Source organism: Pseudomonas fluorescens, assembly GCF_902498065.1.
In the GTDB taxonomy this organism is placed as follows: Bacteria; Pseudomonadota; Gammaproteobacteria; order Pseudomonadales; family Pseudomonadaceae; genus Aquipseudomonas; species Aquipseudomonas fluorescens_BJ.
In genome coordinates this window covers 56633-282496 of the sequence record NZ_CABVIR010000005.1, presented here as the reverse complement: position 1 = coordinate 282496, position 225864 = coordinate 56633, and the positions used below count along the sequence as shown (strand labels likewise).

At 58.6% G+C, this 225864-nt stretch carries 209 protein-coding genes, 10 tRNA genes and 13 pseudogenes (2 of these 232 only partly in view); 138 read left to right on the top strand and 94 right to left on the bottom strand.

The window, feature by feature from the left end; translation table 11 throughout:
* From topA to F8N43_RS19740, 3 genes are all read left to right on the top strand, one after another.
* On the top strand, positions 1 to 1338 hold the 3' portion of the coding sequence (gene topA / locus F8N43_RS19750; protein WP_150637484.1) for a type I DNA topoisomerase. It extends 1290 nt beyond the left edge of the window; only the last 1338 of its 2628 coding nucleotides appear in the window; the start codon falls outside the window, past its left edge; its stop codon occupies positions 1336 to 1338.
* Positions 1339 to 1479: 141 nt separating this feature from the next.
* Complete coding sequence (locus F8N43_RS19745) at positions 1480 to 2004, top strand: DUF6586 family protein (protein WP_150631612.1); 525 nt, start codon at positions 1480 to 1482, stop codon at positions 2002 to 2004.
* Positions 2005 to 2158: 154 nt separating this feature from the next.
* Positions 2159 to 2392: a hypothetical protein gene (locus tag F8N43_RS19740; protein ID WP_008028479.1), complete on the top strand. Its 234-nt coding sequence runs from the start codon at positions 2159 to 2161 to the stop codon at positions 2390 to 2392.
* Positions 2393 to 2478: 86 nt separating this feature from the next.
* Here F8N43_RS19740 and sulA read toward each other — a convergent pair whose 3' ends face one another.
* Both sulA and lexA read right to left on the bottom strand, forming a co-directional pair.
* Positions 2479 to 2952 (bottom strand): SOS-induced cell division inhibitor SulA, encoded by a 474-nt coding sequence (gene sulA, locus F8N43_RS19735; RefSeq protein WP_150631611.1) that lies wholly within the window; start codon positions 2950 to 2952, stop codon positions 2479 to 2481.
* A 10-nt stretch (positions 2953 to 2962) separates the two neighbouring features.
* Positions 2963 to 3571 (bottom strand): transcriptional repressor LexA, encoded by a 609-nt coding sequence (gene lexA, locus F8N43_RS19730; RefSeq protein ID WP_007944149.1) that lies wholly within the window; start codon positions 3569 to 3571, stop codon positions 2963 to 2965.
* Between the two features lie 229 nt (positions 3572 to 3800).
* On the opposite strand from lexA, the gene F8N43_RS19725 reads away from it, so the two are divergent.
* The 3 genes from F8N43_RS19725 to F8N43_RS19715 all read left to right on the top strand — a co-directional run bounded on the left by F8N43_RS19725 (position 3801) and on the right by F8N43_RS19715 (position 6427).
* The gene (locus F8N43_RS19725; RefSeq protein ID WP_150631610.1) at positions 3801 to 4508 is read left to right on the top strand and encodes a TetR/AcrR family transcriptional regulator; all 708 of its coding nucleotides are present in this window, start codon (positions 3801 to 3803) and stop codon (positions 4506 to 4508) included.
* 158 nt (positions 4509 to 4666) lie between these two features.
* Entirely contained in the window at positions 4667 to 5677 is a 1011-nt protein-coding gene (nagZ, locus tag F8N43_RS19720) for a beta-N-acetylhexosaminidase (RefSeq protein WP_150631609.1), read from the top strand.
* Between the two features lie 12 nt (positions 5678 to 5689).
* Positions 5690 to 6427, top strand: coding sequence for an S-methyl-5'-thioinosine phosphorylase (locus tag F8N43_RS19715; protein ID WP_007933168.1), 738 nt, complete (start codon positions 5690 to 5692; stop codon positions 6425 to 6427).
* Between the two features lie 93 nt (positions 6428 to 6520).
* Here F8N43_RS19715 and F8N43_RS19710 read toward each other — a convergent pair whose 3' ends face one another.
* Genes F8N43_RS19710 through mfd form a run of 3 tightly spaced genes read right to left on the bottom strand, consistent with a single transcriptional unit; the run spans position 6521 to position 13249 of the window.
* The gene (locus tag F8N43_RS19710; protein ID WP_150631608.1) at positions 6521 to 9211 is read right to left on the bottom strand and encodes a DEAD/DEAH box helicase; all 2691 of its coding nucleotides are present in this window, start codon (positions 9209 to 9211) and stop codon (positions 6521 to 6523) included.
* 11 nt (positions 9212 to 9222) lie between these two features.
* Entirely contained in the window at positions 9223 to 9789 is a 567-nt protein-coding gene (locus F8N43_RS19705) for a CsiV family protein (protein ID WP_150654211.1), read from the bottom strand.
* Positions 9790 to 9799: 10 nt separating this feature from the next.
* Positions 9800 to 13249, bottom strand: coding sequence for a transcription-repair coupling factor (mfd, locus tag F8N43_RS19700; protein ID WP_150631606.1), 3450 nt, complete (start codon positions 13247 to 13249; stop codon positions 9800 to 9802).
* 363 nt (positions 13250 to 13612) lie between these two features.
* Here mfd and F8N43_RS19695 point away from each other — a divergent pair, with 363 nt between their 5' ends.
* A complete protein-coding gene (locus F8N43_RS19695; protein WP_150637473.1) occupies positions 13613 to 15076 on the top strand; it encodes a glyceraldehyde-3-phosphate dehydrogenase in 1464 nt (487 codons plus the stop codon).
* A gap of 172 nt (positions 15077 to 15248) precedes the next feature.
* Here the strand turns inward: F8N43_RS19695 and F8N43_RS19690 are convergent, their stop codons facing one another.
* Positions 15249 to 16547 carry an MFS transporter gene (locus tag F8N43_RS19690; protein ID WP_150654210.1) on the bottom strand — a complete coding sequence of 433 codons (1299 nt, stop codon included), beginning with the start codon at positions 16545 to 16547 and terminating at the stop codon, positions 15249 to 15251.
* A gap of 90 nt (positions 16548 to 16637) precedes the next feature.
* Between F8N43_RS19690 and F8N43_RS19685 the strand changes: the two genes are divergently transcribed.
* Together F8N43_RS19685 and sthA are read left to right on the top strand one after the other, a co-directional pair.
* Entirely contained in the window at positions 16638 to 17687 is a 1050-nt protein-coding gene (locus tag F8N43_RS19685; protein ID WP_224787840.1) for an FAD:protein FMN transferase, read from the top strand.
* Between the two features lie 208 nt (positions 17688 to 17895).
* Entirely contained in the window at positions 17896 to 19290 is a 1395-nt protein-coding gene (gene sthA, locus F8N43_RS19680; protein ID WP_007907752.1) for a Si-specific NAD(P)(+) transhydrogenase, read from the top strand.
* 42 nt (positions 19291 to 19332) lie between these two features.
* Here sthA and F8N43_RS19675 read toward each other — a convergent pair whose 3' ends face one another.
* Positions 19333 to 20055: a glycerophosphodiester phosphodiesterase gene (locus F8N43_RS19675; RefSeq protein ID WP_150631603.1), complete on the bottom strand. Its 723-nt coding sequence runs from the start codon at positions 20053 to 20055 to the stop codon at positions 19333 to 19335.
* Positions 20056 to 20073: 18 nt separating this feature from the next.
* Positions 20074 to 20652, bottom strand: a complete 579-nt coding sequence (locus tag F8N43_RS19670; RefSeq protein ID WP_150631602.1) for a PilZ domain-containing protein — start codon at positions 20650 to 20652, stop codon at positions 20074 to 20076.
* Positions 20653 to 20746: 94 nt separating this feature from the next.
* Between F8N43_RS19670 and F8N43_RS19665 the strand changes: the two genes are divergently transcribed.
* From F8N43_RS19665 to F8N43_RS19655, 3 genes are all read left to right on the top strand, one after another.
* Complete coding sequence (locus F8N43_RS19665) at positions 20747 to 21997, top strand: lipoprotein-releasing ABC transporter permease subunit (RefSeq protein WP_150631601.1); 1251 nt, start codon at positions 20747 to 20749, stop codon at positions 21995 to 21997.
* A gap of 7 nt (positions 21998 to 22004) precedes the next feature.
* A complete protein-coding gene (gene lolD / locus F8N43_RS19660) occupies positions 22005 to 22688 on the top strand; it encodes a lipoprotein-releasing ABC transporter ATP-binding protein LolD (protein WP_191623679.1) in 684 nt (227 codons plus the stop codon).
* 64 nt (positions 22689 to 22752) lie between these two features.
* A complete protein-coding gene (locus tag F8N43_RS19655) occupies positions 22753 to 23997 on the top strand; it encodes a lipoprotein-releasing ABC transporter permease subunit (protein ID WP_150631599.1) in 1245 nt (414 codons plus the stop codon).
* Between the two features lie 123 nt (positions 23998 to 24120).
* Here F8N43_RS19655 and F8N43_RS19650 read toward each other — a convergent pair whose 3' ends face one another.
* A complete protein-coding gene (locus tag F8N43_RS19650; protein ID WP_150654209.1) occupies positions 24121 to 25470 on the bottom strand; it encodes a heavy metal sensor histidine kinase in 1350 nt (449 codons plus the stop codon).
* Positions 25470 to 26150 (bottom strand): heavy metal response regulator transcription factor, encoded by a 681-nt coding sequence (locus F8N43_RS19645; protein WP_150654208.1) that lies wholly within the window; start codon positions 26148 to 26150, stop codon positions 25470 to 25472. Before F8N43_RS19645 ends, F8N43_RS19650 begins: the two co-directional genes overlap by 1 nt.
* A gap of 155 nt (positions 26151 to 26305) precedes the next feature.
* On the opposite strand from F8N43_RS19645, the gene F8N43_RS19640 reads away from it, so the two are divergent.
* Together F8N43_RS19640 and queF are read left to right on the top strand one after the other, a co-directional pair.
* A complete protein-coding gene (locus F8N43_RS19640; protein ID WP_150631596.1) occupies positions 26306 to 26827 on the top strand; it encodes a plastocyanin/azurin family copper-binding protein in 522 nt (173 codons plus the stop codon).
* A 61-nt stretch (positions 26828 to 26888) separates the two neighbouring features.
* A complete protein-coding gene (queF, locus tag F8N43_RS19635; protein WP_150631595.1) occupies positions 26889 to 27719 on the top strand; it encodes an NADPH-dependent 7-cyano-7-deazaguanine reductase QueF in 831 nt (276 codons plus the stop codon).
* Positions 27720 to 27802: 83 nt separating this feature from the next.
* On the opposite strand, the gene F8N43_RS19630 is transcribed toward queF, so the two are convergent.
* Positions 27803 to 28066, bottom strand: a complete 264-nt coding sequence (locus F8N43_RS19630; protein WP_150631594.1) for a DUF4404 family protein — start codon at positions 28064 to 28066, stop codon at positions 27803 to 27805.
* Positions 28067 to 28175: 109 nt separating this feature from the next.
* The gene (locus F8N43_RS19625; RefSeq protein ID WP_150631593.1) at positions 28176 to 28796 is read right to left on the bottom strand and encodes an HAD family phosphatase; all 621 of its coding nucleotides are present in this window, start codon (positions 28794 to 28796) and stop codon (positions 28176 to 28178) included.
* A 201-nt stretch (positions 28797 to 28997) separates the two neighbouring features.
* Here F8N43_RS19625 and F8N43_RS19620 point away from each other — a divergent pair, with 201 nt between their 5' ends.
* Positions 28998 to 29687 (top strand): VacJ family lipoprotein, encoded by a 690-nt coding sequence (locus tag F8N43_RS19620; RefSeq protein WP_150631592.1) that lies wholly within the window; start codon positions 28998 to 29000, stop codon positions 29685 to 29687.
* A gap of 61 nt (positions 29688 to 29748) precedes the next feature.
* Here the strand turns inward: F8N43_RS19620 and F8N43_RS19615 are convergent, their stop codons facing one another.
* On the bottom strand, positions 29749 to 30048 hold the full coding sequence (locus F8N43_RS19615) for a PilZ domain-containing protein (protein WP_150637459.1): 300 nt from the start codon (positions 30046 to 30048) through the stop codon (positions 29749 to 29751).
* A 276-nt stretch (positions 30049 to 30324) separates the two neighbouring features.
* Between F8N43_RS19615 and rssB the strand changes: the two genes are divergently transcribed.
* Both rssB and rssC read left to right on the top strand, forming a co-directional pair.
* A complete protein-coding gene (rssB, locus tag F8N43_RS19610; RefSeq protein WP_084323765.1) occupies positions 30325 to 31506 on the top strand; it encodes a two-component system response regulator RssB in 1182 nt (393 codons plus the stop codon).
* Positions 31506 to 31988: an anti-sigma factor antagonist RssC gene (rssC, locus tag F8N43_RS19605; RefSeq protein ID WP_150631590.1), complete on the top strand. Its 483-nt coding sequence runs from the start codon at positions 31506 to 31508 to the stop codon at positions 31986 to 31988. The genes rssB and rssC overlap by 1 nt, the downstream gene beginning before the upstream one ends.
* Positions 31989 to 32101: 113 nt before the next feature.
* On the opposite strand, the gene tal is transcribed toward rssC, so the two are convergent.
* Both tal and dusA read right to left on the bottom strand, forming a co-directional pair.
* Positions 32102 to 33028, bottom strand: coding sequence for a transaldolase (tal, locus tag F8N43_RS19600; RefSeq protein WP_084318046.1), 927 nt, complete (start codon positions 33026 to 33028; stop codon positions 32102 to 32104).
* A gap of 180 nt (positions 33029 to 33208) precedes the next feature.
* Entirely contained in the window at positions 33209 to 34204 is a 996-nt protein-coding gene (dusA, locus tag F8N43_RS19595) for a tRNA dihydrouridine(20/20a) synthase DusA (protein WP_150637457.1), read from the bottom strand.
* Between the two features lie 533 nt (positions 34205 to 34737).
* Here dusA and F8N43_RS19590 point away from each other — a divergent pair.
* Positions 34738 to 34956: a hypothetical protein gene (locus F8N43_RS19590; RefSeq protein WP_150631588.1), complete on the top strand. Its 219-nt coding sequence runs from the start codon at positions 34738 to 34740 to the stop codon at positions 34954 to 34956.
* A gap of 93 nt (positions 34957 to 35049) precedes the next feature.
* On the opposite strand, the gene F8N43_RS19585 is transcribed toward F8N43_RS19590, so the two are convergent.
* The 7 genes from F8N43_RS19585 to F8N43_RS19555 form a co-directional block, all read right to left on the bottom strand.
* Entirely contained in the window at positions 35050 to 35835 is a 786-nt protein-coding gene (locus tag F8N43_RS19585) for a transporter substrate-binding domain-containing protein (RefSeq protein ID WP_150654207.1), read from the bottom strand.
* A 205-nt stretch (positions 35836 to 36040) separates the two neighbouring features.
* Positions 36041 to 36439, bottom strand: coding sequence for a hypothetical protein (locus F8N43_RS19580; protein ID WP_150654206.1), 399 nt, complete (start codon positions 36437 to 36439; stop codon positions 36041 to 36043).
* 282 nt (positions 36440 to 36721) lie between these two features.
* Positions 36722 to 37657 (bottom strand): copper homeostasis membrane protein CopD, encoded by a 936-nt coding sequence (copD, locus tag F8N43_RS19575; RefSeq protein WP_150654205.1) that lies wholly within the window; start codon positions 37655 to 37657, stop codon positions 36722 to 36724.
* Positions 37658 to 37660: 3 nt separating this feature from the next.
* Complete coding sequence (gene copC, locus F8N43_RS19570) at positions 37661 to 38032, bottom strand: copper homeostasis periplasmic binding protein CopC (RefSeq protein ID WP_150631584.1); 372 nt, start codon at positions 38030 to 38032, stop codon at positions 37661 to 37663.
* A gap of 55 nt (positions 38033 to 38087) precedes the next feature.
* On the bottom strand, positions 38088 to 38975 hold the full coding sequence (locus F8N43_RS19565; protein WP_150654204.1) for a copper resistance protein B: 888 nt from the start codon (positions 38973 to 38975) through the stop codon (positions 38088 to 38090).
* An 11-nt stretch (positions 38976 to 38986) separates the two neighbouring features.
* Positions 38987 to 40684: a copper resistance system multicopper oxidase gene (locus tag F8N43_RS19560; RefSeq protein WP_150654203.1), complete on the bottom strand. Its 1698-nt coding sequence runs from the start codon at positions 40682 to 40684 to the stop codon at positions 38987 to 38989.
* A gap of 114 nt (positions 40685 to 40798) precedes the next feature.
* On the bottom strand, positions 40799 to 41503 hold the full coding sequence (locus tag F8N43_RS19555) for a murein L,D-transpeptidase catalytic domain family protein (protein WP_150637441.1): 705 nt from the start codon (positions 41501 to 41503) through the stop codon (positions 40799 to 40801).
* Between the two features lie 81 nt (positions 41504 to 41584).
* Here F8N43_RS19555 and F8N43_RS19550 point away from each other — a divergent pair, with 81 nt between their 5' ends.
* Positions 41585 to 43327, top strand: coding sequence for a L,D-transpeptidase family protein (locus F8N43_RS19550; RefSeq protein ID WP_150654202.1), 1743 nt, complete (start codon positions 41585 to 41587; stop codon positions 43325 to 43327).
* A gap of 101 nt (positions 43328 to 43428) precedes the next feature.
* The gene (locus F8N43_RS19545) at positions 43429 to 43830 is read left to right on the top strand and encodes a hypothetical protein (protein ID WP_150631579.1); all 402 of its coding nucleotides are present in this window, start codon (positions 43429 to 43431) and stop codon (positions 43828 to 43830) included.
* 42 nt (positions 43831 to 43872) lie between these two features.
* Here the strand turns inward: F8N43_RS19545 and F8N43_RS29770 are convergent.
* Positions 43873 to 44336: pseudogene (locus F8N43_RS29770) on the bottom strand (LysR substrate-binding domain-containing protein); the annotation flags it as partial.
* Between the two features lie 272 nt (positions 44337 to 44608).
* Here F8N43_RS29770 and F8N43_RS19535 point away from each other — a divergent pair.
* From F8N43_RS19535 to F8N43_RS19525, 3 genes are all read left to right on the top strand, one after another.
* Positions 44609 to 46180 carry a GGDEF domain-containing protein gene (locus F8N43_RS19535; RefSeq protein WP_150654201.1) on the top strand — a complete coding sequence of 524 codons (1572 nt, stop codon included), beginning with the start codon at positions 44609 to 44611 and terminating at the stop codon, positions 46178 to 46180.
* 102 nt (positions 46181 to 46282) lie between these two features.
* Complete coding sequence (locus F8N43_RS19530; RefSeq protein WP_150631577.1) at positions 46283 to 47077, top strand: exodeoxyribonuclease III; 795 nt, start codon at positions 46283 to 46285, stop codon at positions 47075 to 47077.
* A 112-nt stretch (positions 47078 to 47189) separates the two neighbouring features.
* On the top strand, positions 47190 to 48017 hold the full coding sequence (locus F8N43_RS19525) for an arylamine N-acetyltransferase family protein (RefSeq protein ID WP_150631576.1): 828 nt from the start codon (positions 47190 to 47192) through the stop codon (positions 48015 to 48017).
* Position 48018: 1 nt separating this feature from the next.
* Here F8N43_RS19525 and F8N43_RS19520 read toward each other — a convergent pair whose 3' ends face one another.
* Both F8N43_RS19520 and F8N43_RS19515 read right to left on the bottom strand, forming a co-directional pair.
* Entirely contained in the window at positions 48019 to 48348 is a 330-nt protein-coding gene (locus F8N43_RS19520; protein WP_150631575.1) for a BrnA antitoxin family protein, read from the bottom strand.
* Between the two features lie 3 nt (positions 48349 to 48351).
* Complete coding sequence (locus F8N43_RS19515; protein WP_150631574.1) at positions 48352 to 48633, bottom strand: BrnT family toxin; 282 nt, start codon at positions 48631 to 48633, stop codon at positions 48352 to 48354.
* Positions 48634 to 48886: 253 nt separating this feature from the next.
* On the opposite strand from F8N43_RS19515, the gene F8N43_RS19510 reads away from it, so the two are divergent.
* On the top strand, positions 48887 to 50404 hold the full coding sequence (locus tag F8N43_RS19510) for a nucleobase:cation symporter-2 family protein (RefSeq protein WP_150631573.1): 1518 nt from the start codon (positions 48887 to 48889) through the stop codon (positions 50402 to 50404).
* Between the two features lie 65 nt (positions 50405 to 50469).
* Here F8N43_RS19510 and F8N43_RS19505 read toward each other — a convergent pair whose 3' ends face one another.
* From F8N43_RS19505 to F8N43_RS19430, 16 genes are all read right to left on the bottom strand, one after another.
* Complete coding sequence (locus F8N43_RS19505; protein WP_150654200.1) at positions 50470 to 51702, bottom strand: dienelactone hydrolase family protein; 1233 nt, start codon at positions 51700 to 51702, stop codon at positions 50470 to 50472.
* Between the two features lie 28 nt (positions 51703 to 51730).
* Positions 51731 to 52519 (bottom strand): SDR family oxidoreductase, encoded by a 789-nt coding sequence (locus F8N43_RS19500; protein ID WP_150637431.1) that lies wholly within the window; start codon positions 52517 to 52519, stop codon positions 51731 to 51733.
* Positions 52516 to 53109, bottom strand: a complete 594-nt coding sequence (locus F8N43_RS19495) for a cysteine hydrolase family protein (RefSeq protein WP_150654199.1) — start codon at positions 53107 to 53109, stop codon at positions 52516 to 52518. Before F8N43_RS19495 ends, F8N43_RS19500 begins: the two co-directional genes overlap by 4 nt.
* Complete coding sequence (locus F8N43_RS19490) at positions 53109 to 53642, bottom strand: aromatic-ring-hydroxylating dioxygenase subunit beta (protein WP_150631570.1); 534 nt, start codon at positions 53640 to 53642, stop codon at positions 53109 to 53111. Before F8N43_RS19490 ends, F8N43_RS19495 begins: the two co-directional genes overlap by 1 nt.
* Positions 53632 to 54963 (bottom strand): aromatic ring-hydroxylating dioxygenase subunit alpha, encoded by a 1332-nt coding sequence (locus F8N43_RS19485; RefSeq protein WP_150654198.1) that lies wholly within the window; start codon positions 54961 to 54963, stop codon positions 53632 to 53634. Before F8N43_RS19485 ends, F8N43_RS19490 begins: the two co-directional genes overlap by 11 nt.
* 17 nt (positions 54964 to 54980) lie before the next feature.
* On the bottom strand, positions 54981 to 55925 hold the full coding sequence (locus tag F8N43_RS19480; protein ID WP_150637428.1) for a PDR/VanB family oxidoreductase: 945 nt from the start codon (positions 55923 to 55925) through the stop codon (positions 54981 to 54983).
* A 236-nt stretch (positions 55926 to 56161) separates the two neighbouring features.
* Positions 56162 to 56971, bottom strand: a complete 810-nt coding sequence (locus tag F8N43_RS19475) for an alpha/beta hydrolase (RefSeq protein WP_150654197.1) — start codon at positions 56969 to 56971, stop codon at positions 56162 to 56164.
* A gap of 6 nt (positions 56972 to 56977) precedes the next feature.
* Complete coding sequence (locus tag F8N43_RS19470; protein ID WP_150631566.1) at positions 56978 to 57664, bottom strand: ABC transporter ATP-binding protein; 687 nt, start codon at positions 57662 to 57664, stop codon at positions 56978 to 56980.
* Complete coding sequence (locus F8N43_RS19465; protein ID WP_150631565.1) at positions 57657 to 58406, bottom strand: ABC transporter ATP-binding protein; 750 nt, start codon at positions 58404 to 58406, stop codon at positions 57657 to 57659. The genes F8N43_RS19470 and F8N43_RS19465 overlap by 8 nt, the downstream gene beginning before the upstream one ends.
* A complete protein-coding gene (locus tag F8N43_RS19460) occupies positions 58403 to 59419 on the bottom strand; it encodes a branched-chain amino acid ABC transporter permease (protein ID WP_150631564.1) in 1017 nt (338 codons plus the stop codon). Before F8N43_RS19460 ends, F8N43_RS19465 begins: the two co-directional genes overlap by 4 nt.
* Before the next feature lie 10 nt (positions 59420 to 59429).
* Positions 59430 to 60341, bottom strand: a complete 912-nt coding sequence (locus F8N43_RS19455) for a branched-chain amino acid ABC transporter permease (RefSeq protein WP_150654196.1) — start codon at positions 60339 to 60341, stop codon at positions 59430 to 59432.
* A 66-nt stretch (positions 60342 to 60407) separates the two neighbouring features.
* Positions 60408 to 61568 (bottom strand): ABC transporter substrate-binding protein, encoded by a 1161-nt coding sequence (locus tag F8N43_RS19450; protein ID WP_150637424.1) that lies wholly within the window; start codon positions 61566 to 61568, stop codon positions 60408 to 60410.
* Between the two features lie 105 nt (positions 61569 to 61673).
* Positions 61674 to 62696 carry an anthranilate 1,2-dioxygenase electron transfer component AntC gene (gene antC / locus F8N43_RS19445; RefSeq protein ID WP_150632498.1) on the bottom strand — a complete coding sequence of 341 codons (1023 nt, stop codon included), beginning with the start codon at positions 62694 to 62696 and terminating at the stop codon, positions 61674 to 61676.
* A gap of 19 nt (positions 62697 to 62715) precedes the next feature.
* Positions 62716 to 63207 (bottom strand): anthranilate 1,2-dioxygenase small subunit, encoded by a 492-nt coding sequence (gene antB, locus F8N43_RS19440; protein ID WP_150632497.1) that lies wholly within the window; start codon positions 63205 to 63207, stop codon positions 62716 to 62718.
* Between the two features lie 2 nt (positions 63208 to 63209).
* A complete protein-coding gene (gene antA, locus F8N43_RS19435; protein WP_150632496.1) occupies positions 63210 to 64613 on the bottom strand; it encodes an anthranilate 1,2-dioxygenase large subunit in 1404 nt (467 codons plus the stop codon).
* 75 nt (positions 64614 to 64688) lie between these two features.
* Positions 64689 to 64895 (bottom strand): hypothetical protein, encoded by a 207-nt coding sequence (locus F8N43_RS19430; RefSeq protein WP_150632495.1) that lies wholly within the window; start codon positions 64893 to 64895, stop codon positions 64689 to 64691.
* 76 nt (positions 64896 to 64971) lie between these two features.
* Here F8N43_RS19430 and F8N43_RS19425 point away from each other — a divergent pair, with 76 nt between their 5' ends.
* The 3 genes from F8N43_RS19425 (at position 64972) to F8N43_RS19415 (ending at position 68492) form a co-directional block, all read left to right on the top strand.
* Positions 64972 to 66222 (top strand): OprD family porin, encoded by a 1251-nt coding sequence (locus F8N43_RS19425; RefSeq protein ID WP_150632494.1) that lies wholly within the window; start codon positions 64972 to 64974, stop codon positions 66220 to 66222.
* A gap of 259 nt (positions 66223 to 66481) precedes the next feature.
* Positions 66482 to 67495, top strand: coding sequence for an AraC family transcriptional regulator (locus tag F8N43_RS19420; protein WP_191623708.1), 1014 nt, complete (start codon positions 66482 to 66484; stop codon positions 67493 to 67495).
* 1 nt (position 67496) lies between these two features.
* Entirely contained in the window at positions 67497 to 68492 is a 996-nt protein-coding gene (locus tag F8N43_RS19415; RefSeq protein ID WP_150654195.1) for an AraC family transcriptional regulator, read from the top strand.
* Between the two features lie 120 nt (positions 68493 to 68612).
* Here F8N43_RS19415 and F8N43_RS29965 read toward each other — a convergent pair.
* The 8 genes and pseudogenes from F8N43_RS29965 to F8N43_RS19385 all read right to left on the bottom strand — a co-directional run.
* Positions 68613 to 69089, bottom strand: a pseudogene (locus F8N43_RS29965) (methyl-accepting chemotaxis protein); the annotation flags it as partial.
* 111 nt (positions 69090 to 69200) lie between these two features.
* Positions 69201 to 69878: pseudogene (locus F8N43_RS29960) on the bottom strand (PAS domain-containing protein); the annotation flags it as partial.
* Positions 69879 to 70518: 640 nt separating this feature from the next.
* Positions 70519 to 71307, bottom strand: coding sequence for a methyl-accepting chemotaxis protein (locus F8N43_RS29955; protein WP_412071025.1), 789 nt, complete (start codon positions 71305 to 71307; stop codon positions 70519 to 70521).
* Between the two features lie 111 nt (positions 71308 to 71418).
* A pseudogene (locus F8N43_RS29950) lies at positions 71419 to 72441 on the bottom strand (HAMP domain-containing protein); the annotation flags it as partial.
* Between the two features lie 402 nt (positions 72442 to 72843).
* The gene (locus F8N43_RS19400) at positions 72844 to 74004 is read right to left on the bottom strand and encodes an HD-GYP domain-containing protein (RefSeq protein WP_150654193.1); all 1161 of its coding nucleotides are present in this window, start codon (positions 74002 to 74004) and stop codon (positions 72844 to 72846) included.
* Between the two features lie 77 nt (positions 74005 to 74081).
* Entirely contained in the window at positions 74082 to 75014 is a 933-nt protein-coding gene (locus tag F8N43_RS19395) for a chemotaxis protein CheV (protein WP_150654252.1), read from the bottom strand.
* A gap of 529 nt (positions 75015 to 75543) precedes the next feature.
* Positions 75544 to 75913: pseudogene (locus tag F8N43_RS29580) on the bottom strand (integrase); the annotation flags it as partial.
* Between the two features lie 171 nt (positions 75914 to 76084).
* A complete protein-coding gene (locus F8N43_RS19385) occupies positions 76085 to 77584 on the bottom strand; it encodes a PLP-dependent aminotransferase family protein (RefSeq protein WP_150654192.1) in 1500 nt (499 codons plus the stop codon).
* Positions 77585 to 77718: 134 nt separating this feature from the next.
* Between F8N43_RS19385 and serC the strand changes: the two are divergent.
* From serC to F8N43_RS19370, 3 genes and pseudogenes are all read left to right on the top strand, one after another.
* Positions 77719 to 78802: pseudogene (serC, locus tag F8N43_RS19380) on the top strand (3-phosphoserine/phosphohydroxythreonine transaminase).
* Positions 78803 to 78939: 137 nt separating this feature from the next.
* Positions 78940 to 80187 carry a benzoate/H(+) symporter BenE family transporter gene (locus tag F8N43_RS19375; protein ID WP_150637415.1) on the top strand — a complete coding sequence of 416 codons (1248 nt, stop codon included), beginning with the start codon at positions 78940 to 78942 and terminating at the stop codon, positions 80185 to 80187.
* A 10-nt stretch (positions 80188 to 80197) separates the two neighbouring features.
* Positions 80198 to 80455, top strand: a pseudogene (locus tag F8N43_RS19370) (YggS family pyridoxal phosphate-dependent enzyme); the annotation flags it as partial.
* 207 nt (positions 80456 to 80662) lie between these two features.
* Here the strand turns inward: F8N43_RS19370 and F8N43_RS19365 are convergent.
* A tRNA-Asn gene (locus F8N43_RS19365) sits at positions 80663 to 80738 on the bottom strand.
* Between the two features lie 227 nt (positions 80739 to 80965).
* On the opposite strand from F8N43_RS19365, the gene F8N43_RS19360 reads away from it, so the two are divergent.
* Positions 80966 to 81196, top strand: a complete 231-nt coding sequence (locus tag F8N43_RS19360; RefSeq protein ID WP_008007186.1) for a hypothetical protein — start codon at positions 80966 to 80968, stop codon at positions 81194 to 81196.
* Here F8N43_RS19360 and F8N43_RS19355 read toward each other — a convergent pair.
* Both F8N43_RS19355 and F8N43_RS19350 read right to left on the bottom strand, forming a co-directional pair.
* Positions 81193 to 81402, bottom strand: a complete 210-nt coding sequence (locus F8N43_RS19355; RefSeq protein ID WP_150632486.1) for a hypothetical protein — start codon at positions 81400 to 81402, stop codon at positions 81193 to 81195. The genes F8N43_RS19360 and F8N43_RS19355 overlap by 4 nt on opposite strands.
* A gap of 236 nt (positions 81403 to 81638) precedes the next feature.
* Positions 81639 to 82835 (bottom strand): amino acid aminotransferase, encoded by a 1197-nt coding sequence (locus tag F8N43_RS19350; RefSeq protein WP_150632485.1) that lies wholly within the window; start codon positions 82833 to 82835, stop codon positions 81639 to 81641.
* 338 nt (positions 82836 to 83173) lie between these two features.
* Between F8N43_RS19350 and uvrB the strand changes: the two genes are divergently transcribed.
* A complete protein-coding gene (uvrB, locus tag F8N43_RS19345; RefSeq protein WP_150632484.1) occupies positions 83174 to 85189 on the top strand; it encodes an excinuclease ABC subunit UvrB in 2016 nt (671 codons plus the stop codon).
* A 141-nt stretch (positions 85190 to 85330) separates the two neighbouring features.
* On the opposite strand, the gene F8N43_RS19335 is transcribed toward uvrB, so the two are convergent.
* Together F8N43_RS19335 and F8N43_RS19330 are read right to left on the bottom strand one after the other, a co-directional pair.
* A complete protein-coding gene (locus F8N43_RS19335) occupies positions 85331 to 86881 on the bottom strand; it encodes an MDR family MFS transporter (RefSeq protein ID WP_150632483.1) in 1551 nt (516 codons plus the stop codon).
* Complete coding sequence (locus F8N43_RS19330; RefSeq protein WP_150632482.1) at positions 86871 to 87920, bottom strand: HlyD family secretion protein; 1050 nt, start codon at positions 87918 to 87920, stop codon at positions 86871 to 86873. The genes F8N43_RS19335 and F8N43_RS19330 overlap by 11 nt, the downstream gene beginning before the upstream one ends.
* 220 nt (positions 87921 to 88140) lie before the next feature.
* On the opposite strand from F8N43_RS19330, the gene gltX reads away from it, so the two are divergent.
* The 10 genes from gltX to F8N43_RS19280 all read left to right on the top strand — a co-directional run bounded on the left by gltX (position 88141) and on the right by F8N43_RS19280 (position 94052).
* Complete coding sequence (gene gltX / locus F8N43_RS19325) at positions 88141 to 89622, top strand: glutamate--tRNA ligase (protein ID WP_150632481.1); 1482 nt, start codon at positions 88141 to 88143, stop codon at positions 89620 to 89622.
* A gap of 189 nt (positions 89623 to 89811) precedes the next feature.
* A tRNA-Ala gene (locus tag F8N43_RS19320) sits at positions 89812 to 89887 on the top strand.
* A 79-nt stretch (positions 89888 to 89966) separates the two neighbouring features.
* A tRNA-Glu gene (locus F8N43_RS19315) sits at positions 89967 to 90042 on the top strand.
* Between the two features lie 53 nt (positions 90043 to 90095).
* A tRNA-Ala gene (locus F8N43_RS19310) sits at positions 90096 to 90171 on the top strand.
* Positions 90172 to 90251: 80 nt separating this feature from the next.
* A tRNA-Glu gene (locus F8N43_RS19305) sits at positions 90252 to 90327 on the top strand.
* Positions 90328 to 90510: 183 nt separating this feature from the next.
* The gene (locus F8N43_RS19300; RefSeq protein WP_008028313.1) at positions 90511 to 91050 is read left to right on the top strand and encodes a TetR/AcrR family transcriptional regulator; all 540 of its coding nucleotides are present in this window, start codon (positions 90511 to 90513) and stop codon (positions 91048 to 91050) included.
* A gap of 32 nt (positions 91051 to 91082) precedes the next feature.
* Complete coding sequence (locus F8N43_RS19295; RefSeq protein WP_150632480.1) at positions 91083 to 91916, top strand: alpha/beta fold hydrolase; 834 nt, start codon at positions 91083 to 91085, stop codon at positions 91914 to 91916.
* Between the two features lie 48 nt (positions 91917 to 91964).
* Positions 91965 to 92402, top strand: a complete 438-nt coding sequence (locus tag F8N43_RS19290; RefSeq protein ID WP_150632479.1) for an acyl-CoA thioesterase — start codon at positions 91965 to 91967, stop codon at positions 92400 to 92402.
* A 123-nt stretch (positions 92403 to 92525) separates the two neighbouring features.
* Positions 92526 to 93485, top strand: a complete 960-nt coding sequence (locus F8N43_RS19285) for a tRNA dihydrouridine synthase (RefSeq protein ID WP_150654191.1) — start codon at positions 92526 to 92528, stop codon at positions 93483 to 93485.
* 120 nt (positions 93486 to 93605) lie between these two features.
* Positions 93606 to 94052 (top strand): Hsp20 family protein, encoded by a 447-nt coding sequence (locus F8N43_RS19280; RefSeq protein WP_150632477.1) that lies wholly within the window; start codon positions 93606 to 93608, stop codon positions 94050 to 94052.
* Between the two features lie 64 nt (positions 94053 to 94116).
* Here F8N43_RS19280 and F8N43_RS19275 read toward each other — a convergent pair whose 3' ends face one another.
* Positions 94117 to 97395 (bottom strand): EAL domain-containing protein, encoded by a 3279-nt coding sequence (locus tag F8N43_RS19275; protein WP_150654190.1) that lies wholly within the window; start codon positions 97393 to 97395, stop codon positions 94117 to 94119.
* 66 nt (positions 97396 to 97461) lie between these two features.
* Complete coding sequence (locus F8N43_RS19270) at positions 97462 to 98352, bottom strand: LysR family transcriptional regulator (RefSeq protein ID WP_150632475.1); 891 nt, start codon at positions 98350 to 98352, stop codon at positions 97462 to 97464.
* A gap of 146 nt (positions 98353 to 98498) precedes the next feature.
* Between F8N43_RS19270 and leuC the strand changes: the two genes are divergently transcribed.
* The 22 genes from leuC (at position 98499) to F8N43_RS19160 (ending at position 121760) form a co-directional block, all read left to right on the top strand.
* The gene (gene leuC / locus F8N43_RS19265; RefSeq protein WP_150632474.1) at positions 98499 to 99917 is read left to right on the top strand and encodes a 3-isopropylmalate dehydratase large subunit; all 1419 of its coding nucleotides are present in this window, start codon (positions 98499 to 98501) and stop codon (positions 99915 to 99917) included.
* A 10-nt stretch (positions 99918 to 99927) separates the two neighbouring features.
* Entirely contained in the window at positions 99928 to 100572 is a 645-nt protein-coding gene (gene leuD / locus F8N43_RS19260; RefSeq protein ID WP_123403578.1) for a 3-isopropylmalate dehydratase small subunit, read from the top strand.
* A 137-nt stretch (positions 100573 to 100709) separates the two neighbouring features.
* A complete protein-coding gene (locus F8N43_RS19255; protein ID WP_150637404.1) occupies positions 100710 to 101474 on the top strand; it encodes a class I SAM-dependent methyltransferase in 765 nt (254 codons plus the stop codon).
* A 79-nt stretch (positions 101475 to 101553) separates the two neighbouring features.
* Positions 101554 to 102636, top strand: coding sequence for a 3-isopropylmalate dehydrogenase (gene leuB / locus F8N43_RS19250; RefSeq protein WP_150654189.1), 1083 nt, complete (start codon positions 101554 to 101556; stop codon positions 102634 to 102636).
* A 68-nt stretch (positions 102637 to 102704) separates the two neighbouring features.
* Complete coding sequence (gene asd / locus F8N43_RS19245) at positions 102705 to 103817, top strand: aspartate-semialdehyde dehydrogenase (protein WP_150632471.1); 1113 nt, start codon at positions 102705 to 102707, stop codon at positions 103815 to 103817.
* A gap of 267 nt (positions 103818 to 104084) precedes the next feature.
* A complete protein-coding gene (locus F8N43_RS19240) occupies positions 104085 to 105095 on the top strand; it encodes an aspartate-semialdehyde dehydrogenase (RefSeq protein ID WP_150654188.1) in 1011 nt (336 codons plus the stop codon).
* A 208-nt stretch (positions 105096 to 105303) separates the two neighbouring features.
* A complete protein-coding gene (locus tag F8N43_RS19235) occupies positions 105304 to 107934 on the top strand; it encodes a FimV/HubP family polar landmark protein (protein ID WP_150654187.1) in 2631 nt (876 codons plus the stop codon).
* Positions 107935 to 108223: 289 nt separating this feature from the next.
* Positions 108224 to 109048 carry a tRNA pseudouridine(38-40) synthase TruA gene (gene truA / locus F8N43_RS19230; RefSeq protein WP_150632502.1) on the top strand — a complete coding sequence of 275 codons (825 nt, stop codon included), beginning with the start codon at positions 108224 to 108226 and terminating at the stop codon, positions 109046 to 109048.
* A 64-nt stretch (positions 109049 to 109112) separates the two neighbouring features.
* Positions 109113 to 109736, top strand: a complete 624-nt coding sequence (locus tag F8N43_RS19225; RefSeq protein ID WP_150632468.1) for a phosphoribosylanthranilate isomerase — start codon at positions 109113 to 109115, stop codon at positions 109734 to 109736.
* 209 nt (positions 109737 to 109945) lie between these two features.
* Positions 109946 to 110866, top strand: a complete 921-nt coding sequence (gene accD / locus F8N43_RS19220; protein WP_008028281.1) for an acetyl-CoA carboxylase, carboxyltransferase subunit beta — start codon at positions 109946 to 109948, stop codon at positions 110864 to 110866.
* Positions 110863 to 112170: a bifunctional tetrahydrofolate synthase/dihydrofolate synthase gene (gene folC / locus F8N43_RS19215; RefSeq protein WP_150632467.1), complete on the top strand. Its 1308-nt coding sequence runs from the start codon at positions 110863 to 110865 to the stop codon at positions 112168 to 112170. The genes accD and folC overlap by 4 nt, the downstream gene beginning before the upstream one ends.
* A complete protein-coding gene (locus tag F8N43_RS19210; protein ID WP_150654186.1) occupies positions 112154 to 112819 on the top strand; it encodes an SPOR domain-containing protein in 666 nt (221 codons plus the stop codon). Before folC ends, F8N43_RS19210 begins: the two co-directional genes overlap by 17 nt.
* Before the next feature lie 99 nt (positions 112820 to 112918).
* A complete protein-coding gene (locus F8N43_RS19205) occupies positions 112919 to 113479 on the top strand; it encodes a CvpA family protein (protein ID WP_150632465.1) in 561 nt (186 codons plus the stop codon).
* A gap of 41 nt (positions 113480 to 113520) precedes the next feature.
* The gene (gene purF / locus F8N43_RS19200) at positions 113521 to 115026 is read left to right on the top strand and encodes an amidophosphoribosyltransferase (RefSeq protein ID WP_150654185.1); all 1506 of its coding nucleotides are present in this window, start codon (positions 113521 to 113523) and stop codon (positions 115024 to 115026) included.
* 66 nt (positions 115027 to 115092) lie between these two features.
* A complete protein-coding gene (locus tag F8N43_RS19195) occupies positions 115093 to 116304 on the top strand; it encodes an O-succinylhomoserine sulfhydrylase (protein ID WP_150654184.1) in 1212 nt (403 codons plus the stop codon).
* A complete protein-coding gene (locus tag F8N43_RS19190) occupies positions 116301 to 117077 on the top strand; it encodes an SDR family oxidoreductase (RefSeq protein ID WP_150637402.1) in 777 nt (258 codons plus the stop codon). Before F8N43_RS19195 ends, F8N43_RS19190 begins: the two co-directional genes overlap by 4 nt.
* A 115-nt stretch (positions 117078 to 117192) precedes the next feature.
* Positions 117193 to 117268, top strand: a tRNA-Val gene (locus tag F8N43_RS19185).
* Between the two features lie 54 nt (positions 117269 to 117322).
* Positions 117323 to 117399, top strand: a tRNA-Asp gene (locus F8N43_RS19180).
* A gap of 102 nt (positions 117400 to 117501) precedes the next feature.
* Positions 117502 to 117578, top strand: a tRNA-Asp gene (locus F8N43_RS19175).
* A gap of 249 nt (positions 117579 to 117827) precedes the next feature.
* Positions 117828 to 118337 (top strand): sigma-70 family RNA polymerase sigma factor, encoded by a 510-nt coding sequence (locus F8N43_RS19170; protein WP_150632462.1) that lies wholly within the window; start codon positions 117828 to 117830, stop codon positions 118335 to 118337.
* Positions 118334 to 119278, top strand: a complete 945-nt coding sequence (locus F8N43_RS19165; protein WP_150654183.1) for a FecR domain-containing protein — start codon at positions 118334 to 118336, stop codon at positions 119276 to 119278. Before F8N43_RS19170 ends, F8N43_RS19165 begins: the two co-directional genes overlap by 4 nt.
* A gap of 67 nt (positions 119279 to 119345) precedes the next feature.
* Complete coding sequence (locus F8N43_RS19160; protein ID WP_150632460.1) at positions 119346 to 121760, top strand: TonB-dependent receptor; 2415 nt, start codon at positions 119346 to 119348, stop codon at positions 121758 to 121760.
* Positions 121761 to 121828: 68 nt separating this feature from the next.
* Here the strand turns inward: F8N43_RS19160 and aldA are convergent, their stop codons facing one another.
* The 4 genes from aldA to F8N43_RS19140 are packed head-to-tail and all read right to left on the bottom strand — an operon-like array spanning position 121829 to position 126582.
* Entirely contained in the window at positions 121829 to 123253 is a 1425-nt protein-coding gene (gene aldA / locus F8N43_RS19155; protein ID WP_150654182.1) for an aldehyde dehydrogenase, read from the bottom strand.
* 16 nt (positions 123254 to 123269) lie between these two features.
* Positions 123270 to 124070 carry an aldolase/citrate lyase family protein gene (locus F8N43_RS19150; RefSeq protein WP_150654181.1) on the bottom strand — a complete coding sequence of 267 codons (801 nt, stop codon included), beginning with the start codon at positions 124068 to 124070 and terminating at the stop codon, positions 123270 to 123272.
* Positions 124071 to 124084: 14 nt separating this feature from the next.
* Positions 124085 to 125269, bottom strand: a complete 1185-nt coding sequence (gene rhmD, locus F8N43_RS19145; protein ID WP_008067008.1) for an L-rhamnonate dehydratase — start codon at positions 125267 to 125269, stop codon at positions 124085 to 124087.
* Between the two features lie 17 nt (positions 125270 to 125286).
* Positions 125287 to 126582: an MFS transporter gene (locus tag F8N43_RS19140; protein WP_150654180.1), complete on the bottom strand. Its 1296-nt coding sequence runs from the start codon at positions 126580 to 126582 to the stop codon at positions 125287 to 125289.
* A gap of 124 nt (positions 126583 to 126706) precedes the next feature.
* Between F8N43_RS19140 and F8N43_RS19135 the strand changes: the two genes are divergently transcribed.
* From F8N43_RS19135 to F8N43_RS19115, 5 genes are all read left to right on the top strand, one after another.
* Positions 126707 to 127648 (top strand): LysR family transcriptional regulator, encoded by a 942-nt coding sequence (locus tag F8N43_RS19135; protein WP_150632455.1) that lies wholly within the window; start codon positions 126707 to 126709, stop codon positions 127646 to 127648.
* A 184-nt stretch (positions 127649 to 127832) separates the two neighbouring features.
* Entirely contained in the window at positions 127833 to 130664 is a 2832-nt protein-coding gene (locus tag F8N43_RS19130) for a xanthine dehydrogenase family protein molybdopterin-binding subunit (RefSeq protein WP_150654179.1), read from the top strand.
* The gene (locus tag F8N43_RS19125; RefSeq protein WP_150654178.1) at positions 130657 to 131196 is read left to right on the top strand and encodes a (2Fe-2S)-binding protein; all 540 of its coding nucleotides are present in this window, start codon (positions 130657 to 130659) and stop codon (positions 131194 to 131196) included. Before F8N43_RS19130 ends, F8N43_RS19125 begins: the two co-directional genes overlap by 8 nt.
* 2 nt (positions 131197 to 131198) lie before the next feature.
* Entirely contained in the window at positions 131199 to 132434 is a 1236-nt protein-coding gene (locus F8N43_RS19120) for a cytochrome c (protein WP_150654177.1), read from the top strand.
* A gap of 1 nt (position 132435) precedes the next feature.
* The gene (locus F8N43_RS19115) at positions 132436 to 133407 is read left to right on the top strand and encodes an XdhC family protein (protein ID WP_150654176.1); all 972 of its coding nucleotides are present in this window, start codon (positions 132436 to 132438) and stop codon (positions 133405 to 133407) included.
* A gap of 72 nt (positions 133408 to 133479) precedes the next feature.
* On the opposite strand, the gene F8N43_RS19110 is transcribed toward F8N43_RS19115, so the two are convergent.
* The gene (locus F8N43_RS19110; protein ID WP_150632450.1) at positions 133480 to 134763 is read right to left on the bottom strand and encodes an NAD(P)/FAD-dependent oxidoreductase; all 1284 of its coding nucleotides are present in this window, start codon (positions 134761 to 134763) and stop codon (positions 133480 to 133482) included.
* A 183-nt stretch (positions 134764 to 134946) separates the two neighbouring features.
* On the opposite strand from F8N43_RS19110, the gene F8N43_RS19105 reads away from it, so the two are divergent.
* Positions 134947 to 135023 (top strand) — tRNA-Val (locus F8N43_RS19105).
* Positions 135024 to 135121: 98 nt separating this feature from the next.
* On the opposite strand, the gene F8N43_RS19100 is transcribed toward F8N43_RS19105, so the two are convergent.
* Positions 135122 to 135352, bottom strand: a complete 231-nt coding sequence (locus F8N43_RS19100; RefSeq protein ID WP_150654251.1) for a tyrosine-type recombinase/integrase — start codon at positions 135350 to 135352, stop codon at positions 135122 to 135124.
* Positions 135353 to 135376: 24 nt separating this feature from the next.
* Between F8N43_RS19100 and F8N43_RS19095 the strand changes: the two genes are divergently transcribed.
* The 3 genes from F8N43_RS19095 (at position 135377) to F8N43_RS19085 (ending at position 137121) form a co-directional block, all read left to right on the top strand.
* Entirely contained in the window at positions 135377 to 135904 is a 528-nt protein-coding gene (locus tag F8N43_RS19095; protein ID WP_150654175.1) for a glycoside hydrolase family 19 protein, read from the top strand.
* Positions 135901 to 136416 (top strand): DUF2514 family protein, encoded by a 516-nt coding sequence (locus tag F8N43_RS19090; RefSeq protein WP_150654174.1) that lies wholly within the window; start codon positions 135901 to 135903, stop codon positions 136414 to 136416. Before F8N43_RS19095 ends, F8N43_RS19090 begins: the two co-directional genes overlap by 4 nt.
* 69 nt (positions 136417 to 136485) lie before the next feature.
* Complete coding sequence (locus F8N43_RS19085) at positions 136486 to 137121, top strand: SGNH/GDSL hydrolase family protein (protein ID WP_150654173.1); 636 nt, start codon at positions 136486 to 136488, stop codon at positions 137119 to 137121.
* 209 nt (positions 137122 to 137330) lie between these two features.
* Here F8N43_RS19085 and F8N43_RS29575 read toward each other — a convergent pair.
* A pseudogene (locus F8N43_RS29575) lies at positions 137331 to 137541 on the bottom strand (hypothetical protein).
* A gap of 547 nt (positions 137542 to 138088) precedes the next feature.
* On the opposite strand from F8N43_RS29575, the gene F8N43_RS19075 reads away from it, so the two are divergent.
* Positions 138089 to 138424: a hypothetical protein gene (locus F8N43_RS19075; protein WP_150637386.1), complete on the top strand. Its 336-nt coding sequence runs from the start codon at positions 138089 to 138091 to the stop codon at positions 138422 to 138424.
* A 180-nt stretch (positions 138425 to 138604) separates the two neighbouring features.
* A complete protein-coding gene (locus F8N43_RS19070; protein WP_150637384.1) occupies positions 138605 to 139060 on the top strand; it encodes a DUF2214 family protein in 456 nt (151 codons plus the stop codon).
* 169 nt (positions 139061 to 139229) lie between these two features.
* On the opposite strand, the gene csrA is transcribed toward F8N43_RS19070, so the two are convergent.
* Positions 139230 to 139421, bottom strand: a complete 192-nt coding sequence (gene csrA, locus F8N43_RS19065) for a carbon storage regulator CsrA (protein ID WP_008028241.1) — start codon at positions 139419 to 139421, stop codon at positions 139230 to 139232.
* Between the two features lie 250 nt (positions 139422 to 139671).
* Between csrA and F8N43_RS19060 the strand changes: the two genes are divergently transcribed.
* Positions 139672 to 140037 (top strand): SPOR domain-containing protein, encoded by a 366-nt coding sequence (locus F8N43_RS19060; protein WP_150632447.1) that lies wholly within the window; start codon positions 139672 to 139674, stop codon positions 140035 to 140037.
* Between the two features lie 81 nt (positions 140038 to 140118).
* Here the strand turns inward: F8N43_RS19060 and F8N43_RS19055 are convergent, their stop codons facing one another.
* The 3 genes from F8N43_RS19055 to F8N43_RS19045 form a co-directional block, all read right to left on the bottom strand.
* On the bottom strand, positions 140119 to 140808 hold the full coding sequence (locus tag F8N43_RS19055; RefSeq protein WP_150637380.1) for an endonuclease: 690 nt from the start codon (positions 140806 to 140808) through the stop codon (positions 140119 to 140121).
* Between the two features lie 4 nt (positions 140809 to 140812).
* Complete coding sequence (locus tag F8N43_RS19050; protein WP_150632445.1) at positions 140813 to 141103, bottom strand: DUF1654 domain-containing protein; 291 nt, start codon at positions 141101 to 141103, stop codon at positions 140813 to 140815.
* A gap of 155 nt (positions 141104 to 141258) precedes the next feature.
* Positions 141259 to 142347 (bottom strand): asparaginase, encoded by a 1089-nt coding sequence (locus F8N43_RS19045; RefSeq protein WP_150654172.1) that lies wholly within the window; start codon positions 142345 to 142347, stop codon positions 141259 to 141261.
* A gap of 349 nt (positions 142348 to 142696) precedes the next feature.
* Here F8N43_RS19045 and F8N43_RS19040 point away from each other — a divergent pair, with 349 nt between their 5' ends.
* The 8 genes from F8N43_RS19040 (at position 142697) to F8N43_RS19005 (ending at position 150346) form a co-directional block, all read left to right on the top strand.
* Positions 142697 to 143152: a hypothetical protein gene (locus tag F8N43_RS19040; RefSeq protein ID WP_150632501.1), complete on the top strand. Its 456-nt coding sequence runs from the start codon at positions 142697 to 142699 to the stop codon at positions 143150 to 143152.
* A gap of 186 nt (positions 143153 to 143338) precedes the next feature.
* Complete coding sequence (locus F8N43_RS19035; RefSeq protein ID WP_150637378.1) at positions 143339 to 144292, top strand: sugar ABC transporter substrate-binding protein; 954 nt, start codon at positions 143339 to 143341, stop codon at positions 144290 to 144292.
* Between the two features lie 56 nt (positions 144293 to 144348).
* Entirely contained in the window at positions 144349 to 145902 is a 1554-nt protein-coding gene (locus F8N43_RS19030) for a sugar ABC transporter ATP-binding protein (RefSeq protein WP_150632442.1), read from the top strand.
* Positions 145899 to 146876, top strand: a complete 978-nt coding sequence (locus F8N43_RS19025; protein ID WP_150632441.1) for an ABC transporter permease — start codon at positions 145899 to 145901, stop codon at positions 146874 to 146876. The genes F8N43_RS19030 and F8N43_RS19025 overlap by 4 nt, the downstream gene beginning before the upstream one ends.
* 3 nt (positions 146877 to 146879) lie before the next feature.
* Positions 146880 to 147899 (top strand): LacI family DNA-binding transcriptional regulator, encoded by a 1020-nt coding sequence (locus F8N43_RS19020; RefSeq protein WP_150632440.1) that lies wholly within the window; start codon positions 146880 to 146882, stop codon positions 147897 to 147899.
* Positions 147900 to 147955: 56 nt separating this feature from the next.
* Complete coding sequence (gene rbsK / locus F8N43_RS19015) at positions 147956 to 148873, top strand: ribokinase (RefSeq protein WP_150654171.1); 918 nt, start codon at positions 147956 to 147958, stop codon at positions 148871 to 148873.
* The gene (gene rbsD / locus F8N43_RS19010; protein WP_150632438.1) at positions 148870 to 149274 is read left to right on the top strand and encodes a D-ribose pyranase; all 405 of its coding nucleotides are present in this window, start codon (positions 148870 to 148872) and stop codon (positions 149272 to 149274) included. The genes rbsK and rbsD overlap by 4 nt, the downstream gene beginning before the upstream one ends.
* Before the next feature lie 43 nt (positions 149275 to 149317).
* Positions 149318 to 150346 carry a nucleoside hydrolase gene (locus F8N43_RS19005; protein ID WP_150632437.1) on the top strand — a complete coding sequence of 343 codons (1029 nt, stop codon included), beginning with the start codon at positions 149318 to 149320 and terminating at the stop codon, positions 150344 to 150346.
* 32 nt (positions 150347 to 150378) lie between these two features.
* Here the strand turns inward: F8N43_RS19005 and F8N43_RS19000 are convergent, their stop codons facing one another.
* Positions 150379 to 150591 (bottom strand): hypothetical protein, encoded by a 213-nt coding sequence (locus tag F8N43_RS19000; RefSeq protein WP_033061806.1) that lies wholly within the window; start codon positions 150589 to 150591, stop codon positions 150379 to 150381.
* Between the two features lie 131 nt (positions 150592 to 150722).
* On the opposite strand from F8N43_RS19000, the gene F8N43_RS18995 reads away from it, so the two are divergent.
* Both F8N43_RS18995 and F8N43_RS18990 read left to right on the top strand, forming a co-directional pair.
* On the top strand, positions 150723 to 151028 hold the full coding sequence (locus F8N43_RS18995; RefSeq protein WP_150632435.1) for a hypothetical protein: 306 nt from the start codon (positions 150723 to 150725) through the stop codon (positions 151026 to 151028).
* Positions 151029 to 151193: 165 nt separating this feature from the next.
* A complete protein-coding gene (locus tag F8N43_RS18990) occupies positions 151194 to 151514 on the top strand; it encodes an I78 family peptidase inhibitor (RefSeq protein ID WP_150632434.1) in 321 nt (106 codons plus the stop codon).
* Between the two features lie 72 nt (positions 151515 to 151586).
* On the opposite strand, the gene F8N43_RS18985 is transcribed toward F8N43_RS18990, so the two are convergent.
* Together F8N43_RS18985 and F8N43_RS18980 are read right to left on the bottom strand one after the other, a co-directional pair.
* Positions 151587 to 151799, bottom strand: a complete 213-nt coding sequence (locus tag F8N43_RS18985) for a cold-shock protein (RefSeq protein ID WP_003179963.1) — start codon at positions 151797 to 151799, stop codon at positions 151587 to 151589.
* 292 nt (positions 151800 to 152091) lie between these two features.
* Positions 152092 to 152394 carry a hypothetical protein gene (locus F8N43_RS18980; RefSeq protein WP_150632433.1) on the bottom strand — a complete coding sequence of 101 codons (303 nt, stop codon included), beginning with the start codon at positions 152392 to 152394 and terminating at the stop codon, positions 152092 to 152094.
* A gap of 373 nt (positions 152395 to 152767) precedes the next feature.
* Between F8N43_RS18980 and thrS the strand changes: the two genes are divergently transcribed.
* The 11 genes from thrS to F8N43_RS18925 all read left to right on the top strand — a co-directional run bounded on the left by thrS (position 152768) and on the right by F8N43_RS18925 (position 161964).
* Positions 152768 to 154690: a threonine--tRNA ligase gene (gene thrS, locus F8N43_RS18975; protein WP_150654170.1), complete on the top strand. Its 1923-nt coding sequence runs from the start codon at positions 152768 to 152770 to the stop codon at positions 154688 to 154690.
* Positions 154690 to 155241, top strand: a complete 552-nt coding sequence (infC, locus tag F8N43_RS18970; RefSeq protein WP_172668659.1) for a translation initiation factor IF-3 — start codon at positions 154690 to 154692, stop codon at positions 155239 to 155241. Before thrS ends, infC begins: the two co-directional genes overlap by 1 nt.
* A 60-nt stretch (positions 155242 to 155301) precedes the next feature.
* Positions 155302 to 155496: a 50S ribosomal protein L35 gene (rpmI, locus tag F8N43_RS18965; protein WP_002553160.1), complete on the top strand. Its 195-nt coding sequence runs from the start codon at positions 155302 to 155304 to the stop codon at positions 155494 to 155496.
* A 28-nt stretch (positions 155497 to 155524) separates the two neighbouring features.
* The gene (rplT, locus tag F8N43_RS18960) at positions 155525 to 155881 is read left to right on the top strand and encodes a 50S ribosomal protein L20 (protein WP_007905879.1); all 357 of its coding nucleotides are present in this window, start codon (positions 155525 to 155527) and stop codon (positions 155879 to 155881) included.
* Positions 155882 to 155990: 109 nt separating this feature from the next.
* Positions 155991 to 157007: a phenylalanine--tRNA ligase subunit alpha gene (pheS, locus tag F8N43_RS18955; RefSeq protein WP_007940232.1), complete on the top strand. Its 1017-nt coding sequence runs from the start codon at positions 155991 to 155993 to the stop codon at positions 157005 to 157007.
* Positions 157008 to 157033: 26 nt separating this feature from the next.
* On the top strand, positions 157034 to 159415 hold the full coding sequence (gene pheT, locus F8N43_RS18950) for a phenylalanine--tRNA ligase subunit beta (RefSeq protein WP_150654169.1): 2382 nt from the start codon (positions 157034 to 157036) through the stop codon (positions 159413 to 159415).
* Between the two features lie 3 nt (positions 159416 to 159418).
* Positions 159419 to 159721 carry an integration host factor subunit alpha gene (gene ihfA, locus F8N43_RS18945; protein WP_002553164.1) on the top strand — a complete coding sequence of 101 codons (303 nt, stop codon included), beginning with the start codon at positions 159419 to 159421 and terminating at the stop codon, positions 159719 to 159721.
* Positions 159702 to 160058 carry a MerR family transcriptional regulator gene (locus F8N43_RS18940; RefSeq protein WP_003179985.1) on the top strand — a complete coding sequence of 119 codons (357 nt, stop codon included), beginning with the start codon at positions 159702 to 159704 and terminating at the stop codon, positions 160056 to 160058. Before ihfA ends, F8N43_RS18940 begins: the two co-directional genes overlap by 20 nt.
* 89 nt (positions 160059 to 160147) lie before the next feature.
* Positions 160148 to 160224, top strand: a tRNA-Pro gene (locus F8N43_RS18935).
* A gap of 280 nt (positions 160225 to 160504) precedes the next feature.
* Positions 160505 to 160855, top strand: coding sequence for an ArsR/SmtB family transcription factor (locus F8N43_RS18930; protein ID WP_150637268.1), 351 nt, complete (start codon positions 160505 to 160507; stop codon positions 160853 to 160855).
* A 38-nt stretch (positions 160856 to 160893) separates the two neighbouring features.
* Positions 160894 to 161964, top strand: coding sequence for a flavin-containing monooxygenase (locus tag F8N43_RS18925; protein WP_150654168.1), 1071 nt, complete (start codon positions 160894 to 160896; stop codon positions 161962 to 161964).
* A gap of 53 nt (positions 161965 to 162017) precedes the next feature.
* On the opposite strand, the gene F8N43_RS18920 is transcribed toward F8N43_RS18925, so the two are convergent.
* Positions 162018 to 163220 (bottom strand): MFS transporter, encoded by a 1203-nt coding sequence (locus F8N43_RS18920; RefSeq protein ID WP_150637622.1) that lies wholly within the window; start codon positions 163218 to 163220, stop codon positions 162018 to 162020.
* A 137-nt stretch (positions 163221 to 163357) separates the two neighbouring features.
* On the opposite strand from F8N43_RS18920, the gene F8N43_RS18915 reads away from it, so the two are divergent.
* From F8N43_RS18915 to F8N43_RS29345, 4 genes are all read left to right on the top strand, one after another.
* Positions 163358 to 163855, top strand: a complete 498-nt coding sequence (locus F8N43_RS18915) for a MarR family winged helix-turn-helix transcriptional regulator (RefSeq protein WP_150637263.1) — start codon at positions 163358 to 163360, stop codon at positions 163853 to 163855.
* Positions 163856 to 163920: 65 nt separating this feature from the next.
* Complete coding sequence (locus tag F8N43_RS18910; protein ID WP_150637262.1) at positions 163921 to 164424, top strand: arsinothricin resistance N-acetyltransferase ArsN1 family A; 504 nt, start codon at positions 163921 to 163923, stop codon at positions 164422 to 164424.
* 14 nt (positions 164425 to 164438) lie between these two features.
* Entirely contained in the window at positions 164439 to 165143 is a 705-nt protein-coding gene (locus F8N43_RS29350; RefSeq protein ID WP_191630143.1) for an FAD-dependent oxidoreductase, read from the top strand.
* Positions 165121 to 165795: an NAD(P)-binding domain-containing protein gene (locus F8N43_RS29345; RefSeq protein ID WP_224787839.1), complete on the top strand. Its 675-nt coding sequence runs from the start codon at positions 165121 to 165123 to the stop codon at positions 165793 to 165795. The genes F8N43_RS29350 and F8N43_RS29345 overlap by 23 nt, the downstream gene beginning before the upstream one ends.
* A 53-nt stretch (positions 165796 to 165848) precedes the next feature.
* On the opposite strand, the gene F8N43_RS18900 is transcribed toward F8N43_RS29345, so the two are convergent.
* Complete coding sequence (locus F8N43_RS18900; protein ID WP_150654167.1) at positions 165849 to 166121, bottom strand: hypothetical protein; 273 nt, start codon at positions 166119 to 166121, stop codon at positions 165849 to 165851.
* Positions 166122 to 166384: 263 nt separating this feature from the next.
* On the opposite strand from F8N43_RS18900, the gene F8N43_RS18895 reads away from it, so the two are divergent.
* The 8 genes from F8N43_RS18895 to arsJ are packed head-to-tail and all read left to right on the top strand — an operon-like array spanning position 166385 to position 172259.
* On the top strand, positions 166385 to 166798 hold the full coding sequence (locus F8N43_RS18895) for an arsenate reductase ArsC (RefSeq protein ID WP_150637256.1): 414 nt from the start codon (positions 166385 to 166387) through the stop codon (positions 166796 to 166798).
* Positions 166799 to 166806: 8 nt separating this feature from the next.
* Positions 166807 to 167178, top strand: coding sequence for a metalloregulator ArsR/SmtB family transcription factor (locus F8N43_RS18890; protein WP_150637254.1), 372 nt, complete (start codon positions 166807 to 166809; stop codon positions 167176 to 167178).
* Positions 167179 to 167205: 27 nt separating this feature from the next.
* Positions 167206 to 167676 (top strand): arsenate reductase ArsC, encoded by a 471-nt coding sequence (locus F8N43_RS18885; protein ID WP_150637252.1) that lies wholly within the window; start codon positions 167206 to 167208, stop codon positions 167674 to 167676.
* Positions 167677 to 167693: 17 nt separating this feature from the next.
* A complete protein-coding gene (gene arsB, locus F8N43_RS18880; protein WP_150654166.1) occupies positions 167694 to 168767 on the top strand; it encodes an ACR3 family arsenite efflux transporter in 1074 nt (357 codons plus the stop codon).
* Positions 168760 to 169476 carry an arsenical resistance protein ArsH gene (arsH, locus tag F8N43_RS18875; RefSeq protein ID WP_150637247.1) on the top strand — a complete coding sequence of 239 codons (717 nt, stop codon included), beginning with the start codon at positions 168760 to 168762 and terminating at the stop codon, positions 169474 to 169476. The genes arsB and arsH overlap by 8 nt, the downstream gene beginning before the upstream one ends.
* Before the next feature lie 12 nt (positions 169477 to 169488).
* Positions 169489 to 170001 carry a cyclin-dependent kinase inhibitor 3 family protein gene (locus F8N43_RS18870; protein WP_150637245.1) on the top strand — a complete coding sequence of 171 codons (513 nt, stop codon included), beginning with the start codon at positions 169489 to 169491 and terminating at the stop codon, positions 169999 to 170001.
* A gap of 23 nt (positions 170002 to 170024) precedes the next feature.
* The gene (locus tag F8N43_RS18860) at positions 170025 to 171029 is read left to right on the top strand and encodes an ArsJ-associated glyceraldehyde-3-phosphate dehydrogenase (RefSeq protein WP_150654164.1); all 1005 of its coding nucleotides are present in this window, start codon (positions 170025 to 170027) and stop codon (positions 171027 to 171029) included.
* Between the two features lie 9 nt (positions 171030 to 171038).
* The gene (gene arsJ / locus F8N43_RS18855; RefSeq protein ID WP_150637239.1) at positions 171039 to 172259 is read left to right on the top strand and encodes an organoarsenical effux MFS transporter ArsJ; all 1221 of its coding nucleotides are present in this window, start codon (positions 171039 to 171041) and stop codon (positions 172257 to 172259) included.
* 439 nt (positions 172260 to 172698) lie between these two features.
* Here arsJ and F8N43_RS18850 read toward each other — a convergent pair whose 3' ends face one another.
* The 3 genes from F8N43_RS18850 to F8N43_RS18840 all read right to left on the bottom strand — a co-directional run bounded on the left by F8N43_RS18850 (position 172699) and on the right by F8N43_RS18840 (position 175119).
* The gene (locus F8N43_RS18850; RefSeq protein ID WP_150637237.1) at positions 172699 to 172941 is read right to left on the bottom strand and encodes a thioredoxin family protein; all 243 of its coding nucleotides are present in this window, start codon (positions 172939 to 172941) and stop codon (positions 172699 to 172701) included.
* Positions 172942 to 172963: 22 nt separating this feature from the next.
* Positions 172964 to 174127 (bottom strand): permease, encoded by a 1164-nt coding sequence (locus F8N43_RS18845; protein ID WP_224787838.1) that lies wholly within the window; start codon positions 174125 to 174127, stop codon positions 172964 to 172966.
* 89 nt (positions 174128 to 174216) lie between these two features.
* Complete coding sequence (locus tag F8N43_RS18840) at positions 174217 to 175119, bottom strand: universal stress protein (RefSeq protein WP_150637235.1); 903 nt, start codon at positions 175117 to 175119, stop codon at positions 174217 to 174219.
* Positions 175120 to 175504: 385 nt separating this feature from the next.
* On the opposite strand from F8N43_RS18840, the gene F8N43_RS18835 reads away from it, so the two are divergent.
* The gene (locus F8N43_RS18835) at positions 175505 to 176479 is read left to right on the top strand and encodes a TerC family protein (protein ID WP_150637233.1); all 975 of its coding nucleotides are present in this window, start codon (positions 175505 to 175507) and stop codon (positions 176477 to 176479) included.
* Positions 176480 to 176644: 165 nt separating this feature from the next.
* Here the strand turns inward: F8N43_RS18835 and F8N43_RS18830 are convergent.
* Positions 176645 to 177338, bottom strand: a pseudogene (locus F8N43_RS18830) (IS3 family transposase); the annotation flags it as partial.
* On the opposite strand from F8N43_RS18830, the pseudogene F8N43_RS18825 reads away from it, so the two are divergent.
* Positions 177322 to 177579 (top strand): annotated as a pseudogene (locus F8N43_RS18825) (phage tail length tape measure family protein); the annotation flags it as partial. The pseudogenes F8N43_RS18830 and F8N43_RS18825 overlap by 17 nt on opposite strands.
* Here F8N43_RS18825 and F8N43_RS29570 read toward each other — a convergent pair.
* Positions 177566 to 177658, bottom strand: a pseudogene (locus F8N43_RS29570) (DUF159 family protein); the annotation flags it as partial. The pseudogenes F8N43_RS18825 and F8N43_RS29570 sit on opposite strands and share 14 nt — an antisense overlap.
* Before the next feature lie 227 nt (positions 177659 to 177885).
* Between F8N43_RS29570 and F8N43_RS18815 the strand changes: the two are divergent.
* Positions 177886 to 179451, top strand: coding sequence for a sensor domain-containing diguanylate cyclase (locus F8N43_RS18815; protein WP_150637231.1), 1566 nt, complete (start codon positions 177886 to 177888; stop codon positions 179449 to 179451).
* Between the two features lie 116 nt (positions 179452 to 179567).
* Here F8N43_RS18815 and F8N43_RS18810 read toward each other — a convergent pair whose 3' ends face one another.
* From F8N43_RS18810 to F8N43_RS29940, 3 genes and pseudogenes are all read right to left on the bottom strand, one after another.
* Positions 179568 to 180794 (bottom strand): MFS transporter, encoded by a 1227-nt coding sequence (locus F8N43_RS18810; protein ID WP_150637229.1) that lies wholly within the window; start codon positions 180792 to 180794, stop codon positions 179568 to 179570.
* Between the two features lie 39 nt (positions 180795 to 180833).
* Positions 180834 to 181349: pseudogene (locus F8N43_RS29945) on the bottom strand (methyl-accepting chemotaxis protein); the annotation flags it as partial.
* Positions 181350 to 181691: 342 nt separating this feature from the next.
* A pseudogene (locus F8N43_RS29940) lies at positions 181692 to 182510 on the bottom strand (cache domain-containing protein); the annotation flags it as partial.
* A 425-nt stretch (positions 182511 to 182935) separates the two neighbouring features.
* Here F8N43_RS29940 and F8N43_RS18800 point away from each other — a divergent pair.
* The 8 genes from F8N43_RS18800 (at position 182936) to F8N43_RS18765 (ending at position 191407) form a co-directional block, all read left to right on the top strand.
* Positions 182936 to 184147, top strand: coding sequence for an MFS transporter (locus F8N43_RS18800; RefSeq protein WP_150654249.1), 1212 nt, complete (start codon positions 182936 to 182938; stop codon positions 184145 to 184147).
* A 25-nt stretch (positions 184148 to 184172) separates the two neighbouring features.
* On the top strand, positions 184173 to 185090 hold the full coding sequence (locus tag F8N43_RS18795; protein ID WP_150637227.1) for a LysR family transcriptional regulator: 918 nt from the start codon (positions 184173 to 184175) through the stop codon (positions 185088 to 185090).
* A gap of 80 nt (positions 185091 to 185170) precedes the next feature.
* On the top strand, positions 185171 to 185890 hold the full coding sequence (locus F8N43_RS18790; protein ID WP_150637224.1) for a TetR/AcrR family transcriptional regulator: 720 nt from the start codon (positions 185171 to 185173) through the stop codon (positions 185888 to 185890).
* A gap of 308 nt (positions 185891 to 186198) precedes the next feature.
* A complete protein-coding gene (locus F8N43_RS18785; protein WP_150637223.1) occupies positions 186199 to 186681 on the top strand; it encodes a VOC family protein in 483 nt (160 codons plus the stop codon).
* Positions 186678 to 187898, top strand: a complete 1221-nt coding sequence (locus tag F8N43_RS18780; RefSeq protein WP_150654163.1) for an FAD binding domain-containing protein — start codon at positions 186678 to 186680, stop codon at positions 187896 to 187898. The genes F8N43_RS18785 and F8N43_RS18780 overlap by 4 nt, the downstream gene beginning before the upstream one ends.
* 31 nt (positions 187899 to 187929) lie before the next feature.
* On the top strand, positions 187930 to 188292 hold the full coding sequence (locus F8N43_RS18775) for a DUF485 domain-containing protein (protein ID WP_150637219.1): 363 nt from the start codon (positions 187930 to 187932) through the stop codon (positions 188290 to 188292).
* A complete protein-coding gene (locus F8N43_RS18770; protein WP_150637217.1) occupies positions 188289 to 189944 on the top strand; it encodes a cation acetate symporter in 1656 nt (551 codons plus the stop codon). Before F8N43_RS18775 ends, F8N43_RS18770 begins: the two co-directional genes overlap by 4 nt.
* A gap of 125 nt (positions 189945 to 190069) precedes the next feature.
* A complete protein-coding gene (locus F8N43_RS18765) occupies positions 190070 to 191407 on the top strand; it encodes an OprD family porin (RefSeq protein WP_150637214.1) in 1338 nt (445 codons plus the stop codon).
* A 235-nt stretch (positions 191408 to 191642) separates the two neighbouring features.
* On the opposite strand, the gene F8N43_RS18760 is transcribed toward F8N43_RS18765, so the two are convergent.
* From F8N43_RS18760 to F8N43_RS18750, 3 genes are read right to left on the bottom strand one after another with little or no spacing between them, the layout of a single operon-like run.
* Positions 191643 to 193898 (bottom strand): xanthine dehydrogenase family protein molybdopterin-binding subunit, encoded by a 2256-nt coding sequence (locus tag F8N43_RS18760; protein WP_150654162.1) that lies wholly within the window; start codon positions 193896 to 193898, stop codon positions 191643 to 191645.
* Positions 193895 to 194359 (bottom strand): (2Fe-2S)-binding protein, encoded by a 465-nt coding sequence (locus tag F8N43_RS18755; protein ID WP_150632275.1) that lies wholly within the window; start codon positions 194357 to 194359, stop codon positions 193895 to 193897. Before F8N43_RS18755 ends, F8N43_RS18760 begins: the two co-directional genes overlap by 4 nt.
* Entirely contained in the window at positions 194356 to 195630 is a 1275-nt protein-coding gene (locus F8N43_RS18750) for a c-type cytochrome (protein WP_150654161.1), read from the bottom strand. Before F8N43_RS18750 ends, F8N43_RS18755 begins: the two co-directional genes overlap by 4 nt.
* A gap of 244 nt (positions 195631 to 195874) precedes the next feature.
* On the opposite strand from F8N43_RS18750, the gene F8N43_RS18745 reads away from it, so the two are divergent.
* The 16 genes from F8N43_RS18745 to F8N43_RS18670 all read left to right on the top strand — a co-directional run bounded on the left by F8N43_RS18745 (position 195875) and on the right by F8N43_RS18670 (position 215610).
* Positions 195875 to 196792, top strand: coding sequence for a LysR family transcriptional regulator (locus F8N43_RS18745; RefSeq protein WP_150654160.1), 918 nt, complete (start codon positions 195875 to 195877; stop codon positions 196790 to 196792).
* A gap of 112 nt (positions 196793 to 196904) precedes the next feature.
* Positions 196905 to 197549 carry a DsbA family oxidoreductase gene (locus F8N43_RS18740; protein ID WP_150632278.1) on the top strand — a complete coding sequence of 215 codons (645 nt, stop codon included), beginning with the start codon at positions 196905 to 196907 and terminating at the stop codon, positions 197547 to 197549.
* A gap of 37 nt (positions 197550 to 197586) precedes the next feature.
* Positions 197587 to 198699 carry an alkene reductase gene (locus F8N43_RS18735; RefSeq protein ID WP_150632279.1) on the top strand — a complete coding sequence of 371 codons (1113 nt, stop codon included), beginning with the start codon at positions 197587 to 197589 and terminating at the stop codon, positions 198697 to 198699.
* Positions 198700 to 198753: 54 nt separating this feature from the next.
* Positions 198754 to 199890 carry an FAD binding domain-containing protein gene (locus tag F8N43_RS18730; RefSeq protein WP_150632280.1) on the top strand — a complete coding sequence of 379 codons (1137 nt, stop codon included), beginning with the start codon at positions 198754 to 198756 and terminating at the stop codon, positions 199888 to 199890.
* Between the two features lie 315 nt (positions 199891 to 200205).
* Positions 200206 to 201105 (top strand): LysR family transcriptional regulator, encoded by a 900-nt coding sequence (locus F8N43_RS18725; RefSeq protein ID WP_150632281.1) that lies wholly within the window; start codon positions 200206 to 200208, stop codon positions 201103 to 201105.
* Positions 201106 to 201349: 244 nt separating this feature from the next.
* Positions 201350 to 203350 (top strand): peptidase U32 family protein, encoded by a 2001-nt coding sequence (locus tag F8N43_RS18720; RefSeq protein WP_150637205.1) that lies wholly within the window; start codon positions 201350 to 201352, stop codon positions 203348 to 203350.
* Positions 203351 to 203552: 202 nt separating this feature from the next.
* The gene (locus F8N43_RS18715) at positions 203553 to 203996 is read left to right on the top strand and encodes a CopD family copper resistance protein (protein WP_150654159.1); all 444 of its coding nucleotides are present in this window, start codon (positions 203553 to 203555) and stop codon (positions 203994 to 203996) included.
* A 109-nt stretch (positions 203997 to 204105) separates the two neighbouring features.
* A complete protein-coding gene (locus F8N43_RS18710; RefSeq protein ID WP_150654158.1) occupies positions 204106 to 205452 on the top strand; it encodes a coproporphyrinogen III oxidase in 1347 nt (448 codons plus the stop codon).
* A 22-nt stretch (positions 205453 to 205474) separates the two neighbouring features.
* Positions 205475 to 206863, top strand: a complete 1389-nt coding sequence (gene hemN / locus F8N43_RS18705) for an oxygen-independent coproporphyrinogen III oxidase (protein ID WP_150632285.1) — start codon at positions 205475 to 205477, stop codon at positions 206861 to 206863.
* 110 nt (positions 206864 to 206973) lie between these two features.
* The gene (nosR, locus tag F8N43_RS18700) at positions 206974 to 209154 is read left to right on the top strand and encodes a transcriptional regulator NosR (RefSeq protein WP_150654157.1); all 2181 of its coding nucleotides are present in this window, start codon (positions 206974 to 206976) and stop codon (positions 209152 to 209154) included.
* Between the two features lie 55 nt (positions 209155 to 209209).
* A complete protein-coding gene (nosZ, locus tag F8N43_RS18695) occupies positions 209210 to 211129 on the top strand; it encodes a TAT-dependent nitrous-oxide reductase (RefSeq protein ID WP_150632287.1) in 1920 nt (639 codons plus the stop codon).
* Between the two features lie 27 nt (positions 211130 to 211156).
* A complete protein-coding gene (locus tag F8N43_RS18690; protein ID WP_150632288.1) occupies positions 211157 to 212446 on the top strand; it encodes a nitrous oxide reductase family maturation protein NosD in 1290 nt (429 codons plus the stop codon).
* Entirely contained in the window at positions 212443 to 213366 is a 924-nt protein-coding gene (locus F8N43_RS18685) for an ABC transporter ATP-binding protein (RefSeq protein WP_150632289.1), read from the top strand. Before F8N43_RS18690 ends, F8N43_RS18685 begins: the two co-directional genes overlap by 4 nt.
* Entirely contained in the window at positions 213363 to 214193 is an 831-nt protein-coding gene (locus F8N43_RS18680) for an ABC transporter permease (protein WP_150632290.1), read from the top strand. The genes F8N43_RS18685 and F8N43_RS18680 overlap by 4 nt, the downstream gene beginning before the upstream one ends.
* A gap of 31 nt (positions 214194 to 214224) precedes the next feature.
* The gene (locus tag F8N43_RS18675) at positions 214225 to 214749 is read left to right on the top strand and encodes a nitrous oxide reductase accessory protein NosL (protein WP_150632351.1); all 525 of its coding nucleotides are present in this window, start codon (positions 214225 to 214227) and stop codon (positions 214747 to 214749) included.
* A 117-nt stretch (positions 214750 to 214866) separates the two neighbouring features.
* On the top strand, positions 214867 to 215610 hold the full coding sequence (locus F8N43_RS18670; protein ID WP_150654156.1) for an SDR family NAD(P)-dependent oxidoreductase: 744 nt from the start codon (positions 214867 to 214869) through the stop codon (positions 215608 to 215610).
* A gap of 176 nt (positions 215611 to 215786) precedes the next feature.
* On the opposite strand, the gene F8N43_RS18665 is transcribed toward F8N43_RS18670, so the two are convergent.
* Genes F8N43_RS18665 through nirS form a run of 11 tightly spaced genes read right to left on the bottom strand, consistent with a single transcriptional unit; the run spans position 215787 to position 224799 of the window.
* A complete protein-coding gene (locus F8N43_RS18665) occupies positions 215787 to 217280 on the bottom strand; it encodes a nitrite reductase (protein WP_150654155.1) in 1494 nt (497 codons plus the stop codon).
* Positions 217277 to 218116, bottom strand: a complete 840-nt coding sequence (gene cobA / locus F8N43_RS18660) for a uroporphyrinogen-III C-methyltransferase (protein WP_150654154.1) — start codon at positions 218114 to 218116, stop codon at positions 217277 to 217279. Before cobA ends, F8N43_RS18665 begins: the two co-directional genes overlap by 4 nt.
* Positions 218117 to 218168: 52 nt before the next feature.
* Positions 218169 to 219347, bottom strand: a complete 1179-nt coding sequence (gene nirJ, locus F8N43_RS18655) for a heme d1 biosynthesis radical SAM protein NirJ (protein ID WP_150654153.1) — start codon at positions 219345 to 219347, stop codon at positions 218169 to 218171.
* A 26-nt stretch (positions 219348 to 219373) separates the two neighbouring features.
* Complete coding sequence (locus F8N43_RS18650; RefSeq protein ID WP_150632295.1) at positions 219374 to 219877, bottom strand: Lrp/AsnC family transcriptional regulator; 504 nt, start codon at positions 219875 to 219877, stop codon at positions 219374 to 219376.
* Positions 219852 to 220295 (bottom strand): Lrp/AsnC family transcriptional regulator, encoded by a 444-nt coding sequence (locus tag F8N43_RS18645; RefSeq protein ID WP_150632296.1) that lies wholly within the window; start codon positions 220293 to 220295, stop codon positions 219852 to 219854. The genes F8N43_RS18650 and F8N43_RS18645 overlap by 26 nt, the downstream gene beginning before the upstream one ends.
* Positions 220288 to 220803, bottom strand: coding sequence for an Lrp/AsnC family transcriptional regulator (locus F8N43_RS18640; protein ID WP_150632297.1), 516 nt, complete (start codon positions 220801 to 220803; stop codon positions 220288 to 220290). The genes F8N43_RS18645 and F8N43_RS18640 overlap by 8 nt, the downstream gene beginning before the upstream one ends.
* Positions 220800 to 221258 carry an Lrp/AsnC family transcriptional regulator gene (locus F8N43_RS18635; protein ID WP_150632298.1) on the bottom strand — a complete coding sequence of 153 codons (459 nt, stop codon included), beginning with the start codon at positions 221256 to 221258 and terminating at the stop codon, positions 220800 to 220802. The genes F8N43_RS18640 and F8N43_RS18635 overlap by 4 nt, the downstream gene beginning before the upstream one ends.
* Position 221259: 1 nt before the next feature.
* Positions 221260 to 222438, bottom strand: coding sequence for a cytochrome D1 domain-containing protein (locus F8N43_RS18630; RefSeq protein ID WP_150654152.1), 1179 nt, complete (start codon positions 222436 to 222438; stop codon positions 221260 to 221262).
* The gene (locus tag F8N43_RS18625; RefSeq protein WP_412071021.1) at positions 222435 to 222758 is read right to left on the bottom strand and encodes a c-type cytochrome; all 324 of its coding nucleotides are present in this window, start codon (positions 222756 to 222758) and stop codon (positions 222435 to 222437) included. The genes F8N43_RS18630 and F8N43_RS18625 overlap by 4 nt, the downstream gene beginning before the upstream one ends.
* 19 nt (positions 222759 to 222777) lie before the next feature.
* Complete coding sequence (locus tag F8N43_RS18620; RefSeq protein WP_150632301.1) at positions 222778 to 223092, bottom strand: c-type cytochrome; 315 nt, start codon at positions 223090 to 223092, stop codon at positions 222778 to 222780.
* Between the two features lie 24 nt (positions 223093 to 223116).
* The gene (gene nirS / locus F8N43_RS18615) at positions 223117 to 224799 is read right to left on the bottom strand and encodes a nitrite reductase (RefSeq protein WP_150632302.1); all 1683 of its coding nucleotides are present in this window, start codon (positions 224797 to 224799) and stop codon (positions 223117 to 223119) included.
* 199 nt (positions 224800 to 224998) lie between these two features.
* Between nirS and F8N43_RS18610 the strand changes: the two genes are divergently transcribed.
* Both F8N43_RS18610 and F8N43_RS18605 read left to right on the top strand, forming a co-directional pair.
* Complete coding sequence (locus tag F8N43_RS18610) at positions 224999 to 225802, top strand: CbbQ/NirQ/NorQ/GpvN family protein (RefSeq protein WP_150632303.1); 804 nt, start codon at positions 224999 to 225001, stop codon at positions 225800 to 225802.
* Positions 225786 to 225864, top strand: partial view of a cytochrome c oxidase subunit 3 gene (locus F8N43_RS18605; protein WP_150654151.1) — the 5' portion only. 509 nt of this gene lie beyond the right edge of the window; the window shows 79 of its 588 coding nt (coding positions 1–79); the start codon lies at positions 225786 to 225788; the stop codon falls past the right edge of the window. Before F8N43_RS18610 ends, F8N43_RS18605 begins: the two co-directional genes overlap by 17 nt.

Below are 225864 nucleotides of genomic sequence, written 5' to 3'. Positions count from 1 at the left end.
GCCAAGGGCCGCATCCTGAAGTTCGACGGTTACACCCGCGTCATGCCGCAAATCGCCAAGCCTGGCGATGACGACGTGCTGCCGGACATGGCCCAGGGCGATGCGATGAAGCTGATCAAGCTTGATCCGACCCAGCACTTCACCAAGCCGCCGGCGCGATACTCGGAAGCGAGCCTGGTGAAAGAAATGGAAAAACGCGGCATCGGTCGTCCTTCGACCTATGCGGCGATCATTTCGACCATCCAGGACCGCGGCTACGTTGCGCTGCATAACCGTCGTTTCTACTCGGAAAAAATGGGTGACATCGTCACCGAGCGTCTGTCCGAGAGCTTCTCCAATCTCATGGACTACGGCTTCACCGCCGGCATGGAAGAGAACCTCGATGACGTGGCCCAGGGCGAACGCGACTGGAAAAACGTGCTGGACGAGTTCTACGGCGATTTCAAGAAGAAGCTCGAAGTAGCCGAAAGCGCGGAAAATGGCATGCGTGCCAATCAGCCGGTAATGACCGACATTCCGTGCCTGACCTGTGGCCGTCCGATGCAGATCCGTACCGCATCGACCGGCGTGTTCCTCGGTTGCTCGGGATACAGCCTGCCGCCGAAAGAGCGCTGCAAGGCCACCGTCAACCTGGTGCCGGGCGATGAAATCGCCGCGGACGACGAGGGTGAATCGGAGTCGCTGGTTCTGCGTGGCAAACATCGTTGCCCAATCTGCAGCACAGCGATGGACGCGTACCTGCTCGACGAGAAGCGCAAGCTGCACATCTGCGGCAACAACCCGGATTGCGACGGCTACGAAATCGAAGAGGGCACCTATCGCATCAAGGGCTACGAAGGTCCGAGCCTGGAATGCGACAAGTGCGGCAGCGAGATGCAGCTCAAGACTGGCCGTTTCGGCAAGTTCTTCGGCTGCACCAACGCAACGTGCAAGAACACCCGCAAACTGTTGAAAAGCGGTGACGCGGCGCCGCCGAAGATGGACCCGGTGAAGATGCCTGAGCTGAAATGCGAAAAGGTCAACGACACCTACATCCTGCGCGACGGGGCTTCCGGCCTGTTCCTGGCGGCTAGCCAATTTCCGAAAAACCGTGAGACGCGTGCTCCGCTGGTCATGGAGATCGTGCCGCACAAGGATGAGATCGATCCGAAGTACCACTTCCTCTGCGAAGCGCCGAAGAAGGACCCGGACGGTCTCCCTGCCGTGATCCGTTACAGCCGCAAGACCAAAGAGCAGTACGTGCAGACGGAAGTCGACGGTAAGCCGACTGGCTGGAAGGCGTATTACGACGGCGGCAAGTGGACGGTTGAAGACAAGCGTCCAGCAGCCAAAGCTTAAACAGCGCCATAAACAAAAGGCCGCATGACAACCCTCGGGTTTTCATGCGGCCTTTTTGTTTTGGGCTTGCAGTGGGCTTGGGTGATCCACGACACTGTCCGACCTGCTTGAAGCAATTATTTCGTTGTGGAGGCTGCCGTCATGGCCCACGAACTCTATACCCGTACGAACCAAAAGATTTATTTCGCCGGCCTGTCGCTGGAAGCCCTCGCCAAGGCTGAAGAGGGGCGGGCGATGAATTCCCTGGCGCTGATTCAGGCCGGGCGCGAATCGGCGTTGTTTCACTTGTACGGCGCGTTGCTGGGGCTGTGCCATGAAATTGCTGGCTTCTACCGCTTGCCTCAGGCCAATGCACCTCGGGCGGAGATGTTACTGACCCGGGAAGTGCTGGACGCCATTGCCATTCCCGAAATGGCTGAGATGGTCGAGTTGGCGCAAAACCCGGAAACCTGGCTGGCCAAGCTGTTGTCGGCTCATGCTGCGTTGTTTCAGCCACCGCGTGCGCCGCACAAGCCCAAGGGGGACGTGACGCAGCCGCTGATTCTGGCCGTTAATCTGGACGAAGAAGATTCACCGGAAGAGCTGAGTCGGGACGAGTTGGAGAGCTGGCGTCAGAACCTCAAAGGCTTGGCGATTCGTTTTCGCGAAGGGTTGAACGAGTGCTGAAGGATTGAGTGTTTGGCGGAGGGTCCAACGGACTGTCCGTTTCAGGGATGAGTGCTGTCAGAAATGTCTCTTCGTAATGGCATCTGGTCAAGATCCTGAGCGAAGCCTGTCCGATGCCTATATAATCGCCGCCTTTCGTGGAGAACAGACCTTTATGCCAACGTCCTTTCTAGAAATTGTCGAGTTACCAGACGGCCGAATCGAGCTGCGCAGGGCCGAGGACGAGGGTTCTCTGGTTACTTTGGATTTCTCTGAGGATGCCAAAGCGTTCCTGCAGGGCCAGCACGTGGAAGTCGCCAAGGCGATGTTGAGCGTCGGCGTTCAGATGGCCGGCCGCTTGGTTGAAGGTGATTTCAATACGGATGAGAGCTCACGGGTCCTTCATTGATCCCGTTCGTCGCTTTTTCTTGATACCGCTACACATCGGCTTCTCTATCCTTGGAGAAGCCCCGCGCTGTGCAGTGAATGCATCGTTTAGCCCAATCGAATGTTCAGACTTTGTGCGTCCCCGGTCCGGGCGGCGCTGATCAACTGTTGCCGTGAAGTGGTGCTCAGTGGATTGAGCCAGCTGACAACAGTGTGGCTGCGGCCCAGGCGCAAGGCTTCGCAGGTCAGCTGTTGTGCGCTCTGGGTGCCGCGCGGTTGCAGTAGCAGAATGCGTTCACGATTCAGGCCGGCATCTCGCAACCAGGTTTGCGTCAGGCTGGCGGGCGGGGCGATCAATGTCAGCCAGCGCGCGTCCTGATCCTCACTCAATTCCCTGAGTATCGGTGCAAGAAGACTCAGGCAGTTCCCGGCCGCACCACGCAATGACAGTTCACTGAAAACTTCAGGTTCGGCGCTCCACGGCGACTCGACCACATCCTTCAGAATCGGCGCCATCGGCTGCACCATGAACGCCTCGAACAACGGCAGTTGGGCTTGCTGTGGTGTGTGTGGGAACTGCATAAAGCCTCCTTTAGCGGCGAATGACGCCGACACTCAAGCCTTCGATCACCAGTTCCTGATCTTTCAGGTTCACTTCGATAGGGGCGAATTCAGGGTTTTCGGCAATCAACCAGACTTTGCTACCGTCGCGCTTGAAGCGTTTGACCGTCACTTCGTCGCCAATCCGCGCAACCACGATCTGGCCGTTGCGGGCTTCGCGGGTGGTGTGGACGGCCAGCAGGTCGCCGTCGAAAATGCCCACGTCCTTCATGCTCATGCCGTGAACACGCAGTAAATAATCGGCACGAGGATGGAAGAAGGCAGGGTTGATGTTGCAGGATTCTTCGATGTGCTGCTGGGCAAGGATCGGCGCACCAGCAGCCACTCGGCCAATGATGGGCAGGGTGGATTCGTCGGCCTTGGCTTCGAAGCCAGGGATGCGAATGCCGCGGGATGCGCCCGGCGTCATCTCGATCGCACCCTTGCGAGCCAGCGCCTTGAGGTGTTCTTCCGCCGCATTTGGCGATTTGAAACCCAGTTCCTGAGCGATTTCCGCGCGGGTCGGCGGGTAGCCGTTGTCTTCCAGGCAGCGTTTGATAAAGGCCAGAATCTCGGCTTGGCGTGGCGTCAGCTTTAGCATATTGATCGCTCTGTCTTTTTATACAGTGACTGGGATTATATACAGTGAAAGCGACTTGGCAATGCCCCTTTTTTTGCCGGCCGCCGGACGGTCGATCAGCCTGCTGATTAAAGCGTCGACGTTGTATGGTTAAATAGCTGACCGACCATTCCCAAAACGAACCGCCAGGCTTGACAAGGCCTGGGCTGAAACGTATGTTTCAAACAAGTGTTTGTCAGGCGGAGTAGCCATGGCCCAGTCGGAAACCGTTGAACGCATTCTTGATGCTGCCGAGCAGTTGTTCGCGGAAAAAGGTTTCGCAGAAACCTCGTTGCGTCTGATCACCAGCAAGGCCGGTGTCAATCTGGCGGCGGTGAACTATCACTTCGGGTCGAAGAAGGCGCTGATTCAAGCCGTCTTCTCGCGCTTTCTCGGGCCGTTCTGTTTAAGCCTTGATAAAGAGCTGGAGCGGCGTCAGGCCAAGCCCGAAAACAAACCGACGCTTGAAGAGCTGTTGGAAATCCTCGTCGAGCAAGCCCTGGTGGTACAGCCACGCAGCGGCAACGACCTGTCGATTTTCATGCGTTTGCTGGGGTTGGCGTTCAGTCAGAGTCAGGGGCACCTGCGTCGTTATCTGGAAGACATGTACGGCAAGGTGTTCCGTCGCTACATGATGCTGGTCAACGAAGCCGCGCCGCGCATTCCGCCGATCGAGCTGTTCTGGCGTGTGCACTTCATGCTGGGTGCTGCGGCGTTCAGCATGTCCGGCATCAAGGCCTTGCGCGCGATTGCCGAAACCGATTTCGGCGTCAACACCTCCATTGAGCAAGTCATGCGCCTGATGGTGCCATTCCTGGCTGCTGGCATGCGTGCCGAAACCGGCGTGACTGACACGGCCATGGCCAGCGCGCAATTGCGTCCGCGCAGCAAATCGACACAGGTTGCCGCCAAGGTTTAACCGCGCACGGGTGGGCGCGGCAGCTGACATCCGCTAAGCTAGCCGCCCATGCCGAATCTCGTTCTGAACCTGCTCCCCATTGATATCGCCGACCTGCCGGGCCCAGCCCATGGTGGCGAACGCGTGCGAGCCGGGTTAATCGTTATCAAGGAATCTCTATGACTGCTGGCCTGCAAGGCTCGTTGATGGTGGACGTCGCCGGTACCTGGCTGACGGCTGAAGATCGCCAATTGTTACGCCAACCGGAAGTGGGCGGCCTGATCATTTTTGCCCGCAACATCGAACACCCGCGTCAGGTGCGCGAACTGAGCGCCGCAATCCGTGCCGTTCGACCTGATCTGCTGCTGGCAGTGGATCAGGAGGGCGGTCGCGTGCAGCGCCTGCGCCAGGGCTTCGTGCGCCTGCCGGCCATGCGCGCCATTGCCGACAACCCGAACGCCGAATACCTGGCCGAGCAGTGTGGCTGGATCATGGCTACCGAAGTGTTGGCCGTCGGCCTTGATCTGAGCTTTGCCCCGGTGCTGGATCTGGATTACCAGCGCAGCGCCGTGGTCGGCACCCGTTCGTTCGAAGGGGACCCAGAGCGTGCCGCGCTGCTGGCGGGCGCATTTATCCGCGGTATGAACAGCGCCGGCATGGCCGCCACCGGTAAACACTTCCCCGGTCATGGCTGGGCGGAGGCGGACTCTCACGTCGCGATCCCGAATGACGAGCGCAGCCTCGACGAGATCCGCGCCAACGATCTGGTGCCGTTCGCCAGGCTGAGCAAGCAACTGGCCGCTGTCATGCCGGCCCACGTTATTTACCCGCAAGTCGATTCCCAGCCGGCCGGCTTTTCTCGTCGCTGGTTGCAGGACATCCTTCGCGGCGAGTTGCAGTTCGACGGCGTAATCTTCAGCGACGACCTGTCGATGGCCGGGGCTCACGTGGTCGGCGATGCGGCCAGCCGTATCGAAGCCGCGTTGACCGCTGGCTGCGACATGGGCCTGGTGTGCAACGATCGCGCCGCTGCGGAACTGGCGCTGAGTGCCGCCCAGCGTCTGAAGGTCAAGCCGTCCGAGCGCATTGCGCGAATGCGCGGCCAGTCGTACGCCAGCACCGAATACCGTCAAGACCCGCGCTGGCTGACAGCCATTGGCGCGCTCAAAGACGCTCAACTGATTGAATAAGGACTTTACGTTATGACGGTTTACGCGATTATCGGTGGTACCGGCCTGACTCAACTGGAAGGTCTGAGCATTCGTCAGTCACTGGCTGTGGACACCCCTTACGGCGCACCTTCGGCCGAGGTGCAGATCGGTGAGTATGCCGGCAAGGAAGTGCTGTTTCTCGCGCGTCATGGTCATCCGCACCGTTTCCCGCCACATCAGGTGAACTACCGCGCCAATCTCTGGGCGTTGAAACAGGCCGGTGCCGAAGCGATCCTTGCGGTCAACGCCGTGGGCGGCATTCATGCCGCGATGGGCACCGGGCATTTCTGTGTGCCACATCAGCTGATCGACTACACCAGCGGTCGCGAACACACCTATTTTGCCGATGACCTGGAGCAGGTCACCCACATCGACTTCAGCTATCCCTACAGCGAACCGCTGCGCCAGCAATTGATTGCGGCATTGGCGGCTGAAGGCGTTGGCTACAGCAGTCATGGTGTGTATGCCTGCACGCAGGGACCGCGCCTGGAAACGGTTGCGGAGATTGCGCGACTGGAGCGCGACGGTTGCGACATCGTCGGCATGACCGGCATGCCGGAAGCGGCATTGGCGCGTGAGCTGGAACTGGATTACGCGTGCCTGGCGCTGGTGGTGAACCCGGCGGCGGGCAAGTCGACGGCAGTGATTACCATGGCCGAGATCGAGCAGGCGCTGCATGACGGGATGGGCAAGGTGAAATCGACGTTGGCGCGGGTGTTGAAGGGCTGAACGATCGTTACACCGAGTTGACCTTATCGCTGGCAAGCCAGCTCCTGCATGTCTCGCGTTAACCTCTGTAGGAGCTGGCTTGCCAGCGCGCAACTACTTGTCGATTTTCTCCGGCAACGGCGCAAACAACGCTTCAATATCATCACTCTGCAGTTTCCAGTCCCCGGTCTTGCGCCCATCCAGAACGCCCGCTGCCAGGTCGGATTTTTCCTTCTGCAGGTGCTGGATTTTCTCCTCCACCGTGCCCCGGGCAATCATCTTGTAAACGAACACCGGTTTCTCCTGGCCAATGCGATACGCGCGGTCAGTCGCCTGGTTTTCTGTCGCCGGGTTCCACCACGGGTCGTAGTGAATCACCGTATCCGCTTCCGTCAGGTTCAAGCCAACACCGCCTGCCTTCAAGCTGATCAGAAAAATCTGACGCTTGCCGCTCTGGAAGTCCTTCACCGGCGAACGTCTGTCGCGGGTCTGTCCGGTCAGCAGCGCATACTCCACGCCGCGCTTCTTCAGTTCGACTTCGATCAGCGCAAGCATCGAAGTGAACTGCGAAAACAGCAGAATCCGTCGACCTTCCTCGAACAATTCCTCGAGCATTTCCATCAGGCTGTCGAGCTTGCCCGAGGTACTTCCGCGAGCCGGCAGCGCAGCGTCGTTTACCAGGCGCAAATCGCAACACACCTGACGCAGCTTCAGCAGCGCTTCCAGAATGATGATCTGGCTGCGTGCCACGCCTTTGCGGGTGATTTCGTCGCGGACTTTCTTGTCCATCGCCAAGCGCATGGTTTCGTACACATCGCGTTGGGCTTCGTTGAGCTCGACCCAATGGATGATTTCAGTTTTCGGTGGTAATTCCGTCGCTACCTGTTCTTTTGTCCGGCGCAACAGGAACGGTTTGATCCTGCCGTTGAGGTGTTGAAGTCGTACTTCGCTGGCACGCTTTTCAATCGGCACGCGGTAATCTCGGTTGAAGCTCTTCACGTCGCCGAGCCAGCCGGGCAGCAGGAAGTGAAACAACGACCACAGCTCACCCAGATGGTTTTCCAGTGGCGTACCACTCAGGCACAAACGCTGGCGTGCGTTCAGCTCCCGCGCAGCGTGGGCGGCCTTGCTGTTGGGGTTCTTGATGTATTGCGCCTCGTCCAGTACCAGCACGTGCAGCGGCTGTGCGGCCAGGCGCTCGACGTCTTTGGGCAGCAATGCATAGGTGGTCAGGATCAGGTCGTAATCGGACAGGCTGTCGAAATGCTTTTTACGACTGGCGCCGTACAGTGCCAGCACTTTCAGTTGTGGCGTGAAGTGCGCCGCTTCGTCGAGCCAGTTGGGGATCAGGCTGGTGGGCATCACCACCATGCACGGCCGATCGAGGCGTCCAGCGTTTTTCTCTATAAGAACATGCGCCAAGGTTTGTAAGGTTTTGCCCAGGCCCATGTCATCCGCGAGAATTCCGCCAACCTCCAGTTGCCGCAACGACTGCATCCAGCTCAAGCCTTCCAGTTGATAGGGGCGCAAGGTCGCGTTCAGGCCTTCCGGAGCCGTCGCGGTGTAGTCCTTGATGTCCCGCAGACGCTGGGCAAAGCTGCGCATTTGTTCGCCACCTTCCCAGAGCAGCGGCAGGTCTTCCAGCGGATTCAAACGCGTCGCATCGGCCTTGCTCAGGCGCAGCGTGGTTTCGCCGGGCTCTTGCAGGTAGAACTCGCCGAGGGTCGCCAATACCGGTTTCAAGCGGCCGAAGGGCAGGGCGACTTGCAGGGGGCCGTGCTCGGAGTTCGGGCGATTGGGGATGTTCACCAAAATCAATTCATCGTCGCGACGTCGTGCGAGGCGTTCCGGGTTGAGGATCTCGGTGTGGGAACGCATCAGGTTCAACAGGATCGGCAGCAGGCTTAACCGCTCGCCGTTGACGATGATCCCCAGTTCCAGATCAAACCAGTCGCGCTCCGGTGCCTGTTCGACGGTGGCGTACCAGTCGTCCACGGCGGTCAGGTCGAACCCGAAATCCTCATCGATCTGCAGCTCCCAGCCTTGGGTGCGCAGCTTCGGCAACTCATTGAGCGTGAAGGTCAGCCAGGCGCTGTCATTGACCATCTCATAGAGTTCGCCGGCACTTTCCGGCAAGGCTTTGCTTTGCCGGGTAGCGATCTTGAAGCCGAGGATTCGTAACTGTTCCCTGTAGGCCTGTTCGACTTCCGGGTGGCGCTTTATCCGTAATGTCTGCGTTTCCTGACGAATCAGGATGTCGGCATTTTTCTGGCCGCAGACGTATTCATCCAGATAGCTGAAGGACAACGCGGCGCGATGCTGGATATAACGCTGCATCTTGCCGTTGCGCGGCTCGAAGGCACTGAACTCGATACTCGCCAGCCACAGGCGCGGTACCGGTTGTACATTGTCCACCAGCACTTGCGGCGGCGCCTTCGGGCTGCGGTTTTCCAGTACGGCCTGAAGTTTTTCCAGCAGCTCGGCATCTTGCGCGGCGGCGGGGTAGGCGAGGGTTTCCTGCACTTTCAGCAGCACCGCTGCGCAATGTTTGCAGTTGCTGCGAACCGGGCAGGTGCACGTGGCGTCGACCATCAGCAAGGTGGCTTTAGCCGACTCGCGCAGGCGAATGGTCTGACGGTAAACGTTACCGCCAGAGCCTTCGCAGGCGGCAATGATGGTGGCGTCGCCAGCCTCGACGATCCTGACACGATTCTCCAGCGCGTAGCGTCGGCCACGTTCCAGGCTCTGTTCCTTGAATCGGCTGACCCAGGAAGGCGCCAGGGGTTTGCTCAGTGTCGGGGGCATAAGGACTTCAATCAGTCCGGAATTTCATCGGGGACTGGCCGAGGTGCGGGTGCTGTCAGCGAGGTGATCTTGATCAGCATTCCGAGATGACCGGCGTCGAGGAAATTCAGCTGTCCGTTTTTGGTATGGCTTTCTGTTTTCAGGCGTTCACTGGCAGTGACCAGGCCATTGGCGTCGATCTGGTTGACCCAGAAGTCGGCGTCAACGTCGGTGAAGCGTCCCAGTTTCAGGTTCAGCGTGCCCTCGATGGGGTACTGGCCGAACTGTTCCTTGCCATCGCTGATTGCAATTTTACTGGCTTGTTCGCCGAGGTTCTGCTGCCAGGCCTTGTGCAGCAACACCGTGTATTCTTTGCTGGCGGTGAGTTTTTCCACTTCGCCATTCAGGCTTGGCGTGCGCAGGCTGTCCTTGCTGATGGGTTGGGCACCGGCAGCCCAGTCTTCGGGCGCGGCTTTGCTGACTATGGCTGGCACAGCGTTCTGCCGGACCAGAATCATTTCAATCTGATACAGGTCATCGGCATACGCCAGGGGGGCGGCCAGGGTCATCAGCAAAGTCAGTGAGCGAAACAGGCGCATGCGGCGTCCTTCAAGCAGTTTTCGGAATGAGGCATTCAAGCAGTGCCTCTACAGTATTAAAGCGCTCTTCCGGGCGCTCCATCGGCACCATGAATTTAAACATCGTGGCACCTTCGAATTTGTAGCGTTTAGGCTGGCCCTGAATCAGTTTGATCAGCGTCAGCGGATCGACGGGTGTCTGCGCCGCGAATTCGATTCGACCGCCTTGCGGGCCGCCGTCGACTTTCTTGATGCCCAGCATTTCGGCCTGCAACTTCAGCGCCGTGATGCGCATCAGGTTCTTGGTCGGCTCCGGCAGCAGGCCGAAGCGATCGATCATCTCCACTTGCAGGTCCTTCAGACCATCCTCATCGGTGGCCGAGGCGATGCGCTTGTAGAGAATCAGTCGGGCATGCACGTCCGGCAAGTAGTCTTCGGGGATCAATGCCGGTACACGCAAATTGACTTCCGGACCACCGCCCAGCGGCTGATCGAGATTTGGCTGTTCACCCTTGCGGATCGACTTCACCGCACGTTCGAGCATCTCCATATACAAGGTGAAACCGACGGCCTGGATCTGCCCGCTCTGACCGTCGCCGAGCAGTTCGCCGGCGCCACGGATTTCCAGGTCGTTGGTGGCGAGCACGAAGCCTGCGCCAAGGTCCTGGGTGTTGGCGATCGCTTCCAGACGCTTTTCTGCGTCCGGGGTGATTTGCTGGCGCGGCGGTGTCAGCAAATAAGCATAGGCTTGGTGGTGGCTGCGACCGACGCGGCCGCGCAACTGGTGCAGCTGCGCCAGACCGAATTTGTCGGCACGCTCGATGATGATGGTGTTGGCGCTCGGCACGTCGATGCCGGTCTCGATGATGGTCGAGGCGATCAGTACGTTGAAGCGCTTGTGGTAGAAATCGCTCATCACCTGTTCGAGATCGCGTTCGCGCATCTGCCCGTGGCCGATGCCGATCCGTGCCTCCGGCACCAGCTCGGCGAGGTCGGCGGCGCATTTCTCGATGGTCTTCACGTCGTTGTGCAGGTAGTAGACCTGGCCGCCACGCAGCAGCTCCCGCAGCAGCGCCTCTTTGACCGTGCTCTTGTTCTGCTCCATGACGAAGGTCCGCACCGACAGGCGACGGGCCGGCGGCGTGGCGATGATCGACAGGTCACGCATGCCCGACACCGCCATGTTCAGCGTGCGCGGAATTGGCGTAGCGGTCAGGGTCAGGATGTCGACTTCGCTGCGCAGGGCCTTGAGCTGTTCTTTCTGGCGGACACCGAAACGGTGCTCTTCGTCGATGATCACCAGCCCGAGGTTTTTGATCTTCACGTCGTCTTGCAGCAGTTTGTGCGTACCGATGACGATGTCGATCTTGCCTTCGGCGAGGTCGGCCACCGCAGCGTTGACTTCCTTGGTCGATTTGAAGCGGCTCATCACTTCCACGGTTACCGGCCAATCGGCAAAGCGGTCGCGGAAGCTGTTGTAGTGCTGCTGGGCGAGCAGAGTGGTCGGCACCAGGATCGCCACCTGACGACCACCGTGCACCGCAATGAACGCTGCGCGCATCGCCACTTCTGTTTTGCCGAAACCGACGTCGCCACAGACCAGTCGGTCCATTGGCTTGGGTGCGAGCATGTCGGCGCGCACTGCTTCGATGGTGGTTTGCTGGTCCGGAGTTTCTTCGAACGGGAACCCGGCGCTGAACGTGGCGTAATCGGCTTTCGGATCTTCGAAGGCATACCCTTCGCGAGCAGCGCGGCGGGCATAGATGTCGAGCAATTCGGCTGCCACATCGCGCACCTGTTCAGCGGCTTTGCGTTTGGCTTTCTGCCAGGTTTCCGAGCCGAGGCGATGCAGCGGAGCCAAGGCATCGTCGCTGCCGGTGTAGCGGGCGATCAGGTGCAGGTTGGCCACCGGTACGTACAGCTTGGCGCCTTCGGCGTATTGCAGGGTCAGGAACTCGGCGGCCTGATCGTCGATTTCCAGCGTCGCCAATCCGAGGTAGCGGCCAACGCCGTGATCGATGTGGACCACCGGCGCGCCTTCGCGCAGCTCGGTGAGGTTTTTGATCACGGCGTCGTTGTTGGCGTCGGCGCGTTTTTCACGGCGACGGCGCTGCATCACGCGCTGACCGAACAAGGGACTTTCGGCGATCAGCGCCAGGGCCGGGTCGTCGAGCACCAGACCTTCGTCGAGGGGGGCAATGGTGATCGCCAAACGTTCCTTGCTCGCGACGAAGTCGGGCCAGCTGTCGACGGTTTTCGGTCGCAGCTTCAGGCGTTCGAGCAGTTCCAACAGCACTTCCCGACGACCCGCGGATTCGGCGGTGAACAGCACGCGACCGGGGAACTCGTCGAGGAAACCGGCCAGCGCCGCCAGTGGTTGCGTTGCCTTGGCCTCGATGGCCAGGTTCGGCAGCTCCCGCGCCGGGAAGCGCTCGCGGCCGACGCCGGTTTCAACGTCCTGTTGGCTGGCAACGACGCGCGGCCAGTTCTTGAGGCGGGCAAAGCAATCTTCCACCGGCAGGAACAACTCGGACGGCGGTAATAAAGGACGGGACGGATCGACGCGGCGCTCTTCATAACGATTGCGCACATCGTTCCAGAAATTTTCCGCCGCCTGTTCAATGCCCGGCAGCGAAAACACTTGCGTGTCCTGGGGCAGGTAATCGAACAGCGTGGACGTTTCGTCGAAGAACAACGGCAGGTAGTACTCGATACCCGCCGGTGTAATTCCGCTGCTCAGGTCCTGGAAGATCGGGCAGCGGCGGAAGTCGACGTCGAAGCGCTCACGGAAGCGCGCCTTGAAGCGGGTGACCGCATCTTTTTGCAGGGGGAATTCGCGAGCCGGCAACAAGCGGACGGTGTCGACTTTATCGATGGAGCGCTGGTTTTCCGGATCAAAGGTACGCAACGTTTCGATTTCGTCATCGAACAGGTCGATGCGGAAGGGCAGTTTGCTGCCCATCGGGAACAGATCGATCAGCGAGCCGCGGACGGTGAATTCGCCGTGCTCGTACACCGTGTCGACGTAGCGATAGCCGCTGGCTTCGAGTCGGGTGCGCATTTGCTCGACGTCGAGCTTTTGCCCGACATCCAGAACCAGGCTGCTGCCGAGCAGGAATTTGGTCGGCGCCAGGCGGTGCAACGCTGTGGTGATCGGCACTACCAGCACGCCATGGCTCAGTTCGGGCAACCGATAAAGGGCGGCGATGCGCTGGGAAATGATGTCCTGGTGTGGCGAAAACAGATCGTAGGGCAGGGTTTCCCAATCCGGGAAATGCAGCACCGGCAAATCCGGGGCGAAGAAGCTCAGCTCCTGTTCCAGCCGTTCGGCGCTTTGGCTGTCGGCGGTCAGCAGCAAGGTAAAGCGCTTGGCAGCGCTGGCGGCCTCGGCGATGGCCAGGCTCAGGGCGGCACCGGGCAGGTTGCCCCAGTGCTGTTTACCTGCCGCGGCAGGGAGAAGCGGTAGACGCAGAACGGGCACGGAAGGTTGAGCTCCAAGCGTTGCGACAAAGTCGGTAATTGTAGCGGCCCCGGGTGCCGCCTGTCAGTTGCTGACTGTGTCTATTACGCAGGTTTAGCGAAATGTAGTGGTAAAGACAAAAAACGCCGGTTTTTTGCTGAAAATTACCGATTATGTAGTGGCATAACGGTCGAGTGTTACGGAGGGTTACGGACAAGACAGCGATGTCTCCAAAAAATTGACTGCGCTGAAAGCCGCGGTTTTACTGGGCTTTGGCGGTGCGTAATTTTTTTGAAGAGGAATTTGTTACGGATCGCACGACAGGCGCGCATTGCTACGAGAGGCACTCGGCGGCATAATGTAGCCCCTTTTTTCTGCCCCTACATGTGGAAGGTTCCCGTGACTCAGAAGCCCGACCAGTGTCTTGGTGAATGGATCGACCGTGAAGCACTCGCAGAAGCGATGATTCCGCTTATCGGTCAGCTCTACCGCAATAACAACGTGGTGAGCTCGATCTATGGCCGCAGCCTGATCAACCAGTCTGTCATCGCGATTCTCAAAGCTCACCGCTTTGCTCGCCATCGTTCTTCCGACGATAGCGAACTCTCCGTCCACGAAACATTCCCTCTGCTTAAAGCCATGAGCGAGCTCAAGCTCGGCGCGGCTTCGGTAGACTTGGGCAAGTTGGCGTTCAAATTCCGCGTCGAAGGCAATGGCCGCACTGCCGAGCAGTTCGTCCGTGAAGCATTGGCTGACGTGGTTGGCCAGCAAAACGCTTCCGCTCGCAAAGGCACTGACGTTGTTCTGTACGGCTTCGGTCGTATCGGCCGTCTGCTGGCGCGCATCCTGATCGAAAAAACCGGTGGCGGCGACGGCCTGCGCCTGCGTGCCATCGTGGTGCGCAAAGGCGCCGAGAACGACCTGGTCAAGCGCGCAAGCCTGTTGCGTCGCGATTCGGTACACGGTCCGTTCAACGGCACCATCGTCATCGACGAAAAAAACAACACCATCACCGCCAACGGTAACCTGATCCAGGTGATCTACGCGAAGAACCCGACCGAGGTGGATTACACCCAGTACGGCATCAAAGACGCGCTGCTGGTGGACAATACCGGTGTATGGCGTGACGCCGAGGGCCTGGGCCAGCACCTGGCCTGCCCGGGTATCGACCGCGTTGTTCTGACCGCGCCTGGCAAGGGCAAGCTGAAGAACATCGTTCACGGCATCAACCACAGTGAAATCACCGCTGAAGACAAGATCGTGTCCGCCGCTTCCTGCACCACCAACGCCATCGTGCCGGTGCTCAAGGCTGTGAATGACAAGTTCGGCATCATCAACGGTCACGTCGAAACCGTTCACTCGTACACCAACGACCAGAACCTGATCGACAACTTCCACAAGGGCGATCGCCGTGGCCGTAGCGCCGCGCTGAACATGGTCATCACCGAGACCGGTGCTGCCACCGCTGCTGCCAAGGCCCTGCCTGAGCTGGCTGGCAAGCTGACCGGTAACGCGATCCGTGTTCCGACGCCAAACGTGTCGATGGCCATTCTCAACCTGAACCTTGAGAAAGCTGCCACCCGTGAAGAGATGAACGAGTACCTGCGCTACATGGCGCTGCACTCCGATCTGCACAAGCAAATCGACTTCGTCAATTCGCAGGAAGTGGTTTCCACCGACTTCGTTGGCTCGCGCCACGCAGGTGTTGTGGACGCCGAAGCAACCATCACCCAAGACAACCGCGTTGTTCTGTACGTTTGGTACGACAACGAATTCGGTTACAGCTGCCAGGTGGTTCGCGTGATGGAAGACATGGCCGGTGTAAACCCGCCAGCGTTCCCGCGCTAAGCCTTAGCTGCACATGAAAACGCCCCGACTTTGGTCGGGGCGTTTTTGTTTGCGTGTCTGTTGGATCGTTGTTGCCAGCACCGGCCTCATCGCTAGCAGGCTAGCTCCCACAGGGGGCTTGTGAACGCCACAGATCCAGTGTGGGAGCTAGCCTGCTAGCGATGGCGATCTATCAGGCGCCACCGACCACCGCTGCTTGCGCAGTCCGCAGTTCATGCCGATTGCCCTTAAACAACACCAACGTCGCAATCAACCCCAGCACCGCCGCGCCACTCAGCCAGATCCCCGGCGCAGCCTTGTTATCCAGCACATGAATCAGGTACGTACAGGCTGCGGGCGTAAACCCGCCAAAGGTCGCCGTCGCCAGGCTGTAAGCCAAAGAGAAGCCGGTCGTACGAACTTCCACCGGCATGATCTCGGTCAGCGCCACGACCATGGCACCGTTGTACGAGCCATACAGGAACGACAACCACAACTCGACGATCAGCAAATGGCTGAAACTCGGGTTCGCCACCAACCACGACAGGGCTGGGTAGGCGGTGAGAATTGCCAGAATGGTCGCCGCGAGAAGTAAGGGTTTTCGGCCGATTTTGTCGGACACAGCACCCATCACCGGCAGCCAGAAAAAGTTCGACAGGCCGATGCAGACCGTTACCAGCAACGCATCCATATCGGACAAATGCAGTTCGGCCTTGCCAAAGGTAGGGGTATAGGCGGTGATCAGGTAAAACGACACGGTCGTCATCACCACCAATGCCATGCCGGCGAGGACAATGCCAAAGTTCTGACCGATCGAGCGAACAATCTCCTGCAGGGTAGGGCGATGTTTTCGTGCCTGGAACTCAGGGGTTTCTTCCAGCGAACGGCGAATCACGAAGATCACCGGTACGATCATGCAGCCGATCAGGAACGGCACGCGCCAGCCCCAGTCGCCCATTTCTTCCGGGCTGAGCCAATGGTTCAAGACAACCCCCAACAGGCCGGCGAAAACCACCGCTGCTTGCTGACTGGCGGACTGCCAACTGACGAAGAAACCCTTGCGGCCCGGTGTGGAAATCTCGGCGAGATACACCGATACACCGCCCAGCTCCACGCCTGCGGAGAAACCTTGTAACAGGCGACCGAACAGTACGAGCAGCGGCGCGGTCACGCCCAGTGTGGCGTAACCCGGCACGCAGGCAATCAACACCGTGCCGGCGGCCATCATCGCGAGGGTGATGATCAACCCTTTGCGGCGACCATGACGGTCGATGTAGGCGCCGAGGAAAATCGCACCCAACGGACGCATCAGGAAACCGGCCCCGAAAGTGGCCAGAGACAGCATCAGTGAAGCAAACGCGCTATCGGCGGGAAAGAAGGTTTTGGCGATGGCCGTCGCGTAAAAGCCATAGACCATGAAGTCGAACATTTCGAGAAAGTTACCGCTGACAACGCGAAAAATCGCTTTGCCTTTGCTCGTGCTGGAAGACATTTGTAGATACTCACTCTGGTAAATCTTGTTTGAAAGCGCTGCAGCTGTGGGTATGAGCAGGCCTCGCTCCAATGCGCGCTGAAGCCCATAATGGCGGGAGCGGTTTTGAAGGGAGATGAAGATTTGTTAACTGGACGGTTGAGTGGACTTCTGGTGTTGGCCGGCGTTTTATCCGGTTGCGGTAACGGCGACAGCCTGGAACGCTTCGACGGCCCGACCATGGGCAGTCGTTATTCCATTCAATACGTAAGGCATGCCTCCACGCCTGGGCCGAAAGCGGTACAGGCCGAAGTGGAAAATATCCTCGCCGAAGTGGATCGACAATTCTCGACCTATCGCAGCGACTCGGACACCGAGCGCTTCAACGCACTGCCGGCCGGCCGCTGTCAGGTCATGCCTGGCCCGGTACTCGAATTGGTCCGCGTCGGCGAGCGATTGTCCTCGCAAAGCGAAGGCTCCTACGACTTGACGGTGGAGCCGCTGCTCAACCTCTGGGGATTTGGCCCGCAGGCGCGTGAGGAAAAAGTCCCGAGTGCCCAAGCGCTGGCCGAGGTGCAGCAGCGCGTCGGCCACAGCCACTTGCGCATCGACGGGGACCGGTTGTGCAAGGATGCCGCGGTCGAGGTCGACTTCAACAGCATCGCTGCCGGTTACGCGGTCGACACGATTGCCGCAAAACTTGAAGCGATGGGCATCCACGACTACCTTGCTGAAGCCACCGGCGAACTCAAGGCTGTCGGCAAAAAACTCGACGGCTCGCCGTGGCGCATCGCCCTGGAAGAACCCCGTGATGACGAGCAAGTAGCCGAGCGCATCATCGCCGTCGACGGCTACGGCGTGTCCACCTCCGGTGACTACCGTAACTATTTCGAGCAGGGTGGTCGGCGCTATTCCCACACCTTCGATGCCCGCACTGGCACACCGGTCCTACACACCCTGGCATCAGTCACGGTCATTCATCCTTCAGCGTTGATGGCCGATGGCTTATCGACGCTGTTGCTGATTCTCGGTCCTGAACGGGGTTGGGACTATGCCGAAACTCACAACATCGGTGCATTCTTTGTGATTCGTGCCGATACAGGTTTTGTCATACGCACCAATCAGGCTTTTGAACGCCTCAGTGGCGGCAAAACCGAATGATTACGGTGATTCGCGCATTGAAAACTGGCGTTGTAGTGCAGGCAAAAGTAGCCTACGACGCGACCAAGGGTTAATGTGCGCGGCGTTGACGCTTCTATAGACTGTGTCCGGGTTCTGCACTGGCCCCAAATTGTTCCTTCACGCCGCAGATTCGGCGTGATTTAGCCGCAGGTGCCGAGGGCGCCGCGGCCTGTTCTGAGGAGTACGCATGGCTGTCTACAACTACGACGTGGTGGTGCTGGGTTCCGGCCCGGCGGGAGAAGGCGCGGCAATGAACGCCGCCAAAGCAGGGCGCAAGGTGGCGATGGTCGACAGCCGTCGCCAGGTCGGCGGCAACTGCACCCACCTGGGCACCATTCCGTCCAAGGCACTGCGTCACTCGGTCCGGCAGATCATGCAGTTCAACACCAACCCGATGTTCCGGGCCATTGGTGAGCCGCGCTGGTTCTCTTTTCCGGACGTGCTGAAAAGCGCCGAGAAAGTCATTTCCAAGCAAGTCGCTTCGCGCACTGGCTACTATGCCCGTAACCGCGTCGACGTGTTCTTCGGCACCGGTAGTTTCGCCGACGAGCAAACCATCGAAGTGGTCTGCGCCAACGGTGTGGTCGAGAAGCTTGTCGCCAAGCACATCATCATTGCCACCGGCTCGCGTCCTTATCGCCCGGCGGACATCGACTTCCATCACCCGCGTATCTACGATAGCGACACCATCCTCAGCCTCGGCCACACCCCGCGCAAACTCATCGTTTACGGCGCTGGCGTGATCGGTTGCGAATACGCATCGATCTTCAGCGGTCTGGGCGTATTGGTAGAGCTGGTAGACAACCGCGGTCAGCTGCTGAGCTTCCTCGACTCGGAAATTTCCCAGGCGCTGAGCTATCACTTCAGCAACAACAACATCACGGTTCGCCACAACGAAGACTATGACCGCGTCGAAGGCGTGGACAATGGCGTGATCCTGCACCTCAAGTCCGGCAAGAAGATCAAGGCCGACGCCTTGCTCTGGTGCAACGGCCGTACCGGTAACACCGACCAGCTGGGTCTGGAAAATATCGGCGTCAAGGTCAACAGCCGTGGCCAGATCGAAGTCGATGAGGCCTACCGCACCTGCGTACCGAACATCTACGGTGCCGGCGACGTGATTGGCTGGCCGAGCCTGGCCAGCGCTGCCCACGACCAGGGGCGTTCGGCCGCTGGCAGCATTGTCGATAACAACAGCTGGCGCTTCGTGAATGACGTGCCGACCGGCATCTACACCATTCCGGAGATCAGCTCGATCGGCAAGAACGAGCAGGAGTTGACGCAGGCCAAGGTGCCGTACGAAGTCGGCAAGGCGTTCTTCAAGAGCATGGCGCGTGCGCAGATTGCCGGCGAGCCTCAAGGCATGCTGAAAATCCTGTTCCACCGCGAGACGCTGGAAGTACTGGGCGTTCACTGCTTCGGTTATCAGGCGTCGGAGATCGTGCACATCGGTCAGGCGATCATGAGCCAGCCGGGTGAGTTGAACACGCTGAAGTACTTCGTCAACACGACGTTCAACTACCCGACCATGGCCGAAGCCTATCGGGTAGCGGCGTACGATGGCCTCAACCGGCTTTTTTGAGCGGCTCCGGCCGGTGGCCTGAGCCGGCCGGGGAGACCGATTTCAGCAATTCTCGAGCGTGGCAATGGCCAAACCGGGAAAGTCTGTAATCAGGCTGTCAACGCCGAAGTCGGCGAGTCTGCGCATCAGCGCGGGCTCGTTGACTGTCCATACCGACACATGCAGCCCCTGACGCTGCGCCTTCTGCAGGCGTTCCGGCGTACACAGGGTCCAGTTCAGCGCCAGAATCTCACAGCCGTAGCTTTGCGCGACCTTCAACGGGTCGAGCCAGGCGTATTCGGCCACCAGTCCACGGGACACGTCCGGCACCAGGTCCAGCGCGGCTTTCAGCACTTCGCGCGAGCTTGACGTGATGGTCACCTTGTCGAGCAGGCCGTGACGCACGGCCATTTCACGAATCGCGAGCACGGTGGTCGCGGCGCGGGTGCGTGATGCGCTTTTGACTTCCAGCTGCCAGTGTTCGAAATCGCATTTCTCGAACAACTCTTCCAGGGTGGGGATCGGGCACGGTTTGATCCAGCCCGGGCCGCCCTTGCGCGCGTCGTAGGTCACCAGCTCGGCGGCCGTGTGCTCGACCACCTTGCCGCGTCGGTCGGTGGTGCGCTTGAGCGTCGGGTCGTGGATGACCATCAGCTCGCCGTCCATGGACAGGTGCAGGTCCAGTTCGCAACGGCGCACGCCGTGCTTGAGGCATTGCTGAAAGCTGTTCAGCGTGTTTTCCGGTGCTTCGCCCTTGGCGCCGCGATGGCCGTAGATGAGGGTCACGGTTCTTCCTTAAAAAAATTAAAGGCCTGATTCGTTTTCGCGGGCCAGGCGTCGTTCCTGGGCCTGCTTTTGCAGAATGTAGCGGGCCAGCAGTTGGCGCTGGGCGTCGGTCGGGCGTTCGAACTCGGTGCCGATGTCGAAGCCTTCACCTTTGCGATCGCAATGGGTGACCCGGGCCCGCAGCAACAGGCCGAGGGCTTGCGGCATCAGCACCAGTTTTACCGACAGGTGAGTGCCTGCTGCGATAGCGGTCGGATACAGGAAGTCGATGCCACCTTCCGAGATGATCACTGGCTGTGGCTCGCCTATCTGCCCGAGCACAGTGATGGCGATCACCTGGCTGAGCAGATCGATGCGTTTGTTCTGGGATTTCAGGAATGCCGCGAGGTTGCGGTCGCGTTCACTGATCTGGCGCAGCAGGTGTTGCGACTCGAATTCGCTCAGGTGCAGTTCGCTGAGCAAGTTGAAGAGTGGGGAAGCATCCTGCAACACTTCCTGGCCTGCGGCTTCGGGAGCGGACAGGGGCCGAATTTCCAGTGCGATCGTGTCCTCGATACGGTAGTATTCGCGGCGATCTTCTTCATCTAATGTCGACATGGCGAACCCATGGTAGCGGCGGTGGTCTGAGTGTAAAGCTGGTTATCGACCCCCGCCACAAGGACGTTCCTTTTCCCTCCGAACAAGCCCCGACATGTTCAGACCTCTCTTCGTATTTATTGGCACGCGTTATACCCGTGCAAAGCGTCGCAATCATTTTGTGTCGTTCATTTCCCTGACTTCGATGATCGGTCTTGCCCTCGGCGTGATCGTGATGATTGTCGTGCTGTCGGTCATGAACGGTTTCGATCATGAGATGCGCACGCGCGTGCTGGGCATGGTGCCCCACGCGACCATCGAGTCCGGTGAGCCGATCAGCGACTGGCAAGGCCTCGCCGCCAAGGTCAAGCAAAACCCGCAGGTGACGGCCGTGGCGCCGTTTACGCAGATGCAGGGTTTGCTGACCAACAATGGCAAGGTCTCCAAGGTGTTGCTCAATGCCATCGACCCGGCGCTGGAGCGCCAGGTGTCGATCATTGACAAGTTCATGCTGCAGGGCAAACTCGACGACCTCGCACCCGGCAGTTTCGGCATCGTCATCGGCGACAAGGCGGCCGCCAAGCTCGGCGCGGCCATCGGCGACAAGCTGACCTTTGTTGCACCGGAAGTCACCGTGACCCCGGCCGGCATGTTTCCGCGCATGAAACGCTTTACCGTAGTCGGCATTTTCCATGTCGGCGCCGGTGAGATCGACGGTTACCTGGGTGTGACCAACCTGCAGGACCTGGCGAAGCTGCATCGCTGGAAACCGGATCAGGTGCAGGGCATCCGCTTGAAGTTCGACGACCTGTTCCAGGCGCCGCGCACGGCGTGGACCATCGCCCAGCAGCTCGGCGAAGACCATTTCTACGCCCGCGACTGGACCCGCACCCACGGCAATTTGTATCAGGCGATCCGCATGGAAAAAGCCATGATCGGTTTGCTGTTGCTGCTGATCGTTGCCGTGGCCGCGTTCAACATCATTTCCACGCTGGTGATGGTGGTGAACGACAAGAAGGGCGACATCGCCATTCTGCGAACCCTCGGCGCCACGCCGCGTTCGATCATGGCGATCTTCATGGTCCAGGGCACCGTCATCGGCGTGTTCGGCACGCTGATCGGCGCCGTGGTCGGGATCTTCGCCGCGCTGAACGTCAGCGCCGCGATCTCGGCGCTCGAAGGCCTGATCGGACACAAGTTCCTCAACGCCGACGTGTACTTCATCGATTACCTGCCGTCGCAAGTGCAGAGCCAGGATGTGTTGATGGTCTGCGCCGCCGCGTTGGTCCTGAGTTTCCTCGCCACCCTGTATCCAGCCTGGCGTGCCGCGCGCACCCAGCCTGCGGAGGCGCTACGTTATGAGTGAGTCGGGCATGAGTGATAAAGCAATCTTGAGCTGCCGCAACCTGGGCAAATCCTACGAGGAGGGTCCGGAGTCGGTAGAGGTGTTGGCCGGTCTGCAACTGGAGCTGCATCCCGGTGAGCGCGTGGCGATTGTCGGCACCTCGGGTTCGGGCAAAAGTACCTTGCTCAACCTGCTGGGCGGCCTTGATACGCCGACCAAGGGCAGTGTCTGGCTCGCCGGTGAAGAGCTGTCGGCACTCAGCGAGAAGAATCGCGGTCTGTTGCGCAATCGGTCGCTGGGGTTTGTTTACCAGTTCCACCATTTGCTGCCGGAATTCACCGCGCTGGAAAACGTCTGCATGCCGCTGCTGATCGGCAAGACCGCCATCCCGGAAGCGCGCCAGCGTGCGACGGCGTTGTTGGAGCGGGTAGGGTTGGGCCATCGCCTGGAACACAAACCGGCGGAATTGTCCGGTGGCGAACGTCAACGCGTGGCTATCGCCCGCGCGCTGGTGAACAAGCCAGGCCTGGTGATGCTCGACGAGCCGACCGGCAACCTCGACTCCCACACCGCCCAGGGCATTCAGGATTTGATGCTGGAACTCAGCACCTCGATGCGCACGGCGTTTCTGGTGGTGACCCACGACATGAACCTGGCTCGCCAGATGGATCGCGTCCTGCATTTGCAGGAAGGTTGCCTGACGCCTATCTGATTGGTCGAAACCCGATGTCTGAAAAGACATCGGGTCTTTTTGTTTTTATACGGTGCCCCAGCGAATGTTCAGACCGTTATCGATCTTTATCGGCACGCGCTATACCCGCGCCAAGCGCCGCAATCGCTTTGTTTCGTTCATCTCGATGACCTCGATGATCGGCCTCGCCCTCGGCGTGCTGGCGATGATCGTGGTGTTGTCGGTCATGAACGGCTTCCAGCGCGAAATGAGCTCGCGCATCCTCGGCATGGTGCCCCATGCGACCATCGTCGGCGTGAACCCGATCGACGATTGGCAGCCGGTGGCCGCCGCCGCGATGAAGAACCCGGAAGTCACCGCCGCCGTGCCGTTCACCGAAATGGAGGGCATGCTCTCCTATAAAGGCACGATGCAGCCGATTCAGGTCAGTGGCGTCGATCCGGCGCTGGAAGGCAAGGTCTCGATCGTTGCCCAGCACATTGTCCAGGGGCGTCTCGATGCCTTGAAACCGGGCGAGTTCGGTGTAGTGATCGGTGAGATCACAGCAAGACGTTTCCGCTTGAATGTTGGCGACAAAATCACCCTGATTGTGCCGGAAGTCAGCACCGCACCGGGCGGGATCACCCCGCGCATGCAGCGGCTGAATGTGGTGGGTGTGTTCAAGGTCGGTGCTGAGCTGGATGGCTCGATGGCGCTGATCCACGTCGCCGATGCCGCGCAGATGCAACATTGGGAACCGAATCAGGTGCAGAGCGTGCGCCTGGCGGTGAAGGATCTGTACGCGGCGCCGCAGGTTTCCAGCGATATCGCTGGCGGCTTGGGCACGGCGTACAAGGCTGACGACTGGACTCACACCCAGGGCAGTCTGTTCAGTGCGATGAAAATGGAAAAAACCATGATCGGCCTGCTGTTGCTGATGATCGTTGCAGTGGCGGCGTTCAACATCATCGCGACCCTGATCATGGTGGTGAACGACAAGGGCGCGGACATCGCGATCCTGCGCACCATCGGCGCTACGCCACGGCAGATCATGGCGATCTTCATGGTCCAGGGCACGGTGATTGGGGTGGTCGGCACTTTGATCGGCGGCGTGCTCGGCGTGATTGCAGCGCTGAACGTCAGTGAGCTGGTGGGCTGGGTGGAGCGGGTCAGCGGGCAGCATATCTTCAGTTCTGACGTGTATTTCGTCAGCAACCTGCCTTCGGAATTGCAGGGCGGGGATGTGTTGTTGATCTGCTCGGCCGGGTTTGTGTTGAGCTTCCTTGCCACGGTTTATCCTGCGTGGCGGGCGGCGAAGATCGAGCCGGCTCACGCGTTGCGGTATTCGTAAGCCTTAAGACCGCCATCGCGGGCAAGCCCGCTCCCACAGAGTTTCGAGTCGTTCGCAATATTGTGATTCAACTCGGTCACTGCAGGAGCTGGCTTGCCAGCGATGAGGCCGGAATTGCTGGCCTCAATCTCCTTTGGGCAAATCAATCACAAACCGCGTCCATCCGTTATCCGATTCGCAACGAATCTGCCCGCCATGGGCGCGGATGATCGACTGGGTAATCGCCAATCCCAACCCCGCATGTTCACTGCTGCCTTCCTGGCGCGCCGGATCCGCCCGATAGAAACGATCGAAGAGTCGCGGTAGCAACACCCCGTCTATCTCATCGCCGCTGTTTTCAACCGTCAGGCTCAAACCTTCTGGCCGCTCAATAATCCGCACCCGGACCTCGCCCTCGGCCGGCGTGAACCGCAACGCGTTATCCAGCAAATTCGAAAGCGCCCGGCGCAGCATGCTCCGGTCTCCCACCAGGCGCGCGTTGCCTTCGCGGCTCAACGTCACTTGGGCGTCTTCGGCCAGCGGCGCAAAAAACTCCAGCAACACATCCGCTTCTTCCCCCATTTCCAGTTGTTCACGTTTGGGCATCAACAATCCATGGTCAGCCTTGGCCAGGTACAACATGTCGTTGACCAGTTGCGCCATCCATTGCAGTTCTTCGAGGTTACTGTGCAGCGCTTCGCGGTAATCCTCGATGGGCCGCGGGCGGGTGAGGGTGACCTGGGTGTGGGTCAGCAGGTTCGACAGCGGCGTGCGCAGTTCATGGGCGATGTCGGCGGAAAACGCCGAGAGTCGCTGAAAAGAGTCGTCGAGGCGTCCGAGCATGGCGTTGAAGTGGTGGGCCATTTCCGCAAGTTCTGGTGGCATGTTCTCTTCGGGCAGTCGGGCACTAAGCGACTGCGCGGAGACGCCACTGGCGATCGCACTCATGCGCCGTAACGGACGCAACCCGCTGCGCGCCGCCCAGGCACCCAGCAGCGCAGTGGCCAGGGCTGACAAGCCGACGGTCAGCCAGATCAGGCGCTGCATGCGTTGTAGAAAGTGCTGGTGGTGGGTGATGTTCAGCAGCAGGGTCAATTGTGGTGAGTCAGGTTTTTCGACAAACAAAGGCGCATTCAAGACGCGGTAATCGGTACCGTCGTCGTTCAAGGTCGACAAACCCGGTGTCTGCGGCAGTTTATCGGGCAGGCTCGTGGTGCTGTCGTACCAGCGCGTGCCGTCGCTACCGGAAATGCGCAGGGACAAATCAGCCTGACGGTTCAATTCATCGGCCAATTTGATTTCGCTTTCACTCGACTGCAGATTGTGAAGCGCTTGACGCAGCCCAATCAGCTTGCCGTCCAGCAATTGCTGATCCAGCTCAACGAAGTGCGCCTCGCTGGCGCGACTGAACAACACGCCCGCGAACAACGAAACCACCGCAGTGCAGGCCGCAAACAGCAGCGCCAGGCGGCTGCTCAATGAAAGTCTGCGCATCAGGCCGGGCGCTCTTCGAGGACATAACCCATGCCGCGCACGGTGTGGATCAACTTGTTCGGGAACTCGTCGTCGATCTTCAGGCGCAAACGGCGGATGGCGACTTCGATCACATTGGTGTCGCTGTCGAAATTCATGTCCCAGACCTGGGAGGCGATCAGCGATTTGGGCAGCACTTCGCCCTGACGGCGCAGGAGCATTTCCAGCAGGGCGAACTCCTTGGCGGTCAGGTCGATGCGCTGACCGCTGCGTTCGACGCGGCGGCGGATCAGATCCAGGCGCAAATCGGCGAGTTGCAGGCTGGTTTCCTGATGCGTGGTGGTGCCGCGACGCAACAGGCTGCGAACCCGGGCCAGCAGTTCGGAGAAGGCGAACGGCTTGACCAGATAGTCGTCGGCGCCCAGTTCGAGGCCGTGAACCCTGTCCTCCACCGCATCTCTCGCTGTCAGAAATAGTACCGGCGTATCGAGGCCGGCGCGGCGCACGGCTTGCAGGATTTGCCAGCCATCGCGACCGGGCAACATCACGTCGAGGATCAGCAGTGCGTAGTCACCGCTCAGGGCCAATTGCTGGCCGGTGCTGCCGTCGGCCACCAGTTCGGTGTTGAACCCGGCTTCGGTCAAGCCCTGACGCAGGTAATGGCCGGTTTTCGGTTGGTCTTCGACGATCAGCAGTTTCATGGGCGACTCGAGGCAAGTGGAACGAACGCTTTATACCGTGGGCAGTGATCGCGCAGGCCAACCTGACAAAGTTGTAATCTGGCTGTCAGGTTACGGGCAGTGGCAACAGTTTAGTGTGTTCCACAGGCTGAACTTTATCTTGTTGGAGTACGACTATGTTTTTGCGCAAACCCCTGGTGTTGGCTGCGTGCCTGCTGGTGTTGAGTTCGCCGGCGTGGGCATCGCCGGCGCGCACCTACGACTTCGGTCAACCAGCCTCGGCCGACAAGGCTGATCGCAGCGTCGAAGTGGTGATGGGCGACATGTCGTTCACCCCCAAGGCCATTGATATCAAGGCCGGTGAGACGGTTCGCTTCGTGCTGGTGAATAAGGGCCAATTGCTGCACGAATTCAACCTTGGTGATGCGGCGATGCATGCAAAACATCAGCAGGAAATGTCGAAGATGCAGCAGAGCGGCATGCTTACGCCTACAGGCATGAAAGAAATGGACCACGGAGCGATGGCGGGAATGGATCACGGCATGAAGCACGATGACCCCAATAGCGTGCTGGTCGAGCCAGGCAAGACCGCTGAACTGACCTGGACCTTCACCAAGGCCACCAATCTGGAGTTTGCCTGCAATATTCCAGGCCACTATCAGGCTGGCATGGTCGGCAAGTTGACTGTCAGTCAGTAAGCACTCAAAGGCGGGCGCAAAGGCTGGTAGAATCCGCTGATTCTTCAGTCAGGTTTCCGCCATGCATCCCGCAGCCGAACACTCGCCGCTGGGCAAATCCAGCGAATACATCGCCACTTACACGCCGTCCTTGCTGTTCCCGATCCCGCGCACTGCGAAATGGGCCGAGCTGGGCCTGACGGCAGAAACCCTGCCGTACAAGGGCGTGGACTTCTGGAATTGCTTCGAGCTGTCGTGGCTGTTGCCATCCGGTAAACCGGTGGTGGCGATCGGCGAATTCAGTATCCCGGCGGATTCGCCGAACATCATCGAATCCAAGTCGTTCAAGCTGTATCTGAACTCACTGAACCAGACGCCGTTTGCCGACACCGCGAGCCTTGAAGCGACGCTGGTGAAAGACCTGTCCGCTGCGGCGGGTAAGCCGGTTGGCGTGCGGATTCGCAGCCTGAAAGACGTTGAAGCCGAAGGCGTCGTGGCGCTGCCGGGCGTGTGCATCGATGACCTGGAGATCAGCGTCAGCAACTACGAGCATCCGCGGCCGGAACTGCTGCGTTGCGACGAGTCGCGCATTGTCGAGGAGAGCGTGCACAGTCATTTGCTCAAATCCAACTGCCCGGTGACCAGTCAGCCGGATTGGGGCAGTGTGGCGGTGGAATACCGTGGCGCGGCGCTGGATCACGCGAGTCTGCTGGAATACATCGTGAGCTTCCGTCAGCACTCGGACTTCCATGAGCAATGCGTGGAGCGGATTTTCCTCGATCTGCAACGGTTGCTGAAACCGGAGAAATTGACGGTGTATGCGCGGTATGTGCGTCGTGGCGGGTTGGACATCAACCCGTATCGCAGCACTGAAGACGTGCAACTGCCGAACCACCGCCTGGTCCGCCAATAAAAAATCCCCTGCAGGAGCGAGCTCAAATCGCAGGCATTAAAAAGCCCCGCTATCACTAGCGGGGCTTTTTGCATCTGGCGGGTTCAGATCCCCATGTTGCCCAGCGTTTGCACAATGTTGCGCAAGGTGCCGGCAATGGCGGGGTGCTCAAGTTCGAAACGTTCGACAGCCAGATTCACGCCATCGGCGAGGCTGGAGTCCTGGGTTTTGGTTTCCAGCTCAAGCTCAAGTTCGATCTGTTGCATCAGCGCATGGAGATCGGCGCGCTCGGCTTCGGTCAGCGGAGGATTCTGTTCCAATTGCTCGCGCAGGGCATTGAGCTGGTCTTGCAGTTCGCGGGCAGGCATGGCGTTCTTCCTTTTATCGATAGGCACTGGCATAGACCGCGGCAGCGCGCCAAAGGTCTATGGCTGACCTTTAGATTAATCCACTCGCGAGAAACCTGCATGATCTCGATCAGGGCTTTTCACCCTTGAGTCGACGCAGGCTGATGTCCGCCAGGCAGGTGTCGAGTTCGCCGAGATGATCGATCACTGAATGCACGCCCAGGCCAAACAATTGCACGGTAGCCTTTCCGCGCAGGTGTTCGCGTTCCTTTTGGCTCAAGGCTTGCCATTCGCTGGGCGCGAGTCCGCAGAGTGAGCCGCAGGAGGCCAGACCGATCGTCCACAACCCGGCGTTCAGGCCCGATTGCAGCAATCGCGGTTCACCGCTGACCAGTACGCAGCCATCCAGTCGTCCGACATTCAACGCCATCAAGGCTTGCCAGCACGCATTAGGTGCCGGCCACGGATTGATTGTTTCGGGGTGTTGCGAAGGTTTGATCCACTCCGGCAGGGCGACGGCCAGGGAATGGCTGAGTGCAGGGGAGAGCTCGTCGAGCCAGGCGCAGGGAATCTGTTGGCGCTGCAAACTGTGCAAGCTGTCGAGGGCGCCTGGGGTGACCTCGGCGTGCTCGACAGAATGGGCGTCGTGTTGACGCGTGCGGGCGCCGAAGTCCACCAGGCAACCGCTGAGGCCAAACAGGACGGCGGTCAGGCTGGGGGCGGTGAGGGGTAAGGTTTCGGCGTGCGGCATGTAAACTTCCCTGAAATAGCGACAAGGCTATGTGTCGCCGGTGACAGTTGAGTGACATTGATGTGAATCGCTCACAGTCATGGCGAATCATCCGTAGGCCATCGCGCACGATGCTGCCTAAAGCGACTTTTCCGTCTTATACTAGCCAGCTTAACGCCCGGGCCAAGTCGCTCGCGCCAGTACAATCCAAGGAGTTTTTCTATGCGCTGGAGCAATCATCTAGCTCAGCTGTGTGTGTGTGCCAGTATGTTGCTGGCTCCGTTCGTTGCCCAGGCAGCTACGGAAGACGACCCTTGGGAAAGCATCAACCGTCCGATTTACAAGTTCAACGATGTGGTCGACACCTATGCGCTGAAGCCTCTGGCGCAGGGCTACCAGTTCGTGACCCCGCAATTTCTCGAAGACGGCATCCACAACATGTTCCGCAACGTCGGTGATGTCACCAACCTTGCCAACAACATCTTGCAGGCCAAACCGGCCGCTGCCGGCGTCGACACCGCACGCCTGATCTTCAACACCACCTTCGGCCTGCTGGGCTTCTTCGATGTGGGCACCAAAATGGGCCTGAACCGCAGCGACGAAGACTTCGGTCAGACGTTAGGCTACTGGGGCGTAGGAAGTGGCCCGTACTTGATGCTGCCGTTGCTGGGGCCAAGCACCCTGCGTGATGCGCCAGCCAAGTTTGTCGATGGCTACACCGGCCCGTACCCGTACATCCACGACGTACCAGTGCGTAACTCGATCTTCGGCCTGAACATCGTCGACACCCGCGCCAGCCTGTTGTCGGCCGAGAAGTTGATCAGCGGCGACAAATACACCTTCATCCGCAATGCGTACTTGCAGAACCGCGAGTTCAAAGTCAAAGACGGCCAGGTCGAAGACGATTTTTAATCTCGACCGGTAAAAACCAGGAAGGCGGCCAGTGGCCGCCTTCTTTGGTTTTGGATCCGGGTTATTTCATCTTCAAGATTGTAAGGCCGAGTTTCTGACTGGCGCCGTCCTGGGCTTTCACCCACACCACTTCAGTGTCGGCTTCGAGTCCTTTGAGTGCCGCATGATCGGACTCAATCCGCACGCTGAGCCGGTCGCCTACGTTGAACAAGCGCGGTGCCTCGACCTGCATGCCGCTGCTGGAAAGGTCGATGCAGACGGCTGCAACCTCGTCCCCTTGATGAATCAGCGCGACATCGGCATCGACTCGCATGCGGATGAAATCACGTTTTTCGCTGTAGTCCCGTTCGGTTTGGCTCATGGGCTTCATCCTTCCATTGGGTTACGGTTTTGCCTGTTCTTATAACTCCCGGTGATTTGACTAGTAAAGACGTCAAGCGACCATCGGCGTGAGCTTGAAACGCCCCGCGGATGGGAGTACCGTCTGCGCCTTAGAAGGGCACCTCTGGTGTGCCTGTGAGTAGGGCAAATGCTCGAAAACGGTGCGGCAGAGAGGCTAGAAAGCGAATCCAGTAGTGTGCGCGGGGTCAATTGCCCAGCCTGCTACGCCAACCTAATTCTGGCGCCGTTTGCCCACATGCCAAAAACCAGTGCCACGCTGCTGATAATCGATGATGACGAAGTAGTGCGCGCGAGCCTCGCCGCCTATTTGGAAGACAGTGGTTTCAGCGTCTTGCAGGCCAGCAATGGCCAGCAAGGTCTTCAGGTATTCGAGCAAGACAAGCCCGACTTGGTCATCTGCGATCTGCGCATGCCGCAGATGGGCGGACTCGAACTCATTCGCCAGGTCACCGAACGGTCACCGCAAACCCCGGTGATTGTGGTTTCGGGTGCCGGCGTGATGAACGACGCGGTCGAGGCTTTGCGCCTGGGCGCGGCGGATTACCTGATCAAGCCTCTCGAAGATCTTGCCGTGCTCGAGCACTCTGTGCGCCGGGCCCTGGATCGCGCGCGTCTGCTGCTGGAAAACCAGCGCTACCGCGAGAAGCTGGAAAAGGCCAATCGCGAACTCGAAGCCAGCCTGAACCTGCTCCAGGAAGACCAGAATGCCGGTCGCCAGGTGCAGATGAACATGCTGCCGGTCAGTCCCTGGACCATCGACGAGTTCCAGTTTGCACACCAGATCATCCCGTCGCTGTACCTGTCGGGTGATTTCGTTGACTACTTTCGGGTCGATGAGCGTCGGGTAGCGTTCTACCTGGCGGACGTTTCCGGTCATGGCGCCTCTTCAGCCTTCGTTACCGTGCTGCTGAAGTTCATGACTACGCGCTTGCTGTTCGAGTCAAAGCGCAACGGCACATTGCCGGAATTCAAGCCTTCAGAGGTCCTTGGTCATATCAACCGAGGCCTGATCAGTTGTAAGCTGGGCAAACACGTCACAATGGTCGGTGGAGTCATCGACGAGGAGACAGGTTTGTTGACCTATAGCATCGGTGGTCATTTACCGTTGCCTGTGTTGTACACGCCAGACAGTGTTCGATATCTGGAAGGACGTGGTCTACCGGTGGGGCTCTTCAATGAAGCCACCTACGAAGATCACGTGCTGGAATTGCCGCCGACATTCAGCCTGACACTGATGTCCGATGGCATTCTGGACCTTTTGCCAGAGCCTACACTCAAAGAAAAAGAAGCGGCCTTGCCCCAACGGGTCAAGGCAGCGGGCGGCACCCTGGATGGGCTGCGGCAGGTTTTTGGATTGGCCACGCTAGGGGAGATGCCGGATGATATCGCCCTGTTGGTGTTGAGCAGGAATCTTTAATGAGTACCGGTAGAATCCAGTTCGCCGAGCAGGACGGCACCTTCGTCCTCAAGTTCGTCGGTGAAGTTCGCCTGACCCTGTGTTCGGCGTTGGATGCGACTATTGAGAAAATCTTCACCGCGATGAATTTCAACGCGATCGTGATTGATTTGACCGAAACCCGCAGCATTGACAGCACCACTCTTGGCCTGTTGGCCAAACTGTCTATCCTTTCGCGGCAGAAAGTCGGCCTGCTGCCGACCGTCGTTACCACCCACGAAGACATCACACGTCTGCTGCAGTCCATGGGCTTTGAGCAGGTGTTCAACATCGTGGACCGCCCGATCCCGTGCCCTGAGTGCCTGACCGACTTGCCTGACCAGGACCAGTCGGAAGAAGTGGTGCGGATCAAAGTGCTCGAAGCGCACAAGATCCTGATGGGGTTGAATGATTCGAATCGTGAAGCGTTTCATGACCTGGTGAATGCGCTGGAGCGTCATTGATACCTGTGGCGAGGGGGCCTGCTCCCGCTGGACTGCGTAGCAATCCCAAAATCGACACATAAAAAAGGGCGAACCCATCAAGGTTCGCCCTTTTTGCATTGCGCTGAACTAGATCACAGCTTGGCCTGCAGCAGCGCCTCGAGCTTTTCCTGGTCCCGAGCAAACTGACGAATCCCCTCAGCCAGTTTCTCGGTCGCCATCGCATCTTCGTTCGACAACCAACGGAACTGCGCTTCATTCAAGCTCAAGCGCGCTTCACCAGCATGACCCGGCGCCAATTTACGCTCCAGTTTGCCAGTGTCCGCCGCCAGCTTATCGATCAAGTCAGGGCTGATGGTCAAACGGTCGCAACCGGCCAACTGCTCAATCTGATTCAGATTTCGGAAGCTCGCGCCCATGACCACAGTCTTGTAGTCATTGGCCTTGTAGTAGTTGTAAATGCGCGTCACCGACTGCACGCCCGGGTCATCCGCGCCGGTGTAGTCGTTGCCGTTGGCCTTCTTGTACCAGTCGTAGATCCGGCCCACGAACGGCGAAATCAGGAACACACCTGCATCGGCGCACGCCGCCGCTTGCGCGAACGAGAACAGCAGTGTCAGGTTGGTCTGGATGCCTTCTTTTTCCAGAATCTCGGCAGCGCGGATGCCTTCCCAGGTGGAGGCGATCTTGATCAGCACGCGGTCACGGCCAATGCCGGCCTTGTCGTACAGCTCGATCAGACGGTGCGCACGCTTCAATACGGCGTCAGTGTCGAACGACAGACGTGCATCCACTTCAGTGGAAATACGGCCCGGAATCACCTTCAGAATTTCTTGCCCAACCGCAACGCCAAAACGGTCGCTGGCCAGGCCCACATCGCCCTTGCAGTCGCTGACGCACGCGTTCAGCAGTTCGGCATAACCGGGAATGGCCGCGGCTTTAAGCAGCAGGGAAGGGTTGGTGGTAGCGTCCACCGGTTTAACGCGAGCGATCGCTTCGAAGTCGCCGGTGTCGGCAACCACGGTGGTCATTTGTTTGAGTTGTTCCAGCTTGGAAGTCATGGGCGTGCTCTGTCCTATGGGTCTAATGACATTACCCGAGCGCTGACAGCCACTCAAGGGCGCATGTACGTATCGAAGGCCCCGGCGGCAACAACCTGAAAAAACGGCTGTTTGAATGGCGGGGCGCGGTGTCGATAAATACGATGCCAAATAAGGACGCAGGTTCAACCCGGGTGACCGTTAGCGCCCGTCAAGCAACTCCGCGGCCTGATCCAGCAACGCCAAAGGCTCCTTGGCTTTATGAATATCCACCGACAACAGCTGCCGAAACTTGCGCGCGCCCGGAAACCCGGTGCCCAACCCCAACACATGCCGGGTGATGTGGTGCATCGAACCGCCCGCATCAATATGTGCCGCTATATAGGGCCGCAACTGCGCCAGCGCTTCGGCCCGACTGATCACCGGCGCCGTGCTGCCGAACAGTTGCTGATCCACTTCGGCCATCACATAAGGGTTGTGATACGCCTCACGGCCCAGCATCACGCCGTCGAAGGTCTGCAAATGCTCGTGACAGGCCTCCAGCGTCTTGATTCCGCCATTGAGAATAATTTCCAGCTGCGGAAAATCCGCCTTCAATCGCGCCGCCACGTCATAGCGCAGCGGTGGAATGTCGCGATTCTCCTTCGGCGACAACCCTTCCAGAATCGCAATCCGCGCATGCACCGTGAAACTGGTGCACCCGGCGTCGTGAACCGTACCGACGAAATCACACAACTCTTCGTAGCTGTCCCGTCCATTAATCCCGATGCGGTGCTTCACGGTCACCGGGATCGACACCGCATCGCGCATCGCCTTCACACAATCGGCCACCAACTGCGGATGCCCCATCAGCATCGCGCCGATCATATTGTTCTGCACCCGATCACTCGGGCAGCCGACGTTCAGATTCACCTCGTCGTAACCGTGGTCCTGAGCCATGCGTGCACAGGCGGCCAAGTCCAGCGGCACGCTGCCGCCCAGTTGCAGCGCGAGCGGGTGTTCGGCTTCGTTGTGACGCAGGAAACGCTCGTGATCACCGTTGAGGAGTGCGCCAGTGGTGACCATTTCGGTGTAGAGGAGAGCGTGCCTGGAGAGCAGGCGCAGGAAGAAACGGCAGTGGCGGTCTGTCCAATCCATCATCGGAGCGACGGAGAAGCGGCGGGAGAGCGGGGCGGGCGTGGCGGTGATTGGGGGCATTGGCGGTTCTGAGATGGGTGGGGCTGGGAGGTGGGGAGTTTATCAGGATTGGGGTTGCGGGGCTTAGGCGAGTCTTGTTGCCGTTGTTCAGGGCATCTGAACAGCGACATGATTGGAAATGGACTGGATCGTTATGGGTAAACAAATCTGTCGCCATTTTTCGCCGTGAAACGACTTCAATTTTGTGAAAAAAAGACTCTGAGGGCGAAGGACGCTTGCAAGCGTGTTGTATCGGCTACCGTTTCTCCACTGATCCACTTCGTTGATTTGGCGCCATTTGGGCGTTGGATGAACTATAGGCCTCGTGACAAAAGCGCAGCAACGGACAAGTGTAAGAACACTTCCGAGTGTCATGCAGGACGTTGCTCTTTTGATGATTTGTCTGGGGAACGACCTTTTTCGCGGCAAGAAGCCGCTGTAGCTGAACCAATGCTGTCGCCCCGCAAAGCTTCATAATGCGCATCGTCTTCCCGGTCTACGATGCTGACTAAAGCTTGCATCACCTCGCCCCCAGTCCACAGGGAAACTGAAAAATGACCTCAAACCTCTTCAAAGTCTTGCTGATCGGTGGTGCGTTGCTGTTGAGCGCCTGTTCGGGTGTAACCACCCAAAGCAATTACTCCGAAGACGTTCAGCCCTCTGCCGGCTTTGGCCCGGGGCCGACCAATAATCACAGTCAGTTGAATTTCCATGGCAGTGCGTTAGGTAACAGTTTCGGCGAGTACAGTTCCGGGTTGTTGCACGACGACTAGGGTCGTGACGCAACGGCGCGGCATTCCTGCCGTTGCGTGTTCCCGGAAGGGGGCTACTGCGCAGCCGAACGCAGGCGTCGCCAGCGTAGAGGGCTATTTGGTCTCAGGCGTAGCTATCCACTCTCCCAAGACCTTCTGGTACTTCCCCGTCACCTTAGCCAGATGCAACCACTGATCCACATACAATTTCCAAGTCATATCATCACGCGGCAGCAGGTAAGCCTTCTCCCCATACTGCATAAACTGCCCCGGATTCACCGCGCATAAACCAGGTTTGAGCTTCTGCTGATACAACGCTTCCGACGCATCCGTAATCATCACGTCCGCCTTCTTGTCCAGCAGTTCTTGAAAGATGGTCACGTTGTCGTGAAGGCTCAATTGCGCCTTGGGCAAAAACGCGTGAACAAAGGCTTCATTGGTGCCACCGGCCGGTTCGACCAAACGAACCGAAGGCTGGTTGATTTGCTCGACCGTCTGGTACAGCGCCTGATCCTCGCAGCGTACGAGGGGGACTTTGCCGTCGACATCCAGCGTGGTGCTGAAGAAGGCTTTTTTCTGCCGATCAAGCGTGACCGAGATTCCGCCCATGCCAATGTCGCATTTGCCCGCCAGCATGTCGGGCATCAGGGTTTTCCAAGTGGTCTGCACCCATTCAACCTTGACGCCCAGGCTGTCGGCCAGCGAACGGGCCATGGCGATGTCGATGCCCGAGTATTCGCCGTCCTCGGCTTTGGAGGTATAGGGCTTGTAGTCGCCCGTCGTACACACGCGCAGTTGGCCTTGTTGGATGACGTTGTCCAAATGCGATTGCTCTGCCTGAGCGGCAAACGATAGCGCGAGCAGACCACCGAGCATCATTGCGATTTGTATGTTTTTCATTGTTATCCGGCTTCCATGATGGAGTGGCGCTGAGAGTACCTACTTTCTGTCGCACCGCTCAACTTCATCCTCGCCGGGGCGGACTCAGTGACAGCAGCAACTTGACCCGCCGCAGCCAGATTTCTTCTTTACGCCTTCATGTTGATGACGTAAATCGATCGTTGACCCTGCCGCGATGGCAAGGTCAAGGGCATCTTTAAGGGCGTTAGTTGTTCATCGGCATCTTCATCATGCTCGACTGCTCATCCATCATTTTCATCATCATGCCCATCATCTGGTCTGAGCGGTCCTTGCCGCCGGACATGCCTTTGCCCATTCCCATGCCTTGGCAGTGGTTGTGCATCATGCCCAGGCTATCCTTCATCGTGGCCATGCCTTCTTGCATGGCGGCCCGGCGTTCGTCCGGGGTTGTGGCGGCGATCATTTTTTCGTGGGCCGCCTGCATTTTTTTCATCTGTTCGCTCATGGCCTTGTCTTGCGTGGCGACGGTGGCGGTGGTCGGTGCGGTTGATGGTGTGTCGGGGTGATGTTCCTCGACGGCCAGAGCAACCAATGGGCTACTGATGAGCAGTGCGGCGACGAGTGCTTTGAGGTGCGTATGCATGGCAATCTCCAGTGAGTCAGGGGCGTACAGGAATTGAGCTGCGCTAAAGAGGTGAAGCCGCAGGGAGCGTCCGGAAATTCCGGGCGCTCGGAGGATTGTTTTAATTGTTGAAACGAACGAGGCGCAGGCGTGCTGGCGGCCACAGTGCGAACACTTGATGGGTCACCAGCGGTAGGTGAGTGCGGAACCAGAGCATAGTGTGTACCCGATCCGAGGGGTTTTCTTGAGCTTAGTCCCGAGCAAGAGGCAATCATTGATCCATATCAACTGGAGCCCTTTACGTTACTCCGCGCTCACTTCCATCTCTGGACTCAATGTCCCCAACCAGGCCACCAACCCCACAATCAACACCGCCGCCACCCACTCCACGACCACACTGCGTCGCAATGCATTCGCCGCTACCCGGTATTGCCTGTCCCGCAGCGACCGTTCCAAGAGTGGCCCAAGTTGAAACCGATTCAACGCGGCCAGCACCAGCATCCCGGCAAACAACCCCACTTTGATAAATAGCAAAATCCCGTAGGTACTGAGAAACACCTCGTCCAGTTCAGGGCCGACAATGAACAGGTAGTTCACGATTCCCGTTACGGTGATCACGACAACAATCACCGCGCCCACCCATTCGAACCGCTTGACAGCACGGACGAGCAGCCGGATGCGCTCTTCGCTTTGCAGTGAGTTGATCCTCGCTAACAGGGCAAATGCGATCAACGCTCCCAGCCACGCCCCCGCCGCCAGCAGATGCAAGATGTCGGTGATGAAATGCCAATACCGCTGGCTACCTTCATCCATCGCGCCATGACCGTTCCAGGCCAGGCTGGCGAGGGCGATGCCTCCAGCAGCAGATGCGATCAGTAGACTGATGCCGGGCGCTCGTTGGTTGAACATAACCGCCAAGCCGCCGACAACCAGCGCGACAGCGCGAACCGTCCAGGCCAGTCCCACGTCTGTCTCAAACACCATCATCTCGATATGCGGACGCAGCTCGGCAAAATCCGACTCGCCGCTCATGGCGCTCGCCATCACCACCATGCTGGCGACGGAAAACAGCACACCCAGCACCGTCGTTCCCACCAACAACGACCGAAACGGCAACACCGCGCCCGATCTCCGTTCCTGTCCTTTAAGGCTATAGAGCCCAAACAGCGCCAGGCCAAACAGCAGCATCAAATCCACATACAACCCAAAGCGCAGTGCAATGCTGACCGAGTCGCTCATCAATCACTTCACTTTGAACGTGACGTTGCCGGTGATCGGGTGGGTGTCCGACGACACCGCGCGCCATTCGACTTTGTAGGTGCCGGCAGGCAGTGGCGAAAGCGGTGTGATGACCATGGTTTTCGGGTCGCTGCCGCCGGAGACTTTAGCTTTCATGGGCATGGGGGAGTGCGCCATGCCGGGCATTTCGGTCATGACCAGTTTCGCGCCGGAAAACTGGGTCATGAGGCTTTCGGAAAAGTGCAGTTCGATTTTGCCGGGTGCTGCGCCATCCGCACCTTCTGCCGGAGTGGAGGAAAGTAGTTTTGGGTGCGCTTGAGCGAGCGCGCTCATGAGCAGCCCAATGACAACAGCGGTAGTTTTAATCATGCGCATGCAAGGCCTCTTACCGCTTTAAGCGGTTGTTTTTTTGGTTGTTGAGTTAATGCGTTTAGAACCACAGGCGAACACCGAGGACCAGGCGTGCTTCGCTGCGGTCCTCACCTACATCGTTGGCGTAGTCGGCGGTTTTGCCGTAGGTGCGGTTCCAGGTCACGCCGATATAGGGCGCGATTTCCCGGCGGATTTCATAGCGCAGCCGCAGGCCGGCTTCGGTGTTGGATAACCCGGAACCGATCCCCCGTTGCGGATCGTTTTTGCCGTAGACGTTGAGTTCGGCGGTTGGTTGCAGGATCAGCCGGTTGGTCAACAGGATGTCGTAGTCGCCCTCAAGTCGTGCGGCGGTTTGGCCGCCTTCCCCGATGAAGGCGGTGGCCTCGGTTTCGAAGTTGTACAGCGCCATCCCTTGCACGCCGAACGCGGCCCAGGTTTGCGGGTCGCCAGGTTTGAAGTCCTGGCGGACGCCGGTCACCACGTCCCACCACGGGGAGATGGCATGACCCCACAAGGCCTGGATTTCGGCGTCTTCGGTTTTGCCGTTGGTGCGTTCGCCTTCGGAGCGCAGCCACAGGCGATCGATGTCGCCGCCGATCCAGCCGGAGAGATCCCAGGCCAGAGTGCTGCCGTTGTCAGCGTCCTGCCATTCGAGTTTGTCGGCGAGGAAGTAATAGTTGAGCGCGGTGTCATGCACGCCGTGGCCGGTCGGGCTGGCATACACGGCGGCCCGGTCGGCATCGGTCAGCGCCGGGATCGGCGTGCGGCTTTCGGTCGGCGCGGCGGGCTGCATCTGGCCGTCATCCATGCTTTGCATTTGGCCAGGGTCCATGCCCTGCATCTGGCTGTGATCCATGTTCTGCATGTCGTCGGTGGCGGCCATCGCCGAAGAAAGTGTCAGGCTCGCGGTCACGAGCGCCAAAGAGAGGGGGGTGAGTCTGGTCATGGGTAGGCGTCTCATTCTTCCACGCGAACTTCACGGAACATGCCCATTTCCATGTGGTACAGGAGATGGCAGTGATAGGCCCAGCGGCCGAGTGCATCGGCGGTTACCCGATAGCTGCGCCGGGAGCCGGGGGGCATGTCGATCGTGTGTTTGCGCACCATGAACTGGCCGTTCTCGTCTTCGAGGTCGCTCCACATGCCGTGCAGGTGGATGGGGTGGGTCATCATTGTGTCGTTGACCAGCACCACCCGAACCCGCTCGCCATATTTGAGGCGCACAGGTTCGGCGTCGGAGAACTTCACACCGTTGAACGACCAGGCAAATTTTTCCATGTGGCCGGTGAGGTGCAGTTCAATCGTGCGGCTCGGGTCGCGGCCGTCCGGGTCTTCGAAGGTGCTGCGAAGGTCGGAATAGGTCAGGACGCGTCGGCCGTTGTTGCGCAGGCCCAGGCCGGGATCGTCGAGTTTTGGGGCGGTGGTCATGGCTTGCATGTCCACCAGCGGGTTGTCTTTTTCCGTCTCTGGATGAGACTGCATACCGGGCATGGCCATGGCGCTGTGATCCATGCCCGCCATGCTGCCGTGATCCATTCCACCCATGCCCATGTCATCCATGGTCACCAGCGGGCGACGGTCCAGCGGCGGTACCTGCGCGGATAAACCAGCCTTCGCTGCAAGCGTGCCGCGTGCGAAGCCGGTCCGATCCATCGACTGGGCGAACAAGGTGTAAGCCGCTTCGGTCGGCTCGACAATCACATCAAACGTCTCCGCCACCGCAATGCGAAACTCATCGACACTCACCGGTTTGACGTGTTGCCCATCCGCAGCGACCACCATCATTTTCAGCCCGGGAATGCGCACGTCAAAGTACGTCATGGCGGAGCCGTTGATGAACCGCAGCCGCAGTTTTTCACCCGGACCGAACACGCCCGTCCAGTTCGAGTCCGGTGCCTGGCCGTTCATCAAGAAGGTGTAGGTGGCGCCGCTGACGTCGGCGAGGTCTGTGGGATTCATCTTCATTTCGGCCCACATCTTTCGATCGGTGACCGTGGAAGCCCAACCTTTCTCGCTGACATCGTGTATGAAATCGCCGACGGTACGCTTGTTGTAGTTGTAGTAATCGGACTGTTTTTTCAGGGTGTTCATTAGGCTGGCCGGGTCTTCGTCGGTCCAGTCGGTCAGCATCACCACGTAATCTCGGTCGTACTGGAAAGGTTCCGGTTCCTTGGCGTCGATCACCAGTGGGCCATAAACGCCGGACTGTTCCTGAAGACCCGAATGGCTGTGATACCAGTAAGTGCCGTTCTGCCTGAGCTGGAATGTGTAAACGTACATGCCGCCGGGTTCGATGCCGTGAAAACTCAGCCCTGGCACGCCGTCCATGTTGGCCGGCAGCAAGATGCCATGCCAGTGAATGGAGGTGTTTTCCTTGAGCCGGTTCTTCACCCGCAGCGTGACCGTGTCGCCTTCACGCCAGCGCAGCAATGGGCCGGGGATGCCGCCGTTGATGGTCATCGCGTTGCGCGGATTGCCGGTGATGTTGATCGGTGTTTCGCCGATGAACAGGTCGAACTCGGTGCCGGCCAACACCTGCGGTTCGCCAGGGCTGGTGACTGCCCACACAGGCGTGCGCCATAACCCGAGGCCACCGAGCAGCCCGCCCGCAGCGAGCCCTTTCACGAAGGTGCGTCTTGAAGTGTTGGAGTGCATGCCGTTTTTTATCCCGGTCCGTCAGTTGGGAGACAACTTGACGGCTAGGCTAGCGGGCGATGCCTTTCAGCAGGCTGAGGTGGAGATTACACTTTTGACAGGTTCACGCTGCATTCAACGGTTGGTGGTGGATTTCGACGCCGTGGCCACGGTCCCGCTACCGCAATTGATATACGAAGATTTCTTCAGCCAGCGCTGATCCGGGTAGTACGAAAACAACAACTGCCCGTCTTTCATCGAATCAATCAGCTTGTGCGCAATCGCCGGCCGTACGGCCGGGCAGCCCAGGCTTCTACCGATTCGGCCATTGACCCGTGCGAGCACTGGACTGACGTAAGGCGCGCCATGAATCACGATCGCCCGGTCAAACGCATTGTCGTTGAAACCCGGCTCCAGGCCTTCCATGCGCAGCGAGTAACCGTTCTGCCCGACATAGCTCTGCTGCGTGCGATACAGCCCAAGGCTGGTGGCGAAGCTTTCATTTTGATTGGAGAAGTTGACGGCCATGTTCTCGCCGCTGTTGCGCCCGTGGGCGACCAGTTCATGAAACAGCAACTTGCGCTTCTTTAAATCGAACACCCACAGGCGCTGTTCGGTGGACGGCAAGGAGTAATCAATCACCGCGAGTCTTTGGACAGGAGCCGCACCTTGAGCGATGCTGCATTGCGAGGCGCGAACGGCAAGGTTAATGACGTTGGCGTTGGCTTTCGGGGCCGCTTTGATGAGGGCGGCCGCGAGCGAATCGGCGTAGGCTAACGGTACGGACATTGCTGTCAATAGCAGGGTCGGCAGTAGATAGCCAATACGTAGTGGCGCCATATAGATGTCTCATCATGTTAAGTTCGAGTCTAGCAGTGCATTGAAAGCCAGGCGTTGAATGCGGGAGATTAAGGATTATCCATGGTGCTTTTAACAAGGTTATTCGTCATAAGCCGCGTATTTTTTATGGGCTTTCTGATCAGCGGCACGGCGCTTGCGGAAACTTCGCCGATTGAGCCGACAATTGCGCCTAACTCCGTTTTTGAGGCTGAAGCAGACGACAACGTCGGTCAGGCGATTCAGGCTTCGCTGGAACCGCTGAAAACTGCGTTTCCGCCTTTGCTGACTGCACCTCGTCATCGGCGCGTGGAGGTCAGCCGTCTGGTCATGGATTTTTATACGCATCGCGCTTATCGCGCAGCGTGGACGAATGACCGCGATGTCGCACAATTGATCGCCAGCCTGGGTGCGACTGAAGCCGATGGTTTGAACCCGGCGGATTTTCATATTGATGAACTGATCCGGTCCCAGACCACAATGCTGACCACGCCAGTGACCCCTGAGCAACGGGCGGCTTTTGATTTGGCGACGACGCATACCTTTATTACTGCGCTGCTACAGTTGCGGCGGGGCAAGGTCGATCCTTCGCGGCTGGATATTCACTGGAATTTTGACGCCAATGGCGTCGACCCGCGCGACGACGTCAATGCTTTCTTCGCGGCGCTCGACAATCACGATGTCGCGAAGGCGTTTGCCCTCGCTCCGCCGCAAGAAGCGGTGTACGTGGGGTTGCGTCAGGCGCTGGCGCAATTGCGCGGTATTCGTGATCGGGGCGGTTGGCCGCAAGTGCTCGTAGACCATTCGCTCAAGCCTGGCATGGACGAACCGGCTGTCGCGCAGTTGCGGGCGAGGATGGTCGCGGCAGGTTTTCTCGATCCGCGGTTGATCCACGGTACGAAGTACGACAGCGCCGTCACCGCAGCGGTGAAGAAGTATCAGAGCGAGCAATACCTCGGAGCGGATGGCATGGCGGGGGCGACCACGCTAGCGGCCTTGAATGTGCCCGTGGACGCACGCATTGATCAGGTTCGCGTGAACATGGAGCGCGCGCGTTGGCTGCTTTATAAACTTCAAGGCACGTTCGTTATCGTTGATATCGCCGGCTATAAAGTGGCGATGTACCGCGATGGCCAGCCGATATGGCGGTCCCGGGTGCAAGTCGGAAAAGCGGCGCGCAATACGCCGATCTTTCAGGCGCAGATCACCTACATCACGTTCAATCCGACCTGGACGGTGCCGCCGACGATCCTCAAGGAAGACGTGCTGCCGAAGATCCAGAGTAATCCCGGTTACCTGGCCGCCAACCGTATTCGCGTGATCGATGGTGAAGGCAACGAGCTCGACCCTGCGGGCGTCGACTGGACCCACCCGCGTGGCATCAGTTTGCGCCAGGATGCCGGGCCCGAGAGTTCTCTGGGCCAGGTGGTGATCCGCTTCCCCAACGACTACGCGATTTACCTTCACGATACGCCGCATCGCGAGTTGTTTTCCAAGACTGTCCGTGCGACCAGTTCGGGCTGCATCCGGGTGGAAAATCCGCTGCAACTGGTGGAGTTATTGTTCAACGACCCGGTTAAATGGAACAGCGCCGGTATTCAGAAACAGCTGGCCAATGGCAAGACCGAGAACATTCGACTGCCGGTGAAAGTACCGGTGTTGTTGGCCTATTGGACAGTCGATCTGGGCAGCGACGGGCGCGTGTCATTCAAACCGGATGTGTACGGCTACGATGCACCCGTACTGCGGGCGTTGAATCGTCCTGCGCAAATGCCGGTGTTGAATCTACATGCGGCGACGGCGTCGGTGGCGACGGGGCAGCCGTAATGGCCGTCAACCGTTCGGCGCTTACCCCGGGTCACCAAAACAGCTTCGCCTAATCTTTGATTTACCGGAAATTCTTCCGGTGCTAACAAGGAAGGTGTGGCATGACTTCATTAAAGTTCGGCGCGTCCATCCTGTTGACCTGCCTGGCAGGGTGCGCAACCACTCCCCGGAGTAATTACGAGCCACCACCAGTGCCTGCATCGGCGGTTACGCTTGACGATGCGCAAATCACTGGCGCGTTGGTAGGAAGGAAGTTTTACGGGACCACCCGAGAGGGCAGTCACCCTTTTTCAATGAGTTTTGCGCCGAACGGAGTAGAGGTGTTCGAGCAGGCGCCCTACAAACCGGAGAAGGAAAAGTGGACGTTGAAAGACGGAGTTCTTTGTATCGAAGCGAAAGGCTATCCAACCGAATGCGGGCAGGTGAAGACGGCCAATAACGAATACTGGTTTGTCGATCCGAAAAACGGGAGAGTCCACGGGCATTTGAAAACTACGCCCTGAGTCGGATTCCCGCCGATGAATGGGCGCTCCTGGATCGCCCATTCATGCCTTGCCTAACGCCTCCCGCAAAAACTCCACCAGCCCTCGCTGCAATCCAGTCAGCGCGCCTTCCCGACTGATCAACGCCAACTCTGTCGGTGGCAAGTCCGGTAGATCCGTGCACACAGTGTGCTCTGGCAACACCGCCGATGCGGGCAGCACCGAGAGGCCCAACCCGGACGCCTCCGCCTGAATTCCCGTCAGACTGTGGCTGCCAACGCAATCCGCCGTGGCCGCTGAGCCACATCCAGCAGACGGATCGCCCGTTGCCGGTAAATGCAGCCCTGCGGAAACAACGCCAATGGCAAAACGCCCTGGGCTGAGTCGACCCCCGCACCCTTGACCCACAGCAGCACCTGCGGCCATGCCGCCCAGCTTGGGCCGCTATCCGGTTCACGCTTGACCAGTGCAATGTCGATGGCGCCCATGGCGAGCTTCTGCTTGAGATCGGTGCTCATGCCGCTGACGTTTAGCGCGACATGCATTTTCGCTGCGTGTGGATCGACCGTGGCACCGGTCGTTGGGCTGGAGGAGGGGATCTGCAATCACTTTTCCGCCATTGCGCAAAGGGCCTACGAGCAAATGCGCCTGGGAGATGCAGAAAGTGCGCGGGCGCACTTGCACAGTGCGATGCGACGCCTGTCTAAAGGACAATTGCCCCGTACCATCCCGTAGACTAAGCTCGTAATCATTAAGGGTTTTGGGCCTTCGCCCATGCCTTACCCTTACAGGATGAGCTTTGTCTATTCTCCAAGACGACCCGCACGTCGCTACTGGCGTTGCTCTGAAACGGTTACCTCTGCGCAAGGCAGCCTTATTGTTCATTGCTGTGGTGTGTCTGTGCCTGTGCGGTTTGCTTTACCTGCAACTGGAGCAATCGCGTCGGCACGATCTGGCGGTGGCCGAAGTGGCGTCATCGAACCTCACGCGAGCCATGGCGCAGCACGCCGAAGACACCTTCATGAAAGCCGATCTGGTGTTGACCAGTCTGGTTGACTGGATTCAGGTCGACGGCTTCGGTCCGCCGCAGCGGCCACGCCTTCAGAAAACGTTCGCCCGGCGGGTGCAGGCGCTGAGTCAATTCCACGGGATCTTTCTGTTTGATCAGAATGGCCAGTGGATCGTGACTTCTTTTGCGGATCTGCCTCGTGGAAATGGCGTGGCAGACCGCGACTACTTTATGTATCACCAGCAGAACATATCGTCGGTGGCGCACATCGGTCCGGCTATTCGCAGTCGCGAGAATGGCGAATGGATCATTCCGGTCTCCAAACGCGTGAACGACAAAAACGGCCTTTTTCAGGGCGTTTTGCTGGCCGGCATCAAGATGTCCTACTTCGACCAGTTCTTCAAAAGCTTCAGTCTTGATGACGATGGCTCGATGTTTTTGGGGCTGACTGACGGGACGCTGCTGGCGCGCCGGCCGTTTGTCGAAGCGCAGATCGGCACGTCGTTGGCCAATGGCGAGATCTTTCAGACCTTGCTGCCCAACGCACCCTCTGGCAATGCAACATTCCGTTCGGCGGTCGATGGCATCGTGCGGTTGTATGGCTACCGTCAGCTCGGCGCCTATCCGCTGGTGGTGTCGGCGGCATCGTCCAGGGATTCGATACTCAAGAGTTGGTACGAGACCGCGTATCAATCCAGCATCATTGTTGCCCTGGTCGTGATCGGCGTGGGGCTGTTCGGTTGGGTGTTCGTGCGTCAGGTCCGCCTCGGCGAGCGGGTCGAGGCGGATTTGCGCAAGGCCAAGGAGGCGTTGAAGCTGATCGCGACCCACGATAGCCTGACTGGCCTGGCCAATCGTCGACTGTTCGAGCAGGCGCTGGACATCGAGTTCGGCCGTGGCACCCGTCAGTCGAGTTCATTGAGCCTGATCATGGTCGATATCGATTACTTCAAGCGCTACAACGACGCTTACGGCCATGTGGCGGGGGACCATTGCCTGGCGGAAGTGGCGCGGGCGGTAAAGAGTTGCTGTCATCGAAAAGCCGATCTGGCAGTGCGTTACGGCGGCGAGGAATTCGCAGTGTTGCTGCCGGATACCGATATTCACGGTGCGGTGGTCATTGCCGAGCAGATCCGTCGCGCGGTCATGGCCAAAAACATCAGCCACAGCGGTTCGCCCAACGGTTTCGTCACGGTCAGCCTGGGCTGCCATTCATTTGTACCCACGCGCCTGGACAGCCCCGAAGTGTTCATCGGGCGTGCGGATGCCGCGTTGTATCAGGCCAAGCATTCTGGACGCAACCGTTCGGCGGTGCTGTCGATTGAAGGCGGCATCGAGGAGTTGTTACGCTCGGATCGTTGAGACAACTGCGGCATGATCCAAGTCGTTACCTGTTGTGCGCCGAGCAACCACCTGAAGGTATGGAGGTCACACACTGAACACCCTCATCCGGAGTGTCGGCCCATGAAGAATCTGCGAATCGCAACGTTCAACGTCAACGGCATGCGCGCCCGACTGCCAAACCTGCTGGCCTGGCTGGAGCGGGAAAAGCCGGACATCGCCTGTTTGCAGGAGCTGAAGTCGGTGGACAGTGCGTTTCCCGCCGCAGAACTTGAGGCGGCCGGTTACGGCGCGATCTGGCAAGGCCAATCATCGTGGAACGGGGTGGCGATTCTGGCGCGGGATGCGCAACCGCTGGAGAGTCGGCGGGGTTTGCCGGGGGGTGACAGCGACACTCAGAGTCGTTATCTGGAGGCCGCCGTGCATGGTGTGCTGGTCGGCTGTCTGTACCTGCCCAATGGCAATCCGCAGCCAGGGCCGAAGTTCGATTACAAGCTCGCGTGGTTCGAGCGGTTGATCGCCTATGCCGAGGATCTCCAGCGCAGTGAACACCCAGTAGTGCTGGCGGGTGACTACAACGTGGTGCCGACCGACCTGGATATCTACAACCCACGCTCCTGGCTCAAGGACGCATTGCTCCAGCCGGAAAGCCGCGAGTGTTATCAGCGGTTGCTGAACCAGGGTTGGACCGATTCCCTGCGTCATCTTTATCCAGAGGATCGGCTCTACACCTTCTGGGATTATTTCAGACAGCACTGGCAGAAAAATTCCGGGTTGCGCATTGACCATCTGTTGCTCAACCCGGCGCTGAGCCCTTATCTGCAAGAGGCCGGTGTCGATGCCTGGGTCCGCAATGAGCCGCATGCCAGTGACCACGCACCGACGTGGATTCGACTGAGTTCGCGCAAGCAGCGTTGATTTTTCGGGCGGGTGGCGATTGGCTAAATCAATTGTCGGTCGTACCGCTTTATCCCTTATACATGGCGACCACCGGCACAGCGATCTGCGCCCCCTGCATAAGGACCGAGCCATGAGCGAATCACGCCTGAGCAATCTTTCGTTGTACCTGCAACGCCTGGGTTTCGACGCGCCACCGGCGCCGACCCTGGAAACCCTGCGTCAACTGCAGCTGCGCCACACCGGTGCATTCGCGTTTGAAAACCTCACCACGCTGTCAGGCGAACCCGTGCTCATCGACCTGCCGTCCATCGAGCAAAAAGTCCTGCACGAAAGTCGCGGTGGTTACTGCTACGAACTCAATAATTTGTTTCTGTCGCTGCTTCAGGCGCTGGGTTTCGACGCTACAGGCATCAGCGGTCGGGTGGTCATGGGCCAGCCCGAGGGCGCATGGACCGCTCGTACGCACCGTTTGAGCCTGGTTACTCTCGACGGCGTGCGCTACATCACCGATGTCGGCTTCGGTGGCATGGTGCCTACGGCGCCGCTGCTGCTCGACACCCCGGCCGAACAGCGCACGCCCCACGAACCCTATCGCATCGAGCAACATGCCGATGGCTATACCTTGCGCGCCAACATTGCCGGTGAGTGGCGGGCGATGTACATCTTCGACCTGCAACGGCAGGAAGACATCGATTTCGCCGTCGGCAACTGGTACGTCTCGACCCATCCTGAATCATCTTTTGCCAGTCAACTGATGGTGGCGCGGACGGGAGAAGGCTGGCGGCGCACGCTTAACAACGGCAGTTTTGCCATTCACCGGATCGGCAGCGAGAGCGAACGTCGGCAGGTGGCGAGTGTGGATGAGCTGGTGGGGTTGCTGGGGAGCGAGTTCGGGATTCGGGTGCCGGAGCACATGGCGTTGAAACAGGTGCTTGCACGGCTGATCGTGGCGACGTAGCTCATGGCTTCATCACGCGATGAATTTCACTGAGTACCTCTGATAGTTTTTTCTCCAGGTTTTTTAGTTCGGAGGCGGTTATTCCTTCCTTGAAATGTCCAGAGTTTGCAACAGCGGTGTTCGGGATGGCCGCTGTCTTGCTTCCATCGCCGAGCAAGGCCTGGCGCAAGGTGTTGTTGATCACCGTCTGATAACCGAATCCCTCACTCTCGGCTGCGGTACGCGCCGCGTCTAACACGACATCGTCAAGCATGATGGTGATTCGGGTCTTGCCTTTGCCGGAGGCAACCGCTCCGCGTTTGGCCTTGCTGAAATCGTATTCGTCTTTCATGGTTCAAGCCTCCAGATATCGGCACCGCTCATTTTTGGTAGCGATGCGCGCGGCAATGATTCGAACGAAATTCGGCTCGCGATACGTGTACGCAACGACCAACAAGCGACCTTTGGCATCCAGCCCCATGATGATCCACCGCTGCTCATCGTGATGGTTGTCCTGCGGCGAGAGGGCTCTCTCGTCATAAAACACGGCCTCTGTCTCCGCGAGGCTGATCCCCTGATGCTTTAACTTGTTCGCTGCGTTCTTTGCCTTGTGAGACTGAATTTCGAATGACTTTATTATGCATACTTTATATGTATATGGGGGGCGTCCGTACCGATGGTCGCTTGGAATGCCAAAGACTAGCGGGCGGGGGAGAAGACAAAGGAGGGATGTATTTCAAATGTTTTTTGGAGGGGAAAACAGCGCAGGAAAAGGGCTACATGGACGGGTGTCCATAATCTGACCGATTAGTTGTATACAACTCTATAGACATTTGTCCTGAGTCTTGCATACAGTGTGCGCATAACAAAAACCAGGGAACCCCCCAACCATGAAAACGCCCCATGTTTCACACCAACGGCCTGAGGACGAAAACCTCGGGGTCGGCGCGAATATGGCTTACGGCCTGCAACACGTTTTGACCATGTACGGCGGCATCGTCGCGGTGCCTTTGATCATCGGCCAGGCGGCCGGGCTCTCGCCGGCGGACATCGGTTTGTTGATTGCTGCTTCATTGTTTGCGGGGGGCTTGGCGACATTGCTGCAGACCCTCGGTTTACCGTTTTTCGGTTGTCAGTTGCCGCTGGTGCAGGGCGTGTCGTTCTCGGGCGTCGCGACGATGGTGGCCATTGTCAGCAGTGGCGGGGAGGGCGGGTTTCAGTCGATCCTGGGGGCGGTGATTGCCGCGTCGTTGATCGGTTTGCTGATCACGCCGGTGTTCTCGCGAATCACCAAATTCTTCCCGCCGCTGGTGACGGGCATCGTGATCACGACCATTGGCCTGACGCTGATGCCGGTGGCCGCGCGTTGGGCCATGGGGGGCAACAGTCATGCGCCAGACTTCGGCAGCATGGCGAACATCGGTCTGGCGGCGGTGACGCTGGTGCTGGTGCTGTTGTTGAGCAAAATCGGCAGCGCGACCATCTCCCGGCTCTCGATTCTGTTGGCCATGGTGATCGGCACAGTCATCGCGGTGTTCCTCGGCATGGCGGATTTCTCGTCCGTCACCCAAGGCCCGATGTTCGGCTTCCCGACGCCGTTCCACTTCGGCATGCCGACCTTCCACTTCGCTGCGATCCTGTCGATGTGCATCGTGGTCATGGTGACGCTGGTGGAAACCTCGGCGGACATCCTTGCGGTCGGTGAAATCATCGACACCAAGGTCGACTCCAAACGCCTGGGCAACGGTCTGCGCGCCGATATGCTGTCGAGCATGATCGCGCCAATCTTCGGCTCTTTTACCCAAAGCGCGTTCGCTCAGAACGTCGGTCTGGTGGCGGTCACCGGGATCAAGAGCCGCTTCGTGGTGGCCACCGGCGGCTTGTTTCTGGTGATCCTCGGCCTGCTGCCCTTCATGGGCCGGGTCATCGCCGCTGTTCCGACCTCCGTGCTCGGCGGCGCCGGGATCGTGCTGTTCGGCACCGTGGCGGCCAGCGGCATTCGCACGCTGTCCAAGGTCGACTACCGCAACAACGTCAACCTGATCATCGTCGCCACCTCCATCGGTTTTGGCATGATCCCCATCGCTGCGCCAAATTTCTACGACCACTTCCCAAGCTGGTTCGCCACGATCTTCCACTCGGGCATCAGCTCCTCGGCGATCATGGCCATCGTGCTGAACCTGACCTTCAACCACCTCACTGCCGGTAACTCGGATCAGCAGTCGGTGTTTGCCGCCGGTACTGAACGGGTCCTGCGGTACCAGGACTTGGCGGCGTTGCGCGAAGGGGATTACTTCAGCGAAGGCAAGTTGCGTGACTGCGACGGCAAAGAGATCCCGGTGGTAGAGGCGGACCCTGGGCATGGAGAGCCACGGGTGGTGCAGGCGAAAAGCAGTGAGCATGTCTGACGTTTGATTGAATGAAAAAAGGCCGATCTGTTGAGTGACAGATCGGCCTTTTTCATTGTCGGTCGCTATTGCCCGCTGTGCGTCCAGCGACCCATCAACGTATTGGACGGCAGCTGTTCATCCAACAGCTTTCTCGCCGTTTCCACGCCTGCCACCGGCAGCCCTTCAGGGTTCAACAAGCCAATCTGCACCAGCACACTGGCCTGGTCCCAGTAGATATGTTCGTGGTACAGCTTGTCGCCCCGGAACTTGATCACCCCCAGCATCGGTATCTCGACGTACTTCCCGGTCGGTGCGACGTTGGGCAGCATCCAGTCGATTTCGGTGCTGTGGGTGAAACACATGATGAATTCATCCACGATCTGCAATGCGCCGATGGTGCGGGAAATCGGGATGAGCTTCATGTCCGGTGGATTGCCGTGGACAAAATGGTGTTGATAGAAGCGGCTGAGTTCCCTGGCGCCGACGCCGCCGGTCATGGTCGGGATATGGTTGACGTAGGGTTCGGCGACCATGGTTGCCATGGTGGCGGGTACGTCGCGGGTCTCGAATTCGTGGCGGATGTGTTCTTCCCACAGGGCTGACAGGTTGAAGTGGGGGCCGATCTCGCGCTTGAGTGCGGCGATGCTGCGTTCATGGGCCATCAGCGAGGCGGGCTTGTCGTAGTGTGAGCCCCCGGCCCGGGCGAAGGCATGGTCGACGCCTGGGTACACGTAGATTTCGGCTTTGTCGCTGCCGGCCAGGTGCTCGCTGATCCGGGCGCGGGCATTGGCGTCGCAGTAGCCATCGTTCTCGGCAAAATGCAGTACCAGCCGGCCCGTGAGGTTTTCCGATTCGTGCAGCAGGTGTTCGATACCCATGCCGTAGTAGCCGACCGAGCAGGCCACATCGGTGCGTGCGGCAGTCAGCCAGGCCAGTTTGCCGCCCATGCAGAAGCCGACATAACCCAGGCCCGAGCCTTCGACTTCAGGCAGGGCACGCAGGGCTTTGAAGCTGGCGTCGATGTCGGTGATTGCCTTGTCCACGTCCAGACGCTGAAACAGGTCGATGGCAGCGGCAAAATCCGCTTCGGTGTAGCCCAGGTCAACGCCCGGTTGCAGGCGCCAGAACAGGTCCGGCACCAGAGCCACGTAGCCTTCCTCGGCATAGAAATCGGCCACCGCGCGCATATTGGCGTTGACCCCGAAAATCTCCTGGCCGATCACCACCCCGGGGCCCTTGCTGCTGGCCGGCAGGGCCAGGTAACCGCTGAACGTGGCGTTGCTGTCCGTTGCCCGGATCTCAATCATCTTGCCCATGTTGTCTACCTCATTCGGTTATCAGGTTTTATTGGCTGTCACGGTATTGTTGAAACCACACTCGCGGCGACACGCCACGGTCTGGCCCCAGGATCGAAAAGCCGCCGTCCACCGGCACGTCGACACCGGTCATCCAGCCGGCACCGGCGCTGCATAGAAAGGCCACCACGCTTGCTACTTCATGGCCCCGTCCAATGCGCCCGAGCGGGTGAAAGGGGGCTCCGACCCGATCGGCCAGCTGCGGATCGTTGTCGCTCAGGTCGGCGACGCTGGGCGACCAGGTCCAGGCCGGGGATACGCTCAGCACCCGGACTTGCTCCGGGGCCAGGGTCATGGCCAGGTTTTTCGTCAGTTGCAGGATGCCGGCTTTGGAGGCGGGGTAGAGTGCACGCCCGGCTGCGCCGAATTTACCGCCGGTGCTGCCAATGTTGATGACCACGCCGCCGCTGGGCAGATGCACGGCGGCCTTCTGGGTAAAGATCGCCGCCGACACCAGATTGACGTTCAGGGTTTTCAGCCACTGTGCGCGGTCAGAGGCCAGTCCCTGATCGGCGTACAGGCAAGCGTTGTTGACCAGAATGTCGAGCCTGCCGAAGCGGGCCAGCGTGGCTGTGATGCACGCGTCGATATCTTCGTCGCGCTCCACGTCGCAGGCTGAAAATCCGCAACCCATTGCTTGCGCCAATGCCTGACCGCTGTCGGCGTTACGCCCCACCAGCATCACCCGAGCGCCCTCGGCCAACAGCTGCCGAGCGATGTCCAGGCCCAGTCCCTGAGTACTGCCGGTCACAATCGCCACTTTGCCTTCGAGCATCATGCCAAGTCCTCCAGTGCTTCCTTGACGTGGCTGATACGGGCGATCAGCGCCATGCTCGCCAGCGAGGCCACATGCGCGCCGCTGTCCGCGCTGGCGCAGGCATCTGCTGCCACCGTCACCTCGAATCCGCAATCCACCGCATGGCGCACTGTGCTCTCCACTACAGAATGGGTCGCCACGCCAGCGATCAACAGGTGCGAAGGATTGAACTGGCGCACCACGGTTTCCAGCGGTGAGCCATAAAAAGCGTTGATCCGGTTGTGGGTGACGACGAATTCAGTGCGGCTGTCCAGCGGCGCCAGGGTGCTGAAAAACTCCGCTCCCCAACTGCCCTCCCGGACAGCGCCGAGGGTGGCGACCGTGCGCAGAATTGGCGCGTTCTGGATCAGGTCGGCGTAGTCCGGTCGGAACGCCACACGCACGTGAACGATAGGCCAACCCTTGGCGCGTGCGCCAGCCAGTAATCTGCCGGCGGCGTCGAGCAGTGCGGCGCGCACGCTGTCTTCGGACCCCAGCCCGACCCTTATCTTGCCATCGGGGTGCAACACGTCATTCTGATAGTGCAGGGCGATCACCACCGGCGCGTTCATCACACGAATACCTCAAGGTTGGCGAACACATCGTTGCAGTTGATGAGGTCCACGCGCTTGAGCTGGATCTGCCAGTCACCGCCGTCCTGAGCGGCCAATTTATAGGTGTAGCGACCGGCGAGTTGACGTTGCTCCAGACGCCACTCGCTGTACTGGAAGCTGGCGCTGACCACCAGCAGGCCTTGGGCGTCGAGCCCCTCGACCAGCACATTGCCGACCAGGTGCGCGGTCTGGGTTTGCGGTTGCTGAGACCAGTTGCGGGCGTTTTCCACCCGCCGAATCCGCACCTCGCGCAGCATGCGGTTTTCCCAGAACAGCGAGATATGGTCGAACGGGTTGGCTTGCTCGTGCTTGTGCGGCACCCAGTACATGCCGGTGTCGGTGAACAGCTTGTCCCACTCCCAGAAACGCCGCTCATCCAGCAGACGCGCCTCACGGTAAAGAAACTGTTCGATCTGGCGCAGGGTCTCGACGGGAACCTGGGCGGGGGTCAACTGGCGGGTGTCGACGTCGATTCGGCGGTCAAGCAGCATGGGTGCTCTCCTTGGCGATCAGGGTGGCGGTCATGAACTGTTTCCAGGCGGCAAACTGGTTGCGCATCGGCAGTTCGCTGGTGCCGTTGGTGGACACCGCGCCGTCCTCCAACGGCTTATCGGTGCCGGCGTAGCGGTGCATGCTGATCCACTCCCCACCGCGGGTCATGTTGCCTTCCTGGCAGCGGGCGTAGACTTCGACATCGTCGGGCATCACGTTGGAGGAGGGTGAGTTGATGACGTTGGCGTAGGTCAGCGCGCGGTCGAACACGGCATCCGGAGCGCCCTTGCAGCGGAAGGTCTGGATCTCGACCATGGTCCGGTCCACCGCGATGGGGCGGATCACCCGGAACTGCATGAACACGGTGTGCGGCGAGCCGCTGCCGTAGATCACCGTGTTATGGCGGTTCATGCCGAGGATTTCCTTGGCGCGCTGCTCGCCGTAGGCCTGGCTCAGGCATTCGAAGTGAGCACGGGAGACCTCGTCGCGCTCGGCGGCGGCCGGGTCGAAGATCGCTTCCATGTAGCCGTGGCCGTTGTGGTAAGCGCGCAGTTCGAGTTTTTCCCAGAAGTCGTAGGGTTCGCCATTGCCGTCCATGATCAGCAGCTCGAAGGGCATTTCACCGATGGCCTGGGCTTCGTCACGCGCAGCGTCTACCGACGATTCGTGGGTCACGCGGGCGTGCATGGTGTCGTGCAGGTTCTCGTAGAACACTTTCCAGTTCGAGCGCTGCTGAACACGGAAGATGCCGCCGGCCACCTCGACTTCGCCCACCGGTGAACGGTCGCAGAGGTTGTCGATGGAGGTGATGACGCCACCCAGAAATGCTTTCAGGTCCGGCCCGAACGCCGCCTGGCTGGCGAACACGAAGCCCCGATAGGTCTCGACGCGGGCGACGCTGGCCATGGAGAAATCCGGGTGTTTGGGGTCGTAGCAGGTGCCTTCGAAACCGCTCTTGAGCGGTGCCGACAAATGCTGGCCGTCGAGTTTGAAGGTCCAGGCGTGATACGGACAGCGGAAGAATTTGCCGACACTGCCGTCACCGTCGGCCACCAGTTTGGCGCCCTTGTGCGGGCAGCGGTTGTACAGCACGCTGACCAGCTGATTGGCGCCGCGCACCATGATCACGTCCTGATCACCGAGACGGGTGGTGTGGTAGTCGCCGGGGTTCTTGACCTGGCTTTCATGGCCGACGTAGATCCAGGCGTTGCCGTAGATGCGCTCCATCTCCAGCTTGAACAGGGTCGGGTCGGTGTAGACGCTCTTGTGGACGCTGTCCTCACGGATCAAGGCAGCAATTTGCTCGTTGGTCGGTATCACGGGATGTCCTCGGTTTGTCACAGATCGAGCACCAGCAGCGCGCTGCGGGTACGGGAGACACAAGTGCAGAAACTGCCGCTGGCGCGCTCGCGCTCCGACAGGCAGATGTCGCGGTGATCGGGCTGGCCGTCGATGACCTGAGCGACGCACACGCCGCAGTCACCCCGTCGGCAGTCGAACATCGGGTCCAGGCCGGCCTGGAGCATGGCGTCGAGCACGCTTTGCCCGGCGGCCACTTGCAGGCTCACGCCGCTTTCGCGCAGGCGCACCTCAAAGCCTTGATCGCCGGCCATTTCCAGGGCGCCGCTGAACAGTTCGTAATGCAGGTGATCTTCTGCCCAACCCTGTTCGCGAGCGCAGGCCAGCACGCTGTTGAGCAGGGCGGTCGGGCCGCAGATGTAGAGGTGCAGACCGGGTCTTGGCGCGGTCAGGATTGCAGCGGCAGGAAGGCGCTTTTGCGGGTCGCCGCCGCTGATCCAGCAATGGTTGTCCTGGCAGGCGCGGGCCTCTGGCAGATAGGCCATCTGCGCTTCATCGCGACCGGCGTAGTGCAGGGTGAAGGGCTTGCCCGCCGCTCGCAGCGACCGGGCCATGCCAAGCATCGGCGTGATGCCGATGCCGCCGGCGATCAGCAGTGCGTGTTCGGTGTTTTCATGCAGTGGAAAGTGGTTGCGTGGCGATTCGGCCAGCAGTTCATCGCCGACCTTGAGCGAGTGCACCCAACGCGATCCACCGGTACCCGACGCTTCGAGCTGGACGGCGATTTCGTAGTGCTCGCCGTCGGGCAAGTTGACCAGCGAATAGGCCCGGCGTTGAGTGCGATTGCCGGGTACGTGCAACTCAAGGTGCGCCCCGGCGGTGAAGCCCGGCAGTGGTCGGGCGTCGCTGGACACCAGCAGGACGCGGCGGATTCTGGGGGTCAAAAGCTCGATGTGTGCGACCCTGAGCGAGAGGCTGGACATACGCAATTCCTGTCTGAATTCGTAGCCACTGTATGAAGCTTGGTGAGGGCAAAAAAGCCGTTAAAGGCAAACCGGTATCCACTTCTGGCGAGAGTGATTGGCAGGGTGGATGGGCGCCAACGAAGAGGTGCCCTGTCCGCATGATCGCGTTGTCCGGGCGTTTTTCGCGAGCAGGCTCGCTCCCACAAGGGCAGTGCAATACCTGTGGGAGCGATGGGGGTTACCGATGACGTGTGTTATCGGGTTGAACGCGTCGCCCTCAGGTGCGCAAGCAGCGCCCGCAAGTGTTCGCCATCCGCCTGGGCCAGATCATCCAGCACAGCGAAATGATGACACCTTGCAAGCTCGACCAGGTTCACGGCCTGCCCGGCCTCGCGACAGGCACTGGCGTACTCGCGCGAGTGCCGAATCAACTCCGGCAACTCATCCGCGCCCACGGTCACGAGCAACGGTGCGCCGTCGCCGATCAGCCTTTGCGGGCTAAAGCGCTGGATATCCTCTTGGCTCAGTTGCAGCTTGTCGTTCAACCAGCAGCGGCTGATGGGTTCGAGCTCCATCAGGCCGCTGATCGGCAGGGCCAGGGTCACGAGCGGATGTCGGCGATGCAGCGCGGTCAGATGGCCTCCCGCCGAGTGCCCGCAAAGCACCACCTGTTGACCGATGTTCAAGGCTTCGCGGTGCGCCATCAGGTGGTCCAGAGCCTTGCCGATCTGCCCGACGATGGTGCTCATGTTCGCCTCGGGCGCCAGGGTGTACTCGAGCAGTCCGACATTGAAGCCGGCCTCGATCAGCCCCTCGGCGATAAAGGCGTAGTCGTCCTTGTCCGAGGCCTGCCAGTAACCGCCATGAATGAACAGCAGCGTCGGCGCGCCGGCATCCGCGTGGGCGTACCAGTCGAAACGCTCGCGCATGGCATCGCCATAGGGCAAATCACGCTGCCAGGCGTGGCTCGCATAGGTCTCGGCGCTGCGCTGGCGAAAACGCTGCATGATCTGTGGAAAATCGCCCACTGCTGCGACGTTGTTGTAAGCCTGATCGAGGTCCATGGCTGCTCACACTCCCAGGTAGCGTTGCGACAGTTCGGGTTGAGCCGCGAGTTCCACAGGGGTGCCATCCCAGACCTGTCGTCCCTTCTCAATGATGTGATGACGGTCAACTACCCGTGCCATTTCCTTGAGGTTTTTGTCGATCACCAGAATCGTCTCACCCTCTGCCTTGAGGGTGGCCAGGCAACGCCAGATCTGCTCGCGGATGATGGGGGCCAGGCCTTCAGTGGCTTCGTCGAGAATCAACAGGCTGGGGTTGGTCAGCAGCGCGCGGCCCACCACCAGCATTTGCTGCTCGCCACCGGACAGGGTGCGAGACAGCTGGTCCTGGCGCTCCAGCAAGCGCGGGAACAGTTCATAGACCCGCGCCAGGTCCCACTTGCCCCGCGTGGCGGTGGCCAGCAGATTTTCCCGCACACTCAGGGTGCCGAAGGCGCGGCGGCCCTCCGGCACCAGTCCCAGGCCGGCCTTGGCGATGCGATAGGGCGCAGCACCCCGCATTTCCGTGCCGTTGATGCGGATGCTGCCGGCACTGGGCTTGAGCAACCCCATGATTGATTTGACCGTGGTGGTCTTGCCCATGCCGTTGCGGCCGATCAACGACACCACCTGGCCCTGCTCGATACTCAGGTGCATGTCGAACAGCACCTGGCTCAAGCCATAGCCCGCTTTCAAGCCTTGAACCTCAAGCATGTTCTTCTCCCAGGTAGGCGGCCCGCACTTGCGGGTCGTTGCGCACTTGTTCGACGCTGCCGGTCAGCACCGTCTGACCGTAGACCAGTACCGTGATACGGTCGGCGAGGGCGAATACCGCGTCCATGTCATGTTCAACCAGCAGGATTGCGTAGCGGCCCTTGAGGCTGTGCAGCAGCTCGGTCATGCGTGCGGATTCGTCGGCGCCCATCCCGGCCATCGGCTCATCGAGTAACAGCACCGAGGCTTCCTGAGCCAGGGCCAGGGCGATCTCCAGTTGCCGCCGTTCGCCATGGGACAGTTCGTGGACCGGGTCTTGCGCGCGAGGGCCCAGGCCCACCTGCTGCAAGTAGCCAAGCGCCGGTTCCAACAGGCGGGTGTCGCGGCTCAGCGGACGCCACATGCCGAACGCCTTGCCATCACGAGCGGCGATAGCCAGGGCGACGTTCTCCAGCAAGGTGAACTCGGTGAACAGCTGACTGACCTGGAAGGCCCGCGCCAGTCCCAGGCGTGGCCGCTGCCAGGCCGGTACGCGGGTGATGTCCTGACCGTTGAGATGAATCTGGCCATGGTCGGGGAAAATTTCCCCGGCGATCTGCGCGATCAGCGTGGATTTACCGGCGCCGTTCGGGCCGATGATGGCGTGCAACTCACCCTTGGCCAGTTCCAGGCTGGCGCCGTTGGTGGCTTTCACCGCGCCGAAGGCCTTGTGCAGATCACGAATCGATAGCTGTGCGCTCATGGGCGTGCCTCCACGGCGGTGTTCGATTTGACGGCAACCACGTTCGGCTTGCGCTGCAACAGGCTCAGCAGCAATCCGTAAACGCCTTTCTTGCCGAACAGCACCACCAGCAGCAACAGAGGACCGAAAATCAGCATCCAGTGTTCGGTCCACTGGCTCAGCACTTGTTCAAGGCCCAGGTAGGTGGCCGCACCCAGCAACGGGCCGAGCAGGGTACCGACGCCGCCGAGGATCACCATCGCCATCAACTCGCCGGACTTGTGCCAGGCGCCCATGTCGGGGCTGACGAACAGCGCGTAATTGGCCCACAGAATGCCCGCCAGACCGCCGCCGGTGCCCGCGATCACAAAGGCCGTCAGGCGATAGCGCAAGGGTTTGAGGCCCAGGCTGACACTGCGCCGCTCGCTCTGCTTGAGCCCGCGCAGGACAAAACCGAAACGCGAATTGACCAGCCGCCGACACAGCAGCAACCAACCGGCCAGCAACGCTACACACAGGTAGTAGAAGTGGTTGGCGTCGCTCAGATCCAGTGCGCCGAGGGTATTGCGCTCGTTGAGCAGGATGCCGTCGTCACCGCCGTACAGCGACAGCGAGCCAAGCACGAAGTAGAGCATCTGGCCGAACGCGAGGGTGATCATGATGAACTGCACGCCGCTGGTACGCAGCGACAGATAACCCACCAGCCACGAAAGCAGCGCGCATACCAGCAGGGCCAGTGGCCACACCACCAGCGCGCTGTTGCTGCCTTCCCAGCCCCACAGCGGCATGCCTTGCGACGTGTGGAAGGCAACGATGCCGACGATGTAACCGCCCAGTCCGAAGAACGCGGCATGGCCGAAGCTGACCATGGCGCCGTAGCCGATCAACAAGTCCAGACTGATGGCCGCCATGCCGTAAATCGCAAGGCGGGTGAAGAAGCTGACCAGGTAGGGTTCGTGCAACCAGTGGGCCAGCAGCGGCATGCAGGCAAAGGTCGCCAGGCACGCAAGGTCAATGATAAGGCGTGGTGACATAGCGTTCTCCTCAGGCACGGGCCGGCAGCAGGCCGCGCGGACGCACCAGCAGCACCAGGGCCATGACGATGTAGGCGCTGGCGGAAATCAGCCCGGCGCTCAGGGTGCCGCTGGTTTCGCTGGGCAGCAGTTGGTCCAGCAGCGGCGGAATGTAGGCACGGCCGAGGCTGTCGACCATGCCGATCAGCAGGGCACCGACCAGCGCACCGCGCACCGAACCGACACCGCCGACGACGATGACCACGAAGGTGGTGATCAGGATCTTCTCGCCCATGCCGATTTCCACCGACAGCAGCGGTGCCGCCATGAAGCCGGCCAGGCCGCACAGCATGCAACCGAAGACGAATACCAGGGTGTACAGCCGGGCGATGTTGACGCCCAGCGCGCCGACCATTTCATGGTCGTCGGCCCCCGCGCGAATCAGCATGCCCAGGCGCGTGTGGTTGATCAGCAGCCACATGCCGACCGCCACCACCAGACCTGCAATGATGAACAGCAGCCGGCTGACCGGGTACATCAGCCCCGGCAGCACTTGGACAAAACTCGAATACCATTCGGGCGTGGGCATGGCCGGTGGGCTGCGACCGAAGATCAGGGTCAGCAATTCGTTGCTGAAAAACACCACGGCCAACGTCGCCAGCACCTGATCCAGGTGATCGCGTTTGTAGAGGTGGCGCATGATCGAGGTTTCAATCAGCGCGCCATAGCAGGCCGAGCCGATCAGCGCGGCCAGGCCGCCCAGCCAGAACGAGCCGGTCGCCATGGCGGTGTAGGCGGCACAAAAAGCGCCGACCATGTAAAAGGCACCGTGGGCGAGGTTGATCACGCCCATGATGCCGAAAATCAGGGTCAGGCCCGAGGCCAGCAGAAACAGCAAGGCGCTGTATTGCAGGCCGTTGAGAATCTGTTCGAGCAATAACATGACTGCGTTCCTCATGAAAACGCCCCGCAGGTTTCTGCAGGGCGAGGACGGGGGCTCAGGTGCCGGTCAGATCGAGCATTGAGCGGCGTAGCTGTCGACGTGGCGGGTCGCCAGAGTCTTGATCGGCACTTCGATCAGCTTGCCATCGGCGCCGGCCTGCACTTGCAGCAGGTACCAGTCGATCACCGGGTGCTGGTTCTGGGCGAAGCTGAAGTCACCGCGAATGGAATCGAACTTGACGTTCTTCATGGCCGAGCGGAAGGCCGCCTGATCTTTCAGATTGCCCTGGGAGGTCTTCAGGGCTGCGCCGATCAGTCGTGCCGTGTCGTAGGTCTGGGCGGCATACACCGTCGGGGCGCGCTTGTACTTCTCGGTGAAGGCTTTGACGAAGGCCTGGTTGGCCGGGTTGTCCGACTGCGGGTTCCACAGGGTGACAATGTTGGTGCCCTTGGCCACATCGCCGGTGGCGGCGAGCATACGTTCATCCATGGAGAACACCGGCACCACCATCGGGATTTGCGCCGACAGGCCCGAGCCGCCGTACTGCTTGGCGAAGTTGATGCCGCCGCCGCCCGGGTGAAACTGGAAGATCGCATCCGGCGCCAGCGCACGCACGCGCGCCAGTTCCACCGAGAAGTCCAGTTGGTTGAGCTTGGTGTAGATCTCGGTCACTTCGCCCTTGAAGGTGCGCTTGAAACCGGCCAGTGCGTCACGGCCGCCCTGATAGTTGGGCGCCAGAATCACCATCTTCTTGTAGCCCAGCTCGTTGGCGGCGACACCGGCCATCTCGTGCGGGGTGTCGTTCTGGTAGGAGGCGACGAAGTAGTTGGCCATGCACTTTTCACCGGCCAGGGTCGAGGGCGCGGTGTTGTTGCTGACGTAGAAACCGTCCTTTGTGGCGGTGTTGATCACGGCCGCCAGCACGTTGGAAAAAATCACCCCGGTGTACAGCGAAATACCGTCCAGGCTCATGCGGTCGGCGATCTGCTTGGCCTTGGCCGGTTGCAGTCCGTCATCTTCCACAATGAGTTGCACCGGCACACCGCCGAGCTTGCCGTCCTCCTGATCGATCGCCAGCTGGAAGCCGTCCCGCGAGTCTTCGCCCAGGTAGCCGGCGGGGGTGGAAAGGGTGGTGATGAAGCCGATTCGGACAGGCTCCACGGCCTGGGCAGCCGTCGCTGCGCAGAGGGAGGTTGCCAGACATGCACGCAATACCAGGTTTTTCATGAGGCGGCCTATGAAGTAGGTCGTGCCAACGCACGGTGGATATCGATGAGGGCAGTGATTCAGTGTTCGGTCGGGCCGATTGATTGTTGTTATGGAAGTGCTGTGTCAGCTGTTGCTCTCGGTGAACTTCTCCAGATAGAGGCGGCTTTGGTCCAGGCCGTGCTGCTGGCGCCAGTCCTTGATTGACTCGACCATCGGCGGCGGGCCGCACAGGTACAGGTCGAACGGCTGGTCGCGCAACTCGGCCAATTCCAGGTGATCGGCGATATAGCCGGTCTTGCCCGGCCAGTCGGGGTTGGGATTGCTGACCACGGGCGTGAAACGGAACCCGGGGATGCGTGCGGCATAGGCCTCGATGCGCGAGACCTCGCACAGGTCCGCGGCCTCGCGCACGCCGTAGTACAGGTGCACCGGATGGCCGCAGCCGTGCTGGTCGGCAATCTGGTCGAGCATGCCCAGGAACGCCGACAGCCCGGTGCCACCGGCCACCATCACCAGCGGTCGGTCGATATGACGCAAGTAGAAAGCACCCAACGGCGCTTCCATGTGGATCACGTCACCGACCTGGCAACGATCGCGCACGTAATCGGTCATCACGCCGCTGGGCAGCAAGCGAATGAGAAACTGCAGGTTGCTGCTGCCCGGCGCGCAGGCAAAGGAATACGAGCGCCGATGTTCGGTGCCCGGTACCTGCAGACGAGCGTACTGGCCCGGCAGGTAGTCGAGCGCCGCGCCCGCTGCACCGACTTCCACATGCACGATGGCGGTGGTCGGCGATACCTGTCGCACCTCGCTCACGGTGCCTTGCAGAGTGCTCGGGCCGCTGCTGCCGCAGAGACTGGAATCGAAGTCGAAGTAGAAGGCCGCGTCCGACTGCACGCGCGTCTGGCAGGTCAGCATCTTGCGCTCGGCCAGGTCACTGGCCGACAGTGCTTCATCGTCCACATAGTCCTGAGTGTACTGCCCGGATTCGCAGCGGCCCTGACAGGTCGCGCAAACCCCTTCGCGGCAGTCCAACGGAATCTTGATTCCGCTGCGCAGGGCCGCGTCGAGCAGGATTTCATTGTTCTGCACGTTGCAGAAGAGTGTTTTGCCATCGGCGAAACTGAAGGCGACCTTGTACGTCATGAGCGTTAATCCGCAGGGTTCAGAGATGGTAGAAATCGAGCACGGAGTTGATCGTGTCGTTGAGCAGCACTACGTGTTTGCGGGCGATCTTCCAGCTCTCGCCGTCGGGGCGCAGGCGGTAGGTGGCTCGGCCGAAGAACTGCTCGGCGGTTTGCATGCGGTAGTACAAGGTGCTCCAGTTGACGCGGACCTCCAGCTCATCATCCTGTAGCGGCGCGATACGCACGTTGCTGATCAGGTGCAGGGTGCGCGGCATCGGGATGGTCGATGCCGCCTTGCCGGTACGAATGCGGAACACCCGGTCTTCCAGACCACCCCGGTTGGGGTAGTAGATCAGTGACATGCCTTTTTTCGGGTCGGTGGTGTAGACGTGCTCCGAATCCCATTGCGGCAGGTGGAATTCGCTGTCATCGCTGAACATGGCCAGGTAGGTGTCCCAGTCCTGGGCATCGCAGGCCTCGGCGTTGCGGTAGAGAAATTGCTCGACGCGGTATTGCAGTTGCGAATTCATGTTCACACCTCACGCAGTTTCAACGGTTGTTGTTCGGCCGCCTTGCGCGCCAGGCCTTCGAGCAAAAAGCGCTGCCAGTTGGCGTGCTGGTTGACGTACAGGCCTTCATGGGTGAACTCGGTGCCGGTCAGTGCCGGGGCGATGCCAATGGTTTCGCTGTTGCGGGTGGCGCCTTCGACCCACTTGCCCTGGCCGCGGGAAATGTCGCTCCAGCGTTCCAGACGCGCCTGGAAGCCACGCTGGGCTTCACGGAACTCCACGAGGTCATCGGGGGTGCCCATGCCGGACACGTTGAAGAAGTCTTCGAACTGACGAATGCGGTTTTCCCGATCGGCGTCCGACTCGCCGACCACACCCAGACAGAAGCTGTTGATTTCGGTCTTGTTCCAGGCCACCGGGCGGATGATGCGCAACTGCGAGCTGATCTGGTCGAGGAAAAACATGCTCGGGTAGACGTTCAGATTGCGCAGGCGGTGCATCATCCACTCGGCTTTGCCCTGGCCGTGTTCCTCGACCAGACGCGGCATGATGGTGGCGTAGCCAGGGCGCACGGCCGGGTTGGGCATGTCGCTGAACAGAAGGCTGTGGCCGTTGTGGAAAGCGAACCAGCCGTCGTCGGTTTCCTTGTCGCCGGCCCCCAGCTTGCTGTAGTCCAGGGTGTCGCTGGAAGTCAGGCCTTTTTCGGCGTTGACCTGTTGGCGGTGTTGCACGGTGGCCACGTAGTTGTAGTGGACGGTGCTGACGTGGTAACCGTCCAGGCCGTTCTCGTTCTGCAGTTTCCAGTTGCCGTCGTAGGTGTAAGCCGACTTGCCCGGCAGCACTTCGAGCTGACCGGTAGGTGACTGCGCCACCATCATGTCGAAGAACACCTTGGCGTCACCGAGGAAGTCTTCCAGGGTGTCGGTGCCCTCCACGTCGAGGCTGACGAACACGAAGCCGTTATAGCTTTCGATACGGGCCTTTTTCAGGCCGCGGGTAGCCTTGTCGAAGCCTTCGGGGTATTCGCCCGGCGCCTTGACCTTTACCAGCCGGCCGTCGCTTTTGTAGCACCAGGCGTGGAAGGGGCACGTAAAAGTCGACTGGTTGCCCTTGCCAACGCGGGTAAGGGTGGTGCCACGGTGCTGGCAGGCGTTGATCAGGGCGTTCAGACGACCTTCACCGTCGCGGGTGATGATCAGCGGCTGGCGGCCGGCACGCATCGTCATGAAATCGTGATTATTGGCGATCTCGCTTTCGTGGCAGGCGTAAATCCAGTTCTTCTCGAAAATCAGTTCCATTTCCAGATCGAACAATTCCGGGTCGGTAAACATATCGCGGGCGATGCGATAAACACCGTCTTCCGGACGGAAGTCCAGGCAACTTTCTATATAACTTTTCCACTGTTCGATACTTCGTGCAGTTGTCATATCCCAGTCCTCGGCCAATGGGCTAATTCACGCCTTCATTAAATGACGTGGCGATGGACAGGGTCTATCCGCTTATTAGTGGAAACCCATCCGGAAAATAAGCCTTGATCCTGGGTTGTTGGCGATTTTCTCCTGTAAATACTGGGTTTTGTCGCCTGTGAAGGCTGAGCAAACGGCTAATTGTCTTCCAGTAACGGGATAGCCGCTGACGAACTTGTTGCGGCTTAATTTCAATCGAAGCACCACCAGAGTGTCTCGCTGCAGGTCACTGGAAACTGCCATTGCTCATGGCCCTGGTTTTAGCCAGAAGTGCCTTCTATTCATGTGTTGCTCTAAACGCGGCAGGGGGAAAAATAATATGTTGCATAAAACGTGGTTAGTTCGAGGGATTCAAACAGTGGGCTTGTTGACGCCATTATTGGCTCAGGCTGACGTGGTCTCTGACAGCCGGCTGACACTGGGTACCCGCAACTTCTACATCGATCGGGATTTCAAGCAGGACAACCCGGCCCGTTCGCGGGTGGGCAGTTGGACTCAGGGGTTCGACCTGCGTTTTGCCTCCGGCTATACCGAAGGCCCGGTGCAGTTCGGCCTGGACGCAGAGGTGCAGTATGCCTATAGGCTGGACGGCGGTGGCGGGCGCGGCGATGACTCCATCATTCCTTACAGCCGAAGCCGTCAGGAGCAGGCCGATGAATATGGCCGTGGCGGGGCGACGCTGAAAATGCGCTATTCGAAAACCGAGCTGAAAGTCGGTGAACTGCGGCCGTTACTGCCGGTGGTGATCATTGATGATTCACGTCAGTTGGTCACGACCTATCGCGGTGGCCTGCTCGAATCCAAGGAAATCGACGGCCTGACATTGACCGCCGGGCGGCTGACGCAGATCGGTGCGCGTAACTCCTCCAACTACGAAAAACTGTACCTGCAGACCGGTTCGGGTGTGCGCCATGGCAGTGACGGGCTCAACCTTGCCGGTGCCAGCTATGCTTTCACTCCGTCGCTGACCGGTACTTACTTCTACGCGCAACTGGAAGACATCTACCAGCAGCACTACCTGGGCATCACCCATCTGGCAGACCTGGGCGACGGCTATGCGCTGAAGACTGACCTGCGTTACTTCAACAACAGCGAAGACGGCGACGCGCTCTACGGCGACATTGACAACCGTTCCTATGGCGCCATGACCTCCCTGAAAAAAGGCGGGCACCGATTCGGCGTGGGATACCAGCGCATGCTCGGCGACAGCAACTTCCCGACACTGGGCGGTTATGTGCCGCAGCCGTTCCTGGTGAACTGGTCGCGGGTGGCGTTCATCAAACCCAACGAAAAATCCTGGCAACTGCGTTATGACTACGACTTTGCCGCCATGGGGCTGCCGGGCCTGAGTTTCATGACCCGATACTTGAAGGGCAGTTCGGTGGACCGTGGCGACAACCTCAGTCAGGCAGCGGAGCAGGAGCGCAACCTGGTGCTGTCTTACGTGGTGCAAAGCGGTCCGCTCAAAGGCGTGGGCGTAGAGGCCGGCAATGTCGTCGCCAAATTCAGCCATGGCAATGACTGGGTGGAAAACCGCCTGATCACGACTTACACCTGGAAATTTTGGTAACGTCCTGCCCTGAAATCGGACACGGTTGCGCGCAGAAGTGACGCCTCGGGTAGCGCTTTACCCGTTGCGTCGCCCGCTCCTGGCACCATTGCTGTGCGCATCAACGCCGCGCAACGCGTTCGACATCCAGATAGTTTCCGATTACTAGCCGAAAAGTGCGGATTTCGCCTGTTCGCACCGGCTGGGCATAGCCCTTGCAAACCCAATGAGAATACGCGCCGAAGAGCGTGTCGATGTCCATTGCCGTGGGTGTACCGTCATGACCGAACCAAATGTTGTCCAGTTTCGAGATATCCGCATAGATCGCTACGACCTGGCCGGTGCCCGGGCATGGATGGCCGGCATTTGCGGGCCGCACGAACTGCAGACCTCGCAGCCGAACCGGATTCAGTTTCACCACAAGGCCAATGTGTTCAAATCCATGTCCACGACCTTGGGCCGGATGGAATACGGTACCGACGTGACCATCGGCGTCGAGGATGCCGAACACCTCAATTGCTACAGCCTCAGCCTGCCGATTCGCGGCGAGCAGGAATTGGTCAAGGATGGCCGTCGGTTGTACTCCAATCAGGATCAGGGGCTGATCGTGACGCCGCACGAAACCCAGACACTGAGCATGGCCGGTGACTGTCACAAAATCTCCGTGGTGATCACCCGCATGGCCATGCGCCAGACACTGGAAGGCATGCTGCAACGCCCGCTGGAAATGCCGCTGAAGTTCGAGCCGGTGATGGACGCGGTCAACGGCGCCTCTGCCTCCTGGTGGCGGCTGGCCCGTTACTACATCGATGAGCTGGAGCGCGGCCACGACCTGTTCAGTCAGGTGTACTTCACCCGCGATATCGAAAGCGCGCTGATCAAGGGGCTCATCCTTTCCCAACCCAACAACTACAGTGCCGAACTGCGTGACCAACTGGGCGTCAAGTTGCCGTATTACCTGGTGCGCGCCAAGGACTTCATAGAAAGCAACGCTCGCGAAGACATCCACCTGGAGGACATTGAGGCGGCGGCAGGGGTGTCCCGCTTCAAACTGTTCGAAGGCTTTCGCAAGCACATGGGCGTCTCGCCCATGGCTTACCTGAAAAAGTTTCGCCTCGGCGCCGTACGCCAGGAAATCCTCGAAGACGCCTCGGTGCGCAACATCTCCGTGATCGCGATGTGCTGGGGGTTTTCGCATCTGGGCCGGTTCGCCAGTGAGTACCGCAAGCTGTTCAACGAAACGCCCAGCGCCACTCTGCAGCGCAGTGAAGCCCGTCGCAACCGGTCACTTTGACATGACGACTTTCCACGCGGCCACCGCCAACAGCGTGGGCCTCAACTTGTCGCTGATGTGCCGCGAGCCGGTCTTCACCAGTCGCTCGGCGCAGGAAACCCAGCGTTTGATGGGACAAGCGCTGGTGGAGCATGAGCTGGACTGGCCGCGAGGCGGGGTCGATACGGCGTTCTATCGCGGCCAGGTCGCCAGTTGCGAACTGTATGCGCTGCGTTACGGCGGCCAGGTAGAAATCCGGCCGCAGCCTTTCGAAGATTTCGTGCTGGTACAGATGCCGCTGCGCGGCAGTGCCACGCTTGAGTCCGACGGCATGGGCTATGACGTCAGCCCGGGAGAAGTGGCGATCCTGTCTCCGCGCAACCAGGCTCGAGTGGTGTGGGAGGAGGGCTGTGAGCAACTGATCCTCAAACTGCCACGAGCATTGCTCGACGCCAGCCAAAATGCGCTGGCCGATGACTTGCCATCGGGCTTCACGTTAGCGCCGGTCAGCCGTCTGGAACGGCCACTGGCGATGCGCTGGTTTCGTCTGGTCAGCGAGTTGCTGGAGCACTTGCCCAAGGGTGAGTCGAGTGCACTGCCTTCTCGCTGGTTACAGCATCTGGAGCAAAGCCTGCCGCTGTTTCTGCTCAGCCATTGTGGCGTTGCGCAACAAGAGTCGCGTTCGCCGCGGCAGCCCACCCGTCAATTGCAAAAAATCGACGCCAGCATGCGCGAACACCTTGCTCAAGGCATCTCCCTGGCTGAACTGGCGGTTGCTGTCGGGGTGAGCATTCGCAGCTTGAACACCTTATGCCAACGTGAATACGGTCAAAGCCCGATGGACCGCTTGCGCGGATTACGGCTCGAAGCCGCCAGGGAGTACTTGCTGGCGAAGCCGCACACCAGCGTGACAGAGGTCGCGCTGGAGTTCGGGTTCGGGCATGTGGGGCGGTTTGCCAATTACTATCGGCAGCGCTTTGGAGAGTTGCCGAAGCAGACGATGAAGTCTCTGGCATGAGGGACACAGATTTGGAATGGACAAAAAATCCGGAATCTGACCTGATTCAAGCTCTTGATCAGGTCAGTGCAAAAGTTTCTTATTTTGCCGAGCAGATATTAAAACTGCCGTAAAAAACAGTTAACCCACCCAACCGACAGCGGTCTTTGGAATAACATCGGACTCATCAAGGGTAGATGCGAACATGCTTACCGCCTCAACCGCATCGCTGGTGCCGCTACGGATCTGTAAAATGACCGCCCCGGCCTGATCGGCCAGTGATACGCCTCGTTGTGCGCCCTCTTGCGTGGTGTTCATACTGGCAACCGCTTCACGGGTTTCGGCGAGGATCTTACCGATCATTTCGGCGATTTCTGCTGTAGAGCGACTGGTTCGTCCTGCCAGTTGCCGCACCTCATCGGCTACTACAGCGAAACCTCTTCCCTGGTCTCCTGCACGGGCTGCTTCAATGGCTGCATTGAGTGCCAGTAGATTGGTTTGATCGGCAATGCCGCGAATGGTATTGACGATGGCCGTAATTTGCTCAGAACGATCACCTAATTGGCCTACTAATCGTGCGGACGCTCCAATATTTTCGGCAATCTGCCGCATTTCCCGAGCGGTTTCCTGGATGACTTGGGCACCTTGCTCCGCGACTTTTTCAGTTTCCGCTGATATATGGTAAGCCCGAGATGCGCCACGGGAGTCCTCTTCAAACTTTTCAACTCTTTCAGTTATATCGCTGGCGAACTTAACGACTTTGCAGAGTTCGCCGTTGGCATCGAAAACTGGATTGTAGGTAGCCTCTAGCCATACTGCTCTTCCATGCTTGCCAAGGCGTTTGAACTGACCGCTGAAGAATTCACCGGCGTTGAGTCTGCGCCAAAAATCGACGTATTCGGGACTATTCACTAGCGTCGATTCACAGAATAAGCGGTGATGCTTGCCCTTGAGTTCGTTTACGGCGTAGCCCATGACATTGAGAAAATTCTCATTGGCGACAAGAATATTACCGTGTAAATCAAACTCGATCACGGCCATGGCCCGATCCAATGCAGCCAGCTTCGTCCGCATCTCGGCATCTAGTTCCACCTTGGCGGTGACATCAAGAGCATATTTGACCACCTTGATAACTCTACACTGGTCGTCCATAACGGGATTGTAGCTTGCCTCGAGCCAGACGTTCTGGCCGCGGCTGTTAATACGTTGAAAGGTCCCAGAGACAAATTTTCCGGCGCGAAGCTGCGTCCAGAAGTCTTTGTAGTGACTGCTTCGCGTTTGAGTTGGTGTACAAAAGTCCTGGTGTGACTTGCCGAGTAAATCTTCCGCGCGGTATCCCATTGTGGTAAGAAAATTGTCGTTTGCGCGAAGCACGTTACCGTTCAGATCGAACTCAATTACAGCCATGGAGCGCTCAAGAGCCCCTATCAGTCCTTTGTATCCTGCCACTTCAGTCGTCATGACCGACAGCTCGTTCTTTAGTGTTTTATTGAACATGACGTACCTCTAGAAGGCCGGTTTTCGTTGTGTTTAAAATTCTATCGGTATTTGATTGAATAACTGAATAGGAATAAAGAATGTTTAGTCCATATGTTGCATTTTTGTGTCAGTTATATTCGTCGGTTCGAACGTTGACTTGGTTTAAAGGGCGCACCTCGCGGTGTGCCCCCTCCCACAAAAATGACAAAGCCTACAGCTCGTCCACTTGACCCGATTTAGAGTCGACGGGCAATGTTTTTATGCTCATCTGCTTGACTAGGAATGTCGCATATTTCTACCGTCACTTCAGTAACACCGTTCGCTTCTACCATTTTTTTTATGGCGTGAGAAAGCATGGTGTACCCCTCTGAATTACAATAAAAAAGTCCAAGTCGATCGGCTATATATTTCCAGCTGTCTGCCTCGTGCAAAGTACTAGTAATCACGTAAATGAAATTTATATTTTCGTGATGTAGGAAGCTGATTCTAAAATTATTAAGATCCTGCATGGCTTAACCTTCAAAGGAGTCATGATAATCCCAGAATTCTGCTAAGAACTCCGAAGTTGCTACGCCTTTTTTACTTTGAAACGACTTAGTTCACGTTGCATCAACGATGCGCGGGCAGAAAGATCCTTTGCTGCCACCGCACACTCTTGCGAGTTAGATTGGTTTTGCTGCGTAACTTCATCGATTTGCTCAAGACCGATACTGGCTTGTTGCAAGCCCGAGGCTTGTTCGCTAGAGGCTTGGTAAATGAGAGACACCAGGCTGGATACCGCACTGGTTCCGCTGACGATACTTTTGAGTGATTCTGCGGTTCGGCCCGCGATGATCATGCCGCGCTGTGTCTTGGTGGATGAGTCGGCGATCAGTGCCGCTGTCTGTTGAGCGGCCTCAGCGCTCCTCGCTGCCAGACTGCGTACTTCGTCAGCCACCACCGCAAAACCACGCCCCAGTTCGCCAGCCCTAGCCGCCTCAATCGCTGCGTTGAGGGCTAATAAGTTGGTTTGTGCGGCGATGTTATCGATGGTGGTAATAATCGCTGTAATGTCTTTTCCCGAATTGTCGATTTCCGCCATGGCAGCAATAAGCTCGCTCATCAGCTTGTCGCTTTCGCCTGCGTCAGCTCTTGAAGCTTGTGATTGCTCATCAGCTTTTTTGGCATTGGCAGCATTATCGGAAGTCTGCGCGGCCATCTGAGTCATGACGGCACTAATTTCAGTGACAGATGAGGCGGAGTTCGATGCTCCGTCCGATAGCGATTGACTCAAATCGGTTACCTGCTCCGAACTGCCAGTGATCTGGGTGGCGCTGACCTGCACCTCGGAAATCAGATTGTTGAGGTTGCTGACCATCTTCTGTAGTGACTTGCCGAGTGTATCGTTTGGCGAAGATAGCCGTACCTCCAGATCCAGATCACCCTCAGAAATGCGTTCGGCTACCCTTACTTGGCGTTGCAGGCTTTCTGACATGTCGTTTAGTGCATATGACAGCTGTCCAACTTCATCTTCTGATTGCTGTACTAACCGGCGGGAGAAGTCCCCTAAACTGATGTTTGCTGCCAGCGCTGCTGCCTCACGAATCGGTCCGACGATTTTTGCCGCTGCAAACCATAGGCCTACCAATGCCAACAATGAAATGACCAGCCCCACTGACACTTGCCAGGTGCTGTTGCTGACGCTGCGCGCCTGCAATTCGTGCTCTAGAGTAATTGCTTGGCTCATGACCACCGCCTTGGGCAGTCGAATCAACACAGCCCAAGGTTTTCCAGTACGCCCAAGCTGAATCGGCATGAGCACTTCAATGTTTTGCGTTTGGGGATTGAGTAGGCTATTGCCGCGTGCGCCCTGTATGTCACTGAGTACTTTGTCCCAAGTTTCGGGCAGCAAATTCTTGATCGGCTGACCGATCAGGTCGATGCGACCACTGTCAGCCACTACCAATCCCTGGTTACTCATAATGGTTACCGAGCCCTTGCCACCATAGAGATCCGCAGACATTTGCTCGCTGAGTTTCTGAATGAAGGAAATATCGAAGTCAGCGCCTACCACTCCGTAAAATTTGCCATTAGCAACGATCGGAACCGACAAAGTTGTCAACCAGACATTTTTCCCTTGCACTACATACGGGATAGGATCGAGCACGCTTTCTTTCAATGTTGAACGCGGGCCGCTGTACCAGCCACCTTTAAGCACCCCATTGGGATGACGATCCGTAGAGTCATACTCCACTAGCGGCTGTACTGCGACATGGCCGTCAGCGCTACGCGTCCAATAAGGGGTGAAGCGTCCATTTAACGGGTTGCTACCATCTGAGGTGTTACGGAACGCCATATCTTGTCCATCCAACGCCTCGGGCTCCCAGCATGAATAGGTGCCATTGAATTCTGGGTTGTCTTTAAGAACGCTGAGTAATACCGTATTAACCTGTTCCCGACCTAGTGCTAAGGGGCTTTGAGAGGTCTTGCTGGCTGCAAATGCTGTGGCCATGGTGCGAGCTGCATCAAGCGCATTCTGCAGTTTTGTTTGAATGGCATTTGCTCGAGACTCAGCCAGGTTCTGGATCTCACGGATCGTTGATTTTTCAACAAGTGTTGTGACTTCTGTCGAGACATACTGCTCATTTGCTCGAGAGTTAAATACCCCGTAAATGACCAGACTGGTCGAAGAAACAAATAAGCATATACCTGCAGTGACACAAATGCGTGTCTGCAAAGACTTGAATTTCATAATATCCCCCTGCCCACTATATCTTATACCATCGTTAAAGACGGCAGCATTTTATGTTCTTGCACGACGAGGCGACTAAAGGCTAAGTTGTTTGCTGCTTTCGTGGTTTTGTTCGTTAAAATACAGCTCGAACAAGACTAAGCCGGTACAGCTATTTATTTGTTATTTTGTTTGTGCGGGCGAACCGTGCCAAAGTGTTTCTGTGTTTTTAAACCCGTATTGTTGCGCCAAGACCCGCTCAATGATTTTCTCGCTCTGTGCAGATTCGCCGATATCAATTAAAGTAGGGGTGATATAGGTATTTGAAGCAGGGGAGTAGAAGATTTTAACTTTTGGAGTTAACAAAGAATTGGGGCTTTGCTCCACGACTACTCCGATATCTCCACTGCTTAGGCGAACAATAGAGCCCACCGGGTATATCCCGACTGATTTGACAAATGCCTGAAAGACCGAACTGTCGAAGTGTCGTTTCCATTCCGACATTTTTTGAATGGCGATTGCCGGACCCCAGGCTTCGTTGTATGGACGATCCGAGGTGACGGCATCGTAGACGTCGCAAATGGCTGCCATACGAGAGAAAAGGCTGATTTGCTCACCAGCCAACCGATCTGGATAGCCGGAACCATCAATCTTTTCGTGATGGTGCAGGCACACGTCCACAACCATCTCGCAAACCGGTACCAACGCTCGCAACATGCGCGCGCCCATTTGAGGGTGCTGGCGAATGACGTCAAACTCTTCCTCTGTCAATTTACCGGGTTTGTTGAGAATGGCCCCGGGAATCGCCATTTTACCTACGTCGTGTAGCAACCCCGCGAGGCCGGCCTGGTGGATTAGTTCTGCAGAAAAATCCAATTGGTGAGCAATAGCAATCATCAAGGCACACACCGCTACTGAATGCATGTAAGTGTATTCATCCGCACCTTTGAGTCGAACCAAACTAATAAAAGCGCTGGGGTGGCGAGCAATCGAGCCGCGTATGTTATCGACCAGCTCATCTGCCTGTTCTACAGCGATTGCACGCCCCATCCTCGCTTGATTGAACATTTCAACGACGGCTGATTTTGATTGCATATAGAGTTTTTTTGCAGCTATTAGCTCTTCTTCCAGAGTGACAGAGCTAGACATGGCGTCGACAACAATAGTTTTTTTTGTTTTTTGAGAAGTTGAATTCGCTATTTTAGATATATCTGCCAACTCAGTATCGTTCCTGGTATCTATGAGCTGTGCTTCTTTCCAGTAGGGGCTGTCTGGGCCGGATTGACACCGCTCGCTGTTGAAAAAATCTTTGCAAACGTCGCTGTTCTTGCACGATTTCAACATGTACCTACCTCTCGGTATTTTCTGAGTCCTTTTGTCCCTTAAAACCTCCTTGGCTTTAGTCTTGATCTGTTAAAAACTTACTGGGTGGTCGTTGCCCTAATGCGAGCGACGACTCTCCCGGCTAAATCGTCGGGCCGGAATTTAGCGAGAAAATCACTAGCGCCTACTTTCTTGACCATCGACTGGTTGAAGCTACCGGACAGTGAGGTGTGCAGCACAATGTGCAAATCTGACATTCGTGGGTCGTTACGGATTTCCGCAGTCAACGTGTAGCCGTCCATCTCAGGCATCTCGATGTCCGAGATCATCATAAGAAACTCTTCCTCCGGTTTGCGTCCTTCATCCAGCATTGACCGTAGGTAGTTCAGAGCCTGTCGACCATCATTCAATGCGACGACCTCAACCCCAACGGTTTCCAGGCAACGGGTTACTTGCTTGCGGGCCACCACTGAGTCATCTACCGTGAGCACCCGCAGCTTCCGTGCCAGATGAGTTACGTCGGCACCCACAACCCCCTCTGATATCTCCTCTGAAGTGGGGGATATCTGAGCCAATACTTTTTCGACATCAATGATTTCAACCAACTGATCGCCCAGACGCGTGACAGCTGTTAAATAGTTGTCTTCACCACTTCCTTTAGGAGGCGGATGGATGTCCTCCCAATTTAAATTAACAATATGTTCAACCGCGTAGACCAAAAATCCCTGCGTTCGAGTGTTGTACTCAGTAATTATCACGAAGGCCGATGCCTGATCTTCAACACCTGGCAATCCAGTGGCCATCGCCAGATCGAGTATGGGGATTGAAATACCTCTTATATTCGCCACGCCACAAATATTGGGATTAGACTTTGGTAGTATAGATAAGGAAGGGCAGCGTATAACCTCTCGGACCTTGAAGACGTTAATTCCATACAATTGATTCGTATTAAATCTAAAAAGTAGGAGTTCCAGTCGATTCTGGCCTACTAGCTGTGTGCGACTGTTAATTGACGCCATAACACCAGCCATAACTTCCCTCACTTGCAAAAAGCCAAAAGCATCATTTGATGAGAGCACATGATATTTGCCGAAATGTAGGAAAAATGTGACATATATTTTTACAACTAGATAGTGCTTTTCTGAATTTTCAACCTGATTTATCACTGGCAACGAGTAATATTAATTGCTTAGCTAGCTAATGCGTTGGTATTGAATTTCAATAAACTACTACTTTGGTAGTAGTTTTCGCGTATTAAATGCTACTGGCGGTTTATTTGGTTATATCGAACTACCGTGTGTAGCGTGGAAATCGTTCGGTAGCGATCGTTACAGCACATTCAGTGACGTCTTCTGAAAAACAGGAGGTTTAAGCGACAAAAAACTATTAAATATTTCTTTCTATACGCGTCCGTGATGACCTTTCGGGTTTTCTACTGGGTCGCTCCGAATTTACTAAATACATTGAAAACTCGCTTTGGCCGGTGAGTGAACTCGCGTGGCGGCTGCAGGGCTTACTGTGCCCACCTGCTTGCTCCGAACGTAAGCCACGTCGATTTTTCTGATTGGCAAATTCGCGTGGGCTGACATGCTTCTGCTGATTAGCCTTAAGGTGCCGGCTCCACCAGTTCATGATCAGCCTGCGCTCCTCGATGAATTCGGCCTTGTGGATGTAAGCGGCGCGGACGTTGTTGCGCTCCTTGTGGCTCATCAGCCTTTCAATGCCTGTGTCCGTCCACAAACCCGACTCGATCCGTTCGCTGCAGGATATCGAGCGAAACGCCATGGCCGCAGATCTAGGTTTTGGTGTCATACCCCATTTTTCGGAGCGCGCTTGTGGAAAAGGGTATGCCTTACAGCACTGGTCGCGTGTCGGATCTCTCCCAGACGCCATGTTTGAGGTCTAACTCGCTCCAGCGGGCGAAGCGCAGAAACCATGAACAATTACCACGAATGTGAAACGCTGCTCACCCATATGCCTATTCAAGCGTTAATGCGTGGCATTCATCGTAGGCACGTGACAGCGTCTGAAACATATTTGTTCTGGAGCGTTGCGCAGAAAAGGACACGGTGTTCTGCAGCTCGGCCAGCCATTTGTTGTCCTATTTCTTGCTCAGCGCTTTGGCCAGGCGCAGCATGGCTGCTTCGATTTCATAGGCGGTCAAGGACGAATACCCCAATAGCCAACCTTGTTTCTTCTCCTCGCCGGCGTACAGCCGACTGAGGCCGGGCAGTTGCACGCCCGCTCTGGCAGCTTGGCGGATGGTCTTTTCCTCCGACCAGCCATCGTGCAGCAGGCAGGGAATTTGTAGCCCGCCGGGAGGGCGCAAGGCGGTAACGATGCCGTCCAAGTGCTTGCCGATCGCGTCGAGCATGATGGAACGGCGCCCGGCATACAGTTTGCGCATGGCCCGGACATGGGCGTTGTAATGGCCGTCCTCCATAAAGCGCGCCAGGGTCAGTTGCAGGATTTGTGGCGTGTGGCCGTCCATGATGCTGCGCGCGTAGGTGAAGGCTTTGATCAACTCGTGGGGCAGTACTATGTAGCCCATTCGCAACCCAGGGTAGAGGGTCTTGCTGAAGGTGCCGATGTAGAGCGTACGCTGGTACTTGTCCAGGCCCTGTACGCAGGCAGTCGGCTGCCCGTCGTAGTGAAACTCGCTGTCGTAGTCATCTTCGATGACCCACTTGCCCCTCTCCGCTGCCCAGTTGATCAGCTCAAGACGACGCTCCAGCGGCAAGGTCGCGCCGGTGGGGTATTGATGAGACGGCGTGATATAGACGCAATTGGCGCCGCTACGGTCGGCGTACAGCAGGTCCGTGCGTATGCCCAGGGCATCGACGTCAATGGGCACGACCTTGGTCTCGGCGGTTTCAAAGGCCTTCTTGGCGCCATAGTAACCCGGGTTTTCCAGCAGGATTGGTTTGCCGACATCCACCAACAACTGCGCACACAGAAAAAGGGCCTGGCGAGTGCTGCTCAACACCATGATCTGGTCGGGGGAGCATTTGGCACCGCGTTCGAGGTTCAAGTAGGTGGCAATCGCCTTGCGCAGAGGCTCGGCGCCTTGCGGGTCTCCGTGCAGCAGGACATTGCCCCGGTAGTCCTTCAAGACTTGGCGTTGCAGGCGTTCCCAGACATCGGTGGGGAAGGTGCGGGTTTCCGGCAGACCTGTGGCAAAGGCCTTGATTACCTGTTGATCGGTAACTCCACCACTGTCGAAAATCATCCGACCGCGCCGGCTCAAGCCCGGTCCTGGCGCCGCCTCGCTGTGTTTGGTGTCTAGCAATTTCATGCGCCGGCGCGCAGCCCCGCGCAATTCGGTGCCAACCGACTCGGATACATAGCTGCCCGAGCCCTCGCGCCGCACGATGAAGCCATCACGGTGCAATTGCACGTAGGCGTTCTCGACCGTGTCGCGGGCAACGCCGAGCGTCTTGGCCAGGACCCGGGTTGCCGGCAGCTTCAGGCCAGAGTCAAGGGCACCGTCGAGGATCAGTGCACGCAGGGCACGCTGAATCCGCTGGTGCAGATCCAGCAGCTGAAACTCGGCGTCGTTGAGTCGCATCTTCAGCGTTTCGAGCTCGAAGGTTTTCGCCATGCGGTCTGCCCTATGTGAATAAATTGGCCTGCAAAGGCAGGCCAGTCTATCCGTAGGCTCTGTCCATCGCTATTGCCTTTGTGCTCGGCGATCTATCGCTTGGTGGGCAACTTTGAGCAGGGCTGGATTAAGGTATGGCAAGGTCACACAACTTCAGCGCAGGGCCAACCGCGCTGCCGCTTGAAGTGCTTCGGCAAGCGCACGAAGAGTTTTTCGACTTCGCTGGTACCGGCATGTCAGTGATGGAAATCAGCCATCGCTCAGAGGTGTTCATGGAACTTGCCTATCAGGCCGAACAAGACCTGCGGGCGATTCTGCAGGTGCCCAGCCAGTACAAAGTGCTGTTCGTGCAAGGCGGCGCCTCGCTGTAGTTTGCCCAAGTGCCGATGAATCTGTTGGGCGATAAAAGGGACTGCGGACTATCTGCATACCGGGCTCTGGTCGGGCAAGGCCATCCAGGCTGCTCAGCGCTACTGCGACGTTCGTATCGCTGCCAGCAGCAAGGCTTCTGGCTTTGATCTCATCCCCGCCGTGACGAACTGGAACCTCAACCCGAACGCAGCCTATCTGCACTACACGGAGAACGAAACGGTGCACGGCGTGCAATTCGCCGGCGCGCCATGCGTGTCGGTTCCTCTGGTCTGCGACGCCTGTTCAAGCCTGCTCTCCAAACCCATTGATGTTGCCAAACACGGCCTTATCTATGCCGCCGCGCAAAAGAACATGGGGCCGGCGGGCCTTACCATCGTGATCATTGACGCCGCGCTACTCGATGCCGCACTGGAGGTCACCCCCGACATTCTCAATTACGCGCACATCGCCAACGCGGAATCGATGCTCAATACGCCGGCAACCTTCCTCTGGTGCCTCACCGGTTTGACATTCAAGTGGATTCAACGCTGCGGTGGTATCGAGAAGATCCACCAGACCAACCAGGCCAAGGCCGAGCTGCTGTATCGCACGATTGACGACAGCGACGGGTTCTATCGCAACAGTGTGCAAGCGTCGTTTCGCCCGATCAACAACGTGCCGTTCGTGCTCGCCGATACCGCGGTTGAAAAGGACTTCTTGTGCCTGGCCGATCAGTCCGGATTCAGAGGCCTCAGGGGCCATGCCTCGGTTGGTGGCGTCAGGGCCTGCATCTACAGCGCGGTCACGCTGCCGGCGGTAGAGGCATTGACCGATTTCATACAGGACTTCGCCCGCGTGCATGGCTAGGCATGGACCGCCGCAGGCCCGACAAGTGGTCTGGTTTCATGCGCAAAAGTGTACGGGCAAAACAGGCCATTTCAGCGTTATAAATCACTTTCCAGTCGAGGCCAAGTACCTCGCTTTGCAAGGAGCAAAGTAAAGCCATGTCTTCTTCAACATCCAAGTCATCTATTCGCCTCGGCGATCTCATTCATCCGATTGTCGCCGGTCTGATCTCGGTCATTGTCAACTATGGCGGCACCTTCATTCTGGTCTTCCAGGCAGCCAAGGTAGCTGGGCTGAGTCCTGAGTTGACAGCTTCGTGGGTGTGGTCCGTGTCGATTGGCGTGGGCTTTACCGGGCTGTTCCTCAGCTGGGTTTCTCGCGAGCCGATCATCACCGCCTGGTCGACACCCGCGGCGGCATTCCTGGTCGTCGCCCTGGCCACCACGCCCTATGCCGAGGCGGTGGGCGCGTACATGATCTCGGCCGCTGCCTTCGTGCTGCTGGGCTTGTCCGGCTACTTCGAAAAAGTCATCCGACTGATCCCGCCGGGTGTGGCCGCAGGGCTGCTGGCCGGTATCCTGCTGCAGTTTGGCATCGGTGCTTTTGGCGGCATGAGCATTGACCCGATGCTGGTCGGGTTGCTGATTGTCGCCTACATCCTGCTCAAACGTTTTACCGCACGCTACGCGGTGGTGGGCATTCTGGCATTGGGGCTGGCCTTCCTGCTGATTCAGGGGCGTGTCGATTTGTCGGGGCTGGGGCTGCAACTCGCGGCACCAGTATTCACCCTGCCTGAGTTCTCGCTCAATGCTTTGCTCAGTGTCGCGCTGCCGTTGTTTCTGATCACCCTGACCGGTCAGTACATGCCTGGCATGCTGGTACTGCGTAACGATGGGTTCAGCACCAGTGCCAATCCGATCGTGACCCTCACCGGGTTGGGCTCCTTGCTCATGGCGCCCTTTGGTTCCCACGCGTTCAACATTGCGGCGATTACAGCAGCCATCTGCACCGGCAAGGAGGCCCATGAAGAACCCTCCAGGCGCTGGATCGCCGGCATTGCTGCGGGCGTCTTCTACATCCTCGTAGGGGTCTTCGGCGTGACCCTCGCTGCGGTGTTCATGGCCTTCCCGGCAACCTTCATCACTACTCTGGCCGGGCTCGCCCTGCTGGGCACCATCGGCGGCAGCCTGGCCAGTGCCATGGTTGACGCCAAATCCCGCGAAGCCTCGCTGATTACCTTCCTGGCTGCTGCCGCCAACATCACTTTGTTCGGGATCGGTGGGGCGTTCTGGGGGCTGTTGATTGGTCTGGTGGCGTACGCCGTGCTCAACGGCCGTTTGCCGCGTCGCGAGCCGGTCTTCAATCCTGCTGCCGAGCCTGTCACCCGTAAAGGAGCTGCCAACTGATGCAGCCCGTATTGAAGAGGTCACCGAAGTCGACACCCTGACCCTGCACGAGTGCCACGGCCGCTACCCGCAGGCCAACAGCGTTGAGGGCTTTCGGCGCAATCTGGCTGCAGTGCAGCGGCGCATCGCCAGCGCCTGCCAGCGTGTCGGTCGTGATCCGGCGAGCGTGCGTCTGCTGCCGGTGAGCAAAACCTTTGACGAAGCACACCTGCGCCTGGCCTACGTCGCAGGCTGCCGGCTACTGCGCGAGCGCCTGCGCCAAGACGCACCGGCCGGTGTCGGGCTGGAGGAACTGTCCATGGGCATGTCCGCGACATAAGGGTACTCCCTTCTATCGAACAGACCTTTATTCCAAGCTCTACCCTTAAAACGCCGCGCACCCACCGGAATCCGACGGAACGCCAAAACGAAAAAACCCGCCATAAGGCGGGTTTTTGGTGTTCCGAGATTTTGAAAGCCTTCTCCGAACCTTGTCTGGCTCCACGACCTGGACTCGAACCAGGGACCCAGTGATTAACAGTCACTTGCTCTACCAACTGAGCTATCGCGGAATGGCGTGTATGTTACTGATTCAAAAAGAGAAGTCAAGCACCTGTTGGCAGCTTGAGCGATTCGTCGGGACGGACGGCGGTTTATCGGCGATTGGCGGTTACCAGAATCGCATCAGAGGTCTACCATGGCCGCCCGGAAGTGGTTACACGCGCTGCCGGCCATTCGCCGAAAAGGTACGCGCCATGAATCACCCAGCCCTCACGCTTCGCAATAACGAGGTGTCCGCATGAGCATCGCTCAGATCAGCCTGCCCAAAGGGGTCGGTCCGCACGCCGAAAAACTGTTCGACGCAATCACTCAGGCCAGCACCGCTGACGAATTGAATCGCGCTGGCGGCAAGGCCGAAGGTTTTGTTTTGGGCCTGGAAAGCACCAAGGCCATCAAAAGCCAGGTCGCCGAATCGCTGTACGTCGCCTATGACGATGCGGCCAGCCAGCGCGCGACCGAACTGGCTTAACCGCCGAACGTCACGGTGGCAAGCATCAGTTTGGCGTAAAGCAGCGTCGCGCCCAGTTGCACCAGCCACAAGGCCAGGCCGCCGAGAAACACACCCGCAGCCACTTGCAGCACCAGGTTATTGCTGCGTTTGGCCGGGACGCGGGGGATGAAGTCATTCAGGTCATTCAGGTCATCGCGCTCAGCGCGCAGGTCATCGTTTTTCATGTGGGTTCTCGTCAGAATTCCGAAATGTACATAGAACCTGTGGGAGCGGGCTTGCCCGCGACAGGGCTCTCACATTCAACCCTGTTGTTGGTTGATCGACCGCCATCGCGGGCAAGCCCGGCTCCCACAGTAATATGACGTGCAGTCTAGAGCGCTCGACCATGAGGTTGAGAATTATCTGCGCCAAATAAAAACGGGAAGCCCAAGGGCTTCCCGTTTGTTTAGCGCTTGATGACTCAGATCACCGCAACAATGGCCTTGGTCACGACATCGATGTTGCTCTGGTTCAACGCGGCGACGCAGATGCGGCCGGTGTCCAGGGCGTAGATGCCGAACTCGTTGCGCAGGCGGGTGACTTGCTCAACCGTCAGGCCAGAGTAGGAGAACATGCCACGCTGACGGCCCACGAAGCTGAAGTCGCGCTGCGGAGCCTGTTTCGCCAGCAGATCAACCATCTGGGTGCGCATGCCGCGAATCCGCAAGCGCATTTCGGCCAGTTCTTCTTCCCACTGAGCGCGCAGTTCCGGGCTGTTCAACACAGCGGCGACGATGCTTGCACCGTGGGTCGGCGGGTTGGAGTAGTTGGTGCGGATCACACGTTTGACTTGCGACAGCACGCGCGCGCTTTCTTCTTTCGATTCACTGACGATCGACAGGGCGCCAACGCGCTCGCCGTAAAGCGAGAAGGATTTGGAGAACGAGCTGGAGACGAAGAAAGTCAGGCTCGATTCAGCGAACAGACGCACGGCGGCGGCGTCTTCGTCGATGCCGTCGCCAAAGCCCTGATAGGCCATGTCGAGGAACGGTACGTGACCCTTGGCCTTCACGACTTCCAGAACGTTTTTCCAGTCCGCCGGGCTCAGGTCCACGCCGGTCGGGTTGTGGCAGCAGGCGTGCAGCACAACGATCGAGCCGTTCGGCAGGGCGTTCAGGTCTTCCAGCAGGCCGGCACGGTTCACATCGTGGGTCGCGGCGTCGTAGTAACGATAGTTCTGCACCGGGAAACCGGCGGTTTCGAACAGCGCGCGGTGGTTTTCCCAGCTCGGGTCGCTGATCGCCACGACGGCGTTCGGCAGCAGTTGCTTGAGGAAGTCGGCACCGATTTTCAGCGCACCAGTACCGCCAACGGCCTGGGTGGTAATGACGCGGCCAGCGGCGATCAGTGGCGAGTCATTGCCAAACAGCAGTTTTTGCACGGCCTGGTCGTAAGCCGCGATGCCATCGATTGGCAAGTAGCCACGGGAAGCGTGTTGAGCGACGCGAATCGTCTCGGCTTCGACAACGGCGCGCAGGAGTGGAATTCGCCCCTCCTCGTTGCAGTAAACACCGACCCCCAGGTTGACCTTGTTGGTACGGGTATCGGCGTTGAATGCTTCGTTGAGGCCCAGGATTGGATCGCGTGGTGCCATTTCGACAGCGGAGAACAGGCTCATTTTTGCGGCGGCTCTGAATGGAGTGTGGAGGGACGTGTCGCGCTCCAGCCGAATGCACTAGAGCGGTGCACAAACGGGGAGCTAGTATAGAGGCCATCGGCGAAGGATGGCGACAGTCGATTCGGCTTTTACCGTAAGTTTTTCCGATTATTTTCCGACCGTTAGTCGATTGATCCCGTCAAAGACGTCGAGGAATGTAGGACGTTTGCCTTGAAAGCGAAGGCAATCGACTCCACATTGAGCACAATCCAGTTTTTTCCTCGGGCGACGTCGGTCGTTTGCGGTCTTTCTCGTTCCTGTCCGGTTTGACCGCGCACGGGTGAACCCAGAGGTATTTCATGTCTGAATTCCAGCTAGTCACCCGCTTCGAGCCCGCCGGCGACCAGCCGGAAGCCATTCGCCTGATGGTCGAGGGCATCGAAGCCGGTTTGGCTCACCAGACGTTGCTCGGTGTGACCGGTTCGGGCAAGACATTCAGCATCGCCAACGTCATCGCCCAGGTGCAGCGCCCGACGCTGGTGCTGGCGCCGAACAAGACCCTGGCTGCGCAGTTGTACGGCGAGTTCAAGGCGTTCTTCCCGAACAATGCTGTTGAATACTTCGTTTCCTACTACGACTACTACCAGCCTGAAGCCTACGTGCCGTCCTCGGACACCTTCATCGAGAAAGACGCTTCGATCAACGATCACATCGAACAGATGCGACTCTCGGCGACCAAAGCCTTGCTGGAGCGCAAGGACGCGATCATCGTCACCACGGTGTCGTGCATCTACGGTCTGGGCAGCCCGGAAACCTATTTGAAAATGGTGTTGCACGTGGATCGTGGCGACAAGCTCGATCAGCGTGCCTTGCTGCGTCGCCTGGCAGACCTGCAATACACCCGCAACGACATGGATTTCGCCCGGGCGACGTTCCGCGTGCGTGGTGATGTGATCGACATTCACCCGGCAGAATCCGATTTCGAAGCGATCCGCATCGAGCTGTTCGATGACGAAGTCGAGAGCCTGTCGGCCTTCGATCCGCTGACCGGCGAGGTGATCCGCAAGCTTCCGCGTTTCACGTTCTACCCGAAAAGCCACTACGTGACGCCGCGAGAAACCCTGCTCGGCGCCATCGAAGGGATCAAGGTCGAGTTGCAGGAACGGCTGGAGTATCTGCGCTCCAACAACAAACTGGTGGAAGCGCAACGCCTTGAACAACGCACGCGCTTTGACCTGGAGATGATCCTCGAACTGGGCTACTGCAACGGCATCGAAAACTACTCGCGCTACCTCTCGGGCCGTGCATCCGGTGAGGCGCCGCCGACCTTGTTCGATTACTTGCCGGCCGATGCCTTGCTGGTGATCGACGAATCCCACGTCAGCGTGCCGCAGGTCGGTGCCATGTATAAGGGCGACCGCTCACGTAAGGAAACGCTGGTGGAATACGGCTTCCGGCTGCCCTCGGCGCTGGACAACCGGCCAATGCGCTTCGACGAGTTCGAAGGCATCAGCCCGCAGACGATTTTTGTCTCGGCCACGCCGGGCAACTACGAGGCGGAACATGCGGGCCGGGTCGTCGAGCAACTGGTACGCCCGACCGGTCTGGTGGACCCGCAAATCGAAATCCGTCCGGCGCTGACCCAGGTCGACGACCTGCTCTCGGAAATCACCAAGCGTGTCGCCCTCGAAGAGCGGGTATTGGTCACGACGCTGACCAAGCGCATGTCCGAAGACTTGACCGATTACCTGGCCGACCACGGCGTGCGCGTGCGTTATCTGCACTCGGACATCGACACCGTGGAACGCGTGGAAATCATCCGCGATTTGCGCCTCGGCACGTTTGATGTGTTGGTGGGCATCAACCTGCTGCGGGAAGGCCTGGACATGCCCGAAGTATCGCTGGTGGCGATTCTTGACGCGGACAAGGAAGGCTTCCTGCGTTCCGAGCGCTCGCTGATCCAGACCATCGGGCGTGCGGCGCGTAACCTCAACGGTCGGGCGATTCTGTACGCGGATCGCATCACCGGTTCCATGGAGCGGGCCATCGGTGAAACCGAGCGTCGGCGCGACAAGCAGATCGCCTTCAACCTGGCCAACGGCATTACGCCGAAGGGTGTGTTCAAGGACGTTGCCGACATCATGGAAGGCGCCACCGTGCCGGGCTCGCGCAGCAAGAAGCGCAAAGGCATGGCCAAGGCTGCCGAGGAAAGCGCCAAGTACGAAGCGGAATTGCGTTCGCCGGGAGAGGTCGCCAAGCGCATCAAAGCCTTGGAAGAGAAGATGTACGCCTTGGCTCGCGACCTGGAATTCGAAGCGGCGGCGCAGATGCGTGATGAGATTACCAAGCTGCGGGATCGGTTGATTGCTGTTTGATTTGCGCTGCTTGTACTGGCCTCATCGCGGGCAAGCCCGCTCCCACAAGGTTTTGTGTCAATCGCAATATCGTGATCGACACATAACCTGTGGGAGCGGGCTTGCCCGCGATGAGGCCGGTCAGGTCGATACAAATATCAACTAGTGCGCCTCGCCAGCCTTCAACCCCGCCGGTAATTGCTTGGTCAGCAACACCGCAATCATGCTGATCCCCAGCGCAATCCCGACAAAATGAAACGCATCGTTGTAAGCCATGATCGACGCCTGCTGATGCGCAATCTCGCTGAGCTTGCCCAGCGCTGCCGTTTCACTGCCAAACCGCTCCGTCAACGACGCCATTCGCTCGGCCACCTGCGGGTTGCTCGGCACGATGGATTCACGCAAATAATCAAAGTAAGTCTTGGTCCGCGCATCCAGCAATGTGGCGAGAAGGGCGATGCCAATGGCGCCGCCAAGGTTGCGCAGAATGTTGAACAGGCTCGACGCCGAGCCCGCGTCCTGCGGCAGGATATACGCGGTGGCGATCAGCGAGATGGTCACCATGATCAACGGCTGGCCGAGTGCGCGGATGATCTGGATCTGATTGAACTGCGGTCCGGCAAAGTCCGGGTTCAGCACCCCCGAAGAAAAACTCGCCAGGCCAAACAACCCGAAGCCCAGGGTGCACAGCCATTTCGGCGAGACGTATTTCATCAGCTTCGGCACCAGCGGAATCAGGAACAGCTGCGGCACGCCCATCCACATGATCACTTCGCCGATCTGCAGCGCGTTGTAGTTCTGGATCTGCGCCAGGTACAGCGGCAACAGAAAGATCGAACCGTACAACCCGACGCCCATTCCCAGGCTGGAAATACTTGATAAACCGAAGTTGCGATTGCCCAGAATCCCGAGGTTGATCAGCGGATTGGGTTTGGAAAACTGCACGATCACAAAGGTGATCAGGCTGATCAGCGCGATGCTGCCCAGGGTCACGATCAGGTTTGATTCCAGCCAGTCTTTGCGATGGCCTTCCTCCAGGAAAACCTGCAAACAGCCAAGGCCGATGCCGAGGGTGAGAATCCCGGTGTAGTCGGTGCTTTTGAGCAGTTCCCAGTGCGCTTCTTTTTTCTCCAGGCCATACATCAGACCGGCGATCATGATCAGGCCCGGCGGGATGTTGATGTAGAAAATGTATTCCCAGCCCCAGTTTTCCGTCAGCCAGCCACCGAGCGTCGGGCCGATGGAGGGCGCGAACGTTGCGGTCATGGCGAACATGGCCATGCCTTTGGCGCGGTGGTGTTCGGGAAGTTTGATCAGCGTCAGGGTAAACGCCAGCGGGATCAGCGCGCCGCCGGTGAAGCCTTGCAGTGCGCGGAAAATGATCATGCTTTCCAGGCTCCACGCCATCGAGCAGAGCAGGGACGCGGCAAGAAATCCAAGGGACACCCACACCGCCAGTCGACGCGCCGAGAGTAGCTGCACCAGCCACGCGGTCAGTGGAATCATGATGATTTCCGCGACCAGATACGATGTGGATATCCACGAGCCTTCTTCCAGCGTCGCCGACAGCGCGCCCTGAATATCCTTGAGTGACGAGTTGGTGATCTGGATGTCGAGCACCGCCATGAAGGCGCCGAGCATCACGCTCATGACCGCGATCCAGTCCCGCCGGGTCGGTTCGCCGACCGGGCGGATCAGTTGATCACCGGCCATCGTCAGGGGTGTCTTTGATGTTCACTTTGGCGGTGACCGACATGCCCGGACGAATCTTGCCGTGCAGCGGGTTGTCCGCAGCGAAGGTCAGTTTTACCGGAATCCGTTGTACGACTTTGGTGAAATTGCCCGTGGCATTGTCCGGGGGCAGAAGGCTGAATTGCGCGCCCGAGGCGGCGAACAGGCTGTCGACCCGTGCGTCGATCGGCGTATCGCTGTAGGCGTCGAACGTCAGTTCCGCTTTCTGTCCGGGCTGCATGTGGCCGATCTGGGTTTCCTTGAAGTTGGCCTGAATCCAGATGTCCTGATCCGGGACAATCGACAGCAAATAAGCGCCGGCCTGCACGTATTGGCCTTCGCGGGCGGCGCGCTGGCCGATCAGGCCGCTGATGGGGGCGTGGATTTCGCTGCGGGTCAGGTTCAACTCGGCCTGGGCCAGATCGGTTTTTGCGTTGGCGATCATCGCGTCGAGGCGCTTGATCTCTGCGCTGAGGGAGTTGATTTGCTGGCGCTGACTCTGTGCGTCGGCCTGGGCCTTGGTCACCTGCGAGCGGGCAATGTGGTTGTCGGCGGAAAGGGTGGTCACTCGTTCTTCCGACACATAGCCGGGTTTACGCAGGGTTTGCGCGCGGGACAGGTCAATCTGCGAGCGACCGAGGCTGGCCTGGCTGGACGCGACTTGCGCTTCGCTTGCGGCAATCAGGCTGGCTTGCTGCGTCAGTTTGCTCTGGGCTTGCAGGCGTTCGGCCTGACGGGTGGCGAGCGTGGCGTTGGCGCGGTCGACGGCGAGGTGGAAATCGTCGCCTTCGAGCCTGATCAGCAACTGGCCTTTCTCGACGTGCTGGTTGTCCTGCACCAGCACCTGATCGATGCGCGCGCCCAACTGGCTCGACACACGGGTGATCTCGCCCTGGACATAGGCGTTGTCGGTGCTTTCATAAAACCGTCCCTTGAAGAACCACTGGGCAAAAAAGCCCCCGGCAATCAGCAGGACGATCAGCAGGAAAATAAACAGGCGACGCTTGAGTTGGGCAGGCATGGGGCAAACTGTAGTCGAGAAATTGTAAGGAAAGGTATCAGCAGGCGAATTTGGCATACAGTCGATAGTGGGTAAATGCCATCGGTTGATAATCGATCATTCATTGCGGCCAAGGCCCGTTGTAGACGCAAACTTGGCTTAAATGCCCTGCTCACTGGAGCCGGGCGGGCAACGCCTGTTACCATTCGCCCTTTGTTTTATCTTCATTTCGAGACTTGCCATGACCACCGTCCGCACTCGCATCGCGCCATCGCCTACCGGGGATCCCCACGTAGGTACCGCTTACATCGCTTTGTTCAACTACTGCTTTGCCAAGCAGCACGGCGGTGAGTTCATCCTGCGGATTGAAGACACCGACCAGTTGCGTTCGACTCGCGAGTCCGAACAGCAGATTTTCGACGCCCTGCGCTGGTTGGGTATCGACTGGAGCGAAGGCCCGGACGTCGGCGGCCCGCACGGTCCATACCGTCAAAGCGAGCGCGGCGAGATCTATCAGAAGTACTGCCAGCAACTGGTCGAGATGGGCCATGCCTTCCCGTGTTTCTGCACCGCTGAAGAGCTGGATCAGATGCGCGCCGAGCAAATGGCCCGCGGCGAAACTCCGCGTTACGACGGCCGTGCGCTGCTGCTGTCGAAAGAAGAAGTCGCGCGCCGCCTGGCCGCCGGCGAGCCGCACGTGATCCGCATGAAGGTGCCGAGCGAAGGCGTGTGCGTGGTGCCGGACATGCTGCGTGGCGATGTCGAGATTCCGTGGGATCGCATGGACATGCAGGTCCTGATGAAGACCGACGGTCTGCCGACATACTTCCTCGCCAACGTGGTCGATGACCACCTGATGGGCATCACCCACGTGCTGCGTGGCGAAGAATGGCTGCCTTCGGCACCGAAACTGATTCTTCTGTACGAATACTTCGGCTGGGAACAACCGGAGCTGTGCTACATGCCGCTGCTGCGTAACCCGGACAAGAGCAAGCTGTCCAAGCGCAAGAACCCGACCTCGGTGACGTTCTACGAGCGCATGGGCTTCATGCCGGAAGCGATGCTCAACTACCTGGGGCGCATGGGCTGGTCGATGCCGGACGAGCGCGAGAAGTTCTCGCTGCAGGAAATGGTCGACAACTTCGACCTGAGCCGCGTCTCCCTCGGCGGGCCGATTTTCGACATCGAGAAGCTGTCGTGGCTCAACGGCCAGTGGCTGCGCGATTTGCCGGTGGAAGAATTCGCCTCGCGCCTGCAAACCTGGGCGCTCAACCCTGAATACATGATGAAGATCGCGCCGCACGTGCAGGGCCGCGTTGAAACCTTCAGCCAGGTCGCACCGCTGGCCGGTTTCTTCTTCGCCGGGGGCGTGAACCCGGATGCCAAGCTGTTTGAGTCGAAGAAGCTGTCGGGCGATCAGGTCCGTCAGTTGATGCAGTTGATTCTGTGGAAACTGGAAAGCCTGCGTCAGTGGGAGAAGGACAGCATCACCGCGACCATTCAAGCGGTGGTCGAATCCCTGGAATTGAAACTGCGTGATGCCATGCCGCTGATGTTCGCCGCGATCACTGGCCAGGCGAGTTCGGTGTCGGTACTCGACGCGATGGAAATCCTCGGCCCGGACCTCACGCGTTTCCGTCTGCGCCAGGCCATCGACTTGCTCGGTGGTGTGTCGAAGAAGGAAAACAAGGAGTGGGAAAAACTCTTGGGCAACATCGCCTGAGGTCGTTTGACCCCGCAGGAGCTGCCGGAGGTTGCGGTCTTTTGATCCTGATCTTCGGCTCTTCCCCCGAATTTACGGGGGGAGGGCGGTAAGTGATTGTTATGTCGGCAAAAAACTTTGGAAATTGTTAAAAATAAATTTGACACGTTTCCGATGCGCCATTAAGATTCGCCCCGTCCTCAGCGATGAGGGGCTATAGCTCAGCTGGGAGAGCGCTTGCATGGCATGCAAGAGGTCGACGGTTCGATCCCGTCTAGCTCCACCAATTTACACTTCAAGGTCTGGCCACACCGGCCTTGAAGCGATCAGCACTCAGCGTTGATCTGATGTATAGAAGGGTTTGCGTCCCCTTCGTCTAGTGGCCTAGGACACCGCCCTTTCACGGCGGTAACAGGGGTTCGAGTCCCCTAGGGGACGCCAGTTTTACAGAAGCGATGTTGCAAGATGTCGCTCCGCCGCGAGGCGAAAAATCCGGGGCTATAGCTCAGCTGGGAGAGCGCTTGCATGGCATGCAAGAGGTCAACGGTTCGATCCCGTTTAGCTCCACCAATTTTACAGTTCAAGGTCTGGCCACACCGGCCTTGAATCGATCAGCTCTCAGCACTGATCAGTTGTATAGAAGGTTTTGCGTCCCCTTCGTCTAGTGGCCTAGGACACCGCCCTTTCACGGCGGTAACAGGGGTTCGAGTCCCCTAGGGGACGCCACGATTACCCGCTCTGCGGGATTTTATAAGGGTCATTCAATTATTGAATGGCCCTTTTGTTTGTCTGGCGTTTGGCCAAATCCCCCATTTCTTTCAAACTGTTCTTCAGACCAGCGGTCACATCCACGACTTGCGGAAAATTATTATGAGAATAATATTCTAGTCGTAATATTCGGAGGCAACGATGAACGATAAAAAAGCTCAAACCCGCGAACGCATCCTCAAGGCCGCCAGCGCAGCGCTGATTCAGCGTGGCCCGGCCGAACCGAGCGTGGGCGAAGTGATGGGTGCAGCCGGCCTGACGGTTGGCGGCTTCTATGCGCACTTCGAAAGCAAGGACGCGATGATGCTGGAAGCGTTCAAGCAACTGCTCGGTCACCGCCGTGGCCTGATTGCCGACATGGACGCCGAATTGACCGGTGAAGAGCGTCGCGCGTTGGTGGCTGCGTTCTACCTGTCACGCAAACACCGGGACTCTTCTGAGTCGGCGTGCCCTATCCCGGCGTCCGTCGGCGAGCTGGGACGTCTGCCGGACGCGTTTCGGGTGGCGTTGAATGAACACGTGGAAATGATGGTCGCGCAGTTGGCGGCCAGCCCGGAAGACACCGACAAAGCCCTGGCCGACATGGCCTTGATGGTCGGTGGACTGGCTCTGGCGCGGGCGTTGGGGCCGGGAGAGTTGTCCGATCGATTGCTGCGTGCCGCCAAGTCGGCGGTGCTATGACCTGAAGGCAAATGGCCTGAGGAGTGAGAGCGATGAGCACGTTAAAGTGGGTTCGTGGCGTTAATGGCACCTTGGGCTGGTTTGCACCGAAACTGGTCGCGAGCAAAATGCGACTGGCGTTCATGACGCCGCGGGATCTGCCGCCGCGTGACTGGGAATTGCCGCTGCTGGCGAAATCCGAACGCATCACGTTACGCTTCGGCTTGTCGGCGTTGCGCTGGGGGCAAGGTCCTGCAGTGTTGCTGATGCACGGTTGGGAAGGCCGACCAACGCAGTTTGCCAGCCTGATCACCGCGCTGGTTGAGGCCGGGTACACCGTCGTTGCTCTGGACGGTCCGGCTCACGGTCGCTCACCGGGTAACGAAGCCAACGTCGTGCTGTTCGCCCGGGCCATGCTTGAGGCCGCCGCCGAGTTGCCGCCGCTGCAGGCTGTCATCGGTCACTCGATGGGCGGTGCCAGCGCGATGCTCGCTGTTCAGTTGGGCCTGCGCACCGAAACCCTGGTGACCATTGGTGCTCCGGCGCGGATTCTCGGGGTTCTGCGCGGTTTCGCCCGCTATGTGCGGCTTCCGCCAAAAGCCCGTTCGGCGTTCATTCGGCAAGTCGAAAAAGACGTCGGCATGCGCGCGGCTGCGTTGGATGTCTCGCGCTATCAGCTCGACATGCCTGGCCTGATCGTTCACGCCGAAGACGACAACTTTGTTTCGGTCAAAGAATCCCAGCTGATCCACGAGTCCTGGTTTGACAGCCGTTTGCTGCGGCTGGAAGAGGGTGGTCATCAACGGGTGCTTGCCGACCCGCGGGTGATTGATGGCGTGTTATCACTGCTGGCCGGTCGCAGCCTGCAATCGCGCCAATCGGCCTGAGCATCCGTTACACTGCCCCGGTCGACATCATCTGACCGGGAGTGGGGCATGGGCTGGGATAGGGCAACGCCATTTATCATTGATCTGGAAGTAGGCGCCGAGGACATCGACGGGTTGGGTCACGCGAATAACGCGGTGTACGTGAGCTGGCTCGAACGCTGCGCCTGGCGCCACTCGCAGCGGCTTGGCCTCGACCTGGTCGAGTATCGGCGACTGGATCGGGCGATGGCGGTGGTCCGGCACGAGATCGATTACCTGGCGGCGGCTTATGAGGGCGACGAGTTGCAATTGGCGACCTGGATCGTTGATTGGGACCAGCGCCTGAAAATGACTCGACACTTCCAGCTCAAACGCCCGAGCGACAACACCACATTGCTGCGGGCGCAAACCACGTTTGTCTGTATTGAGCTTTCCTCGGGCAAGCCCAAGCGCATGCCAGCAGAGTTCATCGAGGGTTATGGTCCGGCGTTGCAAGTCGCGATCTAATTGATCCCTTCGCGGCTTGCCCGCGAAAGCATCCACACAATCAATACCGTCCGGTCTGACGAAATACCTTCTAACCGCCGAAACCAGTAAACTGCCGCACGTTTTTCGTCGAGTGTGTTTTTCATGCAAATTGCTTTGGCGCCCATGGAGGGGTTGGTCGACAACATCCTGCGGGACGTGCTGACCCGTGTGGGCGGTATCGATTGGTGCGTGACCGAGTTCATCCGGATCAACGACCAACTGCTCACGCCTGCCTACTTCCACAAATTCGGCCCTGAATTGCTGACGGGTGCGCGCACCGCGTCCGGCGTGCCGTTGCGCGTGCAGCTGTTGGGTTCCGACCCGGTGTGCCTGGCGGAAAACGCAGCGCTGGCCTGCGAGTTGGGCTCCGAAGTCATCGACCTGAACTTCGGTTGCCCGGCCAAAACCGTCAACAAGTCACGCGGTGGCGCGGTGTTGCTCAAAGAGCCCGAGCTGCTGAACCAGATCGTCGAGCATGTCCGTCGCGCCGTCCCGGCGCACATTCCGGTCACCGCGAAAATGCGTCTGGGCTTCGACAGCCCTGACGGCTCGCTGGTTTGCGCCACGGCCCTGGCCGAAGGTGGCGCGGAGCACATCGTGGTGCATGCGCGGACCAAGATGGACGGCTACAAACCGCCGGCGCATTGGGAGTGGATCCCTCGCGTGCAGGAAGCGGTCAAGGTGCCGGTATTCGCCAATGGCGATATCTGGAGCGTCGAAGACTGGCGCCGCTGCCGCGAAATCAGCGGCGTGGAAGACATCATGCTTGGTCGCGGGCTGGTGTCTCGTCCGGACCTGGCCCGGCAGATCGCCGCTGCTCGTGCCGGTGAAGAGGTGATCGAGATGACCTGGGCCGAGCTGCTGCCGCTGATCCAGGACTTCTGGCTGCAAGCCAAGGCGCAGATGACACCCCGTCAATCGCCCGGTCGCCTGAAGCAGTGGCTGGCCATGCTGACGCGTAATTATCCCGAAGCGGTTGAGCTCTTTACTGTCCTGCGTCGTGAAACCGAACTGGATCAGGTCTCGCGTTTGCTGGGTTTGCAGGTGCTGGAGGCCGCTTAAAAAAATCTGAAAAAAACTCTTGAAATGCAATCAGCGGTCCCTATCTAAGGATTACGCGATGCCGAATTCGGGTCGCGGAGACAAAAAAACTTGCTGATATGTTTTCAGGAGATTTGAATCATGAGCACTGCATTTTCCATGGCACCACTGTTCCGTTCCTCGGTCGGTTTCGATCGTTTCAACGACCTTTTCGAAACCGCACTGCGCAATGAGCCGGGCAGCACCTATCCACCTTACAACGTTGAAAAACACGGCGACGACCAATACCGCATTGTCGTAGCGGCCGCCGGTTTCCAGGAAGAAGACCTGGATCTGCAAGTGGAAAAAGGTGTACTGACCATCAGTGGCGGCAAGCGTGACGCGAACGAAGACGTCACCTATCTGTACCAAGGCATCGCACAGCGGGCTTTCAAACTGTCCTTCCGACTGGCGGACCATATTGAAATCAAGGCTGCCGGCCTGAGCAACGGTCTGTTGAGCATCGACTTGTTGCGGGTGATTCCGGAAGAGGCGAAAGCCAAACGCATCCCGATCAACGGGACGCAAAAACCTGCTCTGCAGCACTAAGGCAGGGCAATGAAAAGGGCGCCATTGGCGCCCTTTTTTTGTGCTCGCTCCTACCGGCGCCGTGTTATTGCAGGAGTTTTTGGAACGATTCCACCGGCAGCGGTTGGCTGTGCAGATATCCCTGATAAAAATGGCAGCCCAGCCCCTGCAAAAACTCCAGCTGCTCCGGCGTTTCCACCCCTTCGGCAATCACTTTCAACTCCAGGCTGCGGGCCATGGCGACGATGGCACGGATGATCTCGGCGTCATTGGGGTCGGTGGTGGCATCACGGATGAACGACTGGTCGATTTTCAGGGTGTCGACCGGCAGTCGCTTGAGGTAGGTCAGCGAAGAATAACCGGTGCCAAAGTCGTCCATGGCGAAGCTCACGCCGAGTTTTTTCAGGCGGCGCATTTTGCTGATGGTGTCTTCCAGGTTCTGGATGACGATGCCTTCGGTGATCTCCAGCTTCAACAGCGAGCAGGGCAGGCCGTGGCTGGCGAGGCTGTGCTCAATGCGCTCGACGAAGTCTTTCTGGCGGAATTGCCGTGGGCTGATGTTCACGCACAGGCTGAAGTCGAGCGGGTCGATCAGGCCCTTGGCGATCAACTGTTTGAAGGCATCGCAGGCTTCATCGAGGATCCAGGTGCCAACTTCCAGAATCAGCCCGCTGTCTTCCAGGATCTTGATGAATTCGGTGGGCGATTGCGCGCCGAGCTCCGGATGGTTCCAGCGCACCAGCGCCTCGGCGCCAACGATGCGATTGTCGCGGGCGTCCACCTGCGGCTGGTAATGCACGTTGAACTCGCCCCGGGAAAGCGCCAGGCGCAGGTCGGTTTCCATGCGCAGGCGTTCACTGGCGGCCTTCTGCATGGTGTTGTGATACATCTGCGTGGTGTTACGCCCCGAATCCTTGGCCCGATACAGCGCGATGTCGGCGCGTTTGAGCAGGTCGGTCGGGGTCGAACCATGATCGGGAATCAGTGCGATACCGATACTCGGTGTCACTTGCAGTCGCTGGCCGTCAAGGAACATCGGTTCCGACAGCAGTTCGCGCAAGGTGTCCGCCAGCTCGCGGACCTGCGCGCTGACTTCATTGCGCGAACCTTCCAGGCCACTGAGCAGCACCACGAATTCGTCGCCGCCCAGGCGCGCCACGGTGTCTTCCATGCGCACGCTGGCTTCAAGGCGCGCCGTGATGATTTTCAGCACCGTATCGCCCACTGGGTGGCCGAGCGAATCGTTGATGTGCTTGAAGTGGTCGAGATCAAGAAACATCAACGCGCCGCGCAGGTTGTGGCGTTTTAGCAGGGCGATCTGCTGGCTCAGGCGATCCATCAGCAGTGCGCGGTTAGGCAGATTGGTCAGCGGGTCGTGGTAGGCCAGGTGGCGGATCTGCGCTTCGGCGTTTTTCAACAGGCTGACGTCCCGCGCGGTCAGCAGCAGGCACGCGGTTTCGTTGAGGGTGATCGGTTCCACCGAGACTTCGACGGTCAACAGTTCGCCGCGCTTGTTGCGGCCGAGCATTTCCTGGTGGTGCACCCGGCCCTTGATCTGCAGCTCGGCGAGCAGTGCCGAGCGTTGTTTTTCTTCGGCCCAGATGCCGACCTGATACACCGTGCGGCCGACCACCTCATCGGCGCGATAGCCCGTCAGGCGGCAGAAGCCGTCGTTGACCTCCAGATAGCGCCCGGTGTCGCGTTCGGTGATGGTGATGGCGTCGGGACTGGAGTGGAAGGCTTTGGCGAACTTCTCTTCACTGGCCTTGAGCGCCGCTTCCGAGCGTTGTTGTTGGGTGATGTCGCGCAAAGTTGTGACGATGCACGGCTGATTGCCGACGCTGATCTGGCGGCTGGAAATCACGCAGGTCAGCGATTGGCCGTCCTTGTGCTGAACGAGGATGGCGACGTTGTTGAGGCCCTGTTCGCGGATGACTTGTTCGATCCGGCGCAGGCTTTTCGCCGAGGCGTCCCACAGGCCGATTTCATCGGCGCTGCGACCAAGCACCTCGGTGGTGCTCCAGCCAAAGGTCTGGGTGAAACTGGAATTGATCTCGATGAACTGGCCGGTGTCCTGGCGGGTGACGCAGATCGGGTCCGGGCTGACCTGGAACAGGGTGGCAAATTTCTCTTCGGAGGCCACCAGCTTCTGTTCGCGCTCGACCTGATCGGTGATGTCCAGCAAGGTGCCCGCCATGCGAAACGGGACGCCGTTTTCATCGCGGTAGAGCCGAGCGCGGCTTTCCAGGTAGCGTGAACTGCCGTCTGTCAGCTGCACGCGGTAGGTCAATTGATAGTTGCCGGCCGGGCCTTCGCGCAGGCTGCGATAGGCATCGCGCATGCTGTCGCGCTCTTCGCCGGGCACGCCTTCGAAAAACTCTTCGAAGGATTCATGGAACGGTTTTGCTTCCAGCCCGTGCAGTTGGGCGGCGCGGGCCGAGCCATAGAGCATGCCGCTGGGAATGTGCCAGTCCCAGGTGCCGAGTTGCGCCGAGTCCAGCGCCAGATCGAGGCGCTCCTGGCTGTCCTTCAGGGCGAGTTCGGCAGCCTTGCGTTCAGTGGTGTCGAGGAAAGTGCTGAGCAGATAGGGCTGGCCCTCGAGTTCGACTTTTTGCGCGCTGAGAATGCCGTCGTGGACCTGACCATTGCTGGCGCGAAACTGCACCTCCATGCTGACCAGCTCGCCTTTGGCCTTGGTTGCCTTGACCAGTTTTTCCCGTTGTTCGGGGTACACCCAAAGGCCCAGTTCGATCGTGGTGCGGCCAATCGCGTTTTGCACCGGCCAGCCGAACAGGCTTTCGAAGTATTGGTTGGCTTCGGAGATCAGGCCGTCTTCCTGGCGAGTCAGCAGCACCATGTTCGGGCACAGGTGAAAGAGCGTCGCAAAGCGTTTTTCCGAGCTGCTCAGCGCCTGTTCGCGTTGACGCTGGTGGGTGATCTCGCGGATCACCCCGATCATGCGCGGCCGGCCGTGTTTGTCCGGCAGCAGGCTTCCATTGATCTCCAGCCAGTGCAGGCTGCCGTCGGGCCAGCGGATGCGGTGGTGCATCGCCTGTTCCAGCGGCGCGCCGGCGATCACTGCGTGGAATGCACGAATGGTTTTAGCCCGGTCTTCGGGCGGCAGCAGGTCGAGGTATTCCAGATCCGCCGGCAACGGTTGCCGGGGATCGAAACCGAACAGTGCCTGCGTACCTCGCGACCAGCTGATCTGGCCGCGCTCGATGTCCCAATACCAGGCACCCAAGCGCGCGCCATTGAGGGCGGCCAGCAGCTGCGGCGCGCTTTCCCAGCTCTGCTCGGACCGTTTCGGGTCAAGCGCCTGAATACGTGGCATCGGCGGAACACGGTCAACAGATTTCGGCATTGGCAGGCCTTGGGCTGAATTGGGCGTTAGGCACAGGAGTTCGCGGCTCTATAGGAGTAGCACAAGTTAGCCTTGAGTCCCTGGCAGATCGAGTTGTGCATCCAGCAAGGCCATAAAAGCCCGTGCTGCGTTCGACAGCGTCCGTTCGGTGTGCAAGATATAGCCTAGCTGGCGAGTCAGTTGTATGCCCGGCAAGGGTATTCGCGCAACCTGATCGTCAAGCATTGTGCGTGGCAACACGCTCCATGCCAGGCCGATCGACACCATCATCTTTATGGTTTCCAGATAATTCGTGCTCATCGCGATGTTCGGCGTCAAACCTTGCGCTTCGAACAGACGCTGGACGATATGGTGAGTAAAGGTGTTGCCGCCGGGGAACACCGCCGGGTGCAGGGCGATGTCCGCGAGGCTGACCGCGCCATTGCTGATCAGTGAATGCTCCGGGGCGACCACGAAATCGAGCGGGTCGTCCCACACCGGCGTGGCCTTGACCAGCGCGTGGGGTTCCGGCGCCAGGGTGATGACGGCCAGTTCGGCGCGGCCATGGAGGATTTCTTCGTAGGCCACTTCCGAATCGAGGAACTGAATATCCAGCGCGACTTGTGGGTAGCGGCGGGTGAACTCTCTTAACAAGGGCGGCAAACGGTGCAGGCCGATGTGGTGACTGGTGGCCAGGGTCAGGCGACCGGTCACTTCGCCGGTCAGGTTGGTCAGGGCGCGGCGGGTGTCGTCCAGCACGTTCAGAATCTGATAGGCCCGTGGCAGCAGGGCGCGTCCGGCTTCGGTCAGGCCGACTTCACGGCCAAGTCGATCAAACAACCGCACCTTCAATTGCTGCTCCAGCCCGGCAATCCGTTTGCTGATCGCCGGTTGCGTCAGGTGCAGCCGTTCGCCGGCGCCGGAGAAGCTTCCGGTCTCGGCAATGGCAATAAAGGCGTTCAGGTTGGCCAGATCCATCTTCGTATTCCAGTTAGTTATCCAAAGCATAAAAAATATGAATTTGAGTTATTTAATGTAACGCCCTAGGATCGACCTCACAAGCCAAAGGGCTATTGAATTGTTCAAAGCCCGGGGCATAGAAACAAGCTGATGAGGACCGTCTGATGGCCGGCAAAACGCTTTACGACAAGCTTTGGGATTCCCATGAAGTGAAACGGCGCGACGATGGGTCGTCGCTGATCTATATCGACCGCCACATCATCCATGAAGTGACTTCGCCCCAAGCTTTCGAAGGCCTGCGTCTGGCCGGGCGCAAGCCTTGGCGCGTCGACTCGATCATTGCCACGCCGGACCACAACGTACCGACCACTCCGGATCGCAAGGGCGGCATCGAAGCGATTACCGATCAGGTTTCGCGTTTGCAGGTTCAGACCCTCGATGACTACTGCGACGAATATGGCATCACCGAATTCAAAATGAATGACGTGCGTCAGGGTATCGTTCACGTGATCGGTCCGGAGCAGGGTGCCACCTTGCCGGGCATGACCGTGGTCTGCGGCGACTCGCATACCTCGACCCACGGCGCGTTCGGCGCCCTGGCCCACGGCATCGGCACTTCCGAGGTCGAACACGTGTTCGCCACGCAGTGCCTGGTCGCCAAGAAAATGAAGAATATGTTGGTGTCGGTCGAAGGCAAATTGCCGTTCGGCGTAACGGCCAAGGACATCGTGCTTGCGGTCATCGGCAAGATTGGCACCGCCGGCGGTAATGGTCACGCCATCGAGTTTGCAGGCAGCGCCATTCGCGATTTGTCTATCGAAGGCCGCATGACCATCTGCAACATGTCCATCGAGGCCGGCGCTCGCGTAGGTCTGGTAGCGGCGGATGAAAAAACCGTGGCGTACGTGAAAGGCCGTCCATTTGCCCCGAAAGGCGCGGAATGGGATCTGGCGGTCGAAGCGTGGAAAGATCTGGTGTCTGACAAGGATGCGAAGTTCGACACCATCGTTGAACTCGACGCGACCCAGATCAAACCGCAAGTCAGCTGGGGCACTTCGCCCGAGATGGTTTTGGCAGTCGATCAGAACGTGCCGGACCCGGCGAAGGAAATGGATCTGGTCAAACGCGGTTCCATCGAACGCGCCTTGAAGTACATGGGTTTGACCGCCAATCAGGCGATCACCGACATTCAGCTGGACCGCGTATTCATTGGCTCCTGCACCAACTCGCGGATCGAAGATCTGCGCGCTGCGGCAGTGATCGCCAAGGGTCGCAAAGTGGCTTCGACCATCAAACAAGCCATCGTGGTGCCGGGCTCGGGCCTGGTGAAGGCGCAAGCCGAGGCCGAAGGACTGGACAAGATTTTCCTCGAAGCCGGTTTCGAGTGGCGTGAGCCGGGTTGCTCGATGTGCCTGGCGATGAACCCGGACCGTTTGGAGTCGGGTGAACACTGCGCATCGACCTCCAACCGCAACTTCGAAGGGCGTCAGGGCGCCGGTGGCCGTACGCACCTGGTCAGCCCGGCCATGGCCGCGGCGGCTGCCGTCAACGGTCGTTTCATCGACGTTCGCGAACTGATCTGAGGAACCGCACATGAGAGCTTTTACCCAACACACCGGCCTGGTCGCGCCATTGGATCGTGCCAACGTCGACACCGACCAGATCATTCCGAAGCAGTTCTTGAAGTCGATCAAGCGCACCGGTTTTGGCCCGAACCTGTTTGACGAATGGCGCTACCTGGACGTGGGCTATGCCTACCAGGACAACTCCAAGCGTCCGCTGAACAAGGATTTCGTCCTCAACGCCGAGCGCTATCAGGGCGCCAGCGTATTGTTGGCCCGCGAGAACTTCGGTTGCGGCTCCAGCCGCGAGCACGCGCCCTGGGCGCTGGAAGAGTACGGTTTCCGCAGCATCATTGCGCCGAGCTATGCCGACATCTTCTACAACAACAGCTTCAAGAACGGCTTGCTGCCGATCATCTTGAGCGACGCTGAAGTGGATGAGCTGTTCCAGCAGGTTGAAGCCAATCCGGGTTACCAGTTGACGGTCGACCTGCAAGCCCAGACCGTGACCCGGCCGGACGGCAAGACTTATAGCTTTGAATTGGACGAGTTCCGCAAGCATTGCCTGGTCAATGGCCTCGACGATATTGGTCTGACATTGATGGATCACGAGGCGATCGCATCGTTTGAAAGCAAGCACCGGGCGAGCCAGCCGTGGTTGTTTCGCGACGTTTGATTCTCGGTAGGTAGTGCCGGCCTCATCGCGAGCAGGCTCGCTCCCACAGTGGATTTGCGGCGTACACAAAACCCCTGTGGGAGCGAGCCTGCTCGCGATAACGGCAGCCCAGACAACACAAATATCAGGACATCACGATGACCAGCACCGCCCACAGCCAAGTCGTACAAAAGCAATTCGGCGAACAAGCCTCGGCCTACCTGAGCAGCGCTGTCCATGCTCAAGGCACCGAATTTGCGCTGCTACAGGCTGAGCTGGCCGGGCAGGGCGATGCCCGGGTGCTGGACCTCGGTTGCGGCGCCGGTCACGTGAGTTTTCATGTGGCGTCGCTGGTCAAGGAAGTGGTGGCGTACGACTTGTCGCAGCAGATGCTCGACGTGGTCGCCGCCGCAGCCGTTGATCGGGGTTTGAGTAATGTGACCACGGTCCTCGGTGCCGCCGAACGCCTGCCGTTCGCCGATGGCGAATTCGACTTCGTGTTCAGCCGTTATTCGGCGCACCATTGGAGCGATCTCGGCTTGGCCCTGCGCGAAGTGCGTCGGGTGCTGAAGCCGGGCGGCGTGGCGGCGTTCGTCGACGTGTTGTCACCGGGCAGCCCGTTGTTCGACACTTACCTGCAAAGCGTCGAAGTGCTGCGCGACACCAGCCATGTGCGCGATTATTCCGCCGGCGAGTGGTTGCGTCAGGTCAGTGAGGCGGGGCTGCACACGCGCAGCACCACGCGTCAACGCCTGCGTCTGGAGTACAACAGCTGGGTCGAGCGCATGCGCACACCGCAGGTGATGCGCGCCGCGATCCTCGAATTGCAGCAATCGATGGGCAACGAAGTACGCGAATATTTTGAGATTGAAGCCGATGGTTCGTTCAGTACCGATGTGCTGGTGCTGATGGCTGAACGATAAGCTCGGAACCATAAGCGCCGAGCAATAGAATTTTTCCGGGGGTGCCCAAGGGCGCACCGACTGATGACATGAGGAACGCATGAGCAAGCAGATTCTGATTCTCCCAGGTGATGGTATTGGTCCGGAAATCATGGCCGAAGCGGTCAAGGTGCTGGAACTGGCCAACGACAAGTACAACCTGGACTTCGAACTGAGCCACGACGTGATCGGCGGCGCGGCCATCGACAAGCATGGCGTGCCGCTGGCCGACGAAACCCTGGAGCGTGCCCGCGTGGCCGACGCCGTTCTGTTGGGCGCCGTGGGCGGCCCGAAATGGGACACCATCGAGCGTGACATCCGTCCTGAACGCGGCCTGCTGAAGATTCGTGCGCAACTGGGCCTGTTCGGCAACCTGCGTCCGGCGATCCTGTACCCGCAACTGGCCGAGGCTTCCAGCCTGAAAGCCGACATCGTTTCCGGTCTGGACATCCTGATCGTTCGCGAACTGACCGGCGGTATCTACTTCGGCGCGCCACGCGGCACCCGCATCCTGGAAAACGGCGAGCGCCAGTCCTATGACACGCTGCCGTACAGCGAAAGCGAAATCCGTCGCATCGCCCGTGTCGGTTTCGACATGGCCATGGTGCGCGGCAAGAAGCTGTGCTCGGTGGACAAGGCCAATGTCCTGGCTTCCAGCCAGTTGTGGCGTGAAATCGTCGAAGAAGTGGCCAAGGATTACCCGGAAGTCGAACTGAGCCACATGTACGTCGACAACGCCGCCATGCAACTGGTGCGTGCACCGAAGCAGTTCGACGTGATCGTCACCGACAACCTGTTTGGTGACATCCTGTCCGACCAGGCGTCGATGCTCACCGGTTCCATCGGCATGCTGCCGTCGGCGTCCCTGGACACCAATAACAAGGGCATGTACGAGCCATGCCACGGTTCGGCGCCGGACATTGCGGGTAAAGGCATTGCCAACCCGCTGGCGACCATTTTGTCGGTGTCGATGATGTTGCGCTACAGCTTCAACCAGCAAGGCGCGGCAGATGCGATCGAGAAAGCCGTCAGTCTGGTTCTGGACCAAGGCCTGCGTACGGGCGACATCTGGTCGACCGGTTGCACTAAAGTCGGTACGCAGGAAATGGGTGACGCAGTAGTCGCCGCGCTGCGGAATCTGTAATCTCTCGGGCCCGCTGCCACTTTCCACTTCGAAAGCAGCGGCCCACTTTTCAAGAAGGTGTAGTTGCGATGAAACGTGTAGGTCTGATCGGTTGGCGCGGTATGGTCGGTTCCGTGCTCATGCAGCGGATGCTGGAAGAGCAGGATTTCGATCTTATCGAGCCGGTGTTTTTCACCACTTCGAATGTCGGTGGCCAAGGCCCGTCCGTGGGCAAGGACATTGCTCCGCTCAAGGACGCTTACAGCATTGAAGAGCTGAAAACCCTCGACGTGATTCTGACCTGCCAGGGTGGCGACTACACCAGCGAAGTCTTCCCGAAGCTGCGCGAAGCCGGCTGGCAGGGTTACTGGATCGACGCTGCTTCCAGCCTGCGCATGCAGGATGATGCGGTGATCGTGCTTGACCCGGTCAACCGCAAGGTCATCGACCAGCAGCTCGACGCGGGCACCAAGAACTACATCGGCGGCAACTGCACCGTCAGCCTGATGCTGATGGGCCTGGGTGGTCTGTTCGAGGCCGGTCTGGTCGAGTGGATGAGCGCCATGACTTATCAGGCGGCCTCCGGTGGCGGCGCGCAGCACATGCGTGAACTGATCAAACAAATGGGCGTAACCCACGCCGCTGTTGCTGATCAACTGGCCGACCCGGCCAGTGCGATCCTCGACATCGATCGTCGTGTGGCCGAAGCCATGCGCAGCGACGCGTACCCGACCGAACACTTCGGCGTACCGCTGGCCGGCAGCCTGATCCCGTGGATCGACAAGGAACTGCCGAACGGTCAGAGCCGCGAAGAGTGGAAAGCCCAGGCCGAGACCAACAAGATCCTCGGTCGCTTCAAGAGCCCGATCCCGGTCGATGGCATCTGTGTGCGCATCGGCGCCATGCGCTGCCACAGCCAGGCGCTGACCATCAAGCTGAACAAAGATGTGCCGATCGCCGACATCGAAGGGCTGATCAGCCAGCACAACCCTTGGGTCAAACTGGTGCCGAACAACCGCGAAATCAGCATGCAGGAGCTGAGCCCGACCAAGGTTACCGGCACCCTGAATGTTCCGGTTGGCCGTCTGCGCAAGCTGAACATGGGGTCGCAGTTCGTCGGCGCGTTCACCGTCGGCGACCAGCTGTTGTGGGGCGCGGCCGAACCGCTGCGTCGCATGCTGCGGATTCTGCTTGAGCGTTGATCGATTGAAGCAATGAAAGAACCCGTGCCTTGAAAGGGGCGCGGGTTTTTTATGCGCAACAGTCTGAGGATTGTTGGGTGTCTGGGCTGCCGCCATCCCGGGCAAGCCCGCTCCCACAGGTTTTGTGTTGCTCCCGAATTTTGGCACGACACAAACCATGTGGGGGCGGGCTTGCCCGCGATGAGGCCGGTATAGGCGCCACATAATTGCCTGCATGCCCACCACCCGGTAAAGTGCCGCTCCCCCCGTTTCGCCAGAGGTAGAACCATGAGCCAGTCCTTTGATATTGCCGTGATCGGCGCCACCGGTACTGTCGGCGAAACGCTCGTGCAGATTCTCGAAGAGCGCGACTTTCCGGTTGGCAATCTGCATTTGCTGGCCAGCAGTGAGTCCGCCGGTCATTCGGTGCCGTTTCGCGGCAAGAACGTGCGGGTGCGGGAAGTCGATGAGTTCGACTTCAGCAAAGTACAGCTGGTGTTCTTTGCCGCAGGTCCGGCGGTGACCTTGAGTTTCGCCTCGCGCGCCACCGCCGCCGGTTGCTCGCTGATCGATCTGTCCGGCGCCTTGCCGGCCAATCAGGCGCCGCAAGTGGTGCCGGAAGCCAATGCTCAGGTTCTGGCCGGCCTGAAAAAGCCTTTCCAGGTCAGCAGCCCAAGTCCGTCAGCCACCACGTTGGCCGTGGTGCTCGCACCGTTGCTCGGCTTGCTCGATCTGCAGCGTGTCAATGTGACCGCCAGTCTGGCCGTTTCTGCCCAGGGCCGCGAAGCCGTTACGGAACTGGCCCGGCAAACCGCCGAACTGCTCAACGTGCGTCCGCTGGAGCCGACTTTTTTCGATCGGCAGATGGCCTTCAACCTGCTGGCGCAAGTCGGCAAGCCGGATGAGAACGGCCATACGCTGCTGGAAAAACGTCTAGTGCGGGAACTTCGTCAGGTCATGGCGTTGCCTTTATTAAAGATTTCCGTCACTTGTATTCAAGCCCCGGTGTTTTTTGGCGATAGCTTTAACTTGACCCTGCAGTCTGCAAGCGCTGTGGACCTGGTAAAAATCAACGCGGCGCTCGAAGATGCTCCGGGTGTCGAACTGGTGGAAGCCGGCGATTACCCGACTGCGGTCGGTGATGCGGTAGGGCAGGACGTGGTCTACGTCGGTCGGGTTCGCGCAGGAATCGACGACCCGTCTGAACTTAATTTGTGGCTGACGTCAGATAACGTACGCAAAGGCGCGGCGCTCAATGCTGTGCAGGTGGCTGAATTGTTGATAAAAGACCTGCTGTAAAAGATACTTGGCAACAATTTGCAGAATGATTCTGGCCGGGCGTCATGCTCGGCCGGATTGCTGAAGGCAAGCCACCCTGCGAGGCTTTCCGGGGCATGAAAGAAATGATCGCGCGCGACGACTCTTCGCCGCCGCGCGCAATGCCTTACGGCAGCGACTATCAACACCTTCTCGCTGGCCGAGGAATGTTCAAACAAAGGATGAGGCTATGGTTCAAGTTCGCAAACTGGTGTTAGCAATAGCGGCCGCCTCGGCGCTGTCCTCCGGTATGGCGCATGCGCTCGGGCTCGGGGAATTGACCCTGAAGTCGTCGCTGAACCAGCCGCTGGTGGCGGAAATCGAATTGCTCGACGTCAAGGAGCTCACCGCTGCCGAAGTGGTGCCGAGCCTGGCGTCGCCCGAAGATTTCGCCAAGGCCGGTGTCGACCGCCAGGCATTCCTGAATGACCTGAGCTTCACCCCGGTGCTCAACGCCAGTGGCAAAAGCGTCCTGCGTGTGACCTCCAGCAAGCCGCTGTCCGAACCGATGGTGAAATTCCTGGTTCAGGTGATGTGGCCCAACGGTCGCCTGCTGCGCGATTACAGCGTGCTGCTCGATCCGTCCAAATTCTCGCCGCAAACCGCTGAAGCGGCTGCGCAACCGGCACCGACTCCGACCGTCACTGCACCGGTGACCGGCGCCTCCAAACCGACCCAATACACCACCACGCCGCGCGATACCCTGTGGGAAATCGCCGCGAAGGCGCGTAATGGCGGCTCGGTTCAGCAAACCATGCTGGCCATCCAGGCGTTGAACCCGGATGCCTTCATCAACGGCAACATCAACCTGCTGAAAACCGGTCAGGTGCTGCGCCTGCCGGATCAGGCGCAAGCCACCAGCGTGCCGCAACCCAAAGCCATTGCTGAAGTCGCCGCGCAGAACACTGCGTGGCGTCAGGGTCGTCGCTATGTAGCGAAACCTGGAACGGGGCAGCAGCAACTCGACGCGACACGCGCTCGTGGCGAAGGCGCCCCTGTGCGCCCCGCCAAGGACAATCTGAGCCTGGTGTCTGCCGAGTCTGGCAAGGCCGGTGGCAAAGGTGCTGCCGGTGATGCGAAGGCCTTGAGCAACAAGCTGGCGGTGACCCAGGAAAGCCTCGACACGAGCCGTCGTGACAACGCTGAACTGAAAAGCCGCATGAACGATCTGCAAAGTCAGCTGGACAAGCTGCAGCGCCTGATCGAGCTGAAGAACAATCAACTGGCCAAGTTGCAGGCTGAAGGCGCCGCAGGTGCCCCGGCGGCGACTGTCGCGACGGCCCCGGCGCCAGTCATCTCGGCCGAATTGACGCCCCCTGCGCCCGAAATGCCAGCCCCGGTGGCGGCGGCCCCCGAGGCAGCGCCTGCCCCGGTCGAAGCACCTGTCGAGCCGACGCCTGCCGCGTCCGACGATCAGAAATTCAACGACCTGCTGACCAATCCGGTACTGCTGGGGCTGGTCGGCGGCGGGGCGGTGGTTCTGCTGCTGTTGCTGCTGTTGCTGGCCCGTCGCCGCAAAGCTCAGCAAGAAGCCGAGAAACACCTGCGCATGGCCCGTGCCTTGTCCGAGGAGCAGGAGTTCTCTGCTGAACTGGACTTGCCTGAAAGCAGCTTCGAAGGCCTGGAAGTGCCGCCGCCGAGTGTCAAACTCGCGACTGCACCGACCCCTGCTCCAGCGCCGACCCCGGCACCCGCTCCGGCTCCGGTCATTGCGCCAGTGGTGGTCACGCCACCGATCGCCGCGCCACTGGTCGCACCTGCTGCTGATCGTGATGACGACGTGCTGACCAAGGCGCAGTCGCACATGGCCGCCGGTCGCCTGAATCAGGCTGCTGCGTTGCTGGAAGACGGCATCAAGCAAGAACCTCAGCGCAGTGACCTGCGTCTGAAACTCATGGAAGTCTACGGTCAGCAGGGCGACCGCGATGCATTCGTGGCCCAGGAGCGTCAGCTCGTGGCCAACGGCGAAAACTTCGCCCGTGTCGAAGAACTGAAAAGCCGCTTCCCGGCCATGGCGGTCGTCGTGGCGGGTGGTCTGGCTGCTGCGGCCGTCGCTGCCGAACTGGACGCCCAATACGTCAAGGACCTGTTGATGGACGAGCCCGAAGCACCGGCACCGGCACCGGCACTGGCCGATGACGACTTCGACAGCGCGTTTGATCTGAGCCTGGATGATCTGGAAAACGCCTCCCCCGCGGTGGTTGCACCTGAGCCGACGCCTTCGCCAGAGGCCTTGGCCGAGCTGGATGAATTCCCGCTGGATGACGACTTGAGCTTTGAGTCGGTGTTGCAGCAACAGACTGAAATCAAGGAAAACCTCGACGACCTGTCGGACTTCGATCTGGACATGGACCTCGGTGGCGATGCGTCGCCGGCGACCCTCGCTGAAGACGATTTCCTGTTGAGCCTGGATGACGACGTCAAGGATCTGCCTGCCGCTGAAGCGCCGGTCGTTCCTGAGGTGGCGCTGGATGATCTGGAGTTGCCGGCGGATTTCGATCTGTCACTGGCCGATGAAATGGATGCTCCGGACGCCTTCGCGGCTGAACTGGATGACGTCAACGCCGAGCTGGATCGTCTGTCCCAGAGCATCAGCGAGCCGACCTTCACTGCGGAAGACGCATTGGCCTCCGCCGCTGATGAGCCGGAATTCGATTTTCTCTCCGGCACCGACGAAGTCGCCACCAAACTCGACCTGGCCCAGGCCTACATCGACATGGGCGACGCCGACGGCGCACGCGACATTCTCAACGAGGTTGTGACCGAGGGTGATGCGGGTCAGAAGAGCGAAGCCAAGGAAATGCTTTCGCGTCTGGCTTGATTGATCGGTAAGCAGTAAACAAAACGGCAGCCCCTCTCGGCTGCCGTTTTTGTTTCTGCGAGATGGGAGGGTGCCTGTTTGGACACCTTCGCGGTCTCGGAGGGGGGCAAAGATTATGTGACCTGCGCAAAACCCTGTGGGAGCGGGCAGGCCCGCGAAGAGGCCCTGACATTCAGCATTGCACCTTCTGTTGTACTGGCTTCCCCGTCCGGCGGCCTTATAATGCCCGCCTTTGCGCAGATCAGCAGGCTGTCACTCCTTGGCAAATATAGATAACCCGGCCGCCGAAATGGTGGCCGACGGCTTTTTCCGCATCGCGTTGGGCGTTGAATACAAAGGCTCGCGCTATCGCGGCTGGCAGCGTCAGGCCTCCGGCGTGCTCACGGTGCAGGAAACCCTGGAAAACGCCTTGTCCAAAGTCGCCGATTCACCCGTGTCGCTGCTCTGCGCCGGGCGCACCGACGCTGGCGTGCATGCTTGCGGACAGGTGGTGCATTTTGACACGCAGGTCGAGCGGTCGATGAAAGCCTGGGTCATGGGCGCCAACATCAACTTGCCACACGACGTCAGCGTCAGTTGGGCCAAGGTCATGCCGGGGCATTTCCATGCGCGCTTCAAGGCTATCGCCCGGCGTTATCGCTACGTGATCTACAACGATCAGATTCGCCCGGCGCACCTGAACGAAGAAATCACCTGGAATCACCGCCCCCTCGACGTCGAACGCATGGCCGAGGCCGCGCAATACCTGGTTGGCACCCACGACTTCAGCGCTTTTCGCGCGGGTCAGTGCCAGGCCAAGTCGCCGATCAAGGAATTGCATCACCTGCGCGTCACGCGCCACGGCAAGATGATCGTGCTGGATATTCGCGCGAGCGCGTTCCTGCACCACATGGTGCGCAACATTGCCGGCGTGCTGATGACTATTGGTGCCGGCGAGCGTCCGGTGGAGTGGATGAAAGAGGTGCTGGAGAGCCGTATTCGTCGTTCCGGCGGGGTGACGGCCCATCCCTTTGGTTTGTACCTGGTGCAGGTCGAGTATCGCGATGAGTTCGAATTGCCCGAGCGTTACATTGGCCCACACTTCCTGACCGGTTTCGCCGAACTTGACGGCTGACGCCCTCGAACGCATTTGTTACCATCCGGGACTTTCCCGGATTTGCCCTGAGGTTTTTATCGACATGTCAGCCGTTCGCAGCAAGATTTGCGGGATTACCCGCATAGAAGATGCGTTGGCGGCAGTCGAGGCCGGGGCCGATGCGATCGGTTTTGTGTTTTACGCCAAGAGCCCGCGGGCCGTAACGTTTCAGCAGGCGCGCGACATCATCAAGGCGCTGCCGCCGTTCGTGACTACCGTGGGTTTGTTCGTCAATGCCAGCCGTTGCGAGTTGGGCGAGCTGCTCGACGCCGTACCGCTGGACTTGCTGCAGTTCCATGGCGACGAAACCGCTGCCGACTGTGAAGGCTGGCATCGACCGTACATCAAGGCGCTGCGGGTCAAGGCCGGTGACGATATCGCGGCGGCATGCGATGCGTTTCCAAGTGCCAGCGGTATCCTGCTCGACGCCTACGTTGAAGGCGTGCCCGGCGGAACCGGCGAAGCGTTCGACTGGTCTCTGATACCGCAGGGTTTGAGCAAACCGATCATCCTCGCGGGTGGCCTGACTCCAGAGAATGTCGCCGAGGCGGTTGCCCGGGTCCGTCCTTACGCCGTGGACGTCAGTGGTGGGGTTGAGGCGAGCAAGGGCATCAAGGATCACGCAAAGATTCAGGCATTTATCAAGGCTGTACGCAGTAGCACGTAGTTGATGTGACGGCTGGCAGACTGCCGCCGTCCCAAAATGCACTGCGCTGCACAAAGCAGGCACGGCTGAGGATTGATGGGTTGTACGCAGGTCACGCTTCACTGACCCGGCCACCCTCCGATCATCGCCACACACATGAATTTAGCTCAAGGGCATACGCGGGGCTGCGAACCAGAGCGTTCGGGCCGCCGGTACTGGAGAAAGAAAGCATGAGCAACTGGTTAGTAGACAAACTGATCCCTTCGATCATGCGTTCCGAGGTCAAGAAGAGCTCGGTGCCTGAAGGTCTGTGGCACAAATGCCCGTCTTGCGAGGCTGTGCTGTATCGTCCGGAGCTGGAAAAGACCCTGGACGTTTGCCCCAAGTGCAACCATCACATGCGTATCGGCGCCCGCGCCCGTATCGACATCTTCCTCGACGCCGAAGGCCGCAGTGAACTGGGTGCGGACCTGGAGCCGGTCGACCGTCTGAAATTCCGTGACGGCAAGAAGTACAAGGATCGCCTGACCGCTGCACAAAAGCAGACCGGCGAGAAAGACGCGCTGATCTCCATGAGTGGCACCTTGCTGGGCATGCCGGTGGTGGTTTCGGCCTTCGAATTCTCCTTCATGGGCGGTTCCATGGGTGCGATCGTCGGTGAGCGCTTCGTACGCGCCGCCAACTACGCCCTGGAAAACAAATGCCCGATGATCTGCTTCGCCGCTTCCGGTGGTGCGCGGATGCAGGAAGCCCTGATTTCCCTGATGCAAATGGCCAAAACCTCTGCGGTGCTGGCGCGTCTGCGTGAAGAAGGTATTCCGTTCATCTCCGTGCTGACCGATCCGGTCTATGGCGGCGTTTCCGCCAGCCTGGCGATGCTCGGCGACGTGATCGTCGGCGAGCCGAAAGCCCTGATCGGCTTCGCTGGTCCGCGCGTGATCGAGCAAACCGTTCGCGAAAAACTGCCGGAAGGCTTCCAGCGCAGCGAATTCCTGCTGGAGCACGGTGCGATCGACATGATCATTCACCGTCAGGAATTGCGTCCGCGTCTGGGTAACCTGCTGGCACAATTGACCGGCAAGCCGACGCCGAAATTCGTTGCCGCGCCGATCGAGCCGATCGTCGTGCCGCCGGTGCCTGCAAACATATGACCCAACGCACCCTTGGCGAGTGGCTCGCCTACCTTGAGCAGTTGCACCCTTCGGCCATCGATATGGGCCTTGAACGCTCGCAACAGGTAGCGTCCCGCATGGGACTGGGCAAGCCGGCGCCTCGGGTGATTACGGTCACCGGCACCAACGGCAAAGGTTCAACCTGCGCATTCGTGGCGTCGTTGCTGCGGGCGCAGGGCCTGAAGGTTGGTGTCTACAATTCTCCGCACCTGCTGCGTTACAACGAGCGGGTGCAGGTCAACGGCGTCGAAGCGACAGATGCCGAGCTGTGCGAAGCCTTTGCTGCGGTAGAGGCGGGTCGTGGCGATACGTCCCTGACTTATTTCGAAATGGGCACCCTGGCGGCGTTCTGGCTGTTTCAACGGTCGGCGCTGGATGCCGTGGTGTTGGAAGTCGGTCTGGGCGGGCGTCTGGATACGGTCAACGTGGTGGATGCCGACATGGCGCTGGTGACCAGCATCGGCGTGGATCACGCGGATTATCTGGGCGACACCCGTGAATCCGTGGCCTATGAAAAGGCCGGCATCTTCCGCCAGGGCGCGCCTGCGCTCTGTGGCGATCTGAATCCTCCTCAACCGCTGCTGGACAAGGCGCGCGAGCTGGCTTGCCCGTTTTTTCTGCGGGGGCGCGATTTTGATCTCGGTGTGACCGATCACAACTGGCAGTGGCGCGGTCTTGACGCTCAAGGGCGAGTGGTCGAGTTGCATGATCTGCCGTTGCTCGACCTGCCGATGGAAAACGCCGCGCTGGCGTTGCAGGCTTATCTGTTGCTCGGTTTGCCTTGGGTGGATGCGCAGATAATTGCTGCGCTGAAAGCCACGCGGGTGGTCGGTCGTCTCGATCGTCGCCAGTTTGACTGGCAAGGCAAGCGCCTGAACCTGTTGCTGGATGTGGGGCATAACCCCCACGCCGCCGAGTATCTGGCCCGTCGTTTGGCGAGTCGACCACCAGCCGGCAAGCGCCTGGCGGTGTTTGGATTGCTGGCGGACAAGGATCTGGATGGTGTTGTCGGCGAATTGAATGCTAGTGTCCAGCACTGGGCTGTTGCGCCGCTGGATTCTCCGCGAGCGCGACCGGTCGCCGATTTGCACGGTGTGTTGCAGAACCTTGGTGCTTCAGTAACGTCCTATGACAGCGTGGCCGCTGCCCTGGAAGGGCAGTGCGCGCTGGCGACGAGCGACGACGAGATTCTGTTGTTCGGATCATTTTATTGTGTTGCCGAGGCGCTTGAATGGCTGTCCCGGCGCTCCACGGAGGAAGCGGCAAATGGCATTGCTGGATAAGGCTTACAAACAGCGCATGGTCGGCGCCCTGGTGCTGGTGGCACTGGCAGTGATTTTCCTGCCGATGCTGTTTTCCCGCCAGGATGAGCAGCGTCAGGTCACTGTCGACGCCCCGGCCGCACCCCAGGCACCTTCGGTGCCGCAGGTGCAGGTTGAGCCGGTGGCAGTGCCTGAACCGCAAGCCTTGCCGCAGGAACCTGTGCCGAGTGATGACGACATCGCGCAGCAGGAAGAGCCAGCAATGCCAATCGCGCCGACGGCACCCGTCGCGCCTGCGCCAGCCGCCAAACCGGTAACGCCGCCTCCGGCACCGGCTCCGGTCAATAAGCCGACGACTGCGCCGAGCCAGCCAATTACTGCCGCACCGGGTAAACCGGATACTACTCAAAGCCGCGTCGACGCCAATGGTCTGTCGGTGAGCTGGTCGGTGCAACTGGCCAGCCTGTCGAACCGAGCCAGTGCGGAAAACCTGCAAAAAACCCTGCGCAGCCAGGGTTACAACGCCTACATTCGCACGGCTGACGGCAAGAATCGGGTATTCGTCGGGCCGCTGATCGAGCGTGCTGAAGCCGATCGTCTGCGTGATTTGTTGAACCGTCAGCAGAACCTCAAGGGTTTTGTGGTGCGTTTCCAGCCTGAGCGCGGTTGAAAACTATCGACCCGATTTGAAATGCACTGACAATCGCAGCTTACCGATAAGCATGGGCTCTGCTAAAATGCGCCGCCTTATCCGTCTGTAGGCTGCACTGTGCCATTTACCTGGGTTGACTGGGCGATCGTTGCAATCGTCGCCATCTCCGCATTGATCAGTCTGAGCCGCGGCTTCGTCAAAGAAGCATTATCGCTGGTGACCTGGATCATCGCAGGAGTCGTCGCCTGGATGTTCGGTGGTGCATTGTCCGAGTACCTCGCCGGATACATCGAAACGCCATCGGCTCGCGTGATCGCGGGCTGCGCAATTATGTTTGTCGCCACGCTGATCGTAGGCGCAATGATCAATTATCTTATCGGCGAATTGGTTCGCGTTACCGGGTTGTCCGGGACCGATCGATTCCTCGGCATGGCCTTTGGCGCCGCGCGTGGCGTGTTGCTGGTGGTCGTGGCGGTCGGGCTGTTGAGCCTGGGGCCGGTACAGCAGGACGGGTGGTGGCAACAGTCGCAGCTCGTGCCAAAATTTCTATTGGTCGCAGACTGGTCCAAAAACCTGATTCTCGGGTGGAGCAGTCAGTGGCTTGCCAGCGGTATCAGCGTACCCGCTGAAATACCGTTCAAGGAGCACCTCTTGCCGACGGCCAAAACGCCTCAGTGAGTTGTGTTCAGTTCAGATCCATTAAGTAGGGGTTGCGTCGCATGTGTGGCATCGTCGGTATCGTCGGTAAGTCGAACGTCAATCAGGCGCTGTATGACGCGCTAACCGTCCTCCAGCACCGCGGCCAGGACGCTGCCGGTATCGTGACCAGCCATGACGGCCGGTTATTCCTGCGCAAGGACAATGGCCTGGTGCGTGACGTGTTCCATCAGCGTCACATGCAGCGCCTGGTCGGTCACATGGGCATTGGCCATGTGCGCTATCCGACCGCAGGCAGCTCGACCTCGGCCGAAGCTCAACCGTTCTACGTCAACTCGCCTTACGGCATCACCCTGGCGCACAACGGTAACCTGACCAACGTTGAACAGCTGGCCAAGGAGATTTACGAATCTGACCTGCGCCACGTCAACACCAATTCCGATTCGGAAGTGCTGCTCAACGTGTTCGCGCACGAACTGGCCCAGCGCGGCAAGTTGCAGCCGACCGAAGAAGACGTGTTCGCTGCCGTGACTGACGTGCACAACCGTTGCGTCGGTGGTTACGCCGTCGTGGCGATGGTGACCGGCTACGGTATCGTCGGTTTCCGCGATCCGCACGGCATCCGTCCGATCGTCTTCGGCCAGCGTCACACCGACGAAGGCGTCGAGTACATGATCGCCTCCGAAAGCGTGTCCCTGGACGTGCTCGGTTTCACCCTGATTCGCGACCTGGCGCCAGGCGAAGCGGTCTACATCACTGAAGACGGCAAGCTGCACACCCGTCAGTGCGCGACCAACCCGTCCCTGACCCCGTGCATTTTCGAACACGTCTACCTGGCGCGTCCGGACTCGATTATTGACGGCGTCTCGGTTTATAAAGCCCGTCTGCGCATGGGTGAGAAGCTCGCCGAGAAGATTCTGCGCGAGCGTCCGCAGCACGATATCGACGTGGTCATCCCGATTCCGGACACCAGCCGTACTGCGGCCCTGGAGCTGGCGAACCACCTGGGCGTGAAGTTCCGCGAAGGCTTCGTGAAGAACCGCTACATTGGCCGGACCTTCATCATGCCAGGCCAGGCTGCGCGGAAAAAATCCGTACGCCAGAAGCTCAACGCCATCGAGCTGGAGTTCCGCGGCAAGAACGTGATGCTGGTGGACGACTCGATCGTTCGCGGCACCACTTGCAAGCAGATCATCCAGATGGCCCGCGAAGCCGGCGCCAAAAACGTCTATTTCTGCTCCGCGGCACCGGCCGTTCGCTACCCGAACGTCTACGGCATCGACATGCCGAGCGCTCACGAGCTGATCGCGCACAACCGTTCGACTCAGGACGTAGCGGATCTGATCGGCGCAGACTGGCTGATCTATCAGGACTTGCCTGACTTGATCGAAGCGGTGGGTGGCGGCAAGATCAAGATCGACAAGTTCGATTGCGCGGTGTTCGACGGCCAGTACGTCACTGGCGATGTCGACGAGGCTTACCTGAACAAGATCGAGCAGGCGCGTAACGATGCCTCCAAGGTCAAGACGCAGGCAGTCAGCGCGATCATTGATCTGTACAACAACTGAGTAACTACCGGCCCTGAGGGGCCGGTTTTGTATCTACCAATAAAGAGCAAGGCAAGGAGTGACAGCATGAGTCAGGATTGGGATGCCGGTCGGCTGGACAGCGACCTCGAAGGCGTAGCGTTCGATACCCTGGCCGTACGCGCCGGTCAGCACCGTACGCCGGAAGGCGAACACGGTGATCCGATGTTCTTCACTTCCAGCTATGTATTCCGTACCGCCGCCGATGCGGCCGCACGTTTTGCCGGGGAAGTGCCGGGCAACGTTTACTCGCGTTACACCAACCCGACCGTACGCGCGTTCGAAGAGCGCATTGCCGCGCTGGAAAGCGCTGAGCAAGCGGTGGCCACGGCCACCGGCATGGCTGCGATCATGGCGGTGGTGATGAGCCTGTGCAGCGCCGGCGACCATGTACTGGTATCGCGCAGCGTGTTCGGTTCGACCATCAGCCTGTTCGAGAAGTACTTCAAGCGCTTCGGCATCGAAGTCGATTACGTGCCTCTGGCGGACCTGTCCGGCTGGGATGCGGCAATCAAGGCCAATACCAAATTGCTGTTCGTCGAGTCACCGTCCAACCCGTTGGCCGAGCTGGTGGATATCGCCGAGTTGTCGAAAATCGCTCACGCTAAAGGCGCGCTGCTGGTAGTGGACAACTGCTTCTGCACGCCTGCATTGCAGCAGCCGCTGAAGATGGGTGCGGACATTGTCGTGCACTCGGCGACCAAGTTCATCGACGGCCAGGGCCGTTGCATGGGCGGCGTGGTGGCCGGTCGTAGCGAGCAGATGAAAGAAGTGGTCGGTTTTCTGCGCACCGCCGGGCCAACCTTGAGCCCGTTCAATGCCTGGATTTTCCTCAAGGGCCTGGAAACGCTGAGCCTGCGCATGAAGGCTCATTGCGCCAATGCCCAGCAACTGGCCGAGTGGCTGGAGCAGCAGGACGGTATCGAGAAAGTCCATTACGCCGGCCTGAAAAGCCACCCGCAGCACGCGTTGGCTCAGCGTCAGCAGAAAGGTTTCGGCGCCGTGGTGAGTTTCGAGGTCAAGGGTGGCAAAGATGGCGCCTGGCGCTTTATCGATGCGACCCGGCTGATTTCGATCACCGCCAACCTCGGCGACAGCAAGACCACCATCACTCATCCGAGCACCACCTCCCACGGCCGTCTGGCGCCGCAGGAACGTGAAGCGGCAGGCATTCGTGACAGTCTGATCCGCATTGCGGTCGGTCTGGAAGACGTGGCCGATCTGCAGGCTGATCTGGCGCGCGGGTTGGCTGCCTTGTGATCGAGTTGTCCATCCCGACTACCGGTTCCAATGGTCGCGTTGCACTGGTGACTGGTGCAGCGCGGGGCATTGGTCTGGGGATTGCGGCCTGGTTGATCAGCGAAGGCTGGCAGGTGGTGTTGACGGACCTGGATCGAGTGCGTGGTTCGAAAGTGGCGAAGGTGCTGGGTGAGAACGCCTGGTTCATCGCCATGGACGTCTCGAACGAAGGGCAGGTGGCGCTGGGCGTCGCCGAAGTGCTGGGGCAATTCGGACGGCTGGATGCGCTGGTGTGCAATGCGGCAGTAGCCGATCCGCACAACATCACCCTGGAAAGCCTCGATCTGGCGTACTGGAATCGAGTGCTGGCGGTGAATCTCAGCGGGCCGATGCTGTTGGCCAAGCACTGTGCGCCGTACCTGCGTGCTCACAGCGGGGCGATCGTCAACCTGGCGTCGACCCGCGCCGGGCAGTCAGAGCCCGACACCGAGGCTTACGCGGCGAGCAAGGGCGGGTTGCTGGCCCTGACTCACGCGTTGGCGATCAGCCTCGGGCCGGAAATTCGTGTCAACGCGGTCAGCCCTGGCTGGATCGATGCGCGAGACCCTGCGGTGCGACGTGCCGAACCCCTCACCGAAGCCGACCATGCGCAGCATCCGGCGGGCAGGGTAGGGACGGTCGAGGATGTGGCGGCGATGGTTGCCTGGCTGTTGTCGAAGAATGCGGGATTCGTCACGGGCCAGGAGTTTGTGGTCGATGGCGGCATGACCAAGAAGATGATTTACAGCGAGTAACAGGGCAGGGGCGTTGCCCCGAATGACACGATTCTGTCTTTTTCAGAAAAACTTCAATCCTGCTATTGACTTAGCTTCGTTAGGTGCGTAAATTTCGCGGCCTCAGAGAAGCAAAGGGTGATTAGCTCAGCTGGGAGAGCGTCTGCCTTACAAGCAGAATGTCGGCGGTTCGATCCCGTCATCACCCACCACTTCTTGAGAGTCTTGCGAAAGCAAGATGGAAGCTGAAAAGCCTCCACCGACGCGCAGCGGTAGTTCAGTCGGTTAGAATACCGGCCTGTCACGCCGGGGGTCGCGGGTTCGAGTCCCGTCCGCTGCGCCATATTTTCCGAGTCGGGTTTATCCCTGATTTGAGATTGAAAGAGAGATTGAAAAGTCTCTGAGCTTCAATCAGACGAGTTAGGACGCAAGTCCAAAGCGATACGCAGCGGTAGTTCAGTCGGTTAGAATACCGGCCTGTCACGCCGGGGGTCGCGGGTTCGAGTCCCGTCCGCTGCGCCATATCTGCCTCAAGGCCCACTGAACGCCTTGGAGCTACGAAGAAAGCCACTGGTTTATCTTCGAGTCGATAGCAAAGACCCTGGTCGAAAGACCGGGGTTTTTTGTGTCTGAAATTTGGCTTTTATCCCTCTTCAGCCTTCCAAGACCAACTTTTTGCCCGCGCGGTGCATAAAGGACTTGGTTCACAGCGCTGACATTAATTAGAATCACTCTCATTTACGATAACTCCTTGGCACAGGGCTTCTTGAGATGAGTGATGCAGCGATGCCGAAGGAGCAAACCCTTCACGACCTGTACCGCGATCACCGTGGCTGGCTTGAAAGCTGGTTGAGAAGACGCATGGGCAACGGCTGTGATGCGGCAGACCTGAGCCAGGATACTTTTCTGCGTTTGCTGGCCAGCTCCCAGCGGATCGCCGACCTGAAAGAACCCCGTGCCTATCTGCTGACGGTGGGCAAACGCCTGCTGAGCAACTTCTACCAGCGTCGCAGTCTGGAGCAGGCCTATCTGGCCGCGTTGGCGTCGATGCCCGAAGCGTGCGCGCCATCACCGGAACAGCGCTGGCTGCTGCTGGAAACCCTGCAAGCGCTGGACGAGTTGCTCGACGGACTGCCGAGGGCGGTGCGCCGGGCGTTTCTCTGGAGCCAGCTTGAAGGTTTGAATTACCAGCAAATCGCCGAGCGCCTGGAGGTGTCCGAGCGCACGATCAAACGCTACATGGCGCAAGCCTACGAGCATTGCCTGTTGGTGGACCTGTGAACAGTCAAGCGACCGATGCCCGTCAGGCTGTCCGTGCTGCGGCGCAGTGGCTTGCTTTGTTGGAGTCTGGCGGCGCCAATGAGCAGGACCGCGCGAATTTACAGCGTTGGCGTGATACCTGCGCCACTCACGAACGCGCCTGGCAGAAGGCACAAGCCTTGCGTCAGCGTTTCTCCGATCTGCCTTCAGGGCTGGCGCTGAGCAGTCTGGATCGTCCTGATCCGGGGCGGCGCGTGGTACTCAAGCGCGCATTGGGCGCCGTGGCGTTGGTGCCGACGGCCTGGCTGATCAGCCGACAATTGCCTCTGGATGTCTGGCGTGCCGACCTGCACACCGCCACTGGCGAGCGTAAAAAAGTGCAGCTCGCCGATGGCAGTTCCTTGCAACTCAACACCGCCAGCGCCGTCGATGTGGATGTGCAAAGCCACCGCGTGAAATTGATCGAGGGCGAACTGTCGCTGAAGGTGCCAGGTACTGCGCCGCTGACGATCCAGACGAAGTTCGGAAATGTCATCGTCAGTCAAAGCGAAGTCTGCGTTCGCCAACACGCGCAAGGCTGTCGAGTATCGGTGTTCAACGGTTCCGTGCAGTTGCAGCCCTCGCAAGGGCCTGCTCTGGCAGTGCGCGGCGGTCAGCAGGTCAGCCTGCAAGCGGTGGGTGCCGGAGCGATCACGCCATTCGATGCGCTGGCTCCCGGTTGGCGCGAAGGTGTACTGATGGCGAAAAACCAGCCGTTGGGGGATTTCCTCCGCGAACTCGGCACTTACCGACCGGGCGTTCTGCGTTGGGAGCCGGAGCTGGAAACATTGCGCGTCACCGGCAGTTTCCTGCTGGACGACACTGACCGCGTCCTCGCGCTGCTCGCGGCCAGCCTGCCGCTGCAGGTGCATTCCCGAACCCGTTACTGGGTCACGTTGCTGCCGCGCAAAAATAGTGTGTAACGCCTGTCCCCTTTTTTCGACTCGCTTGTCATTCAAGGCATGTGAACGAATCAAGAGAGCAAATTGAATGCCCACCGCCTTCCCACGCCCGGCTACTTTCCGTCTGCGTCCGTTGTTGCACCTGAGCCTGTTGTTGGGCCTGAGTGCCAGTCCATTGTTCGTCACCGCAAGCTGGGCCGAAGACGGTGCCCGACGCAATTATCAGGTGCCTGCCGGCAGCCTGAGCGATGCGCTGACCCGTTTCGCCGGGCTATCCGGGGTCAATCTATCGGTTGACCCGGCGCTGGTCAGCGGTCGCAACAGCACCGGTCTGTCCGGCGAATACGCGGTCGAGGAGGGCTTTGCGCGGCTGTTGCAGGGTTCCGGTCTGCAACTGCAACCGGTGGGCGAACAGGCTTACATCCTCACCCCCGCGCCAGAAGGCAGCAGCCTGCAACTGGCCCCCACCTCGATTCTTGGCGCCACAGGCGGGACGGACGGCGAGGTGTATGCCGGCGGCCAGGTCGCACGTCGCGGATCGCAGGGCTTGCTGGGCTCGAAAGACTTTATGGAAACGCCATTCAGCATGACCACTTACACCAGTGAGGCGGTCAAGAACTTGCAGGCGCGTACCCTGGGCGAGCTGATCGCCAGCGATCCTTCCGTTCGCGCCACCAACCCGGCGGGCGGGCGTTATGAGCAGTTCACCATTCGCGGGTTCAGCCTGTTCAACAGCGATGTTGCCTACAACGGTCTCTACGGCATCCTTCCGACCTATACGATCGACATGGAGATGGCCGACCGCGTCGACATTCTCAAAGGCCCGAGCCAGCTCATCAATGGCATCTCGCCGCGAGGCGCCGTGGGTGGCGGAATCAACGTGGTGCCCAAGCGCGCGACCGACAAGCCGATCACTTCGTTTACCGGCAACTACGCGTCCGACAGCCAGACCGGCGGTGCCGTGGATATCGGCAGGCGCTTCGGTGAAGATAACAAGTTCGGGATTCGTTTCAACGGCGTGAAGCAGTCCGGCGACACCGAATGGGATGACCAGAATGTCGACCGCGAGATGGCCGTGCTGGGCCTGGATTTTCGCGGTGAACGCCTGCGACTCTCGACCGATCTCGGGCGCACCGAGCGTGATACCGATGCGCCGCAAGAGCGCGTGCAGGTGGGCGCCAACGCGCAGGTTCCGCATGCCAGCGACGTACGTCACAACTATGCGCAGCCCTGGAGCAAGGCAAGTACCAACGACACGTTTGGCACGGTGAACGGCGAATTCGATGTCAGCGACAACGTCATGCTGTACGGCGGAGTAGGGGCGCGCGAAAGCAGTCATGACTTCCTTCGTCATGCCGTTTCGGTCACGAACAACAGGGGCGACTTCAGCGTTCAACCCCGTGACTTCACCCGTGACGAGAGTGTGCGGACGGCGACCGCCGGGGTGCGCAACTGGTTCCACACCGGCCCCGTGAGCCATGAGGTCAACCTGGCCGCCAGCTATTTCTACATGGACTTCGAAAACGGCGGCGCCCGTTATGCCAATGGCAACAGCAACCTCTACAACCCCGTGGAAACACGCACGCCTGTTACGCCGACCCGACAGGATTCCAAGGTCTACACGGAGCAACGCTTCAGCGGCGTGGCGCTGTCCGACACCCTGGGGTTCTTCGATGACCGGCTGCTGCTGACCCTCGGCGCCCGCTGGCAGCGCGTGAAGGTTGACGACTGGACCGATAACGTCAAAGGCGACACCGGCTACGATGAGGAAAAGGTCTCGCCGTCGGGCGGTATCCTGTTCAAGGCGACCGACAAGTTGTCGCTGTATGCCAACTACATGGAAGGCCTGAGCCAGGGCAAGGTCGCACCGTCGACCTCGATCAACGAGGACGAAATCTTCCCACCGTTTGTCAGCCGGCAGGTCGAGGTCGGCGCCAAGTATGACGCGGGTAAGTTTGCCGTCACCGCCGCCGTGTTCCGGATCAAGCAGCCGGCCTACGAGACCAACGCCACGACGCGCGTCTTCGGCCCGAATGGCAAACGTCAGAACGACGGTGTGGAGCTGAGTGTTTTCGGTGAGCCGCTCCAGGGTTTCCGCTTGCTCGGCGGTGTCATGTACATCGACAGCGAGTTGACCAAGACCACCAATGGCACTTTCGACGGCAACCGTGCGCCGGCCACGCCCAAGTACAACGTCAACCTGGGCGCCGAGTGGGACGTGCCGACCGTACAGGGCTTGACCCTGACCAGCCGCGGCATCTATTCCAGCTCGCAGTTCCTGGACCAGTCCAACAACAAGGAAATCGATTCGTGGGAGCGTTTCGACGTGGGCGCACGCTATGCGTTCAAAGTCGAGGACAAGAACATCACCCTGCGTGCCAATGTCGAGAACGTGGCGGACAAGCGCTACTGGAGTTCGGCCGGGGCTTCGGATGACAGTGAGCCTGGGTTGACGCTGTCGACACCGCGGACCTACTTGCTTTCGGCTACCGTCGACTTTTAATTCGATGTGCCTGACCTGACGCCATCGCGGGCAAGCCCGCGATGGCGGCATCAGCAACACCGCAAAACTCAGCCCTGCAAATACACCGCATGCGTATGGGTGTACTCATACAACCCATGCTTGCCATCCGCACCGCCAATCCCGGATTTGCGCACCCCGGCGTGGAAGCCCTGCATGGCTTCGAAATTCTCCCGATTCACGTAGGTTTCGCCAAAATCCAGCTCCCGCATCGCGTGCATGGTTTTGCTCAGGTCGCGGGTGTAGATCGATGACGTCAGGCCGTATTCGCAGTCGTTGGCCAGGGCGATGGCTTCGTCGAGGTCATCGATGATCTGAATCGGCAGCACCGGGCCGAAAATCTCTTCGCGCATGATCTCCATGTCCGCCCGGCAACCGGCCAGCACGGTGGGCTGGAAGTGGAATCCATTGGGCAGATCGGCAATTTGCCCGCCGCTGATCAAATTCGCACCCTGGCTCAACGCCGTACGGACTTTACGGTTGACGCTGTCCAGGCCCTGGCGGTTGATCAGTGGTCCCATTTCGATATCGGGTTGGGCGATCGGGTCGCCATAGCGCGTAGCACTCATCGCCGCCGCGATACGCTCGATGAATTGATCGGCAACCTTGCGTTCCACATACACCCGCTCGGCGCAATTGCACACCTGACCGCTGTTGATAATCCGTGAATCGCGGATGGCCTTCACCGCCAGATCGAGATCGGCATCCGCCAACACAATCGCCGGCGCCTTGCCGCCCAGTTCCAGATTGAGCTTGGTGATGTTCGGCGCAGCGGCGGCCATGATCCGCGAGCCGGTGTCCACGCTGCCGGTGAAGCTGATCATGTCCACGCCCTTGTGCGCGCTGAGTGCCGCGCCCACTCGGCCGTCGCCGCAGACCACGTTGAACACACCGGGCGGCAGGTCGGTTTCCGCTACCAGTCGGGCGAACTCAAAGCAGTTGTTAGGTGTTTCTTCGCTGGGCTTGATCACGATGGTGTTGCCGGTCAGCAGCGCCGGCGCCATCTTGCGGGCGATCAGGAAAAACGGAAAATTCCACGGCAGAATCCCGGCGACGACGCCCAGCGGCTTACGGAACAGAAAGATGTTTTCGTTCTGCCGGTCGCTGGTGATGATTTCGCCTTCGATGCGTCTTGCCCATTCGGCCATGTAGTCGAGGTAATCGGCGGTGAAGTTGACTTCGACTTCCGCCAGGCCGCTGATCTTGCCCTGCTCCAGGGTGATGGTGCGTGCCAGGTGCGCGACGTTTTCCCGCAGCTTGGCGGCGATGCGACGCAGATGCCCGGCGCGTTCAATCGCCGGTTTGCGCGACCAGTCTTTTTGCGCGGCGCGAGCGGCGGCGAGGGCGCGATCAACGTCTTCGGCAGTCGAGGCCGGGACTTTCGACAGCACGGCGCCGGTGGCCGGGTTGATCACATCGAGATGAGCCGCGCTGGCCACAAACTGGCCATTGATGAAGTTTTCGTAAACAGGCATGGAGACGACTCCTTGATCAGTAGGTGCGCGATGGCGCTTGAGTGGTGGCCGGTGTGCGATAACGCGCGAGGGTGGCCATGGCGCTCTGACGCAGCAGGCTGATATCGATGGCCACGGCAATGAACTGACAACCCCAACCCTGATAGCGGCGCGCGTCCTCTTCGTTCGGCGCAAGAATGCCGCAGGCCTTGCCGGCCGCCAGCGTGGCGTTCACCGCGTGTTGAATCCGTTCCTGGACTTCCGGGTGACCGGGATTGCCGGCATGACCCAGCCCGATGGACAAATCCGCCGGGCCGATAAACACCGCATCGACGCCTTCGACGGCGGCGATCGCTTCGACGTTTTCAACACCCGTGCGCGATTCCACCTGAACGATCAGGCACAGCTGCTCATGGGCGGTGGTCAGGTAATCCGGTACGCCGTCCCAGCGGGTGGCGCGAGTCAGGCCGCCGCCGACGCCACGAATACCGTGCGGCGGATAACGCATGGCGCGCACCAGTGCCACCGCCTGCTCCGCGGTTTCGACCATCGGGATCATCAGCGTCTGCGCGCCGACGTCCAGCAGTTGCTTGATCAGATTGGCGTCGCCCGTCACCGCACGCACCACGGGCGCGGTGGCGTAGGGCGCCACCGCCTGTAGCTGCGCCAGCACGCCGGGCACGGTGTTCGGCGCGTGTTCACCGTCGATCAGCATCCAGTCGTAACCGGTGGTGGCGACGATCTCGGCGGCGTAGCCCGTGGCGAAACCGGCCCAGATGCCATATTGGGTCGCCGGGTTTTTCAGGGCGGCCTTGAAAGCGTTGTGAGGCATGTTCATGACAGGGTCCTTTCTCAGCGGTTGTACGGCCGATGCAGTTGGCATTCCGGGTTGAGTGTCACGCCAAATCCCGGCTGGTCGAGTGCCGACAGACGCATGCGGCCGTTCACCGGAACCGGTTCGCCGAGCAATTGCGGGTGGAACATCGGCACCACTTCGTCAGCCTTCGGCGCCATCATCAGGAACTCGGCGAACGGACTGTTATGCCGCGTGGCGACGAAGTGATAGCTGTAAACCGACGAGCCGTGAGGGATGACCAGCGCGTTGTGGGCGTCGGCCAGGGCGGAAATTTTCACCAATTCAGTGATCCCGCCGCACCAGCCGACATCCGGCTGGATGATGTCGCAGCAGCCCATCTCCAGCAGCATGCGAAAGCCCCAGCGAGTGGCTTCGTGTTCGCCGGTGGTCACCAGCATGCCTTTGGGCACGTTGTTGCGCAGTGCGGCGTAACCCCAGTAATCGTCCGGCGGCAGGGCTTCTTCGATCCACTTCAAACCGTATTCGTGGGCGCCGACCGCCAGTTTGGTGGCGTAGTTGAGGTCCAGGCTCATCCAGCAATCGAGCATCAGCCAGAAGTCCGGGCCGACCCGTTCGCGCATGGTCGCCAGTTCTTCAAGGTTCTTGCGCAGGCCTTCCTCGCCTTCGGCCGGGCCGTGGTGCAACGGCATCTTGCCGCCGATGAAACCCATTTTCTGCGCCAGGTCGGGGCGAGCGCCGGTGGCGTAGAACTGCAATTCGTCGCGCACCGCGCCGCCGAGCAATTGATGCACCGGCTCCTGGCGGATCTTGCCGAGCAGGTCCCACAGCGCCAGATCGACCCCGGAAATCGTATTGATCACGATGCCTTTACGCCCGTAATACAGGGTCGACTGGTACATCTGGTCCCAGATTTTCTCGATGTCGGTAACCCGTGCGCCTTCGAGGAAACGCGCCAGGTGTTTCTCGACGATGTAGGCAGCGGGCTCGCCGCCGGTAGTTACAGCGAAGCCGACGGTGCCGTCGCTGGCTTCGATTTCCACCACCAGCGTGCCGAGCACATTGATGCCGAAGGTGCGGCGGCTCTGGCGGTATTCGGGGTATTTGCTCATCGGCGTGGCAATGTGATCGTCGATCCAGTGGCCGTCCGCCTGATCGTGATAGTCCGCGCCGCCGCCTCTCAATGTAAAAGCGCGGACGTGTTTGATGGTTGGAATGCCCATGGTGTGACTCCTCAGGTTTAAACGGTGGCCGGTTTGTTCGACGCTTTATGGCCGGGCGAACGCACGCCCAGCACCAGCAACGCGGCGATGACGGTGGTGCCGGCCAGCACGTACAAACCGGCGGCCGGTGAATGGAAGGCGCCTTCGGCCCAGTTTTTCAGCACCGGGGCGATGAAGCCGCCGAGGGCGCCGAACGAGTTGATCAGCGCGATACCGGCCGCCGCGGCACTGCCGGCGAGGTAACTGGAAGGGAAGGTCCAGAACACCGGTTGCACGGCGATGAAGCCGGAAGCGGCGAAGCACAGGGCTACGATGCCGAGGAACGGGCTGGCGAAGGTCACCGAGCAGGCGATCCCGGCTGCCGACATCAGCAAAGTCAGGCAAGCGGTGCGTCGACGTTCGCCGGTGCGGTCGCTGTAGCCGGGGATCAGGTACGCCGCGACTATCGCGCAGATCCATGGAATCGCCGTGACCAGTCCGACCATCAGCCCGACCTTGGTGCCCAGCAGTCCGCCGACCTGGGTGGGCAGATAGAACACCACGCCGTAGACGCTGGCCTGAATCAGCAGATAAATCAGGCACAGGTACAGCACCGACGGGTGGCACAGGACGTTGAGCAGGCTGCGGCCGTGGTTCTGTTTGTGGCTGTCTTCTTGATCGAGGATGCCTTGCACTTGCTGGCGTTCTTCAACCGTCAGCCACTTTGCATCGGCCGGGCGATTGTCCAGGTACCAATAGGCCCAGACACCGACCGCCGTGGCCATCAGGCCTTCAACTGCGAACAGCCATTGCCAGCCGTGGACACCGGCAAATCCGTCCAGCTCCAGTAACAGGCCGGACAACGGGCTGCCGAAGATGAACGCCAGGGGAGCACCGAAGTAGAAGAAGCCCATGGCTTTGCCGCGCGCGGCGCTGGGGAACCAATAGGTGAGGTAAAGGATGACGCCGGGGAAAAAACCGGCTTCGGCCACGCCCAGCAAGAAGCGCAGAACGTAGAAGCTGGTTTCGGTGTGGGCGAAGACCATCGCGGCGGAGACCAGGCCCCAGGTGACCATGATCCGGCACATCCACAGACGGGCGCCGACGCGGTGCAGGATCAGGTTGCTCGGCACTTCTAGCAGCGCGTAACCGACGAAGAACACCCCGGCGCCGAAGGCGAACGCGGCGTCACTGATGTTGGTGTCGGCTTGAAAGGCTTGCTTGGCGAACCCGACGTTGGCGCGGTCGAGGAAGGCCATGATGTACATCAGCAGGAGAAACGGGAGCAGCCGCCAGGAAATTTTGGCGAGCAGAGGCGCGGGTAGAGTCTTCATCGCAGTTTTCCTTTGGTAGGGCATTTGTTCTTATGGGAAAGACTGTACGGCTGCGGATCGATGCGTTACAAATCGAATCTAGCTCACAACTGATACCTTCCGGGTATCGATAAAAAGGCTTGTCATGACGACACCCACCGTTTCCCGCAGCCTGCTCAACCGTCTGCGCTACAAGCATCTGCACATGCTGGTGGCGCTGAGTAGCAGCTTGAACCTGCACCGCGCCTCGCAAACCCTGAACATGTCGCAACCCGCTGCGACCCGCATGCTGCATGAGATTGAAGACATGTTTGGCTGCGACCTGTTCGAGCGCCTGCCGCGCGGGATGCGGCCGACGGTGTTGGGCGCCGAGTTGATCCGCTTCGCCGAGTCGGCCATCAGTGGTCTCGACCGCTGCGCCGAAGACCTGATCGCACGGCAGCAGGGCGGCTACGGTTATCTCTCCATCGGCACCATCATGGGCGCGGCGCCGGACCTGGTGATGGATTCGATTGCCGAGATCAAGTCGCTCAATCCGCAACTGCGAATTCGCATCATGGGCGACACCAGCGACCAGGTGATTCAACTGCTGGAGCAAGGCCGCATCGACCTCGCCATCGCTCGACGCAATGCCGCCACTGACAGCGAACATTACGCGTTCGAGCAATTGGGCAACGAACGATTGCTGGTGGTGGTACACGCCGGTCATCCACTGGCCAAACGCAAAAAACTCGAGCTGTCGGAACTGGTCAGCGGCTGGCCGTGGATCCTGCAGCCGGAATCCAGTCCGGCGCGCATTGGTCTGGATCAGGCCTTGCAACGACTGGCCTTGCCACTGCCGGCGGACATCATCGAATGCAGCTCGGTGTATTCCATGCAGCAGCTGATTCAACTGACCGACGCCATCATGGTGCTGTCGGAAACCGCGTTGCGCGACTACCTGAAAATGGGTCTGGTGGTGGCGTTGCCGGTAGAGCTGGACGTGCAACTGGCGCCGTTCGGGTTGTTGTTGCGCAAGGGCGAACACATCAGTCGGGAGCTGGGTTTGTTCATTGATTTGCTCCGTCGGAAAGCAGCGGTTTTTTGATTGTTCGGTCAGATTTTTGTAACCAGTTGTTTTCTATAAGCGCATAAATCTATAAAGTTAACCTTTCGGTCAGCTTTGCACTGTCAACACAGCCCTTTGCAACGTCAAAAAGGGCTTCTGCAAGACTCGAGATTTCCAGAACATAACCAGAAGGGCGGACCCATAACCGCCCAGAGGATGATCCATGTCCAACCGTGAAATATCCCGGCGCTCGTTCCTTCAGGGCGGGCTGGTGGCGGGTGTGAGCGTGACGCTTACACCGCTCGGCAGTCCGGCGCTGGCAGCCTTGATGGAACACAGCGTGACCGTGCCGTCCGAGCAATGGCTCGGCAACAACGGCAAGGCGCGCTCGCGAAACGATGCCCTGTCCAAGGTCTGCGGCAGCAAAGTCTTTGCCCGCGACATCCGCGCCAAGGACATGCCGGGCTGGCCGCAGCAGCAGGGCCACGCCATGTTGCTGAAAACCATCAAGGCCGATCGCATCTACGCAGGCTACGACCTCGCCTGGCTCGGTGCCGACTTGCAGCCCGACCGCATCGTCACCGCCGCTGACCTGGTCAACGACGGTATCGCTTTCCCGGAAGAGCACGCGCCTGATCCGCTGCTGCCGGAAGGCAAAGTGCCGATGTTCATCGGTCACCCGGTGGCGATCCTGATCTGGAAGGACTTCGAGCGTTTTCGCCGGGCCAAGGCCCAACTCAAATTCAATGACAAAGCGATTCGTTACGGTGCCCAGGTGCCATTCTACGAAGGCGATCCCTACGGCAGTTTCCGCTACGTACGCGTCGGCGGCGCCACCTCGGCGGACGAAGACGAATTCGCCAGCCTCAAGGATTCGATCCTGTTCCCGATGCTGCGCAACCGCCGTCCGGTGTGGAATTCCCAACCGAACCTGCACGGCAACCTGACCGAGCGCGGGCTGTTTTACGCCGAGCGCATGAAGCAGCAGATCGACACCCCGCCAGACAACTGGCTGGTGTTCGACGAGCGCTACAAAACCCCGTCGATCGAACCCGCTGCGATGGAGCCGGACAACGGCAACGGCTGGTACGACCCGGCGACCAAGACCCTGCATTTTGTCGTCGCCACCCAGTGTCCGCTGGAAACCGCGACCGAGACCGCGAAGATGATCGCGCCGTCGCGTTTCGGCCTGGCCAACCTGAACATGCACCCGGGCTACACCGTCGGCTACGGCTCCAAAGACCACAACATTTTCGTCTACTACGCGGCGCTGGCGGCGTTGTACGGCGCCGGTGTGCCGGTGCGTCTGGCCAACGACCGCTACGAGCAATTCCAGAGCGGCATCAAGCGTCACCCGTTCGACATCCGCTACCAACTGGCGGTGGAAAAGACCGATCACAGCTTCAAGATTTTCCGCGCCGAGATGAGCGTCGATGGTGGCGGACGGATCAACTACAGCCCATCGGTGGCGGCGGTTGGCGCCACGGCGGCGCAGTCGATCTACTACATGCCGCAGAACGATTTGCAGGTCACGGCTTATCACTCGCGTGCTGTTGAAGCGGGCTCGATGCGTGGCTACGGCACGCTGCAAAGCATGGCCTCCACCGAAATGATGGTGGATGAAATTGCCGGTCGCCTTGGCATCGATGCCATCGACCTGCGAAAGAAAAACGCCATGGTCTCGGGGATGAAAAACACCCAGGGCGCGGTGCCGGCGGGTGCTTTGCGCCTGCATGAAATTCTCGACAAGGCCGCTGTTCACGACGTCTGGAAAAACCGCGACGCAATCAAGAAACAACGCGAAGCCGCAGACCCGGATAACTGGTATGGCGTTGGTTTTGCCATCTGCCAGAAAGACTTCGGCACCGGTTCCGAAGCGCCGATGGCGAGTGTCGAATTCAGCGCTGAAGGCCGCATTCACTTGCGCCACATCGGCATTGAAATCGGCACCGGGATGTCCACCTCGCAAGCACTGGTCGTGGCCGATTTCCTCGGCAGCCCGGCGCACGAGGTGAAGACCGGCGAGACCGAATGGAAAGAGTTGCAACTGATCACCGGCGGCAACCCATACATCATGAGTCAGGCCGAGCAGGACAACTTCCTGCGTAACCCGCGTTGGGTCGGCAAGCTCGCGTCGGCCTCGTCGGCGACCAACTCCGCGTACTACTTCAGCCACGCCACCCGTGAAGCGGCACGCGTGCTGTTCAACCACGGCTTGTGGCCGGCGGCGTTGCAGATCTGGGGCCAAGGCCCTTACGGCGGCCAAGCCAACCCGTACGTGGTGCGCCGTGAAGACGCGCATTGGGTCGACGGCAAGCTCACCGCCAACGGCATGCAGCCGCTGAGCTTTGAGCAATTGGCGAAACACGCCCACGAAAAAGGTTTGGTGACCGGCGCGACCGTACACGGTTTCAACCGCTGGAGCTGGGCTGAGGCCGAGTTCAGCATCGACGGCGTGCGTGAACGTCTGCCGCTCGACAGCCTGGCGGTGAAGTACGGCGATGGCGCTCCAAACGTGAAAAAGGCGCAGATGAACAGCGCCGGTTTCCATCTGCTGGACCGGCAGAACGTGCATTACCCGGACACTCAGTTGAACAACGCGGCGGTGACTTACTACAGCCCGGTGGCGACGCTGGTGGAACTGAAAGTGAACAAGGGCTCTGCTCAGGTTCAGGTGCTCAACCATCACTCGTGGGTCGAGTGCGGTCGGGTGCTGGTGGAAGAGCTGGTGAAAGGTCAGCTCGAAGGCGGGATCGCCATGGGCATCGGCCATGCACTGATGGAAGAGATGCCGCTGTACGAAGGCGGGCCGGGGGAGGGGGACTGGAACTTCAACCGTTACCGCTTGCCGATGGCGCGCCACGTTGCGGTGTGGAAGCAGACGGCCGAGATCCTGCCGCCGCTGTCGCCGAGCGATCCATCGAAGGGCATCGCCGAAGTGGTGATGATCCCGGTAGTCGGTGCCATCGGTAACGCCGTGGCCCACGCCATCGGCAAACGGGTCCGCGACCTGCCTATCACTTCTGCTCGCATCAAGGAGGCCCTCAATGGCTGACCGTCCGCTTCAACTGACCCTCAACGGTCAATCCGTCGGCCCGGTGGACATCCCTGATGACCTGCCGATGATCGACTACCTGCACGAATACAAAAACCTCACCGGCTCGCGTCTCGGCTGCGGCCAGGGCATCTGTCACGCCTGCGTGGTGATCGTCGACAACCCCGACGGCACCAGCGAAGAAGTGCGCACCTGCATCACCGGTGCGCATTACTTCGAAGGCAAAAAAGTGCGGACCATCGAAGGCCACGCGACCCGCGACGAGCAGGGCAAGGTCACCGAACTGAACCCGATCCAGCAGCGCTTCGTCGATGAATTCGCCTTCCAGTGCAGCTACTGCGCGCCGGGTTTCGTGAATGCCGCGACGGTGCTGGTGGAGAGGCTGCAACGTCAGCCGATCGTCAAAAGCCAGTTGGAACAAGTGATCGAGGACAGCCTGGGTCACCACATCTGCCGCTGCACCGGCTACGTGCGCTACTACAGCGCGACGCGCAACGTGCTGACCGATCTCGGCCTGGTCAAGGAGGGTTAAGCATGAAGCATCTACTTTCCCGTCTGGCGTTGGTGGTTGGCCTGGTTGCACCGGTATTGCTGGCGCAGGCAGATGATCAGGTTGTCCGCGGTGCCTATCTCGCTCGCGCCGCTGACTGCATGGCGTGTCACACCGCGCCGGGTGGCGCGCCGTATGCGGGTGGTCTGCCGATCGTCTCGCCGTTCGGCACGATCTACGGCACCAACATTACGCCAAGCAAAGAGCACGGCATCGGCCTCTACAGCGATGATGAATTCTTCGCCGCGCTCACCGACGGCAAACGCCGTGATGGCGCGAACCTGTACCCGGCGATGCCCTACACCTCGTATCACTTGATGCCCCGTGAAGATTCCGATGCGATTCACGCCTACCTGAAAACGGTCGAGCCGATCGAGCGCGCGGCACCGGTCACTAGCCTGAGCTTTCCGTTCAATGTGCGCCTGGGTTTGATGGGCTGGAACATGCTCTACGGCAAGGACGTGAAACTGTCGTCCACCGAAGGCAAAAGCGAAGCCTTCAAGCGTGGTCAGTACATGGTCGATGTGCTCGGCCACTGCGGCGAATGCCACACGCCGCGCGGTTTGCCCGGCGCGATGCAGCAAGACAAACGCATGACCGGCGGCCTGCTCAACGGCTATCTGGCGCCAAGCCTGCTGGCCGATGACCTCGCCGCTCGCGGCTGGAATCATCAGGACCTGAGCTCGTTCCTCAAACACGGCATGAGCGCCCAGGGCACGATGTTCAACGAGATGTTCCCGGTGTTCCACAACAGCACCCAAGGCCTCAATGATCCGGACCTGGCGGCGATGGCGACCTTCCTGCTCGGCGACCAGCCACCAGCGGCGAAAGTGCTGACTGACGTGCCGTTGGACACACTCAGTGCCAGCGCGCAACGCGGTCGTCAGGACTACCTGAACGTCTGCGCCGGTTGCCACGCGGTCAGTGGCGAAGGCAAGCCGCACATCGCCGTGGCCATGCGCGGCAACACCACGCTGCGCCTGGAAGATCCGCGCAATTTGGTGCGGGTGATCGACGACGGTATCGGCGAGCAGAAGTTTGCCGGGTTCGAACACATGCAACCGATGCCCGGTTTCGCCGAGAAGCTCAGCCACGAGCAACTCACGGATCTGCTGAACTACCTGCGTCAGGGCTGGGGTGGTCAGTCGAGCGATCTGGCCGTGAGCGACGTGCAGGCGTTGCGGGCGGATGCACCGCCGCTCGAGCACAAGGCGCACTGACATGCAGCATCTCGATCTGCAAGTGGTGCGCCGGGCGCTGGACTGGTCGACGGCCGGCCAGCGCCTCTGGTTGTGCTCGGTGCTCGCCACCTACGGCTCGGCACCGCGTGCGCCGGGCTCGCTGCTGGCGGTGAATGCCGAGGGGCAATGGATCGGCTCGCTGTCCGGCGGCTGTGTCGAGGAGGATTTCCTTGAGCGGGTCGCCGAGGGTGCATTTGATCAGGTTGTCAGCGTCGTTCGATATGGCGAAGGCGATGATCCGCGTTCCCGGGTGAGTCTGCCCTGTGGCGGTGTACTCGATGTGCTGGTGGAGAAGCTGGATCCTGATTGTGAGGTTCAGGCGCATTTGCGGGAATTGGAGTCGGCGTTGTTGGGTCAGCGTCGGTTGATCCGCGAAGTCGATCTTGCCAGCGGGGCGCGCAGCGTGTTCGCAGATCGTGAGCAGGGCGTACGCGTCGAGCGCGAGATCGACCGGATTCGACTGCGGATCGGCGCGGCTCAACGCTTGCTGCTGGCGGGGTATTCCAGCGTCGCTCAGGCGTGTGCGGAGTTTGCGGTGGGCCTGGGTTTCGAGGTGATCCTGTGCGATCCCCGCGACGAAGTGCTGGAAGGCGTGGTGCTGGAAAACGTCGAGATCCGCCGTCAGTTGCCATCGGTGTTCATCGCCGATGGCGGCTGTCATCGCGACACGGCAGTGGTGGCGCTGACCCACGATCCGCGCATCGACGATCTGGCAATGATGGAAGCGGTGCGCACCGAGGCGTTTTACATCGGTGTGATGGGGTCCGTGCAGACTTCGCAAAAGCGCTTCGAGCGGTTGCGCAGGATTGGTGGTTTGGGAGACGCGGAGTTGGCGCGGATTCATGCGCCGATCGGTCTGAACCTGGGCAGTAAAACCCCCGCAGAAATTGCCCTCGCCGTACTCGCCGACATCCTGCGAATCCGTAGCGGCATCAGCCGCGATCGGCTTTAACACCCTTCCACACCGGATTCTTGGTGGTCTGAAAAAAAGGGCCACCGCAAGCGGCCCTTTGCATATCGGTCGTCAGAATCCTAACTTGTCCCGCAACCCGTAATACCACGCACCCAGCGCCGCAAAGGGTGTCCGCAGCAATTGGCCGCCAGGAAACGGGTAATGCGGCAAGTCAGCAAAGGCGTCAAACCGCTCGGCTTGCCCGCGCAACGCTTCGGCCAGGACCTTGCCCGCCAGGTGCGTGTACGTCACGCCGTGGCCACTGCAACCCTGGGAATAGTAGATGTTGTCGCCCAGGCGCCCAACCTGCGGAAGACGCGACAGGGTCAGCAGGAAATTGCCGGTCCAGGCGTAATCGATCTTCACGTCCTTGAGCTGCGGGAAGGCTTTGAGCATCTTCGGCCGGATGATCGCTTCGATGTTCGCCGGGTCCCGTGCGCCGTACACCACGCCGCCACCGAAAACCAGGCGCTTGTCGCCCGTCAGACGGTAATAGTCGAGCAGGTAATTGCAGTCTTCGACGCAGTAATCCTGAGGTAGCAGGCTCTTGGCCAACGCCTCGCCCAATGGCTCGGTGGTAATCACCTGGGTTCCGCACGGCATCGACTTGGCCGCCAGTTCCGGCACCAGATTGCCGAGGTACGCGTTGCCCGCCACGATGATGAACTTGGCCCTGACCCTGCCCTGAGGCGTGTGCACTATCGGGTTTGCGCCGCGCTCGATGCGCACCGCCGGCGACTGCTCGTAAATCATACCGCCCAACGACTCCACGGCCGCCGCTTCACCCAGTGCCAGGTTCAGCGGATGAATGTGCCCGCCGCTCATATCGAGCATGCCGCCAACGTAGTGCTCGCAGTTCACCACTTCACGGATGCGCTGTTGATCCATCAGCTCAAGCTGCGTGTGTCCGAAACGCTCCCACAGACGCTTTTGCGATTCCAGATGGCCCATCTGCTTTGCAGTGTTCGCGGCAAACACGCCGCCGTCCTTCAGGTCGCACTGGATGTTGTATCTGGCAACCCGCTCACGAATGATCCGCCCGCCTTCAAACGCCATCTGCCCCAGCAACTGAGCCTGTTTGGGGCCGACGCTGCGCTCGATGACGTCGATGTCGCGGCTGTAACTGTTAACGATCTGGCCACCGTTTCGGCCCGATGCACCGAAACCCACCTTGGCGGCTTCCAGTACCGTGACCTTGAAACCGTTCTCCAGCAGAAACAGGGCAGAGGACAGGCCGGTGTAACCGGCGCCGATCACACAGACGTCAGTCTCTACGTCACCCTGCAAGGCCGGACGCGGTGGAACCGCATTGGCTGATGCGGCGTAGTAGGACTCTGGGTAGTGGGTGTTCGCCATCCTGCTGCCTCTGTTTAATATATTTTACGAGTGCATCGATCCTACCCGACTTAAAAATCGACCGCCAGCCACTGCAAAATCTTCTTTGCAGCGGTGAAATTAAATATTTTGCATATTCATAGGGTTAGCTCGAAAAAAGGTGTTGACACCCCTCCGGAATTCCGTAGAATGCCGCCTCACAGCAGGCACGTAGCTCAGTTGGTTAGAGCACCACCTTGACATGGTGGGGGTCGTTGGTTCGAGTCCAATCGCGCCTACCAAACAAAATCCGCTCTGCTGGGCGGTCTAGAGGGGTCACCGGAAACGGTGACCCCTTTTTGCTTTCTGCGATTTGCAAAACTTTTGCAAAACTCCCACCTCAGAACGCCAATTCGGCACCCACCTCCAGGTACTCGATCTTCTTTTCGTCGTGCCCCTCCTGATAGTGCTTCGTCATCTTCTCATCCGCATGTCCCATCAGCGCCTGAATGTATTCCAGGGGGAAATTCTGCTGCTCGTACAGCCATGCCCCTAAAGCGCGGATCTCGTGAAAAGTGGGGTGCTCGCCGGCCGGTACGTGGTCGTAGCGGTGTCGCCAAACTGAGTTGATAACGAATTTGCTTCAGGAGAAAAAATGCCAATAACTCAGCAACAGTTGCTGCAGATCCTCCCGAACGCCCGCACCCAAGCGGGCGTTTTCGTTCCTGTCCTCAATACGGCTATGCAGCGGTGCCGGATTGTGGGCGCCAAGCGTGTTGCCGCGTTTATCGCCCAGATCGGTCATGAGTCCGGCCAGCTGCAGTCCGTACGCGAGATCTGGGGACCAACCCCGGCCCAGCGCAAATATGAGGGACAGGAAGACCTCGGCAACACGGAGAAGGGCGATGGCTCTAAGTACCGCGGGCGTGGCCTGATTCAGATCACCGGCCGGGCGAATTACGCGGCCTGTGTCGAAGCGTTGGGCGTGGACCTGATCAGCCAGCCAGAGCTACTGGAGCTGCCGCAATATGCAGCGATGTCGGCTGCATGGTTCTGGAAACAGAAGGGGCTAAACGATTTGGCCGACAAGGATCAGTTCAACGCCATCACTCGGCATATCAACGGTGGCCTGAACGGCTTGGAGGATCGTCTGGATATCTGGGCGCGGGCGGTGCTGCAATGAGCATGCCGCTACGAACCCTTCCTTATATAGCAGCGATTGCCGTGGCCGCCGCAGCGTTGTTCGGCGCCTATCACCATGGACTGTCCGTGAAGGATGCTGAGTGGCAGAGCCAATGGAGCGATCGCAACACCTTGGACGCCAAGGCTCTGGCTGCTAACGACACCAGAGAGCGCGCGAAGGAGCAGGCCTACCAGCAATCAATCAACAAGGCGGTTCAAGATGGGCAACGGAACATTGATCAACTCACGGCTGATGCTGCCACTGCTCGCGCTACTGCCGACAGCGTGCGCGGTGCAGCCGATAGCCTTGTCAGTCGACTCGCAGCCAGTGAAGCCAGCGGCAATTCCTGCACTGCCGCCGCAAGCAAGGCAGCTACCCGCGCCGCAATGGTGCTTGCCGACGTGCTCAAGCGCGCTGACGAAAGAGCGGGAGGCCTGGCTGAAGTTGCTGACCAAGCCAGAGCCCGGGGAGTGACCTGCGAACAGGCTTTCGATGGGTTGACCCATAACTGAAAAGGCTGGCCGGCTGAACGTGGCTAGGCCAAAATCGCGACCTAATTTTTCACTAAAGGACCACAATCAATGATCAAGCGTCTCTGGATGAAGATCGCTCTTTTCTTCTCGGCCATGTTTTCCTTTCACGCGATGGCAGCGAACGTGCTGATCGTTGGCGACTCGATTTCGATGGGTTACACCCCGTTTGTGCAGCAGATCATGGGTGACAAGGCCAATGTTTCGCACTACGACGACAATTCCCGTGACACGAATTATGGCCTGGCCAACATCGACACCTGGATCGGTTCGACGAAGTGGGACGTGATCAGCTTCAACTTCGGTATCTGGGACATGGGCAAGGTTCACCCGTTGTACCCGAACCAAGGCCATAATGGTCCGGTAGCAGTACCGCTGGCGCAATATGAGTCGAACCTCGATGCGATCATCACCAAGCTGAAACTCACCAACGCCAAGCTGGTGTGGCAGACGATCACCATCATTCCTGAAGGCGAGCCGAATCGGTACGCCGGCGACGAAGATCCTTACAACGCTGTAGCGGTCCGTGTCATGAAGAAGCATGGCATTCCCGTGAACGACCTGCACACGCTCACCAAGGCTTTCCCGGCCGAGTTGTTCCGTGAACCGCACGACGTGCATTACAACGACGCCGGTTACAAGAAAATTGCTGAGAGCGTCGCCGCGAGTATTAAAAAGCAATTGTGATAGGGATTGTGTTTGTCCGGCAGGACGCCGTAGGTGGGATTATCTGCTGACAATTCTTCCCCAAAACGCAACAGTTTGGACCAATGTTTATTGGGTTCAAAAGAGTCGCAAAAGCAGGTGGTTTTAGAGGGAGATTTCGAAATCAAGGCCTTGATTTGAAAGGCCTTGATCTATTTTTATGCGGCATCCCAGGCTTTGACACCGCCAATTCACTCCGGCGCCATAAGCACCGCAAGCGTCAGCTTGATGAACTCTTCGTTCTTGTCGATGGTGTCCAGGGCGCCGCGCACGTTGTCCGCGACTTCGGCGGCGCCTTGCTGCTCGACCCAGTTGGACAGTTCAAGGATGGCGGCCTCAAGGGGTCAATTGGTTTTCGTTGATCTTGAAGAGCAGGGAAGGGAGCAGGTCTGAATTTGGCATGGTATTCCTCCGTGGAAGAGGAAGGGGTAGCAGGCAAAAAAGGATTGGGATTCGTTTGGCAGAACGCCGGAGAAGGGGATGCTACTGTAGGAATATGCAACGGTAAGTTATTGATTCTTATAGGGTGATGGGTCGGTTTTTAGAGTGTCGAAAACCACAACCTTCACCTTTCATATCAATAGGTTACAACTGGCTCCCGGTCACCTTGACATGGTGGGGGTCGTTGGTTCGAGTCCAATCGCGCCTACCAAACAAAATCCGCTCTGCTGGGCGGTCTAGAAGGGCCCACCGAAAGGTGGGCCCTTTTTTGTTGGCTGTGGATTTACACAACGTTTGCAACACCCCCCCGCTCAAAACGCCAATTCAGCGCCCATCTGCAATTCATCACCTCAAGGCAATCGCCGAGGGATAACCAAGGCTCCGTGGTCATCCAAGCCAGGTATCACCTTCCATTACCCGATGCGACGCTGAAGTGATGGCAATTTGGTATTGCTGAGATTTACGGATATCGTAGCGCCCAATCTTTTACAGGCAATGGACGGCAGTAATGACAACAGGGACTTCAATCGTTACGAAGCAAGAGACTTACTCGGGTTACGAGATCCTTGTCGCTACAGTCGGCCCGATCAAAACAAATCCAGACGAACCGGAAAATCTGCAAACGCATCACACGACAAAAATTTCGATTTGGTTCAACGGCAAAGAAGTCAGAGAGGTCAGTGAAGCGCCTTCGATGCTTTTTGTGTCGCGTGAAGATGCGGCTGAATTTGGCTTCGAAATTGGCCGAATGATTGTCACCCAGCGTCGCAAGTTAACTGCTTTCAAGCGGGTAGTTCGCATCTGCGAGCTCTTTAAGCTACCGCGATTGCTTTTCCGTTATTAAGAATTCAGGCCGTGAAGCGGGTGGGCTCATCCGTAATCATTCAACTGCCGGGCAGGCACTCTCCATAAAGTTCCGGATAGCGCAGGCAGCCTCTATTGCAGATACCTGAAGCAGGCAATACGGTGCTTTTTGAGCTACTACTTCAGGCCAATCCGAACGTTGGCTTGAGGGAGTATATCGATGCTTGTGCACTGGTTTCTTGCTGCGATCCATCTCTTGGCGTTTGCCTTGGGTTTCTGGGCAGTCCTGTCCCGCGGTACGGCTTTTCGGCGCCTGGCCAAGGGCGTAGGGGATGCTCGCAGCGTATTGATTGCGGATAACCTGTGGGGGATTTCTGCAGTCATCCTGCTGGTCACGGGTGGGATGCGAGCCTTCGCCGGGTACGAAAAGGGCGCTGACTATTATCTTCACCAGCCGCTGTTCCATCTAAAGATGACGCTTTTCGTTCTCATCCTGCTGCTTGAAATTGCGCCGATGATCACGCTGATCAAGTGGCGGATGGCGCAGGCGCGCGGCGTAGCCATTGATGCCGGTCGATCAAAGTTGTTCGCGCGGATCAGCCATATCGAAGCGCTGCTGGTGATGCTGATGGTTGTGGCGGCCACGGGCATGGCGCGGGGAGTGATATTCGATTAGTTGGGTAGGAATGCATTCTTCCCCAGGCTTAATCCGAAACGTCCGACAGCCATGGCTTGAGATATGCCGCTAGTATCGGCTTCACGTTCGGGGATGGGATCGACGATGCGTGAATCTTTAGCCAGCCGTGGTCCGGAGCGAACAGGCTGGCTACTGACTGCAGCAGGATTCAGGATTGCGGCTTGTCCGGGGCGGTCAGGCCAGCCTGAATGCGCTGATAAATTTCTTCGCGGTGCACCGCAACGTCTTTCGGGGCGTTTATGCCAATTCTGACTTGCTGGCCGCTTACGCCCAGAATGGTGATCGTAATGTCATCACCAATATTTATGCTTTCACCGACTTTGCGGGTGAGTATCAGCATGGTCTTCTCCTTGATTGCTTTGTAGGGCACCTGATTCGGACAGTGCAGAGGTCGGTGGTATGTATAGATTAGTGCGAAGTCTCACGGTTTGGGTGCCTCTTTCTGACGCGCAGATGCTGCATTAATTCCCAAGGCGTAACTATACAGAGGCCGCCTCCATGATTCTCGTTGTTTTGAGCCCATTTTGCGGCACTCGAGAAGTATTTATGGATGTTAAAATCCCCGCTTTCAGCATTCAGAGGGAAGCGTTGTGCGCAAAATGGCTTTGGTAATCGCAGTACTGGCATTGGCGGGATGCGGTGAGGGTAAGCGCGTTGATGCGCCAAAGCCGCAGCCAGCTGTGGCGGCAGCAACGACGGCGGTATCTGCGCCGCAGTGGGATCTGGAGGTTCGAGGGGAAATAACCCAGGCTGTCAGCGACCTGAGTGGCTGGCTGATCGAGCACAGTTTCATTTCCAGCGTGGTCAAGGAAAATGGCAAGACCCGCATCCTGATGGGCCCATTCAATTCGAAAGCCGAAGCTGAAGCCAAACAGGAAGAGGTGCGCGCGGCACTGACCCGGGCGAAAAAACAGAACATCGAACTGCTGGTCATCGAGCATCCGGTGACTCAGTAAGGCGCCTTGGCGCCAGCACTTGTTGAAAACGAAAAAGGCCTGGGGCATTCAACCCCAGGCCTTTTTGTTTTCAACAAGTGCTTAACCGCACGCTTTCATGTCTACCGGCCCGACAAACTCGTTGCCGCGCCCCATCACGCACGCCACGCTCTGATTGCGCTGGCGTTCCCAGGCTTGTACCGGATAGGTCTTGTTCCATGCATCGTACAGTTGTCGATCCTGTTTCGACAGGCGCAAACCGTACTGCTTGCTCATGTAGAAGTAAGTCCGGGCGATCATGCCGCGAATGGAAGGGCGGGGCATGACCTTTTTGGCCTTGAAGTCGACTTGGGTCAGGCATGAACCGTATTGCCCCGATTGCTCCGGCAGCCAGCCAAAACTGAAATTACTGCGATCACCATTCACTTCGCCGATGCTTGGCACCAGGTTATGCAAGTCAGCCTCGGCCTTTTGGTAGGTTGGGTCGTAGCGAGTGCAGTTCTTGCGTCCGCCTTCCTGCCAGCACTGGCGCTGATGGCCGATCTGCCAGGCCGGAACGATGTGCTCCCACTCGATGCGCGAAGCGCGCTTGGCATTTTTGCGTGGTACATAACCGCAGGCCGACAGGTTCACCTTGTTGCCGGTGTATTTACAGCCGCAATAGAACTCGGTGGATTGCGGGGCGTACAGCTTCCAGGCGACTTTCTTGGCTTCGCTGAAGGTGCGCGGGGCGTCAGCTTGCGCGCCCATTGCGAAGAGCAAAAACAGTAAAGCAAAACAACGGACACTCATTGACTCAATCTTCCTTCGGCACAACCCAGAAAATCTGCACACCGCCATCGTCGCGGTAGGCGAGGGTAACGTTGTCGTTTTCGTCAATTTCTTCGAGTAGTTGCTCCCACTCATCCACCGGTTCGTCCGGAAGGCGGAAGATCAGGGCCGCCTTGGCTTTCTGGGCGGTGGGGGAATTGATGATTTTCTGAACGCGCATGCCCATGCGTTCATAGGCGTCAGGAGAGGCAGAGGTCGTAGCCACGGGATTATCCTTATTAAGCTGTACGTGCATACAGTATTTAACTGTAGGCATTTTCGCAACTGCTTAAAATTCAAGAAAATCCTCTGACAGCAGTTTTTTCCGTTTGGTGTAGGAAGAAGGAAATTTTTATCAGATAAGAAACCACTCGCCATGGATGGCGAGTGGTCAAAGCGGTGCCCGACCGGGACCGGTCGGGCGAGGGCGAATCAGTATTCCCAGAACATCCGTTGCAGCTCTTTGCTGTCATTGGTCTTGGTCAGCGCGACCATGGCCAGGATGCGCGCCTTCTGTGGGTTCAGGTCATGGGCCACAACCCAGTCGTACTTGTCGTCAGGCTGTTCGGCGTTACGCAATACGAAGCCACCGGCGTTGACGTGGGAGGAACGAATGATTTGCACGCCATCCTTGCGCAGGGCTTGCAGGGTTGGAACCACGCGCGAAGAAACCGAACCGTTGCCGGTGCCCGCGTGGATGATGGCTTTGGCGCCCGACTGAGCCAGCGCTTTGTAGGCGGTATCACTCACGTTGCCGTAGGAATAGGCGATTTCCACGTCAGGCAGGCTCTTGATGTTCTTGATGTCGAACTCCGAGTCCATGGTGTGGCGCTTGGCCGGCAGGCGGAACCAGTAGGATTTGCCTTCGACTACCATGCCGAGCGGACCCCAGGCGCTTTTAAACGCTTCGGTCTTGATGTTGATCATTTTGCTGACGTCGCGACCCGACTGGATTTCGTCGTTCATGGTCACCAGTACGCCTTTGCCGCGTGCGTCTTGGCTGCTGGCCACGGCCACGGCGTTGTACAGGTTCAGCATGCCGTCGGCGGACATCGCGGTGCCTGGGCGCATGGATCCTACGACGATGATCGGTTTGTCGGTTTTTTCCACCAGGTTCAGAAAATAGGCGGTTTCTTCCAGGGTGTCGGTACCGTGGGTGATGACGATGCCATCGACGTCTTTGCTGTCGGCCAGTTCAGCCACGCGACGGCCCAGTTGCAGCAAGTTGTCGTTGGTAATGCTTTCGGATGCGATCTGCATGACCTGTTCGCCGCGAACATTAGCCAATTGGCTCAGTTCCGGAACGCCGGCGATCAGTTGCTCGATGCCGACTTTCGCCGCTTGATAAGTCGCGCTGTTGGCGGCGCTGGCGCCCGCGCCGGCAATGGTGCCGCCGGTGGCCAGGATTACTACGTTCGCCAATTTCTGTTTGTTTTCGACTTCTTTCGCCTGAAGGGCGGTCGGAAGGAGCAGCAGGAGGGCTAAGGCGCCCGGAACAAAAGTCTTGAAAGCAGATGTCATTATTTTTCTCTCTAGTAGTGAGACGGTGCGGATGCAGGTTCATCTAGATGCGCCCCGACAGATCTGAACGTCTGGGGTGAATGAGAGGGAGCAGGATCTGTACCAGTCATACCTGGAAATGAAAAATAGCTTTAACCTAATGATTTATATCAATTATTCACATTTCGTTGGTCGTGATTTAAACGTCCTGTTGTCCGGTTTTCCGAATATGTTTGTTATTTGCGTTCGGCTCTCCGAAAAGGGCTACGTCTGCTGTAGATCAAGTCGCCTTGCAAGATGGCAAATCATTGCTAAAGAAACCTGCGCACAGGTCGATGTTTCTCTGAAGGATTATTTTTCAGGAGTTCATATGTCGTTTTCGATCGGTTTTCCCAATGCAGGCGCAATCACCATCGGTGGCAAGTCCACCGCTGTGATCAACACCCTGAGCGAATCAACTTCCGAGGCTTCGACACTGGCGTTGGGTACCGAGGAAGAGGGTGGCGCTACCAAGGTGCGGACCGGTGGTGGCGCGGAGAACGAAACGAAAACCGACAGTGAAAGCGGCAGCGACCAAAGCGTCGCGGTGAAAATGTTGCTCAAGCGTATGCAGGAATTGCAGCAGCAACTGCGCGAACAGCAACAGCAATTGGCGGCAGCTCAAGTGGCGCCTTATACGACGCCGGAAGCCAAAACGGCTGTCGTCATGTCGATTCAGGGGCAAATTGCCAACACCAGCGGGGCGCTGTCGGAAGTCACAGGTAATCTGGTCAAGGAACTGGCCAAGGGCTCCAGCGCGGGCGGTGTGATCAGCACAACGGCATAACCGGTTTTGTTGCCCGAAGCACAAACCGTACTTTTCGGTCGTTGACAAATATCGGCAGGGTTCGCATAGTTCAGTCTACGCAAACGTTTGCGAGGCACTGCCGATGGCTTGTGCCATCGGTTCACGCGGTGAACCTTACGCCAGCGCAAGCGTTGCTCAGAATAATCATAAGATCGGAGTGAACCCATGAAGCTGCCATTCGCTGGACGTCTTCTCGCTGTCGCTATGCTGGCTGCCGCATCCGCCGTGTTGCCTCTCTCCTCGGCCTTCGCCGACACTGAAAAACCCAAAGTCGCACTGGTCATGAAATCCCTGGCCAACGAATTCTTCCTGACCATGGAAGACGGCGCCAAGGCGTACCAGAAAGACCATTCCGCCGATTTCGACCTGATCTCCAACGGCATCAAGGACGAAACAGACACGGCGGGCCAGACACGTATTGTCGAGCAAATGATTCTGGCCAAGGTCAATGCGCTGGTCATCGCTCCCGCTGACTCGAAGGCCATGGTTCCGGTGATCAAGAAAGCCATCGACGCCGGCATCACCGTGATCAACATCGATAACCAGCTGGATCCAGCGGTCGTCAAAAGCAAAAATATCAATGTTCCGTTCGTAGGTCCCGACAATCGCAAAGGCGCGCGCCTGGTGGGTGAATACCTGGCCAAACAGCTGAAGGCCGGTGACGAAGTCGGTATCATCGAAGGCGTGTCCACCACCACCAATGCCCAGGCCCGCACTGCCGGCTTCAAGGATGCGATGGAAGCGGCGCAGATCAAGGTCGTGTCCCTGCAATCCGGCGATTGGGAAATCGATAAAGGCAACAAGGTCGCCGCGTCGATCCTCAGCGAATACCCGCAAGTCAAAGCCCTGCTGGCCGGCAACGACAGCATGGCCGTCGGCGCAGTGTCTGCCGTGCGTGCGGCGGGCAAGGCCGGCAAGGTGCAAGTGGTTGGCTACGACAACATCAACGCCATCAAGCCGATGCTCAAGGACGGGCGCGTCCTGGCCACCGCTGACCAGTTCGCTGCCAGGCAAGCCGTGTTCGGCATCGAGACGGCGCTGAAGATCATCAAAGGCGAGAAAGTCGACAGCGGCACCAACGGCGTGATCGAAACTCCGGTAGAGCTGGTGACCAAGTAGACCTTTAGGCGACACAACGGTGCTCGCCCGTCCGGGCGAGCGCATGGAGAGTTTTTATGTCTGTTTCCGCTCCGAACGCTGTCCTCTCGGTCAGCGGTATCGGCAAGACCTACGCGCAGCCTGTCCTCACCGGTATCGACCTGACGCTGATGCGTGGCGAGGTGTTGGCGCTGACCGGCGAGAACGGCGCCGGCAAAAGCACACTGTCGAAGATCATCGGTGGATTGGTCACGCCGACCACCGGCCAGATGCAATTCCAGGGGCAGGATTACCGCCCTGGCAGCCGTGCCCAGGCTGAAGACCTGGGCATCCGCATGGTCATGCAGGAACTCAATCTGTTGCCGACCCTGTCGGTGGCGGAAAATCTGTTTCTCGATAACCTGCCCAGCAACGGCGGCTGGATCAGCCGCAAGCAATTGCGCAAGGCTGCGATCGAAGCCATGGCTCAGGTCGGGCTCGACGCGATCGACCCGGACACCCTCGTCGGCGAACTGGGCATCGGTCACCAGCAAATGGTCGAGATCGCTCGTAACCTGATCGGCGATTGTCATGTTCTGATCCTCGACGAACCCACCGCGATGCTGACGGCCCGTGAAGTCGAGATGCTGTTTGAGCAGATCACGCGCCTGCAGGCTCGTGGCGTGTCGATCATCTATATCTCCCATCGCCTGGAAGAGCTGGCGCGGGTGGCTCAGCGCATTGCGGTGTTGCGCGACGGCAACCTGGTCTGCGTCGAGCCGATGGCCAATTACAATAGTGAGCAATTGGTCACCTTGATGGTTGGCCGTGAGCTCGGCGAGCACATCGACATGGGGCCGCGCAAGATTGGCGCTCCGGCGTTGACGGTCAAAGGGCTGACCCGCTCCGACAAAGTGCGCGACGTGTCCTTCGAAGTGCGCGCCGGCGAGATCTACGGGATTTCCGGTTTGATCGGGGCAGGGCGCACTGAGTTGCTGCGCCTGATCTTCGGCGCCGACGCAGCGGACAGCGGCACGGTTGCGCTGGGTTCACCGGCAAAGGTCGTGAGTATTCGTTCGCCGGCGGACGCAGTCGGTCATGGTATTGCCCTGATCACCGAAGACCGCAAGGGAGAGGGCTTGCTGCTGACCCAGTCGATCAGCGCAAACATCGCCCTGGGCAACATGCCGGAGATTTCCAGCGGTGGCTTCGTCAACAACGGTGAAGAGATGTCGCTGGCCCGGCGTCAGATCGACGCCATGCGCATCCGCAGTTCCAGCCCGACGCAATTGGTGTCGGAACTGTCCGGCGGCAATCAGCAGAAAGTCGTGATCGGCCGTTGGCTGGAGCGCGATTGCTCGGTGTTGCTGTTCGACGAGCCGACTCGCGGCATCGACGTCGGCGCCAAATTCGACATCTATACGCTGCTCGGTCAGTTGACCCGTCAGGGCAAGGCGTTGGTGGTGGTGTCCAGCGACCTGCGTGAACTGATGCTGATCTGCGACCGCATCGGCGTACTGTCGGCGGGGCGCCTGATCGAGACTTTCGAGCGCGACAGCTGGACCCAGGATGACTTGCTTGCCGCTGCTTTTGCCGGCTATCAAAAACGTGATGCGCTGCTCAACGAAGCAGTGCCTAGGGATCTTCCATGAAAACTGCAACATCTGCCGGTAAACGTAGTGGCAATTTTTACGGCCTCGGCACCTATCTGGGCCTGGCCGGTGCCTTGCTGGCGATGGTCGCGCTGTTCTCGGTCCTGAGCAGCCATTTTCTGTCTTACGACACTTTCAGTACTCTGGCCAACCAGATTCCGGACTTGATGGTGCTGGCGGTCGGCATGACGTTCGTACTGATCATCGGCGGTATCGACCTGTCGGTGGGCTCGGTGCTGGCACTCGCCGCGTCGACGGTCAGCGTGGCGATTCTCGGTTGGGGCTGGAGCGTATTGCCGGCAGCGTTGCTCGGCATGGCGGCAGCCGCATTGGCGGGGACGATCACCGGTTCGATCACGGTGGCGTGGCGGATTCCGTCGTTCATCGTCTCCCTCGGCGTGCTGGAAATGGCACGCGGCTTGGCCTATCAGATGACCGGTTCGCGCACCGCCTATATCGGCGATGCCTTCGCCTGGCTGTCCAATCCGATTGCCTTCGGCATTTCGCCGTCGTTCATCATTGCCTTGCTGATCATCTTTATCGCCCAGGCCGTGTTGACCCGTACGGTGTTTGGTCGCTACCTGATCGGCATCGGCACCAACGAAGAAGCCGTGCGTCTGGCGGGGATCAATCCAAAACCCTACAAGATTCTGGTGTTCAGTCTGATGGGGCTGCTGGCCGGTATTGCCGCGCTGTTCCAGATTTCCCGCCTGGAAGCGGCGGACCCGAATGCCGGATCCGGCCTGGAACTGCAAGTGATCGCTGCGGTAGTGATCGGCGGCACCAGCCTGATGGGCGGGCGCGGCTCGGTCATCAGCACGTTCTTCGGGGTGTTGATCATCTCGGTACTGGCCGCTGGTCTGGCGCAGATCGGCGCGACCGAACCGACCAAGCGCATCATTACCGGCGCGGTCATCGTGGTGGCGGTGGTGCTGGATACCTATCGCAGTCAGCGCGCAAGCCGGCGGACCTGAGTCATGGCAACAATCAAGGATGTGGCAGCGCTCGCGGGGATTTCCTACACCACGGTTTCCCATGTGGTGAACAAGACCCGGCCGGTCAGCGAAGAAGTGCGGATCAAGGTCGAAGCCGCGATCAAAACTCTAGACTATGTGCCCAGCGCAGTGGCCCGCTCGTTGAAGGCCAAGACCACCGCGACCATCGGTCTGCTGGTGCCCAACAGCCTCAACCCATACTTCGCCGAACTGGCGCGCGGTATCGAGGATTACTGCGAGCGCAATGGCTATTGCGTGATCCTCTGCAACTCCGACGACAACCCGGACAAGCAACGCAGCTACCTGCGCGTGTTGCTGGAAAAGCGGATTGACGGGCTGATCGTGGCGTCAGCCGGTGGGGATGCGGGGTTGGCGGAAGGTCTGGCGGGTGTGCGCACGCCGATGGTGATTGTCGACCGTGGGCTGGAAGGGGTTGATGCGGACCTGGTGCGCATCGATCACGAGTACGGCGCCTATCTGGCGACTCGTCACCTTCTGGAGTTGGGGCATCGGGACATCGCCACTATTGGCGGGCCGGCCAGTACCAGCGTCGCGCAGATGCGTCTGGCAGGTTATTGCCGCGCCTTGAAAGAGGCGGGCGTCGAAGTGCCTCGCGAGCGCATGCTGGAAAGTGACTTCACCAGCACCGGCGGTTACAGCGCCGCCGCGATCCTCCTGGAACATAACCCGCCCAGCGCCATCTTCGCCGGCAACGACATGATCGGAATCGGCGTGCTGCGCGCCGCCGCCGAGCGCAATATTCGTGTGCCGAGCGAGCTGTCGGTGATCGGCTTCGACGATATCCAGATGAGCCGTTATGTCTATCCGGCGCTCACCACGGTCGGGCAGTCGATCTTGCAGCTCGGCGAGATGGCGGCCGAAGTGCTGTTGCGCAGGATCGCCACGCCGGCCATGGCCACCGATCAACGGATCGTGACGCCCAGTATTGTGCTGCGGGAATCGACCGCGCCGCTGGCCGGTGTGTTCGCCCAGTTTCGTTGAAGTAGAAAGCGCTAAATCAAAAGCACCGCCGAAACAGAATTGATGAGTAGCAATGTATGTCAGCAAAAGTAGTAGTGATAGGCAGCCTGAACATGGACCTGGTGACCCGGGCTTCCCGGCTGCCCCGTGGCGGTGAAACGTTGATCGGCGAGTCGTTTGCCACAGTCTCCGGCGGCAAGGGCGCCAATCAGGCAGTAGCTGCGGCGCGACTGGGCGCGCAGGTGTCGATGGTCGGTTGCGTGGGCAGCGACGCCTATGGAGAGCAGCTGCGCGGAGCGCTGTTGGCCGACCGTATCGATTGTCAGGCGGTCAGCACCGTCGACGGTGCCAGCGGTGTGGCGTTGATCGTGGTCGATGACAACAGCCAAAACGCGATCGTGATTGTCGCCGGTGCCAACGGTGCGCTGACGCCAGCAGTCATTGACCGTTTCGATGCGGTGTTGCAGGCGGCGGATGTGATCATCTGTCAGCTCGAAGTGCCGGATGCCACGGTCGGCCATGCGCTCAAGCGCGGCCGTGCACTGGGGAAAACCGTGATTCTCAATCCTGCGCCCGCCAGCCGACCGCTGCCAGCAGACTGGTATGCGGCCATCGACTACCTGATCCCCAACGAGAGCGAAGCCTCGGCCCTCAGCGGTTTGCCGGTGGATTCACTGGCAACCGCCGAAGTCGCGGCGACCCGATTGATCGCCATGGGAGCTGGCAAGGTGATCATCACCCTCGGAGCTCAAGGCTCGTTGTTTGCCAATGGCAACAGCTTCGAACACTTCCCTGCGCTGAAGGTGAAAGCGGTCGATACCACCGCGGCGGGCGATACCTTTGTCGGTGGTTTCGCTGCCGCACTGGCCGCCGGCAAAAGCGAGGCGCAAGCGATCCGTTTCGGCCAGGTCGCTGCGGCACTTTCAGTGACTCGTGCTGGCGCGCAACCCTCGATCCCTACTTTGTCCGACGTACAGGCCTTTAAAGCACCATGAAAAAAACACCGTTGCTCAACGTCGCGCTGTCGCGGCTGATCGCTTCCCTTGGGCATGGCGATATGGTTGTGATTGGCGATGCCGGTCTGCCGGTTCCGCCGGGGGTCGAATTGATCGACCTGGCCCTGACCCACGGCATTCCGGATTTCATCAGTACGTTGAAAGTCGTGCTCAGCGAAATGCAGGTCGAAAGTCACGTGTTGGCCCAGGAGATTCTGGACAAACGGCCGTCGGCGCTGGTGACGCTGGATGAGCTGAATGCCGCAGGTGCGCTGGGTCAGCGGGAGCTGCTCAGTCATGACCAATTCAAAGTCCTGAGCCGACAGGCGCGGGCGATTGTTCGTACAGGCGAATGTCAGCCTTACTGCAACGTCGTGCTGGTGGCCGGGGTCACGTTCTGATTCGTTGTCGTCTCTCTGTTTTCCCACGCACAAGGAGTGCGCTATGTATCGCTATGCTCAGAAACTGCACCATCTGCTCCGGAGTCTGCTGCTCTTGTCCCTGATTACAGCAACAAGCGCCCAGGCGGCGGAAAAAATCGACTTGATCATCGACACGGACCCGGGTGCCGATGACGTGGTCGCCTTGCTGTTTGCCCTGGCATCACCGGAAGAATTGAACATCCGCGCGCTGACCACCGTCGCCGGTAATGTGCGTCTGGACAAGACGTCACGCAATGCGCGACTGGCCCGCGAGTGGGCAGGGCGCGAGGATGTGCCGGTTTATGCCGGTGCGCCGAAACCGCTGATGCGGACGCCGATCTATGCCGAGAACATTCATGGTAAAGAAGGCCTGTCGGGCGTCACCGTGCATGAGCCGAAGAAAGGTCTGGCGAATGGCAATGCAGTCAACTACCTGATCGATACCTTGAAAACCGCCAAGCCCCATAGCATCACCATCGCCATGCTCGGTCCACAGACCAACCTCGCGCTGGCATTGATCCAGGAGCCTGAAATCGTTCAGGGCATCAAGGAAGTGGTGATCATGGGTGGTGCGCACTTCAACGGCGGCAACATCACGCCGGTGGCCGAGTTCAACCTGTTTGCCGATCCGCAGGCTGCCGAAGTCGTGCTGAAAAGTGGCGTCAAACTGACGTACCTGCCGCTGGACGTGACCCACAAAGTCCTCACCAGTGAAGCGCGCCTGAAGCAGATCGCCGCGCTGAACAACAACGCCAGCAAGTTGGTGGGCGACATTCTCAATGAGTACGTCAAAGGCGATATGGAGCATTACGGTCTTCCGGGTGGCCCGGTGCATGACGCTACGGTCATAGCCTACCTGCTCAAGCCGGAGTTGTTCACAGGTCGTTCGGTCAATGTGGTGGTTGATAGTCGCGAAGGCCCGACCTTCGGTCAAACCATCGTCGACTGGTATGACGGCCTGAAAGCGCCGAAGAACGCTTTCTGGGTTGAAAGCGGCGACGCTCAAGGCTTCTTTGACCTGCTGACGCAGCGTCTGGCGCGCTTGAAGTAGGCTTCGCGCCCGCAGGTGCCAGCCTGCGGGTTTCACTCCCTTTCGTTGTATTCAGCACCCTTGTAGTCGGCCGGGTACTTCTCGAACACCTGGGCGATGAAGGACTGTGCCGCTTCAGTCCCCAGTTCCTTGACCAATAGATCGATGCCAATGATTGCCAACTCTTCCGGACTACCCGGGCTATAGGAGCTATGACCTTGTGGCCACTTGGCTTTGATGTCGGCGTCGATGCTTACGGTGGTCATGATGGCGCTCGTGAAGTCGGGAAAGTCTGGGTGTGAGTTAACCATTTTGCATGGCGTTTGGCACTCCGACTTAGGCATGACGGGAGGGCTATGCGACACTTGGTCTTTGATGATTTATCAAGGACCGTGCTGTGCAGATCGATTTGAACTCTCCTGACGGCTTGACCCTTGAGGCTGTGCGCCAGCTGCTAGCCTCTGCCAGTGATGATGAGCACACCCAATTGCGGGTGACCAAGGGCGGCATCGCTTACATTTCATCGGGCGTCGTGGGCGGCACCGACATCGACGGGCTGCTGTTTCGGCTGGAGACGTGGGCCAAAGGCTCTGGGTATGTGGGATTGGTCGCGGCCAGTGACGAAGTCTGGGTCATGCAGATCTTTAATGCGCTGAAAGAGAATTGGCCTACACCACCGTTCGACTACATCGACATTTATTGAGTGCTGTTCATATCCAGTCACGATTGAGGGATGAACGGCCGGGAATGCTCAGGCAAACTCGCCGATTGTCCGGATCGAGGGCAGGGTGAAAGCGCTGCCTGTGAAACAAAACGCCAGATTGGCGGTCGCACGATCTCAGCTTAACTATTGAAAAAAGGAGGCTTCATGCCTTGGAAGCTCGCGTCATTGGGTACTCTGTTGGCCGCTAGTCTGCTGGCAGGTTGCAGCAGCACGTCCACCGATTCGGTAGCAGACCCTGTCACGACGACGGATACCGGCCACAGCCGTTGCGAAGCAAAGGCTGCCGAATTCACCATTGGCAAAAAGGCTTCGCCTGAACTGCTGGAACAGGCGCGCATTCGCGCTGGCGCGCAAAATGCCCGTATCCTCAAGCCTGACGATATGGTGACCCTGGAGTACCGCTCCGATCGCCTGAACCTGAACACCGATAACAACCTGGTGATCACGCGCATCAACTGCGGCTGACACCGTCAGGCTTTTGCTTCACCCATAAAAAACCCCGTCACATGGACGGGGTTTTTTTAGTGCGCCTGGAAATTACTCTGGGCGAACTTGAGCAGCTTGCATACCCTTTTGGCCTTTCTCAGCCACGAAGGAAACGGTCTGGCCTTCTTTCAGGCTTTTGAAACCGTCGCTTTCGATAGCTTTGAAGTGTACGAACAGGTCGTCACCGCCACCTTGAGGAGTGATGAAGCCGAAGCCTTTTTCATCGTTGAACCATTTAACGGTGCCGGTTTGGCGATTAGACATGGTGTATCTCCAAGAAACATATATTTTCAGTAGTACTGTGCTGCTCAGGCCAACTGGGCACACCGGGGTATCATAGTCGAAATGTTCGCTTTGGGAGCCCCCCGGACGTGCTGTTTGCCCTACAGTCACGCTTTCTTTGTTGCTTGATGTGGCTGAAAGCCCCGTTTTAAAAGGCTTTCAGCCGAAAGTAAAGACGATAAAAAAAGCTGTAAAACCTGCATAAATTGTACGAAAAAGTGCTTTTCGGGAGCTTTTCATCGGCTGTTTGGGCCTTCAAAGCGTCCTTTCAGGCTTATTTTTTCGCCTTGTTATCAGCCTTGCACGACGAAATCTGGGTCAGTGCTTTTTGTTTCAGTGCGTCGCTGGCCTTGTTGTCCATCAATGCCTGGATGTCGCTGGCCGGGTACGACTTGATCGCATCGGCGCCGCAAGCGCAGTGGGCTTTTGCCGCTGCTGCACCAATCTGCGGAGTCGCTGCCTGGGTGCATTGAGCCATGTATTTCTCGCGCTCGCCCTTCGGCCAATCGGCATGGGCAGCCAGCGGCAGCAACAGGACGATGGGGGCGACTACTGCGAACAAACGATTCAGACGCATGCTGGGATGCTCCTTGTGGGTCAATGTCTTGTTATCTGAGGGGTAAAGCGGGGTTCAAGTTCAGCACTCTGGCATAAAAAGGACTGATTTGCCCCAGCATAAAACCTCGGCACCGCGACGACCGTTCATCTGTGCTAGCATGCCTCGCTCGGGTATTTGCAAGCTCCGCGGACCTTCAGTCACGGTGGCGGCAGATGTTCGAATAACCCTGATTTGAATCCCAGTCACTCTGGTTCGGTTTTCCGGTTGGCCGCAAGGCTCCTGCCGCTGTAAGGCAGGCGTTCGTCATTGAATGGCCTGGACCGGATCTTGTACTGGCTCATCCCAACCCACGTGACCTTTGGTAGGGGTCACCACTAGGAGAGGAGGCGCCATGCCAACTATTACTCTTCCCGACGGCAGTCAACGTTCATTCGATCACCCGGTTTCCGTAGCCGAGGTCGCCGCATCCATTGGTGCTGGCCTGGCCAAAGCCACCGTGGCCGGCAAGGTCAATGGCCAGCTGGTCGACGCCAGCGACATCATCAGCAGCGATTCCACGCTGCAAATCATTACGCCAAAGGATGAAGAGGGGCTGGAGATCATTCGCCACTCTTGCGCCCACCTGGTTGGCCATGCGGTCAAGCAGCTGTACCCGACGGCCAAAATGGTCATCGGTCCGGTCATCGACGAAGGCTTCTATTACGACATCGCCTTCGAACGTCCTTTCACTCCGGACGACCTGGCCGCCATCGAGCAGCGCATGCAGCAGCTGATCGAAAAAGATTACGACGTGATCAAGAAAGTCACTCCGCGCGCCGAAGTGATCGAAGTGTTCAAGGCCCGCGGCGAAGACTACAAGCTGCGCCTGGTCGAGGACATGCCGAACGAGCAGGCCATGGGCCTGTACTATCACGAAGAATACGTCGACATGTGCCGCGGTCCGCACGTGCCGAACACGCGTTTTCTGAAATCCTTCAAACTGACCAAGTTGTCCGGCGCCTACTGGCGTGGCGATGCGAAAAACGAGCAATTGCAGCGCGTTTACGGCACCGCATGGGCTGACAAGAAGCAGTTGGCAGCTTACATCCAGCGCATCGAAGAAGCTGAAAAACGCGATCACCGCAAGATCGGCAAGCGCCTGGGCCTGTTTCACACCCAGGAAGAGTCGCCGGGCATGGTATTTTGGCACCCGAACGGCTGGACTCTGTACCAGGTGCTCGAGCAGTACATGCGCAAGGTTCAGCGCGACAACGGCTACCTGGAGATCAAGACTCCACAAGTCGTTGACCGCAGCCTGTGGGAGAAATCCGGGCACTGGGCCAACTACGCCGACAACATGTTCACCACTCAGTCGGAAAACCGCGACTACGCCATCAAGCCAATGAACTGCCCTTGCCACGTGCAAGTGTTCAACCAGGGCCTGAAAAGCTACCGCGAGTTGCCGATGCGTCTGGCTGAATTCGGTGCCTGCCACCGTAACGAGCCATCGGGTGCGTTGCACGGCATCATGCGTGTACGTGCGTTCACTCAGGACGACGCCCACATCTTCTGCACCGAAGAGCAGATGCAGGCTGAATCCGCCGCTTTCATCAAGCTGACCATGGATGTCTACGCCGACTTCGGCTTCAAAGATGTCGAGATGAAGCTGTCCACTCGTCCGGAAAAACGTGTCGGTTCCGACGAGCTGTGGGATCGCGCTGAAGCAGCATTGGCTGCAGCCCTTGATAGCGCTGGCCTGCCGTACGATCTGCAGCCGGGTGAGGGTGCGTTCTACGGTCCGAAGATCGAGTTCTCGCTGAAAGATTGCCTCGGTCGCGTCTGGCAGTGTGGTACCCTGCAGCTCGATTTTAACCTGCCTGTCCGTCTGGGAGCCGAATACGTCTCCGAAGACAACAGTCGCAAGCACCCGGTGATGTTGCACCGGGCGATCCTCGGATCCTTCGAACGTTTCGTCGGAATCCTGATCGAGCACTACGAGGGTGCATTCCCTGCGTGGCTGGCTCCGACCCAGGCAGTGATCATGAACATCACTGACAAACAGGCCGATTTTGCCGCCGAGGTTGAAAAAACTATCAACGAAAGCGGATTTCGTGCCAAGTCTGACTTGAGAAATGAAAAGATCGGCTTTAAAATCCGCGAGCATACTTTGCTCAAGGTTCCCTATCTCTTGGTTATCGGAGATCGGGAAGTCGAGATGCAGACTGTCGCTGTGCGTACTCGTGAAGGTGCTGACCTGGGCTCGATGCCCGTCGCCCAGTTCGCTGAGTTTCTCGCGCAAGCGGTTTCCCGGCGTGGTCGCCCAGATTCGGAGTAATTATTATTAAGCGTGAAATGAGACAAGATAAACGAGCTGCACCGAAAGCCCCGATCAACGAGAATATCTCGGCACGCGAGGTTCGGTTAATTGGGGCTGAAGGTGAACAGCTTGGGATTGTGTCAATTGAAGACGCGCTTCTTAAGGCTGAAGAGGCCAAACTGGATTTGGTGGAAATTTCCGCCGATGCAGTACCCCCTGTTTGCAAACTGATGGACTACGGCAAATCGATCTTCGAGAAGAAGAAGCAGGTTGCCGCGGCCAAGAAAAACCAGAAGCAGATTCAGGTTAAAGAAATCAAGTTTCGTCCAGGGACGGAGGAAGGGGATTACCAGGTAAAACTGCGCAACCTGGTACGTTTCCTGAGTGATGGGGACAGGGCCAAGGTATCCTTGCGATTCCGCGGCCGTGAGATGGCCCACCAGGAGCTGGGGATGGAACTCCTCAAGCGAGTTGAAGGTGACTTGCTCGAGTACGGTTCGGTCGAACAGCATCCTAAGATGGAAGGACGCCAGCTGATCATGGTCATCGCCCCGAAAAAGAAGAAGTAATCAACAGGGCACGGCAGGCCTTCTGATTATGTTTATCAACTGAATGCGGAGTATCCGAACATGCCAAAAATGAAAACGAAAAGTGGTGCTGCTAAGCGGTTTCTGAAAACTGCTAACGGTATCAAGCACAAGCACGCTTTCAAGAGCCACATCCTGACTAAAATGTCGACCAAGCGTAAGCGTCAACTGCGCGGTAGCAGCTTGCTGCATCCGTCTGACGTGGCAAAAGTCGAGCGCATGCTGCGCCTTCGTTAATTTTAGTCAAGAATAGAGGAAGTAACTCATGGCTCGTGTAAAGCGTGGCGTCATTGCCCGTAAACGTCACAAAAAAATTCTGAAACTTGCTAAAGGCTACTACGGCGCTCGCTCGCGCGTATTCCGTGTTGCCAAGCAAGCGGTAATCAAGGCAGGCCAATACGCCTACCGTGACCGTCGTCAGAAAAAACGTCAGTTCCGCGCTCTGTGGATCGCTCGTATCAACGCTGGTGCACGTATCAACGGTCTGTCCTACAGCCGTTTCATCGCCGGCCTGAAAAAAGCGTCCATCGAGATCGACCGTAAGGTTCTGGCTGATCTGGCAGTGAACGAAAAAGCGGCGTTTGCTGCGATTGTCGAGAAAGCTAAAGCCACCTTGGCTTAAGTACCCCCGACAGTCACCCGGCCTCACCTCTGTGGGGCCAGGTGTTAAACGTCATAAATAGGGGAAGAGCCTTCAAGCTCTTCCCCTATTTTGTATCTGGAGTCTGTACATGGAAAACCTGGATGCGCTCGTCTCTCAAGCACTAGAGGCTGTGCAAAGCGCTGAAGATATCAATGCCCTGGAGCAAATCCGGGTTCACTACCTTGGTAAAAAGGGTGAATTGACTCAGGTGATGAAGACCCTGGGGAATTTGCCGGCAGAAGAGCGTCCGCAAGTCGGCGCCCTGATCAACGTTGCCAAGGAGCGTGTCACAGAGGTTCTCAATGCCCGCAAGGCACTGTTTGAAGAGGCCGACCTGGCCGCCAAACTGGCTGCCGAGTCCATTGACGTGACCCTGCCTGGCCGTGGCCAGACCTCGGGTGGTCTGCATCCGGTTACTCGCACTCTGGAACGTATCGAACAGTTCTTCACCCACATCGGCTACGGCATCGCCGAAGGCCCTGAGGTCGAAGACGATTACCACAACTTCGAAGCGCTCAACATCCCAGGCCATCACCCGGCCCGGTCGATGCATGACACTTTCTATTTCAACGCCAACATGTTGCTGCGCACCCATACCTCGCCGGTACAGGTCCGCACCATGGAATCGAAGCAGCCGCCGATCCGCATCGTCTGCCCTGGCCGTGTGTACCGTAGCGACTCGGATATCACCCACTCGCCGATGTTCCACCAGGTCGAAGGCCTGCTGGTCGATCGCGATATCAACTTCGCCGACCTGAAAGGGACCATCGAAGAATTCTTGCGTGTGTTCTTCGAAAAAGAACTGGCCGTGCGTTTCCGCCCTTCGTACTTTCCGTTCACCGAGCCATCCGCTGAAGTCGACATGGAATGCGTGATGTGCAGCGGTAAAGGCTGCCGCGTCTGCAAACAGACTGGCTGGCTGGAAGTGATGGGTTGCGGCATGGTTCACCCGAACGTGCTGCGCATGTCCGGGATCGACCCGGAAGAGTTTTCGGGCTTTGCCTTCGGCATGGGCGTTGAGCGTCTGGCCATGCTGCGTTACGGCGTGAACGACTTGCGTCTGTTCTTCGACAACGACTTGCGGTTCCTCGCGCAATTTCGCTAGTCGTAACGAATTCTTAGGAGAGCAGGATGAAATTCAGTGAACAATGGCTGCGTGGCTGGGTTAGCCCGCAGGTAAGTCGCGACGAGCTGGTTGCTCGTCTGTCGATGGCCGGTCTTGAGGTCGATAGTGTTACGCCGGCCGCCGGTGAATTCAGTGGCGTGGTGGTGGGCGAGGTGCTGAGCACCGAACAGCATCCCGACGCTGACAAGTTGCGTGTTTGTCAGGTCAGCAATGGCTCGGAGACCTTTCAAGTAGTCTGCGGCGCGCCAAACGTGCGCCCGGGCCTGAAGATCCCGTTCGCCATGATCGGTGCCGAACTGCCGGGCGACTTTAAAATCAAGAAAGCCAAGCTGCGTGGCGTTGAGTCCAACGGCATGCTGTGCTCGCAAGCCGAGCTGCAAGTGGGCGAAGGCAACGACGGCCTGATGGAATTGCCGGCTGATGCGCCGGTTGGCCAGGACATTCGTGAATATCTGAGCCTGGACGACGCCAGCATCGAGGTCGACCTGACCCCGAACCGCGGCGACTGCCTGTCTCTGGCCGGTTTGGCCCGTGAAGTCGGCGCGCTGTACGACGCCAAAGTCACTCGCCCGGTCATCGCCTCCGTTCCAGCCGTGCACGACGAAGTGCGCTCGGTTGAAGTGCTGGCGCCAGTTGCTTGCCCGCGTTACCTGGGTCGTGTGATCCGTAACGTCGACCTGTCCAAGCCTACGCCTCTTTGGATGGTCGAGCGTCTGCGTCGCGCCGATGTGCGCAGCATTGACGCGGCCGTCGACATCACTAACTACGTGATGCTGGAGCTGGGTCAACCGCTGCACGCGTTCGATCTCGCCGAAATCAATGGCGGCATCCGCGTGCGTATGGCCGAAGAAGGCGAGAAGCTGGTGCTGCTCGATGGTCAGGAAGTCAGCCTGCGTAGCGATACGCTGGTGATTGCCGACCACACCCGCGCCCTGGCAATCGCCGGCGTCATGGGGGGCGAGCACAGCGGCGTCAACACCGCGACTACTCGCGACATTTTCCTTGAAAGCGCGTTCTTCGATCAGATTGCCGTTGCTGGCAAGGCTCGTTCCTATGGCCTGCACACCGACGCCTCGCACCGCTACGAGCGTGGCGTGGACTGGCAACTGGCCCGTGAAGCCATGGAGCGCGCCACTGGCCTGCTGCTGGAAATCACGGGTGGCGAAGCCGGCCCGATCATCGAAACCGTCAGCGAACCGCACCTGCCTTCGATTGCGCCGGTTACTCTGCGTGCGCAACGCATCACTCAGATGCTGGGTATGGAAATGGATTCGGCCGAAGTCGAGCGATTGCTCAGCGGCTTGGGTCTGAAGATTTCTGCAGATGGGGCAGGGCAGTGGCGCGTTGAAGTGCCAAGCCATCGCTTCGACATCAGCCTCGAAGTTGACCTGATCGAAGAGCTGGCGCGTCTGTACGGCTACAACCGTCTACCGGTTCGTTACCCGCAAGCCCGTCTGGCGCCTCAAGCCAAGGCTGAAGCGCGTAGCGATCTGCCTGAACTGCGTCGTTTGCTGGTAGCTCGCGGTTATCAGGAAGCGATTACTTACAGCTTCATCGATCCGAAACAATTCGAGTTGTTTAATCCAGGTGTCGAGCCGCTGCTGCTGGCTAACCCGATTTCCAACGACATGGCGGCCATGCGCTCGTCCCTGTGGCCAGGTCTGGTCAAGGCGCTTCAGCACAACCTGAATCGTCAACAGGATCGCGTCCGTCTGTTCGAAAGCGGTCTGCGTTTTGTCGGTCAACTGGAAGGTTTGAAGCAAGAGCCGATGTTGGCGGGTGTCGTTTGCGGTAGCCGTTTGCCGGAAGGCTGGGCGCAAGGTCGCGATGTCGTGGATTTCTTCGACGTCAAGGCTGACGTGGAAGCGGTACTGGGCTTCGCCGGTGCACTGGATTCGTTCACGTTCGTGCCGGGTAAACACCCAGCATTGCACCCGGGTCAGACCGCGCGCATCGAACGCGAAGGCCGTTTGGTAGGTTTCGTTGGCGCAATCCACCCTGAATTGTCGAAATCCCTCGGTCTCGACCGTCCGGTCTTCGTTTTCGAGCTGGTTCTGGCCGAAGTGGCGTTGGGTAAAATGCCTAAATTCCAGGAGTTGTCGCGTTTTCCTGAAGTGCGCCGTGACCTTGCGCTGATTGCCGAAAAAGACGTTGCAGCCAGTGCCGTACTGGACGTAATCCGTGAAAATGCAGGGGAATGGCTGACGGACCTCAGGCTATTTGACGTATATCAGGGTAAAGGCATTGATCCTGATAGAAAAAGCCTTGCAGTCGGCTTGACCTGGCAGCATCCATCGCGCACTCTTAATGACGATGAGGTGAATACCACGACGCAAAATATCCTCACCTCGCTCGAACAAAGGTTGAACGCCACGTTAAGGAAGTGACGTATGGGGGCTCTGACGAAAGCTGAAATGGCGGAACGTCTGTATGAAGAGCTGGGCCTGAATAAACGGGAGGCCAAGGAATTGGTCGAACTGTTTTTTGAAGAAATCAGGCACGCTCTTGAAGACAACGAACAAGTCAAATTGTCCGGTTTCGGCAATTTCGACCTTCGGGACAAACGCCAGCGGCCTGGCCGCAATCCGAAAACGGGTGAAGAAATCCCGATCACGGCTCGCCGTGTGGTCACCTTTCGTCCAGGGCAGAAGTTGAAGGCCCGAGTTGAGGCTTATGCTGGAACCAAGTCATAACGACGAGCTACCCGTCATCCCAGGCAAACGCTACTTCACCATTGGTGAAGTTAGCGAGCTGTGCGCGGTAAAACCGCACGTGCTGCGCTATTGGGAGCAGGAGTTTCCTCAACTCAACCCCGTCAAACGCCGCGGAAACCGCCGGTATTATCAGCGACAGGACGTGCTGATGATTCGGCAGATCCGCGCGCTTCTTTACGATCAAGGGTTCACCATCGGCGGCGCGCGCTTGCGCTTGTCCGGCGATGAAGCCAAAGACGACACCACTCAATACAAACAAATGATTCGGCAGATGATTGCCGAACTGGAGGATGTGCTGGTGGTCCTCAAGAAATAAATTCATGCGTTTGAATACTTCCAGTTTTCAAAAGCTTGCGATATATTCTTGAGCGTTCTTCGAGAAGAGGAACGAGTTTCACGCCTAGTCGGGGCGTAGCGCAGTCCGGTAGCGCACTAGCATGGGGTGCTAGGGGTCGAGTGTTCGAATCACTCCGTCCCGACCATATAATTCAAAGGGGTCGCGAGATTTTATCTCGCGACCCCTTTTTATTTAGGTCGCTTTTACCCCCACAAATTGGCTGGCTCTCGGTGGAATCTTGCAGGTGCCATGGGTTGATTCCTTGCTGCTGTCCTCCCGTGATAATCCACGTCGTGCGCGTTCAGTGGTTTGTTTCAGTGCGGGTAACTTCATGGCTTGGCTATTGCGGTGCAAACCAAACAAAGGTTTCCCTCAGTCAGGCAGGTTATTGACGTGTGCATAAGCGTGCACATATAGTTGGTGGCATGACCAATCGAACCTCAACCCGAACCCGAGCAATTGATGCCGTAATCGATTCTTTCGATGGAGCTTTCTTCAAAGCTCTTTGCGAGCCGTCGCGGGTAGCGGTACTCAAGCGAGTCATGCAACTGGGGCGTGCGGATATCGGCGAGATCGCTGAAGGATTACCTCAAGAGCGTTCAGTGGTGTCCCGTCATCTGCAAGTGCTACTAGAGGCGGGCATTGTCCGCGCTACCAAGGTCAGTAGGCAGATGTTCTACGAGGTGGATGGGCCGGCGGTGTTGGCACGGCTCGAAGCCATGCTTCAGCACATGAAGAGTCTGGCTCCGTTTTGCTGCCCTGGTGTATCTGAGTAGTTTTTTTATCATTTCAATATATGTATGAGTGCGCATGCATGAACATAATTAATGAGCCCACGGATGTCATCGTTATTGGTGCGGGCCAAGCTGGGCTCGCGTGCGGTTGGCATCTGCGGCAGCAGAATCTCAGTTTTCTCATATTGGATGCGGAGAGCCAGCCAGGTGGAAACTGGCGCAATTACTACGACAACCTGAGATTATTTTCTCCTGCTGCTTACTCGTCTTTACCTGGGATGCCCTTTCCAGCGGAAGCTAAGCACTATCCGCTACGCGATGAAGTCGTACGTTATTTGGAGCAGTACGCGGACGCTTTCCAGCTACCCATTCGGCAGAACATACGAGTCCAGAGAGTGAGTAGGGAGGATGGACTCTTTTTGCTTCAGGCATCTGATGGTCAGCGTTTCTGCTCAAGAGCGTTGATCGTTTGCACTGGCGGATTCAACCAGCCGTTCATCCCTGACATTCAGGGGCTGGGGAGTTTTCGCGGGCAACGTTTACACAGTGCTGATTACCGAAATGTCGACGGCTTCAGTGATCAACGAGTAGTGGTCATAGGTGCGGCCAACTCAGCAGTACAAATTGCCCATGAGTTGGCTCAAGTCAGCAGCGTCGTATTGGCGACAAGGGAATCGATTCGATTTTTTCCGCAAAAGATCCTCGGTGTGGATTTTCATGCTTGGCTCAAGTGGACAGGGATGGAGAAAACTCGTTGGCTGAATGACCAAAGTACCCCTGTACTGGATGATGGCACCTATCGTCGAGCCATGAAGCAGGGACTTTTTGAGCGCAAGCCGATGTTCACGGAGGTAACGTCAACGGGCGTGATCTGGGCTGATGGGCAGCACACTGACGTGGATAGTTTGGTTTTCGCGACCGGGTTTCGTCCGAACCTTGGTTTTTTGGCAGGTCTGCACGTGGCGGGCAATGAAAGCCTCACCCAACGCAACGGGAAAGCGGAGCACGTACCGGGTTTGTATTTTGTGGGATTACCGAAGCAGCGCAACTTTGCTTCGGCCACCCTCAGAGGCGTTGGGCCGGATGCTTCTCACATCATTCCTAGCTTGATGCGCCTCATTCACAATACATCGGCCCCAGTGTTCGCTTGATGCCGGGTATCGACTTTTTTCTGCTCAACACGGCGTCTACCGGAACATCATAATTACTGTCCTTTTGGCGTAATTGGCAGGCGCCAAGTGGCGATGAAGCACAGCAACAGAAACCCGCACATCACGCTAAGAAGTACCGATGCTCCGAAGCTGTCCAGAACGTAAGCGGCGGCGATGGGTCCGCAGGCTTGGGCGACAAGGACGGGCCTTGCGAGCAGTCCCATTCGTGCGCCATATCCTTGAGGCCCGAACAGCGCCAATGGAAGAGTACCGCGAGCGATGGTGAGGATGCCGTTACCGGCTCCGTAAAGTGCTATCGCTACGAAGGCTAGCCAAGGCAGGCCTGAGATCAGCAGTCCAAGCCCGATCAAACTAAGCAACACGCCGGCTCGTGCGGACCAGGTTGGATGGAGGTTCCTGCCGATGGAAAACTCAGCCACCCGTGCCAGGACTTGCGAAGGACCAATCACCATGCCGATGGCCAAGGCCACAGCAGTCGCGATCCCCAGTTGCTTGAGGACATTGAGTAGGTGCACTGAGATACCTGATACCACCAGCGCCAGAATCGTCAGCATGGCGCCAATCAGTAAGAACAGATGATTGGTGGTGTCGGGGCGAAGTACTGATGCATTGGGTGTTTCTGTAATGAAGGGGTGAGGCGGTTGTTTTGTACTTCCAGGAATCAACAGGGCATGGATAGGGAATCCGATTAGCAAGTGAGCTGCGGCGATGGCAAAGCAGGCGCTCCTCCAACCGATCCAACTCTCCAGCCCCGCAATCACCGGCCAACCTATGGTGCTGGCGAAGCCACCTAGCAAGGTCAGCCCGGTAATTGATGTTCGAGCCCCTTCGCCGAAAAGACGTCCCAGGGTTGAGAAAGCTGCGTCATATAAACCCGCCGCCATGGCAACGCCGATCAGCGTCCAGGCGACATAGTAGATGGCAACGTTGCCCGCCAGCCCCATCACTAGTATGCCGAGAGCCAGCAGCAGTGAACTGGCGGCAAGGACAGAGCGTCCGCCATGGCGATCAATCTGGCGGCCAACAGATGGCGAGGAGGCTCCGGCTACCAGCAACCCCCAGGACAGGCCGCCCACCACACTGGTGATGGACCACCCTGTTTCTTTGGCTATCGGAGCCGCAAGCACTGCCGGCAAATAGTAGGTCGAACCCCAAGCAAGAATCTGGGTGAACCCCATGGCCCATACGAGCCTGGAGCGATTGATCGGGAGATGGATCTGCTCTGGAAGTGTCATGACCGACGCGCTCATTTTTTGTTGTCAGTAACAACAAGCTAGCGCCTTCCTTTGGTCATCGTCAACCGAGAGATCGGTGTTGACGATTTTGGGAAATCAGGATTAATGTTGCAACTAACAACTAATTTGTGGCGCCTATGACAAAGCATAAAAGCGATCAGCTGACTCAGGATTCCGAGGACTTGTACGAGGCGTTGAACCAGCTGGTTCGCGTCCATCAGTTCCGTGACCGAGATCGGATCTGCTGTTACGACGTATCTGTAACCCAGTGCTATGCCGTCGAAACGCTGGTCAAAAGGGGCGCATTGCGCCTTCAGGTCTTGGCGGAAGAAATGTTCTTGGACAAGAGCACGGCGAGTCGAGTGATCGATACCTTGGAACGCAAAGGGTATGTGTCCCGCGTTGAAGATGATGAAGATCGGCGTGCGGTGCGAATTCAGGCAACGGTTGCTGGACGGGAGCTATACGAGAAAATCAGAGCTGACCTGATTGCCGATGAGCGAGCAATGATCGAAAACCTCTCGGCTGAAGCGCGGCAGGGAGCGCTGAGTTTACTCAGGCAGATTACGCGGGCCACGGAGATTCGCTGCGGGCTCGTGAGTGAGTGCTGCCCAGCCGTGAAGAACAAGGATTGAAGAGGGAAGAATTTCCCTTTTTTTGCCAATAATGTTGTTACTACCAACGTAATGGGGCTCCAACAATGCGAGTTCGTTTAGCTGAGCCCAAGGACACCGTTTCAATAGCAGCCATCTACAACCAGGGGATCGAGGAACGTAGCTCTACGTTTGAAACTGCCCCTCGAAGCCTGGCGGACATGCTTGATCGCATCAACGCAATGGAGCGTTATCCAGTGTTGGTCATGGTCGATGAGGCGAATCAGGTTTTTGGCTGGGCTGGACTCAGTAGTTATCGCGGCCGTGCCTGTTACGACGGTATTGCGGATTTTTCCATCTACCTGGATCGCAGTGTTCGTGGCGAGGGGCTCGGCAAGCAGTTACTTCAGTCACTGCTGGCGGAAGCAGAAGCTCGCGGATTCTGGAAAGTCCTTTCACGCATTTTTACCTTCAATCACGCCAGTCTCGCCTTGTGCGAAGCCTGCGGTTTCCGCCAAGTGGGGGTATATGAAAAACACGCCTGCCTGGAAGGACGCTGGCTCGACTGCGTGATTGTCGAGCGCCTGTTTCCGATCAATCAGCCAGCCTGAAGAAGGAATCGATCATGGAAAACACTTACCTTCCCGTCGCCATAATCGGAGCAGGTCCAGTGGGGCTCGCCGCAGCTGCCCATCTGCTGGCACGAGGTATCACGCCGCTGATTCTGGAAGCAGGGCCGAAGGCTGGGTCCAGCATTGAAGAATGGGCGCATGTAAAGATGTTCTCTCCGTGGCAGTTCAATGTGGACAAGGAGGCGGCCAAACTTTTGCTGGCCGATGGTTGGACTCCACCACTGAAGAACGAGTATCCAACGGGTCGTGAACTGCTGGATCGGTTTGTTCGACCTCTCGCGGACCTCGAACAGATCAAGCATCACTTGCAGCTCAATACCCGTGTTCTGGCAGTCACTCGCGTTGGTCAGGATGTGATGAAGACCCAGGGCAGATCGGCAGCTCCTTTTTTGCTGCGTGTCAGAGGGCCGTCAGGTGAACAAGATCTGCTGGCCAGCGCTGTCATTGATGCCTCAGGCACCTACCTGACACCGAACTTGATGGGTGCCCATGGCATCCCGGCCTTGGGTGAGATCGAGCATGCAGCACACATCGCATACGGCATCCCAGAAGTATTGGGTCGTGTCCGGAATCGCTATGCCAACAAAAGAGTGCTGGTAGTGGGTGGTGGTCACTCCGCGTTTAACGTCCTCCAGGATCTGGTGCGGCTGACTCAGGAGGGCCCCGCAAACCAAAGTGCTATGGGCGATCCGGGGTAACTCTCTTGAGCGCATTTTGGGTGGTGGTGCGAATGATCAATTGGAAGAGCGCGGAAAGCTCGGCCTGAAGATTCGCCAATTGCTGAATGACGGCGTGATCGAGTTGTTCAAAAACGTCGCTATCGATCAAGTCACAGGCAATGGCCAAGGGCTGGTCGTGAAGGCGGGAGAGCGGATACTTCCACCAGTGGACGAACTCATCGTGGCGACTGGATTCCGCCCAGACCTGAGCTTGCTCAGCGAACTACGCATCGCACTTGATCCCGCGACCCAAAGCGCAGTGTTGCTCGCACCAATGATTGATCCCAACGAGCACAGCTGCGGTACCGTCAGGCCTCATGGCGCGATAGAACTTGCCCATCCTGAGGAAGGTTTGTTCATTGTGGGGATGAAAAGCTATGGCCGAGCACCTACGTTTTTGTTGATGACGGGGTATGAACAGGTACGGTCTGTTGTCGCGGCATTGGCGGGCGATTGGGATGCGGCCAAAAGGGTGGAGTTGGTTCTCCCGCAGACCGGCATATGCAACTCTGATTTCGATGAGGCTGATGTTCGTTTGGAGGCTTCTGCAAGTCAGACGTCTTGTTGCGGCGCTGGAGGGACAGTTCGTGAGGTGGCGGTTCAGACCTCGCCGGGTTGTTGCAAAGGCTAATATCCATTCACCGTATCCGCCCCTGCGAAAGGGGCGGATCAGGTTTAAATGTCTTATTTCTTAAGCGTGCTCAGATAGTCCTTGAGCGCCTTCTCGTCACCCGACTTAACGGTCATCCCGTCTGGGCCGGTGCCGATCTCTGTGTATTGCTTGGCCGGTTCGCCGTGCGCTTTGAATTCTTTCAATTGTTCAGAGCCTTCACGAAAGACCCAAAGGCGGCCGTCTTCTATTTTGGTAAAAAATCCGGGCTTGTCGTACTGGCTTGCGAAGCTGACGCTTGTAAACAGGCTGGTCAGCAAGGCTGCGGTGATCGTAAGTTTTTTCATCTTCCTGGCTCCTGGTGGTTGGATCGGAACAGAGGCTATCCCCGATGGGATGACAAACTTATTACAATATTCGCATATGCATTTTTCCAAATGTTTATAAAGGGTTTTACTGAGAAAGTACCCTATAAACCCCTCAGATAGAGAATTTAAGGTGTTTAAGCTCAGCAGGGGCTGGTCAATTCTGAATTTTCTGCCGCTATGGCTTTACCTTGAATACATAAAATCATATATTCGTTAAACCGCATATGAGCTGAGATTGCACAATGACCAGCAAAGCCCGTGTCCTGTTCGTTTGTACCGCCAATGCTGCCCGCTCACAGTTAGCCCAAGCGCTGCTCAGGCATACCGATTCGGAGCATTTCGAGGCGTTTAGCGCCGGAACCATCCCCACTCAGGTCGATCCGCGCACCTTTGATGCACTCTCCCACCTCGGGGTGAGTACTGAGGGATTGCGTAGTAAGTCAATAGACGAATTCCGAGGTGAGCGTTTCGATTACGTCATCACCTTGTGTGATAAAGCCGCAGCTGAATGCCAGTCGTTACCTGGAGCTGGCGAGGTATTGGCCTGGAGTTTTGAAGATCCGGTCACCAGCACCAAACCCGACGCTTTCCGTCACACCCTTCACGAGATTCATGAGCGCATCAAGATGTTCGTCTTGGTCAAAAACAAACACTGAGAAACGATATGGCTGACCATCTGACACCGACCACTGTTTTCAAATGCCTGGCTGACGACACTCGGGTGCGCACGATGATGCTCATCACTCGTGAAGGAGAGCTATGTGTTTGCGAGCTGACCTGTGCGTTGAATGAGAGTCAGCCAAAAGTTTCCAGACACCTTGCGCAACTGCGCGGTTGCGGTTTGCTGTCGGACCGTCGGCAAGGCCAATGGGTGTATTACCGACTGCACCCGAATCTCCCGGATTGGGTTCATCAAGTACTGACCACCGTGCTGGAAAGCAACAAGCACTGGTTGAGCCCTGACGCCAAACGCCTTGATGAAATGGGCGACCGTCCTGAACGGGCACTGGCCTGTTGTGAAAGCAAAATCGCCTGATTGCGCCTTCGACTACGAGATCGCTCGATGAAAATCCTGTTCCTCTGCACGGCCAATAGCTGCCGCAGCATCCTTTGTGAAGCGGTCTTCAATCACTTGGCACCGCAAGGCATGAAAGCTTACAGCGCGGGCAGTCAGCCCAAAGGTGAAGTGCATCCGCTGAGTCTCCAAACGTTGGAAAAAGCTGGTATTTCGACAGCCGGGCTGTTGAGTAAGTCCCGCGATGTCCATGTGAACCTGGCACCGGATTTCGTCATCACGGTGTGCGACAAGGCGGCCGGTGAGGCCTGCCCGGTATTTTTCGGGCCGGCCACCAAGGCGCACTGGGGCCTGGCTGACCCTTCGGAATACCAAGGAACTGAAGAAGAGATCGAGGCAGCTTTTGAAGCCACTTTGGAGCAGATCAAAACCCGTATTGAAGCCTTCCTGGCTTTACCGCTATCCCGTCTGAGTGCCGAACAGCTCAAGGCAGAGCTGGCCCTGATTGGCACGCTGTAACCACAGGAGCAATGATCATGAGTAACAGCCGCCTTTCCTTCCTGGACCGTTACCTGACCCTGTGGATTTTTCTCGCCATGGCCTTGGGCGTCGGTTTGGGGAGCCTGTTCGAAGGCTGGCCGCAGTGGCTGAACAGTCTTTCCGTGGGCACAACCAACATACCCATCGCGATTGGTTTGATCGTGATGATGTATCCGCCTCTGGCCAAGGTTCGTTATGAGGAACTGCCTGAAGTCTTCAAGGACAAGCGCATCCTCGTTTTGTCCTTGGTCCAGAACTGGGTCATCGGCCCGGTGTTGATGTTCGCACTGGCGATCATCTTCTTGCGGGACCAGCCGGAATACATGACCGGTCTGATCCTGATCGGCTTGGCTCGTTGCATCGCGATGGTGCTGGTCTGGAATCAGATCGCGGGTGGCAACAATCAGTACGTCGCTGGGCTGGTGGCGTTCAACAGCATCTTCCAGATCCTGTTTTTCAGCGTGTATGCCTGGGTCTTCCTGGGGCTGTTGCCGCCGCTGTTTGGGTTGGAAGGCAGTGTGATTGAGACCAGCTTTGTCAGCATTGCCGAGTCGGTGCTGATCTACCTGGGTGTGCCGTTCCTGGCGGGCTTCCTGACCCACAAGATCCTCATCGCCCGTAAAGGTGAGGTTTGGTTTCAGGAGCGCTTCATTCCGAAGATCAGCCCGCTGACGCTGGTGGCGCTGCTGTTGACCATCGTGGCCATGTTCAGCCTCAACGGCGACGTGGTGCTGCAATTGCCACTGGATGTGCTGCGCATCGCGATCCCGCTGACGATCTATTTCGTGGTGATGTTCTTTATTAGCTTCTGGATGGGCAAGCTGCTCAGGGCTGACTACCCGCGCACCACCGCACTGGCTTTTACCGCAGCAAGTAACAATTTTGAACTCGCGATTGCCGTGGCCATTGCCACCTTCGGCTTGGCTTCTCCGGTCGCCTTTGCCACGGTGATTGGTCCGCTGGTGGAAGTGCCGGTGCTGATTTCCCTGGTCGGGGTTGCCCTCTGGTTGAAACGCCGCTGGTTCGATGAATCCAAGAGCGCCATTGCGCAGGACAAAGACTATGTTTGATGACCACATCCCCCAACTCGATACCGAACTGGTCGATCTCCCATCGACTGACAAGCTGGGCATCGAGAAGACCTCTATCCATAAGCCACGCATTTTGCTGCTGTACGGATCGACCCGTGAGAGGTCCTTCAGTCGCCTGCTGGTCGAGGAGGCCGCTCGATTGCTGGAGCACTTCGGCGCCGAGGCGCGGGTTTTCAATCCGTCAGGTTTGCCACTGCCAGATGACGCCCCCGACGATCATCCTCGTGTGAAGGAATTGCGCGAGCTGATGCTGTGGTCCGAGGGGCAGGTCTGGTGCTCTCCAGAACGTCACGGTTCCATGAGCGCGGTCTTCAAGGCGCAGATCGACTGGGTGCCACTGGCCATGGGCGCGGTACGCCCGACCCAGGGCAAAACCCTCGCTGTCATGCAGGTGTGCGGCGGCTCGCAGTCGTTCAACGTGGTTAATCAGCTGCGCGTGCTGGGACGTTGGATGCGCATGTTCACCATCCCCAACCAATCCTCCGTGCCGAAAGCCTACATGGAGTTCGACGATAACAACCGGATGAAGCCTTCTGCGTTCTACGACCGCATCGTGGATGTGATGGAAGAGCTGGTGAAATTCACGCTGCTGCTTCGCGACCGTCAGGACTATCTGGTCGATCGTTACTCCGAGCGCAAGGAGTCGGCGGAAGAACTCATGAAACGTGTCAATCAGCGCTCCATTTGAGGATTTTTCACCGTGCAACAACACCCTTATTCCGTACTGCCGCTGGCTCAGTTCAATGGCCAATTGATCTTCACCCCGTGCCCAGGCACGAAGGGCACCCGACCTTTCGAGGCGTTGCAAACCCTCAAGGATGCAGGGGCATCGGCGTTGCTGACGCTGATGCCAATAGAAGAGTTGCTTCAGAACGAGATCGACCTGCTGCCCGAAGAGTGCCAAATGCTCGGCATCGAGTGGTTTCACCTGCCCGTAGAAGACGATCAAGCGCCTGGCGAAGCATTTAAAGCCGCATGGGAACACCACCATCCACGACTTAAGCAGCTGCTGGCCGAAGGAAAAACCATTGCCATCCATTGCAAGGGCGGCTCGGGCCGTACCGGTTTGATCGCGGCTCAACTGTTGATCGAGAGCGGTGTGCCATTCAGCGATGCCATCCGCGATGTTCAGTCGTTGCGTCCGCGGGCTATCCAGCATCCTGCCCATATCGAATACATCGGCCAGTTCGACACTCAGTCGAACTCCCACTGACAGCAGATACAGAGCACAACAACATGACTATCAAAGTTGGCATCAATGGTTTTGGTCGGATCGGTCGTCTCGCTTTGCGAGCCGCCTGGAGTTGGCCAGAGTTTGAATTCGTGCAGATCAACGATCCGGCAGGTGATGCGGCGACCCATGCGCACCTGCTGAACTTCGACTCGGTGCATGGCCGCTGGAATTACCTAGCCGACTCCGAGGGCGAGAGCATTGTCATTGATGGCAAACGCATCAAGGTAACGGCCAACAAAGCGATTGCCGACACCGATTGGTCGGGCTGCGATCTGGTGATTGAAGCCAGCGGCAAGATGAAGACCGTCGCTGTGCTTCAGGCTTACCTCGACCAAGGCGTGAAGCGCGTGGTGGTCAGCGCTCCGGTGAAGGAAAAAGGGGCGTTGAACGTCGTCATGGGCGTCAACCATCAGCTGTTCAAACCGGCTGAACATCGCATCGTTACCGCCGCTTCGTGCACCACTAACTGTCTAGCGCCCGTGGTGAAAGTCATCCACGAGAAACTGGGCATTCGTCATGGCTCGATCACCACCATCCACGACCTGACCAACACCCAAAGCATTCTCGATCAACCGCACAAGGATCTGCGTCGTGCGCGTGCTTCGGGTATGAGCCTGATCCCGACCAGCACTGGCTCGGCCACCGCTATCGCCGAAATCTTCCCGGAGCTGCGTGGGCGCTTGAATGGTCACGCCGTGCGCGTACCGCTGGCCAACGCTTCACTGACTGACTGCGTCTTTGAAGTCGAGCGTGCCACCACTGTCGAGGAGGTGAATCAACTCCTCAAGAGCGCCTCCGAGAACGAGCTGAAAGACATCCTCGGTTTTGAGGAGCGGCCGTTGGTGTCCATCGACTACCGCACCGACCCGCGCTCATCGATCATCGATGCACTGTCGACGATGGTGATCAATGGCACTCAAGTGAAGATCTATGCCTGGTACGACAACGAATGGGGCTATGCCAACCGCACTGTCGAACTGGCCAAAATGGTTGGTCTGGCAATCTAAGGAGCGGTCATGAAAGCGTTGTCAGCCCTCGCTCCGGAAGTGCGGCAGTACTTGCTCGTCACGGGCAACTATTGGGCCTTCACCCTCACCGACGGCGCCTTGCGTATGTTGGTGGTGCTGCATTTTCACGCGCTGGGCTACAGCCCTCTTCAAATCGCGGCGTTGTTCCTGTTCTACGAACTTTTTGGCGTGATCACCAATCTTGTGGGTGGCTACCTCGGCGCTCGGCTGGGGCTGAACCGAACCATGAACATCGGGCTGGGCATCCAGGTCGCGGCGCTTCTGATGCTGACGGTTCCTGTCGCCTGGCTAACCATCCCATGGGTGATGGGTGCTCAGGCGCTGTCGGGGATTGCCAAAGACCTGAACAAGATGAGCGCCAAAAGCTCCATCAAGCTTCTGGTTCCGGATGGGCAACAGGGCAAGCTCTACCAGTGGGTGGCGATCCTCACTGGCTCGAAGAACGCACTCAAGGGAGTCGGCTTCTTTCTTGGCGGAGCCTTGCTGGCACTCATCGGCTTCAAAGGCGCCTTACTGGCCATGGCGGGTGTCTTGGCGCTGATCTGGATCAGCAGCCTGATCCTGTTGAAGAAGGACCTGGGCAAGGCCAAAGCCAAGCCAAAATTTCGCGACATCCTGTCCAAGAGCCGGGCGATCAATATCCTCTCAGCGGCCCGAATGTTCCTGTTCGGCGCCCGTGATGTCTGGTTTGTGGTGGCCTTGCCGGTGTACCTGAGCAGCGTGTTCGGCTGGGACTTCTGGAAGGTGGGTGGCTTCCTTGCAGCGTGGGTGATCGGCTACGGCATCGTGCAGTCGTTTGCGCCCAACATCACTGGCAAGAAACGCGGCCACGTACCGGATGGTCGGGCGGCGTTTCTGTGGGCCATTGCACTGGCGGGGCTGCCTGCGGCAATCGCTCTCGGGCTGAACACCGGGCTGTCGCAACAGGCGGTGCTGTTGGGTGGATTAATGGTCTTTGGCGCGTTGTTCGCGGTGAATTCGTCGCTGCACAGCTACCTGATCGTGTCCTACGCCAAGGAAGATGGCGTGTCACTGGATGTGGGTTTTTATTACATGTCCAACGCCATGGGACGCCTGATAGGCACGGTGCTGTCCGGGTGGGTTTATCAGGTGTATGGGCTGGAAGCTTGCTTGTGGATATCGAGCGCATTCGTTCTGCTCGCAGCACTGATTTCTATCGGGCTGCCAAGGCATGCCGAGGCGATATGAACCCATCAGGCAGGATGCGGTGAGCGTCATCGCGCCACTCGAGTGTGGGAAGGGCTGGCAATGCCTGAACCAGCAAAAATCGAAGGCGCGTCATGAGCAAGTATAGCGACCTGCCTACACTGTCTTTCGGGGTGATTGCCGGCAGAGTTTGGCAGCCTGATTCGCCGCGATGAGAAGCGAGCATCCTTGGTGGTGAAAGAGGGCAGCGACTTTCCAGCCAACAGCCAAGGACTGCTGAAGGACATCCTCCTTCAGCGCATAAACGACTGCATGGCCAGTGTTCAGCTTTACGCTTCTGCGGAAGATGTCAGGCAAGGCTCCCCTCAACAGTCAGCGGTATACACAAAGGTTGACTGCCGTCTGCGCGGCAGATGCCGAGCCAGTCAAGACTACTTAGTGGAAGCGTTGAGATCGTTCAGCTGTTTCGGTTTTGACAATATCATTGCGCAGTCGAAATCCAGGCCTGGATATCCGCAACAGTCGGAATCTTCCCGCTGCTTACAACCTTCTCGTTAATCACCAGAGCCGGCGTGGCGAGGATGTCATAAGTCATCATCTTGCCCATATCGGTGATCTTTTCGAATTCGGCTTCGATATTTAGATTCTGCGTGGCTTGACGGGCTACGGCCTCCAGCTTCTTGCAGTTGGCGCACCCTGAACCCAGGATTTTGATGTTCAGCATTGGAAGCTCCTTGGTGTGTAAGTCAGCTTGCTGTTTGTTTACGTTGATAACGGATCAGTTGGTAAATTGCGCCAGTTATGGCGAGCGAAGCGGCCATTCCTGCACCAAGGATCAGCCAGTTGGTGCCATCGACCCAGGCACCATAGAGCAGGCCTGCCACGATGCTGAACGAAGCGACAAACCCAACGTAGGCTGCGGTCTTCTTGCGACCAATCACCGCCGCCACCATGAGCATGCTCTGCAAGCTAAGTTCAGGATCCGCCATCAGGTAGGCCAGGAGCGGACCAGGATGCATACCGAGATCAAGGAACATGCGGGCGACGGGCACTTCTACCAAGGTTGGGAAGTACATGAACACGCCGAACCCTACCGCTATGGCATTGGCGAGCACTGTGTTGCTGCCTGCAAGACTTTCAATCCACTCGGGTTGAATAACCTGGCGAACCATGCCGACAATGAATACACCCACCACCAGCACAACAAATATCTGCTTGACGAAGCGCCAGGCTTCCCACAGCCAGCCTTGCCAGTCTTCGGTTGGCAGTTTTCGGGCAAAGTACCAAACAGACAATAGGGTCAATGCGACACCGAACACACGACCCGTGAAGGTAAAGGTTAATGTGCCAGGTTCTGGTGTCAGTCGCATCGAAGCGATCAGCAAGGTACTAGCGGTCAGACCCAGCGCAACCCATGTCCAGTGGTTGGCTCCTTCGGTGATGTTATCCAGACCACGCTTGGCCGTGGCGGCAATCATCAGGAGTAGGGCGATGAGAACAGATCCTTGGAAGCTCACGCCTTCTTCTCCTTTACTGGCGTCGTATGGAACCCAGTCAAACAAGGTGTCCTGCCACGCCTGGGGCCAGAAAAGCGGGACTTTGAAACTGATCAAATCTGCGGTCAGGGGCCACAGTTTCAAGGTGCCCGCAATCAGCAATGCCACCAAAGATAGCAGTACGCCCAGTGCAGGCCGGGAAACGTGGGCCTTCTCTGCGAACAGGGCATCCGCCTGTGCGTCGTGGGTCAGGTCGTCTTTCCAGAATAGGGTAGCCATCAGCAAGCCAATACCGATGCCAAAGATCAGGCAGAGGATCAGACTATTGGCGCTGATACGGTTTTGATCCAGGCTGCCGGAAATCGTTGACCTACCTGAGTACTCGGTAATCGATGGTCTTATGCGTGTCTTCACAGACCGCCTAGGGGTCAGCTGAAGTCAGCAGCTTGGGTCAAAACCACGCCAGCACCAACAGCCGGCTGCGATAGTGGCGTTTTTTTCGTTCATTGATCCGCTTTTCCCTTGATGGCCAAAACGCTGCAAGGCACCTGATACAGAACATGCTCCGTGGTACTGCCAACCAGCTTGTCCACCCCTTTGTGATGGGTATTTCCCATTACGAAGACATCCGCTCGAGTATGAGTGGCAAAGTCGGCCATTGCTTTGGTTGGCGGTCCTGCAATGAAGTGTTGTCGCTCAGGTGGCACGCCGTGGCGTCCAGCCAAGGCAATGAAGCACTTTTCAAGTGACCGGCGCACGTCGTTGCTGAAGCCTGGCATCGTCACGGCGCCAGCACCTGCATCAGAGAAATGTGTGTGTGTCAGTTCATAGGCATACAGCATGTGCAATTCAGCATCACATTGCGTCGCCAATTCGTTCGCCGCCTGAATGACGCTGTCGTTGATTCCGCTGATCTGACCCTCTGGATGCGATGGATCAACCGCCGCCACAATCACCCGAGGAAGCGGACACCTGACTTCGCTGACCAGATGTATAGGGGTCGGACATTCGCGTAACAACTGCCAATCCAAAGGCGTGACGAATACGCGTTTGAGCGCTGATTCATGATGTACGTCCTTGATAATCAGGTCCGGCTGCATTGCAGCCACATGCCCAAGGATCTCTTGCAGTGGGTCACGGGTCAATGCAACTTCGGTGGTCACATTGATGCCCTTCCTGCGCATGAGTTCGGCCTCATCTGTCAACCACTGCAGGTTCTCCTGCCGGCAACTCTCACGAAGTTGTTCACTGTTGCTCATTAACCGCATAAGGTCGAAGTCTTCGATGAACACCGCGATATGCAGCGCTGCGCCTGTAGCGTCGGCCAGTGCGATTGCCCGCTCCATCGCTGGCGAGTGACGCATGGTTGGACCTGCGATCAGAAAGAGTCGTTGATACTGCCTCATGTGACACCTCCAAACGTTCTGGGTTATCCGCTAGCGCCCCCAGCTCTCTCGCTTGTCCCACCATTGGCGATCTTAAATCGCCTCAACTACCTGGATCGACACTATCAATATACGCCTGCATCACCGGCTTACCAGTTGCCAAGCCTGTCGAAGGAGGTAACAGACCTTTTCATCACGATCTAGCGGGGACGGGACTGCTGGAACGGCGCGCCATGCCACCCGCCTTAACCACGAAGCAGAACCATGCGACTACCGGTAGTTGAGCACCTGAATCAATACTTCGTAAAAAACGAACTATTCGCAACGAATAAACGATTTTTGTTGATGTAACAGGCTCGTTAGCATGACTCCTCCAGCCTATTGCTGCTTCATGCGGAGACAGTAAATGACCGCCTTCAGCGTCGGCCAACCCTGGATGTGGGCCGCCTTCATCGTGTTCGTCCTTGCTATGCTGGCGCTCGATCTGTTCGTCTTCGGTGGGCGCAAGGCGCATCGTGTTTCGGTGCGCGAGGCGCTGGCCTGGGTCACCGCCTGGACGAGTTTGGCGTTAATCTTCGCCCTCCTGCTTTGGTGGTATCTGCGCAGCATGTTCGGCGCCGAAGTCGCCCTGCGCACAACGCTCGAATTCCTGACGGGCTACCTGATCGAGCAGTCGCTGTCGATCGACAACATGTTCGTTTTCGTGATGATCTTCGGCTACTTCGCCGTGCCACCAGAGTTGCAGCGCCGCGTCCTGCTCTACGGCGTGCTCGGCGCCATCATCATGCGCGCCGGCATGATTTTCGCCGGTGTCTGGCTGGTGCAGGAGTTCGCCTGGCTGCTCTATATCTTTGGCGCTTTCCTCGTCATCACCGGCATCAAGATGCTGATCTTCGCCAACCAGCAGCCAGACCTCGAAAAGAACCCTTTGTTGCGCTGGCTGCGTAGCCATCTTCGCATCACCGACGGCTTTCACGGCGAGCGCTTCTTCGTGCGCCAGAACGGCCTGCGCTGGGCGACACCGATGTTCCTGGTGCTGGTACTGATCGAGGCCAGCGACCTGGTGTTCGCGGTCGATAGCATCCCGGCTATCTTCGCCGTCACCACCGACCCCTTCATCGTGTTCACCTCCAACATCTTCGCCATCATGGGCCTGCGCGCACTGTATTTTCTGCTTGCCGACATGGCCGACCGCTTTCACTTGCTCAAATATGGCCTGGCCATCGTACTGGTGTTCATCGGCGGCAAGATGCTGGTCGCGCCGTGGTGGCACGTGCCGATCCAATGGTCGCTGTCCACAGTCGGCGGCATCATCTTGATTTCGGTCCTGTTGAGCCTGGCTTTGACGAAGAGCAAAACACGGGTTACGGGAGAACAATGATGAGTCAGAGATGTTGGCGCTGATGCAGTTTTGACCCAGGCTACCGGAAATCAGTGACCTACCCGAATACTTGGTAATCGATGGTCTTATGCGTGTCTTCACAGACTGCCTAAGGGTTAGCTGAAGTCAGCAGCTTGGGTCAAAACCGCACCAGCACTGTAGTGGTCAACTAATCCCGGACACGACGTTAAGTTTTTTCTCGGCCTGAGCCGGGGCCAGCCCATTATTGAACTGATGCGGTCTAATCCAGTTGTACCGATGCATCAGGTAATAACTGATGTCGCGGTGCGCTTCTTGAGCTGTCATGTAGCCCACAGTCGGTATCCCTTCAGTTTTCAAGCTGCGGAACACACGCTCCATCGCCGCATTGTCCCAACAGTTCCCACGACGGCTCATGCTTTGGCGCATGCGGTAACGCCAGAGCCGTTGGCGAAACAGGCGGCTGCCATATTGCGAGCCCTGATCCGAGTGAAACAGAAGTCCTTGAGGCCTGCCACGCTGTTCGTAAGCCATGTCCAACGCCTTGATGACCAAGATCCGCATCCGGCTTGTTCGACAGCGCCCAGCCCACCACTCGGCTCGCGTAAAGATCCATAACGACAGCCAGGTAATGCCATTTCCCTTGAGCCCAGATGTAGGTGATGTCGCCACACCAGACCTGATTCGGCGCCGGCACATCAAACTCTCGATTCAAGATGTTCGGAATGTCAGGCCACTCAACCGTCGCTTGTTTGTAGGCATGTGATCCAGGTTGTTTGCTGACCAACTCCAGTTCCCGCATCAGGCATCGCACCTTGAACCGCCCAATTTGCTCGCCGTCTTCCTGCATCATCGACACGATGCTGCGGCTAGCAACCGCTGCTGTGGGTGCATTGGCATACGCTTTTTACAAGGGCAGTGAGGAGCAAGGCGCGTACAGCAAGGGCCTGATTCTGACTGGCAATTATGCGGGAGTGAGCGCGGAACAGTTGGGTGTAATGGCCCGGCAAGTCGGCGCAACTGTGGGCACAACCGGGCAAGCCGCCGATGTTCTCGCACTGCTGGCCGGCAATGGCAAGATTGCAGGAGAAAGCTTTTCTGGCATCGCTCATCCATCCATTCAAACCAGTTGTTGATCGCGATGATTGCCCGGTGCGGCCAGATAGCACGGAAGAATGGGTCATGGACGACCTGCTCGACAGCCTTGGATTGCCCTCGCGGGCACCTTCAACATTTCCCAGCGGGTTTTCGATTGAAATGTCCATGCGGTTCGTGATGGCTTTATGTTATCATCACTGTCGCCTTCTGCGCGCTGCCGAGCCTGATGAGCATAATGCAAGCTACGGAGTTGCTGATCGCTAGATGGATCCTTCGCGCATTTTTTTATCCTTTTAGCGGCGTCTGCGTCCACTTCGGAGGGCTTAGTTATGCCGCAGAATCTGCCAGCCGTGACGCTGCGCAACCTCATTTTCATGCTCACAATCACGGCCGCTTTGAGTACGCTCGTGGCGAGCCTGACTGTTGCTTATCATACGTATCGAGAGGCGGTTATTCGGAGTTCGCTCGAAGGTAATGAAGCATACGCGCGAAAAATTTCGGAAGCGTTAAACGGAGTTTTGCAAGATAGCTTCGCAAGACTTAGATACAGCGCTCAAATGATTGGAAAAGGTGGCGATCTTAACCATGAAATGGACCGTTTACTCCATCAAGACTCGACGTTCAATAGCATTGTCGTTGCCGACGTGCACGGACGTATCTCAAACTCTTTGCCATATAGTGAACGCTTAACCGGCAAAGTACTACTTACCTGGCAACCAGTATTGAACGAGACTGAACATACAAGTTCGGCGTTTTTATCGTTGATGGGGAATCTTATTGTTTATATTTCGGTGCCGGTGAGGAGCAGCGATGAAGATAAGGCGGGTGTCTTGGTAGCCACCATTCACCTTAAAGCAGATAATTTTTTTTATAGATTGCTTAGTGAACATAGCTTCATTAATGGAGCCTCTCTCTATTTAATTGACGGGAAGGGTAATTACCTCTATCAACCCAACGATATCAGCTTGAGTAGGAGGGTCGAGAAAGACACTGTTCTGCAGGCTCTTCTCCATCGTGAAGGCGGGTCGGTGGTTGTGAAGAACTCGGCGGGGGATGAGGCACTTCTAAGTTATGCATCTGTGCCAAACACAGCGTGGGGCGTCATTTTAGAGCAACCGCTGCAGGTCGCGGACGATATGATGAAAAACCTTTTCCAATCCATCGCTTGGGGAATTTTACCTCTTGGATTAGCTGGGGTTTTTTTCACAGCTTGGGGGGCGTCGAGGATCAGTCGCCCTTTGCGCCAGCTGGCTGACGGAGCCAAACAGCTTGGAGAAGAAAAGAGCATACTTCTCATCAAAGAAACGAATGGTTGGTATTTGGAGGCTTCGCGTCTCAGGAGGGCGCTTCTTACAGGAATCAGCCTTGTCGATCAAAAGCTGTCCATACTCAACGATCAGGCCTATAGGGATCCGTTGACCAATCTCGCAAATCGTAGAGGCCTTGTTGAGATTCTCTCTCGCTTGGAGCAAGAGAGTGAAGGATTCTCCGTTATAGCTGTGGACATAGACCGCTTCAAAATGGTCAACGATACGTTCGGCCATGATGTCGGTGACATGGTCTTGCGACGACTTGCTCAAGTCCTTGAAAATCAAACGAGAAAAGGAGATGTCGTTTTTAGGGTTGGGGGTGAGGAATTCGTTGTAGTGCTGCCGCACAGACCCATTTATGCCGCGGCAGCGCTTGCTGAAAGGATTCGTTCTGCAGTTGAAAAGACATCTATGAGCCCCTGTACGCCTGTGACAATTTCTTTAGGGGTTGCGTCTTGGTGCAAGGACTATGATCGTAATTTTTCCGATACCTTAAAGAAGGCTGATGAACTCCTTTATATGGCCAAAAAAAGCGGTCGTAATCGCGTACAAACCCAATCTAAAGATCTTGAGAACCTATATTAGAGTTTTTTTGTGATATCGCGAATTCAGGAGAGGACGTGCGCAAAACCTCCTCTGAGCGACTTCATTCTTCTGAGAGTGGCGAGACGCAAAACAGCGGAACCTTTGCGGCTCCACGTTCAATTGCCTGCCTCCTGGTCGGCCTTGAGGATCGAGGTTGCGAGGGGCTTGCGTACATTGGAAAACCACCATAGGGCCGCTGCGCCCAGTAGCGTGGTCAGCACGGCCAGAATCAGGATCACTCGTTGTGTGCCCAAAGGCGCGGCCAGTAGCGCCACCAGCAAGCCGGCCAGGGGCTGCGAAAGGTTATTGAGCAAGGTGATCACGCCCACGGTTTTGCCGAAGTCCTGGGGGGGAATCACCCGCTGGCGGATACTGCGAATGTAGACGTTGAACATCTTGTCGAAGCCGACGATCAGGAGGAACCCCAGCACATAACTGGCCATGGCAGGGCTCAGGGCGCTGATGAAGGCGCCCGCGGCAATCATCGTGTAAGCCACACCACCCAGCACCCGAAGGGGCAGCACCACCCGGGCGAGGAAGAACAGGATCACGATGGTAGTCACCGCGCTGGCCGCCTGCAGCCCGGCGTAGGTGTCCTTGCCCGCACTGAACTGGCCGATCACCATGGCCGCCGAGGTGGCCAGGGTGACCCCGACGATCAGGTTGACCCCAACGGCCAGGATGATGATTTTTTTCAGCTCCGCCAGCTCGCGGATATGCCCGAAGGCGATACGCAGAGGTTGTAGCCAGATGTCCTCATGCTGTTCGAACACCTCAAGGGTGATGCGGCTGAAGCGTTGCCACACCAGCATGCTCAGGTCGGCCAGCACGAACAGCCCGGCGACGCACAGCACCACCCAGTGCCAGGCCCATACTTCCAGCAGCAGCGCCGCCACCAACGGCCCGAGGACCAGTCCGGTCTGGTCGGCGATCTGCGAGTAGGAGAGGGTCTTGGTGTAGCTGTAGTGCTGGAAAACATATGGCATCAGCACCTCGCGGGCCATGATGCCCTGGGTAGTCAGCACTCCGCAAAGCGCCGACAACACCACCAGCCAGGCGATGCCGCCGAAAATTCCGTAAAGCGCCACCGCCAGCAAACAGAGTAGTGCGCGGTAGACCTGGCTGATGTGCAGGATTCTGATGGGCGAAAACTTGTCGCACAGGGCTCCGCACAACGGAAACGCAAGAAAGCGTGGCAGTGATTCTACGAAAAACGCCAGCCCGGCCCAGGACGCACTGTTGGTGCTCTGGAACACCACCAGCGGCACGATGAACAGCAGAAGTTGATCTGCCAGCCGCGATAGAAACAACGAGATAAAAAAAGCCAGGTAATCCTTACGCATAGTGACTTCCTGTGGGCGGGCGGATGCGGTGGCTGACTGCTAGATCCGAAACTGGCCAACCAAACGACCTAAACGATTACCCAGTTCAGTGAGACTTCTGGAGGTTTGCGCACCATTTCTGGCGCCTCCGGCGACCATATCAGCCGCCTGGGAGATGTGAGTCATGCTGCGGTTTACCTCCTCGGCCACGGCGGTCTGCTCTTCGGAAGCGCTGGCGATCTGAGCGTTCATGTCGTTAATTGTATAAATCAGTTGGCTGATGGCATCCAGCGACAATCCCGCCTGGTTTGCCAGCTCTCCTGTTGTTCGGCCTGTTTCGCTGGAGCGGCCCATCGTGATCATGGCGTCTTGAGTGCCTTTTTGAAGCAGACTGATCATCCCATGGATTTCCTGTGTGCTCTTTTGCGTACGGCTGGCCAATGCTCGAACTTCGTCAGCGACCACCGCAAATCCACGACCTGCATCGCCGGCCCGTGCTGCTTCAATGGCGGCGTTCAAAGCCAATAGATTGGTTTGCTCCGCGATAGAACGAATGACGTCAACCACACCGGCAATCAGCTGCACATCCTTGTTCAGGCTGTCCAGAGACGAACTACTTTGTCCAATTTCCTCAATCAAAGAATGAATGCTTTCGATGCTCTTGTTAACGACATCTCTTGCCTGCCCACCGACATCGCTGGTTTCTCGTGCTGCTTGCGAAGCACCTTGGGCACTGACTGAAACCTGTTGCGCGGCCGTGGACATTTCATGAATAGCTGTCGCCACTTGATCCGTCTCGTGGCGCTGACGATCCATGGCCAGCTCTGACCGTTGTGCCTGCGCCGACATCTCTTCGACCAGTGATGTCAATTGTCCAGTCATCTCGGCGATCTGCCGCACAAGGCTATGAATTTTTTCCACAAACAAGTTGAACGAGTGAGCCAGATCGCCCAGCTCATCGTTGCTCGAAACGGGCAAGCGGTGTGTGAGGTCGCCATCTCCAGCGGCGATGTCGTCCAGATTTTTCCTGATGGCCAGCACAGGTTTCACAATGCTGTTGCCTAGCCAAATGCCAACCAGCGCCACGAGTAGCAGCCCGCAAACGGCGAGGAAAAGGATGTAAGCGGTGTACTGGCCGATTCGCTCATAGCGCTCACTGGCAATGGCCTGCACCTGAACTTCAAGATCGTCCAGGTTCACTTGGGTGCCCACGATCAGGTCCCACTTATCCAGGTAAACGGTGTAACCAAGCTTGGGAGTAGGTTGTGGGCTGTTGGGTGTTTGCCAGTGATAGCGGAAAAAATGAGTGCCCGTCCTGGCCGCGTCAACCAGCCCGCGAATGACGTATACGCCGTTGGCATCTTTGCTATCGACAAAGCTCTTGCCGATATCGGTGTTCAGATTGGCGGAGAACACTCGAACAGACGAAGAGTCATAGCCGTAAAAGTAGTTTTGTTTATCGAAACTCAGCGTACGCAGAATCTTCACGGCCTGATCCCGAGCGTTGGAATCCCCATTTTTGGAAGCGTCGTAGATCGGCTGAATCGAGGCCTGGGCAATTTCCATATAGTGCTCGAGCGAAGTTTTTCGCTCATTGATCAAGAGGTCGCGCGTCTGCTCGACCTCCTCGGATGCCAGCTTTTGCAAAACCCCAAAGGTGATACCGCTGATCACTGCAGCCAGCAAAAGGCCAGGGATGATCGTCAGAAGAATGACTTTGCTGCGAAGACTTAACATCACGATGAGTTTCACCTCACTCAAGAGATTTTATTTTGATCCACCCGTTTTTATCTCGGCCAAGGCTGGCTCGACATCGCATAAAAGGAAGGGGGTTTTTTGGTTGAAACGGTTGAGTCTGGAGAGACTGAAGGTCTCTTGCCGTCAAAAAAACTATTAATGATCGATCGATCAATAGTAGTCTACGCTCATCCCGAACGGCTTGTCGATGGTCGGTAAAAGGCGGTGGAAGTACCTGTCGCGTCATTGACTCAAGAAGGGGACGTTGACCAGGCCCGATGTCTTTTGCGCAAGACGCAACATGACGTTGCGTCCTGCCCATATTCTCTGGAGGGGGAGTGCCGCCTATTTTGTTGACCTGAAAACATCAATGCGAGTGACCTCTCTTGGAGAGCCACCGCCGTCGAATCTCAGGAGTTTATGGAATGGGCGCTTCTACAAGTAGTACAGCAACGACGATACAAAAAGCCTCAATGACCAGAGGGCTGGTGCTTCTGTTTGCGTTTTGTTGCGGTGCCATCGTGGCCAACATCTATTACGCACAACCGATCATCAGCTTGATCGCCCCGGATATCGGCATGTCGAATGGCAGCGCGAGCTTTATTGTTTCGCTGACCCAGATTGGTTATGCCCTCGGGTTGTTTTTCCTGGTGCCCTTGGCGGACCTGGTCGAAAACCGCCGACTGATGATCGCGACGATCGTGATCACAATCTTCAGTCTGGTCGCCGCTGGTTTAGCCAAGCAGCCGAGCGTATTTCTTGTCGTATCGGCACTCATCGGTTTCAGCTCGGTCTCCGTGCAAATGCTTATTCCATTGGCCGCACATCTGGCACCGGAAGAGTCTCGCGGCCGGGTGGTTGGCGGGATTATGGGAGGCTTGCTGCTGGGGATTCTGCTTGCGCGGCCGCTGTCGAGCCTGGTGGCGGATCATTTGGGCTGGCGTGCTGTGTTCATCGGGGCTGCGGCCTTGATGCTCATCATCTCCATCGTGATCGGCATGACCATGCCCAAATGGCAACCGGCTCATCGTGCGTCGTATGGTCAACTGCTGATGTCCCTTGGACAACTGTTTTGCCGCGAGCCCGTGTTGCGTCAGCGGGCGCTTTATCAAGGGCTGATGTTTGCGGCGTTCAGTTTGTTCTGGACCGCCGTGCCACTGGTGTTGAGTCGTGAGTTTGGCCTTACGCAAAGTCAGATTGCGATGTTCTCTCTGGTCGGCGCCATCGGTGCAGTCGCCGCGCCTATAAGCGGTCGACTCGCTGATGCAGGGCACACTCGACGGGCCTCACAGTTGGCCATGGTGCTGGGCGTGGTGAGTTTCCTTCCAGCCTTCATCAACCCCTTTTACGGCGTGATTGGTTTGGCGGTCACCGGTGTTGCGCTGGATTTTGCGGTGCAGATGAACATGGTGCTTGGCCAACGTGCCGTCTACGCCCTGGGCACCGCCAACAGAGGCCGCCTGAATGCGTTGTACATGATCAGTATCTTCATTGGCGGTGCGATCGGCTCCTCGGTGGCCAGTTCGCTTTATGAACATGCCAGCTGGTTGGCTGTTGCAGCGGTGGGTAGCGCTTTGTCACTGGTCGCTCTGGTCGCCTTCTCGATGGTTTCTCGTCGAGCCGGGCAGGCCCAATGAGACCCCAGGTCAGTCAAGGAGTGTCATGGACAAGCTGCTTGCATTGAAGATGTTCGTCCAGGCTGTGGACTCGAAGGGCTTTTCTTCTGCCGCTCGACAGTTAGGCCTGGCGACGTCTTCCGTGACCCGGATGATCGATGGGCTTGAAGCGGAACTGGGCGCCGTCCTGCTGAACCGCTCCACGCGTCAAATCTCATTGTCAGATGCCGGGGCCGCCTACTACTTGAAAGCGCGGGAAGTCTTGAACGCTGTAGCCGAAGCGGATGCTTCGGTGACTGACCGTGGGGAAGTTCCCGCAGGGCATCTTCGTATTTCCATACCGGTGGCATTTGGACGTCGTCTGATTGCGCCTCATATCGCCTCGCTTTTGAAGCGTTACCCGCAACTCGTGTTGGACATGACACTGTCTGACGACATTGTCGAGTTGCTGGGCGAGCGCGTCGATCTGTCGATCCGATTGGGTTCGGCAGCCGCCATGGATGGAGTAGTCAGCCGTCCCGTCGGTCACTTTAGACGTCGAGTGGTTGCCAGTGCCGAGTACCTGAAAACCCGTGGCTTCCCTGAACATCCTACGGACCTCTTACAGCATGAATGCATCCGCTTCAGTTACGGCCCAAAGCAACAGGTCTGGACTTTCCTGAAAGACGGTGAAGAGACTCGAGTACCCGTAGAGGGGCGCTTTAAAAGCAACAACGCGGAGGTTTTGCGTGAACTCGCGCTGGCGGGCGGTGGGGTGGCTCTATTACCTGACTGGCTCGTCAATGACGATGTTGGTAGCGGTCACTTGACGACATTGTTCGAGTCTTTTGTCATCAATCCGAACGATGCGAACTCGGCCATCTCTGCGCTGTATCTCCCCAATCATCGCGGCTCCAGACGCGTCAATGCGTTTATCGATTTCATCAGCGAATTGCTGGGGCCTGAGGGCATGCCCCAGCGCTGATTCCGCCAAGTAAGTGGGGTTCATAGCCAGCGCATTCTTTTGTTTTGTATGATGCCTCGATGAAGCTCTAGTGAGGCGTTATGCAAGACTCAAAAAATGTAGACGAGAAAGAGCCTGGAAAATCAGCCGACTCCGAAGGCCTCGTCAAGTCGACGACTCGACGCCTTTCGCCAGAGGTCAGGGAAAAGCAGATTGTGCAGAAAGCCATTGAGCATTTTGCGACGTGCGGATTCTCGGGGAGTACCCGCGAGCTGGCGCGACAACTTGATATTACCCAACCCTTGCTCTATCGATATTTTCCTAGCAAAGAGGCATTGATAGACCGTGTCTACGACGAGGTTTATCAGTGGGATACCGCGTGGGAGGCGATCATCAAGGATCGTTCGGAACCCCTGCAGCCTCGTCTGGTTCGTTTCTATACCTCATACGCAAGCGTGATTCTGCGGCGAGAATGGATTCGTATCTTCGTATTCGCCGGGCTGACACGTGAAGGTATCAACGATCGGTATCTGGCTAAATTGCGTGAGCGGGTCTTCATACCTGTCATTGCAGAAATCCGCCACACTCATGGATTGGCACCGTCCTCAGGTGAAACGATCAATGAAAAAGAGCTGGAACTGATCTGGAGTCTGCATGCCAGCATTTTCTATGTTGGCGTACGCAAATGGATTTACGATCTTCCCGTGACTGAGGACATTGATGCGCTGATCGAGCAGATGGTCGATGCGTTCCTTAACGGCAGCCCCCACGTACTGCAGCAAGTCGATAATGACCTCGGCGAGAAGTCTCGCTTGAATTGATCGGCTTCGATCCGAAGGGTTTTTTCCCCTTTTCCCGCTCCCTGATCTCCTGCTTCGACCCTCTTTTTTGTCGACCACTCATCACCTGTTTCAGCCTTCAGCTGAGCGGGTGGCAAGGTGCGTACGCGCGCCTGTCTGCGCCGCAAAGGCCCTTTCCCAACGCCTGAAGCGTGTTCTCTTTCAGCGACGCCACAACGTCGTTCCGGCCAGTCCTGCGAAAATTTGATCCTCCAGCTATTGCCTTCAATTTCATCAGGTCGTATTGTTTATCAAGTGATAAATAAATACAAAAAACAGTTGGAGGCACCATGCAAGTCCTGAAGCTCGCTCATTACTCGATTCGGTCGTTCGACCTGGAAAAGTCCAGTCGATTTTATGAAAGGGTGCTCGGTTTTACCCCAGGCTACCGTCCACCTTTCGATTTCCCCGGCGTTTGGTTGTACATGGGAGGGGATGAGGAGGACTTCGGCACGGTCCACATTATCGGGATTGATCCCTCCAACCCCGAAGGTCTGAAGAAATACCTCGGCGATAAAGAAATCCCGCTGTCAGGCACTGGCACCGTTGACCACATCGCCTTTCTGGTCACAGGCCTGGTTGAGTTCTGGAGCGTTTTCAAAGCCGAAGGCATTGCCTGGCGTGATCGCACCGTTCCGAGCCTCGGCCTGCATCAGGTGTTTATCGAAGATCCGTCGGGTGTCACCATCGAACTCAATTTCCCGGCCTCCGAGATTGAAGCAGTAGGTTCTTACGCCTCCCATGTAGCTGCCAGTGGGGGAGAGCGGTCATGATCAATGCATTGAGCAAACGCCACGCTATTGTTGTAGGCGGTTCGCTGGGTGGCCTGTTTGCAGCCAATATGCTGTTACGCAAAGGTTGGGGCGTTGAGGTTTTCGAGCGCGTTCCGGACGAACTTGCTGGACGAGGCGCTGGGATCGTTACTCACCCTGAGTTGTTCGAGGCGATGGCCGCCGCGGGAATTCCCCTCGATGCGTCTGTAGGTATCGATGTACTTTCGCGTGTCACGCTGGCTCAGGACGGCGATGTCGTACTCGAAAACGCGCTCCCGCAAACGCTGACTGCGTGGGGGAAAATGTACCAGGTCCTTCGCGCCGTATTTCCGGACTCACTGTACCGCTGCGGTGGTAGCGTCATCTCGGTTGAAAGCACCGAAACGCATGCCAGCGTGACTTTGGCCGATGGCACCACTCATCAAGCGGACGTCGTTATCGCCGCTGATGGATTTCGCTCGACTATCCGCCAGCATTTTTTACCTGACGTCCACCTGCAATACGCCGGCTATATCGCATGGCGTGGGTTAGTCGATGAAAGTGCGTTGTCTGACTCTGCCCACGCAGCGCTATTCGACAAGTTCGCTTTTTGTTTGCCTGCGCACGAGCAGATCCTGGGCTATCCAGTTGCCGGGAACTCCAATAGCACCCTTGTGGGCGAACGTCGTTATAACTTTGTCTGGTACCGCACCAGCGGCGACGACGATTTGCGCGATTTGTTGAGGGATGAAAGCGGTAAACAATTTGAAGGTGGAATTCCTCCGGCGCTGATACGCCGTGACGTGCTCGACAACATGTACAACTGCGCAGAGACATTACTTGCCCCGCAGTTCGCCGAAGTCGTGAAGAAAGCCACGCAGCCGTTATTCCAGCCGATTTACGATCTGGAAGTACCGAAAATGAACTTCGGACGTGTCGCTTTGTTGGGCGACGCAGCATTCGTAGCGCGTCCCCATTGTGGGATGGGTGTTACCAAGGCCGCCGGTGATGCGTTGGCAATCGTCGAAGCACTTGAGCGACATGCATCCGTTGAAGAGGCATTGGCGGACTACAGCGAACAACGCTGTCGTTTCGGGGCGTCGATTGTTCAGCATGCCAGGCATCTGGGTGCCTACATGCAGGCGCAACTGAAGAGTGAAGAAGAACGCGAAATGGCTGAGCTATATCGAACGCCAGAAGCCGTGATGCGTGAGACCGCAGTGCCGGTGAAGTTTTAATTCAGCCACACGCCCTTTGCAGGAGATAACCATGGAACATGCATATCCGCGAGACGGTGGCCCGGCCATGTCCGCTAATCAGGTGGATGACACAGTTCAAAACCCGATTCTCGACAATCCGCAGTTTCGTGCTTTGGTAAAGCAGCGACGAATATTTTCGTGGAGCATGACGGCTCTTATGTTGGCGGTCTATTTCGGTTTTATTCTTTCTTTGGCCTTTATACCGGCCCGCTTGGGTACACCGATCATCGAAGGGCAACCGATGACGTGGGGCGTGCCCATTGGCTTTGGAATGCTCGCCTTCACGATTCTTCTCGTGGCTGTCTACGTATGGCGCACTAACACCTGCTACGACCCCAAAATAAAAACAATCATCAGGAGCTTCAACAAATGAAGCGTCTACTTATTGCAATTTCCGCCGTCTTTGCTTCGGTAGCGGTCTATGCGGCCGATGTCCCTGCCGTCGCACAAAAACATAACCCGATGGCTATCGGTATGTTTTTAGCGTTCGTTATTTTTACTCTGTTTGTCACGCGATGGGCGGCACGTAAAAACAATAGCGTTGCCGATCACTATGCAGCAGGAGGAAAAATCACCGGTTTCCAAAATGGTTGGGCCATCGCTGGAGACTACATGTCCGCGGCGTCTTTGCTGGGCATCTCCGCGTTGGTTTTTACCAGTGGTTTTGATGGTTTGATCTACTCGATCGGCTTCCTTGCAAGCTGGCCGATCATTCTGTTTTTGATCGCAGAGCCATTGCGAAATCTGGGGCGCTACACCCTGGCGGATGTACTGTCCTATCGACTGAAACAACGCCCCATTCGTGCCTTTGCGGCGTCCAGTTCGATCGTTATCGTTCTGCTTTACCTGGTTTCTCAGCTGGTAGGCGCTGGGAAACTGGTGGAGTTGCTGTTCGGCTTCGATTACACCGCGGCAGTACTTCTCGTGGGTACGCTGATGGTTATCTATGTTTTCTTTGGGGGGATGCTGGCAACCACCTGGATTCAGATTATCAAGGCCGTCTTGCTGCTGACCGGCTGCGTCTTCATGGCGTTCATGGTGTTATCCGAATTCGGATTCAGCCTGAACCAGTTGTTCACTCAAGCTACCCAGGTTCATCCGTCCCATGTAGCAATCATGAGCCCCGGCGGTCTGATTACCGACCCGGTGTCTGCCATTTCCCTGGGATTGGCATTGGTCTTCGGCACGGCAGGTCTTCCACACATTCTCATGCGGTTCTTCACCGTCGGTAACGTCAAGGCCGCACGCCAAAGTATTCTTTATGCCACGGGTCTTGTCGGCATAGGGTACGCACTGATCGTCATTATCGGCTTCGGCACCATCGCCCTGGTTGCCAGTAATCCTGCCTATCACGATGCCTCAGGCGCAATAGTGGGTGGCGTAAATATGGTTGCGATTCACCTCGCACACAACGTCGGCGGTAATGTCTTCCTGGGGTTCATGTGCGCGGTATCGTTCTCGACGATATTGGCGGTGGTGGCGGGGTTGACCCTTGCCGGCTCTTCTGCGGTTTCTCATGATCTTTATGCGCATGCCTTACGCCGTGGCACCGCCAATGACCGTGAAGAAATGCGTGTCTCTCGTGTGACAACCATCGTTTTGGGGGTGTTGTCGATTCTCCTGGCGATTGCTTTTGAAAAACAGAACATCGCCTTTATTGTGAGCCTGACGTTCTCCATCGCCGCCAGTTCCAATTTCCCCGTGCTGTTGTTGTCGATTTACTGGAAGGGCCTGACGACGCGTGGCGCCGTGATTGGCGGATCGCTGGGGCTGGTCTCGGCAATCACCCTGTGCATCCTCAGCCCCACGGTATGGGTGAAGATCCTGCATCATCAGCAAGCCTGGTTCCCGTATGAATATCCCGCCCTGTTCTCGATGGCCGTCGCATTTATCGGTATTTTCTGGTTCTCCATCACCGATCGTTCCGCCAGTGCTGTAAGTGAGCGCAATCGATTTGAAAATCAGTTGGTGGATTCTGAATTGGGTACGCCGGCAACCTGGAAGGCGCAGCTGAAAGCTGATTAATTCGGGTTATTACTGTTCACATTAAATAATGGCTGCATGAACGTGCAGCTCTTGTGAATGACTACGCCTGAAAATCGCTGAAAAGTTTGTACAAAAACAATAAATCTCAACTTAGGTACGAATCGATGAAGTGTACTTTGACTGTTGCAGCAGCCCTGTGTGTATTGGCGCAGCACGCCCATGCGGCGGGTTTTATCGAAGACAGTAAAGCGGCGCTGAAACTGCGTAACTTCTATATCAACAGCGATTACCGGGACTCAGCAACCCCCGCTCAGAAAGCAGCCAGCCAGAGTTATCAAGCGGAGTGGGGCCAGGCCTTTCAGCTCGAATTCATCTCGGGTTATACCCCGGGGCCCGTAGGTTTCGGGGTGGATGCGTTGGGCATGTTGGGCGTCAAGCTGGATTCAAGCGCCGGCAAGCATGGTAATCCGACGGGCACGAACTACGGCGGCATAGTGTTTCCCAGCGACGGCGACCATGCGGTTGACGAGGTCTCCAACCTGGGCCTGACCGGGAAAATGAAAATATCCAAGACCGAGCTGAAACTCGGAACGCTGGTCCCGAAACTGCCGGTGATCTTCAGCAATGACGGACGTTTGTTGCCGCAAACCTGGCAAGGAACCCAAGTGACTTCGGCCGATATCAAAGATCTGACCTTGGTGGGCGGGCAAATTGATGAGGTGAAGGGGCGTAACTCCAGCAACAATGAAAACATGTCCATCGCCGGTGCGAATAATGCGGTCACCGGCCGCTTCAGTAATAAATTCATCTACGCCGGTGGTGATTACAAACTGACTAAAGATCTGACCGTGCAGTACTATTACGGCAATCTGGAAGATTTTTACAAACAGAACTTTCTCGGGCTCATTCACAACTGGGCGATGGGGCCTGGCGTACTAACCAGTGATCTTCGCTACTTCAATAGTAAAAGTGACGGCGCAAACGGCCATGATCCTGCGTATTTCACGACAGGCTACTACGGCGGTAATACCTTAAAGGGTGAAGTCGACAATAATCTGTACAGCGGATTATTTACCTACGCGGTTGCTGGTCACACCTTTGGCGCAGGTTATGAAGTCAGCAATGGTAAAAGTGACTTTCCGTATTTAAACCAAGGGGACGGCCCGACCACCTATACCATCACGGAGATGCAGGTTCAGAAATTCGTTCGTGCCGGCGAGAGGTCATGGCAAGCCCGTTACGCTTATGACTTTGCAACGCTGGGCTTGCCAGGTGCGACGGCGGGTGTTGTGTATGTTAAAGGCGATGGTATCGATACTGTTGCCTCCAGCAATTCCAGTGAATGGGAGCGTGATATTACGCTGGCCTACGTCGTGCAATCAGGCCCCCTGAAAGGTTTGGGTGTCATGTGGAAAAATGCAATGGTGCGAAACAATATCCCGAACGCCCGCCAGCAAGATGAGAACCGCGTAATCATAAATTACCAGTTGGCGTTGTTTTGATTTTTAAACAGTGGGGTTCGCTTCGCGGAAGCGATAGTTCGTATAAAAAATTCGGTGGGTCAGTGCTGTTCCTGGCTGGCCGCTGTGACGGACAGGCAGCACTTTAACGAGTGTTGCGTGTACATGTCGTTCTCTTCCAACGGCGTGTTTTATTGAAGAGCAACATTTCCCTTGATTGGGGTAGGGCGGTGAAGTGATCCTTCACCGCCCTTTTTTTATTCTGAATCTGGATCGATCATGACCCCAGCGCATCCTGCCAGCCCCGTCGCGCCAGCGGCAGATCCAGCAAACGCTTGCCGGTGGCATCACTGATGGCATTGCCCAGCGCCGCAGCCATGGGGCCCTGGACGATTTCCGCGGCACCGAGAAAAGGCTGGTCCGGCTGATCAATCATGTGGACCTCGACCCGTTGCGGCAACTCGGGAAAACGCATGATCGGGTAGCCACTCCAATCGAAACTGTGCATGCCACTGGCGTCATAGAGGATGCGTTCGTAGAGCGTCCAGCTGGCGGACTGCACGATGCCGCCCTGGATTTGATTGAGCAGCCCATCGGGGCTGACGATTTGCCCCACATCGACGGCGGCAACCACCCGATCGATCGTCACTTGCCCGGTCTGGCGTTGCACATGCAGCTGCACGGCAATCGCGCAGTAACCCATGATGTTTTTATAGCGAGCGAAGGCGAAGCCTATCCCGCTGCCGGGGCCGGTTGCCTTTTGCGGCCAACCAAAGGCGCTGGCCACACGTTCCACCACCGCCCGAGCTCGCGGATCACTCAAGTGATTGAGGCGAAATTGCACCGGATCCACGGCGGCCTGCGCTGCCAGTTCATCGACTGTGCTCTCGATGGCGAACACGTTGATATGGGCGCCGAGTGAACGCATGGCCGAAGTCCTGAAGGGCATGCTCATAACGAAGTTCAGATCGACCTTCAGGTTGGGTATCTCGTACAACGGCACCGCGTTACGGTCGCCGTCGCCCTCGGGTTGGGCGATCGGGATCGAAGGGGCGGGCGTGAAGGGCTTGGCCAGCAACCACGCCGGTAACAGGCGCCCGGCATTGACGATGCGCTCGTTGTGCGGAGTACTCCAGAGTTCGTATTTCCAGTCACGAAGGCGCCCGCTGTCGTCCAGTCCTGCTTCCACGTCGGCAAGCATCGCCGAACTGTAGGGTTCCCAGAGATTTTCCTGTTCACGCATCCATTGCACCCGTATCGGTTTGCCGGGTATGGCCATGGCGATCAGCGCGGCATCGGCGGCGGCGTCATCCGCGCCGTTGTGGCCATAGCAGCCGGAGCCTTCGGTGTGGATGCAACGCACCTGGGCCACTGGCAGGCCGACCATCTCGGCGATGCCCATGCGCAGGGGATAGACGCCTTGAGTGTGAGTCCAGACGGTCAGTGTTCCGTCCTTGAACCAGGCCACAGCGCAGGACGGCCCGATGGAACCGTGCATCAGGTACTGCTTGGTCACCCGTGCTTTGTAGGCACCTGGTGCAGGTTGCGCGAGGTTGCCTTTGGCGCTCACCGGGTAGCGCCGCGCCGGCAATTCGGTGAGGAGTTGATGGATGTGTGTCGAGTCGGGTAGCGGATTACCTTCAGTCCAGCGGGCAGTGACGTAGCCCTCGCGCATCGCTTTGACTGCCAGCCATTCATCGGTGGCGACCACGGCGAGGTAACTGCCGTTGCGGACCAGTTTCACCACGCCGGGGAGTTTTTTGAGGGCAGTCTCGTCGATGTCCAGCAACTGGCTGCCGCGCCGGGGTGGGCGTATCACACGGGCATGCAGCATGTCGGGCAGGCGCATGTCTTGCACATAAGCCGCACCGCCGCTGACCTTTGCTGGAATGTCCAGTCGAGGCAATGATTTGCCGATCAGGGTGAAGCTGCTGGCTGGCTTGAAGGGGGAGCTGACCGATGCGAAGCGATGCAGTTGAACCCCGACAACCGCTTGCACGTAGGTCATGCTGCGACCTTGCGCATCGTAGATCACGGCGTCCCGCGTGCTCAGGCTGTCGACTTTCTGTTGCCATTGCCGTGCCGCAGATTCGAGCAATAGCTGACGCACCTGAGCCGCAGCATTGAACAACGCAGTGCCGCTGTCGACGATTGTATGGCTGCCGGCGGTATAGCCTTCGTTGGGCGTCAGCGCGGTGTCCGCGGTGAGAAAACGGATGAGCCCGGGCGACACTTCCAGGCGTTCGGCGGCGATTTGCAGGAGCGCAGTTTTAACGCCAGTGCCCAGCTCCACTTTGCCGGTGTAGACGGTAATGCCATCTTTCGCATCGATGCGGATCCAGGCGTCCAGATAGGGCGTGGCCCGCAGGCTGCCCGGCAGGTCAGGCGCCAGGATTTGCGTGCCCAAGGTGTCCACTTCGGTGTCAGCGAAGGCGCGGGGAATACCCGGAAGCATCGCGAACCCCATCACCAATGCGCCGTTTATCACGAAGGCGCGGCGGCTCAGATTGACGTTTTGCTTTGAGGTTTTCATACCTTGGCTCCCTGCGCGATGACCAACTTGATCGCGGCGAGGATCCGCACATGGGTGCCGCAACGGCACAAGTTGGGCGCCATGTGGCGACGGATCGTTTCATCGTCCGGCTGAGGGTTGGCCTCTAACAACGCCTGTGCCCGTACGATCATCCCCGCGATGCAATAGCCGCACTGGGCGGCCTGTTCGTCGATAAAGGCTTTCTGCAACGGCCCCGGTTGGTCGGCGCTGCCCAGGCTCTCCACGGTGCGCACCGCTTTGCCCGCCAATGCACCGCAGGGTGTCAGGCAGGAAAACACCGGTTTGTCGTTCACTAACACTGTGCAGGCGCCGCACTGACCCAGACCGCAGCCGTATTTGGCGCCATTGAGCCCCACCTGGTTGCGCAAGGCATATAGCAGGGGCATGTCCGCCGCGATGTCCAGTTCGTGAGTCTTGCCATTGATGTCGAGTGTGATCACGGTTGCTGCTCCTGAGCCCGAATGCTTTTGATTGTCTGGTCGAGATCCGTCCAGGGTCTGGTCGCACAGCTCTCGTTGCGCAAGTACTCGGCAATGGCGGCCAGATGGGTATCGTCCAGGCTATGGGCGAAGGCCGGCATGTAATGGCTGGGTGCGGCAGTGGACATCGGAATGCCCTGCAGGATGGTCTGGATCAAATTGCGTGGCGAGTCCGCCATCACCGCCGAAGTGTTTGCCAGCGCTGGCCTCGATTCAATGACGCGCATCGGTGCCGCGCTGCCGTGGCAACTCGCGCAGGCACCGTCGAACAGCGAAGCGCCCAGAAGCGCCTTGGCACCGGGTTTGGCTTCAGACGCGCAGGGCGGCAATGTCGTATCCGGCGAGGTTTTTTTGAGGTCAAGAATGTACTGCGCGATGGCATGGGCGTCTTCCACCGGCAACTGCGCGATGCTCAGGCTGACCGGCAACATCGGGCCCGCTGCTGCGCCGTGTCCTTCGGCGACCTCGCCGGTCAGATAGGCGACCAGTTGGGCTTCATTCCAGGGATGTTGCGCAGTCGCCATTCCGCGCAGGGCAGGAGCCGACCAGCCGTCGACGATAGCGCCGTTGAACAGCTCGCTGCTTTTCTCCCCGCCAATCAGGTTCAGGGGTGAATGGCAGGATGAACAGTGTCCCGCGCCCTCGACCAGATAGCGTCCGCGGTTCCATTGTGCTGATCGGTCGGGAAGTGGCTCCAGCGGATCCCCATGCAGGAACAGCAGGTTCCAGAAAGACACCAGCGGCCGGAAGTTCATGGGGAAGACCATGTGGTTTTCCGGGGCGGTGTAGTTGACCGGGTCCACGCTCATCAGGAAGGCATAGGCGTCGGCAATATCGGTATCGCTCATCTTTCGGTAATGCACGTAGGGGAAGGCCGGATAGAGAAAGTGGCCGTCGCGCGCGATGCCTTCACGCATGGCTCGTTCAAAGGCGTCCAGCGACCACTGACCGATACCGGTTTCCCGGTCCGGGGTGATGTTGGTGGTGAAGAGTGTTCCGAAGGGCGTTATCAGCGGCAAACCGCCTGCCATGTAAGCGCCGCCTGGCCGCGTGTGGCAGACCGCACAGTCTCCCGCTTCGACGACGCGCCGGCCTCTGTCCAGGGTCTCGCGACCTGCGTCTCGGGGTTGGCTGACAGTGGCAATTTCCGGCCTCCACATCATCCAGAATGCAAACCCTATCCCCACGACGCCGATCGCCAGAACGGCACCGATGATCGTCTTGAGCTTCATCGCCTTACCTCTCGAGCTGAATGAACGACAGATTTTTCAATCCGCCGCGTCCGATTGGCGTACGGCGACTTTCTGTTGAGTGAGCTTAGAGAAGGCGGTGGTGGTGGAGTACCCCATCAAGGCGCAACGCTACATTGCGTCCAGCGCAACGACGTCAGAATTAACAACCGTTAACTCGCGCCGCTTTCGCCTTTGGCCAAAGATAGCTTCTCAAGGAATGTACCGATGGCATTGAAGGCGTTTCATGGACAAGCTGCTCGCACTGAAAATGTTCATCCAGTCGGCAGATTCCAAGGGCTTTTCCTCAGCCGCCAGGCATCTCAATCTGGCGACCTCTTCAGTGACCAGAATGATCGACAGGCTTGAGCATGACCTCGGCATCGTGCTGCTTAATCGTTCTACCCGGCGAGTCACGTTGACGGATGCCGGGAAGGCTTATTACGTGAAAGGCCGGGATATTCTGAAAGCCATGGCGCAGGCTGACGAGTCAGTCTCGGATCGCGGTGAAGTGCCCGCAGGACAGCTGCGTATTTCGGTGCCCGTGGCCTTTGGACATCGCCTTATCGCCCCTCATATCTCCACGCTTCTAGAGCGTTACCCTATGCTCATGCTGGATATGACGCTGTCTGACGACATCGTTGATCTGCTCGGCGAGCGCATCGATCTATCGATCCGGATGGGGTCGCCAGCGGCGATGGAAGCGGTGGTCAGTCGCCGCATCGGTAGCTTTCGATGCCGGGTAGTCGCCAGTGCCGAGTATCTGAATGCTCGTGGATGTCCTGACCACCCCATGGACCTCATGCAATACGAGTGCATGTGCTTCAACTACGGAGCACCGCAGCAAGCCTGGACATTTACAGGCAAGGACCAGGCGATTCGTGTGCCCGTCGATGGGCCATTCAAGAGCAACAATGCCGAGGTCTTGCGCGAAGTGGTACTGGCCGGGTGCGGGATGGCGCTGTTACCCGATTGGCTGGTCAATGATGACATCGACGGTGGTCGCCTCACGTCCTTGTTCGACGCTTTTGTCGTCAATCCGAACAGCGCAAGTTCGGCGATCTCGGCCTTGTACCTGCCCAATCACCGCGGCTCGAAACGGATCAACGCGTTCATTGATTTCCTCACCGAATTACTCGGATCGGAACATCAGGCCGTGGGGTGATCGGCTCATCGTTGCGTTTTGCGAAACGCAACGTTGTGCAGACGGTGGATTCTCTGACGAGGTCCGGGCGCCTACCTTGGGGGTGTGAAAACATTCAACCACGGAGACTGCCATGAGTTTGCACTCATCCACTATTCAGGTGACTTACGACTTCATCTGCCCATGGTGCTGGATCGGTGAGGAAAATCTCGAACGCGCGCTCGTCGCGTCGGGTTCTTCAACGGACAGCCACATTACTTTCCTGCCTTATCAGTTGAATCCCGACATGCCTGTTCAGGGCATGGATCGTAAAGCCTACCGCTCTGGCAAGTTCGGCAGCTGGGCGCGTAGCCAGGCCATGGATGCGCAGGTCACTCACGCCGGCAAGGCTGTCGGGCTGGGGTTCGATTACGACCGAATCGAAAAAACCCCCAACACCATGGCCGGGCATCGGCTGGTATGGCGAGAACAGCAGGCGGGTAGAGATGCCCGCGTCCTGATCAAAGCCATTTTCAAGGCGTACTTCAGCGAGGGGCGGGATATCGGCGACCTCAATGTGCTGGCCGACATCGCTGCCGAAACGGGGCTGGACCGCGGGGCAATTGTCGACTTTCTCAACACCGAGGAAGGCACCGCTGAAGTCCTGAAGCTCGAGGCCATAACCAAGGCCTCCGGTGTGCGCTCGGTACCGAGTATTCAAATTGCAGAAGACGTGATCAGCGGCGCTCAGCCCATCGAAGTAATGATCCAGATACTCAGACGAAGCCAGGCCGCTTGAGCCCCTTTTTCAATCCATACCCATTCAGGAAGTCATCATGACTCATCACTTGTTCAGCCCAATCAAACTCGGCCAACTCACCCTCGATCACCGCGTCGCCATGGCCCCTCTGACTCGCTCGCGGGCGGGCCAACCCGGCAACGTACCCACCTCGATGAACGTCGAGTACTACCGTCAGCGTGCCAGTGCGGCGTTGATCATTACCGAGGCTACGCAGATTTCGCAGCAGGGCCAGGGTTACGCCTGGACGCCCGGCATCCATAGCGACGAGCAGGTTCAGGGCTGGAAAGCTGTCAGCGAGGCCGTACACGCAGAAGGCGGGCGCATCTTCCTGCAACTTTGGCATGTGGGGCGGGTGTCGCATCCGGTGTTTCAACCTGGCGGCGGCCTGCCGGTGGCGCCGACCGCGCAGCCGGTGCCCGGCAAGACGTTCATCCTGAATGAAAAGGGCGAGGGGGTCTGGGGTGATGTACCGGTTCCTCAGGAACTGGACATTCCAGGCATTGAAGCGATCGTTGCCGACTTCCGCAGAGCCGCCCGCAATGCGCTGCTTGCCGGTATGGACGGTGTGGAGATTCACGCGGGCAATGGGTATCTGCTTGACCAATTTATCAACAGCGCCAGCAACCAACGTAATGATCGCTACGGTGGAAGTATCGAAAATCGTGCGCGGCTACTGCTCGAAGTCGTGCAAGCCGTGACCGAAGAAATAGGTGCCGAACGCGTTGCTGTGCGCCTGACACCGATGGGGCGTTTCATGGGCATGGGCGATGACACCCCGGAACAAACCTTTGGCTACATTGCGTCCCGGCTCAATCACTGGAACCTCGCTTACCTGCACCTGGTAGAACCAATGATGGTCGGCACGGTGCTCGATGAAAGTAACGATCCACGCTGGGACGCCATCATCAAGCAGTTGCGTACTGACTTCCATGGCGTTCTGATGCTGGCGGGTGGTTACACCGGCGAAACGGCCGAACAGGCCATCGCGCAGGGGCGTGCCGACCTCATCGCTTTCGGACGCCCGTTCATTGCCAACCCCGACTTGCCGGCTCGCTTGCGTGGCCGAACCGAACTCAACCTGGCGGACGGCAACAGCTTTTTTGGCGGCGACGCCAAGGGGTACATCGACTACCCGGTGTTGGCATAACGCAACGTCGAATCCAGAGGCTGTGGGAATCACCCCGTTACGAGGAGAAAGATAATGAAGCATCCGGACGTTCCGAAGGCCTTGGTCATTGGTGGTTCCCTGGGCGGGTTGTTCGCCGCCACGGCGTTGCGTGCGATTGGCTGGCACGTGGAGGTGTTCGAGCGATCCCCCGCAGCGATGGATAGCCGTGGTGGAGGCATTGTTCTGCAAGCGGATGTGTTACAGCATTTTCGCTATGCGGGGATCAAACCTGCCAATGCGCTTGGGGTCCGGTCCCATGATCGCCTGTATCTGAATCGAGCGGGCACTGTCGTGCATAAAGAGCCGATGCCGCAAACCCAGACATCCTGGAACACGCTCTACAACGCCTTGTTCTCTGCCTTCCCGGCCGAGCACTATCACCGTGGAAAGACGCTGGTTGATCTGACTCAAAATGAGCAACGAGTCACTGCGAATTTTGCAGACGGCAGCCGTGCCGAGGGTGACCTGCTGATTGGTGCCGACGGTGCGGGCTCGACCGTGCGGAGTCTGGTGTTGCCTGGGGCGCAATATAGCTATTCGGGGTATGTGGTCTGGCGGGGTCTGGTTGATGAACACGGACTTCCAGACTTCGCCAAAGCGCAGCTGTACGAGGACTTTGTTTTTCAACAGGACCCAGAATCGCTGATGTTGGAATACATGGTGCCGGGTTTGAACGGCTCGGTTAATCCTGGCGAGCGACGGTTTAACTGGCTCTGGTATTTGAAAGCGGCCCAAGGCGCGCAATTGGATGCTGTGCTTACTGACAGCAATGGTCATCGGCGTAGCCACTCCATTCCACCGGGAGCCTTGGCCACTGAGCAGGAGGCTTACTTGCGGGACATGGGTGAGCAGCATGCCAACCCGGCTTTTCGTGAACTGATTCGCCAGACCAAGGATATTTTTGTTCAAGCGATCCTTGATCTGAAAGTCCCTCAAATGGTGTTTGGTCGTGTGTTGCTGACGGGCGATGCTGCTTTTGTGCCGCGCCCTCATACCGCCGGGAGCACGGCCAAGGCGGCTCGCAATGCCTTGTCCCTGGCTCAAGTGATCGACGACACCGGTGACCTCGATAAAGGCTTGCTGGTCTGGCAGCAACAGCAACTGGCAGAAGGCAAGCGAATGGGCGATTGGGGTGTGAGCATGGGGAACCGGATCATGGGCATCACCTGATTTCGTTTAACCCGCTCATACGCGTTATCGTTTCCATCTGAATCGGAATCATGGGCGCGCGCTGGCGGAGATGAGTGTTCTGCTATAGTCACACGCTTACTGATCGATCGATAAAAAGTAGTGGCAATGGCCGACACCAAGCCTGATTCGATTGACGCGATTGACCGAAGGATGTTGTCGTTCAAGAGCGCACGCAGGTCGTCGAGAAGGCCTGCAACCGCAAACCCGCTACCGATTGAGCACAGCCATGCAAGACGCCCAAGGCGTGGTCATGCACAGTCGTTTACCTCCACTTTTCGATCTCGGAATCCGCTTATGGATAAGTTGCTGGCGCTCAAGATGTTTGTCGAAACGGTACGCTGTGGTGGTTATTCGGCAGCGGCGCGCAAGCTCGGCATCTCCACTTCGTCGGTGACGCGACAAGTCGCCGGGCTGGAAAGTGAGTTGGGCGCCAGCCTGCTTAACCGCACCACGCGCAACACCAGCGTCACGGTGGCGGGGCAGCACTATTTCGACAAAGCAGTAGCGATCCTCGAGGCCATCGACGAGGCGGATGCCGTCGTTACCGACCGTGGCAGTGAAGCCCAGGGGCGTTTGCGGGCCAGCGTCCCGGTGGAATTCGGCCGACGTATCATTGCTCCTCATCTGGGACGCTTGCTTGAGCGCCATCCTGGCCTGGAGATCAGTCTTTCGCTGAGCGACGAGGTCAGTGACCTGCTCAGCGAGCAAATCGATGTGTCAGTGCGTCTCGGTTCATCAGTTGTCAGTGATGACATCGTCAGCAAGCGGGTAGGTGACTTCCAGCGTTGGGTGGTGGCGAGTCCCGAATACCTGACGCGTACCGGGCTACCCCGGCATCCGCGTGACCTGTTGGAGCATCAGTGCTTGCGTTTCGATTACCGCACGGGCCACCACAATTGGACCTTCCAGGGCGACGAGGAAGTCATTCGCTTGAATGTGCAGGGGCGGTTGCAAAGCAACAACGCCGACATTCTGCGCGAGGCAGCGCTGGCCGGTGGCGGGGTGACGCTGTTGGCCGATTGGCTGGTGCGTGACGACGTCAGCGCAGGTCGGCTGACACGCGTGTTGTCGCAGTATGAGGTCAACCCTGGCAGTGCAAGCACCTGCATCAATGCGCTGTATCTGCCTAATCATCGTGGCTCCAGCCGCATCAATGTGTTCATCGAGTTTCTCAAGGAAATACTCGCCCCCTAAGCACGTCCTGTGCCTCTGACAAGACCGCGTTATTTCATCGAGTAACGTGTGCGTCGTTTATTGATATGAATTCGTATTTTGATAAAGGCCTTTCGAAGAGCTCCATGGCTCGCGGTCATTGATGTGTATAAGACAGGGATGGTTGATGTAACGATAGCGGGGCCCCACTTGGCAGCCCACGGGTGCCGGTCAAGCATTTGGCCGCTACAATGCGTGCCTCGACCGTGACCAACCAGATAAGAATATGTCTCTGCCCAAACATCACCTGGAACTGCTCAGCCCCGCTCGTGACGTGAGCATCGCCCGCGAGGCCATCCTGCATGGTGCCGACGCCGTTTACATCGGTGGCCCCAGCTTCGGCGCCCGCCACAACGCCTGCAACGAGGTGAGCGAAATCGCCCGACTCGTGGAGTTCGCCCGGCGCTACCACGCCCGGGTGTTCACCACGATCAACACGATCCTGCATGACAACGAGCTGGAGCCGGCCCGCAAGCTGATCCACCAGCTGTACGATGCCGGGGTCGATGCGTTGATCGTCCAGGACCTGGGTGTGATGGAGCTGGATATCCCGCCGATCGAGCTGCACGCCAGCACCCAGACCGACATCCGTACCCTGGCACGGGCGAAGTTCCTTGATCAGGCGGGCTTCTCCCAACTGGTACTGGCCCGCGAGCTGAACCTGCAAGAGATTCGCGCCATCGCCGACGAGACCGATGCGGCGATCGAATTTTTCATCCATGGTGCGTTGTGTGTCGCATTCTCCGGCCAGTGCAACATCTCCCACGCACAGAACGGTCGCAGCGCCAACCGTGGCGACTGTTCACAGGCCTGTCGTTTGCCGTACACCCTCAAGGACGACCAGGGCCGCGTCGTCGCCTACGAAAAACACCTGCTGTCGATGAAGGACAACAATCAGAGCGCCAACATCCGTGCGTTGGTGGAAGCTGGCGTTCGCTCGTTCAAGATCGAAGGACGTTACAAGGACATGGGCTATGTGAAGAACATCACGGCCTACTACCGCCAGCGGCTGGACGATGTTCTGGAAGATCGTCCGGACCTGGCCCGTGCGTCCAGTGGTCACACCGCGCATTTCTTTGTGCCCGACCCGGACAAGACCTTTCACCGTGGCAGCACCGACTACTTTGTCAGCGAGCGCAAGGTCGACATCGGAGCCTTCGATTCACCGACGTTCACGGGTTTGCCGGTGGGCGTGGTGGAGAAGGTCGGCAAGCGTGATTTGCAGGTGGTGACCTGCGAACCGCTGTCCAACGGCGACGGTCTCAATGTGCAGATCAAACGCGAGGTAGTGGGTTTTCGCGCCAACATCGCCGAACCCAAGGGCGAGTTCGACGAAGATGGCCAGAAGCGCTATCGCTACCGCGTCGAGCCCAACGAGATGCCGGAAGGGATGTACAAGCTGCGGCCCAACCATCCACTGAGCCGCAACCTGGACCATAACTGGCAGCAAGCCTTGCAGAAGACTTCCGCCGAACGTCGCATCGGCCTGGCCTGGGTCGCGCAGCTCGATGAGCAGCGCCTGCAACTCACCGCCACCAGCGAGGAGGGCGTCAGCGCCAGCGTGTCCCTGGACGGCCCGTTCGGTCTGGCCAACAAGCCAGAGCAGGCCCTTGAGCAACTGCGTGATCTGCTCGGTCAACTGGGCACCACCGACTACCACGCGACAGCCATCAAGCTCGATGCACCCCAGGCGTTCTTCATCCCCAACTCGCAGCTCAAAGCCTTGCGTCGGGAAGTGATCGAAGCGTTGACCGCGGCCCGTCTGCTGGCCCATCCACGGGGTGGCCGCAAGGCGGAAACCAATCCGCCGCCGGTGTACCCGGAATCGCACCTGTCGTTCCTGGCCAACGTCTACAACCAAAAGGCCCGCGACTTCTATCACCGTCATGGCGTGAAGCTGATCGATGCAGCCTTCGAGGCCCACGAGGAAACCGGCGAAGTGCCGGTGATGATTACCAAGCACTGTCTGCGCTTCTCTTTCAACCTCTGCCCCAAACAGGCCAAAGGCGTCACCGGCGTTCGCACCAAGGTCGCGCCGATGCAATTGGTGCACGGTGACGAGGTGCTGACGTTGAAGTTCGACTGCAAACCTTGCGAAATGCACGTGATCGGCAAGATCAAGGGCCACATCCTTGACCTGCCACTACCGGGCAGCGTTGCGGAGCCGGTCGTCGGTTACATCAGCCCTGAAGATCTGCTCAAGACGATTCCGCGCGCGCCCCACTGAAAAGTGGGCTAGCCCGTGTCAGGGACGGGAGCGTTCTTGATCGGCGTCAAGCGCATGGTACGGGCTGCTCTGTATTCTTCGAAGGAACACTCGCGCGCCATTGCGGATGCACGCGCGAGTTCCCATTGGGCCGAAGCCCCCGACACGGGCGACACAATGGGATTGAAGTTCCTCTCGCTGAGTCATCAGAGCCATCCCTCTCATGGTCTACCCCCTTTTTTTGACCTTGCACCTGTTTGCCGCGCTGATCTTCATCGGCACGGTGTTCTTCGAAGTCCTGTTTCTGGAAAACATCCGCAAGCAGTTGCCCGCCAGAGTGATGTTGCTGGTCGAACAGGGCATTGGTCGTCGAGCCCGGACGCTGATGCCGTGGGTCTTGCTGGTGTTGTTCGGCGCGGGGCTCGGCATGGTCTGGCAGCGTTACTTGCCCGTTCTGGCCGCACCGCTGACGTCATCGTTCGGCACGTTACTGATGTTGAAAATCGTCGTCGCCGTGAGTGTGCTCCTGCATTTTCTGGTCGCCATGTTTTTATTCAAAAGCGGCCGCATGAACGCTCGATACCTGCAGTTCATCCACGGCAGTCTGTTCTGCCATATGGTCGTCATCGTGTTGCTCGCCAAGAGCATGTTTTACCTGGCGTGGTGACCGATGGTCGGTCCCTGCAAGCGCGTGACTGACGGCTTGATACAAATCAAGGAGCGATGATTGCCGATCCCGGACACTGAAGAACCGCAGCCAGTCTGGGAGACTTGTCATGCTCGATTTCTTTCACCACCCCGGCGAGCTTGTCGCTCGGTGCGATCAGGGCGTACTCGACCCCAACTGTCATGCCGACACGCAAAAGTTTCACAACGGCATCGGCTCTCTGGACCTGCTTCGTGCCTTGCGCGTCAGTCGCCAGAAGCGCCGGCCGCTTTCCCTGAATGTGCGCCTGCCTTCTGGCCTCAAACCATCCTTTTGCACCCTTGCCGATGCCTCCGGCGAGCACGGCGCTATCGAGCAGTACCTGCAACGTCTGGAACATGAAATTGACCTGGTCGGTTGTCACCTCGACCCAGAGCAACGCGTCGAGCAGTTTCACCTGGGCGGTGGAACGCTCACCATCGCCCACCTCCAGCGGCTGATGAGTCATTTGCGTAGACGATTCAACTTTCTGGCGCATGAGGGCGGCGACTACAGCGTTGAAGTGGACCTGCATCACACTGATTGGTCGACCATGGGCGTGCTGCGCGACCACGGATTCAATCACGTCAGCATCGGCGTTCCGGACATTGACACCGAGTGCGAGATGTCCGTGGTGTGTTACCAGAACCCGGCGCCGATCCATTCACTCATCGATGCCGCGCGCACCTTTGGTTATCGCTCCATCAATGTCGACCTGGGGTTTGGTCATGCCTGGCAAACACCGGACAGTTTTGCCCTGAAGCTGACGACGATTATCGAGCTGGAGCCGGACAGGCTGATGGTATTCGACTACGCCCGCCCGCCACGCCGATATCGGCCTGTGCTCGGTGACACGGCCAGGGCGTTGTGTAGCCAGGACGACAAAGGCGCGATGCGTCAGATCTGCTTCGAACAATTGCTTGCCGCGGGGTATCACTACATCGGCATGGGGCAGTTTGTCCGGCCCGACGATGATCTGGCGATTGCTCAGGAGCGAGGCCGTTTGCGCCGCACCTGCGAGGGGTTCACCCGTCACGGTTATTGCGACCACATCGGGCTCGGTGTGGGTGCCATCAGCCAGATCGACGATTTGTATACGCAAAATACTGACTCGATCGAGCGTTATCAGTATCAACTGGACAGCGACCAACTGCCGACATCGCGTGGCTGGCGTTTCGAGGCGGGGGAACAGATCAGGCAAATGGTCATGGAGCGACTGGCATGTGATCAGGAGCTGGATATCCGTGCCATCGAGCGGCGCTTTGGGCTGGTGTTCTCCAGGTACTTCTCATCCGTATGGCCGTTGCTGGAGCAATTGAGTCGTGACGGTTTGATCGAGTTGTCAGACCGTTTCATCAGTATCCTTCCCGCCGGCCGGCAGGAAGTGGATGCCATCTGCAGCCTTTTTGAAAGGAAGGTGGACAGTGCAAGGCATTAACCCACCTGCGAGTTGACTGATCATGAAGCCTACATTCGATTTCAATCGTGCCCTGGTCGAAAAATATGACCGCCCCGGGCCGCGCTACACCTCTTACCCGACAGCGCCGCAGTTTCATCAGGCGTTTGCCGTCGACGACTACCAGCGTGCCGCCCGTGACAGCAATCAGGCCGCTGTCCCTAAACCGTTGTCGGTGTACATCCACATTCCGTTCTGCAAAAGCCTTTGTTACTACTGCGCCTGCAACAAAATCATTACCCAGAAAACCCATCGCGCCGTCGAATACCTGACGTACCTCAAGCGCGAAATCGCCATGCAAGCCGCCCTGTTCGACAGCACGCGCAAGCTGACGCAACTGCATCTGGGCGGGGGCACGCCGACCTATCTGACCCGTGAGCAACTAGCGGACCTGATGGAATGTCTGCACCAGGCATTTGACATGGACGACAGCGACGATCATGAGTTTTCCATCGAAGTCGACCCGCGCACCATCGATACCGAACAGATCCAGGCGCTGCGTCAATTGGGCTTCAATCGCCTGAGCTTTGGCGTACAGGACTTCGATCCCGACGTGCAGGCGGCGGTCAATCGCCAGCAAAGTGAAGCGCAGATTTATGCGCTGGTCGCGGCGGCGCGTGAGGCGCAATTCAAGTCGATCAGCGTCGATCTGATCTACGGCCTGCCCCTGCAAACGGTACACAGTTTCGACGTCACCCTCGGCAAGATCATTGCCCTGCGTCCGGACCGGATCGCCGCCTACAGCTACGCGCATCTGCCGGAGCTGGTGCGCGCGCAACGGTTGATTCGCCCTGCAGACATGCCACCGCCGGAACGCAAGCTGGAGTTGCTCGAGCTGACCATTCGCCGTTTGACCGAGGCCGGCTATGTCTACATCGGCATGGATCATTTCGCCTTGCCGGACGATGAACTGGCGCTGGCCCGCGCCGATGGCACGCTGCAACGCAACTTTCAGGGGTACTCCACCCATGCCGACTGCGACTTGATCGGCCTCGGGGTGTCTTCGATCGGCAAGGTCGGCGACAGCTACAGCCAGAGCGTCAAGGAGCTTTCGCAGTACTACGCGCGCATCGATCAAGGCCTGTTGCCGGTGCATCGGGGTTACCGCCTGAGCGCAGACGACCTGTTGCGCCGCGATGTGATCAGCGACCTGATGTGCCATGGCCGGATCGATTTCGCCAAGTTCGACGCGCGTCACGCTATCTGCTTCACCGAGTATTTCGCCGAGGCATTGGCCCAGCTGGACGAGCACGTTCGCGACGGACTTTTACGTATTCACCGTGACGAACTGGTGCTGTTGCCGCAAGGGCATTTGATGATGCGCAGCGCCGCGATGGCGTTCGACGCCTACTTGGGCGATCAGCAAAAAGGCCAGTTTTCGCGCACCGTTTGAAGTGTCCGGAGGGCTCTGGTCCGCGGTTTTTCAGCAAGTTGATTTCAATCAAGGGCAGGGCGCTTATCGCTCCCTAACATGGCCGCAGACCCTTTGAAATCAGCCCATTCATGACAATCCATCCTCCTTCGATACCTGGCAACCTGCGCGTCTGGAGCGTCGGTCTGGTGGTCATGGTCCTGCTGATGCTCGCGATGTTCGCGGTGGTACAGGCCAAGTCGTACGGCAACATTGAGCAGCAGCGCATCGAGAAGGTCTTCCCGCAAACCGACTCCGTTTCCGCGCCCGACGGCCCGTTCAACGTGCGGACGGTGTCGGCAGCCGGCAAGGTCATCGGTTTTGTCTTCCAGAGCCTGGACGTGGTGGACATTCCGGCCTACTCGGGCAAACCGATCAACACTCAGGTGATCCTCGACACCGCCGGTGTGATTCAGGATGCCTATGTCCTGGAACACCATGAGCCGATTCTGCTGATCGGCATTCCCGAAGAAAAACTCCACGGTTTCAGCGCCCGCTACAAAGGGATCAAGGTCAGCCAGCGGGTGGTTGTCGGCCACTCCAGTGACCCGAGTGCGGTCACCGTGGATGCCATCGCCGGCGCAACCGTCACCGCCATGGTGGTCAATGAAGTCATCATGCGCGCTGCCCATGAGGTGGCCGTATCACTCAAGCTGATTGAGGACACAGGCGCGGTGAAGAGCAGGCCCGCCACCGTTCGCCAGGACTTTTTCGAGCCCGCCACCTGGGAGCAACTGAGCGGAAACGGCGCTATCCGCCGTTTGAACCTGACCCGTGGGCAAGTCGATGCGGCCTTCAAGGGCACCGAAGCCGAAGGCGTCGACACGGCCGGCCCGGATCAAGTCGATGACACCTTTATCGAGCTGTACACCGCCGACTTGAACCCGCCGACCATCGGCCGTGCGCTGCTGGGCGACAATCAATACCGTTTCCTCATGCAAGACCTCAAGCCCGGCGAGCAGGCTATCGCCGTATTGGGGCGCGGGTTGTATTCGTATAAAGGCTCGGGCTATGTGCGCGGCGGGATTTTCGACCGGGTGCAATTGCGCCAGTTCGGCAATGTCATCAGCTTTCGCGACATGGACCATCAGCGCCTCTCCGACGTGTTCGCCAAAGGTATGCCCGAGTTCAGCGAGATGTCGGTGTTCATTGTGCGCAAACCGGCGGGGTTCGATCCGGGATCGCCTTGGTCCCTGGAGTTGCTGGTACGCCGTCAGACCGGTCCGGTCAGCGGCATGTTCAGCAGCTTCGAACTGGCTTATCAATTGCCCGAGCAATACCTTGAACGCCCCGCCCCCAGTGCCGAAGAACTGGCCGCCCTCGAGGAAGCCAACCGGCCGATGTGGTTGACCATCTGGTACCAGAAGCACTTTCAGATCGGCGTACTCGCCACCGCGTTGCTGCTGCTGGCGGCGATTCTGTTCCTGCAGGACACGTTCACCCGCCGGCCGCATTTTCTGCATTGGCTGCGTCGCGGTTATCTGATGTTCACCGTGGTATTCCTCGGCTGGTATGCGCTGGCGCAGCTGTCGGTGGTCAATGTCCTGACCTTTGTACACGCGTTGTTCGAGCATTTTCGCTGGGAGCTGTTTCTCACCGATCCGTTGATCTTCATGCTTTGGGTGTTCACCGCCGCGAGCATTCTGCTCTGGGGGCGCGGGGTGTTCTGCGGTTGGCTGTGCCCGTTCGGCGCCTTGCAAGAACTGATCAACGAAGCCGCGCGCAAGCTGAAAATTCCCCAGTACGAATTGCCCTTCGCGGTGCATGAGCGGTTGTGGGCGATCAAGTACATCATTTTGCTGCTGCTGTTTGGCATCTCCCTGGAATCAATGTCCACCGCCGAACTGTTCGCCGAAGTGGAACCGTTCAAGACCGCCATCACCCTCAGGTTCGACCGTCAGTGGTGGTTTGTCCTCTACGCCGTGGCACTGCTGGTCATCAACCTCTTCACGCGCAAAGTCTATTGCCGCTACATCTGCCCGTTGGGTGCCGCGTTGGCGATCCCGACCAGGTTGCGCCTGTTTGACTGGCTTAAACGCCGCAAAGAGTGCGGCGACCCCTGCCAGTTGTGCGCCAGGGAATGCGAGATCCAGGCGATTCACCCCGATGGCCGGATCAATGCCAACGAGTGCCACTACTGCCTCGATTGCCAGATGACTTACCACAACGAAAACAAATGCCCGCCGCTGATCAACAAGCGCAAGAAGCGCAACAAACCGGCACCGGTGGCGGCACAACTGATACCTGTCGTGGAAGTGACGGCTCCTGAATAAAGCTTGCGAGCGCACGTCCGCAGTGATCGTTTTATCCCTTCAAGGAGTACCCAACATGACTGACACAGAATCCACAAAACCGGTGCTGGAAGAAGAACACACCGGGCTCAGCCGTCGCGGTTTTCTCGGCAGCAGCGCCGTCACCGGGGCGGTGCTGGCGGGTGCTACGACATTGGGCGGGGCGGTGTTCAGCCGCGAATCATGGGCGGCGGCGGTCAAGGATGCGCAGGCCAAAACCCATGTCGGCCCCGGCGAGCTGGACGAATACTACGGCTTCTGGAGCGGTGGTCATCAGGGCGAAGTGCGGGTGCTGGGCGTACCGTCGATGCGCGAGTTGATGCGTATTCCGGTGTTCAACGTCGACTCGGCCACCGGTTGGGGCCTGACCAACGAAAGCAAGCGCATCCTCGGCGACAGCGCAAAGTTCCAGAACGGCGATTGTCATCACCCGCACATCTCCATGACGGACGGCAAGTACGACGGCAAGTACCTGTTCATCAACGACAAGGCCAATTCCCGTATCGCGCGCATCCGCCTGGACATCATGAAGTGCGACAAGATGCTCACGGTGCCGAACGTGCAAGCCATTCACGGCCTGCGCCTGCAAAAAGTGCCGTACACCAAGTATGTGTTTGCCAACGCCGAGTTCGTCATCCCACACCCTAATGACGGTCACACCTTCGACCTGCAAGACAAGAACAGCTTCACCATGTTCAACGCTGTCGATGCCGAGAAAATGGAAATGGCGTTTCAGGTGATCGTCGACGGCAACCTGGACAACGCCGACATGGACTACACCGGCAAATACGCCGCGTCCACCTGCTACAACTCGGAGAAGGCCTACGACCTTGGCGGCATGATGCGCAACGAGCGTGACTGGGTTGTGGTGTTCAACATCCCGCGTATCGAAGCCGCGATCAAGGCCGGCAAGTTCATCACCCTGGAAGACTCGAAAGTGCCGGTGGTCGACGGTCGGAAAACCGATGGCAAAGACTCCGAATTCACCCGTTACATCCCGGTGCCGAAGAACCCCCACGGCCTCAACACCTCATCCGATGGCAAGTACTTCATTGCCAACGGCAAGCTGTCGCCAACGGTGTCGATGATCGCCATCGACCGTCTGGACGACCTGTTCGCCGATAAATTCAAGGACCCGCGCGAGGTCATCGTGGCCGAGCCGGAACTGGGTCTGGGCCCGTTGCACACCACCTTCGATGGTCGCGGCAACGCTTACACCACGCTGTTCATCGACAGCCAGGTGGTGAAGTGGAACATGGAAGACGCGATTCGTGCCTACAAGGGCGAGAAGGTCAATTACATCAAGCAGAAACTCGACGTGCATTACCAGCCCGGCCACAACCACGCCTCGCTGACCGAAACCAGTGAGGCGGACGGCAAGTGGCTGGTGGTGTTGTGCAAATTCTCCAAGGACCGCTTCCTGCCGACCGGGCCGCTGCACCCGGAGAACGACCAGTTGATCGATATTTCCGGCGATGAAATGAAACTGGTGCACGACGGCCCGGCGTTTGCCGAACCGCACGATTGCATCCTCGCGCGTCGGGATCAGATCAAGACACAGAAAATCTGGAGCCGTAACGACCCGTTCTTCGCCGCCACCGTGGAGTTGGCCAAGAAGGACGGTATCAACCTGGAGACCGACAACAAAGTCATCCGCGACGGCAATCAGGTGCGGGTCTACATGACCTCCATGGCGCCGGCGTATGGCCTGACCGAGTTCACCGTCAAGCAGGGCAACGAAGTGACCGTGACCATCACCAACATCGACCAGATCGAGGACGTGTCCCACGGTTTCGTCATGACCAACCACGGCGCCAGCATGGAGATCAGCCCGCAGCAAACCTCGTCCATTACCTTTACCGCCGACAAGGCCGGCCTGCATTGGTACTACTGCAGCTGGTTCTGCCATGCGCTGCACATGGAAATGGTCGGCCGCATGAAGGTCGAGCGGGCCTGACGGTTGAGCGTTGACAGGAGCGGACCGATGACCGACATCAAGGGAAACCCGATCAAGGTGATTGCGCTTGCGCTCCTGCTGATGCCCGGCAGCGTGCTGGCGGTGCAACCCATTACCACCTTGCCGATGCGCCTTGATGCGGAACAACGCTGGCACCTGCCGGCGGGCGAATACCGTGGCTCGTTCAGCGTCGATCAACCGATGCAGATTGTGTGCGAGCCCGGCGCGGTGTTTCAGGCGCAAGGGCAGGGCAACGGGGTGATTGTCAGCGCGCCGGATGTCGGCATCGAGGGCTGCACGTTTCTGGACTGGGGGCGCGACCTCACCGCGATGAATGCGGCGGTGTTCCTCCAGCCCAAGGCCCGTGGCGCGGTGATCAAGGGCAATCGCCTGCAAGGTCAGGGTTTCGGGATCTGGGTCGATGGGACCCAGGATGCGAGCCTGATCGACAACCGCATCCAGGGCGATCCGACGCTGCGTTCCCAGGATCGCGGCAACGGCATTCACCTGTACGCGGTGCATGGCGCCAGGGTCATCGGCAACCAGGTGCGCGACACCCGCGATGGCATCTACATCGACACCTCCAACGGCAACCTGCTGCAAGGCAATATCCTGGAAGACCTGCGCTACGGCGTGCATTACATGTTCGCCAACGACAATCAGCTGATCGGCAACACCACCCGCCGCACCCGCACCGGCTACGCCTTGATGCAAAGCCGCAAGCTCACGGTGATCGGCAACCGCTCCGAGCAGGATCAGAACTACGGCATCCTGATGAACTACATCACCTATTCAACCTTGCGCGACAACTTCGTCACCGACGTGCGCGACGGCTCGACCGGCGACAGCATGATCAGCGGCGCCGAGGGCAAGGCGTTGTTCATCTACAACTCGCTGTTCAACCGCATCGAGCACAACCACTTCGAGCACAGCGCCGTGGGCATTCACCTCACCGCCGGCTCCGAAGACAACCGCATCGCCGACAACGCGTTTGTCGGCAATCAGCGTCAGGTCAAATACGTCGCCACCCGCTTGCAGGAATGGTCGGCGGATGGCCGGGGCAATTACTGGAGCGATTACCTGGGCTGGGACCGCAACAACGATGGTCTGGGCGATATCGCCTACGAACCCAACGACAACGTCGACCGCCTGCTGTGGCTGTATCCGCAGGTGCGCCTGTTGATGAACAGCCCCGGCATCGAACTGCTGCGCTGGGTGCAACGGGCGTTTCCGGTAATGAAGTCGCCGGGCGTACTCGATAGCCATCCGTTGATGAAGTCCACCACGCAAACCCTGACCAAGGAGCCCGTCACATGAATGTCGTCGACCTGGAAGGCGTCAGCCAGCGTTATGGGCACACTACCGTGTTGCATCAATTGAACCTGAGCCTGGCCGAAGGCGAAGTGTTGGGTTTGTTCGGACACAACGGCGCGGGCAAGACCACCAGCATGAAACTGGTGCTCGGTTTGCTGCAGGCCAGCGAAGGGCAGGTTAGGGTGTTCGGCCGCTTGCCCAGTGATCCGGATGTCCGGCGTCTGCTGGGCTATTTGCCGGAGAACGTCACGTTTTATCCGCAGATGAGCGGCCTGGAAACCTTGCGTCATTTCGCTCGACTCAAAGGTGCCGCGTTCGCTCAAGTGGACGGGCTGCTGGAGGAGGTAGGCCTGGGGGGGGCCGCGCATCGACGGGTCAAGACCTACTCCAAAGGCATGCGCCAGCGCCTCGGGCTGGCGCAGGCCTTGCTCGGTGAGCCGCGCTTGTTGTTGCTCGACGAACCCACCGTCGGCCTCGATCCCATCGCTACGCAAGACCTGTATCGGCTGCTCGATCGTCTGCGCAGCCAGGGCACCAGCGTCATTCTCTGCTCCCACGTGTTGCCGGGGGTCGAGGCGCATATCAATCGTGCGGCGATTCTGACCCAGGGACGGCTGCTGGCCCTCGGCAGTCTGCGCAGCCTGCGCGAGGAAGCCGGGTTACCGACACTGATTCGCGCCAACGGGCTCAAGCACGCCGGGCCCTTGCAGGCATCGTGGAACATTGCCGGGCATGTCACTCGGCGTTGGGGGGTGGAAGGGCTCGAAGTGGCCGCGCTCAATGGCAGCAAGCTTGGCCTGCTGCGCCAGTTGCTCACGGAGGACGAGCCGGCTGATGTAGAAATCGACCCTCCGTCGCTTGAAGACATCTACCGCTATTACATGGGACGGGCCGCTGCGACCCACAGTGGAGAGATTCTATGAACCCGATCTGGAACATGGCCCGCAAGGAGTTCAATGACGGTTTACGCAACCGCTGGTTGTTGGCAATCAGTCTGTTGTTCGCGGTGCTCGCCACTGGCATTGCCTGGTTGGGCGCGGCGGCGTCCGGCCAGTTGGGCTTTACCTCGGTGCCCGCGACCATCGCCAGCCTGGCCAGCCTGGCGACGTTCCTGATGCCGCTGATTGCCTTGCTGCTGGCGTATGACGCCATTGTCGGCGAGGACGAAAGCGGCACCTTGCTGCTGTTGTTGACCTATCCGCTGGGGCGCGGGCACATCCTGCTCGGCAAGTTCATTGGCCACGGATTGATCCTGGCGCTGGCGACGCTGATCGGGTTCGGCTGCGCGATGCTGGCCATCGCCGTGCTGGTCGAGGACGTCGAATTGAACCTGCTGCTCTGGGCGTTTGCCCGTTTCATGCTGTCGTCGACGTTACTGGGCTGGGGTTTTCTGGGGCTGGCCTATGTGCTGAGCAGTGTGGCCGCCGAGAAATCCACGGCCGCCGGGCTGGCGCTGGGAGTGTGGTTCTTTTTCGTGATGGTGTTCGACCTCGCGCTGCTGGCACTGCTGGTGCTCAGCGAAGGGCACTTCAACCCGAAGGTGTTGCCCTGGTTGCTGCTGCTCAATCCCGCCGACCTCTATCGCTTGATCAATCTTTCCGGTTTCGACGCCGTTGCCAGTACCGCTGGCGTGCTGACCCTGGGCAGCGATTTACCGGTGCCGGGCTCGATGCTCTGGCTCTGCCTGTTGCTGTGGGTGGCGGTGCCTTTGGGGGCGGCCTGGCTGCTGTTCCGTCGACGGGCGACATGAATTCTTACTTTGGTTTTTGGAGCACCTGATGATGAGAACGCTTGATTGGAAGACGTTACGCACCCTGGCAGCCCTGATGGTCTGTGTGCTGCTGACGGCATGTGACAAACCTGTGCAAGCCAGCTACAGCGAGGCGCCCAGCGCTTTCCATCCCAGTGACGAATGCCATGTCTGCGGCATGATCATTGATGGCTTCCCCGGACCCAAGGGCGAAGTGGTCGAGCGCAGCGGCATCAAGAAATTCTGCTCCACGGCGGAAATGATCGGTTGGTGGTTGCAGCCGGAAAACCATCATGGCGACGCCAGGCTGTACGTCCACGACATGGGGCACAGCCCTTGGAATGCGCCGGATGACACCCGGCTGATCGATGCCAAAGACGCGTATTACGTGGTTGGCACCCGGCTCAAAGGGGCGATGGGCGTGGTGTTGGCGTCGTTCTCCAGCCAGCAGGCCGCTGAAAAACTGGCGGGGGAGCAGGGCGGTCGTGTACTGCGCTTCAGCGAAATCGATCAGGCGCTGCTGCAGCAGCCAGCCATGTCGCACTCAACTCATTGAGCCGTCGCGTCATCGAGAAAATCTGATCGCCGTCAAGTCGGTATTTTTGCATCTGTTCAAAGATGGGGACTCGCGACGTCCCCAAAGCTTGGCATTGAAGATGCCCAGGAGAACATGATGCAAACCGAGTTTCAGGATCGATTGGCGGTGATCACCGGTGCCAGCTCCGGGATTGGCCTGGCTTTGTGCGCCGCGCTGTTGCCGCGCGGGGTCAAGGTGCTGGCGATGTCGCGCACCGTCGGTGAATTGCCGGCCTTGCAGCAGATCTACGGCGAGCGGCTGCACTGGTGCGCCGGGGACGTGACTTGCGAAGACGACCTGCAAGGCTTGGCCCGGCGGGCGGCGAAGCTGGGGCGGGTGGATTATCTGGTGCCCAACGCCGGCATTGCCGAAATGGCCGACAGCCTGGACATGCCGGCCTTCCAGCGCCAATGGGCGGTCAACGGTGCCGGCGCGTTGAACACCCTGGCGGCATTGCGCGGTGAGCTGGCGAGCCCTGCTTCGGTGGTGTTTGTCGGCAGCTTCCTGACGGGTTCGAGCTTCCCTGGCCTGGCCGCCTGCATTGCCGGCAAGGCCGCACTGGCGGCACAGGCGCGCACGCTGGCGGTGGAATTTGCCCGTTACGATGTGCGCATCAACCTGGTTTCCCCGGGGCCGACCGCGACCTCGATGTGGGACAACCTGGGGTTGAGCGATGGGGAGCTCGATGACGTCGCTGATACCCTTGGCAAGCGTCTGTTACCGGGGCATTTTCTCGATGCATCGGCGGTGGCCAATGTGATTATTTTTCAACTGTCCCAAGGCGCCCGGGGTGTCTATGGGCAGGATTGGAAGGTTGATAACGGTTATACCTTGGGGTGATGTGGTCCGTGTTTTGTTGACCGAGTACATATCCATTTCTGGGGTCACGGCGGCTTAGGGTTCCGCCCTTACGGCGGGTTACTTTTCGCCGGGCCGCGCAGGCTTTTCCAAAGTGACCCGCTGTAAGAGCGGAACCCTAAGCCGCCGTGACCGCAGAAACGGATATACACCAAGATCTAATGCGAAGTCCCCTCCACAAACTCAATCTTGTTACCGACGTTATATTTACCCGACGGCTTGTTCATCGGCAGGCGCTTGATCTCTTTGAGGGTATTACTGTCGTACACAATCAGCGCGCCATCGGTAGCCCAGATGCTCAGCAGCAGGTAGCGCCCATCGCGAGTGAACTCGACGTGCGCCGCCGTTTTGCCAGGCATCGGACGCAAAGTGTGGGCGATTTCCAGGGTCTGTTTGTCGATCAAATGAATCGCATCGTTGTCTGGCCCGAAGAACACGTCGGTCCAGGCATACCGCGAATTGACGTGACTGCGCATGAAGAACCCCGGCCCCAAGGTCGGGATTTCCTTGATCAATTTCCAGGTCTTGAAATCGATGACCGAGATCAGCCCCTTGCTGATGTTCGGCGTGGCAAACACCCACTGGCCATTACGTTTCCAATAAGTCCCGGACCCCAGGTGCGGCATGCCCGGCAACGGTATGTCGGTGACCACCTTGCCACTGTCGAGGTCGATCACCTGGCCACCCTTGGCCTTGCGCGACGTGGCCAACAACTGCTTGTAGTCCGGAGAAAAGGAAAAGTCGTCGAGCCGGTCTTCAGCCTCGATCCGTCGCGGTTCGAAGTTCGGTGTACCGGCGCTCGACAGCTCCCAGACCTCTTTCACATCTTTGAGCGCGACGATGAAACTGTCCCGTGGCGGAGCGGTGTAGACCGCACTGACCCGTGACGCGGTGCCGTCCTGGCCGATCGCCGCAATGGTCTTGACCAGCGACAGGTCGCGGGCATCCAGGACGACAAGATTGCCCGGTAAATAATTGCCCACCAGCACCCAGCGACCATCCTTGCTCACCGCCAGGTTACGGGTGTTGAGCCCGGCGCGGACTTCGGCGATCAGCTTCAGGTTGTGCAGGTCATACAGGCTGACCCAGCCATCGCGCGAGGCGATGTAGACGAAGCGTCCGTCCGGCGAGAACTTCGGCCCGCCGTGCACCGCAAAGTGCGAGGTGAACCGCGCCAGCACCTCGAAACGATCGCCGTCGAGGATGTTGATGTGGTGATCGCCGGCTTCCACCACCACAAACAGGTTCAGCGGATCGGCGCCATGCTGGGGCGTGGTGGGCAGTTTGCTGATGTCGGCAAGTATTGTGTGACTGCCGCGAATCTCGTCGTTGCTCCAGGTGGGCTGGGTGGCGGGCGGTTGCTGCAGGTAACTCACCAGCGCGTCGATCTGCGCCGGGTTGAACACGTTGGCAAACCCGGTCATCTGGCTTGCGGGGCGACCGTTTTGGATCACGCTGCGGATTTCGTCGGGTTTGATCCGGCTCAGACTCTCGGGCAGCAACGCCGGCCCGGTGCCGCCGAAACGGTTGGCGCCATGGCAGCCTTGGCAATGCTGCCGGTAGTCGCTCGCGGCGTGTTCAAGTGCCGGAACAGCAGCGCCAGCATGGGCGGCACACACCCATAACAACGGCACCAGCAGCCCGCGCTTCATGGCGCCACCTTGCCGCGACGTTGCAGCGCCTGAACGGGATAAAAGCGCGCCGGGTATTCCATCGGTTGTGCAGCGAACAGATCGACCACCTTGCCGATCACCGTCAGCGTCGGGATACCGGGCGGGCAGTCCAGCGCCAACGTCGGCAGCTGATGCAGCAAACCACGGGCAACGTGCTGGTCGGGCCGCGAACCGTTGCTGATCAGCGCTGCCGGTGTGTTGGCCGACAACCCCGCTTCGATCAGACGCTGAGCGATAACCCCGAGGTTGGATAAGCCCATGTAAAACACCAGGGTCTGGCTGCTGTCGGCGAGGTCGCGCCAGGGCAGTTTCAACTCGCCGTCATGTTGCAAGTGGCCGGTGATGAATCGACAGGAATTGACCAGGTCCCGGTGCGTCAGCGGGATACCGGCGTAAGCGCTGCACCCGGACGCCGCGGTAATGCCCGGAACTACCTGGCAGTCGATGTTGCGCTGGAGCAGATACTGCAACTCCTCGGCGCCGCGCCCGAAGATGAACGGGTCGCCGCCCTTGAGCCGGACCACGCGCTGTCCTTGATCGGCCAGGTCGGCCAGCAGCTCGTTGATCTGTTCCTGGGGCAGGCTGTGGCAGCCGCTGGCCTTGCCGACGTAATGCCGGGCGCAAGTGAGGGGGATCAGCGTCAGCAGGTCAGGGCTGATCAGGCGGTCGTAAACCACGGCGTCAGCCTGCATCAACAAGCTCCAGGCGCGCAGGGTCAGCAGGCGGGGATCGCCGGGGCCCGCGCCGACCAGAGCGACTTCGCCCGGTCTGAACAGGGACGCAAGTGCGGCCGGTAAAACAATCGATGGGTGCATGGGACGTCCTTGGTTCTTCATCAGGTTGGCCGGGGCTCGCCAGGCGGATGCTTCAGTGCATGACGCAAGGGATTGTCGTGACGGGCGGCACACCGATTTCTTCATCGCTGAGGTGGCAACCGGGGTCCTGCCCCCACAGATCGCCTTCGGCCCAGGCGCGGGTTCGGGTGTTGCCATTGCAGATGTCCAGCCAGCGGCATTGGCCACAGCGCCCACCGACGGCGCGCGGATGCATACGCAGTTGCTGCAACAAGGCGTCCGGCCGATCCAGCCACAGGGTGCGGAACGGCGTGTGCCGCACGTTGCCCACCGAGTGCTGCCACCAATAGGTGTCCGGGTGCACTTCGCCGGTGTTGTCGATGTTGGCGATGCCGCTGCCCGAGGCGTTACCACCCCAGGCGCGAAGCATGTGCTCCAGATGCGGGTAATGTTCGGGCAGATGCAGCCCCACCCATTGCAGCAGCAGAACCGCATCGGCATCGTTGTTGCCGCTAACGAAATCGCTGTCGCGTCCCTGCGCGATGTCTTCCCAGGCACGTTCGAAAATCAGCGTCATCGCCTCTCGGCTCATCTGTTGTCGGGCGTCGAGCATGCGACTGCGTTTGCCGCGACCGCTGTAGTTGAGGTGCGACAGATAAAACTTTTGCACGTCGTACTCGCGCATCAGCGCCAGCAATTGGGGAAGCTGTGCGTGGTTCTCCTGGGTCAGGGTGGTGCGCAGGCCGACCCGAATACCCTGTTCGCGACAGAGATGGATCGCTCGCATGGAACTGGCAAAACTGCCCTTGAGTTGGCGGAAGGCGTCATGGGTGGCTTCCAGGCCATCGATGCTGATCCCGACATAATCGAAATGGGCGGCACGGATCTGCGAGATGTTGTGCTCATCGATCAGCGTGCCGTTGGTGGACAAGGCAACAAAGAAACCCTTGGCACGGGCGTAGGCGCTGAGCACAAACAGATCATCACGCAACAGCGGTTCACCGCCGGACAGGATCAGCACCTTCACCCCGGCAGCGTGCAGATCATCGATCACGGACAAGGCGGCGGGCGTATCCAGTTCATCGCGAAAGACACTGTCGGCCGAGGTCGCGTAACAGTGTTTGCAGGTCAGGTTGCAGCGTCGCAGCAGGTTCCAGATCACTACGGGCGGCCGGTTGCTGCCCGGCGGGCTGGTTCTGGGCGCGGGGGCCTGGCCGGCCAGCGCGCGCAGGTATTGGCTGATCCTCAACATGCAACTCTCCTTGAGTCGGCGCGTGTTCAGCGCGACGCGGGTGGCAGACGCAAACCGGTTTTTTTCAGGATGCGGCTGCTCACCAGCATTTCGTCGGCCACACAGGCATCGCCCAGTAAGTAGCGCAGGTGTTCGCGGTAGCTGTCGATTTCCTCGCTGCTGCGACCGTGGACCATGGCAAACAGGTTGTAGCGCCAACCCGCTCGGCGCGGGCGTCGATAGCAATGGCTGACGAAAGGCTGTGCGCCGATCAGCGCGCCGAGGCGCGGCATGTCGGCGTCGTGCACATCCCAGACCGTCATGCCGTTGTAGCGGTAGCCCAAACGGTAGTGATTGGGGACGGCAGCGATGCGCCTGATGGCACCCTCGGCCTGCAAACGCTTGAGCAAGTCCAGGGTGGATTCGATGCTCAAGTCCAGTTGTTCGGCGAGCCAGGCCCAAGGATCGTCGAGCAATGGCAGGCCGCTCTGGGTCAGTTCGATCAGACGATGGGCCAGGGGCTCTTCAGACCGGGAAATACAAACCGACATGGTAGGTCTCCTCTTTGGGCAGATTCAGCGGCGGCAGGCCGGTCAGGGTTTCAATGCGCTGCAGGGTCTCGGCAATGCCTTGTTCGGTCGGGCAGCCGAGGACAAACCACATGTTCCAGGGATGTTCGCGACGATAGTTGTGGGCCACTTCCGGCAGGGCAAGCAGTTGCTCGGCGACGTCTTCGAAGCGTTCTTCCGGCACCGACAGCGCTGCGAGGGTGAAGGCACCGCCCAGCCTTTCAATGTCGAACATCGGGCCGAAGCGCGTGAGCACGCCGTCTTCCAGCAGTGCGTGGAGACGATCAAGCAGTTCGCTGCTGCTGCTGTGCAGTTCGGCGGCCAGCACGTTCCAGGGATGGCGCACCAGCGGCAGGCCCAGTTGCAAACGGTTGATCAGTTGACGGTCGAGGTCATCCACGGTCGGGTGCTCCTGTTGATGAAGGCGCAAAGCGCCCGCCGCACTGTTTGAAGGCGTGGGTGCTGAACAGCAGTTGGTGGGGCAGGTCGCTCAGCAAGTGTTCTTCGAGCAGCGCCTGAATGTGCGCGGCGACCTGATCGCGTTGGCGACCGTGAACCATGCAAAACAGGTTGTATCGCCAGTACGGCAGGCGCCGCGGCCGTTGATAGCAAAGAGTGATGCCGGCCGCTCGCCCCAGGCGCTGACCGACTTCGTCGATCAACGCGTCCGGAATATCCAGCACCAGCATCGCGTTGGCGGTGTAGCCCAGCGCGCGATGCTTGAGCACCAGGCCAACCCGGCGGAACAAACCTTGCTCATGCCACTGGTGCATTTGCGCGAGCACCTGGTTTTCTTCGGCGTCGATCCGTTCGGCGAGTGCCTGATAGGGACGCGAGAGCCGCGGCAACCCACCTTCCAGGTGTCGACGCAGGGCCAGTGCCTGTGCGGGACTCAACGGCGCGTTCATGGGCTTTCTCCCAGGGCGAAGCCGAGGTCGATGCGGTAAGCGGTCAACATCGGCAGGTCCAGCGGGGTGAGGCCGGTGTCGTGCTCCAATTCTTCGAGAATGCGCTCGATGTGTTGGCGATCAGGACCGGTCAACACAAACCACAGGTTGTAGTGATGTTCGCGCGCATAGTTGTGATTGACCTCGGGGTATTGGCTGACGCGCTCGGCGACCTGATGCAGGCGCTCGGCGGGCACGGCGAGGGCGGCGAGGGTGCTGGCGCCGGCACGGCTGTGTTCGAACACCGGGCCGACCCGCGACAAGGCCCCGGCCAGTTCCAGACGTTGCAGGCAGGCCATGACGTGCGACTCGCTGCACCCCAGCACCTGGGCCATTTCACGATAAGGTTCCGGGCACAGCGGCATGCCATGCTGGAAACGATCGATCAATTGGCGGGCAAGCAGGTCGAGGTTCATTTCAATACCCCATTTTTTGTGCGCGACTGCTGAAGAAGATGCCGCTCGGCGCAGCGGCCGGCAGGGTGCTCAGCTGTTTCAGACTGTACGGGTCCCAGACCTGAACCTGATTGCCGTCGCGTAGCGACAGCCACAGCTGATCGCCGCGCGCGGTGAATTCCATGTGCAGCACCGCCGGGCCCGGTCGCAGGTCGGCGACCACGGCGTGGGTTTCGGTGTCGATCACCTGGACCCGATCGTTGTCCGGGTAGGCGAAATTGACCCACAGTTGCCGGCCGTCCGGGCGCGATGTGACGAACACCGGTTGGCCGGCCACGGGGATGACTGCGCTCTGCTGCCAGGTGCGCGAATCCATTACCAACACTTGATGGCGACCGACCGCGGGGACGAAGGCCTGGTGGTCGGCGACGGCCCAGCCCTCCAGGTGCGGCATTTTGTAGACCGGCAGTTTTTCCTGGCCGCGACCGTAATCGCCGAGCACCCGCTTTACCCCACGTTCGGGATGCCAGAGGTCGAGTTGCGCCATGCCGTCCTCACCGAACAGCCCGGCCATGTAATAGCGCCCGTCGGGGGTGATCAGCGCGTCGTAGGGTTGCTGGCCGATGTCGGTGAAGCGGCTGATCAGCGGGGCAGTGCCCTGGCTGAAATCGGCGGTCCAGATTTCGCCGGTGTCGAACAGGCTGAACACAAAACGCTGGCCGGGCGCGTCGACCAGACCGACCACGCGGGAACGCTTGCTGCCATCGGCCAGCGGGGTGGCGGGAATGTCGGCTACCAACTGCAAGGTGTCGGCATCGAACACCTTGACCCCACCGGGCACGTAGTTGGACACGGCGATCAATTTGCCGTCCTGACTGATGGCGCCGCCGATGCTGTTGCCGCCCTGGATCACTCGATGGTTGATGCGTCGGGTCAGCAGATCGACCTTGCTCAGCCCGCCGTCACGGCCGAACACATAGGCATAGCGCTGGTCGCGGGAGAACACCACCGAGGCATGGGACAGGTCGCCCAAGCCTTCGAGTCGGGCCAGCGAAGTGCGGGTGTCGCTTTCGATGATTTGCACGCTGCCGGTGGCGCGCTCCACCATCACGCCCAAGTCGCCGGTGCCACGCAAGGGTGGCTGAGCACAGGCGGACAACAACAGCCCGGTCGCCGCTGACAGCAGGATTGAACGGATCATGGTGCGGGATATCCCTGAAGAAGTAGATCGATCAGCCAACGGATGTCGTCGGTGCTGAGCAGGGGGGCCCAACCGGGCATCGCGGTACCGGGCCGGCCATGGGTGACAGTGGCGATCAGGCTGTCCCTGGGCTTGCCCGCCAGCGCTGTGCGGGTCAGCTCGGGGCCGAGCCCGCCGGTCATGTGCAACCCATGGCAGGCGCCGCAGTCCTGGGCCAGCAAGTGTTCGAGTTGCGCCTGACGCCGGGCGTCGGGCGCGGCAACCGTGGTTGCGCAAATGAGGAGGAGGGCCGCCAGAATCAGAGCCTTTCGATAAACCATCATGGCGCCCTCCTGGCGGTTATTTGAGCGTCAGAACCCAGGTCGCGAGAATCTTCGCTTCCTCATCCGTGACCGGGTTTGCCGGCATTGGCATCGGTCCCCAGTTGCCTTGTGTTCCGTTTTTGATATGACTTGCCAGGGTGTCCGCGGCCCCGGCCACGCCCGCATTCTTGGCCGCTACGTCCTTGAGTGCCGGGCCGACCAGTTTGGTGTCGATGGCATGGCAGGCGGCGCAGGGTTTGCTCTTGAACAGCGCCAGCGGGTCCTGGGCCATGGCCGGTTGCGCACTCAGCGCAGCGGTCAGGGCGAACAGTGAAAACAGAGTATTTTTCATGGTGTTTCCTTGCATTGATGAAGCTCAATAGATGTCGTGTTGGGTGTTGTAGACGTTGAATTTTCCGGTGGGTGTGATCAGTCGTTTGTCCTTGATGACCGATTTGAGCTTCAGGGTTTTATCGTCGATCACCACCAGCGCCGACTCGTCGGCCTGGCCACTCCACACGGAGAACCAGACTTCATCGCCGGCCTTGTTGTATTCCGGTTGCACGACGCGCATCGCCCCTTGCTTGATGCCCGCGTATTCGGCGATGGGCAGCACGGTGTAGCCGGCGTCGAGCTTGTCGATGTTGAACACTGCCACCGACTGACTGAGTTTTGCGTCCGGGTTGAGGGTGGTGTCGACGTACAGGTGGCGGGAGTTGGGGTGGGTCTTGATGAACAGCGATCCGCCGCCCTGGCCCTTGATCGAGGCGACCTGTTTCCAGGCGTATTGCGCGTGTTTGACCGGGTCGGTGCCGATCAGCGAGATGCCTTCGTCGCCGAGGTGGCTGGTGGCCCAGACCGGTCCGTAGGTCGGATGGTTGAAGTTGGCGCCGCGCCCAGGGTGCGGGGTTTTGCCGACGTCCACGAGCGCGGTCAACTTGCGCTCCTTTGAGTCGATTACGGCGACTTTGTTGGAGTTGTTGGCGGCGGTCATGAAGTAGCGGTGGGTGCTGTCCCAACCGCCGTCATGCAGGAACGGCGCAGCGTCGATGTAGGTGACGGTGAGGTTCTTGATGTCCTGGTAATTGACCAGCATGACCTTGCCGGTTTCCTTGACGTTGACGATGAACTCTGGCCATTCGTGCGACGCGATGATCGCCGCAACCCGCGGCTCAGGGTGATATTCCTGCTTGTCGACGGTCATGCCGCGTGTCGAGACGATCTGTTTCGGTTCCAGGGTTTCGCCATCCATGATGGTGAATTGCGGCGGCCAGTAGGAACCGGCGATGGTGTACTTGTCCTCGTAGCCCTTGAACTTGGAGGTCTCGACCGAGCGCGCTTCGATGCCCACTTTGACTTCGGCGACCTTGGTCGGCTCCACCGGCCACAGGTCGATCATGTCGATCCGGGCGTCGCGGCCAATCACCAGCAAGTAGCGACCCGAGGCGGAAATCCGCGAGATGTGCACCGCATAACCGGTCTCGATCAGCTTGACGATTTTCTTGCTGTCGCCGTCGATCAGGGCAATCTTGCCGTCGTCACGCAACGTCACCGAAAACAGGTTGGGCAGGTCGAGTTTGCTCAATTGCTTTTTCGGACGATCCTCGGGTTTGACCAGCACTTTCCAGGTTTTCAGCGTCTCGGCCATGCCCCATTCCGGCGGCGTCGGCGGCGTGTGCTGAACGAACTTGGCCATGGCCGTGATTTGCTCCTTGGTCAGTGCATTGGACGTCCCCCAGTTCGGCATGCCTGCCGGTGAACCGTAGGTAATCAACGCCTCCAGGAACGGTTGCCCGCGAGACTGGGTGATGTCCGGGGTCAGCGGCTTGCCGGTCGCCCCTTTGCGCAGCACGCCGTGGCAGCCGGCGCAGCGTTGGAAGTAGATTTCCTTGGATGAGTCGAACTCGGCCTGGCTCATGTCGGGAGCGCCAGCGGTTTTTACCAAGGGGGGGGAGGCGGCGGGCTCGTCGGCTCTGGCCGCGTGAGACACCGCAAAGGCCAGCGTCGAACACAGGGTGGCGACGGTCAGAGCAAACGTTTTTCTATTGCTGATCAGCATTCCATTTCTCCTCAGGCAAGACCTTTGCGATGTACTGAAACGGCAGCACAGGACGCAGGTTCTTAGTGCGCTGCAAGGCTATGCCCGAGCAGGCCAATGCTTGCTTGACGGCGATCAAGTTTGCCGGCCATGTCACTTGCCAGGTTGTCGCAGGGGTCCGTAGCGTGTCCCTCAATTCCGTTGTTGAATCAGGTGCCCCATGGACCATCTCCCGACTGGCGAAAACAAGGCCGAACCCTTCTACCAACCACTCAATAATGAGGAGGTGCTGTTCGAACAAGCCTGGCGACACGGCATGCCGGTGCTGATCAAGGGGCCGACGGGATGCGGCAAGACCCGTTTCGTCCAGCACATGGCTCATCGGTTGAACCTGCCGCTGTACACCGTGGCGTGCCACGACGACTTGAGCGCGGCTGACCTGATCGGCCGTCATCTGATCGGTGCCCAGGGCACGTGGTGGCAGGACGGACCGTTGACCCGTGCCGTGCGTGAAGGCGGCATCTGTTATCTCGACGAAGTGGTCGAGGCACGCCAGGACACCGTGGTGGTGTTGCATCCGCTGGCCGACGATCGCCGAGAGTTGTTCCTGGAACGCACGGGTGAAGTGTTGCAGGCACCGCCGTCATTCATGCTGGTGGTGTCATACAACCCCGGTTACCAGAACCTGCTCAAAGGCATGAAACCCAGTACCCGGCAACGCTTCGTGGCGATGCGTTTTGGTTACCCGCCGGTGGCCGATGAGGAGCGCATTGTTGCCCGCGAGGCTCAGGTGGACAGCGCGCTGGCGGCGCAAGTGGTCAGGCTGGGGCAGGCGCTGCGCCGGCTCGATCAGCATGATCTGGAGGAAGTTGCTTCGACGCGGTTGCTGATTTTCACCGCACGAATGATCCGCGCCGGCATGAGCCCGCGTGAGGCGTGCATGGCTTGCCTGGCCGAGCCGCTGAGCGATGATCCGCTGACCGTTGCGGCGCTGATGGACGTGGTTGATGTCCACTTCGGTTGAGCCCAGCGATGTGGCGCCCAGGCATTTGCCGGGCGATCTGGCGATGTGGTTTTTCATTCTGG

Coding starts and splice junctions, on each gene's coding strand:
- F8N43_RS19745 (WP_150631612.1), top strand. CDS start 1,480: ATGGCCCACGAACTCTATACCCGTACGAACCAAAAGATTTATTTCGCC.
- F8N43_RS19740 (WP_008028479.1), top strand. CDS start 2,159: ATGCCAACGTCCTTTCTAGAAATTGTCGAGTTACCAGACGGCCGAATC.
- sulA (WP_150631611.1), bottom strand. CDS start 2,952: ATGCAGTTCCCACACACACCACAGCAAGCCCAACTGCCGTTGTTCGAG.
- lexA (WP_007944149.1), bottom strand. CDS start 3,571: ATGCTAAAGCTGACGCCACGCCAAGCCGAGATTCTGGCCTTTATCAAA.
- F8N43_RS19725 (WP_150631610.1), top strand. CDS start 3,801: ATGGCCCAGTCGGAAACCGTTGAACGCATTCTTGATGCTGCCGAGCAG.
- nagZ (WP_150631609.1), top strand. CDS start 4,667: ATGACTGCTGGCCTGCAAGGCTCGTTGATGGTGGACGTCGCCGGTACC.
- F8N43_RS19715 (WP_007933168.1), top strand. CDS start 5,690: ATGACGGTTTACGCGATTATCGGTGGTACCGGCCTGACTCAACTGGAA.
- F8N43_RS19710 (WP_150631608.1), bottom strand. CDS start 9,211: ATGCCCCCGACACTGAGCAAACCCCTGGCGCCTTCCTGGGTCAGCCGA.
- F8N43_RS19705 (WP_150654211.1), bottom strand. CDS start 9,789: ATGCGCCTGTTTCGCTCACTGACTTTGCTGATGACCCTGGCCGCCCCC.
- F8N43_RS19695 (WP_150637473.1), top strand. CDS start 13,613: ATGTGGAAGGTTCCCGTGACTCAGAAGCCCGACCAGTGTCTTGGTGAA.
- F8N43_RS19690 (WP_150654210.1), bottom strand. CDS start 16,547: ATGTCTTCCAGCACGAGCAAAGGCAAAGCGATTTTTCGCGTTGTCAGC.
- F8N43_RS19685 (WP_224787840.1), top strand. CDS start 16,638: ATGGCGGGAGCGGTTTTGAAGGGAGATGAAGATTTGTTAACTGGACGG.
- sthA (WP_007907752.1), top strand. CDS start 17,896: ATGGCTGTCTACAACTACGACGTGGTGGTGCTGGGTTCCGGCCCGGCG.
- F8N43_RS19670 (WP_150631602.1), bottom strand. CDS start 20,652: ATGTCGACATTAGATGAAGAAGATCGCCGCGAATACTACCGTATCGAG.
- F8N43_RS19665 (WP_150631601.1), top strand. CDS start 20,747: ATGTTCAGACCTCTCTTCGTATTTATTGGCACGCGTTATACCCGTGCA.
- lolD (WP_191623679.1), top strand. CDS start 22,005: ATGAGTGATAAAGCAATCTTGAGCTGCCGCAACCTGGGCAAATCCTAC.
- F8N43_RS19655 (WP_150631599.1), top strand. CDS start 22,753: ATGTTCAGACCGTTATCGATCTTTATCGGCACGCGCTATACCCGCGCC.
- F8N43_RS19650 (WP_150654209.1), bottom strand. CDS start 25,470: ATGCGCAGACTTTCATTGAGCAGCCGCCTGGCGCTGCTGTTTGCGGCC.
- F8N43_RS19645 (WP_150654208.1), bottom strand. CDS start 26,150: ATGAAACTGCTGATCGTCGAAGACCAACCGAAAACCGGCCATTACCTG.
- F8N43_RS19640 (WP_150631596.1), top strand. CDS start 26,306: ATGTTTTTGCGCAAACCCCTGGTGTTGGCTGCGTGCCTGCTGGTGTTG.
- queF (WP_150631595.1), top strand. CDS start 26,889: ATGCATCCCGCAGCCGAACACTCGCCGCTGGGCAAATCCAGCGAATAC.
- F8N43_RS19630 (WP_150631594.1), bottom strand. CDS start 28,066: ATGCCTGCCCGCGAACTGCAAGACCAGCTCAATGCCCTGCGCGAGCAA.
- F8N43_RS19625 (WP_150631593.1), bottom strand. CDS start 28,796: ATGCCGCACGCCGAAACCTTACCCCTCACCGCCCCCAGCCTGACCGCC.
- F8N43_RS19620 (WP_150631592.1), top strand. CDS start 28,998: ATGCGCTGGAGCAATCATCTAGCTCAGCTGTGTGTGTGTGCCAGTATG.
- F8N43_RS19615 (WP_150637459.1), bottom strand. CDS start 30,048: ATGAGCCAAACCGAACGGGACTACAGCGAAAAACGTGATTTCATCCGC.
- rssB (WP_084323765.1), top strand. CDS start 30,325: ATGCCAAAAACCAGTGCCACGCTGCTGATAATCGATGATGACGAAGTA.
- rssC (WP_150631590.1), top strand. CDS start 31,506: ATGAGTACCGGTAGAATCCAGTTCGCCGAGCAGGACGGCACCTTCGTC.
- tal (WP_084318046.1), bottom strand. CDS start 33,028: ATGACTTCCAAGCTGGAACAACTCAAACAAATGACCACCGTGGTTGCC.
- dusA (WP_150637457.1), bottom strand. CDS start 34,204: ATGCCCCCAATCACCGCCACGCCCGCCCCGCTCTCCCGCCGCTTCTCC.
- F8N43_RS19590 (WP_150631588.1), top strand. CDS start 34,738: ATGACCTCAAACCTCTTCAAAGTCTTGCTGATCGGTGGTGCGTTGCTG.
- F8N43_RS19585 (WP_150654207.1), bottom strand. CDS start 35,835: ATGAAAAACATACAAATCGCAATGATGCTCGGTGGTCTGCTCGCGCTA.
- F8N43_RS19580 (WP_150654206.1), bottom strand. CDS start 36,439: ATGCATACGCACCTCAAAGCACTCGTCGCCGCACTGCTCATCAGTAGC.
- copD (WP_150654205.1), bottom strand. CDS start 37,657: ATGAGCGACTCGGTCAGCATTGCACTGCGCTTTGGGTTGTATGTGGAT.
- copC (WP_150631584.1), bottom strand. CDS start 38,032: ATGCGCATGATTAAAACTACCGCTGTTGTCATTGGGCTGCTCATGAGC.
- F8N43_RS19565 (WP_150654204.1), bottom strand. CDS start 38,975: ATGACCAGACTCACCCCCCTCTCTTTGGCGCTCGTGACCGCGAGCCTG.
- F8N43_RS19560 (WP_150654203.1), bottom strand. CDS start 40,684: ATGCACTCCAACACTTCAAGACGCACCTTCGTGAAAGGGCTCGCTGCG.
- F8N43_RS19555 (WP_150637441.1), bottom strand. CDS start 41,503: ATGGCGCCACTACGTATTGGCTATCTACTGCCGACCCTGCTATTGACA.
- F8N43_RS19550 (WP_150654202.1), top strand. CDS start 41,585: ATGGTGCTTTTAACAAGGTTATTCGTCATAAGCCGCGTATTTTTTATG.
- F8N43_RS19545 (WP_150631579.1), top strand. CDS start 43,429: ATGACTTCATTAAAGTTCGGCGCGTCCATCCTGTTGACCTGCCTGGCA.
- F8N43_RS19530 (WP_150631577.1), top strand. CDS start 46,283: ATGAAGAATCTGCGAATCGCAACGTTCAACGTCAACGGCATGCGCGCC.
- F8N43_RS19525 (WP_150631576.1), top strand. CDS start 47,190: ATGAGCGAATCACGCCTGAGCAATCTTTCGTTGTACCTGCAACGCCTG.
- F8N43_RS19520 (WP_150631575.1), bottom strand. CDS start 48,348: ATGAAAGACGAATACGATTTCAGCAAGGCCAAACGCGGAGCGGTTGCC.
- F8N43_RS19510 (WP_150631573.1), top strand. CDS start 48,887: ATGAAAACGCCCCATGTTTCACACCAACGGCCTGAGGACGAAAACCTC.
- F8N43_RS19505 (WP_150654200.1), bottom strand. CDS start 51,702: ATGGGCAAGATGATTGAGATCCGGGCAACGGACAGCAACGCCACGTTC.
- F8N43_RS19500 (WP_150637431.1), bottom strand. CDS start 52,519: ATGATGCTCGAAGGCAAAGTGGCGATTGTGACCGGCAGTACTCAGGGA.
- F8N43_RS19495 (WP_150654199.1), bottom strand. CDS start 53,109: ATGAACGCGCCGGTGGTGATCGCCCTGCACTATCAGAATGACGTGTTG.
- F8N43_RS19490 (WP_150631570.1), bottom strand. CDS start 53,642: ATGCTGCTTGACCGCCGAATCGACGTCGACACCCGCCAGTTGACCCCC.
- F8N43_RS19480 (WP_150637428.1), bottom strand. CDS start 55,925: ATGTCCAGCCTCTCGCTCAGGGTCGCACACATCGAGCTTTTGACCCCC.
- F8N43_RS19475 (WP_150654197.1), bottom strand. CDS start 56,971: ATGGACCTCGATCAGGCTTACAACAACGTCGCAGCAGTGGGCGATTTT.
- F8N43_RS19470 (WP_150631566.1), bottom strand. CDS start 57,664: ATGCTTGAGGTTCAAGGCTTGAAAGCGGGCTATGGCTTGAGCCAGGTG.
- F8N43_RS19465 (WP_150631565.1), bottom strand. CDS start 58,406: ATGAGCGCACAGCTATCGATTCGTGATCTGCACAAGGCCTTCGGCGCG.
- F8N43_RS19460 (WP_150631564.1), bottom strand. CDS start 59,419: ATGTCACCACGCCTTATCATTGACCTTGCGTGCCTGGCGACCTTTGCC.
- F8N43_RS19455 (WP_150654196.1), bottom strand. CDS start 60,341: ATGTTATTGCTCGAACAGATTCTCAACGGCCTGCAATACAGCGCCTTG.
- F8N43_RS19450 (WP_150637424.1), bottom strand. CDS start 61,568: ATGAAAAACCTGGTATTGCGTGCATGTCTGGCAACCTCCCTCTGCGCA.
- antC (WP_150632498.1), bottom strand. CDS start 62,696: ATGACGTACAAGGTCGCCTTCAGTTTCGCCGATGGCAAAACACTCTTC.
- antB (WP_150632497.1), bottom strand. CDS start 63,207: ATGAATTCGCAACTGCAATACCGCGTCGAGCAATTTCTCTACCGCAAC.
- antA (WP_150632496.1), bottom strand. CDS start 64,613: ATGACAACTGCACGAAGTATCGAACAGTGGAAAAGTTATATAGAAAGT.
- F8N43_RS19430 (WP_150632495.1), bottom strand. CDS start 64,895: ATGGCAGTTTCCAGTGACCTGCAGCGAGACACTCTGGTGGTGCTTCGA.
- F8N43_RS19425 (WP_150632494.1), top strand. CDS start 64,972: ATGTTGCATAAAACGTGGTTAGTTCGAGGGATTCAAACAGTGGGCTTG.
- F8N43_RS19420 (WP_191623708.1), top strand. CDS start 66,482: ATGACCGAACCAAATGTTGTCCAGTTTCGAGATATCCGCATAGATCGC.
- F8N43_RS19415 (WP_150654195.1), top strand. CDS start 67,497: ATGACGACTTTCCACGCGGCCACCGCCAACAGCGTGGGCCTCAACTTG.
- F8N43_RS29955 (WP_412071025.1), bottom strand. CDS start 71,307: ATGGTCAGCAACCTCAACAATCTGATTTCCGAGGTGCAGGTCAGCGCC.
- F8N43_RS19400 (WP_150654193.1), bottom strand. CDS start 74,004: ATGTTGAAATCGTGCAAGAACAGCGACGTTTGCAAAGATTTTTTCAAC.
- F8N43_RS19395 (WP_150654252.1), bottom strand. CDS start 75,014: ATGGCTGGTGTTATGGCGTCAATTAACAGTCGCACACAGCTAGTAGGC.
- F8N43_RS19385 (WP_150654192.1), bottom strand. CDS start 77,584: ATGGCGAAAACCTTCGAGCTCGAAACGCTGAAGATGCGACTCAACGAC.
- F8N43_RS19375 (WP_150637415.1), top strand. CDS start 78,940: ATGTCTTCTTCAACATCCAAGTCATCTATTCGCCTCGGCGATCTCATT.
- F8N43_RS19360 (WP_008007186.1), top strand. CDS start 80,966: ATGAGCATCGCTCAGATCAGCCTGCCCAAAGGGGTCGGTCCGCACGCC.
- F8N43_RS19355 (WP_150632486.1), bottom strand. CDS start 81,402: ATGAAAAACGATGACCTGCGCGCTGAGCGCGATGACCTGAATGACCTG.
- F8N43_RS19350 (WP_150632485.1), bottom strand. CDS start 82,835: ATGAGCCTGTTCTCCGCTGTCGAAATGGCACCACGCGATCCAATCCTG.
- uvrB (WP_150632484.1), top strand. CDS start 83,174: ATGTCTGAATTCCAGCTAGTCACCCGCTTCGAGCCCGCCGGCGACCAG.
- F8N43_RS19335 (WP_150632483.1), bottom strand. CDS start 86,881: ATGGCCGGTGATCAACTGATCCGCCCGGTCGGCGAACCGACCCGGCGG.
- F8N43_RS19330 (WP_150632482.1), bottom strand. CDS start 87,920: ATGCCTGCCCAACTCAAGCGTCGCCTGTTTATTTTCCTGCTGATCGTC.
- gltX (WP_150632481.1), top strand. CDS start 88,141: ATGACCACCGTCCGCACTCGCATCGCGCCATCGCCTACCGGGGATCCC.
- F8N43_RS19300 (WP_008028313.1), top strand. CDS start 90,511: ATGAACGATAAAAAAGCTCAAACCCGCGAACGCATCCTCAAGGCCGCC.
- F8N43_RS19295 (WP_150632480.1), top strand. CDS start 91,083: ATGAGCACGTTAAAGTGGGTTCGTGGCGTTAATGGCACCTTGGGCTGG.
- F8N43_RS19290 (WP_150632479.1), top strand. CDS start 91,965: ATGGGCTGGGATAGGGCAACGCCATTTATCATTGATCTGGAAGTAGGC.
- F8N43_RS19285 (WP_150654191.1), top strand. CDS start 92,526: ATGCAAATTGCTTTGGCGCCCATGGAGGGGTTGGTCGACAACATCCTG.
- F8N43_RS19280 (WP_150632477.1), top strand. CDS start 93,606: ATGAGCACTGCATTTTCCATGGCACCACTGTTCCGTTCCTCGGTCGGT.
- F8N43_RS19275 (WP_150654190.1), bottom strand. CDS start 97,395: ATGCCGAAATCTGTTGACCGTGTTCCGCCGATGCCACGTATTCAGGCG.
- F8N43_RS19270 (WP_150632475.1), bottom strand. CDS start 98,352: ATGGATCTGGCCAACCTGAACGCCTTTATTGCCATTGCCGAGACCGGA.
- leuC (WP_150632474.1), top strand. CDS start 98,499: ATGGCCGGCAAAACGCTTTACGACAAGCTTTGGGATTCCCATGAAGTG.
- leuD (WP_123403578.1), top strand. CDS start 99,928: ATGAGAGCTTTTACCCAACACACCGGCCTGGTCGCGCCATTGGATCGT.
- F8N43_RS19255 (WP_150637404.1), top strand. CDS start 100,710: ATGACCAGCACCGCCCACAGCCAAGTCGTACAAAAGCAATTCGGCGAA.
- leuB (WP_150654189.1), top strand. CDS start 101,554: ATGAGCAAGCAGATTCTGATTCTCCCAGGTGATGGTATTGGTCCGGAA.
- asd (WP_150632471.1), top strand. CDS start 102,705: ATGAAACGTGTAGGTCTGATCGGTTGGCGCGGTATGGTCGGTTCCGTG.
- F8N43_RS19240 (WP_150654188.1), top strand. CDS start 104,085: ATGAGCCAGTCCTTTGATATTGCCGTGATCGGCGCCACCGGTACTGTC.
- F8N43_RS19235 (WP_150654187.1), top strand. CDS start 105,304: ATGGTTCAAGTTCGCAAACTGGTGTTAGCAATAGCGGCCGCCTCGGCG.
- truA (WP_150632502.1), top strand. CDS start 108,224: ATGGTGGCCGACGGCTTTTTCCGCATCGCGTTGGGCGTTGAATACAAA.
- F8N43_RS19225 (WP_150632468.1), top strand. CDS start 109,113: ATGTCAGCCGTTCGCAGCAAGATTTGCGGGATTACCCGCATAGAAGAT.
- accD (WP_008028281.1), top strand. CDS start 109,946: ATGAGCAACTGGTTAGTAGACAAACTGATCCCTTCGATCATGCGTTCC.
- folC (WP_150632467.1), top strand. CDS start 110,863: ATGACCCAACGCACCCTTGGCGAGTGGCTCGCCTACCTTGAGCAGTTG.
- F8N43_RS19210 (WP_150654186.1), top strand. CDS start 112,154: ATGGCATTGCTGGATAAGGCTTACAAACAGCGCATGGTCGGCGCCCTG.
- purF (WP_150654185.1), top strand. CDS start 113,521: ATGTGTGGCATCGTCGGTATCGTCGGTAAGTCGAACGTCAATCAGGCG.
- F8N43_RS19195 (WP_150654184.1), top strand. CDS start 115,093: ATGAGTCAGGATTGGGATGCCGGTCGGCTGGACAGCGACCTCGAAGGC.
- F8N43_RS19170 (WP_150632462.1), top strand. CDS start 117,828: ATGAGTGATGCAGCGATGCCGAAGGAGCAAACCCTTCACGACCTGTAC.
- F8N43_RS19160 (WP_150632460.1), top strand. CDS start 119,346: ATGCCCACCGCCTTCCCACGCCCGGCTACTTTCCGTCTGCGTCCGTTG.
- aldA (WP_150654182.1), bottom strand. CDS start 123,253: ATGCCTGTTTACGAAAACTTCATCAATGGCCAGTTTGTGGCCAGCGCG.
- F8N43_RS19150 (WP_150654181.1), bottom strand. CDS start 124,070: ATGAACATGCCTCACAACGCTTTCAAGGCCGCCCTGAAAAACCCGGCG.
- rhmD (WP_008067008.1), bottom strand. CDS start 125,269: ATGGGCATTCCAACCATCAAACACGTCCGCGCTTTTACATTGAGAGGC.
- F8N43_RS19140 (WP_150654180.1), bottom strand. CDS start 126,582: ATGAAGACTCTACCCGCGCCTCTGCTCGCCAAAATTTCCTGGCGGCTG.
- F8N43_RS19135 (WP_150632455.1), top strand. CDS start 126,707: ATGACGACACCCACCGTTTCCCGCAGCCTGCTCAACCGTCTGCGCTAC.
- F8N43_RS19130 (WP_150654179.1), top strand. CDS start 127,833: ATGTCCAACCGTGAAATATCCCGGCGCTCGTTCCTTCAGGGCGGGCTG.
- F8N43_RS19125 (WP_150654178.1), top strand. CDS start 130,657: ATGGCTGACCGTCCGCTTCAACTGACCCTCAACGGTCAATCCGTCGGC.
- F8N43_RS19120 (WP_150654177.1), top strand. CDS start 131,199: ATGAAGCATCTACTTTCCCGTCTGGCGTTGGTGGTTGGCCTGGTTGCA.
- F8N43_RS19115 (WP_150654176.1), top strand. CDS start 132,436: ATGCAGCATCTCGATCTGCAAGTGGTGCGCCGGGCGCTGGACTGGTCG.
- F8N43_RS19110 (WP_150632450.1), bottom strand. CDS start 134,763: ATGGCGAACACCCACTACCCAGAGTCCTACTACGCCGCATCAGCCAAT.
- F8N43_RS19095 (WP_150654175.1), top strand. CDS start 135,377: ATGCCAATAACTCAGCAACAGTTGCTGCAGATCCTCCCGAACGCCCGC.
- F8N43_RS19090 (WP_150654174.1), top strand. CDS start 135,901: ATGAGCATGCCGCTACGAACCCTTCCTTATATAGCAGCGATTGCCGTG.
- F8N43_RS19085 (WP_150654173.1), top strand. CDS start 136,486: ATGATCAAGCGTCTCTGGATGAAGATCGCTCTTTTCTTCTCGGCCATG.
- F8N43_RS19075 (WP_150637386.1), top strand. CDS start 138,089: ATGACAACAGGGACTTCAATCGTTACGAAGCAAGAGACTTACTCGGGT.
- F8N43_RS19070 (WP_150637384.1), top strand. CDS start 138,605: ATGCTTGTGCACTGGTTTCTTGCTGCGATCCATCTCTTGGCGTTTGCC.
- csrA (WP_008028241.1), bottom strand. CDS start 139,421: ATGCTGATACTCACCCGCAAAGTCGGTGAAAGCATAAATATTGGTGAT.
- F8N43_RS19055 (WP_150637380.1), bottom strand. CDS start 140,808: ATGAGTGTCCGTTGTTTTGCTTTACTGTTTTTGCTCTTCGCAATGGGC.
- F8N43_RS19050 (WP_150632445.1), bottom strand. CDS start 141,103: ATGCCTACAGTTAAATACTGTATGCACGTACAGCTTAATAAGGATAAT.
- F8N43_RS19045 (WP_150654172.1), bottom strand. CDS start 142,347: ATGACATCTGCTTTCAAGACTTTTGTTCCGGGCGCCTTAGCCCTCCTG.
- F8N43_RS19040 (WP_150632501.1), top strand. CDS start 142,697: ATGTCGTTTTCGATCGGTTTTCCCAATGCAGGCGCAATCACCATCGGT.
- F8N43_RS19035 (WP_150637378.1), top strand. CDS start 143,339: ATGAAGCTGCCATTCGCTGGACGTCTTCTCGCTGTCGCTATGCTGGCT.
- F8N43_RS19030 (WP_150632442.1), top strand. CDS start 144,349: ATGTCTGTTTCCGCTCCGAACGCTGTCCTCTCGGTCAGCGGTATCGGC.
- F8N43_RS19025 (WP_150632441.1), top strand. CDS start 145,899: ATGAAAACTGCAACATCTGCCGGTAAACGTAGTGGCAATTTTTACGGC.
- F8N43_RS19020 (WP_150632440.1), top strand. CDS start 146,880: ATGGCAACAATCAAGGATGTGGCAGCGCTCGCGGGGATTTCCTACACC.
- rbsK (WP_150654171.1), top strand. CDS start 147,956: ATGTCAGCAAAAGTAGTAGTGATAGGCAGCCTGAACATGGACCTGGTG.
- rbsD (WP_150632438.1), top strand. CDS start 148,870: ATGAAAAAAACACCGTTGCTCAACGTCGCGCTGTCGCGGCTGATCGCT.
- F8N43_RS19005 (WP_150632437.1), top strand. CDS start 149,318: ATGTATCGCTATGCTCAGAAACTGCACCATCTGCTCCGGAGTCTGCTG.
- F8N43_RS19000 (WP_033061806.1), bottom strand. CDS start 150,591: ATGACCACCGTAAGCATCGACGCCGACATCAAAGCCAAGTGGCCACAA.
- F8N43_RS18990 (WP_150632434.1), top strand. CDS start 151,194: ATGCCTTGGAAGCTCGCGTCATTGGGTACTCTGTTGGCCGCTAGTCTG.
- F8N43_RS18985 (WP_003179963.1), bottom strand. CDS start 151,799: ATGTCTAATCGCCAAACCGGCACCGTTAAATGGTTCAACGATGAAAAA.
- F8N43_RS18980 (WP_150632433.1), bottom strand. CDS start 152,394: ATGCGTCTGAATCGTTTGTTCGCAGTAGTCGCCCCCATCGTCCTGTTG.
- thrS (WP_150654170.1), top strand. CDS start 152,768: ATGCCAACTATTACTCTTCCCGACGGCAGTCAACGTTCATTCGATCAC.
- rpmI (WP_002553160.1), top strand. CDS start 155,302: ATGCCAAAAATGAAAACGAAAAGTGGTGCTGCTAAGCGGTTTCTGAAA.
- rplT (WP_007905879.1), top strand. CDS start 155,525: ATGGCTCGTGTAAAGCGTGGCGTCATTGCCCGTAAACGTCACAAAAAA.
- pheS (WP_007940232.1), top strand. CDS start 155,991: ATGGAAAACCTGGATGCGCTCGTCTCTCAAGCACTAGAGGCTGTGCAA.
- pheT (WP_150654169.1), top strand. CDS start 157,034: ATGAAATTCAGTGAACAATGGCTGCGTGGCTGGGTTAGCCCGCAGGTA.
- ihfA (WP_002553164.1), top strand. CDS start 159,419: ATGGGGGCTCTGACGAAAGCTGAAATGGCGGAACGTCTGTATGAAGAG.
- F8N43_RS18940 (WP_003179985.1), top strand. CDS start 159,702: ATGCTGGAACCAAGTCATAACGACGAGCTACCCGTCATCCCAGGCAAA.
- F8N43_RS18930 (WP_150637268.1), top strand. CDS start 160,505: ATGACCAATCGAACCTCAACCCGAACCCGAGCAATTGATGCCGTAATC.
- F8N43_RS18925 (WP_150654168.1), top strand. CDS start 160,894: ATGAACATAATTAATGAGCCCACGGATGTCATCGTTATTGGTGCGGGC.
- F8N43_RS18920 (WP_150637622.1), bottom strand. CDS start 163,220: ATGACACTTCCAGAGCAGATCCATCTCCCGATCAATCGCTCCAGGCTC.
- F8N43_RS18915 (WP_150637263.1), top strand. CDS start 163,358: ATGACAAAGCATAAAAGCGATCAGCTGACTCAGGATTCCGAGGACTTG.
- F8N43_RS18910 (WP_150637262.1), top strand. CDS start 163,921: ATGCGAGTTCGTTTAGCTGAGCCCAAGGACACCGTTTCAATAGCAGCC.
- F8N43_RS29350 (WP_191630143.1), top strand. CDS start 164,439: ATGGAAAACACTTACCTTCCCGTCGCCATAATCGGAGCAGGTCCAGTG.
- F8N43_RS18900 (WP_150654167.1), bottom strand. CDS start 166,121: ATGAAAAAACTTACGATCACCGCAGCCTTGCTGACCAGCCTGTTTACA.
- F8N43_RS18895 (WP_150637256.1), top strand. CDS start 166,385: ATGACCAGCAAAGCCCGTGTCCTGTTCGTTTGTACCGCCAATGCTGCC.
- F8N43_RS18890 (WP_150637254.1), top strand. CDS start 166,807: ATGGCTGACCATCTGACACCGACCACTGTTTTCAAATGCCTGGCTGAC.
- F8N43_RS18885 (WP_150637252.1), top strand. CDS start 167,206: ATGAAAATCCTGTTCCTCTGCACGGCCAATAGCTGCCGCAGCATCCTT.
- arsB (WP_150654166.1), top strand. CDS start 167,694: ATGAGTAACAGCCGCCTTTCCTTCCTGGACCGTTACCTGACCCTGTGG.
- arsH (WP_150637247.1), top strand. CDS start 168,760: ATGTTTGATGACCACATCCCCCAACTCGATACCGAACTGGTCGATCTC.
- F8N43_RS18860 (WP_150654164.1), top strand. CDS start 170,025: ATGACTATCAAAGTTGGCATCAATGGTTTTGGTCGGATCGGTCGTCTC.
- arsJ (WP_150637239.1), top strand. CDS start 171,039: ATGAAAGCGTTGTCAGCCCTCGCTCCGGAAGTGCGGCAGTACTTGCTC.
- F8N43_RS18850 (WP_150637237.1), bottom strand. CDS start 172,941: ATGCTGAACATCAAAATCCTGGGTTCAGGGTGCGCCAACTGCAAGAAG.
- F8N43_RS18840 (WP_150637235.1), bottom strand. CDS start 175,119: ATGAGGCAGTATCAACGACTCTTTCTGATCGCAGGTCCAACCATGCGT.
- F8N43_RS18835 (WP_150637233.1), top strand. CDS start 175,505: ATGACCGCCTTCAGCGTCGGCCAACCCTGGATGTGGGCCGCCTTCATC.
- F8N43_RS18815 (WP_150637231.1), top strand. CDS start 177,886: ATGCCGCAGAATCTGCCAGCCGTGACGCTGCGCAACCTCATTTTCATG.
- F8N43_RS18810 (WP_150637229.1), bottom strand. CDS start 180,794: ATGCGTAAGGATTACCTGGCTTTTTTTATCTCGTTGTTTCTATCGCGG.
- F8N43_RS18800 (WP_150654249.1), top strand. CDS start 182,936: ATGGGCGCTTCTACAAGTAGTACAGCAACGACGATACAAAAAGCCTCA.
- F8N43_RS18795 (WP_150637227.1), top strand. CDS start 184,173: ATGGACAAGCTGCTTGCATTGAAGATGTTCGTCCAGGCTGTGGACTCG.
- F8N43_RS18790 (WP_150637224.1), top strand. CDS start 185,171: ATGCAAGACTCAAAAAATGTAGACGAGAAAGAGCCTGGAAAATCAGCC.
- F8N43_RS18785 (WP_150637223.1), top strand. CDS start 186,199: ATGCAAGTCCTGAAGCTCGCTCATTACTCGATTCGGTCGTTCGACCTG.
- F8N43_RS18780 (WP_150654163.1), top strand. CDS start 186,678: ATGATCAATGCATTGAGCAAACGCCACGCTATTGTTGTAGGCGGTTCG.
- F8N43_RS18775 (WP_150637219.1), top strand. CDS start 187,930: ATGGAACATGCATATCCGCGAGACGGTGGCCCGGCCATGTCCGCTAAT.
- F8N43_RS18770 (WP_150637217.1), top strand. CDS start 188,289: ATGAAGCGTCTACTTATTGCAATTTCCGCCGTCTTTGCTTCGGTAGCG.
- F8N43_RS18765 (WP_150637214.1), top strand. CDS start 190,070: ATGAAGTGTACTTTGACTGTTGCAGCAGCCCTGTGTGTATTGGCGCAG.
- F8N43_RS18760 (WP_150654162.1), bottom strand. CDS start 193,898: ATGAAAACCTCAAAGCAAAACGTCAATCTGAGCCGCCGCGCCTTCGTG.
- F8N43_RS18750 (WP_150654161.1), bottom strand. CDS start 195,630: ATGAAGCTCAAGACGATCATCGGTGCCGTTCTGGCGATCGGCGTCGTG.
- F8N43_RS18745 (WP_150654160.1), top strand. CDS start 195,875: ATGGACAAGCTGCTCGCACTGAAAATGTTCATCCAGTCGGCAGATTCC.
- F8N43_RS18740 (WP_150632278.1), top strand. CDS start 196,905: ATGAGTTTGCACTCATCCACTATTCAGGTGACTTACGACTTCATCTGC.
- F8N43_RS18735 (WP_150632279.1), top strand. CDS start 197,587: ATGACTCATCACTTGTTCAGCCCAATCAAACTCGGCCAACTCACCCTC.
- F8N43_RS18730 (WP_150632280.1), top strand. CDS start 198,754: ATGAAGCATCCGGACGTTCCGAAGGCCTTGGTCATTGGTGGTTCCCTG.
- F8N43_RS18725 (WP_150632281.1), top strand. CDS start 200,206: ATGGATAAGTTGCTGGCGCTCAAGATGTTTGTCGAAACGGTACGCTGT.
- F8N43_RS18720 (WP_150637205.1), top strand. CDS start 201,350: ATGTCTCTGCCCAAACATCACCTGGAACTGCTCAGCCCCGCTCGTGAC.
- F8N43_RS18715 (WP_150654159.1), top strand. CDS start 203,553: ATGGTCTACCCCCTTTTTTTGACCTTGCACCTGTTTGCCGCGCTGATC.
- F8N43_RS18710 (WP_150654158.1), top strand. CDS start 204,106: ATGCTCGATTTCTTTCACCACCCCGGCGAGCTTGTCGCTCGGTGCGAT.
- hemN (WP_150632285.1), top strand. CDS start 205,475: ATGAAGCCTACATTCGATTTCAATCGTGCCCTGGTCGAAAAATATGAC.
- nosR (WP_150654157.1), top strand. CDS start 206,974: ATGACAATCCATCCTCCTTCGATACCTGGCAACCTGCGCGTCTGGAGC.
- nosZ (WP_150632287.1), top strand. CDS start 209,210: ATGACTGACACAGAATCCACAAAACCGGTGCTGGAAGAAGAACACACC.
- F8N43_RS18690 (WP_150632288.1), top strand. CDS start 211,157: ATGACCGACATCAAGGGAAACCCGATCAAGGTGATTGCGCTTGCGCTC.
- F8N43_RS18685 (WP_150632289.1), top strand. CDS start 212,443: ATGAATGTCGTCGACCTGGAAGGCGTCAGCCAGCGTTATGGGCACACT.
- F8N43_RS18680 (WP_150632290.1), top strand. CDS start 213,363: ATGAACCCGATCTGGAACATGGCCCGCAAGGAGTTCAATGACGGTTTA.
- F8N43_RS18675 (WP_150632351.1), top strand. CDS start 214,225: ATGAGAACGCTTGATTGGAAGACGTTACGCACCCTGGCAGCCCTGATG.
- F8N43_RS18670 (WP_150654156.1), top strand. CDS start 214,867: ATGCAAACCGAGTTTCAGGATCGATTGGCGGTGATCACCGGTGCCAGC.
- F8N43_RS18665 (WP_150654155.1), bottom strand. CDS start 217,280: ATGAAGCGCGGGCTGCTGGTGCCGTTGTTATGGGTGTGTGCCGCCCAT.
- cobA (WP_150654154.1), bottom strand. CDS start 218,116: ATGCACCCATCGATTGTTTTACCGGCCGCACTTGCGTCCCTGTTCAGA.
- nirJ (WP_150654153.1), bottom strand. CDS start 219,347: ATGTTGAGGATCAGCCAATACCTGCGCGCGCTGGCCGGCCAGGCCCCC.
- F8N43_RS18650 (WP_150632295.1), bottom strand. CDS start 219,877: ATGTCGGTTTGTATTTCCCGGTCTGAAGAGCCCCTGGCCCATCGTCTG.
- F8N43_RS18640 (WP_150632297.1), bottom strand. CDS start 220,803: ATGAACGCGCCGTTGAGTCCCGCACAGGCACTGGCCCTGCGTCGACAC.
- F8N43_RS18635 (WP_150632298.1), bottom strand. CDS start 221,258: ATGAACCTCGACCTGCTTGCCCGCCAATTGATCGATCGTTTCCAGCAT.
- F8N43_RS18630 (WP_150654152.1), bottom strand. CDS start 222,438: ATGATCCGTTCAATCCTGCTGTCAGCGGCGACCGGGCTGTTGTTGTCC.
- F8N43_RS18625 (WP_412071021.1), bottom strand. CDS start 222,758: ATGGTTTATCGAAAGGCTCTGATTCTGGCGGCCCTCCTCCTCATTTGC.
- F8N43_RS18620 (WP_150632301.1), bottom strand. CDS start 223,092: ATGAAAAATACTCTGTTTTCACTGTTCGCCCTGACCGCTGCGCTGAGT.
- nirS (WP_150632302.1), bottom strand. CDS start 224,799: ATGCTGATCAGCAATAGAAAAACGTTTGCTCTGACCGTCGCCACCCTG.
- F8N43_RS18610 (WP_150632303.1), top strand. CDS start 224,999: ATGGACCATCTCCCGACTGGCGAAAACAAGGCCGAACCCTTCTACCAA.